The sequence below is a fragment of the Fontibacterium abundans (SeqCode) genome (genome assembly GCF_965235095.1).
Classification (GTDB): domain Bacteria; phylum Pseudomonadota; class Alphaproteobacteria; order Pelagibacterales; family Pelagibacteraceae; genus Fontibacterium; species Fontibacterium abundans.
The window spans coordinates 796809-1027494 of record NZ_OZ249405.1 but is presented as its reverse complement, the minus strand read 5'-3'; the positions used below and the strand labels follow the sequence as shown (position 1 = coordinate 1027494).

Below are 230686 nucleotides of genomic sequence, written 5' to 3'. Positions count from 1 at the left end.
TTGAGGGCTTCTAAATATCCAACCCTCACCACCGCTTGAACTAAGTAGGATATCATTTCCCATGGTTTTGGTGATGCGAATGTCAGGATGAATATGAAATCTTACACTAAAAGTTAAATTTTTATTCTCTATGTTTTTGCATTTTAAACTATCAATTCCTTCAATGTGATTTTTTGATTTAAACAAAGTGATTTGTCGTTCATGTAATATTTTAAATCTTTTTTCATAACCATCATGACCAATTATGCATTGAATAAATTCTTTATCATTTTTAAATTCTTGCTTAAAAATATTATGTTTTTCAATAAGAGAATTTCCAAAATATTTTCTAATCAATGCATTCTTTTGAAATATGCAGGATGAGGTATCATTGATTGTAACCGTTGAATGGGCTGCCGTTGATGAGCTTAGATAGGACAATTCTTCACCAAGATTTTTACCCGACCCAGAATTACAGATAAATTTTATACCACCTGATGCAAGTTCAAATGATAATGGGCCTGCTTGATAATTTCTTGAATGCAGCATTGAAGAGGGGTTGTTAGCATCTATAAATAATTCAATTTTCTTTGATTTAATTTTTGCATAACCACAGAAAATATTTTCCATATTTTCAAATTCATAGCCTCTAGACTCTAAAAATTCATAAAATTTTTCAGTATTAATATGATTAGCGCCGTTAAAAAGAGGCAGATCTCCATTTGAAAATCTTAAAAATTTAAAACAAATACCAAGAGAATTTATATAAATATTAATAAAAGCAGGAGTCTGTTTTCTAGATAACGTTAAACATTCTTTAATAAGAACTAAAAAATATAGAGTCCAAAATAAATCTTCAGGGTTTTTGCTTTTAACAAATCCATCTTTGTTAACAAAACTTCCAAGTTCATCTTCTAAATTTTTAAGCCCGTATTGAGTATATTCTTCATATTGTTCAAAAGAATTTCCAACTAAAATCAGCGCTGCAAGAGACTTTATTTTATCAACTCCACTGCTGACTAAGCTGATATTTTTAAATAAATGTTTGGTTTGTTTGACAATATTATTAATAACTTTGCTTCTAAATATAAGATCGCTATTTTTAAAAATAATCTCATAACTTGAAATCCAATATATTAACCGCATGGTTACGACATCAAGTGTCCAATATTTTTCATTATAATTTGAAAAATTATTGATCCATTGATCAAGAATTAAGCAGCCCAATTCTTTTTCAGTTTTAATATTTAATGCGGGAAGCCAGCAAAAATTATGAAGTTTTTTTATTTTATCCTCTTCTAAGTTTGTTATTTTCCAAACATTAGTCGTGTATTTTCTAACACTATTAAGGATAATAGGATCATGATTAATAAGATCTTGAATTAAAAATATATTAGAAGACTCATAAATACGGTGAGGCTGAATACCGCCTAAAGAAACATTATAATTAGAACTTTTAAATTTTTTCTCTCTTAATCGATCTTGAAAGCTTTTTTTTAAAGATAAAAGATAAAGATTAAATGTATTGAGATTGGACACTTAAGCGCAATTTCTTAATTTTTGAATATTATCTTTTAAGGAACCAGAGAAAATAGTTGTTCCAGATACTAAGATATTAGCACCCGCCTTTACTGCAAGGGGTGCAGTTTCAAAGTTAATTCCGCCATCAATTTCAATATCAATTTTAAGTTTTTTATCGTTAATCATTTTTCTAAGTTCGGTTACTTTAGGAAGAACTTCACTCATAAAACTTTGTCCTGCAAAGCCAGGGTTCACACTCATAATTAAAATAAGATCAATATCGTTAATAACATCCATTAAAGCACTAATGGGTGTTTTAGGATTTAAAGAAACCCCCGCTTTTTTCCCCAAAGATTTAATTGTGCCAACAGCTCTTTTTAAATTATCAGTTGCTTCAGGGTGAATGGTAATAATGTCTGAACCTGCATCTGCAAATGCTTTAATATATTTTTCAACAGGAGAGATCATTAAATGCACATCAAATGGAAGTTTTGTACATTTTCTAACCATCTTAATAATGGGAGGCCCCATTGTAATATTTGGAACAAAGTGGCCGTCCATAACATCAATGTGAATTAAATCTGCGCCAGCCTGTTCTAAACTTTTAATTTCATCACCCAGAATACTAAAATCAGCTGATAGAATAGATGGTGATATTTTTATATTTTGTGCCACAGCACACAATTAAATGAATTTAAGAAATTTAAAACTGCTTTTTAAACAAGTTTGTTAAAAAGTATGTAAATTCACTTTCTAATGGAAATGAAAGCATACCCATGACTGAATAGCCTAGCACCCAAGGCATAAAGTAAAATCTAAACATATAAAAGAACCAAGCTACATACAAAGGCACAAAGATTGGAATTAGAAAGCTCGGTGTTATTATTTTAAATACGCGCAAAATAGGATCTGTAAGTTTTACGAATATTTTCATGAAAAAAAAACTAGAGTCTTCTCTTTGAAAGAGGGACATGGCAGATCTGCCAATTAATGTCCACATGATGGTTCCTAAAATATAATCAAAGTAATAAATCCAAGGTGACATTGATTTTTGAAGATATCATGGGGCGAGTAAAATCGCCCCATGAGTAATAGATTTTTAACTATGCTTAATGATTGTTTTTCCGGAAGGAATCCTAAGATCATCAACCATCTGCTGAATCGCAGCACCTTCAGGTTTTGTAAGTAAACTTACAACCACCATAGCAACCAAGCTCACGCTAGCACCGATAATTCCAAATCTTAAATTATCAATTCCTAACCATGGAGTTTGATTCATGAATGTAGGTCCAACGTATATTAGGTACCAAGTACCTGATACAAGTCCACCCAACATTCCTGCTATTGCGCCTGAACGAGTTGCTCTCTTCCACCATATTCCTAAAACTAGTGGCCAGAATAAACCAGACATCGCAAAGTCGAACGCCCAAGCAACCGCTCCTAAGATACCCGTAAGTCTCATAGCAGCAATATAAGCGGCGGCAGCACCAATAATCACTAACAGTACTCGTGCTACTGTTAATCTTGCTACAACACTCGCTTTTGGATCGATCATTTTATAGTAGATGTCGTGAGAGATAGCATTTGCAATTGCAAGAAGAAGTCCATCCGCAGTTGACATAGCAGCAGCCAGTCCACCCGCAGCAACTAATCCAGAAATCACGTATGGTAATCCAGCAACTTCAGGAGTCGCTAATACCACCACGTCATCTCTCATGAACCATTCGTTCAATTGAAGTATGCCATCTTTGTTAAAGTCAGCAATATATACTTGCTTAACCGCACTCCAGTTTTTCACCCACTCTATTGCCTGCACATCAACAATTTTTTTGCCGATAATTGCAGTAGGAAGAGTTGGATCAAGCAACTGAATTTTTGATAAAGTTGCAAGCATCGGAGCTGAGAAGTAAAGCAAGAAGATGAAAAACAACGACCAACCCACTGATCTTCTAGCTGAAGTTACAGATGGAGTAGTGAAGTATCTCATTAAGATGTGTGGTAACGAAGCCGTTCCAATCATCATACAAAGTGCAAGCGAAATATATTTCCATGCTGCCATTGCACCCTCAGGAACCCCCGAGTGTGGTACTGACATAGATAATAATCCCGCAGGAACTCCTGCTGCTTTTAAAACATCAGGTGAATTTTTTATCAATCCAAACTGAGCTTCCAAAGTTGCTATTTTCTCAACCGTTCCTCCCATTGAAATGTGTGGGAAAATGTGTCCTAATTTCCAGCTCATCCAGAATACTGGAATTAAATAAGCTATAATTAAAACAATGTACTGAGCCACTTGTGACCAAGTCACAGATCTCATTCCACCCAACATTGAACATAGAAGAATACTTATTAGACCAACCCAAACTCCAACTTCAAAAGGTACCGCTAATGCACGTGATGCAATTGTACCTGTTGCGTTGATTTGAGCTGTCACATAAGTAAACGATGCGATTAGTAACACCAATACCGCGCAGAACCTTGAAAAGTTTCCACCATATCGAGTTCCAATAAAATCAGGAACTGTATAGCAGCCAAATTTTCTAAGATAAGGAGCCATTAGTGATGACACTAACACGTAACCACCTGTCCAACCTACTAGGAAAGCCATGTAAGTATATCCACCAAAGTATATACCACCAGCCATTGCTACAAATGATGCACCAGACATCCAGTCAGCAGCTGTTGCCATCCCGTTAAATACGGTTGGAACTTGCCTTCCAGCTAAATAGTACGCTTCCACTTGAGCTGTTCTAGAAAGCCAGCCGATGATTGCATATATTAGGATCGTGAAACTAACGAATAATATTCCGATAGTTTTTGCACCCATACCTTGCGTTTCAAAGAATGCCATTAAGGCAAAAAATCCAAGGAACCCTAATGTGTAGATTCCATAAATTTTTGGTAGGTCTTGTATAAATTTACTTTTTTGTGCCATATTTAATCATCCTCCCTGTCGACGTCGGAAAAACCAAACTCATTATCAATTTTTTCTTGTCTATTGTTAGACCAAAAAATCATGATAACAAACGCAAGCAACGATCCTTGCGCAGTCATGTAATAGGCTAACGGATATCCTAGAAACTTGATGTGGTTTATTTGTTCACCGAAGGCGAAAACAACAGTTCCGAAAAAAAACCATAACAACATTGTTATGATCATAAGGCTTCTGGTCGCTGCCCAATGGGCTTCTTGTTTTGGCGATGCCATATGTTATCCCCCTTAGTTATTGTTAATATTAACTAAGCAAACCCTAATTGAATTTTATATTAATTAAAAGTTAATATTTTACTTAAAAAACGTTATAAATATTAACTTTTTATGATTAAAGAATATATAAAACAACTCGAGGGTGTATCCTTTGATTTTTTACTAAGCTCATTAAAAAGATTGGTGGTGGGTGAGAAGAAGTTAACAAATTTAGAATTAATTAATGAATTCATTCATAAAAGATCTGCACATGTAACCCAAAATACATTGTATGGATATTTGCAAACTCGAATTGGCGGTAATTACATCAAAGCTTTTAAAGATGAAAATTATTTAAAATCAATCAATATTTCTAGATGGAATATTTTTGTCATATCGGTTCAAGATATTTCTTTTTATATTTTTTCCTACCTTTACAAAAATCAAAATTATCAAAAATTTGAAGAGGCAAAAAAAATTTACCACAAAATTTTATTAAGCGAGAAAAAAAATGGTCTCACTGATGATATTTACGATAATGCTGTTCAAGACTTTGATAAAAGATTTAAACAAATTAACTGGGCAACTTTTTGTAATTCAAATCCGTTTGACAAAAGTTCACAAGCACTAATTTACTGGTCACCGATTGCAGATGAATTAAAAAATCTTGATAAAGAGATAGTAGTTAACTCCATGATTAATAAATGGAATAATGTTTGCCGAGATTTTGAAAAGTTAATTCAAAAAATAGATTAAATTATGAATGAAAAATTCAAAAAAATTGCTGAGCAATCTTTAAAAGAAGCTGATGAGAGAAAAAAAAATAATCATCAAATAAAAAATAAAAAAGAAATTAATGGACCAAAGGGATTAGAACCCACTCGTTATGGAGACTGGGAGACTAAAGGAATAACTTACGATTTTTAGATTATTTGTTTAATCTATTATCAATTAAACTTTGTACCACTGTCGGATCTGCAAGCGTTGAAGTATCGCCAAGATTTTCAAATTGGTTTTCAGCAACTTTTCGAAGAATTCTTCTCATGATTTTACCAGATCTAGTTTTTGGTAAACCCGGCGTATAATGAATAAGATCAGGTGTTGCAAGTGGTCCAATAATTTTTCTAACTAAATCTTTTAATTCTTTTGTTAAAGCATCAGATCCTGCTTCACCAATTTTTAAAGTTACATAACAGTATAAGCCTTGACCTTTAATATCATGTGGGTAGCCAACTACCGCTGCTTCAGCAACTTTTGGATGCGCAACGAATGCGCTTTCTATTTCAGCGGTTCCAAGATTGTGACCTGATACAATAATGACATCATCCACTCGACCTGTAATCCAATAATATCCGTCTTCATCTCTCTTACATCCATCGCCTGTGAAATACTTACCATCATGTTGTGAAAAATAAGTATCAATAAATTTTTGGTGATCTCCATAGATAGTTCGCATCTGCCCAGGCCAAGAGTCCGACATACATAATCTGCCCTCGCAAGCACCACTCAGTTCATTTCCTTTATCATCAACAATAGCAGGCTTTATTCCATAGAATGGTTTTGTTGCTGATCCTGGCTTTAAATCAACAGCACCAGGCTGAGGAGATATTAAAATTCCACCCGTTTCTGTTTGCCACCAAGTATCAACGATTGGACAACGAGAGTCGCCCACAACTTTATGATACCAAATCCAAGCCTCAGGATTAATGGGTTCACCAACGGAACCTAAAAGTTTAAGTGATTTTCTGCTTGTCTTTTTTACCATCGCATCCCCTTCACGCATTAAGGCTCTAAGCGCAGTTGGGGCTGTGTAGAAAATATTTACTTTGTGTTTATCAATTACCTGCCAGAAACGACTTGCATCAGGATAACTTGGAACTCCTTCAAATACTAAAGTTGTTGCTCCATTTGATAGCGGACCATATACAATATAACTGTGGCCTGTCACCCAACCAATGTCTGCAGTACACCAATAAATATCTCCGTCTTTATAATCAAAAATATATTGGTGAGTCATCGAAGCATAAACTAAATAACCACCTGTTGTATGTAAAACCCCTTTTGGTTTTCCAGTAGATCCTGATGTGTAAAGAATAAATAATGGATCTTCCGCATTCATTTCTTCAGGTTTGCATGTTGTAGACATTTTAGAAGTTAACTCATGATACCAAACATCACGTTTTGAATCGAAAGGTACGTTGCCCCCAGTTCTTTTTAGAACAATACATTTTTTAACATCGGGGCATTTCTTTAATGCTTCATCAACATTCTTCTTTAAAGGAATAACTTTTTGACCCCTTAATCCTTCATCGGCTGTAATTACAAATTCTGATTTACAATCTAAAACTCTGTTAACAATCGAGTCAGGAGAAAAACCGCCAAACACTACAGAATGAATTGCTCCAATTCGAGTACAAGCGAGCATAGCGTAAACGCCCTCAGGAACCATCGGCATGTAAATTGTAACTCGATCACCTTTTTTAATTCCAATTTCTTTTAATCCATTTGCAAGCTTGCAAACCTCATCACTTAATTCTTGATAGGTAATATTTTTAGATTCTTTTGGATCATCTCCTTCAAAAATAATTGCAGTTTGTTTTGCTCTTTTTGGTAAATGTCTATCAATACAATTGTAAGAAACGTTAGTGGTTCCATCATAGAACCATTTAATAGAAACCTTTTTTGTGCTGTAAGTTACTTCTTTAATTTTTGTGTAAGGTTTAAACCAATGAATTCGCTTTCCTTCATCAGCCCAAAATTTTTCATTATTATTAATAGACTCTTTATATTTAGCCTCATATGACGATTGGTTAACGTAAGAGTTTTTTGCCCAATCCACAGGCACTTTGAAAAGTTTGTCGCTCATTAATCCCTAATTCCCTTTTATTTTTTAAATTCTACCCATCTTACATATTATTTTCCAGCTTTTTGAATCTATAGGCATTACTGACAATCTGCTCTGTTTTATAAGAGGTAAGTGGGAAATTTCCTTATTTTCTTTTATAGCGGCAAGTGAAACCGGCTCTATTAAATCTTTATAGTAAGCAACTTTGACTGCCACAAATTTTCCTTCCTTATCTGTCGGATCAATAAATGCTGATTTAATAATTTTAACTATTCCAATAATTTTTTTATCCTCATTGGAATGATAAAAAAAACAAAGGTCATTAGACTTCATTTGTTTTAAATAATTTGCAGCCTGATAATTTCTAACTCCATCCCAAACAGTTCCTTTAGAACCTATTTTTTTTTGGTCATTAAATGACCATACCGAGGGTTCTGATTTTACTAGCCAGTAGTTCATATGAATTTTTTTGTATTTTTAAGAGGTGTCCGTGTCAAAACAAAGCCAAACTTATCCATATAAATCAATGATTTTTTAAAATAAATAATTCAAAAATTAGTATTTTACTCCAGCTCCTTTTAAAAAAGGGGCATCAGGATCTAAAGGCCATCTTGGTTTTGCAAGAACCTCAAGATCATCTTCAATTCCTTTTTTAAATCTTTCAATTCCAGCCCAAGCAATCATCGCTCCATTATCGCTACAAAGTTCAATGGGAGGAAAGAAGTTTTTAAAACCCATTTCTTTACTTAATTTATCTAAATTATTTCTAATACTTTTATTTGAAGCAACGCCACCAGATATTACAAAAACTTTTTTATCTTTTTTGTATTTAGAAATAAATTCAAGCATGGCTGATTTACATTTTATATATAGAATTTCATTAATTGTTTTTTGAAAAGAGGCTGCAAGATTTTCTTTATCTTTTTCGGTTTTTATCTTTGATAATAATCGCAAGATTGCTGTTTTTAATCCTGCAAAAGATAAATTACATCCTGGATGATTTAATATTGGTTTCGGCAGAACATAAGTTTTTTCATTCCCTTTTTCTGCAAGCTTTTCAATTTTTGGTCCACCTGGAAATTCAAGACCAATCATCTTTGCTGTTTTGTCGAAAGTTTCTCCAAGAGCATCATCAATGGTTGTGCCAATTCTTTTATATTTTCCAATTCCTTCAACAATCAAAAATTGTGTATGACCTCCAGAGACTAGAAGCAGAAGATAAGGAAAGTCTATTTTATTAAAAATTTTCGGAGTAAGCGCGTGACCTTCCAAATGATTAATTGCAAGAAATGGTTTTTTTAAAATTCCTGCAATACTTTTTCCAGCACTTAAGCCAACCATTAAACAAACTAACAGACCAGGACCCGCCGTTGCTGCAACACCATCCAATTCTTCAAATTTACATTTACTATCGTCTATGGCCTTTTTTATTATAATATCAATTTTTTCAGCGTGCGATCTTGCAGCGTTTTCTGGTACCACTCCTCCAAATTTTAAATGTTCATCAACTTGGCTTGAGACCACGTTTGATAATATTTTAACATTTCCTTCAGCATCTTCTCTTACAACTGATGCAGCAGTTTCATCGCAACTAGTCTCGATTCCAAGGAATGTTAAATCTTTTTTCATAGATGTATTGAGTGTGATCACCTGTCGCTATAAAAAGTAGCGATAATATATAACAAAATGTTATTAAATCAGCAAAATGTTAAGAAATAGAAAAATTATTATTGGCACTAGAGGCAGTAGATTATCGCTTGCACAAACAGAACATTTTAGAGATGAGCTGTTGCTTGCTTATCCAGAAGTCAAATCTGAGCAATTGATTATTAAGATCATCAAAACATCAGGAGATAAATTTAAAACTGAAAATTTAGGAATGATGGGTGGCAAAGGACTCTTTGTCAAAGAACTCGAAGAATGTTTGCTTGAAAGGTCAATTGATGTTGCGGTTCATTCTCTTAAAGATGTACCAACTTTTTCACCAAGCAAACTATCGCTAGCTTGTTTCTTAAAAAGAACAGACGAACGAGATGCATTTTTATCTCCCGTTGCAAGTTCATTTGCAAATTTAAAACCAGGTTCTACTATTGGAACTTCCTCAGTTAGACGATTTGCTCAATTAAAAAGATTAAGAGATGACTTAAAAATTATTCCAATGAGAGGAAATATCGATACCAGAATAAACAAAATGAAAGAGGGAATTTTTGATTCAATTGTCCTTGCGGCATCGGGGCTAAAAAGACTTGGATTTCATTCGGAGGTAAAACAATACTTTGAAAAAGATGTGATTATTCCTTCTGCTGGGCAAGGAATTATAACTGTTCAATGCAGAGATGAAGATTTAGAAATTAAAGAGATGTTAAAAGTCGTAAATGATAAAGAAACACAAATTTTAGCAGAAGCAGAGCGTTCTTTATTAGAAGTTTTAAATGGCGCGTGTGATACACCAGTTGGAGCTAACGCCATTATTAATGATGAAGGGGAATTATTTTTGCAGGCAGAATTATTATCTTTAGATGGCGCAAAATCTTTTAGAGCGCACAAAACTGGAATCGCAGAAAAAGCAAAAAGTATAGGAATTGATGTGGCTGAAGAAATTTTATCTAAAGCTGGAGACGATTTTATTATTTCGGAGACAAAACTTGCACATACTATTCACAAAAAGTCAGAATAGTTCTGAAATTTTAATTAAAAAATTTACCGCCAAGGGTCATCGAGTTACTAATTTTTCAATTCTAAATATAAAACCAATAATAATTCCTGATATTAATTTCAAAGATTTTACTGCAGTTATCTTTACGAGCTCTAACGCTGTTCAGAATTTAAAAAATATAAAAAACATTAATCACCTCAAATGCTTTTGTGTTGGTGACGAGACGGCTGAGATTGCAAAGAAAATTGGATTTTTAAATATTGTAAGTGCAGGAGGAAACTATATCGAACTTCGTGATCTTATTTTCAAAAGCTGTGACAAGGCTAAAGAAAATTTTATTTATGTTAGGGGAGAATTCGTTTCTAATGATTTAGAAGAAGACTTTAAAAAACAAGGATATAATTTAAAAAGCGCTACCAACTATACCGCAGAACCTAATTTAAATATTGATCATCAGTTAATTGAAGATTTAAAAAATAAGCTAGTTGATGTTATTTTTGTTTATTCAAAGAGAGCTGCGGATCAATTGCTGAAGATACTTTTGAATCATAAGATTGCAAATGAACTAGAGAATTGTAGTTTGAATTGTATTAGCATTAACGTTGCAAATACTTTAAAAAGATTGAAGTGGAAAAGAATTAAAATTTTTTCACCAGGTGAAGAAGAGTTATCATTATTATAAAAGGATTTTTAGTGATTATAGATGGAAAAAAATTTGCTCAAAATTTACGAAGTAAGATTAAAAACGAAATTCAATTTATAAAAAATAAAAGAAAATTAACGCCAGGACTTACCGTTATTCTTGTTGGTAACCATACTCCAAGCGAGATTTATGTTAGAAATAAAGAAGTATCGGCAAAAGAGGTTGGCATTAATTCTAAGGTTTTGAGATTTAAAAGCTCTATTTCAGAGACGAAATTGATTTCAGTTATTAGGAAACTAAATAAAGACAAAAAAATTCACGGGATATTAGTGCAGTTGCCTTTACCCAATCATATTAATGGTCATAAAATTATTGAAGAGATTGATCCAAGAAAAGATGTAGATGGCTTTCATCCAATTAATGTTGGAAATTTATCTTCAGGAAAAGATGCCTTAGTTCCTTGCACTCCCCTTGGATGTTATCTGATGATTAAGAGTGTTAGAAAAAATTTAGCAGGTCTCAACGCACTTATTATTGGTAGATCTAATTTAAATGGTAAGCCCATGGCCCAATTATTATTAAAAGAAGATTGCACAGTTACTATTGGGCATTCCAAAACAAAAAATTTAAAAGAATTATGTAAAAAAGCTGACATTGTTGTTGCAGCAGTAGGCAAAGCAAATTTAGTTAAAGGTGACTGGGTAAAAAAAGGAGCTATTGTAATTGATGTGGGTATTAACAGAGTTGAAAAGGAAAAAGGTTATAAAATAGTAGGGGACGTTGAATTTAAATCTGTAGTTAAAAAAGCCAAAGCTATCACGCCTGTACCAGGGGGTGTTGGTCCTGTAACAATTGCGTGTCTTTTAAATAATACTTTAAAAGCTTTTAAGAATATTAATTAATTATTTTCTAAGTAAGCGAGCATTTTTTTTAATAAAATTTTCTACTCTTTTTTTATTAAAAGTTTTATTTTCTTCAAAAGAAACATTTTTCATAGAGTAAATACTTTTATCAGAAATCCTTGAAACAATGCTTACATTTCCTTTATAAATTTTTAACTTAACGGTTCCTTGAACTCGAGATCTCTTTTGATCAATAATTTTTTGTAATTTTAATCTTTCTTTTGAATACCAAAATCCATTGTAAATTAATTCTGCAAATCTAGACATAACAGCATCTTTTTTATGAGCAGTTTCCTTATCTAAAGTAAGAGACTCTATGGCTCTATGGGCAAATAAAAGAATAGTTCCGCCAGGAGTTTCGTAAACACCACGAGATTTTATTCCAATAAATCTATTCTCAACAAGATCCACTCTGCCCACTCCATTCTTGCCGCCAATATTATTTAAAAGAGAAAGTAATTTACTTGGAGAACATTTTTTATTGTTAATACTAATTGGATCGCCATTTTTAAAACCAATAGTCACATAAGATGGTTTATTTGGAGCCTTCTCAGGAGAAACTGTTCTTTGGAAAATAAATTCTGGCGCCTGTTTTGATGGATCTTCTAAAATTTTACCTTCAGTTGAAGTGTGAAATAAATTGTCATCTACAGAAAATGGAGGAGCTCCTTTTTTGTCACTCGGCACAGGAATATTATTTTTATTGGCATATTTAATTAGATCGCTTCTTGATGCAAAGTCCCAATCACGCCATGGTGCGATAATTTTAATTTTTGGATTAAAATAGTAATAAGCAAGTTCAAACCTTACCTGATCATTACCTTTTCCTGTTGATCCATGTGATACGGCATCTGCTTTAAATTTTTTAGCAATTTGAATTTGACGTTTTGCAATAAGAGGTCGAGCGATAGAAGTGCCTAGTAAATAAATACCTTCATACAAAGCATTACCTCTAATCATTGGAAAAATATAATCTTTCACAAAAACATCTTTTAGATCCTCGATGACAATATTTTTAACGCCAAGATTTGTTGCGTTTCTAATTATTTTTTTTCTATCTATTTCTTGTCCAAGATCTGCGGTGTAAGCAATAATTTCTGCATGATAGTTTTCTTGTAACCAACGTAAAATTACAGAAGTATCAAGACCACCAGAATAAGCTAAAACAATTTTTTTAACTTTTTTTCCCATTATTTATGAACTGAAATTACATTTCTTTTTAGCAGCTTCATGTGCATCACTAAATCCATTTAATGAGAAGGTATCGGTAGTTCTGGTACCTCTAGCTGAGATAGCACTGACTTTAGCTTGGGTAGATTTTTTCATTAGTTCTATCAGTGAAATTTCTTCTTCATATTTCGAAAGCCAAGCAAAGTTATCTTCAGTTTCAAATTTGAATTCTTTTTTATCAATAGCAAAATTTACTTGAGAAGATGTTTTATAATTATAACCGCTTGTAACGCTTATCTCGTTTTGTATTTTGTCATTGGGTCTAAAACTTACAAAAATTCTAGATTCTGCTCTATTAAGATTTTTTGGTTCAGAGGCCACAGGACTTGATACGGCATAACAAACTTGCTGACCGTTAATATTAGTATTCTGGGCAGTCCAGTTTTTAAATTGTCCATCTAGTTTAATTTGAGCAAATATTTTTTGTTCAAAAGACAAAAGACAAATTATAGAAAAAAATAAAACTCTTAAGGACATGGGTTTGAATATATTAATTGAACATTATTAATGTCTTTTATTACATCATTAGTTAGTGACAGATCAATACTATCAATATTTTTCTTTAACTGCTCCATTGATGTTGCGCCAATAATCGTTGAGGTTACAAATTTTTGAATAATACAAAATTGAATTGCCATTTGTGCAGGATCAATATTGTGTTTCTTTGCAACCTCATAATATGCTTTAACCGCAGGTTCTGTATTTCGAGTTCTGTATCTATCAAATCTATTTCCCCACAACACTTCCCTAGTTCCCGCAGGTTTTTTGCCGCCTAAATATTTTCCAGTTAAATGGCCTCCACCCAAAGGAGAGTACGCAAGTAATCCAATTTTTTCTCTAATTGAAATCTCTGAAAGACCAATTTCATAACTTCTATTAATAAGACTGTATGGATTCTGAATTGTTATAGGCTTTGGAATATTATGTTTTTCAGCAAGTTTTATGTACTGGCTTGTACCCCAAGGAGTTTCATTAGAAAGTCCGTAATATTTTATTTTTCCAGCCTTAATTAAAGAAGCCATTGCTTCCATCGTTTCAAGAATAGGCACCACATCATCAGTTTCTGTATGTTCGTATTCAAGTCCACCGAATACATTTAAAGGTCTATCAGGCCAGTGCAGTTGATAAATATCAACGTGATCAATTTGTAGATTTTTTAAACTATTGTCGATTGCAGTATTTATTTGTTTTTTATTTAATCGAGTTTCATTTTCGCCTGGTCTAATCCAGTTCATTCCAGATCTACCCGTTACTTTATCTGCAATAATAATTTCATCTCTTTTTTTTGTTTTTTTTAACCAATTTGCAATAATTCTACTTGTTGCACCGCACGTGTCTTTTGTAGGTGGTATTGAATACAATTCAGCGGTATCAAAAAAATTAATTCCTTTTGAAACGGCATAGTCCATTTGCTCAAAACCATCTTGTTCAGTGTTTTGCATAGAACCCCACGTCATTGTGCCAAGACAAATTTGGCTAACGCTTAAATCAGTATTTGGTATTTTATTAAATTTCATATTTTTATTTCTAAAAAGATAATGGAATAGCCTTTTTTTAAGCTTCTTGAAATGAACATAATTTAATATTATGTATGTGGTCAAACAAACATATAGGTAAAAAAGAAATGAACTTAAAGTATGGTCAAACAAGAGCTACGACACGTGCGGAATCGGGTGCCATAGATCAGGGCCTTAGATCCTACATGTTGAAGATCTACAATTATATGGCAACAGGTATTCTGCTGACAGGTTTTGTAGCGTTATTTTTATTTAAATATTCTGTAGTTACAAATGAAGCCGGTTCAATCACTGGCCTAACTAATTTAGGTAATGCAATTTATAATTCTCCATTAATGTGGGTAATAGCTTTTGCTCCATTGGGTATCGTGTTGTGGATGAGTTTTGGACTTGCAAAAATGAGTGCATCAAAAGCTCAAACATTATTTTGGGTGTTCGCAGGATTAATGGGTGCATCACTTTCTTCGATATTCATGGTTTATGTTGGAGCGAGTATTGCTCGAGTATTTTTTATTACTGCAGCAACTTTTGCTACAATGAGTATTTACGGTTACACAACAAAAACTGATTTAACTAAACTTGGATCATTTTTAATGATGGGTTTAATTGGAATCATCATTGCTTCAATCGTAAATATTTTTCTTAAATCTACACAACTTGAATTTATCGTTTCATTACTTGGAGTTATAATTTTTGTTGGTCTGACTGCTTATGACACACAAAAAATTAAGGACATGTATTTTGATGGCGGAGATTCAGAGACAATGGCTAAAAAATCTATTATGGGCGCTTTAACGCTTTATTTAGATTTTATTAACCTTTTTGTAATGTTGTTAAGATTCTTCGGACAAAGAAGAGACTAATTAATATATTTTTTATAGCCCCGTGTATTCGGGGCTATAACTTCGTGAGCATTTTTTAGAGCAATATTTAACGAAATTCCAATTTTTTTCCCATTTTTTTCTCCACAGAAACTCTCTGTTACAATTAATACAAATCTTTTTTGGTAATTGATTTTTTTTTCTCAAGTTACTTTATAACTTTTAAATATTTGGCAGAATGTTTTTTTGAAATAATTTTTAATATAGAGCTTAAATTATCAGAACTTTTAATTATTAAACCGTTCGCATCTTTTAATTGATATTTATTTTTATCTTTTTGATTAAGTTTTTTTAATATTTGAAACAGAGGGTTCTCGGTTGCTTTTCTATAGATCTCAAAACTAATCATAGTTTTGCTCATATAAATTCCATAATCTTTCCACTCCCCAACAGAGACCATTGAACCGTAAAGATTTAAAATTTCTTGAAGTTCTTTTTTATTAAAAAAGTTTTCTTTATTAAGATTGTTATTTTTAATTAAATGAAATTTCATTAATCAATTCTATATTTTTGAATAAGTGATACTTGCATAATAGTGAATATTAACGTTATTGGCAGCAATCCAAATACTTTAAATTGAACCCAAAAGTCTTCGCTTTGTGTTCTCCACACAAGTTCATTGAGTATTGCTAAAAAAATAAAAAAATATATCCAACGTTTATTTAAAATATTCCAACCTTCATCTGAAATTTTAATTGATCCATCAAATAATTTTTTTAACAAAGGCTGTTTTAAAAATATCTGTCCGTACAAAAGAATAACTGCAAAAATTATATTTATAATTGTAGGCTTCATGTAGAAAAATATTTTATTATCAAAAATAATTGTAAGACCCCCAAATAGAGTAACAACAACGGCACCTAATATTGGTATTGTTGGAATTTTTTTATCTATTCGGTAAACAAAAAATACCGATATAATAGTTGCAATAATTAATGGAAGTATTGCATAACCCATTCCATGTTTTTTATAGAAATAAAAAAAGATTAATAACGGGCCTATATCTAAGAAAAACTTTATGAGACCTTTGTTCATTAAATTTTTAATAATTATTTGTACAATTATTTTAAACTTTAATTCGTCTTTAGCAAAAGAATTTAAATATGATGTCCGCGCTTATAATTTAAATGTTATGGATATTAATTTTAATATTGATGATGAAATAAATAATAAAATTACTTTTAGTGCTGAAAGTGTAGGCATTGTTGGTTTTTTTGTAAAAGTCTTTTCAAAATCCAAAGTTGAATTTAATGATAAAAGCAAAAATACTTGGAAGTATGAGTATCGTTACGACAAGCCATCAAGTAACAAATATAGAGTAAATAAAATCAATTTTTCTAGAGAAAAAGTTCTTAATTTTGAAACAGATCCAGCTCGAAATGAAGATTTAACTAAAAAAATTCCATATAATAAAGAAGATTATTTTGGCGTGATTGATCCAATCTTTGCAGTAAAAAAATTATTCTTACTTGATAAAAAAAATCTTGATTGTGATAAAAAAATCAAGGTTTTTGATGGCAATATTTTTTTTTACTTGGTGATGAAGAAAGAAAATGTGCAGCTAGATTTTGATTCAGTTTTTTCTAATTATAAAGGAATATTACAAAAATGTATTTTAACTTATCATCCAATATCTGGACACATTCCAGGAGATCCAAATACTCCTGAGCAGTTTAAAGTAGATCTTTATTTTGGAATTGTTGGGGATAACTATTTTCCAATTTATGCGACAACTAAAGGAAAAAAAGGAATTAGACTTAAGATGTATCTAGACACAATTCAGTGATCTATTGAATTTTTTATAAGAATCACTACTTTAAATTTAATGTTAGAAAAAAAATTAAACAAAGCCAAATTCTCAATCGGAGAAGTGGTGAGACATCGTTTGTTTGATTTTAGAGGTGTTATTTACGATGTAGATTTTCAATTTAATAATTCAGAAGAGTGGTATCAATCAATTCCAAAAGCAGCACGTCCAAGAAAAGATCAGCCCTTTTATCATTTATTAGCTGAGAATGATGAGATCACTTATGAGGCTTATGTTTCAGAACAAAATTTAGTTGGTGATGACCCAAATGAGCCTGTGAGACATCCTTTGGTTAATGAAATATTTAGAGGAAAAAGAGGAAATCTTTACATTAAACCATCAAATTAGTCATAATTCTTACTGCCTTAATTAAAACAATTTTAACGCAAAAGTTCGACAGATTATTTTATTATATTTCAGCTAATACCTAACTGAGTTATTTTTGATCCCCAATCTCCCTTATCTCAGTTAGGTAAACTTCCAATCTTCCCAAACATGTAGTAAAAAAAATAACTTAAATGTTTGGAATATTTAAACCAAGAACCTTTTTTAATTTAGCAAGCACCAGTGTTTTTTGGTTGAAGATAGTTTTGGCTTTTGCCCTTATAACTGGTTTAAGTTTAGCATTAGTCTTTTCCCCAATTGATTACTTACAAAAAGACACGGTAAGAATCATGTATGTTCATGTCCCGTCTTCTTGGATTTCTTTATTTATTTTTTTAATTATTGGAACTTCATCATTTATAAGTTTAATTTTTAAACTTAGAGTTTTTTCAGTTTACGCAAAAAGTTTAGCACCCATAGGATTGGTTTTTTCTTTAATCTCTGTTGTCACAGGATCATTGTGGGGTTACCCAACGTGGGGAACTTTTTGGAGTTGGGATGGGAGACTAACCTCAATGTTTGTTTTGGTGTTAACTTATATTCTATATGTTTCTTTGTGGTCGTTTATAAAAAATTATAATTCTGCAGAAAAAATTACTAATATTGTTGGCATAGTAGGATTAATAAATATTCCTATTATTAAATTTTCAGTAGAATGGTGGAATACTCTTCATCAACCAGCAAGCATTACGCTAACTGCCGCACCCACTATACATAGCTCAATGTTGGCGCCGTTGCTTATTATGTTTTTTAGTTTTGGTATTTTATCGTTAATTATTTTCTTGATTAGATATAAATATGAAATTATAAATTTTAGAGTTAATAAAAAATGATCTTAGAATTTTTAAATATGGGCGGCTATGGTTTGTATATATGGTTGTCATATGCATTTGCTGCTTTATCTTTAACTTCTCTTTATTACGTTTCAGTTAAAAAATTAAATTCTATTAAAAATATCGAACATCTTTATTGTTCTGAAAAAGTTAAAGAAGCTTCAGCTTCAGCGCAAGTTAGTAAATTTTAGTTTAATATCTAATATAAGTCTCGATATCTTCTTAAAAAATTTGTTTAAATACGATTATGTTTTTTAGCAAATCTACAAAAAAAAGATTAAAAATTTTTTCTTTAATCGCAATTGCTGCATCGATAATATTTTTCTTTATCTATAATAATTTACAAAAGAATGTGGTGTATTTTTATGCACCTCAAGAAATTAAGAATTTAACAGATATACCTTCTAATAAGATTAGAATTGGTGGTCTAGTTAAAGAGGGCTCAATAAAGAAAAATAATAATACGTATGTTTTTATTATTACTGATTTAAAAAACGAAATTTTTGTTGAGTACAACGGATTGTTACCCAATTTGTTTATTGAAGGCAAAAGTGCAGTTGCAGAGGGTGTTCTAAAAGATAAAAAATATTTTATTGCGAACACGATTCTTGCAAAGCATGATGAAAATTATATGCCTCCGGAAGTTGCCAATAGTTTGAAAAAAGATAAATTAAATAAATAATCATGACTGGTTATATAGGTAATTTAGCTTTATTTTTTTCTTTAATATTTAGTGGTTTCTTAATTTTCTCATTAATTAAAGGGATAGGAAATAATTTTAAGAATTCAAAAATAATCAATTTTTTTAATAATAGTATTTTTTTTTTATTATTATTTTCATTTTTAACTTTAATATATTGTTTTATTGTTTCTGATTTTTCTAATGTAGCCGTTTATCAAAATTCTCATACTACTAAGCCTTTAATCTATAAAATATCAGGAGCATGGGGCAATCATGAAGGCAGCATGGTATTATTTATTTTAATATTATCACTATTTTCGTTTGTATTTGCTAGAACTAAAGTTAGTGAAAAGCTAAAATTCTATACAGTTTTTTTTCAAGCAATATTAATTTTAATTTTTTTAATTTTTTTAATTTTAACTTCAAATCCTTTTGATCAGATAGATCCAAAACCATCGCAAGGTCTTGGTTTAAATCCTATTTTGCAGGATCCGTTGCTTGCGATACACCCACCGTTTTTATATTTTGGTTATGTTGGGTTTTCTTTAGTTTTTAGTTTTGCGCTTGCAGGATTAGTGACTAATAATTTTGATAAATCATGGAGTAAGATTGCAAATTTCTGGATCATTCTTCCTTGGTCTTTGCTTACTATTGGAATTGGTCTTGGATCTTTTTGGGCCTACTATGAATTAGGTTGGGGCGGATATTGGTTTTGGGATCCAGTAGAAAATGCATCACTAATGCCTTGGCTAGCAGCAACTGCTTTAATTCACTCTAATATTGTAACTTTTAAAAAAGATAAATTACATTCTTGGACGGCATTGCTTTCTTTATTTACTTTTATAATGAGTTTGCTTGGAACATTTTTAGTTAGATCCGGAGTGTTAAATTCTGTTCATGCCTTTGCAAACGATCCTCATAGAGGTGTATACATTTTAAGTACAATTTTATTTATCACATTTTTTTCATTAGCGATTTTTATTATTAAAAGTCCCAAAAAATCTTTGGATGGAAAATATTCTTTTTTTCAGAAAGATAATTTTATTTTAATTAATAATTGTTTTTTGATCTTCTTTCTTTCTGTGATCTTGGTTGGAACAGTTTACCCTATTATTTTAGATGCTATTAGCGGGAAAAGTATTTCAGTTGGCCCTGTTTATTATCATACTATTTTAGCACCATTTTTATTCGTATTTTTATTTTTCATGGCTCATGGACCTCTTCTTAGTTGGAACAAAGAAGATAAATTTTTACAAATAAAAAATCTTAAAATCTTTTTTCCAATTTCTATTGTTATTTCCTTAGTAATTATTTTTTTATTTTTTGATTATAAAGATATTATTTTGATATTAGGCTTGTTGTTTTCAGTATACCTAATCGTTTCAGTTATATTTGATTGGATTTTACAAAAAAAATTAAGCTTAAATTTTGGAAGATTAGTTTCTCATTTAGGATTTGGCATATTGATTTTTGCTATATTTATTAATGGTTATTTATCAAAAGAGATTAATACAGCCATGAAGGTGGGAGATGAAATTAAAATTCAAGAATTTATTATTAAATTTAAGAGTATTAATAAAATCAAAAAAGAAAACTACGAGGAGGTTTTTGGAAATTTTTTAGTAACAAATAAAGAAAAACAAGTTGAATTGACCCCATCTATTAGAAAATATGATCAGCCAGTCCAATTTACTTCTGAGACAAGCATTAAAAATAATTTTATCGTAGATTATTATTTTGCAATTAACCTATCTGAGTTTGAAAAAGATAAAATTATGGTCAGATTTTATTATAAGCCTTTAATGTTTTGGATTTGGTTTTCTATATTGTTAATTGCTTTTGGTGGATTTTATCAAACGTTTAGATTGAGAAATGAACAATAAATATAAAATTATAATTCTTGGAATAACAATTGTTATAATTTTTATTCTTTTTTTAAGAGTTTTAAATTCCAATAAAACTTATCAACCCAATCAAATGATTGGTAAAAAAATTCCAGAATTTATTTTAGAGGATCTTTTTAACAAAAATTCAAAGTTGGATAGTAATATTTTATTAGGCAAGGATTTTGCTATTCTAAATATATGGGCATCTTGGTGCATTCCCTGTCGGATTGAACATCCTTTTTTAATGGACTTAAAAGATAAAAATAAAATTAATATTATTGGTCTCAATTATAAAGATGAAAGTGGTAATGCTAAAAATTTCTTAAAAAAATATGGAAATCCCTTTAGCTTAATAGGTGTTGATAAAAAAGGAGAGGTAGCAATTCAATTGGGTGCTTATGGAGTTCCTGAAACATATGTTTTAAAAAAAGGAAAAATAATTCTTAAACATATTGGCCCGCTTAATGAGGACGCAGTTAAAAAAATTTTAGAGTTAAAAAAATGATGAAAAAATTTATTCTTACTATTATATTTTTTGTTTTATCTTCCAATGTTTTTTCTGCAAATGAAGAGCTAAAGAACAAAATTTATAAAAATATTAGATGTATTGTTTGTCAAGGGCAGTCGATTTATGAATCGAATTCTGATTTTGCAATTGATTTAAAAAAATTAATTTCTAAACAACTAGATAATGGAGAAAACGAAAAACAAATTTACGATTTTTTAATAAGTCGTTATGGTGACTGGATTGTTTATAATCCAGGCCTAAATTTTAATAGTTTAGCCTTATGGTTTTTACCTTTAATTATCTTTATTATTGGTGGATTTTTAATATTCAGATTAAATAACAAGAAAAAATAGTAGAATCTTTATTGCATTTCCGCCAATTTTATTAAATAAAGGCTCATAAAAATGAATTCAAAAATTACTAAATTTTTTGGGATAATTTCCTTGTTATCTATCTCTCTAGTTTCAGCAGCTAGATCCGAAGGCTTGACTTTTTCAGTTGGAAAATTTGATCATAGTGATGATAATAAAAATGCCTCAATGTTCCAATTAGATTATGATTTTGACAAAATTCTTTTTGGTTCTCCAATCGGTGATTTTAAACCAGTAGTGGGATTTTTAGTAACAGATGATAACGCAAAGTATGGTTATGCGGGTGTTAGATTAGATTATAAACTAGCTAATAATTTAGTTTTAATTAGTCCAAGTTTTACACCGGGAGTTTACGGCAAAGGTGATGGAAAAGATTTGGGTCATAGTGTTGAATTTAAAACACAAGTTAGAGCGGCTTTAAATTTAAGCCCAATGTCTAATATTGGTATTTCTTACAGTCATATTTCAAACGCTAGCCTAGGTGATAAAAACCCAGGCGCAAATAATTACAGCATCAGTTTTCAAAAAAATTTCTAAAACTTTGTAATGTCATTAGCTAGATGCTTTAATGTTGATGACTTTAGAAAGTTAGCAAAAAGAAGACTTCCTTCCCCAATTTTTAATTATATCGATGGTGGTGCAGATGATGAAGTTACTTTAAAAAGAAATACTTCTGCATTCAATGATTGTGATTTAGTTCCAAGTGTTCTGAGAGATGTAAGTTCTATCGATATGTCCACAACTGTATTTGGACAGAAAATTGATATGCCATTATTTCTTGCACCAACAGCAATGCATAGATTGTATCATCATGATGGTGAGAAAGCGACTTCAAGAGCAGCAGAAAAATTTGGAACTTTTTTTGGAATGTCGACAATTGCAACAACTAGTATTGAAGAAGTTGGAAACTTAACAGGTGGTCCAAAATTATTTCAACTTTACATTCATAAAGACAGAGGTTTAACAGACAATTTAATTGAGCGATGTCAAAGAGCTAACTTTAAAGCATTGTGTTTAACGGTAGACACTATTGTTGCAGGTAATAGAGAGCGAGATCATAGAACAGGATTTACAACTCCACCAAAATTAACTTTGGCAAGTTTGATAAGTTTTGCGTTACATCCCGAGTGGACTTTAAATTATTTAATGCATGAAAGATTTAAACTACCCAATCTTCCACATACAGAAAAAGATGGGCAGTCCATAGAAACTTCGGTGATCAACTATATTAACAGTCAATTTGATCCTACAATGAATTGGAAAGATGCAGAGTATGTTGCAAAGAAATGGAAAGGTGCTTTTGCTATAAAAGGAATTGTATCTGTAGAGGATGCAAAAAAAGCAGTAGATATTGGTGCAACAGCAATCATGATTTCAAATCACGGCGGCAGACAACTAGATGCCTCCTTGTCACCATTTGATGTTCTTGCAGATATCGTAGATGCAGTTGGAGACAAAGTAGATGTTATTTTAGATGGCGGGGTTAGAAGAGGAACTCACGTTTTAAAAGCTTTAGCACTTGGAGCAAAAGCATGTTCATTCGGCAAAGGTTATTTATATGCATTATCAGCGGGTGGTCAGCCTGGTGTTGAAGCAATACTTAGAATTATGCACGCTGAAATTAAAAGAGGAATGACTTTAATGGGCTGTAGAAGTGTAAAAGAAATTACTAGAGATAAAGTAATTTTTAGAAAAAAATGAAATTAGCAGATAGTCTTTTTAAACTTGGCACTGAAAATGCTTTTGTTGTTCTTGCAAAAGCAAAAGCTTTAGAAGCTCAAGGAAAAGAAATAATTAACTTAGGAATAGGTCAGCCAGATTTTAGAACTCCAAAACACATTGTTGATGCTGCAAAAAAATCTTTAGATGATGGATTTCATGGCTACACACCAGCAAATGGTCTTTTAGAATTAAGACAAGGAGTATCTCGACATATTAAGAAAATGTATGGAGCAAATGTAGACGCTTCAAGAGTTGTAATCATGCCGGGTGGAAAACCCACAATGTTTTTTGCAATGTTAATGTTTGGTCAGCCAGGCACAGAAATTATTTACCCAGAACCAGGATTTCCAATTTATGAATCGATGATTAATTATTCAGGAGCAAAAGCAGTTCCAATGTATTTAAGTGAGAAAAATAATTTTTCTTTCAAAGTAGAAGAAGTTTTAAAATTAATAAATAATAAAACTCGTTTAATTATAATTAACAATCCGCAAAACCCAACAGGCGGTCTTATCGAAAGAGAACAAATCGATAAACTGGTTGTGGGTTTAAAAAAATTTCCAGAGGTCGCAATTTTAAGCGATGAAATTTATAGCAGACAAATTTATGATAATAAAAAAATGCCTTCTTTTTTTAATTATCCAGAACTTTTTGATCGATTAATAGTTTTAGATGGCTGGAGTAAAACATATGCAATGACAGGCTGGCGCTTAGGTTGGAGTGTGTGGCCAGAAAAAATTATTGAAGATGTTACGAGATTATGTGTGAATGATCATTCATGTCCTTGTGCTTCGACTCAAATAGCAGGCCTTGCTGCATTAGATGGGCCCCATGATTTTTTAGATGAAATGATGAGTCAATTTAACAAAAGAAGAAAATTAATTGTTGATGGATTAAATAGTATTAAAGGAATTACTTGCAACAATCCTGGAGGAGCTTTTTATGTATTTCCTAATATTAGTGGGACTGGAATGAATGGTAATGAGTTTGCAGATAAATGTTTAAATGAAGCGGGCGTTGCAATTATTCCAGGCGTAAGCTTTGGTAAATCTGCCAAAGATTTTGTAAGATTTAGTTTCGCCAACTCTTACGAGAATATAGAAAAAGCTTTAGAAAAAATTAAAAAAACTGTTGTCAAATAAAGTTTTTTTTTAATCTCAAAGATCTATATATATCAATCAAAATAATATAAGTTTGAGCTATGTCCACACTAGTAATGCCACAAATTGATCAATCGGTTTTAAATGGTAGAGAAAAAATTGTTCGTGATTTAAAAAGATTTACTAATCCAATTAATATTATTTCAGATCCCGAAGGCATAACTCCTTATGAAACTGATGCATTGAGCGCTTATAAACAAAAGCCAATGGTCGTTGTTCTTCCTGAAAATACAACGGAAGTTAGTAATATTTTAAAATATTGTCATGAAAACAATATTAAGATTGTTCCAAGGGGATCTGGCACAGGTCTTTCTGGAGGAGCTTTACCTTTAGCAGACGGTGTTTTGTTGGGTCTTAGTAAATTTAATAAAATTTTAGAAATTGATTTTGAAAATAGATGCGTTGTTACTCAGCCTGGAGTTACAAATTTATCTCTAACTAAAGCAGTTGAACACAACGGCTTTTATTATGCACCAGATCCTTCAAGCCAAATTGCCTGCTCAATTGGTGGAAATATTGCTGAAAATTCTGGAGGTGTTCATTCTTTAAAATATGGAACTACAACTAATAATGTTCTTGGTGTTGAAATTGTTTTGATGGATGGAACAGTTATGAAATTTGGTGGAAAAAAATTAGAATCTGAAGGTTATGATTTATTAGGTTTAATTACAGGATCAGAAGGATTGCTTGGAGTTTTAACAGAGGTAACGGTTAAAATTTTAAAAAAACCACAGTCAGTCAAAGCTCTGCTTTTAGGCTTTCAAAGCGTTGAAGATTCTGGTCAGTGTGTTTCAGATATTATTTCAGGAGGAATTATTCCTGCGGGAATGGAAATTATGGATAAGCCTTTGATAAAAGCAACAGACGATTATGCTAAGGCCGGATATCCAAAAGACGTTGAGGCAATTTTAATTGTGGAGTTGGATGGTACAGAAAGCGAAGTAAATATTTTAATAAAAAGAGTAGAAGAAATTGCTAAAAAAAATAAATCAACCTATTTACGCATAAGCAAAAATGATGAAGAAAGATTAAGATTTTGGTTAGGAAGAAAAGCTGCATTCCCAGCAATTGGAGATATGTCACCCGACTATTTATGTATGGACGGAACAATTCCTAGAAAAAAATTAGCCGAAGTTTTAAAAGAAATTACTAAACTTTCACAAAAACACGGCTTAAAAGTTGCCAATTGTTTTCATGCGGGAGATGGAAATCTGCACCCTTTGATTATGTTTGATTCAAATATTAAAAGTGAATTGAAAAAAGCAGAAAAATTTGGCGCTGATATTTTAAAATATTGTGTAAAAGTAGGCGGTGTACTCACCGGAGAACATGGAGTTGGAATTGAGAAAAGAGACTTAATGTGCGAAATGTTTAACGATGAAGACATCCAGCAACAACTAAATATTAAACAAGCGTTTGATGACAAATCTCTTTTAAATCCAGGCAAGGTATATCCAATCCTCCATCGTTGTGCGGAAGGCGGAAAGATGCATGTTCATAAAGGAGACACAAAGTTCAAAGATATCCCAAGATTTTAATGCCGGAAATTTATTCGCCATCAAGCGAACATGAAGTTGCAGATTTTATAAAAAATTGTAATTCACAAGAGTTCCCAATTGAAATTACCGGACATAATTCAAAACCAATTGGCAGATTAATTCAGTGTTCAAAATCTTTAAATTTAAAAAACTTAAGTGGAATTATCGAATATTTTCCTGAAGAACTTTATATTAAAGTTAAATCAGGAACGCCGCTTGATTTAATCGAGAAAGAGTTAGATAAAAAAAATCAGGAATTATCTTTCGAACCATCCGACATGGGATTTTTATATAATGGCAAAAGCAACAAAGGATCTGTTGGCGGAGCTGTTGCTTGTAATTTATCAGGATCACGCAGATTTAGAGCGGGTGCTCTAAGAGATCATATTCTGGGATTTAGAGGAGTAAATGGCAAAGGTGAAATTGTAAAATCAGGGGGAACTGTTGTTAAAAATGTAACGGGTTATGATGTAAGTAAACTTATAACTGGATCTTACGGAACTCTAGTTGCCTTGACTGAGATTGTATTGAAAGTTCAGCCAAAAAATGAAGAGAGCCAAACTTTATTGGTTAATAATATTAACTTAAAGAAAGCTTTAAATATTTTTTCAAAATCAATGCAAACTTCCGTTGAAATTTCAGGCGCCTGTTTTTATCCAGCAAAAATGTCCAAGTTTTTTAAATTGAACGATCTAGATACAACAACTTCAATTACTGCTATCCGTCTTGAAGGACCGAAAATTTCAGTGGTTGAAAGAATAAACACTTTAAAAAAATTATTTGATGAATATAAAAAAACAATTTCAGTTCTTGAAAATTACCAATCAAGAATTTTTTGGCAAAACACAACAGATCTGCAATTTTTTAATAATAGCCCAAATGTAGTTGCGAAGATAATTCTACCACCCGTTAATACTGATCAGTTTATAAATAAATTTGAAAATGAAGAATTGAAATATGTGGTGGATTGGGCGGGCAATTTAATTTGGGCCGAAATACCAGAGAACGATAGCGTGCTACTGAGACAATTAAGAGCAGAAGTTATAAAGCTTGGTGGGCACATGACAATTATTAAGGCGCCAAATCATGTTCGTATCAAAGAGGATTTTTTGACAATAGTTGATGAGAATATTAAAGTTTTATCTTTAAAGATCAAAGAAAGTTTTGATCCTAAAAAGATTTTAAATCCAGGAAAAATGTATTCAGGAATATAATGCAAACAAATTTTACAAAAAAACAATTACAAGATAGCAACATTAGTTCAGCGGATGGAATCTTAAGAAAATGTGTGCATTGTGGATTTTGTAATGCAACGTGCCCAACCTATCAGATCGTAGGAGATGAACTTGATGGTCCCCGTGGTAGAATATATTTAATTAAAGACATGCTGGAAAATAATAAGCCAGCTAATGAAAAAATAACAAAGCACATTGATCGATGCTTATCTTGTTACTCTTGTATGACCACTTGTCCTTCAGGAGTTAATTATATGCATCTTGTAGATCATGCGCGAAATCATATAGAAAAAACTTTTACTCGACCTTTTTTTGATAGATTTATAAGAAGTTTACTTTCTAAAATTTTACCAAGTCCAACCTTATTTAGAATGGCTGGTTACTCCGCAAGATTATTTTATCCTTTTAGATTTTTATTTCCAAAAAAAATTAAAAATATGCTGAAGTATATGCCAAATTCTTTTCCAGCTTCTAAACAGGAAAATAAAGAAATATATCCATCAGCGGGAAAGACCTATGCAAGAGTTGCCTTGCTTACTGGTTGCGTACAAAGAGTTATTTCTCCACAAATTAATGATGCAACAATTGACATATTAAATAGGCACGGGGTTGAGGTAATTGTACCAAAACAGGTTGATTGTTGTGGTTCATTAAATCATCACTTAGGCAAAGAAGATTTGGCGCACAAATCTTTTATAAACAACATTAATTCATGGTTTAAATGGTATGAAGAAAAAAATCTTGATGCAATTTTAGTAACTACTTCTGGCTGCGGAACTACTTTAAAAGATTATGGTTATATTTTTAGAGATCATCCAGACAAAGAACTTAAAAAAAAAGCAAAAATAGTTTCATCGCTTGCAAAAGATGTAACTGAATATTTAGGAAAAAATATTAAATTAAATTATATGAAAAAAGATAAGAAATTTAAAATTGCTTATCACTCAGCCTGTTCAATGCAGCATGGGCAAAAAATACATCAACAACCAATGGATTTATTAAAAAAAACTGGCAACGAAATTGTTGAGATACCAGATGGTCATTTATGTTGTGGATCAGCTGGAACTTATAATTTGCTACAAGATGAAATGGCGACAGAACTATTAAAAAGAAAAGTTTCAAATATTGATAAAGTAAAACCTGACTTTATTTCAACTGGAAATATTGGCTGTATGACGCAGATTTCATCGGGAACACAAATACCTATTGTTCATACCATAGAGATTTTAAACTGGTATACAGGCGGAGAAAAACCTAAAGCAATTAATTTATTATGATGAAAAAAATTTTAGTCACTAGAAATCTACTTCCAGAAAATGAAGAGCGTATTAAAAAAATATTTGATGTAAAATTAAATAAAGAAGACAAAGTTTACTCGAGCGAAGAAGTTTTAAATCTTTCAAAAGACTGTGATGGAATTTTGTGTGTTGGCGGTAATAAATTCGATGCAGCTATTCTAAATAAACTATCAAACACTGTTAAAATTATCGCAAATTATGCAGTTGGTTTTAATAATGTTGACGTTGATGTTGCTACTAAAAAAGGGATAGTTGTAACTAATACACCAGAAGTTTTAACGGACTCAACAGCTGATATTTCAATTTTACTTCTACTAGGAGCATCAAGAAGAGCTTATGAAGGAAGAAAATTTGCAGAGGAGCAAAGCTGGGTTTGGTCTACTAACTTTTTACTTGGTAAACAAATGTCTAATAGAAAATTAGGAATTCTTGGCATGGGAAGAATTGGTAGAGCCGTTGCAAAACGTGCTCGAGGTTTTGGCATGGAAATTCATTATCACAACAGAACTAAATTAGCCGTTAATTTAGAGGGAGGAGCAATTTATCACGATAATATTAAATCGTTATTTAATAACAGCGAATTCCTATCCATTAATTGTCCCGCTACTAAAGAGACTACCAATCTAGTTAATGAACAATCAATTAATTATTTGCCTGATGGCGCTGTCGTTACAAATTCGGCAAGAGGAGATATTATTGATGATACAGCTATGATTAAAGCAATGAAGAGTGGGAAAGTTTTTGCTCTAGGTTTAGATGTTTATAATGGAGAACCAAAGATTAATCCTGAGTATTTAAAATTAAATAATCTCTTTTTACTTCCGCATCTTGGCAGTGCAACTGTAAGAACTAGAATTGATATGGGGGACAGAGCAATCGATAACCTAGAAAATTTCTTTAATAATAAAAAACCTAAAGATCAGGTTAATTAAAAAACATTTAAATAAAATAAATTAAATTAAACTATTTAAAATTATTACAATCAAGAGTTGTTTTTATGTACAATTCTTGTGTTTAGGCATAGTTTTTTTTTTAAAGACGGAACACGTTATTTTTGCTTTAATGACTTTCAGTTAATTAACTAAATAAGGGAAAATAAATGACAAAACTAAAAGACGAAGTTACGTCATTGGAGTCTAAAAAAACTTCAAGACGTAAGTTTTTCAAAGCTGCTGCAGCTACAGGTGCTGTTGCCGCTGCGTCACTTGCTATGCCAAATATTTCAGTTGCGCAAAGTGCAGTGACTCTAAAAATGCAATCTGTTTGGGGACCATCTGATGCAGATCCATTTTACACAATGAATAAACAGTACGTTGAAAAAGTTAACGCAATGTCTGGTGGAACACTTAAAATAGAACTTTTACCAGTAAATGCTATTTTAAAAACTGCTGAAGTAGCAGATGGTGTTAGCACAGGTGTTGTTGATGCCGGTCACACTGTTACAGCATATTGGTATGGAAAAAATCCTGCCGCTTCATTGTTTGGAACAGGACCTTCTTACGGTTTCTCATCTCAAGAATTAATGGGATGGATTGAGTACGGCGGAGGAAGAGCTTTGTATGAAGAAACATTAAGAGCTACGAAATTAGATTACGTAGGTTTCTTTGCAATGCCAATGCCAGCTCAGCCGTTTGGTTGGTTTAAGAAAGAACTTAAAACATCTGCTGACGTTAAGGGTATGAAATACCGAACTGTTGGTTTAGCAACTAACGTTCTTCAAGGCATGGGAATGACTGTTCTTCAATTACCAGGTGGAGAAATTCAACCTGCAATGAAAACAGGTCTTATTGATGCTGCAGAATTTAATAACCCTTCATCTGATAAAAATTTCGGAATGCAGGATGTTTCTAAATTCTATGCACTAGGAAGTTTCCATCAATCACAAGAGATGTTTGAGATAACTTTTAATAAGAAAAAATTTAACAGTCTATCTAAACAACATCAGTCGATCTTAAGAATAGCATCAGAAGCTGCTAATACAGATAACTATTGGTACGCTCTTAAGAGATACTCTGATGATTTAAATAAGCTTGTTAAAGAATCAGGCGTTAAGACTTTTGCAACGCCAAAAGATATCTTGGCTGACCAGATGAAGTCTTGGGATAAAGTAGTTGCTGACTTTTCAGCAAAAGATCCTCTATTTAAGAGAATCGTTGAGTCTCAAAAAGCATATGCAAAATCTGTCATGAAATATTTATTCATGAACCAACCAGATTATACAATTGCTTATAAACAATACTTTGGAGATCCATCTAAAGTAGTAGTTTAATAAAAATTAAATTAATTTCAAAAAGGGGTATGAAAGTACCCCTTTTTGTTTTAAATTTAATAAGAAGTAAATTAAGGGGGATTAATTGAGATTTTATATTTTAGCAGTTGAAGAACTAAATACATGGATTGGTAAAGGCTTCGGCTGGTGTACTTTTGCTTTAACCATTGCTGTTGGCTACGAAATTTTCGCAAGATATTTTTTTAATATGCCAACGTTATGGGCTTTTGATCTTTCAATTCAAATGTATGGTGCGGCCTTTATGATGGCCGGAGCTTATGCCCTTGCAGTTCAGTCACATGTTAGAGCGGATATGTTATATAGAAAAACTTCAATCAAATTTCAGGCGAGTTCAGACTTAATATTATATTTTTTATTTTTTTTTCCAGCTTGCATTGCATTCACTTATACAGGCTATAATTACGCAGCCAAAGCATGGATTTTAAAAGAAACTAGTTGGAATAGTCCAGCGCAAATACAAGTTTATGCATTCAAAACTTTAATACCTTTAGCGGGAATACTTTTAGTTTTACAGGGAGTGGCTGAAGTTTTTAGATGCATCATAGCTCTTAAAGAAGGTCAGTGGCCGGTTAGAAATATTGAAGAAGAAGAATTAGAAAAAGTTTTAATTAAGAAAAAAAGTTAGAAATATAAATGGAACAGACACTTTTAGGACTGACCAATCCGCAAATAGCATTGGTTATGATGTTTAGTTTTATTTTTATTGTTCTTTTAGGTTTTCCTATTGCATTTACTCTTTTAGCACTTGGAATTTTTTTTGGATATTATGCCTACCTTGATCCATCGAAAGTTGCAGAGGCTGGAATTTTTGCAAATAGGATTTTTGATTTAGTTGTTAAAAATACCCATTCCGTAATGGAAAACCATGTCTTGATTGCAGTGCCTCTTTTTCTTTTCATGGGATATGTGGTTGAAAGATCTGGAATTATTACAAGACTATTTGAATCCATTAGAATGGCAACGGCAAAACTTCCAGCATCCATGGCTGTTGCAGCATTAATAACCTGTGCTCTTTTTTCAACAGCAACAGGAATCGTTGGTGCAGTTGTAACTTTAATGGGACTTTTAGCTTGGCCCGCAATGATACGCGCAGGTTATAATAAAAAATTTGCATCGGGCGTTATATGTGCTGGCGGAACTCTCGGTATTTTAATTCCACCAAGCATCATGTTTATCGTTTATGCGGCCATGGCTTCTTTATCACCAATTAGATTATTTGCTGCAGCCTTTATTCCAGGAATGATGTTAGCTGGAATGTATTGTATTTATTGTATCGGTGTTGGAATTTTTTATCCTCATCTTGCTCCAAAACCTAAACTTTCAGAGCTACCGCCCAAACTAGTAATTTATAAAAACTTAATTAAAGATTTTGTCCCTTTACTTATTTTAATTTTATTAGTTCTTGGAGTAATTCTTTTAGGTCTTGCAACGCCTGCAGAAGCTGCTGCTGCTGGAGCAATTGGGGCAATCTTACTTGCATTTTATTATAGAAATATGAATTGGAAAAATCTTAAAGAGTCAGTTTATTTAACAACACGTTCTTCTGCGATGATTATGTGGTTATTCGTTGGCTCTTGGACTTTTGCCTCAGTATTTTCTTATTTAGGAGGTCATAAAGTTTTTGAAGAATTTTTTGCAGGCCTTGGTTTAGAACCATGGCAGTTTTTAGTTCTAACCCAAATTATAATTTTTTTACTTGGATTTCCTTTAGAGTGGACTGAGATATTAATAATCTTTGTTCCAATATTTTTACCTCTTTTAAAGATCTATGGAATTGATCCTTATTTCTTTGCAATTCTTGTTGGATTAAATTTACAAATGTCTTTCTTAACACCACCCATGGCCATGTCCGCCTATTATCTAAAAGGTGTTCAATCAAAAAATGTTTTATTATCTGAAATATTTATTGGAATGATTCCATTTCTTTTTGTTGTTATAATATCAATGATTTTACTTTATAATTTTCAAGGTCTTGCCACTTGGCTTCCAGATGTATTATTTGGCGCTGAAACTAAAAGATAATTTTTTAAATTAAATTATGGATTTATGTTTTCTTTCCGCATTAGAAATAATTGAAAAAACAAAAAAGGGTGAAATCTCATCTGTCGAGGTTGCTAAAAGTTTCATTGATAGAATTGAAAAATTTGAAAATAAAATAAAAGCTTGGGCTTTCTTTGATAAAAAATTCTTTTTAGAAAAGGCTCAGGAAAAAGATGACTGGCGCCTTTCAGGAAAACCCCTGGGACCTCTGCATGGACTTCCTATCGCTATAAAAGATATTTTTAAAACTGAAGATATGCCAACACAATATGGCACACCTATTAGAGAAAATTATCAATCAAGAGACGATGCAAAAGTTGTAAGTATCTTAAGGTCAGCAGGAGCTATTATTATGGGCAAAACCGTTACCACTGAACTTGCATACTTTGATCCTGGGAAAACTACTAATCCTCATGATTACTCAAGAACTCCAGGCGGTTCTTCCAGTGGTTCAGCAGCAGCTGTTGCTTCTTTCATGGCGCCACTTGCAATAGGTTCACAAACTAACGGCTCAACAATACGTCCTGCTTCTTATTGTGGGGTGGTGGGTTATAAACCAACCTATGGTTTAGTCTCAAGAGATGGAGTCTTAAGACAATCTTTTCTTTTAGATCAAGTTGGAGTGATTGCAAGAAATGTTGAGGATGTTGCGCTTTGCTCATCAGTCATTATCCAAAAAGACCTTGAAGATAAATCAACTATTTCTTTTCCAACGGAAGACTTTTTAAATCGTGTTCAAGCAAAACCTTTTTTTGAGCCAAAATTAATTTTTATCGCAACTGCTAAATGGAAAAATTTAGATGAAGTTGCAAAAAAAGATTTTGAAAAGTTTCTTAAAAAAATTGACAAACAAGTAACAGTTTATTCAAATCCTAGTTATTTTGAGAAGATTTTTGATTATCATAAAATAATTCATGAAACAGATATGGCTTATAATTTTTTATCTACTTATGAAAAACATAAAAAAAAAATAGGAAAAAAAATGATCGAGGCTATTGAACGAGGTCTTTCTTATAAAGCAAAAGACTATGCTGAAGCGGTTGATCAAATGGCAATTATCTATGACACTTTCAAAGAAGCATTCCATCACTACCACGCGATCATTACTCCCTCAACTACAGGTTATCCACCAAAGGGACTTTCATATACGGGAAGCCCGGAGTTTTGCACAACTTGGACTTACTTAGGAATGCCAGCAATTACATTGCCATTAATAAATGGACCTGATAAATTACCCTTAGGGGTTCAGTTAGTTGGTGAGAAACTAGATGATGCTAGATTATTGCAAACCGCTAATTGGCTTTTAAAAAAAAATAAAACAAAATGATTAGAACTTTAAGTATCATCATCGGTGTAATTTCAGTTTCATGGTTTTTTTATCAGATAGCAACAAGCATAACCAAGTCACCAATTATTACTTTTTCAGCATCAATACCCGTTTGGTCAGTTTTAGTTCTTAGTTTGGGTTTTTTTTTATATGATGCCTATGATCATATTAAAAAAATAAAAAAATAAATTTTTCTTTAAATATCTTTGAAAAAAAAAGAAGTTTCGATTTTCGCTTTCTTTTTATTATTTGCTCAGCCCATTTTTATGACTAGCAATCTAGCTATTGCAAGAGGTGCTTCAGGTTTTATTCCTCCAGTATCCCTTGCTTTTTGGAGGTGGTTACTTGCGTTTTTAATTTTCCTACCCTTCGTTTTTCCATCAATTAGAAAAAATTTTAAAGACTTAATATCTGAAGCACCTAAACTTTTAATATTAGGTCTTACCGGTTTTACTTTTTGTGGAGCTTTTCCTTACATAAGCGGACTTACAACAACGGTTATAAATATGGGGATTATCTATTCAGCATCTCCTATATTTATAATTTTAATCTCAGTAATATTTTATCGAGAAAAAATTACCAAACTTCAATTGTTTGGAACTTTATGTTGTCTATTTGGCGTTCTTATAATTGTTTGTAACGGTCAGTTTAAAAATTTAATTAACTTATCATTTACTAAAGGTGATCTATGGATTTTAGGAGCAATGATAAGTTGGGCTATATATTCCGTGTATTTAATGCATTGGAAAAGTAAATTTGATTTATTTACTAAATTTACATTAATGGCTTTAGCAGGAACTATTTGTCTTGCCCCAATGTATTATATTGAGGAAAAATATTTTTATACAACTGTATTTAATAAAGATTTTTATTTTTGGGTAATTATTGCTGCCATTTTTCCAGGAATTATTGCATTTCAAATGTATGCAAAATTACAAAAATATCTTGGTGCCAGTCTTACTGGTCTGACGGTTTATATGATGCCAATTTATAGTGCTTTGTATGGTTATTTTTTATTTAATGAAAAATTATATAACTTTCATTGGATTGGTGGATTTTTTGTCTTAGTAGGAATAATTTTAGCTAATAAAAATTTTTTTAAGATTAAATGAGTAGTTCAATCAAAACAGTAGGCTTTATTGGCACAGGTTTAATGGGGTTGCCTATGGCAAAAAACATTTTATCTAAAAAATTTAAATTAAACGTTTGGAATAGAACTTCAGGAAAAACTTTAGAGCTTCAAAAAAAAGGAGCAAAAATTTTTAAAGATATAAAAGATTTAGTAGAAAATTCCAAAGTAATCATTTCAATGCTTGCAAACGATAATGTTTGTAAAGCAATTCTTATAAAAAAAATTCATCCATATTTAAAAAAAGGGCAGATTGTAATTGACATGAGTTCAACAACTCAAAATACAGCTTTAGAAATTGGCAAAGCTTTAAAAAAGAAAAAAGCAATTTTTTTAGACGCACCTGTTTCTGGTGGAACGATAGGAGCAGAAAAGGGAACGCTTGCGATTATGGTGGGTGGAGAAAAAAAAATGTTTAAAACTATTCTGCCATTGTTTAAAAGCATGGGAACAGCAATCTACGTTGGAAAAACTGGTTGTGGCCAAGTTGCAAAATTAGCAAACCAAACAATAGTTGGAATCAGCATTGGAGCTGTATCTGAGGCTTTAATTTTAGCAGAAGCAGCAGGAGCAGACCCTAAAGCTGTAAGAGAAATTATGTTACGTGGGTTTGCAGGAGGTCCAATTCTTAAAAACCATGGATTAAGAATATTAACTAAGAATTTTAAACCTGGTGGCAAAGCATCTACCCAACTAAAAGACATGAATAATATAATTGCAACTGCGAAAAAATATAAACTTAATTTGCCAATTGCAAAAAAAGTACAAGAACTTTACGCAAAGACAGTAAAATCTGGAAGAGCTAATCTAGATCATAGTGCTTTATATTTGTTTATCAAGGCACTCAGCAGATAATGAAATTAAGACAAGTTTTTTTATACGTCTTTTTATCTTTAAGCATTCTTTATGCTTGCGTTTGTACATATATGTACATTTTTCAGAGAAATTTTTTATATCTTCCCGGGCAAAATAATAATTTGCGTGGCGAGAAATTAAACTTAGAAATCAAGGAAATATCTGTGCCTTCAACAGAGAACATTACCTTAAAAGCGTGGTTTTATAATAACCCCAAGAATAAATATACCGTTTTATTTTTTCATGGAAATGCCGGGGGATTAGAAAAAAGAATTTATAAGTTAAATGAATTTAAAAATTTAAATTTGAATTATTTAATTATTTCTTGGCGAGGATTTAGTGGTAACAAAGGAAGTCCAACAGAACAGGGCTTATATAGTGATGCCAGAAGTGCTTTAGAATGGTTACAAAAGAATAATATTTCAAAGAATAAAATTATTTTATATGGAGAATCTTTAGGCACGGGCGTTGCAGTTGAAGTTGCTCAAAATCAAAAATTTGCAGGAATTATTTTGGAGTCTCCCTACACTTCTATCGTTGATGCCGCCAAGATTTATTATCCATATTTACCAGTAGATCTAATATTAAAAGATAAATATTTAAGTTTAAAAAAAATTAAAAATATTAATTCACCAATTCTTATAATGCATGGCGGAGCAGATATAATAATACCTATTGCTATGGGGAAAAAGTTATTTGATGAAGTTCAATCAAAAAAGTATGGATACTTCCCGCAATTTGATCGTCATATGATGACTTATAATTCTGAGCTTAAACTTGAATTGCAGAAATTTGTAAAAACTTTAAATTAGTTTTTAATAAAAGCTTGCACAAAGTCTTTTGCAATAAAGTTATCTAAATCTTCTTCTTTTTCACCAACTCCAATTGCATAAATTGGAATTTGAAATTGTTTTGCAATAGCAACAAGAATGCCGCCTTTTGCAGTCCCATCTAATTTAGTCATAATAATTCCAGAGATTGGTGTAATTTTTTTAAATTCCTCAATTTGATTAATTGCATTCTGCCCTGTAGTCGCATCAAGAACTAAAATAGTTTCATGAGGTGCGTCTGCATCAATTTTTTTTAAAACTCTAATAATTTTAGAGAATTCTTCCATTAAATTCTTCTTGTTCTGAAGTCGTCCTGCCGTATCAATCACACAGTAATCAGCGTTGTTTTGTTTTGCATACTCAAAACTTTTAAATGCAACAGAGGCTGGATCTGAGCCAATATCTGATTTTATTATTTCTACATTAATTTTTTTGCACCAAAGTTCTAATTGATCAATCGCTGCAGCTCTAAAAGTATCTGCCGCTCCAACAATAACTTTATGTCCTTGAGATTTGAGTTTCTTACATAATTTGCCAATCGTCGTTGTTTTACCAACTCCATTAACTCCACAAACTAATACGACCGTGGGCTTATTATGTTTTTTTGTAAAAAAATCTTTTTGGAGTGGTATTAAAATTTCTTCTATTTCTTTAGCAATAGCTTGAAAGAAATTTTCCTTCGTTAATTCTTCTTTACTATATTTTTTATTGGCTATATTTTTTCTAAATTCTTCTACAAAGCCAACGCCAACATCCGCTTGAATAAGAATATCTTCTATATCCTGAAGTATTTCTGCTTGTGGTTTTGATTTATTAAAAACTTCATCAATTCCTTTTGTAAATTTTTCTGATGTTTTTTTAAGACTGTCTTGAAGTTTTTTAAAAAAATTCATTAAGAACTATATTTTAAGACTAATATTTTTAATATTTGAAACAGATCCAGTCATTATAATATGTTTGTCTTTAGCCCATTCAATATGGAGTGTTCCGTTTTTAAAATGAATATTAACTTTTTTTCCAGTCAGGCCTAATTTATTTGCAGCTACTGCAGTAGCGCAAGCAGCTGTACCGCAAGCAAGCGTTAAACCAGCCCCTCTTTCCCAAACTTTCACTGCAATATTTTTTTTATTTATTACATCTGCAAATGTAACGTTGCATCTTTCTGGAAAAAATTCGTGATGTTCTATTTGAGGGCCAATTTTTTTAAGTAATTCAAATGTTATATCTTTAAAAAAAATAATATGAGGATTACCAACACTCAAAGTATATCCTGATAAAATTCCAAAATGTTTAGTTTTAATCTTAACATTTGCATGGTTCATTTTTTTCACTAAAGGGATTTTTTGCCAATCAAAATTTGGAATTCCCATATCAACAGATACTTCAGTTTTTCCAGTAAGTTTTGCTTTTAGAATTCCACTTTCAGTATTAATTTTAGATTTATTTAATTTTTTTTCATTCATTAAAAAATATGAAATACATCTAGAACCATTACCGCACGCACCTGTTTCTCCGCCGTCTGAATTATAAAAAGTTATTTTAGCGTTTGTTTTTTTTTCTTTATCTTTGTCTATAATAATAATTTGATCACAACCTAGCCCTTTTTTTCTGTCAGAAATATTTATAATTTGTTCTTTTGATAGATCGATTTTATCTTTTCTCCTATCAATGATGATAAAGTCATTGCCTAGGCCATCCATTTTATAAGCTTGTATTTCGGTCATCTAATTTATTGTTGTATCTTACAAATATTCTCAATTATTGACTTTTAAAATAGTAAAATATACTTTTAATAAAATTTTCCACAAAAATAAGCAGGTTTTGTGGTGTCCTTCTAATGAAGGAGATCAACACTAGTCAGCGATATTCGCCCACTAGTGCGATTGCTGCTGGAGAAAAAAAATGTTTGAAAATTTAACAAGTAAAATTGAGTCTGCTTTTTCTTTTTTTAATAAAAGCACTCAATTAGATGAAAAACAAGTTGATGAGGGATTGCGAAAGATCCGTCAGGCTCTTCTTGAGTCCGATGTTGCTCTTTCTGTTGCTAAAGAATTTATTGCAAATGTTAAACCAAAAGCAATCGGCCAAGAAGTCTTAAAATCTATAACTCCAGGTCAGTTACTTGTTAAAATTGTATATGATGAACTCGTTAAAATTTTAGGCAGTGAAAAATCAGAAATTAATCTTAATATAGTTCCGCCGGCAAAAATATTAGTTGTTGGTTTGCAAGGTTCAGGAAAAACAACAACCTCAGCAAAGATTGCAAAATTTATTGAAAAGAATTTTAATAAAAAAGTGATGTTATCGAGCTTAGACGTTTATCGTCCGGCAGCTCAAAAACAATTAGAGTTATTAGGCAGTCAAAATAATATTCAAACAATTCCAATTATAGAAGGACAACTGCCAATAGAAATTGCCCAAAGAACTTTGGCTGCAGCTTCTTTATCTGGCTCTGACGTAATTATTTTTGATACTGCAGGACGAACGCAAATTGATAGCGTGATGATGAGTGAATTAAATAATCTTAAACAGATAATTAATCCAATCGAGACTTTTTTAGTTGCTGACTCTTTAACAGGACAAGACGCTGTAAATATCGCTAGTGAATTTAAAAAAACAGTCGATTTAACAGGAATAATATTAACAAGAATAGATGGCGATGGAAAAGGTGGCGCCGCCCTTAGTATGAAGTCTGTCGCTAATTGTCCCATTAAATTTTTAGGAGTTGGTGAAAAAATTGATGATTTTGAAATATTTCATCCAGAAAGAATTGCAAATAGAATTCTAGGAATGGGAGATGTTGTTTCTCTTGTTGAAAAAGTATCTGAAAATTTAAAAAAAGAAGAAGTTGAAGAGCTAGAAGAGAATTTTAAAAAAGGACAATTTACCTTTAATGATTATTTAAAACAAATTAGACAAATGAAAAAAATTGGTGGCATGGGAAAAGTTCTAGGAATGATCCCCGGCATTTCAAAAATTAAAAAACAAATAGATGAGGCCGATATTGATGAGAGTCTTCTTGGAAAGCAAGAAGCAGTTATTTTATCGATGACCCCTAAAGAAAGAGATAACCCAAAAATTATTGATGGATCGAGAAAAAAAAGAATAGCGAGTGGTTCAGGAACCGACATCGCTTTAGTCAACAAGCTTCTAAAACAACATAAAATGATGACAGGAATGATGAAAAGAATGTCTCAAGGTGGCGGAAGAAATTTTGGAGGGGTAGATGGAATACCTCCGGAATTATTTAACAATCTAAAATAGAAAGGTAAACAAATGTTAAAAATAAGACTATCTAGAGGGGGAACAAAAAAAAGACCCTTCTATCAAATCGTAGTTGCAGATTCTAGAAATCCAAGAGATGGAAAATTTATTGAAAAACTTGGATACTTCAATCCATTATTACCAAAAAGCAAACCAGAGAGATTAAGCTTAGAGTCAGAAAGAATAACTCATTGGATTAAAATGGGAGCGCAGCCTACTCTAAGAGTTGCAAAATTTTTAGGTGCTGCAAATCTTGCCCCAGTTCCTGAAAAAAGAAATAATCCAATTAAAGCTTTGCCTAAAAAGAAAGCTCAAGAAAGATTAAAAGCAGCGCAAGCTCCAAAAGAAGCACCAGCAGCAGCTCCAGTAGCAGAAGCGGCTCCAGCAGCAGAAGCAGCTGCTCCAGCAGCTGAACCAGCTCCTGTAGAAGCACCAAAGGCTGAAGAAAAAGCACCAGAAGCGGAGGCACCAAAAGCAAATTAACTATTATGTGGTCTGCAAAAATATTCACTTTATATCCAGAATTTTTTCCAGGGATTTTAGATATCGGGCTTTATAAAAGAGCTAGAGAAAATAAAATCTGGTCACTCGATGTTGTTAACATCAGGGACTATGCTTTAGATAAGCACGGAAGTGTGGACGACACTCCTTTCGGTGGAGGAAGTGGAATGGTTATGCGTGCCGATGTAATAGATAGTTGTTTGGATAAAAATATTAAAAACTCTAAAAACGAACTTATTTATCTAAGTCCAAGAGGTGAACTGTTAACGCAAAAAGTTGCAAAACAATTATCACAAAAAAATGGAGTAGATCTTATTTGTGGACACTTTGAGGGAATTGATCAGAGAGTTATAGAAGACAGAAAGATTAGAGAAATAAGTGTTGGTGATTTTATTTTATCCGGCGGTGAAACAGCAGCATTTGTTTTTTTAGATTCCATACTTAGATTGTTACCAGGCGTTCTTGGCAATTCTTCCTCTTTAAACGAAGAGAGTTTTGAAAATAATTTATTGGAATATCCTCAATATACAAAACCCCAAGAGTGGAAAGGAAGAACCGTTCCGGAAGTACTTTTGTCTGGGAATCACGCTAAAATTAAGGACTGGCGCTTAGCACAATCCGAGGATATAACACGACGCCAGAGACAAGACTTATGGGAAAAATATCACAAATAATTAAATTTTAATGCAAATTTCTACAATGAGAATAGACGAATTAGATAAACTTCATATTAAGAAAATTGGTGAAAAAAAGTTACCAGAATTTTCTCCAGGAGATACTTTAAAAGTAAACGTTCGAATTATCGAAGGAAAAAGACAAAGAATACAAGCTTACGAAGGAGTTTGTATTGCTAAAAAAAATAGAGGAATTAATTCTACTTTTACAGTTAGAAAAATTTCTTTTGGTGAAGGCGTTGAAAGATTATTTCCAGTTCACAGTCCAAACGTAGAGTCCGTTGAAGTAATTAGAAGCGGAAAAGTAAGAAGAGCAAAACTTTATTACTTAAGAGAAAGAACTGGTAAATCAGCCAGAATTACAGAAAAAATTAGAAAAAAAATTGGTGTAGATATTATTCAACCTTTACCAAAAAAAGAGGCAGTCCAAAATATTGAAGCACAAGCAGATGTAGCTGCTGAACAGGCTCCAAAAAATACGGAAAAAGCTTCAACGCCAAAGACAGAAGCTCAGAATAAAAAGAAGTAATACTAGTTTTTATTTAATGGCAAAGACACTTTACGACAAAATATGGGAGAGTCATTTAGTTGATGAGCAAAATGACGGAACATCACTTTTATACATTGATAGGCATTTAGTTCACGAAGTAACGAGTCCGCAAGCATTTGAGGGATTACGTTTATCAAATAGAAAAGTAAAATTACCTGGCTCAACATTAGCAGTTGTCGATCATAACGTTCCAACAACTGACAGATCAAAAGGAATAGCTGATAAAGAATCCGCAATTCAAGTTGAGACTCTTTCTAAAAATTGCAAAGATTTTGGTATAGAATTTTTTGGTTTAACAGACAAAAGACAAGGTATTGTTCACGTTATTGGTCCTGAACAAGGATTTACTCAACCTGGAATGACAATTGTTTGTGGAGATAGTCACACTTCAACTCACGGTGCATTTGGTGCATTAGCTTTTGGAATTGGAACTTCAGAAGTAGAACATGTTCTTGCAACGCAAACTTTAATTCAAAGTAGAGCAAAGAATTTTAAAATTAGTGTTGATGGTAAATTACCATTGGGAGTGACCGCTAAAGATGTAATTTTATCTATTATTGGAAATATCGGAACAGCAGGTGGAACGGGTTACGTTATTGAATACTCTGGGGAAGTTTTTAGAAATTTCTCTATGGAAGAAAGAATGACGGTGTGTAATATGAGTATAGAAGCTGGTGCTCGAGCTGGACTTGTTGCTCCTGATCAAAAAACATTTGATTATATTAAAGGAAGACCTTTAGCTCCTAAAGGAGATAATTGGGAAAAAGCACTAAAATATTGGAGCACTTTATATACTGATAAAGATGCAAAATTTGACAGAGAACTTCATTTGCAAGGCAAAGATATTGAACCAACTGTTACTTGGGGTACAAGCCCTCAAGATATAGCCTCTATTAATGGAAAAGTTCCTGATCCAAATTTAGAAAAAAATGAAGATAGAAAAAAATCTATACTAAGATCTTTAGAGTATATGGGCTTAGAACCTAATACGGCTATCCAGGATATTAAAATTGATAAGGTTTTTATTGGCTCTTGTACCAATGGAAGAATTGAAGATTTAAGAGAAGTTGCAAAAATAGTTAAAGGAAAAAAAGTAAATAAAAGCGTTGATGCAATTGTTGTTCCGGGCTCTGGACTTGTAAAATTGCAAGCCGAAAAAGAAGGTTTAGATAAAATATTTAAAGAATCAGGATTTGATTGGAGAGAACCTGGATGCTCAATGTGTCTTGGAATGAATCCGGATCAATTAAAACCAAAAGAAAGATGCGCATCTACTTCAAATAGAAACTTTGAGGGAAGACAAGGAAGAGGTGGAAGAACACATCTTGTGAGTCCAGTTATGGCAGCCGCTGCTGCTATCGAGGGTAAATTTGTAGATATTAGAAAGATTATTTAATGGAAAAATTTACAAAAGTTAAAAGTATTGCAGCCGATCTTCAGATCTCAAATATTGATACGGACATGATTATTCCAAAACAATTTTTAAAGACAATTAAAAGAACAGGCCTTGGTTCTGCTTTGTTTTATGAAATGCGTTATGATGAAAAAGGCAACGTAATAAAAAATTTTATTTTAAATAATGCCCCTTATAACAAAGCAAAAATTTTGATCTCAGGAAAAAATTTTGGTTGTGGATCTTCAAGAGAGCATGCGCCGTGGGCGTTATTAGACTTTGGTATTCGATGTATAGTCGCTGAAAGTTTTGCAGATATTTTCTATAACAACTGTTTTAAAAATGGAATTTTACCAATTGTTCTTCCAGAAAATCAGGTTAAAGAATTATCTGAAGCTGCAAAAAAAAATAAAGAAATAGAGATAGATTTGGTCGATCAAAAAATTCATAAAGGAGACAACAGACCTTTTGATTTTGAAATTGAGTCATTTAGGAAAGAATGTTTGTTAAATGGTTATGACGACATTGCTCTTACTCTAAAAAAAGATGCTAAAATTAACATTTTTGAAAAAAATAAAAAAAATCTAACTCCTTGGTTATATTAATGAAAAAAAAACTTCTTATTCTTGCTGGAGACGGAATTGGACTGGAGGTAATGAATGAGGTTAAAAAAATTATTGTTTGGTTTAATAAAAATAAATCTAGTGATTTTGATATTACCGAAGAATTAGTGGGCGGAATTTCTTTTGATAAGCACGGCACTCCAATTACTGATAAAGTAATGGATATTGCAATGGCAAGTGATGCAGTTTTATTGGGAGCTGTTGGCGGACCAAAATGGGATAAATTAGAATTTTCAAAAAGACCCGAGCGAGCTTTATTAAGACTTAGAAAAGAATTAGAATTATTTGCAAATTTAAGACCTGCAATTTGTTTTAAAGAACTTGCTAATGCATCTACTCTAAAGCCAGAAGTTGTTTCTGACTTAGATATTATGATTGTGCGAGAACTTACAGGGGGTATCTATTTTGGAACTCCAAGAGGAGTTGAAAAATTATCTAATGGGGAAAAAAAAGGTACAAATACACACACTTATACATCAAGCGAAATTCAAAGAGTTGCCAGGGTTGCTTTTGAACTTGCAAGAAAGAGAAACAATAAAGTTACTTCATGTGAAAAATCTAATGTCATGGAAGCAGGTTTATTATGGAGAGAAGAAGTAGAAGAATTGCATAAGAAAGAATTTAAAGATGTCGAACTTAGTCATATGCTAGCAGATAATTGTGCTATGCAATTAGTTAGAAATCCTAAACAATTTGATGTGATCGTAACTGATAACTTGTTTGGAGATATGCTTTCAGATGAAGCTGGAATGTTAACAGGTTCACTTGGAATGCTACCTTCAGCATCATTAAGTGGAAAGAATAAAGATGGAAAATTTAAATCAATGTATGAACCTTGTCATGGTTCCGCACCTGATATAGCGGGTAAGAATATTGCAAATCCACTTGCATCAATCTTAAGTTTTTCTATGGCTTTACGTTATTCTTTTGATATGGACAAAGAAGCAGATATGCTTGATCAGGCAGTTAAAGATGTTCTTAAAGACGGCTATAGAACTCAAGATATAATGGAAAAAGGTCAGAAAAATGTTTCAACTACAGAAATGGGAGACTTGGTTATATCCAAATTAAAATAATGAGAGCAAATATTGCAATTGTAGGAAGCACAGGAAACGCAGGCAGAAAAACAATTGAAGTTTTAGAAAGACGAAAGTTTCCAGTAAATATACTTTATTTATTAGCTTCAAAAAAAAGTGTTGGAAAATTTATAAAATTTAGAAATAAAAATATTGAAGTTAGAAGCTTAGAAGATTTTGATTTTAGAAAAGTAGATATTACTTTTTTTTGTGCAGGATCTAAACTTGCAAAAACTTGGGCACCAAAAATTGCAAAAGACTCAATTGTAATTGAATACTCAAGTTATTTTAGATCATTCAAAGACATCCCGTTGATTGTTCCTGAAGTGAATGAACATGCAATCAAAGATTATAAAAAGACAAATATTATTGCCAATCCCAACTGCTCAACAGCACAATTAGTTGTGGCTTTAAAACCTCTTCATGACAAATTTAAGATAAAAAGAGTTGTAACGTCAACTTATCAATCAGTATCAGGAGCAGGAAAAGCTGCTATGGATGAATTAATTTCTCAGACAAAAGATTATTTAAGGAATAAAAAAATTAAACCTAAGAAATTTACAAAACAAATAGCGTTTAACGTTATTCCACACATCGATGTTTTCATGAAAGATGGATCTACAAAAGAAGAGTGGAAAATGGAAAATGAGACAAAAAAAATATTAGACAAAAATATTAAATTAACAGCAACATGCGTGCGTGTTCCAGTGCTTGTTTCTCATTCAGAAACTGTCAACGTTGAATTTAAAAAGAAATTCGATATTCAGCAAATACGCTCAACTTTAATGAAAGCGCCCAGCTGCAAAGTTGTTGATCAAAAAAAGAACGGAGGCTATGCAACTCCTATAGAGTCTGCTGGAAGCTTTTTAACTTATATTTCTAGAATTAGAAGAGATCCTACAAAAAATGCTGTGAATATGTGGATTGTTTCTGACAATTTATTAAAGGGAGCGGCCTTTAATGCAGTGCAAATCGCGGAGGTTTTAGTTAAAAAGCATATAAGAAATAATTAAATATTTTTTATGGAAAAAAACTCCGGTCCGTTATCCCCGCATATCCAAATTTATAAGTGGCAGTTTTCTTCTTTATTATCAATCACTCATAGACTTACAGGAGTAGTTAATACTGCTGGATTTTTTTTAATTGTTCTGTGGATTTTATTCCTAGCTTTAGGGCCTGAGTATTACAATTTCTATCAAAAATTTCTAAGAAGCTTCGTTGGTAAATTTATTCTTGTAGGTTTTACTTGGTCATTTGTTTATCACATGTTTAACGGAATTAGACATCTTGCTTGGGATTTTGGTTATGGTTACGAAATCAAGATTGCAAATCTTTCTGGAGTAATTGTTTTATTTCTATCTATTTTAACAACATTTTTTATTTGGATTATATAATGAAAAATCATGCTTTAAATAAATGGATGATACAAAGAGTTAGTGCAGTTGTATTGATACCTTTGTTATTATTTTTTTTATATTCTTTAGTTGATTTGGTTAACGAGGATTACACAGGAGCGCTAGATTTTTTTGATAATTATTTATCAATAACTATTTTTACTTTATTTTTAATATTTGCAGGTTTGCATTTAAAATTAGGTTTAGGTGAGATTATTGAGGATTATATTCAGGATGAACGTTTGAAAGGAGTTTTAAATAAAATTACAATGTTATACTCGGCTATACTTCCCATCGTTGGCATTGTATCATTAATAATAATTATTTTATGAACACTTATCCAATTATTGATCACGAATATGATGTTATTGTTGTAGGAGCTGGTGGCTCAGGATTAAGAGCGGCCGTTGGTTTAGCTGAAGCTGGACTTAAGACAGCCTGTATTTCGAAAGTATTTCCAACAAGAAGTCACACTGCTGCAGCACAAGGCGGAATCTCTGCTGCATTAGGAAACATGTCAGAGGATGATTGGCGTTGGCATATGTATGATACGGTAAAAGGTGCGGATTGGTTAGGAGATCAAGATGCCATTGAATATTTATGTAAAGAAGCTCCAAGAGCAGTTATTGAGCTTGAAAAATACGGAGTTCCTTTTAGCAGAACTGAAGAGGGAAAAATTTACCAAAGACCATTTGGAGGAATGACCGCTAATTATGGAAATGGTATTGCTCAAAGGACTTGCGCTGCTGCAGACAGAACGGGACATGCAATTCTTCATACGCTTTATGGTCAAGCTCTTAAAAAAAATACAGAATTTTTTATAGAATATTTTGCATTAGATTTATTAATGCATAATGGAAAATGTCAGGGAGTTACTGCTTGGAATCTACAAGACGGAACTATTCATCGCTTTAGAGCTAATATGACAATTTTAGCAACAGGTGGTTATGGAAGAGCATATTTTTCAGCAACATCAGCGCATACTTGCACAGGTGATGGAAACGCGATGGTTTTAAGAGCGGGTTTACCATTACAAGATATGGAATTTATTCAATTTCATCCAACAGGAATTTATGGAGCCGGATGTTTAATTACTGAAGGTTCACGAGGAGAAGGTGGATTTTTAGTTAATTCCGAAGGCGAAAGATTTATGGAACGATATGCGCCTTCAGCAAAAGATCTTGCATCAAGAGATGTGGTTTCAAGATCTATGACAATTGAAATTAATGAAGGTAGAGGAGTTGGTAAAAATAAAGATCATATTTATCTTCATCTAAATCATTTAGATCCAAAAGTTTTACATGAAAGACTTCCTGGAATTTCTGAATCTGCAAAAATTTTTGCTGGCGTAGATGTAACAAAGGAACCAATACCAGTTGTTCCAACCGTTCATTACAATATGGGAGGAATTCCTACTAATTATTACGGTGAAGTAATATCGAAAACTGAAAATGGAAAAGATGTAATTATGCCTGGCTTAATGGCAGTTGGAGAAGCAGCTTGCGTTTCAGTTCATGGAGCCAATAGATTAGGATCTAATTCGTTAATTGATCTTGTAGTATTCGGCAGAGCAGCAGCTATGAGAGCTGCAACAATAGTAAAACCAAATTCTAAACATGAAGTAATTCCTGAAAGTGAAACACAAAAATCAATTTCAAGATTTGATAAATTGAGAAATTCAAACGGTGGGACACCCACTTCTGTACTTAGAGATAAAATGCAAAGAACAATGCAAAAAAATTGTGCAGTATTTAGAGATGCAAAAATTTTAAAAGAGGGAATGGAAGAAATTAGAAAACCATGGCTGGGAATGGATGACATTTCAGTTTCAGATAAATCTTTAATCTTTAATACAGATTTAATTGAAACTTTAGAGTTTGATAATTTAATAAGACAATCTCTTGTTACAATGGCATCTGCTGAAAATAGAAAAGAAAGTAGAGGCGCACATTCTAGAGAAGACTTTAAAGATAGAAATGATGAGAATTGGATGAAACATACACTAGCTTGGCAAGATGGTGAGAAAGTAAAAATAGATTACAGAAATGTACATAATTTTACTTTAACTAATGAAGTGCAATATTTTCCACCGAAAGCGAGAGTATATTAATGGTTCAATTTGCATTACCAAAAGATTCAAAAGTTGTTGAAGGAAAATATTTTAAAGACAATACTAATGGAAAAAATTTAAAGAAAGTTAAAATTTATCGATGGGATCCTGAGACAAAACAAAACCCAAGACTAGACACTTATGAAGTTAACATGGATGAGTGTGGGCCAATGGTTCTCGATGTTCTTATTAAGATTAAAAACGAAATTGATACTACATTAACTTTTAGAAGATCTTGTAGAGAAGGTGTTTGTGGTTCGTGTGCTATGAATATTGACGGTGTTAACGGACTTGCTTGCACAAAATCAGCAGTAGATATTAAAGATGAAATAAAAGTTTATCCCCTTCCTCATATGCCAGTGATTAAAGACTTGGTTCCAAATTTAAATCAACTTTATAAACAATATCAATCCATCGAGCCCTGGTTACAGGTTGAGAAAAAAAGTGAGGTGGGTGATAAAGAAATATATCAGTCAAAACAAGATAGAGAAAAATTAGATGGGCTTTACGAATGCATTATGTGTGCATGCTGCTCAACATCTTGTCCAAGCTATTGGTGGAATGGTGAAAAATATTTAGGACCAGCTGTTTTATTGCAGGCTTATAGATGGATTATTGATAGCAGAGACGAAGAGAGAGTAAAAAGATTAAAAAAAGTTGCAGATGAACTTAAACTTTTTAGATGTCATACAATCATGAACTGTACTAACGCCTGTCCAAAAGGATTGAATCCAGCAAAAGCAATCGGTTCAATAAAAAAAATGTTAGTTCAGCATAGTAAAGATCTATAATTTTTTAACTTCATTATTTGACAGCTTAATTCTGTCCCTATATTTTCTTATTAATTCAAATGAAAATTATAGAACATTTTGTTAACGGAAAATCCTTTTCTGGCACTTCAAAAAGAACCTCTGACGTATTTAATCCAAGCACAGGAGAAGTTTCGGCAAAAGTAAATTTAGCTACAAAAAAAGATGTTGATGATGTAGTAGAAATTGCAAGTAAAGCATTTATAAAATGGTCTCAAGTTCCACCATTACAAAGAGCAAGAATTTTATTTAAATTTAAAGATTTAATAGAAAAAAATACAGACGAACTTACAAAAATAATTGTTTCAGAACACGGTAAAGTTTATGACGATGCCAAAGGATCTCTAACTAGAGGTTTAGAGGTTGTTGAATTTGCATGTGGCATTCCACATTTATTAAAAGGCGAGTTTACAGAAAATGTTGGAACAAACGTTGATAGTTGGTCGATAAGACAACCACTAGGAGTTTGTGCTGGAATTACTCCTTTTAATTTTCCAGCAATGGTTCCAATGTGGATGTTTCCTCTAGCGATTGCATGTGGAAATACTTTTATTTTAAAACCTTCAGAGAAAGATCCAAGTTGCCCTTTAAGATTAGCGGAATTATTAAAAGAAGCAGGCTTGCCAGATGGAGTCTTTAACGTTGTAAATGGAGATAAAGAATCTGTAGATGCTTTACTTTCAAATCCACATGTTAGCGCAATTAGTTTTGTAGGCTCAACTCCTATAGCTAAATACATTTATGAAAGTGCTGCAAAATTTGAAAAAAGAGTTCAAGCATTAGGAGGTGCTAAAAATCACTGTGTTGTCATGCCCGATGCAGATTTAGATCAGGCTGTTGCAGGACTTATGGGAGCCGCTTATGGTTCAGCAGGTGAGAGATGTATGGCCCAATCTGTAGCAGTTGCAGTTGGAAATATTGGAGATGAGTTAGTAAATAAACTTATAAAAGAAGTTAATAATTTAAAAGTAGGTCCAGGGCTGGATAAGGGAATGGATATGGGACCATTAGTTACGGCTCAACATTTAGAAAAAGTTACAAGCTATATAGATATTGGAGTGAAAGAAGGCGCTAAACTAGTTGTGGACGGTAGAAAAATTAAAAAACCACAAGGTCATGAAAAAGGCTTTTATTTGGGTGGTTGTTTATTTGATCATGTAAAAGAAAATATGAGAATTTATAAAGAAGAAATATTTGGACCAGTACTTTCTGTTGTGAGAGCAAAAGATTTTAATGAGGCTGTAGATTTAATTAATAAACATGAATTTGGTAATGGAGTAAGTATTTTTACACGAGACGGTGATAGCGCAAGAACCTTTTCAAGTCATATTAAAGTTGGAATGGTCGGTATAAATATTCCAATACCCGTACCAATGGCTTTTCACAGTTTTGGTGGCTGGAAAAGGTCTTTATTTGGTGATCAACATGTTCATGGAATGGAAGGAGTTAGATTTTATACTAAATTAAAAACTATTACTTCAAGATGGCCTTCTGGTATAAAAGCCAATTCAAGTTTTACAATGCCAACAATGAGTTAATCGTATGAGAAAAAAAATATCACTTATAGGATCAGGACAAATCGGCGGAACTTTAGCGCACTTAGTTTCTTTAAAAGAATTAGGAGATGTGGTTATTTTTGATATTGCAGCAGGATTGCCCGACGGAAAATCTTTAGACATCGCTCAGTCAGGAGCCGTTGAACGATTTAATGCAAATCTTAAAGGAACAACAAATTATGCTGACATTGCAAATTCAGATGTAATTATTGTAACTGCAGGTGTTCCAAGAAAAGAAGGAATGAGCAGAGATGATCTTTTAGGAATTAATTCAAAAGTAATGAAACAAGTTGGCGAAGGAATTAAAAAATATTCTCCAAATGCCTTTGTAATTTGTATCACTAATCCCTTAGATGTTATGGTTTTGGCATTACAGAAATATTCAGGTCTGCCTGCTGAAAAGGTAGTTGGTATGGCAGGAGTTTTAGACTCTTCTCGTTTTAGATTATTTTTGTCTGAAGAATTTAAGGTTTCTATCGAAGATATAACTGCTTTTGTTTTAGGAGGCCATGGAGATACAATGGTTCCACTTTCTAGATATTCGACAGTTGCGGGAATACCAATCCCAGATTTAATAGACATGAAGTGGTCTACTAAAGAAAGAATAGATAAAATTATACAAAGAACTCGAGACGGAGGAGCTGAAATAGTCAAATTGTTAAAAACAGGTTCTGCTTATTACGCTCCAGCCAGCTCAGCTATTGAAATGGCAGAAGCATTTTTAAAAGATAAAAAGAAAATTTTACCGTGTGCTGTTTATTTAGATGGTGAATATGGGGTTGACGATCTTTATGTTGGCGTACCGGTTATAATTGGCGCAAAGGGAGTTGAAAAAATTATTGAGATTAAATTTAATCCTGAAGAAAAAGAGATGTTTTTAAAATCTGTTGATTCAGTTAAAAAATTAACTCAAGATCTTTTCAAGCTTGACCCAGAAGTTGCAAAAATTAAAACTACCAAGCCAAAGTATTAATTTTTCATGAATATTCACGAACATCAGGCAAAAGACTTAATAAAAAAATTTGGTGCTCCAGTTTCAAAGGGTGTTGTTATTTTTAATTTAAATGAAATTGATGATAAAATTAAACAGCTAAATAGCAAAATGTATGTGGTTAAAGCCCAAATACATGCTGGGGGAAGAGGAAAAGCTGGGGGTGTAAAATTAGTTAAAAACATCGATGAATTGAAGCAAAAATGCAAAGATTTACTTGGAAAAGTTCTTGTTACACATCAAACAGGGCCGCAAGGAAGAGAAGTAAAAAGACTCTATATAGAAGAAGCGTCAGACATTAAAAAAGAATTTTATTTATCATGCTTAGTAGATAGAGCATCTTCAAAAATTGCATTTATTTCTAGTGCTGAAGGAGGAATGGATGTTGAAGAAGTTGCAGACAAAACTCCCGAAAAAATTATTACAACACGTATTTCATTATCAGCAAAATTAAGAGATGAAGATTTAGAGTCAATTGTAAAACCTTATAATTTGAGTGGAGATCAAAAAAATCAGGCAAAGAATGTTGCGCAGGCTTTATATGATACTTTAGTTAATACTGATGGAAGTTTGATTGAAATCAATCCTTTAATTCTTACAACGGAAGACCAAATCAAGTGTCTAGATGCAAAAATAAGTTTTGATGATAACGCTCTTTTTAGACATCCAGAAATTAAAGAGCTTAGAGATTTGAATGAAGAAGATCCAATGGAAATTGAAGCTAGCAAGTATGAACTAGCTTATATCAAATTAGATGGAAAAATTGGTTGCATGGTTAATGGAGCTGGTCTTGCAATGGCAACAATGGATATCATAAAACTTTATGGTTCAGAACCAGCAAACTTCTTGGATGTAGGTGGTGGAGCTACAAAAGAAAAAGTTTCTGCTGCGTTTAAAATTATTTTATCAGACAAAAATGTTGAAGGAATTTTAATAAATATTTTTGGAGGAATTATGCGTTGCGATATTATTGCCCAAGGAGTTGTTGAAGCAGCAAAAGAGGTTGATCTTAAAGTCCCTCTAGTTGTTAGATTAGCAGGTACAAAAGTTGACGAAGGTAAAGAAATTTTAAAAAAATCAGGTTTAACAATTATTTCTGCAGATAATTTATCAGATGCAGCAAAGAAAATTGTAGAGGCTACATCTTAATATGTCTGTTTTAGTAAATAAAAAAACAAAAGTTATTTGTCAGGGTTTTACAGGAAAACACGGAACATTTCATTCTGAGCAAGCGCTCGCATATGGAACAAATTTAGTTGGAGGAATTACTCCTAAAAAAGGTGGACAAACTCATTTAGGCCTTCCAGTTTTTAATACAGTTGCTGAAGCAGTAGACAAGGTAAAGCCTGATGCAACTATGATTTATGTTCCAGCAGCATATGCAGCGGCAGCTATTATTGAAGCGCTAGATAGTGAAATACCTTTAATTGTTTGCATTACAGAAGGCATCCCAGTTTTAGATATGGTTAGAGTTAAAGAAAAATTAATGAAGTCTAAAAGCAGATTAATAGGACCTAATTGTCCAGGAATTATTACACCAGATGAATGTAAAATTGGAATTATGCCAGGGCATATTCATAAGAAAGGATCAGTTGGAATCGTATCGAGATCAGGAACATTAACGTATGAGGCTGTTGCTCAAACTACAGCATTGGGATTAGGACAATCGACATGTATTGGAATCGGTGGAGACCCTATTAACGGAACTAACTTTATTGATTGTTTAGATTTATTTTTAAAAGACGATGAAACCAAATCAATTATTATGATAGGAGAAATTGGTGGGAGCGCAGAGGAAGAAGGCGCTGAATTTATTAAGTCTTCAAAAATTAAAAAACCAGTGGTTGGATTTATTGCTGGAGTAACAGCCCCTCCAGGAAGAAGAATGGGGCATGCAGGAGCTATTATTTCTGGTGGAAAAGGACTTGCTAAAGACAAGATAGAAACAATGAAATCTTGTGGCATAACAGTTGCAAATTCCCCAGCAGATATTGGGAAAACTTTATTTGACAAACTTAAGACTTAATATTTTATTACGAATATAAAATTATATGTCGTCACAAGAAAATAATATTGTTTTTCAAAAAACATCTTTTTTATCAGGTACAAACTCTTCTTATATTGAAAAACTTTATGCTAAATACGTAGAAAATCCGGCAAGCATTCCAGACAGTTGGAGACAATTTTTTGAGGGTCTAGGTGATCAAAAAGATAACATTATCGAAAATCAAGGACCAAGTTGGGCTCCATCAAATATTAAATATATTTCAAATGGAGATTTGGATGTTTATGAGAAATACATTCCCAAAAATTTAAATGAAAATTCAATTAAAGAAAAAATTGTAGAAAAAAATAAAAACTTATCAAACAATGAAAGAGTGGATGTCGAAAGATCTACTATTGATTCTATTAGAGCTATTATGATGATCAGGGCCTACAGGATTAGAGGTCATCTAATTGCTGACTTAGATCCGTTACAACTTCAAGAAAAACATCATCACACCGAACTTAATCCAGAAACTTACGGTTTTAAAAAAGAAGATAGAAATAGAAAAATATTTTTAGATAAAGTTCTTGGATTTGAATATGCGACTGTTAATGAAATATTAGAAATTCTACTAAAAACTTATTGTTCAAAAATTGGAATAGAGTTTATGCACATGTCAGATCCAGAAGAAAAAAGCTGGATTCAAGAAAGAATTGAAGGAAAAGGAAAAGAAGCAAACTTTACTTCTGAAGGAAAGAAAGCAATTTTTAAAAAGTTAGTAGAAGCAGAGGGATTTGAAAATTATTGTCATACTAAGTTTGTTGGAACAAAAAGATTCGGTTTAGATGGATGTGAATCTTTAATTCCTGCACTTGAACAGATAATAAAAGTTGGAGGAAGTTCAGGAGTAAAAGAAGTTAAAATTGGAATGCCTCATAGAGGTAGATTAAATATACTTGCAAACGTTATTCAAAAACCTTTTAAAAAAATATTTAAAGAATTTTCCGGAAATCCAGGTCCAGATACAGCGGGTGTTTCGGGTGATGTTAAATATCATTTAGGAGCATCAGCAGATAGAGATTTTAACGGTAACAATGTTCATGTAAGTTTAACTGCAAACCCTTCTCATCTTGAAGCTGTAAATCCTGTAGTGTTAGGACAAACGAGAGCTAAACAATTTTTTCATAATGATCCACAAAGAGTAAAAGTAATCCCTGTTCTTTTACACGGAGATGCAGCGTTTGCAGGACAGGGCATTGTTGCAGAATGTTTTGCTATGTCTGGCTTGAAAGGACATAACACCGGAGGCACAATTCATATTATTGTTAATAATCAAATTGGTTTTACTACAAGCCCGTCTTTTGCAAGATCTTCACCTTATCCATCTGAAGTAGCCAAAATGGTTCAAGCTCCAATATTCCATGTTAACGGGGATGATGCAGAATCCGTTGTTTATTGTGCAAGAATTGCAACGGAATATAGACAAAAATTTAAACGAGATGTTGTTATAGATATTATTTGTTACCGAAGATTTGGTCACAATGAGGGAGACGAGCCTTCTTTTACTCAGCCTTTAATGTACAAAAAAATTAAAGCCCAAGCTACAACTCTAACAATTTATGGAAACCAACTTATTCAAGAAGGTGTTTTAAGGAAGGATGAGTTTCAAGGGGAAAAAGATAATTTTAAAAATTTTTTAGATACAGAATTTGAAACATCAAAGAGTTACATTCCAAACCAAATAGATTGGTTTACTGGAAGCTGGTCGAAATTTACAACTGAAATTGGATCTGACCGTAGAGGTGTAACAGGTGTTGATTTAGATTTAATTCATCAAGCTGGAGAAAAAATTTGTAAACTTCCTGAAAATTTAAATTTTCATTCAACAATTAAAAGACTTTTTGAAGCAAAGAAAAAAATGTTTGAAACAGGAAAAGGCTTTGATTGGGCGACAGCCGAGAGTTTAGCTTTTGGAACTTTATTATTAGAAGGTTACCCAGTAAGATTTGTAGGACAAGATTCATCAAGAGGAACTTTCAGTCAAAGACATGCTGGTGTACTTGATCAAGATACAGGAGAAAAATATTACCCTTTAAAAAATCTTAGCTCAAATCAAGGGCAGTTTGAAATTATTGACAGCTTCCTTTCAGAGTTTGGTGTCTTAGGATTTGAATATGGATATTCATTATCTTCACCGGAAACTCTAGTTTTATGGGAGGCACAATTTGGCGATTTTGCAAATGGAGCTCAAATTATAATTGATCAGTTTATTACTTCAGGAGAAAAAAAATGGACACGCGCAAGCGGTTTAGTAATGCTTCTTCCACATGGTTATGAAGGACAAGGACCAGAACATTCTTCAGCACGTATTGAAAGATATTTACAATCTTGTGCTCAAGAAAATTTACAAGTAGTCAATTGCACTACACCTGCAAATTATTTTCATTTATTAAGAAGACAAATTCATAGAACGTTTAGAAAGCCACTTATAGTATTCTCGCCAAAATCTTTATTGAGACATAAAAAATGCGTTTCTGAAATTGAAGATTTTTTACCAGAAAACTCTTTCCATAGAATATTACCAGACCATGCAGATTTTCCAGAATATAATTTAATTAAATTAGCAAAAGATGAAGAAATCAAACGCGTAGTTCTTTGTTCTGGAAAAGTCTATTTTGATATTTCTGAAAAGAGAGAAATTATAAGAAATCCCAAAGTTCAACTATTAAGAATTGAACAACTATATCCATTCCCAGTAAAAAAATTAGCTAGTTTTTTAAAAAGATTTAAAAATGCTGATGAATTTATTTGGTGTCAGGAAGAGCCAGAAAATATGGGCGCTTGGAGTTTTGTTGAAAAATATATCAATTGGACACTAAATTCGATTGGCGCCAAATCTAAAAAAGTACAGTATGTTGGCAGAAAACCTTCAGCTTCAACGGCTACCGGATATTTGAAAAAACATGTACAACAGCAGGACGAAATAATATCAAAAGTACTTTTATAGAAGAATGGCAAAAGATTTAGTAGTACCAATACTTGGCGAGTCAGTAACGGAAGCCACAGTTTCGAAGTGGCTTAAACAGGTTGGTGATCCAGTAAAAGCAGATGAGCCAGTTGTTGAATTAGAAACAGACAAAGTTAGTGTGGCCGTTCCTTCTCCTGAGACAGGCGTTTTGTCTGAAATTAAAATTCAAGCAGGAACCACAGTTAATGTTGGGGCAGTTTTAGGAACCGTAGGAGCGGGAACTGCAAACGTAGCTAAAAAAGAACCTGTTAAAGCACCAGAACCAGCAAAACCAAAAATAACCGAAGTTCCTACAATTAAAAAAGAAATATTATCACCTGCAGTAAAAAGAATAGTAGAAGAAAAAAGAATTGATATTAGCACGATAAGTGGATCAGGAAGAGATGGAAGAATTTTAAAAGGAGATTTATTAGAATCTATGGGCTTACCTTCTGCTCCTTCTACAGCAAGAGCAGCCAAGGGTGATGAAGAGCGAGTTAAAATGACTCGACTAAGATCAACTATCGCCAAAAGATTAAAAGAAGCCCAAAATAATGCAGCGATGCTTACGACATTCAATGAAATTGATATGTCCAGAATTATTGAAATGAGAGCTGAATACAAAGATGGTTTTCAAAAAAGATACGGTGTTAAATTAGGATTTATGTCATTTTTTGTAAGATCTTGCGTGGAAGCTTTAAAAGCTTTTCCAGTTATTAATGCAGAAATTCAACAAGATGAAATTGTTTATAAAAATTATTACAATATTGGTGTCGCTGTCGGAACCGAGAAAGGATTGGTTGTTCCGGTAGTTAGAGACGCAGATGAATTATCCTTAGCAGATATTGAAAAACAAATTATTGCCTTAGGCGAAAAAGCAAAAACAGGGCAATTGTCTATAGATGAACTTCAAGGTGGAACTTTTACAATTACAAATGGTGGAATTTATGGTTCGATGTTATCAACGCCAATACTAAATCCTCCACAATCAGGAGTATTAGGAATGCACAATATTGTTCAGCGAGCAGTTGTTGTTGAAGGAAAAGTTGAAGTTAGACCCATTATGTATCTAGCTTTATCTTATGATCACAGAATTATTGATGGAAAAGATGCTGTGTCATTTTTAGTTAGAGTTAAAGAATATTTAGAAGATCCAAGAAGACTTTTTTTAAATTTATAATTCATGGAAGAGTTTGATTTTTTAGTTATAGGTGGAGGGCCAGGCGGATATGTTGGAGCAATTAGAGCTGCTCAACTAGGATTAAAAACTGCATGCATTGAATCAAGAGGAACATTAGGCGGCACCTGTCTTAATATTGGATGTATACCATCGAAAGCTTTATTGCATTCATCAGATCTTTATAAAAAAGCAAAAACCGAATTTAAAAACATAGGAATTAATATTAATGAACCATCATTAGATCTTGCAAAAATGATGAGTCACAAAGCAAAAGGTGTAGAAGGACTTACTAAGGGAATAGAATTTTTATTTAAAAAAAATAAGGTTACTTACATTAAAGGTTTTGGATCTTTTAAAGATAAAAATACAATTTCAGTTATCGATCAGTCTAATAATCAAAAAGATTATAAATTTAAAAATGCAATTATAGCAACTGGTTCTGTTCCAATTTCTCTTCCAAATATAGAAATTGATGAAAAAATAGTAGTTTCTTCAACAGGCGCATTAAATTTGTCATCTGTTCCAAAAAAGCTTGTTGTTATTGGAGCCGGTTACATTGGACTAGAAATGGGTTCTGTTTGGCTAAGATTAGGAGCAGAAGTTCAAGTTATAGAATATTTAGACCACATAACTCCAGGCATGGACAGAGAAGTGTCGGACGCTTTCTTAAAAATATTACAAAAACAAGGAATGCAATTTAATCTATCAACAAAAGTAATTGGTGTTAAAAAAAATAAAAATGGTGCAACAGTTACAGTCGAGAAGAACGGCGCTAAAAGCGACATTGATTGTGATATTGTGCTAATGTCAGTTGGAAGAAAACCTAATACTACAGGATTAAATCTTGAAAAAATTGGAGTAAAGTTAGATTCAAAAGGAAGAGTTGAAACAGATCATAAATACAAAACTAATTTAGATAACATTTATGCAATCGGGGATGTAATTGTTGGTCCAATGCTAGCACACAAGGCTGAAGAAGAAGGAATTGCTATTGCAGAGTTACTTAGTGGAAAGTATGGACACGTAAATTACGATGTTATCCCTGGTGTTGTTTATACTTCTCCAGAAGTTGCTTCAGTTGGTAAAACAGAAGAACAGTTAAAAGAGCAAAAAATATCTTATAAAGTTGGCAAATTTCCTTTTGCAGCAAATGCTAGAGCAAAAATTAATGATGAGGGAGATGGGTTTGTTAAAATTTTAGCTGACGAAAAAACAGATAAAGTACTAGGCGTGCATATGATCGGACCAGATGTTGGCAATATGATCGCAGAAATTGCTTTGGCTATGGAGTTTGGCGCAAGCGCTGAAGATATAGCAAGAACATGTCATGCCCATCCTACTTATGCTGAAGCAATTAAAGAAGCTGCTTTAGCAGTTGATAAAAGAGCTATTCACTTTTAAGTTAAAATCTTCATTCCTGATTTTTTCCAATCAGCAGTAAAAATGTCCACACCTTTGTCTGTAAGATGATGTTTGTGAAGTTCTTTAAAAATTTTAACAGGAACTGTGGCAACATCAGAACCGATAGCCGCAACAGCATTAAAATGTTCAACAGACCTAATTGAGGCAGACAAAATTTTTGTTTTTATATTTTTGTAGTTATTAAAAATTTTTTTAATATCTTCTATAAGCTGAATTCCATTTTCTCCAATATCATCTAATCTTCCAATAAAAGGGGAAACATAAGTTGCTCCAGCCTTCGCAGCAAGCAAAGCCTGTGATGTAGAAAAACATAAGGTAACGTTTACTTTAACTTTTTTTGCAGAAAGAATACTGCACGCCTGCAAACCATTCCAAGTTAATGGAACTTTAATTACAATATTTTTTGCGATTTTTCTCAGAACGTCCGCCTCTTTTAACATTGAAGGAAGATCTGGAGCAGTTACTTCAGCACTTACCGGCCCTTTTATTTCACTACAAATTTCTTTTAATAAAATTTTGAAATTAGTATTTGCGCTTGCAAGTAGAGAGGGATTTGTTGTGATGCCATCTACTAAATTAGCTTTGTTTAATCCTCTAATTTCTTTAATATCTGACGAGTCTAGAAAAATTTCCATGGATTTAGATTATAAAATTTATAGTAAGAAATAAACAATTAATAGAATTTTTTGATGACTATAGATGTATTGCTACCGTTAAAATTTGATCATCCTTTTACATATAATGTCCCAAAAGATATTAATGTGAGAGTTGGGGACTTTGTTTTGGTTCCCTTTCAAAACAAAGATATTATAGGTGTCGTTTGGGGCAAGAGCGGTTCCATTAAGAGCTCAATTAAAATTAAAGATATTAAAAAGAAATTTGATTTTGCTTCTTTATCTAAAGATACTTTAATTTTTTTAGAAAAATTTTCTCGATATAACTTAGTTGATTTAGGTATTGCTTTAAAACTATTTATTTTTAAAAAGGCATTTTCAGAAGTATCTAAAAAAAAGAAATCAGAAGAGTCCTTTGAAGAATATTCATTAAAGAAAAAAATCAGTTTTGATGCGAGTCAGAAGAAAGCTATTAAAATTTTAGATGACCAAATTTCTTTTGATAAATTTTCAACAGTTTTATTACATGGAATTACTGGATCAGGAAAAACATTAATATATTTTAAAAAAATACAAGATTTTTTGGAAAAAGGTTATCAGGTTTTGGTCCTACTCCCGGAGATTGCATTAACAAATCAAATCAAAGAAAGATTTAAAGAGTATTTTGGTAATTACCCAGCATTGTGGCACTCAGATATTTCTGAAAAAAATAAAAGATTAATTTGGCACGGAATCGCTAGTCATAAAATTAATTTAGTTTTAGGAGCTAGATCATCTTTATTTCTTCCTTTTAAAAAATTAGGTTTAATTATTATAGATGAGGAGCATGACCAATCTTACAAGCAAGAAGATCAAGTAATTTACAATGCTAGAGACATGGCTGTATTAATGGCCTCTGTAAAAAAAATATCAGTTATTTTAGTTTCAGCAACACCATCTCTAGAAACTTACTACAATACAGTTAATAAGAAATTTTCTTATATTAGCTTAGATAAAAGATATGGTGATGCTGAATTACCAGAAGTTAAATTTGTAGACTTAAAAAAAAATCCCCCTCTTAAATCTAAATTTATCTCGCCTTCTATTATTCCAGAACTTAAAAATATTTTAGATAAGGGAAATCAAATTTTATTTTTTTTAAATCGAAGAGGTTACTCAACATTCGTTATTTGCTCAAAGTGTGGATATCGTTTTAATTGTCCTCATTGCTCAGTTTCATTAATTTATCACAAAGAAAGTAATAAATTAATTTGTCACTATTGTGATCACAAAGCTTCATTAGAAAGAAAATGTAAAGACGGAGATAATTGTAAACTTTCTTTTTATGGTTTAGGTGTTGAAAAAATATTTGAGGAAGTTAAAGAAATTTTTCCTGATAAAAAAATTGAATTATTTTCAAGTGATTTTATTCATAACGATGATAGTACAAAAAAGATTTTTGAGAGTATCCAGGATGGAAAAATTAATATCATTGTGGGAACCCAGTTAATCTCTAAAGGTTTTCATTTTCCAAAGTTAAATTGTATCGTTATCGTTAATTCTGATGTGAATTTTTTAGGAAATGATATTCGCAGTTCAGAAAAAACTTATCAATTAATGAATCAGCTTAGTGGTAGAGCTGGAAGGGAGGTTAAGAATTCAACAGTATATCTTCAAACTTTTGAACCAGAAAACCAAACGCTAAAATCAATATGTGATCAGAATATTTTAGCTTTTTATGAAAATGAAATTAGTTTTAGAGAAAGATCTAATCTGCCCCCGTTCACAAAGCTTATTGCTTTTATTGTTTCAGGAAAAAATAGATTTGATGTTGATGAATGTGCAAGAATTTTAAAAAATAAAATTCCAAAAATGAAAGATGCTTTATTGTTGGGTCCTGTCAGCGCCTCTATTTCGCTTATTAAGGGAAAATACCGTTCTAGGTTATTATTAAAATATCCTCAAGAAGCATTCCCACAAAAGTTTTTAAAAGATTGGTTAAAAACTATTAAAATTAAAAAAAATATTTCACTCACTGTGGACGTTGATCCAATAAACTTTAAATAATTTTAAAAAAGTACAAAATATCACACTTGATTAGTGCAATTTCGCATGTTACGAGACCTTTTTTCTTTTAAAGTTAACAGTAAAGAAATCTATGAAAACTTTTAGTGAAACTCAAAGATATGCTAAAGCAGTATATAGACTAGCTTACGAAGCCAAAAGTTTAGATGTTCTTGAAAAAGATTTTTTGAAGTTAAATGAAATATTATATCAAAGTTCAGATTTAAAAAAATTTATTAAGAATCCAACATACAAATATTCAGTTATTAATAATGTTATTGATGCTTTGGCTAAGCATTTTTCTTTTTCAGATTTATTCTCAAGATTTTTAAAAGTGCTAAATAAAAATAGAAGATTTTTCTTTTTAGAGAAAATAGTAAATAATTTTTTTGATTTATTATTAAACGAAAGGGGAGAAATTTTAGCAACACTTAAATTATCCCATACGATCTCAGATAGTGAAAAAGCTGACATAGCAAAAAAATTAGACGATATTTTGAAGAAGAAAATCAACATTTCTTTTTCAGTGGACCCATCTTTATTAGTTGGTTCAATTCTTCAAATCGGTAGTACAATGATTGATACTTCTGCTAAAACAAGATTAAATAATTTATTAAATAAATAAGTATGAAAATTAATCCTTCAGAAATTACTAATATTTTAAAAGACCAAATAAAAAATTTTGGAACTGAAGTTGAGGTTTCAGAAGTTGGTCAGGTTTTGACAGTGGGAGATGGTATAGCCAGAGTTTATGGATTAGACAATGTGCAAGCTGGAGAGATGGTTCAATTCTCCGAGGGTACAAAAGGTATGGCTCTAAACCTAGAAACGGAAAATGTTGGAGTAGTTATTTTCGGAGATGACTCAAAAATCAAAGAAGGAGATATAGTAAAGAGAACAGGGTCAATTGTTGATGTCGCAGTTGGAAAATCTTTATTAGGTCGAGTGGTTGATGGACTGGGTAACCCAATAGATGGAAAAGGTCCGATTGATAAAAATGCAGAAAGAAAAAGAGTTGAAATTAAAGCGCCAGGTATTATTCCAAGAAAATCAGTGAATGAGCCGATGCAAACAGGATTAAAGGCTATTGATAGTTTAATTCCTGTTGGAAGAGGACAAAGAGAATTAATTATTGGAGATAGACAAACTGGAAAAACAGCTATTGCTATTGATACAATTATAAACCAAAAAGAAATTAATAAGTCTAATGATGAAAGTAAAAAACTTTACTGTATTTATGTAGCCATTGGACAAAAAAGATCAAGCGTTGCTCAAATCGTAAAAACATTAGAAGAAGCTGGAGCAATGGAATATACGATTGTTGTTGCGGCAACAGCATCTGACCCAGCACCATTACAATTTTTAGCTCCATATACTGGATGTACAATGGGAGAATATTTTAGAGACAATGGAATGCACGCTCTTATTGTTTATGATGATTTATCAAAACAGGCTGTTGCTTATAGACAGATGTCACTGCTTTTACGTAGACCTCCAGGACGAGAAGCCTTTCCAGGAGACGTATTTTATCTTCATAGTAGATTACTAGAGAGGGCTGCAAAATTGAATGATAAGCATGGTGGAGGATCTCTTACAGCCTTACCAATCATTGAAACACAAGCTAGTGACGTTTCTGCTTATATTCCAACAAACGTTATTTCTATTACAGATGGACAAATATTCTTAGAAACAGAACTTTTTTATAAAGGAGTTAGACCTGCTGTTAACGTGGGTATATCGGTTTCTAGGGTTGGATCTGCGGCACAGATTAAAGCAATGAAACAAGTTTCTGGTTCAATTAAACTTGAACTTGCTCAGTATCGTGAAATGGCAGCGTTTGCTCAGTTTGGATCTGACTTAGATCTTTCTACTCAAAAATTATTAAATCGTGGATCAAAATTAACTGAATTATTAAAACAAGATCAGTACTCACCTTTAAAGGTAGAAGAACAAGTAGTATCAATTTTTTCAGGTGTAAGAGGTTTTTTAGATGATGTTGAACTTAACCAGATCAAGTCCTTTGAAAAGAAACTTTTATCAAAAATAAAATCAGAAGCTCCTGATATTTTAAATAATATTAAATCTTCAGGAAAAATCGACGAATCTAATGAAGAAAAGTTAAAAACATTTATTACTGACTTTAAGAGAGGTTTTCAAAAATAATGGCTAGTTTAAAGTTTTTAAGAAATAGAATTAGTAGCGTTAAATCTACTCAAAAAATTACAAAAGCCATGAAAATGGTTGCTGCCGCTAAACTTAGAAAAGCCCAACAAAATGCAGAGAATGCAAGACCATATTCTGAGAAATTAAACTCTATAATATCAAATTTAAAAAATTCAGTAACTGATATGGATTCAGCGCCAAAATTATTAGTAGGTAATCAAAAAAATGAAACTCATCTTTGTATAGTTTTGAGTTCTGACAGAGGATTATGTGGTGGCTTCAATACAAATATTTGCAGAAAAGCAAAGATATATTTTGAAAAAATATTAAGCGAGAAAAAAATTTTAAAGATCATAGTTGCTGGTGGTAAGGCTAATGATCAATTGAAGAGAAAGTACAATCAATACATTATTGATAGAATAACTTTAAAAGATGAAAAAGTAGTTTCTTTTGGTAAAGCCCAAGAAATTACAGATAAAATTTTAAATTTATTTACTAGAAGTGAATTTGATATTTGCACTTTGTTTTATAATCAATTTAAGAGTGTTATTTCCCAGATCCCTCAAGCACAGCAGTTAATTCCAGTTTCAATTGAACAAAAATCAAATCAGCAAACTTTAGCAAACAATAGTGAGTATGAATATGAGCCAGATGAAAATGATATTTTAGAAAATCTTTTGCCAAAAAATATTGCAACGCAGATTTACGCAGCTTTTTTAGAAAATCAGGCTAGTGAGCAAGGATCAAGAATGACAGCTATGGATAATGCAACTAGAAACGCAGGAGATTTAATTGCAAAACTTACAATTAATTACAACAGAACAAGACAAGCGGTAATCACTAAAGAATTAATAGAAATTATTTCTGGAGCTGAATCTTTATAGGAGAATTATGGAAAATAAATTTGGAAAAATAGTTCAGGTTATTGGTGCGGTTGTAGACGTAAAATTTGATAAGGATCTGCCTGAGATTTTAACAGCCCTTGAGTGTGATAATAATGGATTAAGAGTAGTTTTAGAAGTTGCACAGCATCTTGGAGAAAACACAGTTAGAACTATTGCGATGGATACAACAGAAGGATTAAAAAGAGGCGATAAAGTAATAAATACTGGCACACCTATCACTGTTCCGGTTGGCCCTGAAACATTAGGAAGAATTATTAATGTTATAGGGGAGCCAATTGATCAAAGAGGACCTTTGACAACAAAAGAAAAATGGCCAATTCATAGAGCTGCACCAGCTTATGTTGAGCAATCAACAGAAACAGAGGTCTTGGTTACAGGAATTAAAGTTGTTGATTTGCTTGCACCATATTCTCGAGGTGGAAAAATTGGATTATTCGGTGGAGCCGGAGTTGGAAAAACAGTTTTGATTATGGAATTAATAAATAACGTTGCAAAAGCACACGGTGGTTATTCAGTGTTTGCCGGAGTTGGAGAAAGAACAAGAGAAGGAAATGATTTGTACCACGAAATGATAGAGTCAGGCGTTATTAAAACTGACGGTCCAGGATCTAAAGCTGCTTTAGTGTACGGACAAATGAATGAGCCACCAGGAGCAAGAGCTCGAGTTGCATTATCAGGATTAACACTTGCTGAATATTTTAGAGATAAAGAAGGTCAAGACGTTCTTTTCTTCGTTGATAATATTTTTAGATTTACACAAGCTGGATCAGAAGTTTCAGCATTACTTGGTCGAATTCCTTCAGCGGTTGGATATCAGCCAACGTTAGCAACGGACATGGGTAATTTACAGGAAAGAATTACAACAACTAGTAAAGGTTCTATTACTTCTGTGCAGGCGATTTACGTTCCTGCCGACGATTTAACAGACCCTGCACCCGCAACTTCTTTTGCTCACTTAGATGCAACAACAGTTTTATCAAGACAGATTGCTGAACTTGGAATTTATCCAGCGGTAGATCCTCTAGATTCAACGTCAAGAATTCTTGATCCACGAATTGTTGGCGAGGAACATTATAGAGTTGCTAGGGAAGTTCAAAAAATTCTACAAAACTATAAATCTTTACAAGATATTATAGCAATTTTAGGTATGGATGAATTATCCGAGGAAGATAAATTGGTTGTATCAAGAGCAAGAAAGATACAAAGATTCTTATCACAACCTTTCTTTGTTGCTGAGGTATTTACAGGTTCACCAGGAAAATTAGTTGATCTGCAGTCAACAATTAAAGGCTTTGATGCAATTTGCAAAGGTCAGTATGATCATTTACCAGAATCTGCTTTTTATATGGTTGGAACAATAGAAGAGGCAGTTGCAAAAGCTGAAAAAATGGCAAAAGAAGCTGCAGCTTAATTTAAATGGCAGATAATATTCATTTAGAAATCGTAACTCCAAAGCAAGTAGCTTATTCAAAAGCAGTTGATAGCGTTGTTATTTCAGGAATAGAAGGAGATATGGAAATATTTAAAGATCACATTTCCTTAATCACTTTTCTTAAAGCAGGAAAAATTATTGCAAAGGCTGGCAGTAATGCAGATACATTCTTTTCTACAGGGGGGACTGTAGAATTTTCTAATAATAAATTAAGTATTTTGTTAGATAATTTTTTTAATAGTTCAGAGTTTCAAAGTGAAGAATTAATCAAATTAAAACAGAACGCAGAAAAAAAGTTAAGCAATAAAGAAATTTCAGACGAAGAAATTTATCTTAATAATCAGATTATTGATCAGATTAATAATTTAAAAGCTTAAAGGTACTTTTTAAATTCTTCTATAACTTCTTGATAAAGCTTTTTTTTAAAAGGAACTATTAATTTAGGCAGCTCCAAAGGCTCAGCCCAACGCCAATCATAAAACTCTGCCTTTTTTTGTTTGATATTAATCTCTTCATGATCTCCTAAAAATTTTGCAAGAAACCAAGTTTGTTTTTGTCCTTTATATTTTCCATCCCATATTTTTCCAAGAAGCTCATTAGGTAAATCATAAATAAATTCTTTTTCTGATTTTTTTATAATTTCAATTGATGTGATTCCTGTTTCTTCTTTAAGTTCCCTTTTAGCAGCGCTGACAACATCTTCCTTTTGATCAACCCCACCTTGAGGCATTTGCCATGCCTTAGTACTATCAATTCTTTTTCCGATAAAAACTTTAGTTTCTTGATTAAGAAGCATTATCCCAACACCTTTTCTATAAGGAAGATTGCTTAAATCTTTCATGACGCTTTTAAAAGCTTAAGTGCGTAAATTAATTGATTGTCGTTTGTAGGATCGTTTATTTTAAAATTATCTTTCTGTTGCTCTACTTTGATATCTGGTTGAACGCCAATTTCTTCAATTGTTTCACCGCTTGGTAGATAATATTTAGCTGTTGTTAATCTTAATCCGCCACCATTAGATAAAGGCATAATAGACTGAACAGACCCTTTGCCAAAAGATTTTTCACCAATAACGATTGCTCGCTTATGATCTTTTAAAGCTCCGGCAACTATTTCAGATGCAGAAGCTGAACCTTTGTTAATAAGTACAATGAGTGGTTTTCCATTAATTTCATCCCCTTTTTTGGAATTATAAACTTTTATATCTTTGGGATCCCTTCCTTTTGTAGAAACAATTTCTCCGCTATCTAAAAAAGCATCTGATATTTTAATTGCTTGCGAAAGAAGCCCGCCCGGATTATTTCTTAGGTCTAAAACATAACCTGTTATATTTGGTTTGCTTTTGCTTATTTCTCTAACCTTATCTATTAATTCATCACCACTTTTTTCATTAAAGGATCTTAATCTTAAATAACCAATATTTTCTTTAATTTCAGAAACAACAGATTTAGTTTTAATTGTTTCTCTAACTATTTTTACAATTATTGGGTCATCGACATCTATTCTTCTAATAGTTAATGTGATTGGAGTTCCGCTTTTGCCACGCATAGTATTTACAGCCTCATCCAATGTTAAACCCTTAACCTGCTTGTTATCTAATTTAATAATATAATCTCCAGACCTTATTCCAGCCCTATCGGCAGGCGTATCATCAATTGGAGATATTACTTTTACCAGTCCAGCTTCCATTGTAACTTCAATACCAAGACCACCAAATTCACCTTTGGTTTCCGTATTCATGCTCTTGAATGTTTTAGGACTCATGTAAGAAGAATAGGGATCTAACGATTGAAGCATTCCGTTAATTGCTCCATCAATTACTTCGCCTTCATTAATTTGTTTAAAATATTCTTTGTTTATTGTTTCAAGAATGTCTCCAAACAAATCTAATTTTTCATAAAGAACGTCTTTTTTTTGTGAAAAAGCGTTTTGCGAAAATAAATTTAAAAATAAAAATGTAAGTAATAAGTAAATTTTTTTCATTATTATTGTCTATGATAGGGATGGTTTACCATAATTGTAGCACATCTGTAAATTTGTTCGGTAAGTATTACTCTAGTCAAAGAGTGGGTAAAAGTAAGTTTGCTAAGACATATTTCTTCAAAACTTTCTTTATTTAGGTTTTTTTTAAAACCCTCTGGTTCTCCAATAATAAATAATATTTCTTTAATTGATGAGATAATTAGTTTTTTTAATTTTTTGCAAAAGTTCTCAGTATTAAGATCTTGTCCGCTTTCACTAAGAAATATAATTTTTTTTTCTTTTTTATTTTTAATTATATTTTCAAGCTCTTTTTTTGAAATATGTTCAATTGCAAAATTATTGATTCCACTATTTTTTAAACTTTTGAGCCTGCCTTCATACCTTTTGCACAGCTCATTTTCTTCATCTTTGTTTAATCTTCCTAAACAAAGGATTTTAATTTTCATTAAACAAAGATTTTTTGATTTGGAATAATATCGGCCCACATTTTTTCCAACTCATAGTTTTTTCTTTGCTCGTGGTGAAAAATGTGAACAATAACATCAATTGCATCAATTAGCTTCCAGTTATCACTATCTCTACCCTCAACTTTGCAACCCTTAATTCCCATTTTTTTTAATTCTTCAATTGTATTTTCAGAGACAGACTGAATGTGCCTAGAAGATGTTCCGCTAGCGACAATCATATAGTCAGCAATAGAGCTTTTGTTTGCAAGATCAATAGTTACGATATCTTTTGCTTTGTTATCATCAAGAATTTTAATTATTTCTTTTAGAAGGACTTCTTTTTTTTTAATTTGCATTAATTGTTTTTTTTATTTTTGATGATGAAACATTCATACCTTTTGTGCTTAAAAAATACCATCTATGTTGTTTGTCTTTTGAAACTAAATTTAAAGATTTGTATTTTTCGAGCTTTTTTGCGGCTATAGAATTTAATGATTTCATTGAAAACTCAGGTCTATTCATCACAATGATGGATAGTTTATTTAAAATCTCATTATATTTTTTCCATTGATTAAATTTAACAAAACTATCAGCGCCCATAATAAAATAATATTTATGATCTGCACATTTGTTAATTATGTAGTTTATATTATCAAATAAGAAATTTGATCCAGTTTCTTCTTCAGTATACTGAACTTTAATTATATTTTTATTTTTTTTTATAAAATCATTGCATAATTTTATCCTATTAGAAATATCATTTGCTGAGTTACTTTTTTTTAAAGGATTTTTTTTTGTAACAAGCCATATAACTTTTTTTAATTGAAATCTTTTAATTGCCTCCAATGAAATATTTAAATGCCCGATATGAGGAGGGTCAAAAGTTCCGCCAAGAATGCCAATTTTCATTATAATTTAATAAAAAGATTAAGGTCTAATTTGTCCATTACCTTTTACTAGATATTTATAAGTTACTAGTTGCTCAAGTCCAACTGGTCCTCGAGGATGTAATTTATTTGTGGATATTCCAACTTCTGCTCCAAAACCAAACTCATTTCCGTCCGCAAATTGAGTGGACGCATTATGCAAAACTATTGCGCTGTTAACTTTAGATAAGAATAACAAAGCATTTTTTTTATTATTAGTAACAATACTATCCGTGTGGCGAGTTCCATATTTATTAATATGTGTAATTGCATCATCTACCCCATTTACAATCTTCACTGAGATTGCAGAGTCTAGGTATTCTGTTTTCCAATCCTGTTCTGTTGCTAGAGAAATATTAGAGTTCGTATAATTTTTTTTGGTAATTTTATCACCAATAATTTTACATCCGCTAATACTCAATAATTGTAATATTGGTTTTAAATGAGTTTTTACACAAGCCTTATCAATCAATAAAGTTTCAGCAGCACCGCACACGCTAGTATTTCTCATTTTAGCGTTGAGTGTAATTTTTTTTGCCATGTTTAAATCTGCATGCCTATCAATATAGACATGACACAACCCCTCCAGATGACCAATGGTTGGAACATTGGACATTGTTTGAACTTTCTTGACCAAGTTTTTCCCTCCTCTTGGAATAATAACGTCAATAAACCTTTCCATTTTTGAAAGCATATAATCAACTAATTTTCTATTTGTGTTGTTAATTAATTGAACACAATTTTCGTTAATATTATTTTTTTTTAAGGATTTTCTGAAATATTCAGAAATAATTTTATTTGTCTGAATAGCTTCGCTTCCTCCTCTTAAAATAACTACATTCCCAGATTTAAAACATAGAGTTGCAACATCTGACGTAACATTTGGTCTAGATTCATATATTACTCCAATAACACCAATAGGAACTGTGTACTTATTAATTATCATTCCATTAGGTCTTTTCCATTTTGATATTATTTTTTTTGTTGGGTCTTTTAGTTTAATAACTTCCTGAACAGAATTAATAATGTGATTAATTTTATTGTCATTTAGAATTAGTCGATCAATTAAATTCTGGCTAAGACCTTTCTTATTTGCTTTTGAAACATCGATCTTATTTGCTTTTAAGATCTTCTTTTTATTTGATTTCAAATTTTTATAAAAGTCTGTAAGAACTTTATTTTTTTTCTTTTCGTTTAAAAGCGATAGATCTTTTGATGCGTTTAAAGCATTTAAACCTATTTTATCTAAATAACTATTGCTCATAAATTTACTCGGCTTGATAAACTAAATTGTCTATATGAACCATTTCTCCTCGGCTAACATAACCTAGTATTTCTTTAATTTTATCAGTTTTAAATCCAATAATTTTTTTAGCATCCAAACTAGAGTAAGCGCTAATACCTGTTGCTATACGTTTGCTTTTTGAATTTATAATATAAATAGCATCACCGCGATTAAAATTTCCTTCAACAGCAGTTACTCCTATTGGTAAAAGACTTTTTCCATTTTTTAATGCTTTTTCAGCCCCCTCATCAATCATAATTGAACCTTTGGTTGCAATTGAATTTAGGATCCATTGTTTTTTTGCATTCAAGGATGATGACTGAGATTCAAATAATGTATAATTTTTATTTTTAATAATATTTTTTATAGGATTATTAATCATTCCGCTTGTTAAAATCATATCGCAACCAGACTGCATACAAATTTTTGCAGCTTTAATTTTAGTTATCATCCCGCCAGTTCCATAAGAACTGATACTTTCAGAAGCAAGCGCCTCTATAGATTTGTCAATGATTGTTACTTTTTTAATTATTTTTGCATTCTTATTTTTTTTTGGATCAGCAGAATAAAGTCCATCTATATCTGAAAGCATGATTAGACAATCGGCATTACATATTTGAGCAACTCTTGCTGCCAGTCTATCATTATCTCCATATCTTATTTCTGAAGTCGCAACTGTATCGTTCTCATTTACAATTGGTATTACAGACATTTTTAATAAGTTATTAATTGTTTCTTTAGCATTTAAAGATCTTCTTCTTTCTTCTGTGTCTTCTAAAGTAAGTAATATTTGAGAAATTTTGATCTTTTTCTTTTCAAATGCTTTTTTAAAAAGATTAATTAATTCAATTTGTCCAATAGCTGCTATTGCCTGAAATTGGCTTAATTTCGTATTTTTTTTATTTATTTTTAATAAATCACACCCTAGAGCGATTGCTCCTGAAGAAACAATAATAATTTGCTTTTTTTTTTGTATTAAAAAAATAATATCTTCTATTAATTTATTAAACCAATTTTTTTTTATTTTGTTTTTTCCATCGACAATGAGACTAGACCCTATTTTTATTACAATAGTTTTATATTTTAAAATATCCATTTAGATAGCTCGCAATAAATTTTTTACATTAATATTTTTTTCAACAGATATATCATAAACTTTTTTCTTAATTTTTTTAGTAAAATTCATTATTTTCTCTTTTTTTTCTTTCTCATCTATTAAATCAATCTTATTAAATACAATAAGTTCTCTTTTTTTTATTAATTCAGGATTAAATTCTTTAAGTTCATTTCTAATAATCTTGTATTTATCTACCAAATCTTCTTCATTAATATCAATCATATGAATTATGCTTTTGCATCTTTCTATATGTTTTAAAAATTTATCACCTAAACCTGAACCGGTATGAGCACCCTCAATAAGACCAGGTATATCAGCAATAATTATTTCTTTATTATCAATAAAAACAACGCCAAGATTTGGATTTAGAGTTGTAAAAGGATAATTAGCAATCTTTGGTCTTGCTCTTGTTGATATTGAAAGCAGACTAGATTTTCCAGCGTTTGGAAAACCAATAATTCCAACATCAGCAATTAACTTTAATTCAAGCCAAACTGTAAATTCTTCTCCTTTTTTTCCATAAGTAAATTTTCTTGGAGATCTATTGGTCGAGCTTTTAAATTTTGAATTACCAAGTCCACCATTACCTCCTTTGGCTATGACATATTCCTGATCTTCTTTTATTAAATCGAATAATAATGTTTTTTTATCCTCTTCATATATTTGTGTTCCAACAGGAACTCTCAAAATTAAATCTTTTCCTGATAGTCCTCTTTTATTATTTCCAGAACCATTAAATCCATTTTGAGCTTTGTGATGTTGTGCAAAACGATAATCAACTAAAGTGTTCAAGCCATTTACTGCTTTGACAATTATAGATCCACCAGCACCACCATCTCCTCCGTAGGGTCCTCCAAATTCAAGAAATTTTTCTCTTCGGAAGGCAACACAACCATTTCCTCCGTCTCCAGCCTTAATCATAATTTTAACTTGATCTAAAAATTTCATACAATCATATTATTGATTATTAATAAAAATCTCAGTTTAAAAATAAACTGAGTTTATTGAGGGATTACTGAAATGTAAGTTCTTCCGAGTTTTTTCGTCTCGAATTTTACTACGCCGTTTACTTTAGAAAAAATAGTATGATCTTTACCCATACCAACATTATTTCCTGGGAACATTTTTGTTCCTCTTTGTCTCATAATAATATTTCCAGCTATTACGGCTTGACCGCCAAACTTTTTAACGCCTAGTCGCCTACCAGCGCTATCGCGTCCGTTTTTCGTCGATCCACCAGCTTTTTTTGTTGCCATGATTTATTATCTATTTTTTTGCAGTTGCTTTAGCTTCAATTTTTTTTTCTACAGTTGTATTTTTTGCTTCAGCTAAAAGTTTTCCACTTTTACCATAAATTTTTAAAATTTTCACTATTGAAACATGCTGTCTATGTCCACGTTTTCTTCTTGAATTTTGTCTTCTTCTTTTTTTAAAAATAATAACTTTGTCATTTCTTGCTTGTTTTAAAAGTTCCGCTTCAACATATGCTCCATCGATCATTGGAGAACCTATTTCAGTCGTTGTATTGTCTGTTGTCAAAAGAACTTCTTTAAATTCAAACTTTTTACCAGCCTCATCATCAAGTTTTTCAATTCTAATAGTATCGTTAGCTGACACTTTATATTGCTTACCGCCGGTTTTGATTACTGCAAAAGTCATATGTAATTTCTTTTAGGTCTGGGCAATATATATAGCCACCTTAGCTTGTCAAGATTGTGATTATGCCCAAGTGTATTGGTTTTTAGAAGTTATTTTTTAGATCTCTAATCTTCTTGAAAAAGTCCACTTCATTTAAATCTTCAAATCCTATGCTTTTTTTAAATTCCAAATTATCAAATTTTAGAAAGATATTTAATCTCATTTCCTCACTTAAAATAGAAGGCATACTAGATAATTTATTTTTAATGTTATCGCTTATTAGATTAAATTTTTCTGTTAATTGAGAATTATTTTTATCTATTTCCATACAAAATTTTAGATTATTAATTGTATATTCGTGTCCACAGAATATTTTTGTTTCAGGAGGTAGCAATCTAATTTTTTTTAAAGAATTTACCATCTCTAAATAAGAGCCTTCAAATAATCTTCCGCATCCAAAAGAAAACAAAGTGTCTCCTGTAAAAACAGACTCTTCATTTTTAAAATAATAAAAAATATGACCGGATGTATGACCAGGAACATGTTCTACCAAAACATCAGAGCCTTCAAAATTCCAAATTTGTTTATCATTTAAAAGTATATCAATTCCTGGAATTCTATTTTTGTCTTTTTCAAAACCTAATATTTGCGAATTAAATTTTTTCTTTAGTTCTAGATTGCCACCTATATGATCCGCATGGTGGTGGGTATTTAAAATATATTTTAGATTTAAATTTTTTTTTTTTAAAAAATTTATAACAGGTTCTGATTCTGAGGGATCAACAACACATGCATTTTTAGTTTTTTTATTTTCAATTATATAAGCATAATTATCTTTTAGACACGGAATAATATGTGTATCCATAATTAAAAAATAATTAGTTTTTTTTACTAATTAAAAAAACACCAAATTCAGAATAAAGATTTTTTATTTCTAAATTTAAATTTGTAATTACCGAAGATCTGTCTTGGGTTACCGCAATTGATTTTATTATGTTAATTTTGTCAGAATGACATAAATCAAAAAAATCTTTAATAGTGCACATATGTAAATTAGGTGTATCGTGCCATGTATTAGGTAATGTTTTTGTAACTGGCATTCTTCCCTTAAGTAGCAAGCTAAATCTAACTTTCCAGTATCCAAAATTAGGAATTGAAACAATTGCGTTTTTTCCTATTCTTAAAAGCTCATGTAAAACTTTTCTAGGTTTGTAAAAAGCTTGTAGAGTTTGCGTTAGAATTACATAATCAAAAGATTGATCTGGATAATTGACCAAATCTTTTTCGGCATCACCTTCAACAACAGAAAGGCCTTTACTTAGACTTTCCTTAACTTTTTCGTGATCGATTTCAATGCCTCTAGCATCAATTTTTTTTTCCTTTTTTAAGTGAAGAAGAATACTTCCATCACCACAACCTACATCGAGAACTTTTGAAAATGGTTTTATAAAATCTATTACTATTTTTGACTCTAATTTCATTTAAATTAAAAAACACTTTGAAGTGATTTTTACCTCTTTAGCTGTTTATATGCGCTCGCAATTCGGTAAATCAGCGCAAATGATTTTTATCTTAGGCATAATTTATTGTCAATTTATTCGCTTTTATTGAGTGTCTTGTTGTTGTTTTTAAAAATTTTATAAGATTTATTTTTATAAATAGTATCAACCATAATAGCATTGTGTTAATTAAAAAATAAAATCAGCAAAAGTTTATAAAAATATGACTCTAAGATTTAAAAATTTTAATAATTTAAAATATGTAGGTGGATTATCACAGATAAAAAATATTAAAGATCCAATAAAACTTTCTGCCAATGAATCTGCTTTAGGACCTTCAAAAAAAGCTATCAATGCTTTTATCAAAAACAGCAAAAAATTATCTAGGTATCCAGATGGAAACTCAAATATTTTAATTCAGTCGATATCAAGAAATTTACGATTAAATCCCAATAATATTATTATTGGCAATGGTTCTGATGAAATTATCAGCTTAGCTTGTCAATTATTTTTAAAACCAAGAGATGAGGTTATTGTTACTGAGTATAGTTTTTTAATGTACAGGATTTATACTAAAATCCACGGTGGCAAAGTTATTGTGGCACCAGAAGATGATTTTAAGGCAAATATAGATGCAATATTAGCGAAGGTAACTTCTAAAACTAAAATCGTTTTTTTGGCTAATCCAAACAATCCAACAGGAACATATTTAGATAAAAATGAAATGTTATTACTTAGAAAAAAATTACGTAGTAATATTTTATTAGTAGTTGATGACGCTTACTTTGAATTTGTTATTAACAAAGATTATGTATCTGGGTTAGATTTATTTAGAGGCCACAGCAATGTTCTAGTTACTAGATCTTTTTCTAAAATATATGGACTTGCTAGTTTAAGACTTGGTTGGGGCTACGGTCCAAAAAATATCATTTCTGCGATGAAGCTTATTAAACCACCTTTTAATGTTAATTCAGCTGCACAAGTAGCTGGTGTAGAGGTTCTCAATGACAAAAATTGGTTAAAAAAGAATATAGAACACAATAGTAAGTGGGCTGACATTTTTTTTGAAAATTTTGTAAATTTAGGAATTTTAACAAATGTACCTGTAGCAAACTTTTTCTTAATGCGTTTTGATAATAAAGAAATAACAGCGGATAAAGTTTACGATAAATTTATTAAATCTAGGATTATATTGAGAAAAATGAAAGGTTATGGGTTATCTAATTCACTAAGAGTGACCATTGGAAATAATAAAGAAAATAACTTATTTTTAAAAACTCTGAATAAAATTTTTGATGTTTAATAAAATAACAATAATTGGATTAGGCTTAATTGGATCTTCGATTGCAAGGGCCATTAAAAAAAATCATTTATGCAAAAATTTAGTTGCTCACGATAAGTCTAAGCGAGTTTTAAAAAAAATATTAAAACTAAAAATAACCAACCATATAGAACCAAATTTAAAAAAAAGCGTTCAAGATTCTGATTTAGTAATTATTTGCACTCCATTAGGAACTTATAAGAACATAGTTTCTGTAATTAAAAACTACTTAAAAAATACTTGTATTTTAACTGATGTTGGTTCGGCAAAAATTTTTGTAACTAATACGGTTAATAAATTAATTAATAAAAATACTATATGGATTCCTGCTCATCCTGTCGCTGGCACAGAACAGAGTGGCCCAGAAGCTGGTTTTGCTGATTTATTTAAAAATAGATGGTGCATCATTACGCCAATAAATAAAAAAAATCCTAACTCTTTAAAAAAATTAAATAATTTCTGGAAAAAAATTGGCAGTAAAGTTCAATATATGACAGCTGAACATCATGATAAAGTTATGGCAATTACGAGTCATATTCCTCATTTAATAGCTTATAATATTGTAGGAACTGCGGCTAATCTTGAGAAAGATACCAAATCAGAAGTGATTAAATATAGCGCCAGCGGATTTAGAGATTTTACTAGAATTGCATCTTCAGATCCTACTATGTGGAGAGATATTGCTCTTAATAACCGAAAACAGATTCTTCATATGTTAGAAAAATTTAATTTAGATTTAAGTAATTTAAAACGCGCAATTATAAAAAAAGATGGAAATAAATTATTTAAACTTTTTTCTAAAACTAGAAAAATTAGACAAGCTATCGTGAAAGCCGGTCAGGATATTAACAGCCCTAATTTTGGTAGGAAGAATTAATCGTAAATTTCTTTTTCAAGTTTATTCATGAAATCATTCATGTTTAAACCTGGCTCAATTGGTTTTTTAAATTCAATACAGATTTCGCCGGGAAATCTCATAAAACTATCTCTAGGCCACACATCACCAGTATTTAATTTAACAGGTATACAAGCAACATTTGCTTTTTCATAAATTCTAGAAACCCCCTTTTTTAGAGGAGCTCTTTCATTATTTTTAATTCTTGTTCCTTGTGGAAAAATAATTAAAGGAGACGTCTCTTTATTAATAGTTTCGGCAGTTTTTTCTAAAAAAATAAGGTGATCTTTAGTAACTTTCTCTCTATGAGTTCCTATAAATCCTAATTTTTTTATGCACCATCCATAAAATGGAATTTTAAATAATTCAGCTTTAACAATAAAAATAGGAGCATTAAGCACTGCGTTAAAAACAAAAGTTTCACAAATCGACTGATGCGCAGAAGCTATAAAAAATTTTTTATCTTTTGGTATATTCTCCAATCCTTTAAATATTATTTTTGTATTAATAATAAATCTTACGCAAAAGATGATATAAAAGCCCAGCATACGAGCTAACCATTGCATCGCTGCCTTTGGCATTATGAGAGTTGGCAAAGCTAATAATGTTGAGAAAAAGGAGCCACAATAAGTTGCAAAATTAAATACCAGAGATCTTAAAAAGTGCATTTAATTAATCAAAGATTCCAATTTTTGTCTTTGTCTTATTATTTTATATTTATTTTTATTAATTAAAATTTCTGCAGAATAAGGTCTTGTATTGTAATTTGAAGCTAGAGATCTTCCATACGCTCCAATATTATCAATGCAAACGTAATCACCTTCATTAAGTTTTTGATATTTATTATAAGAAATAAATGTATCTGAGCTTTCACATACCGGACCAACAAATTCAGTATTTTTCTTAATAATAGAGTTATTTTTTAATAGGGGATAAATTTGATGTTTTGCACCATATAGAGCTGGTCTGATTAGATCATTCATTGCAGCATCAATAACTATAAATTTTTTCCCTGGAGCATCTTTTGGGTAAATAACTTTAGATATTAATACTCCAGTATTGCCACAAATAGATCTACCTGGTTCAAATATAATCTCTACATTATTCGTTTTTTTAAATTTAAGAACAAGATTTGAGTATTGTTTTAGATTAAATTTTTTGTCACTATTTGAATATGGGATACCGGTTCCCCCTCCTAAATCGATATATTTTAAATTTATTCCAATTTGGTTAATTTTTTTATTAAAGTTTGAGAGCGCATTTAAAACTTTTTTGAAAGGATTAATGTCCATAATTTGAGAACCAATATGAACGCTAATTGCTTCAAATTTTATATACTCATAATGATATTGATTGTTAAATATTTCCAAACAAGCATTCATAGAAATGCCAAATTTGTTATCTTTTTTTCCCGTAGATATTTTTTTATTAGTTTTGGCTGAGATATTAGGATTAATTCGGATTCCCACTGAGACAATTTTATTATTTTTTTTGGCAATTTTGTTAATAGCTCTTATTTCAGCCTCCGACTCAGCGTTGATTAAGAGAATTTCTTTTTTAATTGCAAAATCTAACTCTTCTTCTGTCTTACCAACTCCAGAAAAAACTATTTTTTTAGGAGAAATCCCTGCTTTAAGAGCAATTTTTAATTCACCAATTGAAACAACGTCTGCTCCAGAGCCTAGTTTTTTTAATTCAGAAATAAGTTTTAAATTTGAATTTGATTTTACCGAAAAGCAAATCAGCGGATTAATTTTTATAAAAGATTTCTTAAAATTGTTAAAATTAAATCTTAGTTGACTTAGTGAATAAAGATAAAATGGAGTTTTAATTCTTGTCGTTACTTTCGATATAGCAATATTTTCAAAAAATAATTTTTTATTTTTGAATTTTAGAAAATTCATTAAATGATTTTGATATCAATTTTAGTTTCTAAAGATTGTTTTTCAAAATTATTATTAGAAGATTGGTAAACAGGATTATTTTTCACACCGCAAGATGTAGTTAAAAATAATATTGATAACGCTAATAATATTCTAATCATTTAAACTCTTTTTGATATTTTTTTATCATTTTATTAACATTAAACGGTGATGTTCCGCCATAAGATTTTTTTGAATTAACTGAATTTTTCAAATCAAACATTTTTAAAACATCTTTTTCTACGCTTTTTTCAACTTTTTTTATCGTTAAAAAATCTAACTCATCAAGTGTTTGATTATTTTTTTCAGCTATATTTACAAGAGTTGCAGATTTTTTATGCGCTTCTCTAAATGACATTCCTTTTTTTACTAAATAATCAGCAAAATCTGTTGCAGTAGTAAAACCTAATTTTGCAGCGGCCAGCATTCTAATTTTATTTGGCTTTATCCCATCCACTAGCTCTGTAGCAAGTTGGATGTTTAATAAAAGAGTATCGTATGAATCGAATACACTCTCCTTGTCTTCTTGCATGTCCTTAAAGTACGCAAGCGGTAAGCCTTTCATGGTTGTTAACATAGAAGTTAATTGTCCAAATATTCTTCCAGTTTTACCTCTGATTAATTCTGCAGAATCGGGATTCTTTTTTTGAGGCATGATTGAAGATCCTGTTAACAAACTATCTTCGAGAGTGATCAAATTTACAAGGTCCGAATTCCAAATAATAATTTCTTCAGCAAGTCTCGAAAGATGCACTGAGCACAAAGAGGCTATAAATAAGAATTCAATAACAAAATCTCTGTCAGAAACTGAATCAATAGAATTGTCAGTAGGTTTTTTAAATCCAAGTTTTTTTGAAGTAAAGTGTCTATCAATATTATATGAGGTTCCAGCAAGAGCCGCAGAACCTAATGGATTTTCATTAATATTTTCCAAGAAATTTTTAATTCTTTTTTTATCCCTCTTGAACATTTCTACATACGCCAATAAATAATGTGAAAACAGTACCGGCTGAGCATTTTTAAGATGAGTAAATCCAGGCATAATTACATCAATATTTTTTTTAGCTTTATTTAAAAAACTGTTGATGAGTATAGTTAAATTTTTATCAATAATGTTTGCAGATTTTTTTACCCAAAGTTTAAAATCTGTTACCACCTGATCATTTCTTGATCTTGCGGTATGAAGAAATCCAGCGTGGTCTCCTATAATCTCAAATAATCTTTTTTCAATATTAAGATGAATGTCTTCATGTTCCTTTTTAAATTCAAATTTATTTTTTTGTATTTCTATTTTAATTTTTTTTAATCCAGAAATAATTTTTTTGGCAGATTCGCTATTAATAATTTTCTGCTTTGATAACATTTCGCAATGAGCAATAGAAGCGTCAATATCTTCATTGAAAAGTCTTTTATCTATATCGATCGAAGAATTAATCGATTGCAAAAGTTTTGATGTAGGCTTTTTAACTCTTGTGCCCCACACTTTATTTTTATTTCCTTTAGTCATATTTTTAATAATATATAAAACTAAACTATGTTTTTTTTACGTAATTCTTTTAAATTTTTAGTTTATTTAACTAGTTTATTATTATTTATTACTAATCACTCTTTATCACAACCCATTAAAGATCTTCCCTTCAAGAACATAGTTGTGCATGAGGTACCAAAAGAAATTATTGGTGAAGAATTTATAGATTTCTCTGGTAAAAAATTAAAGTTTAATAAATTTGATCATCAAATAAATTTAATTAATTTTTGGTCTACTTGGTGCGTACCTTGCAAAGAAGAAATGCCCTCCATCGATAAATTAGTTGATCTTGTGGGCAAAGATAAAATAAAAATATTTGCAATTAATCTTGAAAAAATAAATAAGAAAAAAATTGATAAATTTTTCACTGATTTAAAAATTAAGAATTTTTCTACTTATTATGACCCAGAGTATGCTTTGGCTAACAAAATTGGGTTGAGAGGCTTACCAACAACTCTAATTGTCGATCGTAACGGTAAAGAAATAGCGAGAGTTATAGGCTCCATTAATTTTGCAGATGAAAAATTTATTATTTGGCTAAGAAATCTTTAGGCTTATTTTTTATGAAAATAAAACAAAGTCATTAAAACAACTATAGCAATAAATTGAGCAACAACTCTTAACTGCATTAGTTTGTTACTTTTTCTTTTATCATCAATATTGCTTCCAAGAAAAAATGACTTTAATCCCCGGATAAGAATTACGGTAACAACGATCAATGCAACTATTGCAATAATTCTACTTAAATCTGACATTCAGAAATAATTATCATAAAATGATTAAAATTATATAAAATAAAATATTAATGAAATTAATCGAAGAAAATATATTTTTAAAGGCAACCTCTTTGCCGCAAACTTCATCTAGGGCAAATTACTTAATAGTATTTTGTCATGGATATGGTGCTGATGGAAAAGATTTAATAAATATTGGAAATTATTGGCAAAGATTTTTGCCAGATTTTTATTTTACCTCACCTAATGCACCAAATATTTGTTCAGTAAACCCCGGTGGATTTGAATGGTTTGATCTTATGAGTCCTGACGTTAAAAAAATTAATTTAGAATTACAAAATTCAATATTAAAATTAACAGAGTTTATTGATGCAAAACTCAAAGAATTAAATTTGGACTATTCAAAATTATTTTTAGTAGGATTTAGCCAAGGAACGATGATGTCTATACATTATGCGTTAACAATCTCTAATAAGGTTGCAGGGGTAGTGGGTTATTCAGGAAAGATTTATGATCCTATCTTTTTAGAGCAAAATATTAAATCCAAACCTTCGATTTTTTTAATGCACGGAGATGATGATAATATTGTTCCGTTAGAAGAAATGATGGAGGCAAAAAATTTTTTATTACAAAATAAATTTAATTTAAAAACTAAAATTTTTAAAGGTTGTGGTCATTCTATTCCAGTAGAAGGATTAAGTTTAGGTCTAGAATTTATTAACATCAATAAAAAATAAATATTTTGATTATAAATAAAACTGATATATCAATTATATATTAAATGATTATTACAGAATCTAATTCAGTGCCGCTGGATAAATGTCCAGCTCTTGTATTGAATGCAGATTATAGACCTTTGAGTTATTACCCTTTGTCCTTATGGTGTTGGCAAGATGCCGTTCGTGATGTTTTTTTAGATAGAGTGACAATAGTTTCAGAATACGACCGAGAAATTAGAAGTCCTTCTTTTTCTATGAGATTACCAAGCGTAATATCATTAAAGAAATACATAAAACCCTCGGAGTTTCCAAATTTTACAAGATTTAATGTTTTTTTAAGAGATAGATTTTCTTGTCAGTATTGCGGAGATCATAAAAATTTAACTTTTGATCATGTAATACCAAGATCTAGAGGGGGAATTACTTGCTGGGAGAATGTAGTATCTGCTTGTTGTACGTGTAACGTAAGAAAGGGTGGCAAACTCCCCCATGTTAGTGGAATGATTCCCAAAACAAAACCATCTCGACCAACAGTAGAAGAATTGCATGATAATGGAAAGTTTTTTCCACCAAATTTTTTACATCAGAGCTGGTTAGATTATTTATATTGGGATGTTAAGCTTGAAAGCTAATATTTTTTAGAAATAGCTATAGCTAATTTAGAACTATTTTTTATTACTATATCTAAAATAGAATATAAACCATCATTGTTAGCGCCTAAACTTTCTGCGGTATTTTTATGTTCAAGTTCCTCTTCTCTGAATTTAATAAATTTTTCTTTTAATTCTTTTTCTTCTTTATAATCTTTAGATAAAATATCTATCTGCTCTCCATAATGACCGCCAATAACCTCTTCAACAGCAGAGGTACATAAAGCTGTAGCTTTTTTCCCAAGCAAAGCCGTACCAAAACCAAGAGCTGTGCCGAGAACATCCCATAAGGGAAGCAAAACTGTGGGCCTAACTTTTCTTTCAATAATTTGGTTTTCAAAAAATTCTAAATGTTCTAATTCGTGATCACGCATATCCTTAATAGTATTTTGCAATTCTGGATCTTTATTAAAAAGTTGAAGAGCCTTTAATTGTCCTTCATATATTTTTATAGCACCACGTTCACCAGCGTGGTTGACTCTGATCATTTCAGCTATTTGCTCGTTTTTTTTGTCCATGAGAATATTTTATAATATAAAATTGTAAGAATTAAAGACATAATCATATTAATTGAAGCTAAAGATAAACCAAATAATTTAAAGTCCACTTCTTTACACGATGGGGCTAATTTACTTTGCAGTTCCTTTAAAAGAATATCTTTAGACATATTTTTGCTAATTTCTGTTTTGCAGCTAGATAGTTCATTAATCAATCCATATTCAATTCCAACGTGGTATCCAGCAAGAAAAAAACTTACTGCAGATGTCAAAGTTATTAAAATCATTAATTGGTTTTTCCAATTATTCTTTAAAAAAAATATAGCAGACAGTAATAAAATTAAATAATAGGGGTAGCGTTGATAAATACAAAGAGCACAAGGTTTAACTTTTAAAATATGCTCAATAACTAATGCTGAGGAAATGATAAAAAGATTGATTACAAAAATATATATAAAAAATTTATAAATTGTATTTTTCAAGCAATAAAATATTGTGGAAATTTAACATAAAACAAATACATTCCTGCCATCACAACAACAAAGCTTCCAACTACCCACATTACAAAAGTTGAAAACTTTTCATCAATATGTTTTTGAATCTTAGGCCCGTATTTTGAAAATAAATAAGCTAATAAGAAATATCTAGCTCCTCTTGTAAATAAAGCTGTAGCAGCAAATAAAAGAAAGTTAAAATGAACAAAACCACTGGCAATTGCAAGTAAGTTAAACGGAAGAGGTGTAAATCCAGAGATAAATAATATGAAAGCAAAAGTTACCATTGTGCTTTTTTTATAAAAAATTGCTAAGAATTTTTTTGGATCGTCTACACCAGAAAGTTCAAATATGTGCACACCCAATTTATGAAACATAAAACTTCCTATAGCGTAAGCAACAAGAGCTCCAGCAAATGCAGCTATAGTCGCAATCGTGAAAGTTTCAAACCATCTCTTTGGTTTGGAAATTGACATTGGAATTACAATTGCATCCGAAGGAAAAGGAAAGAATATATTCTCAAAAAAACACCAAACAGCCAAGACATACTTTGCTAATTTGTGTCCCGCTAGCTTTATAAGTTTGTTTAATAAATTTTTTAACATTAACTTGTCATGTATATTTGAATTTATATAATTAAAAAATGAAATTAAAATTTGATATTAAACAATTTGCAATATCTTTAGTGATTTCGCCAGTAGTTTTTTATTTGGTAATTGCTATCGCTAAGCTTTTTGGAGCATCTTATAAGATCAATCATGGAGAATCTTTTATTATCTGGTTGCTTCTTGCGATTTTAATAAAAATTAGTTTTATTAATAAGAAATAAAATATCATTTGCGGAAGTGATGGAACGGTAGACATGATAGACTCAAAATCTATTGCTCGCAAGAGTGTGAGGGTTCAAATCCCTCCTTCCGCACCAATTAAAAAAAATATTTCACTAGAAAAAATATTATAAGTAATAAGATTACACTTGCTATCGACAAGATATTTAAATATTTTTCTATAAAGTTTTTTATACCTTCTCCATACTTCCATATTAAATAGCTTATTGCTAAAAACCGAATTGATCTTGATATGAAGCTGCCAACAATAAATATCCAGAAATTAAACTGAACAAAACCACTACCAATAGTTAAAAGTTTGTAAGGAAGAGGAGTGAATGCATAAAAAAATACAATCCAAAACTCCATTTCTTTTGTAATTGCATTTGTGAATGTAATAAAGGATTCTTGATATCCATATAAACTTATAACCTTTGCCCCGATTGTATCGTAAAAAAAATATCCCAAATAATATCCCAAGGCACCACCAAGCACTGAAAATACAGTTACAAAAAAACCAATAGCCATTGCTCTATGTCTTTTTACTAATTGGACGGGGATCATTAAAAAAACAATTGGAATTGGAAAAACGCTACTTTCAATAAAACTTATAAAATATAAAAATTTTTCAGATTGTTTTTTAGAACAGATGGATAAAATTTTATTATATAAAGATCTCATTTAAAAAAGCTTATATATTTTATTTTATTATTAGCATCTTAAATAACTATTGTAGAATAAATAGATTAAAAAAGTAAAATAATAGTTATGCAAGTTTCATCTTTTAATAGTTTAAATGAAATTTTTTTTTTGCAATGTGAAAAATATCAAAAAGAAGATCATTTATTCTTTAATAATTTAAATTTAAAAAAATTTCAGACATACACTTGGCTTGATACGAGTCATAATGTTTTAAAACTTGCAAAATTTTTAAATGAAAAAAATATTACCAAGGGAGATAGAGTATTATTAGTTTCGGAGAATAGACCGGAATGGTTAATTGCAGATCTTGCAATATTGTTAAATTCAGCAATTACCGTTCCAAATTACACAACATACACTGTAAATGATTTTGCATTTACAATTAATGACTGCAAGCCTTTAGGGTTAATTGTCTCAAGCCCTCTGTTGTTAAAGAATATTTTATTAGCAGCAAAAAAAATAAATTATAATTTTAACTTTATAATTCTTTTAAATCAAACAAACGAAGTTCTTGCAGACAATGTTATTAATTTTTCTACTGTTATAAAAAAAAAAATTGACATTGAAGAAACAAAAATTTTTTTTAAAAAGATAAGCAAAAGTTTAATAAGAAAAGATCCTGCTTGTATTATTTATACCTCAGGCACACAAGGAACACCAAAGGGTGTCGTATTATCACATGGTGGCATATTAAAAAATTGTGAAGGTGCTTTAGAATTTTTATATTTTATTAAAGAACAACAAAATACTTTTCTTACTTGGTTGCCACTATCTCATTCTTACGAACATACAGTTCAATTTGTTCAGTTAAGCCTAGGTGCAAAAATATTCTATTCTGAAAGTTTAGATAAATTATTAATAAATTTAAAAATTGCAAAACCAACTATTATGACTGCAGTGCCAAGATTTTACACAAATCTTGTTAATAAAATTAAAATTAATTTACAAAATCAGAGCAGTTTAAAAAAAATTATTTTTAATAAAACATTAGAACTCGGTGAGAAAAAAGCATTATTTAAAGAAATGAGTTTTTTTGAAAAATTTATTAATTTTATATTAGATATAATTGTTAGAAAAAAAATTAAAAATCAATTTGGTGGAAAAATAAAAGCATTTATATCTGGAGGTGGGCCGTTGGATTATAATGTTGGGATATTTTTAAATTCTTTAGGTTTGCCAACATTACAAGGTTATGGACTAACCGAGGCTTCGCCGGTTGTTAGCTGTAACGCAATCGATAAAATTAAAATAGAAACCGTTGGAAAAATTTTTAAAGATGTGGAAGTTAAAATAGCCAACGACGGAGAGATTTTAGTTAAAGGGGAGAATGTTATGCTTGGATATTGGAATAATAAAAATGAGACTGAGAAAATCTTAAGAGATAATTGGTTATATACAGGGGACATAGGAGAAATTGACCAAGAAGGATATTTAAAAATCACTGATAGAAAAAAAGATATTATTGTGAATGCTGGCGGAGACAATATTGCTCCAAGTAAAATAGAAAATTTATTAGCAAATTATCCAGAAATTATTCAAAGCTATATTTATGGAGATAAAAAAAATTATTTAGTCGCTTTAATTGTCGTTGGAAAAGAGCTTGAAGATAGAAAAAATAAAATACAGTTTATTATTGATAAAGTTAATAATGATTTAAGTATTATTGAAAAAATTAAAAAATTTATAATTATTGACGATCCATTTACTATTGAGAATGAAATGTTGACTCCGACAATGAAAATACGGAGACATCAAGTAAAAAAAGCTTTTGGAGATCAATTAGAAAAGCTTTATTTTTAATTTGGTGCACTCGAGAAGATTCGAACTTCTGACACCAAGTTTAGGAAACTTGTACTCTATCCAGCTGAGCTACGAGTGCAATTAAGTGAAATATAAATAATATTTATTCAAAAAAAAATATTAAAAAACTATTGTAAACCAATAAAATTTGAATCAAAAAAAAATTGATTCAATTTTAAAAATTTTGTCCACAAATAACAATTTGACTTAGTAAACGATATGTTTTTAAGTATTTATAAATGCGAATCACTTAAATTATTTAAGTGACAATTAACGTAAAGGGAGAAAAAAATGGCTAAAAAAAGAAAAGCAGCTAAAAAAACTTCTAAGAAAAGAAAAGCTTCTAGAAGAAAACCAGCTAAGAAAGCAAAAAAAAGAAGAAGATAGTTTTTTGAGTTTTCAAGAAAAACGCTCTTCAAATTTTTTGAAGGGCGTTTTTTTTATATAGGTTCTGCAGTTACGGCCTCTTTTTTACCAAGCGCTTTATCCAATTTCTTTTTAGCATCCTCGTTAGTAAGCTGCATTCCAATCGCCACCTCTCCTAATAAACGGTCATAAGCTTTTTCAAATAATTGTCTTTCACTGTAAGATTGATCAACTGGAATTTCACTATTTTTATTTAAATCTCTTACTACCTCTGCAATTTGGTAAATTTCACCAGAGTTAATTTTTTGATCATACTCTTGAGCTCTTCTGCTCCACATAGTTCTTCTAATTTTTGGTTTTCCTTTTAAGATAGAGACTGCTTTATTAATTTGGTTTACGCTTGATATAGGTCTTAAGTTTCCCTGCTGGTTAACAGGTATTGTTAAAATTAATTTATCTTTAGTTACCTGAATTTTATAATAAGTCATTTCAATGTCAGCAATCACGCTGCTTTCAATAGCAACGATTTGACCTACGCCATGTTTTGGATAAATAACGTGATCTTTAACTTTATAAATTTTTTTATCAGATTCTTGTTTTGTAACTTTTGTAATTATAATTTCAGCGGCAGCATTTTGAGATGCCGTTAGAGGTTTTTGTTCGGATGTAGATTGTTGTGTAATTTTTTTCGTTTCAGGATTTTTAGGTCTGCCGCGTTTTCCTTTAGGCTTAATCTCCACCGGAGGCTTTTCTTTTTTAGGAACTTCTTTTTTTAATGGTTTTTTTTCTAATTTAATTTTTTTATTTTTTTTAATATTTGATTCTTTTTTCTTATCTTGTGATTTTTTATTCTTCATGATTTTTTTAAGAAATTCCATGGCGCTTAATATAGCATCCGATTAGTTAATACAAGCTTACAAGATTATTTATTACCTGCGCCAGGTTTGTCACTAAAGTATTTTTCTAGCTTGTTAGGTATATTTTTAAATTTATCTGCATCAGGAAGTGGATCTTTTTTTTTATTAATATTAGGCCATTTTGCAGACATCTCTTTGTTTAGCACTACTAACTTCTCAGTATTTTTATTTGTGTCAGGTTCGATAGCGTTGATAGGACACTCTGGTTCGCAAACACCACAATCAATGCATTCATCTGGATTGATAACCAACATATTCTCACCCTCATAAAAACAATCTACGGGACAAACTTCAACGCAATCAGTTAGTTTGCATTTAATACAATTGTCATTCACTACGTATGTCATCTATGATTTTATAAGAATTAATTGTTGTTAATAATATTATTATTATCTTTAAAAATACAGAGCATTATTTAATTATTTAAAGATAAATTTTTTAGAGATGCAAAAGGATTGTTGATATTTTTTTTAACATTATCTTTTTTAATTTTTTTCTTATCTTTGTGTTTGAAATCATAGCTAAATATATCTTTGTCTTTATATAGTTTTTTATAATTCATTAACTTTAATAATTTTTCAAAATCTTCTTTTCCACATCCCAGAAGATTAAGCATTTCAGAAGATATAGCGAATTGATTGTTATTTGTTGAACTTAAGATTTTTATAAAGAGTTTTTCTAACATATCGACCCTGACTATATAGTTTTCAAAAGTTTCAAATCCACATATTAATAAAAATTCTTTATTTTGTGTTTCAAAATTTTTTAAAAAATTTAATCCAAAATTTGGACACTTCTCTCTTTGAGTTTTATTATTAAAACAATTCCAAAGAATTATTTTTAAGTTTACAGCTTTAGGCTTAATCATTAGGGGTTGATAGATGTGATATCTTCCAATTTTAATTCCGATTTTTTTAATATTAGCTCTTTGTTCTTTATCTAAGTTTTTTAGTAAATCTTCGGCATCTAATCTTTTTAGTACTCCATGATTCTCAAATAATCTAAAACATAAAGCTCGAGCATAGCTATTTTCTAAATTAATTTTTGAAGTTTTTATTAAATCGTTAAGGTGAAGATTTTTTTCTTTATCAATCCACTTTTCTAAATAATTCTTTAATTCAGTTTGTTCATCTACATCTAGTGAGTCATCAATTAATAGTTTTATTTTTGGATTTAAATAATCTTTTCCTGGGATAATTGTTGCAATAGGATTTTCTTTCCAAAATATTTTAAAATCCTCTTTTAGTTGAAGCCCTGCAGTTTCAATTTTTTCTTTAATAATATTATTAATTCTTTTTTTTAATTCCTCCGCAACTCCTTGACGAGCAGCTTTTTTCATAGACTTGATGTCTGTTTGAAGAGCTGTGCTTGAAAAATCCAAGTTAAGTCTCAAGCCTTTAATAGTACCAATAAATTGTTTATCAATGATTACTTCATCTTTTTCTGAAATTTTAGTTTCTAATTTTACATCCTGTTTTAAATGCTTAGAGAGAATACTTATTCTTCTATCAACAAAACTTTTTGATAATTCTTCATGTAATTTTGCAGAAAGTTTATCTTCAATATCCTTTGTTTTAGCTATCCAATAATCACTATTTTCGACCCAATTCTTTTTATACGAAACGTACGCCCAAGTTCTTACATGAGAGATTCTGTTTGCAATCGTATCAATATTTCCAGATTCATTATCTAGACTACTTAATTGAGCTCGCATCCATTCATTAGGTATTTTCCCTTTATCAGAAACTAAGAATTCAAAAATCTTTCTAACAATGTCAATGTGCTCGTTATAAGAACTTTTTGTAAAATCTGGTATCTGACAGCATTCCCATAAAGTAGAGAGATTGTTGTTTTTATAATCAGTTTTAATTTGATTATTTTTTACTATTAAAGTTTTCAATACATTTTCATCTAACAGATCTTTGTTTCTTAAAAGACTATAATCATAAGGTCTTTGATCAAGGCTATTCAATAGACTTTCTATGTTTGAAAAATCTAAATTAGAATTTCTCCAATAAATATTTATAACACTATCAAACTTATGATTTTCCAATCTATCTATTTGTTCAGGATTTAATTCATCACATTTTCCTGTGATACCAAAAGTTCCATCATTCATGTATCTTCCGGCACGTCCAGCAATCTGCCCTATTTCTGTTAGACGTAGATGTCTATTTCTTCTTCCATCAAACTTATTAAGGTTATTAAAACTGATGTTATCAATGTCCATATTAATTCCCATTCCAATTGCATCTGTTGCAACAAGAAAATCAACATCACCAGATTGATATAATTCAACTTGAGCGTTTCTTGTTTTAGGACTTAAGGAGCCCATAACAATTGCTGCCCCACCTCTTTGTCTTCTAACAAATTCTGCAAGTGCATAAACTTCATCAACAGAAAAAGCGATAATCGCTGTTCGACCAGGAAGCCTAGATATTTTTTTATGACCAGAATAAGAAAGTTTAGAAAATCTTTCTTTAAATATAAATTCAACCTCAGGAACAAATTTTTGTATTATATTTTGCATAATGTTAGAGCCAAGAAACATTGTTAATTTATCTCCTCGCATATTTAATAAACGGTCAGTAAAAATATGGCCTCTTTCAGGATCAGCGCACATTTGAATTTCATCTATTGCCACAAATTCAGCATTAATATCGAGAGGCATAGATTCAACTGTGCATAAAAAATAATCTGCATAAGGAGGAATAATTTTTTCTTCTCCAGTTATTAGAGCAACTTTTTCAGCACCAACTTTTTGAATACATTTTTCATAAACTTCTCTTGCAAGTAACCGAAGTGGAAATCCAATAATCCCAGATTCAAACTGAAGCATTCTTTCAATTGCAAAATGAGTTTTGCCGGTATTTGTTGGACCGAGAACAGCAATAATATTTTTTTTTAATAAAGACATTTTTAGTATTAACTTTTTTTCGAGATACTACCTGTTGTTATGAGCCAAGAACAAAGTAGGCATAAAATATGACCGAATCACTCGAAAAAATGTTCTCATTTTAGTAAATTTTTATAGTTATAATTTTTTAATACGCTTAACACACAATAGTGGCAATTTAGATTTTGAATATATTTTTTTAATAGTTTCTTTTATTCCCATGATAACTACTTTTTTTGAAGCACCAAAAGCATGTACTAGTTTTTTATTATTTAATGCAATTGCAACATGACCTTTCCAAAACAACAAGTCTCCTTTTCTAATATTTTTGATAGTAATTTCCTTTTTAAAAAACTTTCTTTGATCCTTAGAATCACGTGGGCTATAAATATTATTAAATTTTAATAATTCTTGTACTAAGGCAGAGCAATCTACTCCTCTAGGACTGTTGCCGCCCCATAGATATTTTGTATTAAGATATAATTTAATATTATCAAGAAAATGCTTTGTTTTAAAATTTATAGGTTTAGCATTGCTTTTTAAAATCCAGCCAAGTGTTGTTTGAATAAAATTTTTTTTATTATCTAAAATAGATATTTTGGAATTAAAAAATATTTTTTTATTTGTTTTATATTTGTTAGTTGGTTTTTTATATAGATTACAATCTTTAGAAATAATCTTATACGTTTTTTTTCTTTTATCTAAATGCAAATCTTTAGTATCAATGAAACCTTTATACTTATCATAAGCTTTATATCCTTTATAAAATTTTCCAAATTTACTTTGAGTAATAAAATTTTCTCCTAAAAGAATTTGAGTAACAATCTCAGACTTTTTATTATTTTTTTTGTAAATATTTGCGATGGGAGTTTTAACTGTAAGCAGCATATTCTTATAGATCCTTTGGAATAATAACAGATATTTCCGTTATAACTAAAATATATTGTTTAGACTAAATTATTTTTTAGGAGCCGGATCTTTTTTTTGTTCAGCTTGTTTCTTTTTAGCGTCTGCTTCTAATTTTTTTAATTTAGCAATTGCAGCATTTTCTTCTTCTAGCGTAACAACTCCATCTTTACTTGTATCAGTATTATCAAATCTTGTTGCAGCGTCTTTTAAAGGATTTGCATAAAATTCATCTTTTGTAATTTTTCCATCACTATCTTTATCTATGCTGCTAAATATTTTTTCTAACTCTTTTTTATTTGCATCTAAATAATCTTGTCTCTTTAATGGAAAAGGAGATTTTTGAGCAGAAACTGTGTTGCTAATAAACAGTGTTAAAATAGCAGATAATAATATTTTTTTCACAAGCGAGATATATGCCCCAATGTTATTTCTGTAAATCATTTTTTATTAATTTTAATAGTTTTGTTTATCCACATAATTAGCAACAGAACCGGCACTCCAATGATTGCAGTAAATATGAAGAATGTTGGATAACCAAAAAGGTTTACAAAACCTCCAGCATAACCAGCGATTAGCTTAGGTAAAAATAACATTGCTGAACTAAAAAGTGCATACTGAGTTGCGGTAAATTTTATTGAAGTTAGTGCTGAAAGATAGACAATAAAAGTAGCTCCAGCAAAGCCGCTCGCAATGTTGTCAGCCGTAATAACAAAGGCTAAAATTTTAACATCTGCAGTAACAAGGGCTAGCCAAGCAAATAAGATGTTACTTAATGCCGAAATTAATGCGCCAATAAATAAAGATCTCATTACTCCTAAATGAACTGAAGCAAGTCCTCCAATAATGCCACCAACAATAGTGGCTATAGTTCCAAAGAATTTTGAATAGGTGGCTATTTCTGAAATCGAAAAACCTTTCTCTATGTAAAAAACATTGGCCATTACTCCCAAGACCACATCTGAAATTCTATACAAACCTATTAAAAGTAGAATTGATGTTGCTTTTGATCCGTATCTATTTAGGAAATCCAAAATAGGTTTCGCATACGCATTTTTTGCAGATTCTTTGTTAATAAATTTTATTTTGATTAAAAAAAATATAATTAAGGCAAATGTTAAGAAGCAAAAAATAATTTTAATAAATTCATTTAGAAAATTAACAATAGGGTCTTTGCTATAAAATAAATCCGTAAAATATAAATAGCATAAAATAAATCCTACAAGAGAAGCTAAAAAAGCAATAAAAAATTTAATTTTTTGATTAGATTTTTTTTCAATATTTCTTTTAATTTTTGGCTCAGAAGAATATAAAACAGTCAGGACTCCAAATAGCATAAGCAAAGCCATTATTTGGTAAACTTGTTGCCATACCTTTTGATTATAAATTTCTGTTCCTAAAAATGATGCAATCCATAAGCTCCCAGCTCCTGAAACGATCATTGCTATACGGTAACCAGTTAAGTACATCGAAGATAGCGCTCCTTGTAAATTTTTTGAGGCAGACTCAATTCTAAAGGCATCAAGTACGATGTCCTGAGTTGCGCTTGAGAATGCAATAAATATTGCACCAATCGCTGTGCATAGCAGAGAAGTTTTTGGATCTGTAAAAGAAATAAAAATTAATGAAAGGATCACCATTAATTGAGACAACAGCAGCCAACTTCGTCTATGACCTAACTTTCCTAGTATTGGTAATTTTAAATTATCAACTATAGGTGTCCAAATAAATTTAAATGAATATGCAAAACCAACCCAACTGAATAAAGTTATAGTTGCTCTATTTACCCCAGCTTTAAATAACCAAACAGATAGTGTAGAAAAAATTAGAAGAATAGGCAGGCCAGCCGCAAAACCAAGCAACAACATTCTTAACGATGTAGGATTTAAAAGAGGACTTAAATATGAAAATCTCATTAGTAAATAATTTATTTTTTTTTACAGAGAATATTAAAGAAAACTATTTAAGCGTACTTAAATATGCAATTAGATTTGCTCTCTCCTCATCTTTCGCAATACCAGCAAAAGCCATTTTAGTTCCTTTAAGATAATCAGCAGGTTTATATAAAAACCCATTTAGCTCTTCAACTGACCAAGCTTTACCATGAGCAGCGAGTGCAGATGAGTACTTAAACTCTGGATGTGAACCGGATTTTTTACCAACAATACCCCACATTGGAGGACCAATTTTTGATGCGCCCCCACTTACATTAGTGTGACAAGCTGCACATTTCTTAAATGCATTTTCACCAGCCGCAACATTTGCTGTTGCTAATAAAACTTTTATATCGGCTAATTTTTCTTCTTTTTTTACTTCACCTTTAGCAGTAGATTTTGTTTCTGCCACACCTTCAATTTTGTAACCTTGAGTCTCAGGTTTTTTTACACGATAAATAGAATCTCCAAATTGATTTAAACCAATTACTAATAAAGCAACAACTAGTACTGCTGCAGCAATTTTATTAAATTCAAAACTGTCCATATTCTAGTGATTTTTATAATCTAAATTGTATAACATCATAATCTTTAAAGTAAAAAATTTTTTTTAAAATCTATTTTATGCGTCTTACAGTCGCATAATTTTAATTATGAACAATACTGTTATTTTAATACCAAGCCATTTACGAGCAACCAGATTACCTAATAAACCTTTATTGTTAATTAATAATAAACCCATGATTGTTCATTGTTGGCAGAGAGCAATCGATAGCAAAATTGGAGAAGTGTATGTTGCAACAGCAGACGAGGAAATTGCAAAGGTTATTAAAGACGTTGGTGGAAAAAGTATTTTAACTAGCAAAGAACATAAAACAGGCTCAGATAGAATTTTTGAAGCCATAGAAAAAAATTTTTCTCAAAAACCAAATAATATTATTAATCTACAAGGTGACATGCCAAACATTGATCCTTCGGCAATAAAACTTTTAGATAAATTTATGAATAATAATTCTTATCAAATAGCAACTCTTGCCACAAAACTAAATTCTACAAAAGATTTAGAAAATAAAAATATTGTAAAAGTTGAAACTAAAAAAGAAATGCAAAGAAATAGTTTTGATAATGCATTAGATTTTTTTAGATTAAAAAATATTAATAAAGGTAATTTTTATTATCATCATGTTGGTATTTATGGTTATCAATACGAAACATTAAAAAAATTTATTTCTTTTAAAAGAAGTGATAATGAAATTAATAGAAGCTTAGAGCAAATGCGTGCAATGGATAACGATATATCCATAAGCGTAGGTTTAACGGATTCTTATCCTTTAGGTGTCGATACTATTGAAGATTTAGAAGAAATAAGAAATATTATGAAAAATGGCTAATAAAATAATTATACAAGGCGAACAGGGCGCTTATTCGCATTTAGCGGCAGTAAAGATTTTTAAAAATCCCGACATGATATGCTGCAAGACCTTTGAAGATGCTTTCGTTAAAACTAAAAGCATTAAAAATAGTAAATTATTAATTCCAATTGAAAATTCTATAGCGGGTAAAGTTGCAGATGTTCATTACTTATTATCTTCCTCTAGATTAAAAATAGAAGGAGAGCATTATCAAAAAGTTGAACACTGTTTATTAGGATTAAAAGACGTCTCTATTAAACAAATAGAAACTGTAAGAAGCCACGCTCAGGCAATTGGGCAGTGTAAGAAAAATATTTATAAATTAAAATTACAGCCAATTGTAGCCGCCGATACAGCCGGCTCAGCAAAATACATTTCTGAACATCAAATAGAATCCGAATCTGCTATTGCCTCAGCTCTTGCTGCAAAGATTTATGGATTGAAGATTTTAAAGAAAAATTTTGAAGATTTAAAAGGTAACGTTACAAGATTTTTAATCATGTCTGCTTCTGCAAGACCAAAGTTATATAAAAAAAATAAGAAATATATTACTTCATGTATTTTTCGCCTAAAAAGCGTGCCATCGGCATTGCATAAGGCCCTAGGAGGCTTTGCTGAGAATAAAGTTAATCTTACAAAGCTTGAAAGTTTTTCAACTGGCAATTCTTTTAAACAGGTAAGTTTTTATCTTGATATTGAAGGGCATATTGAAAACTTAGCAGTAAAGAAAGCTCTAACTATTTTAAAAAAACATACTGAAAAATTAGATATTTTAGGTGTTTATTTTGCCAATTCATTTAGATATTAAAATTATTATAGCTGTCGTTTTTTTTTAATTATCTTGTTATAATATTTTGGGAGATTGGTGGCAGGTGGAGGTTACGCTAATCCGGTCAGGTCCGAAAGGAAGCAGCCGTAACGATAATTTTTCAGGTTGTCCTCAGTCTCCCGTTTTTTATGGAAAATAATCGTAAAGGTTTATCACTAAAGTATCGGCCACAAAGTTTTGATGAAGTTATAGGTCAAGACGTAATGGTGCAGATTATTAAAAATGCGATCAAGATGGATCGTATTCCTAACGCTTATTTATTGACAGGAATTAGAGGCGTTGGGAAAACGACGACTGCAAGAATAATTGCAAAAGCTATTAATTGTAAAAATTCTGAAAGCCTAGAAAAAAAGTGCGAAGGCTTTTGTCATTGTGAAGCTATAACAAATTCAAATCATATTGATGTTTTAGAAATGGATGCTGCTTCTAAAACTGGAATTGATGATATTCGAGAATTAATTGATTCTGCTAAATATTATCCTACGAGTGCCAAGTATAAAGTTTTCATCATTGATGAAGTTCATATGTTATCAAAGCAAGCTTTCAATGGTTTGCTTAAAACTTTAGAAGAACCACCTCCTCACCTTAAATTTATTTTAGCAACCACTGAAGTTAAAAAAATACCATTAACTATTATTTCAAGATGTCAAAGATTTGATCTTAGAAGAATTAAACTTGAGGAAATGATTTCTTTCTTAAAGAAAATTTCTGAAAAAGAAAAAGCAAAAATTAATGAAAAAGCTTTAATGTTAATTGCCAAAGCATCAGAGGGGTCAGTAAGAGACGCATTGTCTATATTAGATCAGGCAATCTCAACATTTAATATTTTAGGTGAAGAAATAATCGAAACATCAGTGAGAACAATGTTAGGTATAGCAGATCGTTCAAGAATTATTGACCTTGTGCGTTTTGTAATTGATGGTGATAAAGCAAAAGCCCTTCAAGATGCCCAAGAAATATTTGATTTGGGAGCCGATCCAAAATTAGTTTTACAAGATATGCTTGAAGTTATTTATTTAATTTCTAGAAGCAAAAGTTTTGGCAAAATTGAAAACGATCTAACAGTTTCTGAATCTGAATCTGATGTAATTTTAGCACTTTCTAAAAATATTGATTTTTCTTATATTTCAATGATCTGGCAATTCATTCTTAAAGGGATTGAAGAATTAAGTTTTGTTCCAAACCATTTTCTTTCTTTTCAAATGTTAATTATGAGATTAGTGCATTTAAAAGATTTACCAAGTCCTGAACAAGTAATTGAGGATGCTTTAAATTCAGACACGCGTGCAATGTCAGAATCAACTGAGAAACAAGATGATTTTAACGAAATTAAACCTGGAACAATAATTAACAAACAAACTTCAGCAAAGACGCAAATTAAAAGCATTGTGCAAGAAAAGGCAGAAGATATTGATCGAAATCCAAAATTTTTAGAAAAAAAACAAGAAGCGGGAAAACTTGAGATAATTAATTCATTTGAAAAATTAGTAGAAATTACAAATTATAAAAAAGAAATTGAATTAAAGTTTGATTTAGAAAGAAATGTTCGAGTAGTAAAATTTGAGACTGGAAAAATTGATATTTCGTTTAACGAAAAATTATCTAAAAATTTTGTAAGATCTTTAACTGAAAAACTTAAACTTTGGACAGGTGAAAGATGGATTATTTCTTTATCGAAAGAAACAGGTAAAAATACAATTTTTGAAAATAAAGAAAGTTACAAAAAAAAATTATTACAAGATGCGCTTGAAAGCGAAGTTTACAAAAAGATAAAAGAAAATTTTCCAGATGCGGAACTTAATGAAGTAGAGGAGATTAAGTAATGGATTTTGGGGGTATGTTAAAAAAAGCTCAAGAGATGCAGCAAAAAATGTCTGAAGTAAAAGCTTCATTAAAGAATATTCAAGCAGAAGGTGTTGCTAGTAATGGTGCTGTGAAAGTAATTATGAACGGCGATCATGAGATGATCAAAATAGATATTGATCCAAAGTTAATGACAGAAGAAAAAGAAGTTTTAGAAGACTTAATTGTTATAGCCACTAATAACGCTAAGAAGGAAATTGAAGTTAAATCATCAGAGGAGATGTCAAAAATAACAGGTGGTTTAAAATTGCCTCCTGGATTTAAACTTCCTTTCTAGTAATGAAAAATAACTCTCATCCAGATTTAGAAACACTAATGTTTCTAATTGCAAAGTTGCCAGGATTAGGACCAAAGTCTGCAAGACGTATTGCCCTTTATCTTCTTAAAAACAGAGACAATATTATGAAGCCATTGTCTGGCGCTTTAGATAAGGTTTATCAAAATGTTGCTCGTTGTAATATTTGCGGAAATTTTAAAACTAATAAAATTGAATGCAATTGTAATAATAAAAATAATTATGAACAAATTTGTGTTGTAGAAAATGTGGCGGACATGTGGGCTTTAGAAAGTACTAATGTTTATAGTGGTCAGTATCATATTTTAGGAGGAACTCTTTCAGCCATCAATGGCATAAATCCAGAAGATCTTTTAATAGGTTCATTAGTTAACAGGATTAAGTCTAATTCAGTAAAAGAAGTTATCCTAGCAACAAGCGCTACAATCGAAGGACAAACGACAGCTCACTATATTAAAGACAGCATTAAAAATTTAAATGTGAAAGTAACAAAATTAGCACATGGCTTGCCTGTGGGCGGGGAGATCGAATATTTGGATGATGGAACATTATTTTCTGCATTTAAATATCGCAGTTCTTTAAATAGTGATTAGCATCAAGCGCTTGATTAATTAAGTAGATTTAGTATTTTTTCATTATGACTATTAGGCAAATCTTAACAGAGCCAGATCCTCAATTAAGAATTAAATCAAAACCAGTTCAAAAGGTTGATGCTGAGATTAAAAACTTAATGAAAGATATGTTAGACACAATGTATGCGGCTCCCGGCATCGGTCTTGCAGCTGTTCAAATTGGAGTGCACAAAAGAGTCATTGTTATTGATATAGCAAAAGAACCAGAACCTAATAATCCAATGTATTTTGTAAATCCGGAAATTGTTTGGACATCTCAAACAAAATGTACTTTTGAAGAAGGCTGCCTCTCATTGCCTAAACAATTTGCAGAAGTTGAAAGACCTGAAAAATGTCATGTAAAATATTTAGATCAAAATGGAAAAGAACAATTATTAAAAGCAGAAGGTTTGCTTGCTACGTGTATCCAACATGAAATTGATCATTTAAATGGAATTTTATTTATTGATTATTTATCAAAATTAAAAAAATCTTTTATTTTAAAAAAACTCTCAAAAGCAAAAAAGGAAGACGTTTCAGATCATATTAATTTTTAGGTAATCCATGTCATTAAAAATAATTTTCATGGGTACACCAGAGTTTGCTGTTCCTGCATTAAAAGAATTACTTAAAGAAAAATTAAATATTATTCACGTTTACACACAGCCCCCAAAAAAATCTAATAGAGGTTTAAAAATTGAAAAAACTCCAGTTCATTTAGAGGCGGAAAAAAATAATTTAAAAATTCATCATCCAAGCTCATTAAAAAATGAAGTGGAATTGGATTTATTTAAAAAAATAAGCCCAGACTTAGTAATCGTTGTTGCTTATGGACAAATTATTCCTGAAAATTTTTTAAATTTATCAAAGAAAGGATTTATAAACATTCATGCTTCTCTATTACCCTACTGGAGAGGTGCGGCGCCTATTCAAAGAGCAATTATGAATGGTGATAAATTTACAGGAATCTCAATTATGAAAATTGAAAAAGGATTAGACTCAGGACCTGTGATGCTGTCTGAAAAAATAGAGATTAATGATCAGCTAAATTACGGTTTATTAAGTGACCAGTTATCGATTTTGGGTTCAAAATTAATTATTAAAGCCATTGATCTAATAGACAAAGATAAAGCTAAGTTTTTAGAACAAGATCATACAAAAGCTACCCATGCAAAAAAAATCACGCGGGATGATGAAGAAATTAACTGGAATGATAATGCGGATAAAATTGTGCGGCAAATTAATGCTTTGAATCCAGCGCCAGGCGCTTGTTTTAAATTTGAAAATGAAAGAATTAAGATTTGGAAAGCAGAAGTTATAGATCAAAAAGGGGAAATTGGCACAACACTTAATGATAATCTTTTAATTGCCTGTAAAGATTTTGCAATTCAAGTTTTAGAAATACAAAGGCCTGGAAAAAAAATTCAAAAAGTAAAAGAATTTTTATTAGGGTATAAAATCCCGAAAGCATCACAATTATTTTAAATGCCAAGACTGAAATGCATAGTTGAATATGACGGCACTCATTTTGTAGGATGGCAAAGGCAATTAAATGGAAGATCAATTCAAGAAGCGATCGAACAAGCAATTGAGAAAATAGCTGAAAAAAAGATAACAATTTTTGGAGCGGGAAGAACAGACACAGGCGTTCATGCAGTACATCAAGTTTTTCATTTTGATTTTAATAAAGATATTGATGCTAAAAAAATTACTGATGCTTTAAATTTTCATTTAAAAGACGAATCTATAAGCATTTTAAAAACAGAATTAATAAATGATGATTTTGATGCAAGACGAGATGCAAAGTTAAGAGTTTATAAATATGTAATTATTAATCGAGACTCTCCATTGTCCATAGAAAAAGATAGGGCATGGCAATTAAAAATAAAACTTGACGAAACTAAAATGAATGATGCTGCACAAATTTTAATAGGAACTCATGATTTTACAACTTTTAGGTCAGCTTCGTGTGGAGCTAAATCTCCAATAAAAACTATGGAGAAAATAAATATTTTTAGAAAAGATGATTACATTTATAGTTATTTTGAATCGCAGTCTTTTTTACAACATCAAGTTCGTTCTATGATGGGATGTATAAAGCTTGTAGGTGAAAATAAATGGACAAAAAAAGATTTACTTGATGCATTAAATTCTAAAGATCGATCAAAATGCGCTCCCCCAGCGCCTGCTGCAGGATTGTATTTGGAAAATATTATTTATTAACTTAAATTTCTAACAAAGCCTCAACGTGATATTTTGCACTTTCTTGAATGGCTGCAAGATTGTAGCCACCCTCTAAGATTGAAACAATTTTATTACCACAGACTTGTTTTGCAATTTTCATAATTTCTTTGGTTAATGTGTAATAGTCTTTAGATTCTAAATTAATGTTGGCCAAAGGATCATTTTTGTGAGCATCAAAACCAGCTGATAATAATATAAATTCAGGCTTAAATTCATTTAATTTGTCGTAAACTTTCTCATAACTATTAAAGAATTCTTTAGAGCCAGTTCCTGCTTTTAGAGGTATATTTAAAATATTATTATATTTGCCGGTTTCATCTTCAGAGCCTGTTCCTGGATAAAATGGAAATTGATGTGATGAAATGTATAAAACTTTTTTTTCATTATAAAAAATATCTTGAGTGCCATTTCCATGATGAACATCAAAATCAATGATTGCTACTTTGCTTAGTTTATATTTTTCTATTAAATAAGTTGCACCTATGGCAACGTTGTTAAACAGGCAAAATCCCATAGCTTGTTCTTTTTCAGCATGGTGACCAGGAGGCCTGATAACGCAAAATGCATTATCAAACTCTTTATTCATTAAAGCATCGATTGCATTAATAATTGATGCAACAGCATCGTAAGCTGCTTTTTTACTGCCTTTAGAAACAATTGTATCTCCATCAAGAAAAGCTAAGCCTTCTTTTGGAAATGATTGATTAATTTTTTCAAAATATTTTTCTGAATGAGTAAGTTTAATATATTTTTCATCAAAAGATTCTATGCCTCTCCAGATTAATTTTGGAGTTTGTATTTTTTTTAAACCATTTATGATTGACGGAATACGTTCAGGACATTCTGGGTGACCAGGACCCGTATCATGTTGAATGGAAGAATTAGCGGTGAATATGCAGGTTGTCACTTAAAGTAATTAACAAGGATATCTAAGTATATATTTTTCAATTTTTTTAGATCAGCTATTCTAGCCATCTCATCTACTTGGTGGATAGTTTTTGCGATTAAACCAAATTCAATGCAGGGAGCGATTTTTTTTATAAAACGAGCATCAGAAGTACCGCCTGTCGTTGATAGAACAGGACTAATTTTTGTGCTTTTTTTTATAACATTTTTAATCATGTAAACAGTTTTGCTAGGCTTTGTTAAAAAAGCTTCCCCCGAAACATTGTATTTAATTTTGTAACTTGCTTTAGATTTTTTAGTAACAGAAGAAAAAATTTTATTTAGCTTTTTTTTAAGAGAGCTTGATGTGTGTAAATTATTAAATCTTATATTAAAAGATGCTTTTGCTTCAGCAGGAATGACATTGTCTGCTGTATTATCAATAGTAATTTTTGTAACTTCAAGATTAGATGGTTGAAAATCTTTATTGCCTCTATCTAGTTTTAATTTTTTAATATTATTTAAAACCTCAACAATAATTGTAGAGGGATTATTATAAGTATATGAATAAGCAACGTGTCCTTGGGTCCCCAAAATTGTCAAATGACCTGTTATACTGCCTCTTCTTCCAATTTTAATCATGTCGCCAAGTCTACTTTCATTAGTTGGCTCTCCTACTATGCAGAAATCGATTTTTTCTTTTTTTTGTATTAATTTTTTTATAACTTTTTGAGTACCATTAATTGCAATAGTTTCTTCATCACCAGTTATTAAAAAACTAATTGATCCTTTTAATTTTTTATTTTTTTTTAAAAATTCACTAACGGCAGAAATAAAACAAGCAATTGAGCCTTTCATATCGCTAACACCACGACCAATTAGTTTTTGATTTTTAATAACTCCACCAAAAGGATTAACAGTCCAAGATTTTAGATCTCCAACAGGAACAACATCTGTGTGTCCTGCAAAACAAAAGTTAGGAGAACTGTTGCCAATTTTCGCATATAAATTTTTAATTTTTGCGGTTCCTTTTTCTTGGAACTCCATAATCTGACATTTAAAACCTAATTTTTTTAGATTTTTTGCAACAACATTAATTGCGCCATCATCTTTAGGTGTAACGCTCTGACATTTTACAAGATCTTTTGCTAAAGAAACTTCACTAATGGTCTTTAGCATATCAATCTCTCAGTAATTCGTTTATTGAGGTTTTGCTTCTAGTTTTTTCATCAACAGTTTTAACAATGACCGCACAATATAAACTTGGTTTGCTTTTATCTTCGTTTGCAAGCGATCCAGAGACTACCACTGAATAAGGGGGAACTTTTCCATAAATAATTTGGTTTGTTTTTCTATCTATAATTTTTGTTGAGGCTCCAATGTAAACACCCATAGAAATTACAGAACCTTCGCCAACGATAACTCCCTCAGCTACTTCTGATCTTGCTCCAATAAAACAATTATCTTCAATGATTACTGGATTTGCTTGAAGAGGTTCTAGCACTCCACCAATTCCAACTCCTCCAGAAATATGGCAATTTTTTCCAATTTGTGCACACGAACCAACCGTTGACCAAGTATCAATCATGGTTCCATCATCAACGTAGGCACCAACATTTATAAAGGATGGCATCAACACAACATTTTTTCCGATGTATGCAGATTTTCTAATCACACCATTTGGGACCGCTCTAAATCCAGCATCAATATGTTTTTTTTCATTCCAAAGAGCTGTTTTACCATCTACTTTGTCAAACCAAGTTGCATAAGGACCTGAAAGAATTTTATTATCTTGTATTTTAAAACTTAAAAGAATTGCTTTTTTTATCCATTGATGAGTATGCCATTCATTATTTTTTTTCTCACATACTCTAATACTACCAGAGTCTAATTTTTCTAAAGTTTCATTAATTGCATAAATAATTGCTTTGTCAGAATTTTTATTAATATTATTTCTGTCGTCCCAGGCTTTTAAAATAATATTTTCAAGACTCATGTTTATTTAATTAACAAATTACACTGCTCAAGAAAATGATCTAATTCTTTTATTTTAAAGTGGACATGATCCTCATCATGACCTTCTTTTGCCCAATTATCTTCATTTATTACCCATCCTGTTTTCATACCAAGATCATGAGCTGGTTTTAGGTTTCTTGCGATATCTTCAAAAAAAATACTTTGCTCGGGTATAATGTCGTATTTTTTAATAAGCCTTTCATAAGGAGATCTCTCTGGTTTTGGAACAAAATCTGAATCAACAATATCAAATATTGAAAAAAGATTTTCATCAAGTTGCAAATTGCTAATGACATTGTTTGCATGTTTTTTTGAACCATTAGTAAATATAATTTTTTTTCCAGGTAAACTTTTAATTTCTTTATTTAGTTTTTCATTCTTACTTAAAAAACTGTAATCAATATTGTGTACAAATTCTAAAAAATGATGAGGATCAATATTATGATGTTTGATTAAGCCATTTAAAGTTGTGCCGTGTTTTTGAAAATAATCATTCTTTATTTGAAGAGCTTCTTCATGATTAACATTTAAATGTTGAGTTATAAAACTTGCCATCAGTTTATCAATTCCTGAAAATAAATTTGTAGATGAGGGGTAAAGAGTATTATCTAAATCAAAAATCCAAAATTTTATGTTCTTTATTTTTTCCATTATTTTACTATAAGCGTTCCAGCTCCAAGATTTGAGAATAATTCAAAAAGGACAGCATGAGATTTTCTTCCATCAATAATAACCACCCCGTTTACACCAGATTCAATAGCGCTAATGCATGTTTTAATTTTTGGAATCATTCCCCCAGTAATCGTTCCATCATCAATAAGGTCCAAAGCTTGTTTTGTAGATAATTGTGATATTAAATTACCATCTTTATCATTTACCCCAGGAACATCCGTCATTAATAAAAGTCTTTCAGCTTTTATTTGGTTTGCAATTGTTCCAGCGGCTGTATCAGCATTTACATTATAAACTTGGCCCTTATTATCCATTCCCATAGGAGCAATAACTGGAATAATTTTTTGTTTAAAAAAGTTATTTAATACTTTTGTATCAATTTTTTTTGGATCTCCAACAAATCCTAATTGTTCATCAATAGATTTATCGATGTGTATTACGTTGTTTTTTCTAACAGTAACGGACTCCGCTTTTGCACCATAATTTATAATAGCATCTCTTAAATCTGGATTTATTTCATTTAACAAAACATCTTCCACAACTTTTATTACATTTTTATCAGTTACTCTTAATCCAGAAATAAATTTACTTTCTAAATTTTGAGATTCTAGTTTTGTTTTGATTTGAGGACCGCCGCCGTGAATAACCGCAACATCAACATCTAATTTTCTTAAAATTGCAGCATCTTGGGCAAACGCTTTTGATAAACTTAGATCAGACATTACCTGACCACCGTATTTGAGAATTATTTTTTTATTTTTATATTTGTCTAAGTAAACGGATGCCTCTTGAATTGATGGACCAAGTTCTGGCCAAAAAGACTTAATATCCATCAAACCGTTTTCACCGTAGTTTTCTTTATAATGTAATACTGTTGAGCCATTGTAAGAACGTTACTTACAGTCCAGTAAACAACTAATCCAGAAGGAAAAGTTGCTAACATAACTGTCATTATCAAAGGAAAGAATGCAAAAATTTTTGCCTGTATTGGATCTGGTGGAGTTGGGTTTAGCTTCATTTGAAAGTACATTGTAATTCCCATTAATATTGGCCACACCCCTATCATTAAAAACGAAGGAGGATTCCAAGGAATTAAACCAAATAAATTAAAAATCGTAGTTGGATCTGCAGCTGACAAATCTTTAATCCATCCAAAAAATGGCGCATGACGCATTTCCAGAGTTACAAAAAGCATCTTGTAAACTGCAAAGAAAATTGGAATTTGAACTAATATTGGAAGACATCCTGACAAAGGATTTACTTTTTCTCTTTTGTACAAAGCCATCATTTCTTGCTGAGTTCTCTTTATATCATCTTTGTAGAGCTCTTTTATTCTTAACATTTCTGGCTGAAGAACTTTCATTTTCGCCATAGATTTAAAAGAATAGTTATTAAGTGGAAAAAATAGAATTCTTACAAGAAGAGTCAGAATAATAATTGCAACACCGAAATTTCCAACAATTTTAAAGATATAATCGATTACAAAGAACAAAGGTTTTGTAATAAAATAAAACCAACCCCAGTCAATTGATAAATCAAAGCGGTCAATTTTTTCTTTTTCAGTATAATTATCGATTGGGTAAACTTCTTTTGCACCGATAAATATTTTTAAAGTATTTGAAGTACTTTTTTGCGGATTTGCAATAGTTGGCTCTGATATTATAAAATTTGCCTTATAACTGTTAGCAAAGGAGTATTCACCTTTGAAAGATTTTCCGCTCTCAGGAATAATAGCAGACATCCAGTATTTATCAGTAATACCAAACCAACCACTTTTGCCAGTGTACGTTTTTTTCTCTTCTTCAATTGATGAATATGTTTCTTCTTTTAAATTTTTATCGACAACTCCAATTAATCCTTCATGCAGAATATAAAAATTTTCTGTATTAGGCTTTGTATTTTTTGTTATTTGAGAGTAGTGAAATAATTCAATTGTCTTACTTTTTTCATTTCTGATTGTTTCTGTAATTTTAAATAAATATTTATCATCTACTTCAATCTTTTTAGAAAAAACAACGCCTTCTCTATTGTTCCACTCAAGAGTCACTGGAGAAGAAGGGGTTAATTTTTTACCTTCTCTAATTTGCCAAACACTATTGTTATCAGGAACTTTAATATCTGACTTTGTAGTTGCCCAACCAGATTCTACAAAATATCCATCCTCAGATTTTTTAGGGCTAAGAACAACAATTGGTTTGCTACTTTTATCTAAGGTTTCTCGGTAGTTCTTTAATATAATGTCATCGATTAGCGCTCCTCTTAAAGATATCGAGCCAGACAAATTACTATTTTCGATAAATACTCTATCACTTTCTTTTAATGCATCGCTTCTAGAAATAGCTTTTGTTGGAACTGCTTTTCCAGTTTGAGGAGTTTCTGGTTTTTGAATATTAGTTTGTGTTTCCGTCTTTCCTTGAATTTCAAGTCTCTTTCTTTGAGCCTCATCAGGATTTTCAAAATACATTGACCAACCAATCAAAATTGCAGTTGATAATATGACAGCTATAATAACGTTTTTATTTTCCATTATTTATTTTTATTTTTTATAACAGGATCATAGCCAAATCCGCCGCCTAAAAATTTAATAGGATGACATCTTAAAATTCTAAGAATTCCTTTAAAACATCCTTTAATAAAACCAAATTCTTTTAAACTCTGCATAAAATATTCAGAGCATGTTGGATCATAATGACAAGCGTTAGGAAAAAAAGGAGATAATAAAAACTTATAGGTCTTAATAAATTTTGTAAGAATAAAAGAAAAAAAATTATCTATTTTTTTTATCATTATTTTAACGAGTTAAATTTATATCCAAGTTCTTGTACAATTTTAGTAAAATCAACATCATATATTTTTGATTTTGCAAAAACAGCATACTTATATTTATTGTTAAATGAATCAATCTCAGTAATCGCTTTACGTGCAGCCATTTTTAATCTTCTTCTAATTTTATTTCTTTTTACTGCATTTCCGAGCTTTTTAGCTGATACAAAACTCATATGAATTTTATTTGTTTCAGGAATAGTATCTCTGTTAGTGTAATAAATTGTGAATAAGTCTGAACTTACTTTTTTTGCAGACAGAATTTTTTTAAATTCAAGATTGCCTCTAAGACTTTCAAATTTTAGAGTCTTGGGCATGACTTAAGCAGATACAGATTTTCTTCCCTTAAATCTTCTTCGAGCAATAACTTTTCGACCACCTTTTGTTGCCATACGTGATCTAAAACCGTGTCTTCTCTTTCTTACTATTTTACTTGGCTGAAAGGTTCTTTTCATTGTGATAATTAGAATTTGGCTATTTATAGGTAAATTGTTAAATCATGTACAGCAAAAGTTTTTATTTAATACGTTTTAAAAATGACGAAATTATCAAAGCTTAAAATTATTTTAGGATTAATTTATCTTTTAATAGTGGGTTTAGTAACATTTCTGTTTTTTCATTATGAGGTTTATAATTATTTTAGTTCTGATTTCATAAAAAATGATCGCAAAGTAATTGTTAATTTTATTGAACAAAATATTTTTATCTACTCTTTTTTATTTTTTTTATTTTCTACCATTTGGTTCTTTTTACTTGGTTTTGGTTTTCCACTCATTATAGCAGCAGGTTTTATATTTGGTTCTTTTTTAGGCTCAATCCTATTACTTATGGGCTTTGCTATCGGTTCAACCGCTTTATATATTTTTGCAAATCATTATTTTAAAGATTTAGTGCTTAAGTATTTTTCAAGCAAATATAAAAGTTTAGACAGTCATTTCAAAAATAATGATTTTGCTTATTTATTATTTTTAAGATTAGTTCCTGGAATACCTTCGCAAGTCGGCACATTGATTCCAGTATTATTTAATATGAAACTTAAAAATATATTTCTTTCAAATATTTTTGGTGTGGCACCATCAATATTTATTTCAGTAAGTTTAGTATCAGGGATTAGTTCTAAAATTGAGGAAGGTTCACAGTTTAATTTAGATTTACTCTCGGATCCAAAAGTTTCTATACCCTTAACTGCCCTTGGTATAATGGTTCTAGCAGTTAATTTTATAAAACAAAAATTTTTTAAGAGCAAAATTTGAATAAGTTTTTTAAAAATAGTTTTTTAGAAATTAAAGATATTTGCATTCCTTTATATAAAATATTAATTCCGTTTATTTTTATAATTAAAATTCTAGAAGAAATTGGGATAGTAAAAATTATTTCAAATTTTTTCGAACCTATAGTTCAATTATTAGGTTTACCAGCAGAGTTTGGTATAGTTTGGGTTACAGCTATTATAATTAATGTTTATGCTGCCATTGTTCTTTTTATTAATATTGTCCCATCATTAGACTTAACAGTTGCTCAGGTTACAGTCTTAACGGTAATTATTTTAATTGCTCATAATATATTAATTGAAAGTGCCATCTCACACGCAGCTGGTGTTTCTTTCGTTTATGCTTCTATCTTGAGGATAGGAATTGCCTTTTTGGCTGGGTTTATTTTATATAGAATTTATTTCTATTTTGGATTTTTACAGGAAAAATTTAACTTAGTTTTAGAACAACGTGTCGTTCCAACAGATTATTACTCTTGGGTGTTAGGACAGATTGAAAACCTAATTTATATATTTTGTATTATTTGTATTTTAGTTTTTTCTCTAAATATTTTAAAAAAAATTGGTGTTGAAAATTTAATCAAACGATTACTTGCAAATCCATTAAAGCTAATGGGGATTAGTTCTAGTGCAATAAATATTATTATTGTTGGTTTAACTATTGGGCTTCAATTTGGAGGAGGATTACTAATTAAAGAAGCAAAATCAGGATCAATTAACAAACAAAGCATCCTACTTTCTTTATCTTTATTAAATTTAGTACATGCTGTTATTGAAGATAGCATCTTGATGATTATCATTGGAGGGCATATCTCCGGTGTATTATTTTTTAGAGTAATTTTTTCTTTATTAATTGTTTTTCTAATACTCTTTTTATACAAAAAATTTCAGGCACTGTTTAATAAATTTGTTTTTGTTAAGATTTAAATTGAGATGCACAAAAAGTTGCAATTAACCCCGCAACACCTAAAAACGAAAATGCAAAAATCCAATTTGTTTCTGAATTAATAGGTAGATGATTATTTGTAATATCAATAATAAATCCAAAGACAGCAGGAGTTATAGATCCAAATCCTATTCCTAAAATAGAACGATAAGCTACGGTTCTACCTACGCAATATTTTGGTGTACTCTCGGTTAAAGCGGCAGTCAAAACTCCAGAATCTCCAATTGCAAAAAAACTATAAAAAATAGAAATTGTAACAATTAAAATTAAATCTAACTCTGCAGTACAACCAATTAAAAAAGATAAAATCGCGCTAAATAAAGAAAAAGAAACTAAAATTTTTTTTCTTCCTAAGTTATCAGAAAGATACCCCGCAATTACAGAAGAGAACACGCCAGACAAATGAATTGAAAATCCAATAATAATACCAACACTTAATGTTGTGATTGATATTTTACTTATAAATATAACACTCAAAAAAACTGGTAACCAAGACCATAAACCAAACAATTCTATAGCATGAGCGGTATATCCTGTTATTAAATATTTTGTTTTTTTATTTTGATTAAAAGAAAATTTTTTATTTAGCTCTGAAAATTTATATTTTTTTAAAAAATCTTCATACACTGCAGTTAAAAGAAAAATTGCTCCAATAAGACTAATTAGTGATGCGGTTAAAAAACTTATTTTATAACCATAGTTAGTCGTAATAATGTAACCTAAAGACAAAGATATTGCATAGCCAAAGGATTGACTTCCAAGCATTACACCCATCGCAGCACCTTTGTTTTTTGATTTAAATTTTTCAGATACTAAGAGTATAGAGGGACCGTAAATACCGCCTTGAGCAAAACCTATAAAAAAATTAATAAAAATAGCTGTCCAAAAATCTTTAGCAATTAAATAAAAAATAAAACTCGATAAAAAATTTATGACTAAATAAATAGAAAGAATTTTGTTTGGATTGTAAAAATCCGAACAATACGAACTTATAAATAGAGCGACAGCAAATCCTATAACCAAAGAAGTCTGTATTAAACCCGCCTCTGTTGCAGACAAATTCCATAAAGCAATTAATTGCTGTATTGACCCAACATACATAAAAAAGGTTAGAGAGGACAATATTCTGCCAATGGCAATAAGTTTTAACCAATTCCAATTGTTTGTTTGCATGAATAAATCCCTATGATTATTTAATTAAAAAAAATAAAATAAGATATTAGATTCTAGTTTTTTATTATTTAAGCGCCCGTAGTTCAATTGGATAGAATGCCAGACTACGAATCTGGAGGTTGGAAGTTCGACTCTTTCCGGGCGCACCACATACTTTAAATTTTAGATATATTTATTGATTGATCTTAATTATTAAGAAGAATATAAAATTTACAAATGAGAGTTTCTAGAAATTCAAGATTAATTATTCCCTACCTAGAAAGATTTTACGATTCAAGTTCATATTATTCTTATTCATTAATTCGATTTGTAGCTGGAGCAATGATGATACCTCATGGCTATAGTAAATTATTTGTTAATTTAGATGGTACAGTTGATTTTTTTAAAAGCGTTCAATTAGAGCCTGCTTATCCATTAGCACTTTACATAGGTATCTTAGAATTTTTTGGTGGAATATTTTTAGCATTAGGTTTTTTAACTAGATTTGTTGCAATCCAATTAATAGGTCTTTTGGCAGTTGCAACTTTTTATATTCATTTAAAAAATGGTTTTCTTTGGGTTAAAGGCGGATATGAATATCCATTGTTTTGGTTGGTAATAATGATTGCCATATTTTTTAAAGGCGGAGGCAGAGCTTCAGTAGATAGCTCTCTACCAAAAGAATTTTAATTTGTGTTTAGATATTTAAACAATCTTCCCTTAAATAAAGCTGTAATTGTTTTTTTAATTCTTATTGCTGCAGTGATATTATTAATCAGCTTGTACGTTTAATTCTTCTTTTACTAAAAGATTAATTGTTCTTTTCGTATTTTTAATTTGTAAAGGTAGATTTCCTATAAATTCACCATCGCATTGAATAGGTACTTTTGATTTAGAGTTTATAAAAATGTCATCACTTATAATCTTAATTACTTTATTATTTTCTTCTAAGTTTTGTTTTTTTAAAATTTTAAGTAAATTTTTTATAACCTCAAATCTCGATAAATTAATAAACAAATAAGTAATCAATTTTTTTTCAAAAATATTAGTATCCCTCGTTAATTGAAAAGAACCACCATAATGTTTAGCATTAGTTATGATGACCCAATTTGCTAGATAAACTTTATTGTTAGTAAGAATCTTTAGTTCATATTTTTTAAAACAAAATAATTTTGCAATGGAAATAATAAAAAATAATAATTTACCAAATATTTTTTTTAACAATAAATTTGACTGAATCGTTTCAACTATTGAAGCATCATAACCAATTCCAGTCATTAAAAAAAATTTTCTATTATTTGCTTCTTGAATATGAATTTTTTTAATTTTTCCGGACAATATAATTTGAGCTGCTTTACTTGGATTTTTACTAATATCTGCTTCATAAGCTCCTATATTTGCTGTTCCAAGGGGTATTATTCCAAGGGATGTTTTTTCGTCCATCCCATTGATAACTTCATTTATTGTTCCATCGCCACCAGCTGCAACGATAATATCGAATTTTTTTATGTGAACTTTACATAGTAAAGTTGCGTGCCCAACTCTTTCCGTTCCAAAAGTTTCAACATAGTTTTCTTTTCTTAAAATTTTTATAATTCTATTGAGTAAAAATTTATTAAATAAACTTATTTTAGAATTATATATAATGCAGATTTTCTTCATGACGTTACATGAAGTTATTATTCGATTGATTATGAAAAAAATATACTAAAATTTGGAAGATTGGTGAGTGCTTACATATTTGCTATTAGGGAGATCTAGAGAAAAATTCACTAGATTAAATTAACTTAACTAAATTAACTTATAAGGATGCAAAGTACATAAGCACTCGGTTAAGTTGTGTATACTATTATTATTGCAAATTTATTAAAGAATTGTGAAATTTTAATTTACCTCAAATAAAATTTTTGCTTAAATCCAATCATGAAAATATCAAAGAAAAACTTTAAGAAGTTAAAAAAATTTATCAAAGGACTGAATAAAGAAGTTGTAAGCCTTGGTAAGGAAGTTTCTAAGCTTAAATCAGAATTTAAGAAATTTAAGCCACACACTCAGAAACAAAAGGAAGCAGTAGTTGTAGAGGCTCAAAATCAAACTCACTAAATCTAACTATCAGCTAACCAGATATTCTGGTTAGCTGATAGTGAATCCTTGTGCGTGATAAAAGTATGCTCCAAGTCCAGATGTAAACACAATATCTCCGTACAATCCATGTTCAATTGAAACTTTTATTAATGAATTATGTTTAGAATAGGATTCTGCCATTATTAAACCCCCAATAAAAGTAAAAAAAATTACAATAGGGTTTAAATAAATAATATGTGCAAAGCTAAATAAAAAAGCATTTACAAAAATTAAAACTTTTTTATTTTTAAATAAATTGCCATATCTTTTAAAGAAGAAAGATCTGTAAACAATCTCTTGAGGGAAAGCTGATAAAATTGGGTAAAGGATCATTATCAATAACCACAAAAAAAAGTCAGAGCGGGGAAGATTTAAAAATTTAGATGGATCAAAAAAATAAGAAAAGGTTAAAATTAAAGCGGCAACAATTAAAAACTTATAAAAAATAATTTTAAGATATTGATCAAATCTAAAATCTTTGAGATTAATTAAAGCAACTTTCTTATATTTTAAATAACAAACACAAATTATAGCGACCGCTGTCAGAGCTGAAAACATAGCAATGTTGGAATTTATTGGAATTAAGATTATTGGAATAATTATAAAAAATACAAAAATTTCTATAGATTTTGTTATTTTAACCATTTTATAATTCTTGTATCAGAAATTTTTATTTGTTGAGAAAAAATTTCACTGAACATTAATTGTAAATTCAATTTTAACAATTTTGTAACAATAACGTGTTCAATTCATGGTTGATGATTCGAAATGAAATTAAATGCTAAAAAAAGAGTCTTTCAAAAATAGAATTGATAAAATTTTAAATTATAAAAGTATTTGGATTTCAGATCTTCATTTAGGGACTAGAGGCTGCCAATCAGAACTTTTGTTGGAATTTATTAGACATACCCAATCAGAAAAACTTTATTTAGTCGGTGATATAGTTGACGGTTGGGCTTTAAAAAATACTTGGTATTGGCCACAATCTCATAATGATGTTGTCCAAAAAATTTTAAAAAAAGCTCGTCATGGAACACGAGTATTTTATTTATCGGGAAATCATGATGAGATTTTAAGAAAATTTGTACCTATAAATTTTGGTGGAGTTGAAATTGCAAATCAGGTCATCCATGAAACTATTGATAACAAAAAGTATTTAGTTGTTCATGGAGATCAATTTGATGGAATTATTCAATGCGCTAAATGGCTTGCAATACTAGGCTCTCTTACTTACGATTTTTTAATTTATTTTAATCGTTATATAAATTTTCTAAGAAAAAAATTAGGTTATGAATACTGGTCATTATCTAAATATTTAAAATTTAAAGTTAAAAATGCCGTTAAATTTGTTAGTGAATTTGAAAAATTAGTAGGAAACTATGCAAGACAACACAATGTTGACGGAATTATTTGCGGACATATTCATCACGCCAATATGCAGTATATTGACAATATTCATTATATTAATGATGGAGATTGGGTTGAAAGTTGTACGGCATTAGTTGAGCATTTTGATGGAAGGTTAGAACTGATTAATTGGATTGAAAAAAGACAAGAATTGTTTACAGAAAATCAAGACGTAGAGCAGCTTAAAATTGCATCTTAATGAAAAGTTATAAAATTCTCATTGTTACTGATGCTTGGCACCCACAAGTTAATGGCGTTGTAACAACCTTGGGTTATTTAGTAGAAGAACTTAAAAAACAAAAACATGAAGTTTTTTTGATAACCCCAAATGATTTTATTACAGTTCCTTGTCCAACATATCCTGAAATAAAATTATCAATTAATGCTTATCCTAAGATCTATAAAAAAATTAAAGAGATTAATGCACATATAGTCCATATAGCAACAGAAGGACCCCTCGGATTTTTCGCAAGAAGATATTGTATGAAAAATAATATTAAATTTACTTCCTCTTTACACACCAAGTTTGCTGAGTATGTAAATAAAAGAACGCATATTCCAATTAGTATTGGATATTCATTTTTGAGATATTTTCATAAACCTGCTAATAAAATTTTAGTTACAACTAAGAATATGGAAAATGAGTTAGCCAATAGAAATTTTAAAAATTTAGTAGTATGGAGTAGAGGCGTAAATAAGAATATTTTTGGCAAAGTGGAAAAAGCAAATATTTCTCTCCCTTCGCCTATTTATATTTACGTTGGTAGAGTGGCTATTGAAAAGAATATTAAGGCTTTTTTAGATATAAAAATTGAAGGTTCAAAAATTGTGGTTGGAGATGGACCTCAATTTAATGAGCTTAAGAAAAAATATAAGGACGTGTTATTTACTGGAATGTTAAAAGAAAAAGAGGTCGCTTCCTATCTTGCAGCAAGCGACGTTTTTGTATTTCCAAGCAAAACAGATACTTTTGGTATTGTTATTATTGAAGCATTGGCAGCAGGCGTCCCTGTTGCAGCCTATCCAGTAACAGGCCCTCTAGATATTTTGCAAAATACCAAGGCTGATTGCTTGGACTGGGATTTAAAAGAATCTATGAAGAAAGCTTTGAATATCAAGAAAGAAGAATGTAAAGAAATTGCAAAGCAATACACATGGGAGAATTGCGCAAAAGTATTCTTACAAACCGCTAGTGTAAATTTGCAATTTTAAGAGTTTCGGATCTTAAATTTTTCGCAATCTGAGAATTTTCGAGTTTATGAAAAAGTTGACTATCTAATAACTCGCCGCATTCAGCATAAAATTTTTTGTTAGATTTATTAATCAACTCCCTTGCAAATAGTATTCGTCTTAATTTGTAGTTAATAATACCGGTAAATTGAAATAAAAAACTATTTTGACCATGACAGTAGACTGGCAAAATTTTACAATTAACTTTTCTTACAATTGATCCAATTATAGGTTTCCATTCTTTTTCAACAGCTCTTTTAAAAAGCCTTTCCGAGGTTGCAACTTCTCCTGAGGGAAAAATAATAACTAATCCTCCTTTGTTTATAAATTCAATAGCATCATTTTTGGATTTTATATTAAGCTTCAGAGCATCTTTGCTCATATCTAGCCTTAATGGAAAAAGATAATCCCTTATATGATCAATTGCGGTTAATTCTTCATTAATTAATATTCGGTAATCTTTTCTTAACTTTGCAACTTCGGAGCAGATAATCAAACCATCAAGTATTCCAAAGGGATGATTAGATATAATAATACAAGGTCCCTGTCTTGGAATATGTTCTGTATCTTTGAAAGTATGTTCTATTTTTAAAATTTCTAAAGTTTTTTTCCAAAAATTATTATGTAGTTCTGGATCGGAATAATTTTTTTTATACACTTGTTTAAGATAAGAAAATCCAAATAATTTTTCTATAGTCGAACGTAATAATATTTTGATCATAAATAATCAAAAAATTATAAACTAAATTTCTTTAAATATTCAGGTTTAATTGTATTAAAAGGAAGATATATAAAAACATCAGTTGTTTTAAATAATCTATCTACAACTGCACCATCTCCAATTTTAGCGCCTAGTCTTAAATAAGCTTTAATAAGTGGAGGCAATTTTTTAATAATCGAAAGGTCAGACATACCTTCAGTTGGCACTAAATTCATTTCGGTTTTTTTTGAAAAAATTGCATCAACTCTTATATTCTCTGGCATTAAAAATTTTTGATATAAATAAGACAATTCCTCTTTAATTACATTTGGATTTTCCTCTAAAAAACTTGCCATTCCAAAAAGGACATCATTTTTATTATGCTGAACATATTCATTAATTTTTGACCACATTAAATGTAAAACATTTTTTTTTCTAAATTGTTGAGATACACAAGATCTGCTCAATTCTAATCCATTCTGTGGTCTGTCTTTTGATTTATACAATGTATTTAAATTAAACTCCTCAGAGGAATAAAAGCCACATTGTTGCAGAGCTACCTTTTGCTGCAGTAATCTATATGTTCCAACAATTTTAGTTTTGCTAAATTTTGACGCCTTAAATGTAACTATAATATGATCACTATATTTATCGAATTTATCAGCATCTCTCTTGAAGGAACTTAAATTGAAAATTTTTTGACCATTTCTTTCATTGAAAAATATTTTATATCTAAGTCTTTGAGCTTTTCTAATTTCACTTTTACTATTTGCTAAATAACAATCAAATACAGGTTGGAAAAAATTACTTGTTGAGACAAAAAAATCTTTAGATAAATATTTAGTTTTTAAATTATTTATAAATGCCATTGAAGCCTCAATTAGGTGATTTGTGTGTAGGTAATATGAAACTTATGTTACTTTTTTATTACACAATTTCTGTTAAATAATCTTAATATTATTAGACTATTATCAAATTAATGATTTATTTAATCGGCGCTACAGCAATCTTAGCAAATGTAATTTTTTATATTTTTTTAAAATTTTCTTTATGGATACTATTTTTTAATATTTTAGTATTTTTTGTATTTATTATTTTTATTAATTATCAAAAAGAAGATCAAAATATTGAAATAAAAAAAAAAATAATCACAAACTTTAACTCAGAGTTAGGAAAAAAAGATTTAGAAAGATTATTTATTGATAAAATCGAAGATGTAATTATCATTTTAAATAAATTTAACGTTATAATTTACGCAAATAAATCAGCCACAAACAACTTTGGTGAAAAACTAGAAGGTAAACATATAAGCGTAGCTATAAGAATATCTGAACTTCTAGATCAAATAGATCAGCATAGGATTGATAAAGAAATAAAAACAATAAATATCGAGATTAAAAACCCGATTTTTAAATTTTACAAAACAAGCATAAGTAACATTCAATTTGAGCAAATATTATTAGTTTTTAAAGATTTTACTGAAGTACAAAAATCTCAAATAATTCGTTCTGATTTTATAGCTAATGCAAGTCATAATTTAAAAACACCGCTAGTTTCACTAAAAGGTTTCTTAGAAACGATTGAAGATTCTGCAAAAGACGATCCACGATCTCAAAAAAAATTTATTGAAATCATGAAATTAGAAGCAAATAAAATGGAGATTTTAATAGAAGATTTAATGATGTTGAGTCGAATAGAGCAACAAGAACATATCTCAATTAGTAATAAAGTTAATATAAAAAAAATAATTGAAGATGTAATTATTTTAACTTCTAAAAGAATAAAAGAAAAGCAAATTTCATTAAAAGTAGATTTAGATAATAATCAACAATTCGTAATAGGTGATGCAGAAAAACTATCTACATTATTTTTAAATTTAATTGATAATGCAATAAAATTTAGCAATCCTTCAAAAACTATCAAAATTAAAATTTTAAAAGCTGATGAAATTTTTAAAAAGTATGTTTCAATTTCAATTATTGATGAAGGCATAGGAATTAACGAAGAAGACATTCATAGAATTACAGAAAGATTTTTTAGGGCTGAAAATACTAGAAAACTAAAAATTGAAGGAACAGGATTAGGATTGGCCATTGTAAAACATATAATAAATCAACATCGAGGTGAGTTAAAAATTACAAGTAAAATTGGACTTGGTAGTGAATTTATTATTAGATTGCCTAAAGCTTAGTTTAGAATTTAGAGAATAAAAAAAAGAGATTAAATAACTTTAATTACAACTAAAAGGTTAGTTTTGTAACAAAAGTGTCATTAAATTGTAATAATTAAAACATCTTATAAAATTAATGTGCAGCCAATTAAATAACTAAGGATAATTATGATTAAATTAAAGACAATATTTATCACTGCAGTTGCTGTTATGATTTCATCTCAAGCAATAGCACGTGATCAAATAAAAATAGTTGGATCTTCAACTGTTTATCCATACACGACAGTAGTTGCTGAAAGATTTGGAAAACAGGGGAAATTCAAAACACCGGTTGTTGAAAGCACAGGAACAGGTGGCGGATTTAAATCTTTTTGTGGTGGTGTAGGCGTTCAACATCCAGATATGACTGGAGCTTCTAGAGCAATCAAAAAAGATGAAATGGAACTATGCATTAAAAATGGTGTAACTGAAATTATAGAGTTACCAATTGGTAATGACGGTTTAACATTTGCACATTCAATCAAAGGAAAAGATGTTAATTTTACAAAAGCGCAACTATGGAAAGCAATTGCTCATGATGTTGTAGTTGATGGAAAATTAGTAAAAAATCCTTATAAAAATTGGAATGAGATTGATAAATCTTTACCAGCTATAAAAATTGAAATTTTAGTTGCTCCACCAACATCAGGTACAAGAGATGCTTGGGACGACTTAATAATGGGCAAGGGTTGCGACGAAGCTTTCAAAAAATTAGCAGATAAAAAAAATTGTACAAAATATAGAGAAGATGCAGCTGTAATCGAAGCGGGTGAGAATGATACTTTGATCGTTCAGAAACTTGGTTCTTCTCCAAATGCTTTTGGATATTTTGGATATAGTTATCTAGTTGCAAACAAGGATAAAATTAAGGCTGCAAAAATTGACGGAATTGCTCCAACAATTGAAGGGATACAGAAATATACTTATCCTGTTGCAAGACCATTATTCTTGTATGCTAAAAAAGCTCACGCTACAGTTATTCCAGGATTTAAAGAATTCTTAACTGAATACACTGGAAAAACAGCAGTTGGTGCAACTGGCTATCTTTATAAAGTTGGTCTAGTTCCAAATGCTAAACAAGCAGAGGACAAAGTTAGAGACGTTGCTACTAAGTTAATAGCGATGAAGAACTAAATTAAAGTTTAGTTAAGTTAATTGAATTTAGAGCCGAAATTATTTTCGGCTCTAAAATTAAAAGTCAAGCAGCATCAAATAATATAAGTCAAATGAATCTTACAATACTATCATTGATTGCTGTCTTTAGTTTATCTTGTTATTTTTTTGGAAAATCAAAAGTTTTAAAACAAAAAAAAATAACTGGAAAAAAATTCCACTCATTACCCGAATACTATGGTTATTACTTAGCAGCTTGGTGCGGTTTACCAGCCTTAATAATATTATTTTTTTGGTCTTTTTCTGAATTATATATTGTCAAAGTTTTTATTTTATCCGATTTTAGAGCCGACCCTTCAATTGATGAGAATAAATTAAATTTAATATTTTCTGAAATTCAATCTATTGCTGAAAAAAACTTTTCAGGCACCATTCCTCAAAATTTAGTGCCCTACGCTGAAAAATTCTTAAGTCTTAATAAGATTTTAGAATTATCAAAATTTGCAGTTATTTTTAGTGCAATAATATTTTCTTTATCTTTCGCATACTCTCAAATCTTAAAAAATATAAGAGCTCGAGAAAGTGTAGAAAAAGTAATTAGAGTTGTGATGTTCTTATGTGCAGCTATTGCGGTATTTACAACTCTTGGAATTGTACTTTCATTACTTTTTGAAAGTATTAAATTTTTCACGGCAGTTTCTATTTTTGACTTTATTACGGGAACTAATTGGGCCCCTGGTCGAGCCTTTGTAAGAGATGCATCAGTTCAAACCGCTGATGTCGAAAATGTATTTGGTGCAGTTCCTTTATTTTGGGGAACTTTTTTCATAGCAATGATTGCAATGTGTGTTGCAGTTCCAATTGGACTTTTTTCTGGAATATTTATGGCTGAGTATGCTTCTAGAAAAATTAGAAGAATAGTAAAACCTTTAATTGAAGTTTTAGCTGGAATTCCAACAGTGGTTTATGGTTTCTTTGCAGCATTAACTGTTGGCCCTTTTTTTAGAACTATCGGAGAGGGTATTGGATTAAATGTATCTTCAGAGAGTGCTTTGGCAGCTGGAATGATAATGGGAGTTATGATTATTCCTTATGTCTCTTCGCTAACAGATGATGTGATTAATGCTGTTCCAGTTTCTTTAAGAGAAGGTTCTTATGCAATGGGCGCAACTAAATCTGAAACTATAAAAAAAGTAGTTTTACCAGCTGCCCTTCCAGGAATTGTTGGGTCAATTCTTCTTGCAATATCAAGGGCTGTTGGCGAGACTATGATTGTTGTTATGGCAGCTGGACTTGGAGCAAACTTAACAATTAACCCGTTAGAAGCATCTACTACGATCACAACGCAAATCGTAACAATTTTAATAGGGGATCAATCGTTTAATAACCCAAAGACGCAAGCTGCTTTCGCTTTAGGTCTTACATTGTTTTTCTTCACATTGGTTATAAATATTATTGCTTTAAACATTGTAAAAAAATTTAGGGAAAAATATGAATAATAAAGAAAAAGAAATTTTACTTAAAAAAAGATATAATGCTGAAAAAAGATTTAGATTTTTCGGAATTTCATCAATCATTATAGCATTATCGTTTTTATGTATTTTGCTTATAAATATCTTTACTAACGGTTTAAGTGCTTTTTCAAGAACAGAAATTCTTTTAAAAATTAATTTTAATGAAAAAAAATTAGGCATTAATTCAAGCTCAACTGACAAAGAAATAAAACAAGCTAATTTTGATGAAGTGTTACAAGAAGCACTATTAAGCTTGGCACCTAATGCTCCAGAATTAAAACAAGCGGAATTAATAGATTTAGTTAGCATAGATGCAACAATTGAGCTTAAAAAGTTTTATTTAAAAAATAAAGATGTTTTAAATAAAACAGCAGAAGTTGCACTGACACTATCGGATGATATTGATCAAGTTCATAAAGGTAATTTTCCAAGAGATATTCCTGAAGATAGAAGAAGATTTTCAGATTTTCAGTTAAAAATTTATGATGAACAAATTGCCAAAAAGAAAATAATTAGTGAATTTAATTGGCCATTTATTTTTAATGCTGATTCAAGAGAGCCAGAGATTGCAGGTGTAGGTGCGTCGTTAATGGGGTCATTTTTTACTTTAATTGTTTGTTTGCTTTTATCTTTTCCTTTAGGAATTTTAGCTGCAATTTACTTAGAAGAGTTTGCACCAAAAAATAAAATTACTGAGATTATAGAAGTAAATGTAAATAATTTAGCTGCAGTGCCATCTATAGTATTTGGATTATTAGGCCTTGGAGTTTTTTTAAATTATTTTTATTTACCAAGGTCAACTCCATTGGTTGGGGGGCTAGTGCTTGCTTTGATGACTTTGCCTAGAATTATTATACCGTGCAGAGCAGCTTTAAAAGCTGTGCCACCATCGATCAGAGAGGGAGCTTTAGCTTTAGGGGCTTCCAAAGTTCAGACAGTTATGCACAATGTTGTTCCTCTAGCTATGCCAGGAACTCTATCAGGAACCATTATAGGACTTAGCCAAGCATTAGGAGAAACAGCTCCACTTCTATTAATTGGAATGGTAGCCTTTATTAATGTTGTTCCATCTACTCCACTTGATCCATCAGCAGTTTTGCCTGTACAAGTTTATTTGTGGTCAGAGTCAGCTGAAAGAGGATTTGTTGAAAAAACATCAGCAACTATTATTATTTTAATTTTTTTCTTAGCGATTATGAATTCGTTTGCAATATACCTAAGAAACAAATTTGAAAAAAAATGGTCTTAATATGAAAAATCAAAAAATAAAAATATCTACTAAAAATTTGAATGTTTTTTATGGGGCCAAGCAAGCATTATTTGATGTAAATTTAGAACTGGAAGAAAAAAAAGTTACAGCGTTGATTGGACCATCGGGCTGTGGAAAATCTACCTACATTAGATGCCTTAATCGAATGAATGATGTTATCGATATATGTAAAGTTGAGGGTTCTATAAAAATAGATGGGCAAGAAATAAATAAAAAAGATGTAGATGTAAATTTACTTAGAGAAAAAGTTGGAATGGTCTTTCAAAAACCAAATCCATTTCCAAAAAGTATTTATGATAATATTGCATACGGACCAAGAATTCATGGTCTAGCAGACAATAAGAACGATTTAGATCAAATAGTTGAAAGTAGCCTAAAAAAAGCGGCTCTTTGGGACGAGGTAAAAGATAGATTAAATCAGCCAGGAACTGGACTCTCAGGAGGTCAACAACAAAGACTTTGTATAGCAAGAACTATTTCAATTAATCCTGAAGTTATTTTAATGGATGAACCTTGTTCTGCTTTAGACCCAATTGCAACAGCAAAAATTGAAGAACTAATTGATGAGTTAAAAAAAACATATACAATTGTAATAGTTACGCATTCAATGTCACAGGCAGCAAGAGTTTCGCAAAATACTGGCTTTTTTCATTTAGGTAAAATTTTAGAGTTTAATTTAACAGAAAAAATATTTAAGAATCCTGATAATAAATTAACGCAGGACTACATAACAGGAAGGTTTGGTTAAAATGTCAGAACATATAGTTAGCTCATACGAAGGACAGTTAAAAACGCTACATAGTACAGTTTTAAAAATGGGGGCTTTGTGTGAAAGTCAATTTTCTAATTCTATTATAGCTCTGTTAAAAAAAGATGAAGAGTTAATTGATAAAATTATTGGAAAAGACGAAAGAATTGATGAGTTAGAAAAAAAAATTGATGATCAAGTTGTGAATCTTATTACTTTAAGACAACCTATGGCAATTGATCTAAGAGAAACTGTATCGGCAATGAGGATTGCTGCAGAATTAGAAAGAATAGGGGATCTCGCAAAAAATATTGTTAAAAGAGTTAAATATATAAAAGTCGATCTTAATAATGCGGATTTCTCATTAATTAAAACTGCTTCTGAACTTGTGCAGAATAATCTGAAAAAAACATTGGATTCTTATTCTAAAAAAGATGAACAATTAGCTTTATCTGTGTGGAACAGTGACAAAGAAATTGATGTCATAATTAATAAACTACTTGAAGACTTTTTAAATAATATGAAAAAAGAAAAAAAGAATATTGAGTCTTTAACGCACCTTCTTTTTGTTGCAAAAAATATTGAAAGAATTGGGGATCATTCGACTAATATTTGCGAGTATGTATACTTTTTAATTAAAGGAGAAGAAATTAAGGGAAATAGGCCAAAAGGTTAAATCTAAAATTAAATTAAGAAAAATGTTAGCTAACATCCTGCTCGTTGAAGATGAAAAATCCATTATAACTTTAATAAAATACAATTTAGAAAAAGAAGGCTTTAAAGTTTTTTGCTCAGAAACAGGAGAGGATGCTTTTAAAGTTATTAAAGAAAAAACACCTGACCTAGTAATATTAGATTGGATGCTCCCTGACACATCAGGAATTGATGTTTGTAGAAAAATAAAAATAGACAAAAAATTAAAAAATATACCAGTTTTAATTTTAACTGCCAAAGGTGAGCCTGATGATAAAATTAAAGGTCTAGAGGTTGGAGCTGACGATTATGTAACAAAGCCTTTTAATAATAAGGAATTATTATTAAGAGTAAAATCATTAATTAAAAGATCAAAACCTTCTTTACTTGAAGATTTAGGAATATTTAAAGATTTAAAAATTGATCGTATTACAAAAAAGGTTTTTAGAGAAAATAAAGAAATTAAACTAGGACCAATAGAATATAAGTTATTAGATTTTTTAATTAAAAGTCCGCAAAGAGTGTATTCCAGAGAACAACTCTTAAGTAATGTTTGGGGCGAAAGTATTAATGTAGAAAGCAGAACTGTAGATGTTCATATTAGAAGATTAAGAAAAGCAATAAATATTGATAAAAAGAACGATTTAATCAGAACTGTTAGATCGTCTGGTTACTCTTTAGATTCCTAGATTAAGTCTATTGGCCTTTTAAAAAAAACTAATTTTCCGCTACTTTCATTAAGTTTTTTCCATTTTTTTATAGAAAAAGTTATTTTTGTAATAGCTGAGGTGCTAAATTTTTTTTCCTTAAATAAAAAATAATTTTTTTTTATAAGTTTATTAACTAAATTTTTGCAAGTCGGTTCGTGATTAACAAGAAGAATATTTTTATAATTTTTTTTAGTATTTTTTATTATATTAAATATTTTATTCTCATCAGTTAAATATAGATTTTTAGAGAATATCTCTTTTTTAATTTTTATTTTTTTTTTTAATAATTTAAAAGTTTGTTTAGTTCTTTTTGAAGATGAAACGTAGGCAAAATCAAATTTTATTTTTTTTCTTTTTAGAAATTTAATTATAAATTTTATATCTTTTCTTCCTTTAGCGGATAGAGGTCTCTCAAAATCATTAATATTAGCGTCATTCCAGCTAGATTTGGAATGTCTCATGACATATAAATTTAACATTATTGTAATATATTAAGTCATAGATTTTTAAATAAACTCACATGCAAAGAAAAGAAAAAAAATTAAACAAGTACATTAATCGAGAAATATCTTGGTTAAAATTTAATTTACGAGTTCTTGCCGAGGCTTCAAATTTAAAAAATCCTATACTAGAGCGTTTAAAATTTTTATCCATTGCAGCAAATAATTTAGATGAATTCTTTATGGTCAGAGTTGCTGGAATTTATAATCAAATTAAAGATAAAGTTTCTTTTTTATCACATGATGGACTTACAAGTGAAAAGCAACTCGAGCGTATAATTATTAAAACAAAAAAACTATTAGCAGCATCAAACGAAGCTTGGTCGAATTTAAAAGTTGATTTAAGCAAAGAAGGAATATTATTTGCATCTTATCGCGATCTTAATAAATCAGAAAAAGTTAGATTAAATAAAATATTTAGAGAAAATATTTATCCTATACTAACGCCATTGATTATAGATCCATCTCATCCTTTTCCATTCGTTCCTAATAAAGGACATTTTTTAGTGTTGTTATTAAATAAGAGAAATAAAAGTAAAAAATTTTTTGCTACAATCCTGATTCCACAAAATATCGAACGTTTTATTAATATTAGCAACAGAGTTGATGTAAAAAAATATTTAAGCGTTGAACATATTATTAGTAATTACGTAAATTATTTATTTCCAGGCTATCATCTTAATAAATATACCTCAGTTAGAATTATTAGAGACAGTGATATTGAGTTTGAAGAAGAGGCAGAAGACTTAATATTGTACTTAGAAAAAGCTTTGAAGAAAAGACGAAGAGGTCGAATTGTTAAATTAGAAATAAGATCTAATGCCGATCCTTTATTAAAGAAATTTGTTTATAAAAAATTAGAAGTAACAAAGGATGAAGTATACGAGATGGACAGTTTTGTTGGCGTCCATCAGATTGACCAAGTTTACAATAAAAAAAATACAAATTTAGTATTTAGATCATTTAACCCAAGACAAGTTGAAAGATTAAAACAGTTCAATAACGATTATTTTGCAACCATTAAAGCCAAAGATTTTATAGTGCATCACCCTTATGAAACTTTTGATGCTGTTATTCAGTTTCTAAATCAAGCCGCTGAAGATCCTAATGTTATTGCTATAAAGCAAACGCTTTACAGAACCACCTCCGATTCACCAATTGTCAAAGCATTGGTACTAGCTTCAGAAAAAGGTAAATCAGTTACAGCTGTAGTTGAGGTTAAAGCAAGATTTGATGAAGAGACTAATATTAGTCTAGCCTCTACCCTGGAAAAAGCAGGCGTGCAGGTCGTTTATGGTTTTGTTAAACTAAAAACACATGCAAAAGCTAGCTTAATTGTCAGAAAAGAAAAAAGTAAATTAGTTAGTTATGTGCATCTTGGCACTGGTAACTATCATCCTATTAATGCCAAAATATATACAGACTTGTCATTTTTTAGTTCAGATAAAATTATATGTGAAGATGTTGAGAAATTTTTTAATTACATAACAACTTATGCAGAACCTAAAAAATTAAAAAAATTAATTTTATCTCCGCTATCTTTAAGAACAAAATTATATTCATTAATAGATCAAGAAATTGAAAATAAATCAAAAGGTAAGCATGCTGAAATATGGATTAAACTTAATTCTTTAGTAGACAAAGCGATGATTGATAAGTTGTATCAAGCATCTGCTGCTGGAGTTAAAATTTGCTTATTTGTTAGAGGTATTTGTTGTCTCAAACCTGGTATAAAAGGACTTTCAGAAAATATTATTGTAAAGAGTATTGTTGGAAGATTTTTAGAACATTCAAGAATTTATTGTTTTGCTAATGGAGAAATAATGCCATCAAGATCTAATCTTGCATACTTTAGCTCAGCAGATTTAATGACAAGAAATTTAGATAGAAGAGTTGAATTATTTATACCCGTAGAAAATTCTACAGTGCACGAGCAGGTATTAGATCAAATCATGCTTGCTAATTATAAAGACGCCGAAAATAGTTGGTTCTTAAAATCTGATGAAAGTTATGAAAAAATTAAAGCAACGACAGAGGATAATTTTTCTGCACACAATTATTTCATGAAAAATCCTAGTTTGTCTGGTAGAGGTAGTTCTGTTAATTTAAGTATGCCTGAAAAATTAAGATTAGTTAAATAATATAAAAATGATTTCACGAGAAAGAGATTTTATAAATAAAGAAGCAATTATCGATCTTGGATCTAATTCTATTCGAATGTTAATTTATGATAATATTCTAAATTCACAAATACCAGTTTTTAATGAAAAGGCCGTTTGTCAATTAGGAAAAAATTTAGATCGAACTGGAAAGCTTGACCCAAAAGGAGCTGAATTTGCTCTGACTGTTTTAAAACGATTTAAGCAGATACTTAGTAATCTTAAGGTTAAAAAATATAAAGCTATCGGGACCGCCGCTCTTAGAGAGGCGACTGACGCTAAAGAATTTATTATTAAAGCTCAAAAAATTATTAAAAAAAAAATTATAATTTTATCTGGGAATAAAGAAGCTGAAAATTCTGCTCTTGGTGTTGTTATAGGTTTTCAAAAAGTAAATGGAGTTGTAGCTGACTTAGGGGGCGGAAGTTTAGAACTTGCTAGAGTAGAAAAAAATATTATTCATGAGAAAATATCACTTCCATTAGGTGTTTTAAGGCTTTTCAATCAGCCAAAAAAAAACAAGAATAAGGTAAGAAAAATAATAAGTTTCTACTTAAATAAAATTGAATGGTTAAGAAAAAATAAGATTAAAAATCTTTATTTATGTGGAGGTACTTGGAGAACCCTTATGAATGCGCACATGATAAAGACTAATTACCCTCTGGCTATTTTGCATCAATATAAGCTTTCAGGTTCAGAAACTTTAAAGTTTGCAAATAGATTAAACACTGTAAAAGCAATTAAATATGAAAAATTAGCCTCAGCCACTAAATCAAGAACTAATTATATTCCAATAGGAGGATTCATATTATCAAACCTAATTAGAATTTGTGATCCAGTTAGTGTGTTTCTTTCGCAGTCAGGAGTTAGAGAAGGTTCTTTGATAAGTAAATCTCATTTAAAAGTTTTGCAGAATAATTCATTAAATAGATCCGTACATTTTATTTCTCATAAAAAAGCAGACTACGCAGCCAATTATCTAAAATTATATAATTTTATTAAGAATCTTTTTTCAGGTAATGAAGAATATTTTCCTCATAGACTTTTGCTACCAGCCTGTTCGTTGAGTAATTTTGATTGGGGCCTAGGGGTTTACCAAAGAGCTGAATTAGTTTTTCAAGAAGTTATTAACGCACCTATCTTAAAATTATCTCATGGTGAAAGAATTAAACTTGGATTAGTTTCTTTTTGGAGACACTGTTCTACTAAATATTATCCAGACATTGAGTTTGTAAAATTACTAAGTAATGAAGAAATTTCAGCTTGTAGGCAGATCGGAGCAGCATTGCGATTAGCTTCTTCGATCGGTGTTATATCAAATATATTCTTTGATAAGATAAAAATTTATAAGAACAGTAATAAAGATTTAATTCTAAAGGTTTCTAAAAAAGACACGCAAGTAATTTCTAATCAAGTTCAAAAAAGATTGAAATCATTGGCGGATGAAATGAAACTAAAATCTAAAATTATTTATACTAATTAAGCGGACTTAATTTTCTTTTCAAAAAACTCTGGAAGTTCTTCTGTTCCTTTTGTATTTTTATCTTCTTCCTCATCATTCTTCCATCCTTTAGGCTGGTAAGCATGAAGAACGTGTAATTTGCAATAAACTCTTTCTTCCATAGGATTTCTTCCACAGAAATAAAAATTAGCCTCATCTGGATGCCCAATAGGCCATCTACAAGTTTTTTCATTTAAATTTTCTAAACTAGTTGGATTTTCAGGCTCAAAATCTTTTTCAATAACAATAGCTCTAAGACCACGAGGTTTTCTTAATCTTTTTAAAGGAACGCTATTTTTGTGATGAAATTTGTTTTCACTTTTTTGAATGTAAATGTTTCTAGAATGAGATCTACCAGCAAGTCCAAGACGGTGTGATTTTCCAATAACAGCATTTCTAGAAATACCATCTCCAAGCATTGCAGCTATTTGGCTCGCAGTATGACCTTCGTTCCAAAGTTTCTTTAACTGTTCAGTTTTTTCTGGTGTCCATCCCATAAAGGCAGGTTAAATACTATATGTAGTCTAAGCTAAAGTAAATTATACTATATATAGGTTAAAAAAGTGTAGATAAATCAGTGATTTATTTAATTTACATAAATTTATCCACATTTATCTATATATTTTAATAATACTAAAAAATATGAACGCAATTAAAGATTATAAAATTAGAATTCCACAAGTCATATCCATTAACTGGATTGGATTTTACACGCTTTATAAAAAAGAAATTTTAAGATTTCTGAACGTTTGGATTCAAACAGTATTTTCACCTGTAGTAACGCTAATACTTTTTTTGGCTGTTTTCACAATAGCTTTAGGACTTAATAGAAATAATATTTTAGGACACGAATATGGAGTGTTTATATTGCCAGGCTTAATTTGCATGCAGATCTTGCAAAATGCTTTTGCCAATACTTCCTCATCATTAATGATTGCTAAAGTTCAGGGAAATATCGTCGATATATTGTATCCACCGCTTAGTCCTATGGAAGTGACAGCCGCAATGCTTTTAGGGGCAATTACAAGAGGTTTAGTTATTGGATTCTTTTCAGTGTTAATTATTATTCCGTTTGCGCATGTTCCAGTTCATAACGTTTTTATAATTCTTTTATTTGCATTACTTGGGTCATCAATGCTTGCTTGTTTAGGATTTATTACAGGATTATGGGCTCAAAAGTTTGATAATATGGCCACAGTTACAAACTTTATTATTGTTCCTTTATCATTCTTATCGGGAACCTTTTATTCTATACAAAATCTACATTCGGTATTTTATTATATTAGTCATGCCAACCCTTTCTTTTATGCCATTGATGGATTTAGATATGGATTTTTAGGACAATCTGACGGATCTATTATTATAGGATTTTTTTACTTAACATTTATCAATTTAGCTTTGTGGGTAATATGTTATATCCTTTTTAAAAAAGGATATAGAATCAAAAGTTAATTTCCATGAGCTCAATATTAGGCACATATAAAAGAAGAGAAGTTTCTTTTTCAGAAGGAAAAGGAACTTACCTTACATCAACTACAGGAGAGAAATATTTAGATTTTGTTTCTGGTATTGCTGTAAATTCATTGGGACATTGTCATCCACATTTAGTTGAGACGATAAAAAAACAATCTGAAAAATTGTGGCATGTATCTAATGCTTTTACAATTCCTGAACAGGAAAAATTAGCTAAAAGATTAACCGATAATACATTTGCTGACTTTGTTATATTTGTAAATTCAGGAGCAGAGGCAACCGAAACAAGCATTAAAGTTGCAAGAAAATATTTTTTTGAAATTGGACAGCCTGAAAGAAATAGAATTATTACTTTTGAAGGAGCTTTTCATGGAAGAACTTTAGCCGCTTTATTTGCCGCTAATAATAAAGAGCATACGCTAGGATTTGGCCCTAAAGTTGATGGTTTTGATCAAGTTCCATTTGGAGATCATGAGGCTTTAAAAAAAGCGATTACAAAAAATACCGCTGCAATCATGCTTGAAACAGTTCAAGGAGAGGGTGGTGTTAGAGTTGTTCCAGATTATTGCTTGAAACCTTTAAGAAAACTTTGTGATGACAATGGAATTTTACTTATTTTAGACGAGGTTCAGTGTGGAATTGGAAGAACAGGAAAATTTTTTGCATTTGAGTGGGCTAATATTGTTCCAGATATCTGTCCAATTGCAAAAGGAATTGGTGGTGGTTTTCCAATAGGCGCATGCTTAGTAAGCAAAAAAGTTTCAGTTGGAATGAAACCTGGATCGCATGGTAGTACATTCGGAGGAAATCCTTTAGCGATGAGTGTTGGTAATGCGGTATTAGATATTGTTTTACAAAAAGGATTTTTAGAAAATGTTCAGGAAGTCGGCAGTTATTTTGAGACAAAATTAAAAGAAGTACAAAAAAAATATAGCAATGTTATTGAACAAGTAAGAGGCATTGGTCTTTTAAGAGGAATTAAGTTAAAAGTAGATAATAATAAGTTTTTAGATCATTTATTTCAAAATAAGATGCTAGCAGTAAAAGCTGGCGATAACGTTGTAAGATTATTACCTCCGCTTATTGTTGAAAAAAAAGATATTGATGAAGCAATAAGAATAATCGAAAAAACTTGTTCTGAATTTTAATTATGAAACATTTTTTAGATTTAAGTTTAATTGAAAAAAAGGATTTAAGACAGATTGTCGAAAATTCTAAGACTAGAAAAAAGAATAGAAATAATAAGGGCAAAGTTCTTATTGATAAGGACAATCCTTTAGAAGGAAAGATGCTGCTTATGATTTTTGAAAAACCATCTACAAGAACAAGACTCTCTTTTGATTTAGCAATGAGACAGCTGGGTGGACAGACGATTGTTATTAATTCTGAGAATTTACATGTTGGTATTGGTGGAGAGACAATTGAAGATACAGCAAGAATCTTCTCTGTTTTCTCTGATATTATTATGCTTAGAACTTTTGAACATAATACTTTATTAAAATTCTCAAAGCTTCTTACGGTGCCTATAATCAATGGATTAACCAATGATAGTCATCCTTGTCAGATTTTGAGTGATGTTATGACATTTGAAGAAATTAAAGGATCTATACAGGGTAAAAAAATTGCTTGGGTAGGGGATGGTAATAACGTTACCAATTCTTTAATGGAAGCAGCTGCTCAATTTGATTTTGAATTAAAAATTGCATGTCCTAAAGGTTTCGTGCCATCAAAAAAAGTTATTGCTTGGGCTAAAAAGAAAAAAGCAGATATCGAGATATTACACGATGCAAAAGAAGCTGCGGATAATGCAGATTGTATTATGACAGATAAATGGATTTCTATGGGTGATAAAGGAAATTTAAGTAAAAAAAGAAAAGCGTTTAAGAACTTTCAAGTTAATGAAAAATTAATGAAAATTGCAAAAAAAGATGCAATTTTTATGCATGATTTACCTGCACAAAGAGGAGAGGAAGTAAGCGCTGGTGTTATTGATGGCAAACAATCAGTCGTGTGGCAACAGGCTGAAAATAGACTGCATTGTCAAAAAGGAATTATTGAGTGGTGCTTAAAAGGTAAATGATTGAAAGAGCAATTGTTTTAGCCGCAGGCTTTGGAAAAAGAGTTCTTCCCCTTACAAATACTACACCTAAACCACTACTAAAAATTAATAACGTTAGTCTACTTGAGAATACTTTAAATTTTTTAAAAAAATTTGGAGTAAAAAGTTTTGCTGTTAATACCCATCATCTTGGAGAGCAAATAGTAGCTTTTGTTGAAAAGAATAAAAGCATTTATGATATTAAAATTTTTAAAGAGCCGGAAATCCTAGGTACAGGAGGCGGAATTAGAAATGCTTTATCATTTTTTTCAGACAAACCTTTTATCTCTATTAACAGTGATACAGTCTGGTCTGATGAATATTTATCTCCTTTAAAAAATTTATATAAAAATTTTACACAGCATAATGCCAACTCTGGTCTTTTAATGATTAAGAGGGAGAATAGTTTTGATAAAACTTTAAAAGGTGACTTTACTATAAAATCTGAACCTTTTTTATTTAGACAATCTGGAGATAATAATAATTTAATTTTTACAGGCTGTCAGATTATTAATCCTATTTTATTGAAAAATAAAAAAAATGAAAATTTTTCAATTCAGCCAGTTTGGGATGAAGTAATTGCTGATAAAAAAATGGTTGGAGAGGTTGCTCAAAATATATTTTATCATGTGACGGATTTGCCAATTTATGAAAAACTAAAGCAATTAGATCTTATTCGTTAATTAATATTTTTTTTGCTCTTTTTTGATCAAGATATAAATACTTTGATAAACTCATATCATCTTTAAATGTAATATGAATTGGATTCCCAGTTGGGATTTCTAATTCAACAATTGATCCATCAGCAATATTAAATATTTTTTTACAAAGAGATCTTAAGCTATTACCATGCGCTGAGATGATTACGTTTTTTTCTTTTTTTAAAACAGGTAAAATATTTTTTTCATAATAAGGAATAACCCTTTTAAAAGTATCTTTTAAGGATTCGGCGTCAGGGATTAAATTTTTATTAATATTTTTATAAATCGGATAATGAATTGGATGTTCAGGATTACTTTTGTCCATTGGTGGAGGAGGAATATCGTAACTTCTTCTCCAAATTTTTACCTGTTGCTCACCGTGTTTCTTTGCAGTTTCTTCTTTATTAAGACCCTGTAGAGCCCCATAATGTCTTTCATTTAACTCCCAAGCTTTAAATATATTTTTGATACTTAGATCTAATTTTTTATTTATTTCTTCTAAAGTTAAAATTGCTCTTTTTTGAAAAGAAGTGAACGCAAAATTAAAATTGATGTTAAGATTTTTAATTAAAGAACCTGCATGTTGTGCCTCTTCTATTCCTTGTTTAGTAAGCTCAGCATCATACCATCCTGTAAATCTATTTTCTAAATTCCACTGACTTTGACCGTGCCTTACTAAAATTAAATTATACATTTTTTATTATTTAAATTGTGATACTAAAAAAATTATGAGCGATTATAAATTATTTTACATGACTTGTAAGAATAAAATTGAAGCAAATAAAATCGCTTATGATCTTGTTAAAAAAGATCTAGTTGCATGCGCAAATATTATTCCAAGTGTTAAATCTTATTTTAAATGGGATAAGAAAAAAATTAACATTATAAAAGAAAGCATTCTTATTGGGAAAACAGTAAAGAAAAACATGAACAAAATTATTACTCATGTAAAAAAAATTAGCTCATACGAATGTCCGTGCATTGTTTTTGTAGATATAAAGAATGGTAATAAAGATTTTCTAAGTTGGATTAAAAGCTCTACCAAATAAAATTATTTAAACTAAGTTTAGTTTAATGATTCGAAATAGATTTAAATTTTTATTATATTTATCTCTTTTATTTATCACTTCTTGTATTTCGGCACCAAGAGACACCTCAAATACATGTTTAATGTTTACTGATAATTATTTTTGGTACAAATTTGTAAAAAATTCAGAGAAAAAATGGGGAGCGCCTGTAGAGTTGCAGATGGCAATCATTCAAAGAGAATCTGACTTTGATTGGTTAGCAGCACCTGAATGGGACAAGTTATTTAAAGTTATCCCCTATAAAAGAAAATCGAGCGCATTTGGATATTCTCAAGCAATAAACAAAACCTGGGAACAGTTTGTGCGAGAAACAAATCAACCGCTTGCTCTTAGAATAAGTTTTAATGATTCAGTAGATTTTATTGGTTGGTATATTAACAAGAGCAGTCAGCTACTAAAAATTTCAAAAGATGATTATTTTAAACAATATATTGCCTATCATGAGGGTTGGGGAAATTTTAAAAATTATAAAAAATCACCAAAAGTCATTCCTTATGCAAGAGAGGTTGATAGGGTTGCCAAAAAATATAGAGCACAACTTAACCAGTGCAAAAATCAATTAACAACGAATAAGTATTTTATTTATTAGAAGATTCTTTTAATTGTTTCTCAAGCTCAATTTCAACAGCGTCTATTCTTTCTGTTTTTTGACCAATAAGTAAATACATGGTTGGGATCACGTATAATGTAAAAAAAGTTGAAAATACAACACCCATAAAAATGACTATTCCTACAGTTGCTCTGCTTGCTGATCCAGCACCTGTTGCAATTACCAGGGGTACAACTCCCATCACCGTTGAAGCGGACGTCATCAGAATTGGTCTAAGTCGAACTCTACAAGATGTAATAATAGCTTCTTTAATTTTCATTCCCTCAGCCCTAAGTTGATTTGCAAACTCAACTATTAAAATTCCATTTTTTGCAGCTAATCCAATAAGGACAATTAGCGCAATTTGACTGTAAATATTTAAAGAACTTCCAATTGTCCAAAGTCCAATTATTCCGCCTAAGATTGCGAGTGGAACGGTTAACATAATTGTTAACGGGTGCCTCCAACTTTCAAATTGCGCTGCTAGAGAAAGATAAGCCGTAAATATTGCAAGCAAAAATATAAAATAAATATCTGAACTTGTATTTTTAAATTCTAATGATTCACCTTTGTAATCAATACCTGCGTAAGGAGGTAATTTTTGTTTAACAATACCCTCCAGATATAAAAGAGCCTCATTGATACTGTAACCTGCCGTAATTCTCGCGCTTATAGTAACAGCTCTTTGTCTATTGTATCTATTTAAACCAGTATAAGTTGACTCAGGAATATAAGTTACCAAATTTGCAAGCGGAACTAATTTACCAGTATTAGATCTTACTGAGACTTTATTTAAATTTGACGGTTGCTGTCTATTACTAATGTCAGTTTGTAATATAACAGAATATTCTCTTCCATCACGTGTATATTTAGTAACTTCCTTTGAACCAAATAATGTTTCTAAGCTTTTACCAATAGCATCAATTGGTACGCCTAAATCTGCTGCTTTATCTGTGTTAACTTTAATTTTTAATTGTGGCTTAGTAAGATCAAGATCATCATCTACATTTATAAAATTTTTATTATTAACCACTTCAGCTTTAATAATTTCTTTCCATTTAATAAGTTCTTCGTAAGTATTTCCTTTTAGAACGAATTGAACAGGTTTGTCTGTGGCTCCACCTCTTAAACTTTGAGGCATGATTGGAAATGCTTTTACTGCTGGAAAAGAATTAAGTTTTTGGAATATTTCTCCTAAGTCTTGGCCGCTAAATTTTTTTCTCTTAGACCAATTCTCTAATAAAACTATAATAAATCCGTTATTTACTTGATCGGGGCCTGAACCAAATCCTGGAATTCTAGTCAGCACCTCTCTGTAGGTTCCTTTACCTAATTCTGATAAAAATATTTTTTCAATATTTTCGCTCTGTTCTTTTGTGTATTCAAAACCTGATCCATCCGGTGCTTGAATAATAACAAAAAAAACTCCTCGATCCTCAGGGGGTATTAATTCTTTCGGAGTAATTTTAAATAAAACAACTACTGCAACAAGAACTGCGCTTAAAAATATAATGACCTCTTTTTTTTTATAAAGAAGCAAAAGTAAACTTTCAAAATAAAAATTAGAAAATTTATCTAAGTAGTGGTCAAATTTTTTTAAAAATTTTGGCTTCTCGTGCGTTACTTTTAAATATTTTGATGCAAGCATCGGTGACAAAGTTAGAGCAACAAATGCCGAAATGATAACAGAAAAAGAAAGAGTTAAAGCTAATTCTGTAAATAATTTTCCAACAATTCCTTTTATAAATATTAAAGGTACAAATACTGCAACCAACACAACGGTCGTTGAGATGATTGCAAAAGAAACCTGACTTGCTCCTTTGTATGAACCAACAAGAGCTGTTTCTCCTGTTTCCATTCTCCTATAAATATTTTCTAACATAACTATAGCATCATCGACGACAAGACCAATGGCTATGACTAATGCCATTAGTGTAAATAAATTTAAACTGAAGTTGGCAGCATAAATTAATAAAAAAGTAGAAATTATAGAAACAGGGATTGCAAGAGTAGGTATAATTACTGAAGTTAAATTTCCTAAAAAAAGATAGATAATTCCAACAACCAAGACCACTGATAAAAAAAGAGCAATATAAACTTCTTTAACTGCCACTCTTATGTAGCTCGATCGATCAAAGGCTACTTCTAATTGGATACCTTCTGGTAGATTTTTTTTTACTTCTTCTAATCTTTTTTTAACTCCATCTACAACTGCAATCGTATTAGCGTTAGATTGTTGGTAAAGACCAATGCCGAGAACCGGAAATCCATTTCCTTTAAATAGAGTATTTACATTTAAAGGTCCAAACTCAACTTTAGCAACATCTTTAAGTTTTGTGATAGATCCATCTCTTCCTTTTTTAATTACTAGATTTTTATAATCTTCAAGATTTTTATAACTTTTGTCCAATTTTAATATTAGATCTATTTTTTTAGACTCTAATTTTCCAGATGGAAATTCTATATTCTCTTTTAATAATATATTTTCAATTTCACCGACCGTGACATCTCGTGCTGCAAGAGCAGTTGGATTTAGCCAGATTCTTAATGATAGCTCTTTTTCCCCAGATAAAATTATATTTCCAACACCTTCTACACTTGAGAAATAATCTTTTAAATATCTTGATGCATAATCACTTAGTTCTAGGGCACTTAATCGTTCACTTCTTAATCTTAACCAAATAGCAACCTGATTTCCTTCAGAAGTTTTAAATATTTCAGGTCTAGTCGCATTATCAGGAAGATTATCGATTATTCTAGAAACCCTATCTCTAATATCATTTGCGGCTTCATCTACGATTATACCTGGTTCAAATTCTACAGTTACAACTGATCTTCCATCTTCACTTTTAGAAGAAATAGTTGCAAGACCAGGTGTTCCGCCAACTATATCTTCAATTTTTTGTGTGATTTGAGAGTCTACAATTTCAGCAGATGCCCCTTTATAAATAGTTCTAACCGTAACTATACTCGGATCAATATCTGGGAGTTCTCGTACTGCAATTCTATTAAAAACAACAAGACCAAATATAACTAAAACGATGGACATGACAGTTGCAAAAACTGGACGTTTTATACTTATATCAGTTAGAAACATTTAAAAATTATTTACTAATTAATTTTATTTTTGATTTATCTCTAACTTTAGAAACACCCTGAACAATAATTTGATCCCCCTCTGTTAATCCAGAAATAATTTGAATATACCCTAAGTTTCTAACGCCTGTTTTCACTTCTATTCTTGCAACTGTTTGATTATCTATTATTTTATAAACAATCGCAGTATTTCCTTGTTGAACCACCGACTCCTCCGGCACACCTAAAGAAATAACTTCATTATAAATAATTTCTGTATTTAGAAGCATTCCAGGAGTTAGTTTATTGTTAGAATTTTTTATTTTTATTTGTGCTAATATGGATCTTGAAGAAGGATCTACTCTTGAGCTAACTGTTTCTATGCTGCCATCATAAGTCTCGTTTAGGTTTTCAGTTGTAACCTTTACTTTTAAATTTTTTTTCAAAATATTTAAATAAATCTCTGGAATTCTTACATCAATTTTAATTACAGAAATATCATCCAGTGTTGCAATGATTGAGTCTGCGCCTTGCAAAATACCAGGAGATATTTCTCTTATTCCTAGTTTTCCTGAAAAAGGAGCAATAATTTTTTCATTTTTAAGCTGCGCTATAAGTTGACCTTTTGTTATTAACAAATTCTTATCAAATTCTAGTGAACTTATTAAATCATCTCTTCTAATTCTAATTGAAAAAGACTGGTTTGCTATTGCAGTGCCGAAGGTTTCAATTTTTTCATAAAACTCGGTTTTTTTTACATTTATTGCAACAACTTCTGTTGGATTAACCTGGTTAATTTTTTTTTTTATTATATTATTTAAAACTATTCGTCCGACAATAATGCCAACGATTAATAAAATTATAATTCCAAATACAAGGGCAATTTTTTTATATGTACTCATTGAGCTGATTTAATATCATGCTTTAATATTAAAAAAAAATTTATATTTTAAGATATAATTGCTTATTTATTTAGTTTGACTAGCCCATTCTGTCCATGACCCATCATAAACCGAGAATTTTTTTCCATCTATAACTTCAAAGGCCTTAGCAAGAATGCAGGCGGTAACACCTGAGCCACAAGAAAATACAACGGTGGAATTTTTATTAATATTTATTTGTTCAAATTTTTTTTGAAGTTCTTCTTTAGATAAGAAGCATTTGGTAACAGGATCAATGCATTCTACCCAAGGCATATTACAGCTTTTAGGGATAGATCCACTTTTTATATCTGGCCTTGGTTCATTTTCAATTCCATCAAACCTACCTTTGCTTCTAGCATCAACTAATTCAAATTTTTTATTCTTAATATTTTCTTTAACATGATCAATTAACACAAGCATTTCATGTTTTGTGATGCATTTAAAATTACTTTTTAAAAAGTTTTGCCCAGGTCCATTTTCTATTTTTTTATTTTCATTTTTCCATTTAACCAAACCACCATCTAATATGGATATTTTATTATGACTAAAATAATTAAACATCCACCAAACTCTAGGAGCACTAAAAATACCAAGACTATCGTAAACTATAATATGATCTGAGTTCTTAATTCCAAGTTCAGAGGTAAGTTTTTCAAATAGATTTGCAGAAGGAATTGTGTGAGGAAATTTTGCTAAATGGTCTGAAAATTTATCTATATCAAAAAAAACTGATCCTGGGATATGTTCTTTTAAGAATTCATCTTTACCAATTCTTTTAGTATTTGGCATATGCCAAGAACAATCTAGTATTTTAATATCTTCTTTATAAATATTTTTTTCTAACCATTCTGTTGTAACTAACGACATTAATATTTTCCAAGTTTTTTTAGATACTTCTGATGATATTCTTCTGCCAAATAGAATTCATTAAATTTAGTAATTTCTGTGACAATGTTATTATCAAACATACTTTCATTCATTGCTTTTTTAGATTCTTCAGCTTCAAGTTTTTGTTTATTATCTAAATAAAATATCGCTGAACGATATTGTTTGCCAATATCGGGTCCTTGTCTATTTAAAGTAGTTGGATTATGACAAGACCAAAAAACATTCAGTAGTTCTTTGTAAGTTATAATACTTTCTTCAAAATTGACTCTTACTGCTTCAGCATGACCGGTCTCTTCATAGCAAACTTCTTCATAAGTTGGGTTTTTAGTTTCTCCTCCAGTGTAACCCACCTCAACTTTTGTTACACCTTTTGTAAGATCAAACTTTTTTTCAATACCCCAAAAACACCCGGCTGCAAAAATAGCAATACTCATAAAATTTTATATAAAAGTTAAATTTTATATTAAAGTTATTTTTATATGTTATGAAAAGATTTAGGTAAAATATATTGATGCCATTGTCTAATAGAACAGGTTCTTTTTATATGCTGTTAAGCGTTATCTGTTTTTCTATGATGGATATTCTAGTTAAATTAACGACAAGTCATTATCCAATTGGTGAGATTGCTTTTTTTAGAGGGTTGTTTGGATTAATTCCTATTTTTTTCTTAATCCCTAAAAATAAAATATTTACTTTTTATAAAACTAAAAAACCCACATTGCATTTTGTAAGAGCTTTTGCTGGAACATTTGCAATGATCTCAACGTTTATTGGTGTAAAATATATGAAATTAGCTGACGTGGTTTCTATTGCTCAAGCAACACCAGTATTTGTGACAATCTTTTCTATAATTTTTTTAAAAGAAGTTGTTGGTTACAGAAGATGGTTTTCGGTTATAGCGGGGCTGATTGGTGTCTTGTTTATTACTAAACCAGGAACTAGTCTTTTTAATATATATTGCATTTTCCCAATTTTTTTTTGCATCGGATTTAGCATTGTTGCAGTTTCAATTAAAAGATTATCAAAAACTGAACCAGATTATTTAATAGCTTTTTATTTTACAGCTTTGTTAATAATTATTAGCTCTACAGCATTTTTTTTTGAAGAATGGAAGATGCCAAGTATTTTGGACTTTTTTTATTTATTCATGATAGGAATTTGTGGATCTATTGCAAATTTATTTATGACAACAGCATATAGAAGAGCCGATGCATCATTAATAACACCGCTTAAATACCTAAGCGTGTTATCTGCAATTTTTTTCGGTTATTATATTTTTTCTGAGATTCCTTCAGTTTCAACAATTATTGGTGCAATAATAATTATTATTAGTTCTTTTATAATATTTAAGCGCGAGCAAGTTAAAAAAATAAAGAGCGTTAGTTTATAATGAAAAAAATTAAACCACCCCATTATTGGCATGAAGCAAAGAAATTTTTATCTAAAAAAGATAAGAAATTGGCAAAAATTATTAATCAGTATGATGGACATTTGGTTACAAGAAATGATCCATTTTATTCATTATGTAGATCGATTATAGGTCAGCAAATTTCGGTAAAGGCCGCAGATTCAATATGGTTAAAATTTGAAAAAGTTATTAAAAAGATTACTCCAATTAACTTAATAAAATTATCAAGAGCAAAACTTGTCTCTATTGGCTTGTCACGTCAAAAAATTTTGTATTTAAGAACGATTGCAAAAGAATTTTTTGATAAAAGACTAGATATAAAAAATTTACAAAAAATGTCAGATGAGGATGCTATAAAGCACTTAGTTAGAATTAAAGGCATAGGAATTTGGACTGCGCAAATGTTTCTTATTTTTAATCTAAATCGCTCAAATATTTTTCCATTCTCAGATATTGGTTTAATCAAAGCAATTTCTATAAATTATAAAAAGGAATATCCTTTGAAAAAAGATCAGTTAGATTTTTTTAAAAATAAATGGCATCCATACACAACGGTTGCCACTTGGTATATGTGGAGAAGTATAGATCCTGTGCCAGTTGCGTATTAAATTCCTTCAACAATCATAAGGTCTCTAACAACAGTATTTTTGGCTATAGACCACGCTTCTTGATAATTTTTGGATTTGTAACAATTTAATGCAGCGTCATAATCACTGAATTCCCAAATAACAGTTCGAATAAATTCTTCGCCTTCAAGAGTAATATATTTTCCTCCTCTTACTAAAGGCTTTCCCCCAAAGTCAGTAATAGCTTTCAAAGCTTTTTCTGCATAACTGCCTAATTTTTTTGCATCTTCTGCTTTTTTATATTTTGCAATCCAATAACCTTTCATGAATTTCTCCTATTTTAGTTTGATTAAGTGAATATATATTTTTTTTATTACATTAAAATAAAACAATGTCAGTTGAATTTGAAGGCTCTAAGGAATAAATTAGATCAATTCAAAAAATAAATTAGATATTAAATTGCAAAACATCGATAACAAACATCAGTTAATAGAATATTTTTTAAAAGGTTCTAAAACTAAAGATAGCTGGAGAATTGGAACTGAGCATGAAAAGTTTTTATTTGATTTGAAAAATAAAACTCCCATTCCTTATGATGGCGATATCAGTATTGTAAAAATTTTTTCTGAACTTATAAAAAATAATTGGATACCAATTAAAGAAGGAAAAAATATTTTAGGATTAGTTAAGGATAAAAAAAATATTACTTTGGAGCCAGGTTTACAATTTGAATTATCAGGAGACGCTGTTGAAAATATTCATCAAACCTGCAATGAAATTAATTCTTATTTGAAAGAATTAAAGATTGTCTGCGCTAAATTAGGAATAGGTTTGTTAGGAAATGGATTTGCCCCCATTGTAAAGTTAAATGACGTTTTTAAATCTCCAAAAAAGAGATATGAAATTATGAGAAAGTATATGCCAAGCGTTGGTCGAGATGGGCTAGATATGATGCATAGAACTTGCGCCACACAGGTTAATTTAGATTATTTAAATGAGGCTGATTACAAAAAAAAATCAAAATTAATAGCGGCCATCACCCCTGTAGCTGTATCTTTGTTTTCTAATTCTCCATTTAAAGAAAGAGAGTTGAATGGTCATTTATCTTATAGAACTCATATTTGGCAAAATACCGACAAAAATAGATCTGGAATTCCAGAATTTTTCTTACAAGATGAAAATAGTTTTGAACGTTATGTAGATTTTGCTCTTAAAGTTCCTATGTATTTTGTAATTAAGGATGGCGAATATATTGACTGTGCAGGTGAAAGTTTTAATGATTTTATTTCTGGAAAATTAAAAAACTATCCAAATAAAAAACCCACCATTCAAGATTGGGAAAATCATATATCAACTATTTTTACTGAATTAAGATTAAAAAAATATTTAGAAATTAGGTCCGCAGATTCTTGCTCATCTGCAGGTATATGTTCAATACCCGCATTTTGGACGGGACTTCTTTATGATGAGGATTCATTAAATCAAGCTTTAGAATATGTAGAAAATTGGAATTACCAAGATATTCATAATGCATATTTAGAAGTTCCAAAAAAAGGTTTTGATACTGAGATTAAAAATAAAAAAATATTTGATCATGCTAAGAAGTTAGTGGACTTTTCAGCCTTAGGATTGAAGAATAGAAATCAGACTAATAGTAAAGGGGTAGATGAAAATATTTTTCTTAAAGATATTCATAATTTTATTAATGATAAAAAATCACCCGCTCAGTCGCTTATAGAAAAGTATAATACTAGATGGAAACAGGATATATTTAAGATCTTTGATGAAGAAGCATTTTAAAATAGCCATTCAAATGGACCCTCTTGAGTCCATTAATATTAAATCAGACAGCACATATATTTTAGCTCTAGAGGCACAAAAAAGGGGGCATAGTCTTTTCCATTACCTACCAGAGAATTTGATTTATGAAAATGGACGAGTATCTGCTTTAGGTAATGTTTTTAAATTATTTCCCAATAAAAAAACTTTCTTCAAAAAATCTAAAGCTCAAAAGATATTTCTTGATGATTATGACGTTGTTTTAGTTAGGCAGGATCCACCATTTAATATGAGTTATATTACAGCAACTTATTTGCTTGAAAGGGTTTCTGAAAAAACTCTTATTTTGAATGATCCTAAGTCAATCAGAGATAATCCTGAAAAACTATCAATGTTTAATTTTAAAAATATTATTCCACCAACGCTTATTTCTAAAAATACTGAACAATGTTTTAATTTTCAAAAAAAATATAAAAAAACAATTATTAAACCGCTTTACGGCAATGGTGGTGAAGGAATTTCAAAATTAGAAGGAACTAATGCTTTATTAAAGAGAAAAATTTTAAAATTAATTAGCAGATACAAGCAGCCAATAGTAATACAAAAATATTTAAAGGAAATTAAAGAAGGAGACAGAAGAATTATTTTAATAGATGGTGAATATGTAGGCTCTGTTGCGAGAATACCAAAAAAAGGTAGTGTTACTGCTAATTTTCATACAGGAGGAACCGCTAAGAAAGTTGGTCTAGTGAGAAGAGATAAAAAAATATGTAGTATTTTAAAACCCTTTTTAAAGAAAAAGAAATTATTTTTTACAGGAGTTGATGTTATTGGAAATTATTTAACAGAGATTAATGTAACCTCTCCAACTGGCATTCAAGAAATTAATAAATTAAATGGAGTGAGATTGGAAGAATTTTTCTGGGATAGAGTTGAAAAAAAATTAAGATAATATTTTGCAAATTTTTAAAACAAAGCCATACTCCATTGCTATTTCTTTAAGATAATCAAATCTTCCACTAGCACCGCTATGTCCAGCCGTCATATTCATATGAAGTAGTAATAAATTATTATCTGTTTTATTTTCTCTTAATTTTGCAACCCACTTTGTCATTTCCCAATACGTAACTCTAGGATCAGAAATTCCACCGGTAACCAACATGTGGGGGTAGTTTTGTTTTTTTACATTGTCGTAAGGTGAATAACTTTTTACATATAGAAAAGATTTTTTATCATTTTTAATATCTCCCCACTCTGGAATTTCTGTAACAGTTAATGGCAAATCTTCATCAAGCATAGTGTTGCAGATATCAACAAAAGGTACCTGTGCAATTATTCCAAGAAATAAATCTGGTCGTTCATTTGCAATATAGCCCATTAACAATCCACCAGCAGAGCCTCCTTGAGCAACAATTTTTTTAGGAGAAGTATATTTATCTTCGCATAGTTTTTCAGCGCAACTTATAAAATCCAAAAAAGTATTTTTTTTGTTTAATAGTTTTCCATTCTCATACCATTCATATCCTTTTTCTTTGCCACCTCGTATATGTGCTATCGCATAAACAATTCCTCTATCAACCAGGCTTAATCTATTAGTAGAGAAATTACTTGGTATGGATATTCCATAAGATCCATAACCATAAAGCAATAAGTAATTATTAGAATCTAATTTAACTCCTTTTTTATAAAAGATTGTAATTGGAATTTTTTTATCATCATGCGCGGTAGCAAATATTTTTTTACAAATATAATCATCTTTATTATGACCAGAAGGAACTTCTTGAGTCTTTTTTAATTCTTGTTTTTTTGATTTGCAGTCATAATCAAAAACACTCTTTGGTGTTGTCGGAGACGAGTATGAATATCTAAATACATTTGTTTCATATTCATATCCATGGTCTAATGAAAGATTATATGCTTCTTCATCAAAACTAATTTTATGTTGATTTTTATTATTAAGATTTAAGATGATTATATTTTCAGAACCGTCAGTTCTTTCTAACCTAATGAGCCAGTCTTTTAATAAAATAAAATCTAAAATTAAATTAACTTTATTATAAGCAATAAATTCTTCCCATTTTTGATAAGACTCTTCATGACTGATCATTATTTTAAAATTTTTTGCATTATCGACGTTCGTGCTTATCAAAAAAAATTTTTCATGATGCTCTAAATCATATTCAATTTTTTTTATTCTATTTCTAAAAACTATTGGTTTCGTTTCATTTAATTTTAGATTAATAAAAAGATATTCAGAAGTTTCGTGATCAGCCGTCCTAATAAATAGGTAATTCTTAGTTTTCGATAAATTTATAGAACAAAAGAAAGATGGATCCTTTTCTTCATAAATTAATAAATCCTTTTCACTATTAGAACCAATTTTGTGTTGAAAAACTTTTGTAGGTCGATGATTTTGATCTAATCTAACATAGAAAATATACTTATTGTCTAAAGACCAAACAATATCTCCAGTAGTATTTTTTATTTCAAGACTTAGTAACTCCTTTTTTTGGATATCCTCAATAAATATAGAAAAGTATTCAGAGCCATTAGTGTCAATATTATAAGCTACGTGCCTGTGATCGTGACTGTGAGATATTGAAGCTACATTAAAATAAGTATGTGTTTTAGATTTTTTTTCACAATCTAAAATAATTTCTTCAGAATTGTTTGTGATATTTTTTCTATAATAAATTGGATATTCGCTATTTTTATTATATTTATATCCATAAAAATAATTTCCATCTTTTTTTGGAACAGAATTATCTTCATTTTTGATTTTAGATTTTAATTCTTCAAAAAGTTTTTTTTCTACATCGTTAACATCTTTAAGTTGATTTTCTTTAAACAAATTTTCTTCATCTAAATATTTTTTAACTTGAGCGTTTAATTTACTAGGATTTAATATTACTTCTTTCCAATCTTTTTGTTTAATCCATGAATAATTATCAATCAACTCTTCATTGTGAATTTTTACTGTATTTAAAATTTTATTTATCTTTGGTACGGATGCATTCATTGAAATGTGTATTGCTAAAATTTTAATTATATATATTGATATACCTAAATGGTCATTAAAGATTTTTTAGAAATATTAAAATATTTTTTCGTTAAAAATAAATTAATAGGTTTTGTTTTATTGTCTCCCATAATTGTTATGATCTTATTTCTTACAATATGAATAAAAAAAAAATCATTATTCTTTCGGTAGTTTTTTTAAGTATAGTATTCTTAATCCTAGATTTTTTAAGTTATAGAGTAGATAAAATAGTAAAAAATTTAATTATTGATCAAGGAAATCAGGCTTTAGGACAGCAAGTATCTATAGGAAAAATAGACACTAGTATATTGGGCTCTTCAATTAAAATTAGTAATATCGAAATTAAAAATTTAGATGGCTTTAAAAATAAAAATATTATTCAGATCAAAAATATTAATGCAAACTTTGTATTAACTAGTCTATTCAAAGATACCATTATTATTAAGGATATTAACATCGATGGAGCAACTTTGTATTACGAAGTGCTAATAAATAATAAAGAAGTTAAAGACAATGTTGGCTCGTTTAAACCTACTTTAAAGAATCCTTCTAGATCCTCAGCTAAAGAAATTGAGGCGTCCAAAGAATTGGAATCTAAGAATGAATCTAAGAAAAAAAATAAAGATTTTTTAATTAATCAACTGACTATTAATAACACTAAGATAAATGCTTATTCAGAGTTTTTAGATATTAACAAGGATATTACTTTAAATAAAATGTCTTTTAATAACGTAGGTACTGCTGAAAAATCTACTAAATTTAAAGAAGTTCTACAAATGGTTTTTGCTAATGTTTTATTAAATATTAATAATGAAATTATTCAAAGTGATTTAAAAAATAAAATAAAAGAAAAATTGAAAGATCCAAAAAATAAAATTCCCCAAGATTTATTGAAAAAATTAGGAAGAGTTTTAAAATAATTTCTTTATTAAATTTATATTTTCAAAATTTTTTATAACATTATCAGTTGAAATACTTTTCATGGCATTGGATGAGTGGCCCACCTCTTTATATCCATCCGGAATTATTTGATTCATAAAAGTGGAATATTTGGTGTAATTTAAAGGTGTAGAGCCGATGAGTACTAACGTATTTATACCAATTGAAGCAGCGAGATGATGCATACCACTGTCATTGCCGATAAAAAATTTTCCGAAACTAATACCAACAATCGCTTCTCTAATATTCAGATTACACAGTGAAAATATATTATCAATCCTTAATTTTTCTTTAATCAAATTAAACTCTACTTCCTCATTTTTTCCACCAGCAATTATAAAATTAACTTTAAAATTTTTATTTAAATAATCTATAAGCGATATCCAATTTTCTATTGGCCATTTAACAGTGGGTCCTGACCCACCAATTCCAATTATAATATTTTTATTTTTATTAAATTTGTATTTGATATCAAAATCTTCTTTTTCTTTATTATTAATTATTATTTCAGCATTTCTTTTAAATTCTTTATAGTTAATAATTTTTTTTGTAAATTCTAAAGCTTCTTCGTAAATATTAAAATTTTTCTTAAAAAGATTTCTATTAAAAGTTAAAGGAGATAAAAAAAGAAATTGAAAGTTTCTCCCGTAACCTTGAATATTTTTAATGCCAGCTAATTTACATAATAAAGCATATCTACAACTTTGATGTAAGATAAATGCCTTATTAAATGAATATGATTTAATTAACTTTTTAAGTTGAAAAAAACCTTTAACACCATCATGTTTTTCTTTACCATCTATACTTCTTTCAAGAAAAAGTATTTTAATTTTTTTATCATTAATTAATATTTGATCAGCTGCAGTTCTTTTTTTTGTAAGAATATAAATTTCAGAATTTTGTTTTTGTTCTGCGATTGCTTTTATAAACGGTAAAAATAAAATAAAATCACCAATACCAACCCTTGGCTGAATAAATAAAATTCTCATATTATTTTTTTTTTAAATAATATTTAATTAATTTTAAAATAACTTTTTTGCCATCAGTTTTTGCTTTCCAGCCTATTTTACGATGAGTTTGTTTAGTGTTAACTTTTACTTCTTTAATTTCCTTAGGTCTTTTCAAGTTACTTGATTGAATAATATAATCTTCCCAATTAAGATTGAAAAATTTGTAAGCATATTTAATTAGATCTTTTAATTTAAAATATTTTCCTGATGCTATGATTATGTCATCTGGTTTTTTTAGGGTCATTTTGTAAATACCATCTACATATTCCTCTACCCAGCCCCAGTCTCTTACGACATTAATATCTCCAAATTTTATTTTTTCTTTGTGACCATAGAAAGCTTTAATGGCTGATAAGCATATTTTAGGTATAACAAAGTTTTTTGGTCTTAAAATTGAATCGCAATTAAAAAGAATTGCATTGTAAGTTTTTAATTTAAATTTTTTTCTAAAATTTTTTGTTAAATTAAAAGATTTTAACTTAGCTTTACCATAAGGACTTATAGGTTTTAATTTTTTATTTAAAGATTTAAAACCTTTTTGATTTCCAAATATTTCACTAGAAGCGGTATTTATAAACTCCCCAGAAAATTTAATTTCTTTCAAAGCTTCTAATACATTTTTACAACCATTAAAATTACTTATAATAGTTTCTCTTGGTTTTTTAAAAGACTTGTCGACACTACTTTGGCCAGCTAAATAATAAATACTCTGCGGTTTTATTTTTTTAATTAAATCTAGAACTTCTTTTTTTTTATATAAATTTAATTTTATAAAATTAATTTTTTTATAAATATTTATGACTTTAAATTTATTTTTTTTATGATTGGTAATTTTTCTAGTTGAAACAAATACTTTATAGTTTTTCTTAAGGAGATGATTTGCTAAATGCACTCCAATTTGTCCCGTTCCACCTATAATTAATGCTATTTTCAATTTAAAATATAATTACAAAATTTTTAATTTAGTATAGATATCATTGTTATTAAAATTTAAATAATATTTATGGAAAAAGCAGTTTATTCAGCAGTTTTAACTCCTTTTAAAAAGGACTTAACTATAGATACAAAATTATTTATTTCGCATTGTGAGTTTTTATTAAAAAATAATATTAGTTTAGCGCCACTGGGAACAACGGGTGAGGCAAATTCAGTTTCTATATCTGAAAAGGTAGATTTAATTAAAATAATAGCAAATAGCGATTTGTCAAAAGAAAAAATAATTATAGGAACTGGCAATACTTCTTTTGTAGACGCTGCATTACTTACTAAGACTGCAGTAGAAAATAAAATATATTCAGTTTTATTACTTCCACCTTTTTATTATAAAAATGTTTCGGATGAAGGCATTTACCAATATTACAAAGAAATTATCAATGCAGTTAAATCAACAAATCTTCGTATATTTTTATATAATATTCCGCAGGTGAGCGGCGTTACTATTTCTATAGATCTTGTTAATAGACTTAAAAAAGAATTTTCAGACACTATTACGGGAATAAAAGATAGCTCAGGTAATTTCGAAAATACTAAAAAATATAAAGAGATAAAAAATTTTATTGTTTATCCAGGTAGTGAAAAATTTCTTTATGACGGACTGCATATTGGTTGCTCAGGATGTATTAGCGCAACTACTAACGTAAATATCGAGGCTGCAAAATTAATAAATTCTTTCGATAAATCAGAAGGTGAATCAATTAATAAAAAGATCAAAGCTGTTAGAGATGTTTTTGAAAAATATCCTGTCATTCCAGCTTTAAAAGCTACAAAAATTAAAGAAGATAGCAATTGGTCAAATATTAGACCACCTTTAGTTGCTTTGACTGAGCAGCAAAGATCTAATTTAGCAAAAGATCTTAAAGATTTAAATTTTTCATAGATAATTAATTATCTATTAATTTTTCGATTTAATGTTAGTTATAATTTATCCTTATTTGACATAATATTTTTGTTTATCTGCGATGAAAACCAAGAAAAAAAATAAAAAAAAGTCATTTAAAAAAATCAAAAGAGTTACCAAGAAAAAAGTAGTTAAAAAAAAAATATTTAAAAAAATATTAATTAAAAAAAATAAACTTTCTTTAAAAAAAAAGATTAAAAAAAAAATTAAATCAAAAGAAAGGATCAAAAAATCTTTAAGAAAAAAAAATATTTCTAAGAAGAAAATAAAAAAATTAAGTAAGAAAAAAACTAGTAAAAAAATCTACATAAAAAAAAATAAGACCAAAATAAAAAAAATTAAAAAATCTTTAAAAAAAAGAAAAAAGATAAAAATTAGGAAAAAGAAATTAAAGATTAGAAAAATATCGAAATATAAAACTAATCTTTTAGATAAATTTAGTGCCTATATTAAAGGACAGCTTACTAATTTTTTTGGCTTAAAATCATATTTTCAAAATCGAATTATTTCTTGGAAAGAAAATAGAAATAAAAAACAAATTAAGATTTTAAAGCAGCAAGCAATTCAAAAAAAACGTGATTTTGAATCGTTAAAAAAACAAAATTTACGTGAGATTAATGAGCTTAAAAAACAAAAATTCCAATTTAATAAGCAATTACTTAAGTCAAAACAAACAGAGTTACGTAATTTAGAAAGAGAACAAAAAGCTTTAGAGAAAAGAATTGTTCTTGAGCAAAAAGCACTTGAAAGAAGACTAGATTTACAACTCAAAGATCATAAACGAGAAGAGAAAGAAAAAATATATCAGTTACGAAGCCAAATAAGAGCTATCGAAGATCGTTTAAAAATTTTTAGAGAAAAAATACAAGAGATTAAACTTAAAAGGAGAGAAGCAAAATTACTTGAACTTGAAGCTCATAGAAGAACAAGAGAAGAAGCGAGAGCAATATTAGATGCACAAAAGAGAGAAAATGAAATTAAACAACAAGTTGTTGATAGATTAGAAAAGTATTCTAGAAATATGAAATCTATCGTATTCCAGGTTAACAAAAGATACTTAACAAAAAAAAGAGCCCCGTTAGCTTTTATTGATAATATTGCTGAGAATGGTGAGTGCTTTATAAAGAACCAAGACACTCCTGATAATGACTATTTATTTTTACTTTATATTAAAGGAGAAAATGCATCAGAACGTCTACTGAATGATATTTCATTAGAGGATAAAACAGATTCTACTGAAACTAAAATGTTTAACCCAAAAAATGTTTTTGAAGCATCAGATTATATGATTGATCGTTTAGCGTTATTATTTGAAAGAGAAAGACAAGACTTAAAAAAAGCTAGTTAATCTGAATATTTAATGAAAATTTTTTTTTCAAGTTTAAGCAATGAGACTAAAGGTTTTATTTTTGGTCTTATTGGGATAATTATTTTTTCTATTACACCAGTAGCTACTAAGATTGCTCTAGGCGCTAATAATGGTCAGCTTTCTCCTGAATTTATTACTTTTGGTAGATCAGCGCTCGCTGGAATTCTTTCTCTTCTTTACTTATTATTTTTTAGAAAAAAAATACCAAAATTAAAATATTTATTTAATTTTTCAATAATAGCTTTGTGTATAACGGTAGTGTTCCCATTAACTCTTTCTTTAGGTTTGATTTATTCTACATCAATACATGCTGGAGTAATTTTAGCTTTTTTGCCATTAGCTACAGCAATCTTAGCTTCATTTTATTTTAAACAAAAAGCATCATTAGGATTTTGGGTGTGTGCTTTTATTGGTTGTATACTGATTGTTATTTATATTTTAATTCACGGTCATGAAGAAAATAAAAAATTAGAATTATCATATTCTGATATTTTATTTTGTATTGCAGTTATCGTTGCTGCAATTGGCTACAATTTTGGAGCTAAACTTACCAAAATTATGGTTTCCGCAGATGTTATTTCATGGGCGCTTGTTCTTGCTTTACCAGTTCACTTTACCTTGGCGATTTATTATTTTCCAAAAACCGAAATTAATATCATTTCATGGCTTGGATTTTTTTATGTTGCAATATTTTCACAGTGGATAGGCTTCTTTGCTTGGTATAAAGGATTGGATATAGGTGGCGCTGTGCGTGTAAGCCAGATTCAATTGCTTATGCCTTTTTTTACTTTTGCATTTTCAATTTATTTACTTGGAGAAAATTTAGATTTTCTTACAATTATTTTCTCAATTGTAATTATTCTTTTAATTTATCTTTCACGAAAAATGGTAATTACTAAAAAGTAATTTAGCTAATTTTTAAAGACACGCTGCCAAGACCTTTAATGCTTCCAGAAAAAAGATCGCCTTTTTTAATAGGTATAATAGGAGTGGAAGAACCTGTTGTTACCCAGAAATCAAAACTTAATATCATATTATTTTTTCTTATTTCATTAAGAAGCCAAATCAATGAATTAATTGGATTGCCTAGAACAATTTTTGTATTTCCAGGATAATCTTTTTTACCAGTTTTGTTAGTTAAAACTGTTGGGATAGAAGTAATTTTCTTTAAACTATATTTTGTTAATTTTCCTGTAACAAAGCCAACATTTAATCCAAAATCTGAAATCATTCTTCCAAGACAATCAATTGCTTTTAATTTTTGTCTAAATCCAACAACCTCTATTGCAGGCGCTATACCTATAATAAATTTACTAACATTTGATTTAGTAATCTTTTTATTAAAATTAAAAACTTCATTTTTAATCTTAAAAGCAACTTCAAGCTCGGCGCCTATTAGGTTACTTTGAAAAGGCATTTTACCCTTATTTTTGTATGTGCTTTCTTCATATAAATAAGAAAAAAAAGGTTTTTTAGCTTTTAATTTTTTCCACATACTTTTATTCGTGGCTCCAGCTTTAAAACCAATGGGATTCCAAAGTAACTCATTTTCTGCATTTCTACAGATGGCGGTTGCACTCTTAATATTATTGATAACGCCTTTAGGTATTCTAGTTATAAATTTATTTTTAAATCTAGACTTTGCAAGTTTTATAGAAATATTTTCAATTTTTTTATTCAAAAGAAAAAGCTCCTATCTTTTTAAATTTATTTTTTCTTGGGGGCCCATAATTGTGTCAGGGAGAATTGTTGATATTTTTGGAAAATAGGTAATTACTACTAAAAATACCAATAAAACACTTAGCCAAGGAAAAGCAGCTTTGACAACCGAGAGTAAGGGCATCCCAGTAATTCCAGATGTTACAAAAAGATTAAGACCAACGGGGGGAGTAATCATTCCAATTTCCATATTTACCACCATAATAATACCGAGATGAATAGGGTCTATGCCAAGGGCAATCGCGATTGGAAAAAAAATTGGAGCTAAAATTAGCAAAATTGCTGTGGGTTCCATAAAATTTCCAGCAACCAATAAAATTAAATTTACAATAATTAAGAACGCAATAGGTGATAGACCCATGCTTGTTATTTGTTCAGTAATCATTTGTGGAATTCGTTCGGTAGTCAAAATATGAGCAAACAAAATTGCATTAGCTATAATAAACATTAGCATGACGGTAGTTTTTGATGCATCCACAAAAACATGTGGCAAAGTTTTAAAAGTAATATCTTTATAAATAAATAAAGAAACTATCACAGCATAAACAGCGGCAACTGCAGCAGCTTCTGTTGGTGTAAAAATTCCTCCATAAATTCCGCCCATAATTATAAAAAGAAGTAAAAATCCCCACACCGCGTCTTTTGCACTATCAATTAGTTCTTTAGTTGATGCTTTTGGCTGAGCAGGCAAATTTGCAATTCGTGCACGAATATAAATAGCAAACATCAAAGAAGCAGAGAGTAATAACGCTGGAATTATTCCAGCTAAAAATAATCTTCCAACTGATTGTTCTGTTACCGCACAATATACAACCATCACAATAGATGGTGGCATTAAAATTCCAAGAGTGCCAGCATTGCACATTACCCCCGCAGCAAATTCTTTCGTATAGCCTGCACTAACCATACCTGCGATCATAATACTTCCAACCGCAACAACAGTAGCGGGAGAGGAACCTGATACCGCTGCAAAAAAAGTACAAGCAAGAACTGCTGCTATAGCAAGACCACCTCTTATATGACCGACACATGCAATTGCAAAACGAACAAGTCTTTTAGCAACGCCACCTGTACTCATTAAAGCGCCTCCTAATATGAAAAAAGGAATTGCCATTAAAGTATAGTGCTCAGATGTATCAAAAAGTTTAAGCGATAAGGATGCAAGAGAGCTTGTGCCAAATAATAATATTGCTAAAACACTTGATAGTCCTAAGGAAATGGCAATTGGCATACCAATTAGAATACAAAAAAATAAGACAGAAAATAATGTGAGAGTTGTCATTATTTTGGACTGTTATTATCAAATTTAAAAGATTTTATAGCATCCTTTGCTTCATCCAGTAAATTAAGGTTATCCTGTTTACCAATAATAATTCTTATTAAAACTTCAACTAATCTAAAAATGATAAGGCCGAATCCAATTGGCATGATTATCCTCGGAACCCACTGAGGTAACCATTTTATATCTTGAGATAAAATTCCAAGTAAATATCTACTCTCAACGTACTTATAGCTACCAATAAAAATAATAACGGCGTAAGTCAAACATAGTAAGACAGCCAATAAGGCAAATAATCTTTTAATTTTACTGGAAAATAAATTTACAAACGATTCCATTCCAATATGAGCACCAATTCTTATTCCCCAACTTGCTCCAAAGAATATAAGCCAAGCAAACATGAAGATTTTTGCCTCCATCGCCCATGTAATATTTCCTTTTAAAACATACCTTACAAAAACGTTGACCACAGCGAGTAGAGTCATACCCGCCAATAAAGAGGCAACGAAATATTGTTCAAAATTTTCGTAAAGTTTTTTCATAAAAATAAAATTTTTAGAACTAATAATTCTCCGACGCGGATTATATCCGCGTCGAAGTTATAAAAAAACTATTTTTTGGTCGCTGGCTTTTCAGCTTTAGGTTGAGCAGGAAGGCTGAACTTTTGTGCAGCTTTTATTAGATCTGGTCCAATATCCTTTTCAAATTGTGCGTAAACTGGTGCAACTGATTTTTTCCATTCAGCTAATTGAGCATCAGTCAGTTTTACAACTTTTGTTTTACCAGAGTCGATGATTAATTTTTTTGCCTCATCATTTTTCTGCTGGCCAATTGAATTGTTATAAACAGTTGCTTCGTTCATAGCTTCAGTTAAACCTTTTTTAATATCAGCAGGTAAGCTATTCCACCATTTAGCATTAACCACAACCATGTAATCTAAAATCCCGTGATTTGATTCAATAATTGTTTTTTGAACCTCATGGAATTTTTGAGAGTAAATATTAGAAAAAGTATTTTCTTGTCCATCTACTACTCCAGTTTGCAAGCCTTGGTAAACTTCTGCGAATGCCATTTTTTGCGCATTACCACCAATTGCTTTAATAAAAGACTCATAAACGTCAGAGGGTTGAATTCTAAATTTTAAGCCTTTAATATCAGCTGGAACTCTAAAATCTTTGTTAGCAGAAAAATGTTTCATACCATTATGCCAATAAGCAAGACCGATAAGACCTTTGTCTTCCATTGATCTAAGTAAATCTTGACCTTCTTTAGATTTTTGAAAGCCTGCTGCAGCCTTGGCATCTTTAAATAAAAAAGGTAAATCAAATACAGCTATTTTTTTTGTGTATCGATCAAATTTTGATAAAGATGGGTTTATGATTTGAACATCGTTAAGTAAAAGTGCCTCCAACTCTTTTGCATCACCAAATAATTGTGAACTTGGAAATACTTGTACTTGTACTTTTCCTGGAAGTTTCTTTTCAGCAAGTTCTTTAAATTTTAAAGAAGCTAGCCCTTTTGGAGTGTTTTCAGCAACCACGTGGCTCAGTTTAATAACGATAGGAGCTTGTTGAGCGGATGCAGAAAAACCAAATAACGTAGTTACAGCAAAAAAAGAAATTGCAGTAAGTAAGTTAGTTATTTTTTTGAACATTTAGTTATTTTCCTTATTTTGTTAATTTTAGAAGTCTTTGAGTTTATCTAGACCAAATAGATTGACAAGTTTAAATATTCTAAGGTTTGAGTTTCAATTAATTTCTATATATTATTAAAAAAACCCTGAATCTAAGCCTAAAAGTCTATTTATTATGAATATAAAGAATAAGAACTTACTTATTAATAAGTGTTGCGTGAATGGAGCATGGGTTAGTTCTGATAAAAAAATCAAAGTTATAAATCCAGCAACTGGCGAGTTAATAGCAGAGGTTCCAAATTTTGGAAAAAAAGAAACTATAAATGCAATTGATGCGGCAGAACTTGCATTTAAATTATGGTCAAAATTTACAGCACATGAAAGATCTAAGATTTTAAAGAAATGGTATGATTTAGTTATTGATAATCAAGATGATCTGGCAACGATCATGACAGCTGAACAAGGAAAACCTTTGAGTGAGGCAAAAGGTGAAATTATTTATGCCGCAAACTTTATAGAGTGGTTTGCTGAAGAAGCAAAAAGAGTTTACGGAGATGTTCTTCCAGATCCAATAAAAGATAAACGTATGATAACTCTTAAACAACCCATAGGAGTTTGCGCAGCAATTACACCTTGGAATTTTCCAGCAGCAATGATCACAAGAAAATGCGCACCAGGACTTGCAGCTGGGTGCACTTTTGTAATTAAACCTGCAGAGCAAACACCACTTACAGCGATTGCATTTGTAGTTCTTGCTGAGCAAGCTGGATTTCCAAAAGGAGTTATAAATATAATAACAGGCGAGCCTGAAGAGATTGGCAAAGAAATAACTTCAAATCCAAAAGTTAGAAAAATTTCATTTACTGGAAGCACAGCGGTTGGAAGAATTTTAATGCAACAAAGTGCAAATACGGTGAAAAAACTTTCTTTAGAACTTGGAGGCAATGCTCCATTTATTGTATTTGACGATTGCGATGTTGATGCTGCCATTGAAGGACTAATGCTTGGAAAATTTAGAAATACAGGACAGGTGTGTGTTTCTCCAAATCGAATTTATGTTCAAGAAAAGATTTATGATAATTTTATCAAAAAAGTTGTTGAGGTTATAAAAAAATTAAAAATGGGTGATGGTTTAAAAGGCGAAACACAATTAGGTCCTTTAATTGACGATGCTGCGGTTGCAAAAGTGGAAGAGCATATAAAAGATGCTGTTACAAAAGGGGCAACTATTGAAGTTGGAGGAAAGCGTCACGTACTTGGTGGAAGATTTTATGAAGCAACTGTTCTTGCAAATGTTAATGATAGCATGAAACTTGCAAATGAAGAAACGTTTGGTCCTGTGGCGCCGTTTTTCAAATTTAAAACTGAGCAAGAAGTAATTGATCTTGCAAACAATACTGAGTTTGGACTTGCTGCATATTTTTTTTCAAAAGATATCGCAAGAATTTGGAGGGTAGCAGAGGCTATTGAGGCAGGAATGATTGGAATTAATACTGGAATTTTTGCAAGCGCCTACATGCCTTTTGGTGGAATTAAACAGTCCGGTATCGGGAGAGAAGGTGCAAAATATGGAATGGAAGAATATTTGGAATTAAAAACGTTATCATTTGGAAATATAAAATAGTTTTATGAGTGAAATATTTAATATTCCATCAGAAAAAATTAAAGATTTTTTGAATGAGAATTCAAATAGTGTTGTTCTTGATGTGAGAACAGAAGAAGAGTGGAACGGCGTTGGAAAACCTGATGCAGAATCTTTAAATTCTAAAACATTATTTATCTCTATTTTATTAGGACCTGATAGACAAAAAAATGAAAACTTTGTTAAAGAATTTCTTGATAAAAAAGTTTCTAAAAAAGACAACATCTTAATTATTTGTAGATCAGGAGTTAGATCGATGACAGCAGCAAAATTATTGGAGCAACAAGGTTATAAAAATTTAATTAATATTTCAGATGGTTTTGAAGGCAATCCAGCAACAGGAGAGGGTTGGAAAAAATCTAATCTGCCTTGTAAGTAATTATTTTTTATTATTATACCAATTACCAATATTTTCGTTTTTGATGGCTCCAATTGCTTCAATCGGTCTTGAATTTACCGTGTATTCAGAATGATCGTTCGCATTTAATGTGGCTCTAATCTGATTAATTGGCTGAGTTAGTTTTTCATCTTCTATGTGGTACCATTCAGAATAAACTCTATTTTTATTTCCATTAATATAAATGTGCGCATGTCCTTCGTTCATCACATTTTCTTTATTAACTTTTTCAGGGGTAAATTTAAAATTTTTAGTAAGTAATTGAATATTGTAACCAGACTTTGCATCCTTAATAACTTTAATATCTACCGAAGGATAAGGACTCTTAGCCTCAATATTTTTATGATTATGATCTTTAGCGTCTTTATGTTGAGCAGATACTTGTAACGTAAATAAAGATAATATTAGTAAAAAAATATTTAGAAATCTCATATTAAAATTTTATTATTTAAATTATTATATTACTCTGTGGCAAAATGACAAAAAGATATAGCGGAAAGTCTTCAAAAGATCGTAGTTTTAAAAAGAAACCTAAGTTTAGTAAAAGAATTAAGTCTTTAATTAAAAGAAATAGGGCTAGTCTCTAAAATTTACAAATTCCATTGGCTGCCCAATATCAATAGTTCTAATAGCGGCAATTGCTTCCTGCAAATCATCTCTTTTTTTTCCATCTGCTCGTAATTCCTCTCCTTGAATTTTTACTTGGATTTTAAGTTTTAAACTTTTCACTTCTGCAATAATTTTTTTAGCACTTTCTTGATCAATTCCTTCTTTCAATTCACTAATTTGCCTAACAGTTCCACCAGTTGCAGTTTCTGTATTTTTTATTTTAATCACTCTTGGGTCAACTTTACGTCTAATAAGATGCGTTTGCAGTAATTCATTCACTTGTTTAAGTTTTAAATTATCTGGCGCAAGAGTTGTGATTGTTTTGTCTTTTCTTTCAATTGAAATATTAAGACCTTTAAAATCATAACGAGTTCCAATTTCTCTTAAACAATTAGCAAGAGCATTATCAAATTCTTGATAGTTAATTCTGCTTACAACATCAAATGAGGGCATATCTTTTATTTAATTTAAAATAATTTTATCACATTTACTACTTCTGAGAAAATAACTTAACATATTTTTATTTTAATCATCTAAATATCGCATAATTCTAGCGTGATTTTTCTCAGAATATTCATCAATTGTATCTATAATTTTAAAGCCAATTCTTTTTGAATGTTTAGATTCAAATTTTCTACTAATAGTAATTCCTTCATATTTATTTTCATTTTTAACAACCCCAAAAAAATATTTACCTTTTTCAAATTCTAACAAATCATCATCCTCAGTAGTTTTTTTTGCTTTTGATTTTAGCAAATCAACAAGAGTGATTAGCGTTTCCATTATTTAATTATTCCAATTTTTTTTTGCCTTAAAATAATAAATATACCACTACCCATAATGATTAGTGAACCAAGAACCATATTTAAAGCAGGAATTTCATTAAATATAAAGTAACCTAAAATTATGCCAAAGATTATTATTGTATAACGGAATGGTGAAGTAGTTGAAATATTTGCTGCCTTGATAGTTAAAACTGAAAAATAATAACCAAGTGTTACAAAAAAAGCTGAAAGAAAAATATATATAAAAATTTCTAAATTAATAGGTTTATAGTTTAAAAACATTCCAAAACCAAAAAATATCGTAACTGAAAAAGAAGTAATAAAAACAATTTGCAAACTATCAAATTGATTTAAAAATTTTCTAGTAATTGTGTCTCGTTGAGTAATAAAAATTGCAGCAATGAGAGGATAAATAAAAGCAAAACCAAATTTTAAATTATTTGGATCTATAACAATAAGCACGCCAACAAATCCACAAATTACAGCTGTCCATCTTCTCCATCCTACTTTTTCACCAAGAATAAATGCTCCAGAAGCAGTAATTAAAATTGGAGCTAAATTCATAAGAGAATATAACTCTCCAAACGGAAGATACATAAGACCTAAAAAGAAAAAGATAGCAGCGATAGATTCTACCAATCCTCTAAGATGTAGAGGTTTGGAGGTAATAACTTTAAAATTTAATTTTTTTTTATAATATAAATATAAACCTAGAATAACCGTTGAAATAATTCCTCTAATAAAGATAATTTCACCAAGTATAGTGATGTCTTTATAAAGAAAGAGAATATATTTTATAAAAGCGTCATTGATAGAGAAGAAAAACATACATAAAATCATGTATGCAATACCTAAGAATTCTTTATTTTTATTATTAAAAAACATCCACAATTAAGCCTATATTGCTATATCGGTGTCGATAATTAATTCAATAGAATTAATTAATATTTAATGTAGTTTATTTTTATTATGGCAAAAAGTCGCGATACAAGAAAAGAAAAAAAAAAGGCAAAGAGCACAGCTCCAAAAGAATCTAGATCAAAAAAACAGTACTAAGTTTTAAAATTAGGCTTTTTTTTTAATCAAATTCGTTATAGATAGTAGCTGAACCTATATGTGAGATTTTCATGCCCCAAGAAGCTAGTAAAACTTCTAAAGTCAGAACAGGGCATGTTTTTACCGAAGAACAAATTACTTCTTTAACTGAAAGCGTTAAGCAGAATAATTTTATTTTTGTTCACGAATTATTAGATAAATACCATCCAGCAGACGTTGCCGATTTAATCAAAACTTTACCAAATGAAGTTCAAATAAAATTATTTAGTCATAAATCTGCAGATTTAAACCCTGAAGTGGTATTAGGGTTATCTGATATTTTGCAAAAAGAAATATTAGAACAGCTTTCTCCAGATATAATTTCTTCAATTATAAAAGAATTAGAATCAGATGATGCCTTTCAAATTATAGAAAATGTTCCTGAAGAATTTCAAAATCAAATTTTAAATAATCTTCCTCAAAAAGATCAAAATTTTTTTAGATTAGGATTAAAATATCCAAAAGATTCTGCTGCAAGAATTATGCAGAGAGAATTTGTAACTATAGATTTAGATTTGACTGTCGGTCAAACCATGGATTTTTTAAGAGACTCAACAGATTTACCTGAACAGTTTTTAGAAATCTTTGTTGTAGATAAAGAAGGAAAACCAATCGGCAATGCATCTATTTCAAATATTTTAAGGTCAGATCCAAATATAAAAGTAAAAAATTTAGTAGCAGAAAACAAAACTTTTATTCCAGCGGATCTTGACAAAGAAAAAGTTGGTAATATTTTTACTCAATATAATTTAGTTTCAGCCGGAGTTGTTGATAAAGAACAAAAATTAATAGGAGTTATCACAGGAGATGATGTTGTAACCATTGTTAAAGAAGAAGCGGTCGAAGATGCTTTGAGATTAGGAGGTATTGGAGCTGCAGAGGATATTAGCGATAATCCTTTAGAGACATCTAAAAATAGATTTGTTTGGTTATTTATTAACTTGTTCACTGCAGTTTTGGCTTCATTTGTTATTGGAATATTTGAAAATACAATTCAAAAAGTTATTGCCCTTGCCGTCCTAATGCCAATTGTTGCGTCGATGGGAGGAAATGCTGCAACACAAACACTAACAGTGACAATTCAATTAATCGCTTCACAACAATTGAATGCAAAAAATGTAATGAAAATTATTAATAGAGAGGTTGTAACGGGTTTGTTAAATGGACTGGTATTTGCTGCAATTACAGGAATTTTTGTTTATTTCTGGTTTCATGATTTAAAAATAGCCATTCTTATTGGCGCGGCTATGATTGTAAATTTAACAGTAGCTGGTCTAGCGGGAATTGCCATTCCAGTAACATTAAATAAAATGAAGATAGACCCTGCGGTTTCAGCGACCGTTTTTGTGACAACTGTTACAGACGTTGTTGGTTTTTTTGCATTTCTTGGAATAGCAAGTTTATTTGTTTAATTAATATTATTTTTAAATAGTAATTTAGAAAGATCATTAGATTTTTTTAAACAATCAAAAATAGTCTCTAAACTTTTTTTAATATCTTTTTCTATAGACCAAGGGCAATTAATTACAAATAAACCACTACCTTGCATTCCATCATTAGAACTGTCCGTAATAATTTCTATATGGGAAAGATTTTTATAATTTTCTTTTAAAATATTAAGAACAAATGATTCAGATTTTTTATTATTCAATACAGGATACCAAACAATATAAACTCCAAGAGGAAATTTTTTATAACAAGCTGATAACATATTTGATACTTTTTCATATTCATCTTTAAGTTCATACGATGGATCAATTAGTATGACTGCACGTTTTTCTTTTGGAGGTAATAATTTATTAAGTCTTTTGTAACTATCTTCGTTTTCAATAATTATTCTTGAATCATTCTCAAAGTTTTTTTTAAGATTTAAAAATTCTGTAGGATGTAATTCAAGAAAATGAAGCTTGTCGTCTATTCTCAAACTTTTGGCAGCAAGATAGCACGAGCCAGGATATGTTTTAAGATCAGCATTAAAGTTTATTGATTTTATTAGGTCTAAATAATTTTTCAAAAAAATATCATCACTATTTATTTTAAATATTTTTTCAATACCCTGAAGGTATTCTTTATTTTTCTGCATAAAAGGTTCAGAAATAGAATATTTTCCTGCGCCTGCATGAGAGTCAATAAAGATAAAATTTTTATCTTTTTTTTTTACATAATCTAAAACATAAAGAAGTATAAAATGTTTTAATACATCAGCTGCATTCCCAGCGTGATATCCGTGCCTATAGCTCAGCATATTAAATAAGTTTTTGTATTTTCTTTATCGTTTCACTCAAATGAGATTTTTTATAAGGCTTTCCTTTTACAACCCAGACTGAAAGAGGCCACGAACTATCTTTTTTATTTCTTGCAATAATATGAATATGTAACTGTGGGATAATATTCCCAATTTTTTCTACATTTAAATTAAAAGCCTTAAAAGTTTTTTTCATAACTTTGCTACAATAATCAATTTCTTCCATAAGTTTTATTTGATCTTTTTTATTTAAGTCTAATATTTGTCTGATATTTTTTCTTTTCGGAATAAGAATGAGCCAAGGAAATTTAGCATTATCCATCAACCGCGCAGTGCATAAGTTTAGATCGGCTACAGAATGAGTAGTTTTGAGTAATTTTTTGTGTAATTTAAACATTCAATTAAATTAAATAACTATTTTGTTATGGATTTAAAGAAAATTAATCAAAAAATTAAAAACTTCGTTAAAGAAAGAGACTGGGATCAATTTCATTCGCCTAAAAATCTATCTATGGCCTTATCGGTAGAAGCCTCCGAGCTTGTAGAGATTTTTCAGTGGTTAAAAGAAAGCGATTTAAAAAAGGTAGAAAAAGAAAAAGTAGCTGACGAGATTGCTGATATATTATTTTATTTATTAAGAATTTCTCAAAAAATGAACATTGATATAGAGAAAAGTTTTTACGTCAAATTAAAAAAAAATATTATAAAATATCCAGTGTCTTTATCAAAAGGAAATAGTCAAAAAAGAAAATGAAACAAATTGCAAAAATATTAATTCTCACTCTTTTATTAGTAAATAATTCCTTTGCTCAACTTTCGAAAGTTCAAATCGAAATTGGCTCTAAAAAATTAATTGCCGAAATAGCAGAAACAGATGAAGAGCAAAGCGAGGGTTTAATGAATCGTCCAGCTTTAGGAAAAGACAATGGGATGTTATTTATTTTTGAAGAAGGTTCTAGTCCATGTTTTTGGATGAAAGATACTCAAATACCTTTATCGATCGCTTTTATTAGCAAAACAAACACAATAGTAAAAATAACAGATATGCAGCCTTTATCTTTAGCGGAACATTGTTCTGGACAACCTATAGTACTTGCTCTTGAAGTTAATAAAGGTTGGTTCGAACAAAACAATATTAAAGTGGGAGATAAAATATTAACTATAAAAAGAATTAATTAAAAATATTGTTATTTTATATTTTGAATATTATAAGAAATTATCTTGAAAGAATTTAAAGTTAAAGTTTACCCATCAAAAGTAAATTTACCAAAAGAAGATCAGCTTGCTTATAGAATTGCTAAAGTTGCAAGCGATAATTCACCTATAGATGAAAAAGCAGCTGATATGGTGATTAATAGAATTATTGATAACGCATCTGTTGCTATTGCATCTTTTTCAAGACAACCAGTTACAACTGCTAGAGAAATGGCATTGGCTCATCCAAGAGTAAATGGCGCAACAGTTTTTGGAATTGATTCATCTAAAAAATTTGATTGTGAATGGGCTGCGTGGGCAAATGGTACAGCAGTTCGTGAATTAGATTTCCATGATACTTTTTTATCAGCTGACTATAGTCATCCTGGAGATAATATTCCTCCCATTCTAGCTGTGGCACAGCAAAAAGATTCAAGTGGTTTAGATTTAATTAAAGGAATTTTAACTGGTTATGAGATTCAAGTTAATTTAGTTAAAGGAATTTGCCTTCACGAACATAAAATTGATCACATCGCACATTTAGGACCTAGCGTTGCGGCAGGATTAGGATCTCTTTTAAAATTAGATACTGAAACTATTTATCAAGCCGTGCAACAATCTTTACATACAACAATTTCAACAAGACAATCTAGAAAAGGAGATATTTCTAGCTGGAAAGCATTTGCTCCTGCTCACGCTGGAAAACTTGCAATTGAAGCAGTTGATCGTTGCATGAGAGGAGAAAGAGCTCCAAATCCAATTTATGAAGGAGAAGATAGCGTAATAGCTCGAATCTTATCAGGACCTGACGCAGAATACATTGTTCCTTTGCCAGAAAAAGGTGAGTCTAAAAAAGTAATTCTTGAAACATATACCAAAGAACACTCTGCAGAATATCAAGCCCAAGCTTTAATAGATTTGGCACGTGACATGAGAACAAAAATTAAAGATTTTTCTAAAATAGATAGTATTGAAATTCATACTTCTCATCACACTCATTATGTAATTGGAACAGGTGCTAACGATCCTCAAAAAATGGATCCTAATGCAAGCAGAGAAACATTAGATCATTCTATCATGTATATTTTCGCAGTCGCTCTCGAAGATGGTAAGTGGCATCATGAAGATTCTTATAAGCCAGAAAGAGCAAAAAAAGAAAGCACAGTAGCCCTTTGGAAAAAGATTAAAACTTTTGAAGATAAAGAGTGGACTAAAAAATATCACGACAAAGACCCAAAGAAAAAATGTTTTGGCGGTAGGATTGTCATTAAAATAAAAGATGGCACTAAGATTAAAGATGAATTAGGAATTGCCGATGCTAATCCTTGGGGCAAACGTCCTTTTGAGAGAAAAAATTATGTTGAAAAATTTATAACTTTAACCAAAGATTTTATCACAAGATCGGAGTCAGAAAGATTTTTAGAAGTTGTTCAAAATTTAAGAGACCTTAAGAGTAAACAGCTAGATCAATTAAATATTGAAGTTCTTGATAAAATTCAAAATACTCAACGAAAAAAAATAGCAATTTTTTAAATAATTTTTCATGAAAAAAATTATTTATTTTTTTATATTAACTTTTTTTTTATCAAACATTTCATTTGCCCAAGAAAAAAATATCCAAGTAATTGATGGTGATACTATTCATATAGGTAAACTGAAGTATCGTTTTTTTGGTATTGATGCTCCAGAAACTAAACAAATTTGTGAAAAAGATAATATAAAAATTCAATGTGGAGTTATTGCGAAAAATGTTCTTAAAAATAAAATTGCAAATAAAATTCCCGAATGTGTTGTAAAAGACAAGGATCGCTACCAAAGATTAGTTGCAGAATGTTTTATTGGTAAAGAAAGTTTATCTAGATTTATGGTAAGAGAAGGTTATGCGGTTGCATATACTCAATATTCTAAAGATTTTATTGAAGACGAAAAGTACGCAAAAGAAAATAAAATTGGCATTTGGTCAATGAATTTTCAAACGCCTTCAGAGTATAGAAAGTCTTTAAGAAATAAATAAATCTTATTTAAAAAATTTTTTGATTTTTTTTCTATTATATTTTTTTTTATCTTTAATAATTCTCTTTTTAAATTTTGGCGTTCGAAGAGCTTTGGCTACAGGATTTCTTTTCATAATGAATTTGACAATTATAGCAGATTCTTTATTAAATTAATTTAAACTACCTATTATCGTGAAATTAAATAAGAAATTTGAGCCTTACATTTTTACTATCATTATGGCATTTGGCATGAGTCTAATGATGTCATTTATTATTTCATTAATGAACATAGGATTTGTAGATCATTTTTTTTTAATCTGGATTAGAGCTTGGATACCTGCTTTTTTTATAGCGCTAATTCCAGCATTCTTTATGGGAAAATTAGCAAGATTTGTTTTAAGCAGAATTATTGATAGATAATTAAATTCTAAATTGAGATCCTAAGTAAAGCTGTCTTGCTTTTTTATTTTCAACAATTTCTTGTGGAGATCCTTCCGCAATTAATTCTCCACTGTTAATAATGTAAGCTCTGTCTACAATATCAAGAGTTTCCTTAACGTTATGATCAGTAATGAAAATGCTAATACCTTTATCTTTTAGGTGTCTAAGCATCTCTTTAAGTTCAATGATTGCAATAGGATCTAAAGCGGCGAACGGCTCATCTAACAATAATACTTTAGGAGATGTTGTTAAACATCTTGCGATTTCAACTCTTCTTGCCTCCCCCCCGGAAAGACTTAGTGCTGAAGCTGTTCGAAGATGTGAAATTTTAAATTCATTTAATAAATGCTCAACTAACTCATCTTCCTTTTCTTGGTCTTTGATTGCAACTTCTGCAACCGCTCTAATGTTTTCCTCAACAGTTAACCCTCTAAAAATTGATCTTGATTGTGGAAGGTAGCTAATACCTTCTTTTGCACGCATATGAATTGGAAGTTCATTAATTACTTTATTATTGAAAATGACTTTACCTTGAGTTGGATTTAAAATTCCAAGCACTATAGAAAACATAGTTGTCTTGCCAGCGCCATTTGGGCCAAGCAATGCAACAATTTCTTGAGGGTTTACTGTTACGCTTACATCTTTAAGAATAACTCTTTTTTTGATTATTTTTGTTAAATGGCTAATTTCAAGGGTTAATGGCTCTCTGTTATAATAATAGTCATCTGAGATAAGTTTAAAAACACTGTTATTTAATTTTTTATTAATTTTTTTAACAACAGCAGGTTCGTTAATTTTTTCTTCTATTGGTTTTTTAATTGTTGTTTGGTTTTCTAGAATTGTATTTGTTTCTTTTACAAGATTATTTTTAGAAAGGATAAAAGGTTTTTCTTCTTGAGCCAGTTGTTTGGGTTCATCAATTTTTTCTGACGAACTTGAGATATTAGAATCTGCAACAGCCGCAAATCTTTTAATTACTTTTTTATTAGATATGACTGTAAATTTTTTATCTTTATCATTCATTGCTTAATGTTCCAGTAACCTGTTTGCCTTTTTCTTCCATTACAACTTCTACGGTCTTTTTAAAGGTATCAATTATTACCTTATCTGCTTTAATTTGACTAGTGCGCCGCTTTTTAGTTTTTGAGTCAGTCTCAACGAAATCTGCAATTACATTGCCACTTACAAATATATTATTTGATTTTACAAGGTACTCAGCTCGGCTTGCGGTAACCACTCCATCTTTTTGAGTTATTTTAACATTCTGTTCATACAAAATATCATTTGTTGTTTTGTTAAACAGACCTGTTTTGCTTATAATTTTTATGACACTGCCATCTTTTAATAAAAAATCACTATCCACTTCTTTTAAACTTATAAGGTCCTGATTGTCTTTATCAATGCTCGCAAGCTTTGCTCGAACGTTATACTGTTTTCCACTTGCATCAACGCCGATATAACTAATATTTTCAAACACATTACTCTCAGCACCCTCTGTGGGTTTAATATTTTTTGATGTAAGTTTTAATCTAAAAGTATTGATAGTCGGGTAAACGAAATAGACAATAAAAATTACTATAAGACCAATACCTATAATTTTAAGCTGTTTTTTTCTGATCTCGTTGAGTTTCATTAAACTCCAAAACTAATAAGAGAATGTATATGAATTAGTCCGTAATTATTATTTTTACCCTTAACAATAAGAGAGGTAATCTTTCTCTCATTCATTATATCAAGAGCGGCTCCTGCAAGTGTATCTTCAGAAATCATTTTTGGTTTTTTTGTCATTACTTCTTTTGCAGTTTTTTCTAAAAAATTCTTCTTATGAATTGAACGTCTAATATCTCCATCTGTTATAATTCCTGTAACTTTTTTAGATTTATTTACAACAAGCACACAGCCATAAGTTTTTTTAGTAATTTGAATGACAGCATTTTTTACAGATACATTTTCATTGATAAAAGGCACTTCTGTTTTCTTAATCATAATATCTTTAACACGCGTAAGTTGTTTTCCTAATGCCCCAGAGGGGTGATAAACAGCAAACTTTTCTTTACTAAATTTATTTAATTTCATCAGTGTTATTGCAACGCTATCGCCCCAAGCAAGCAACATTGAAGTAGAGCTTGTTGGCACAATATCAAGACCAGCCTCTTTTACTTTAGGAAGAACAATTTTAATTGTGCTCGCATTAATTAAAGTTGAATTTTCTCTTGAGGCAACACCAATAATAGGCATTTTAAATTTGTGCGCATAATTTAATATACTTTTTAATTCATCAGTATTTCCAGAATAAGACATAATCAAAAAACAATCTTGCTTTGGATTGCAAGCGCCAAGGTCACCATGAGCAGCTTCAGATGGATGTAGATAAATAGAGGGAACTCCCACAGAACTTAATGTTGCAGAAATTTTTCTAATAATATGGCCTGATTTTCCCATACCAACACATATCACCTTACCTTTACATTTCTGGATAAGGTCAATGGCTTTAATAAAATTAGCATTATAAGATTTAGATAATTTTTTTAATGCATCAATTTCTTGAAAAATTACTTCTTTAGCAAATTTTATTTTTTGATTTTGTACCATCTAATGTGAAAAAATATCTTGATTATTCCAACCAGCGAGATCTAATGTTACCCGATGTTTTAAAAATTTAAAACAGTGCTCCGCTAGTTCCATTCGATTTTCTCTAATTAAAATTTTATCAAGTTCCTCTTTTATTTTGTGCAAATACAAAACATCTGATGCTGCATAATTTACCTGTTGTTCAGTTAAAGTTTCAGAACCCCAATCTGAACTTTGCATTTGTTTTGATAGCTCAACGTTTAAAAGTTCTTTGCATAAATCTTTAAGACCGTGTTTGTCTGTATAGGTTCTGCCAATTTTTGACGCAATCTTTGTGCAGTACACATTGTTAATATCTGCTTTTAAATAGTAGTTTAAAACTGCAAGATCAAACCTTGCAAATTGGAAAATTTTTTTAATATCATTATCTTCTAGTATTTTTTTTAAATTATCAGCTTTAAATGTCTTTCTATTAATTTGAACTAAATGAACCTCTTCATTGCCAGAAGATATTTGGACAAGGCAAAGGGGATCTCTTTTATAATCAAGACCCATAGTCTCCGTATCAATTGCAATAATCTTTCCTAGATTTAAATTATTAGGCAGATCGTTTTTATGGATTTTGACTTTCATACTATTGTTAAATAAAAGGTATTATCGTTAATTACTATGATTAAACAATGGCAGAAAAAAAGACAATAACAGTCTTCGGCGGCACAGGATTTATAGGTCGAAATCTAATAGCTAAACTTGCAAAAAAAGGTTTTAAAATAATCGTTCCAACACGAAATCCATATCTGCATGGATATCTCAAACCAATGGGGGAACCAGGTCAGATTGAAGTTTTAAAGTTTAACCCTTTTGATTTTTTAAGTCTTAATGAATTTATTAAGAACTCAGAGATTGTAATTAATTGTATAGGAGTTTTATATGAGAAAAAAAATCAAAAATTTGATCATGCGCATCATCTATTTCCAAAATTTTTAACGAGTATTTTAGATAAAGAGGTCACTAAAAAGTTTATTCATATTTCAGCATTAGGAGCAGACAAAAATTCTAATTCTTTATACATAAAATCAAAATTTCAAGGAGAAGAAGCAGTCATTAATAACTTTAAAAATTCAATTATTGTACGTCCTAGTATTGTATTTGGAACAAATGACAATTTTTTTAATTTATTTAATAAATTAATAAATCTTTTACCTGTTATTCCTCTTGCTGGTGCAAAAACAAAGTTTCAACCATGTTATGTTGGAGATGTTAATGATGCAATTATTAAAATTATAGAACAGATTAATCCTAATAAAGTTTACGAATTAGGAGGTCCTAAGATTTATACTTTTAAAGAATTAATAGAGACACTGCTTATGTCGTTAAAAAAGAAAAGATTTATAATAGAACTTCCAGACTTTGTAGCAAGAGTGCAGGCAAAAATAATGCAACTATTACCCAATCCTTTGCTTACAGAAGATCAATTAGAAATATTAAAATCAGATAATATTTGCTCAAATCAATATCCTGGTTTTAAGGAGCTTGGAATATCAACAAGGACTGTTGAAACAGTATTGCCTAATTATATTTTTAGTCAGGTTATTCGCTAAAGAAATAACAATATAAATGTGCCAAGAATTATTCTGTAATAAATAAAAATATTTAAATTGAATTTAGATATAAAAGCTAAAAAGAATTTTATTGTAAGATAAGAAGATAGAAAAGAAGTGATAAAGGCAACTATTGCAATATAGTTTAAATCCGAATTATTTGTTTTAATCAAATCTACAATTCCAAGAAAACATGCTCCAGCGGTTGTTGGTATTGATAAAAAGAATGAAAATTTTGCAGCTTCAAATCTTGAATATCCTAAAAAACGTCCAGCCGTTAAAGTAATACCCGATCTGCTTACGCCAGGAATAAGCGAAATAATTTGAAATAGTCCAATCACTAAAGAACTTTTTAAATTAAGATCTTTATATAATGTTTTCGAGTGACTAATTTTGTCACTAATAAACAAAAGAATTCCAAAAATAATTAAAGCAATAGCAATTATCTTTATTGAAAAATATCCATAATTTATAAGACGAAATTTATAAACAAAATATCCAACAATAATAACGGGTATAGTTGCTGTAATTATATTAAAAATCATCTTCGGTTTTTTTAATAATCCTAAAAGTTCTGAAAAAAAATAAGTAATGATTGCAAGTAAAGAACCTAAATGAAAAACAAGATTTAAAATTTCATTATGATTATGATAATCTAATAGCCGCTCCAGCATAATAAGATGAGCATTGGATGAGATTGGCAAAAATTCTGTAATACCTTGAACGATTCCAAGAATTACTATTTTGATAAATTCATCCATAACTAAAACTTTAGTCTAGGCAGATAACTTTATAAATTTAATTATTAGTTAAAAATTGATTACAATTATTAATTGAATATTAATAAAAAACCTTAATTTTACTTATTTATTAATAAATAACATAAATTGATTCATAATTACTGACCTAATTTATCTTTTAAAAATATAGCTTTTATGTGAATAATAGTAAAAAAACACTAAATTTTACATATTTCGAATAATGTCAGAAAAAATGCTCAAGTTTGTTAATACAAAAGGACAAACTCCTGAAAAATTGAGTCCATCTCAAAGGGTTAAAAATTTTTCTGAAATTTATAAGAATTACATTGCTCCAAAAGCAGAAGAGCAATCTAGCAGATGTTCACAGTGTGGAGTTCCTTATTGTCAAATTCACTGTCCGCTTTCAAATAATATTCCTGATTGGCTAAAATTAACAGCCGAAGGTAGATTAGAAGAAGCTTATGAAATTTCCTCAGCAACTAATAATATGCCAGAGGTTTGCGGGAGAATATGTCCCCAAGACAGACTTTGTGAAGGAAATTGTGTAATTGAAAGAGCAGGCCATGGCACAGTTACTATTGGTTCGATAGAAAAATTTATTACCGATACTGCTTTTGAAGAGGGCTGGGTAAAACCAATTAAAATTAAAAAAGATTTAGGACAAAGCGTTGGCATTATAGGAGCAGGACCAGCAGGTCTTGCTGCTGCAGATCAGCTTAGAAAAATTGGATACGAAATTACGGTTTATGACAAATACGATAGACCAGGTGGATTATTAATTTATGGTATTCCTAATTTTAAATTGGAAAAAAATATTGTTGAAAGAAGAACAAAACTTTTAAAGGCAGGCGGAATTAAATTTGAATTAAATTTTGTAGTTGGAAAAAATGCAACTCTATCTGAGCTTAAAAAAAAACATGACGCAATATTAATTGCAACAGGAGTATACAAAGCTAGAGAGGTAGAAATTTCAGGATCAAATCTTAAAAATATTTATCCAGCAATGGAATTTTTAACAGCTTCAAACAAAAAAGGTTTAGGTGACAAAGTTAAAATGTTTGATGACGGATATTTGAATACTGAAGGAAAAGATATTGTTGTAATAGGAGGGGGTGACACAGCAATGGATTGCGTAAGAACTTCAATAAGGCAAAACGCTAAATCAGTGAAATGTTTATATAGAAGAGATAAAAAAAATATGCCAGGCTCAGCAAGAGAGGTTGCTAATGCTGAAGAAGAAGGAGTAGATTTTCAATGGCTTACAAATCCAAAAGAATTTATTGGAAAAAATGGACAAGTAACTGAGGTTGTTCTTAATAAAATGAAATTAGGAGAAGCTGATGCGACTGGAAGACAAACACCAGAAATTATTAAAGGCTCTGAAATTAAAATTAAAGCAGATATGGTAATTAAAGCTTTAGGGTTTGATCCTGAAGATATTCCAGGTTTATTCTCAGAACCAAAACTTGATGTATCCAAATGGGGAACTATCAAAATAGATCTTAAAACAATGCAAACAAATTTAGATGGAGTTTTTGCAGCCGGAGATATCGTAAGAGGAGCATCTTTAGTTGTGTGGGCTATTAAAGATGGAAGAGATGCAGCAGAAGCAATGGATATTTATTTAAAAAATAAAATTTCTAAATCGGCAAAAAAAAGATTAGTTGCGTAATTATTTATGAAAATTTTAGATCAAAATTTACAAAAACTTATTAAAGCAGGAGTTTATAATAAAGAGGATGAACATGATGCTTGCGGGGTTGGTTTTGTTGCCTCAATTGACGGAAAACCAAGACGAGAAGTGGTTGAAAATGGGATCGAAGCTCTCAAAGCTGTTTGGCATAGAGGCGCAGTAGACAAGGACGGAAAAACAGGCGATGGAGCTGGAATTCATGTGGAGTTAGCAAAAGATTTTTTTGAAGAGCAAATAAAAATTACAGGACATCATACTCATAAAAACGACCAACTTTGCGTTGGTATGATTTTTTTACCTAGAAATGATTATGGAGCACAAGAAGCTTGCAGAACTATTGTTGAACACGAACTACTTTCTAATAATTTTTATATTTTTGGATGGAGACACGTTCCTGTAAAAGCAAAAGTTCTTGGTATTAAAGCAAATGATACAAGACCAGAAATTGAGCAAATATTATTTTCTCCAATAGAAAAAACAGGTTCAGAAGAATTAGAAAAAAATATTTATATTGTAAGAAAAAAAATTGAAAAAAGAATTACCCAGTCGCAATTAAAAGATTTTTATATTTCATCAATTAGCTCAAGATCAATAATCTATAAAGGAATGTTTCTCGCTGAGCATTTGTCAGATTTTTATCCAGATCTATTAGATAAAAGATTTATTTCTAGATTTTCAATTTTTCATCAAAGATATTCAACGAATACTTTTCCAAGTTGGGAACTTGCTCAGCCCTTTAGAATTCTAGCTCACAATGGTGAGATTAATACTTTAAAAGGAAATGTGAATTGGATGAAGACTCATGAGCAAGGACTTGAGTCTGATTTATATCCAAATATTGATGATTTAAAACCAATTTTAAAATCTGGAAGTTCAGACACAGCCTGTCTGGATGCTGTTTTTGAATTGTTAACAAGGTCAGGAAGATCATTGCCTCTTGTTAAGATGATGTTGATGCCAGAAGCATGGTCTAAGAGAAGCAAAATTATTCCTCAAGCTTACAGAGACATGTATAATTATTTAAATTCTGTCATTGAACCTTGGGATGGTCCGGCCGCAATCGCAGCAACCGATGGTAATTGGATTTTAGCAGCAACAGACAGAAATGGCTTAAGACCCTTAAGATATACAATTACAAAAGATAAAATTTTATTTGCAGGATCAGAAACTGGAATGGTTCCAGTCCAAGAAGAAAACATTATTTATAGAGGCAGAGTAGGCCCCGGACAAATGATAGCAGTTAATCTTGACGAGGGCGTTTATTATAATGATAAAAAAATTAAAGATTTATTATCTAGAAATCCTATTTACAAAAAATTTAGTCAGAATTTAATTGAGATCAGTAAAAAATTTAACAATTTAGAAGAGTTTAATTCTTTTGAAGGAGATAAATTAAGACAAAAACAATACGCAGCTGGCATTTCTATTGAAGATTTAGAAATGATTTTACATCCAATGGTGGAGGATCAAAAAGAGGCTGTTGGCTCAATGGGCGATGATACACCAACAGCTGTTTTGTCCGATATTTATAGGCCTTTATCACACTTTTTTAGACAAAATTTTAGCCAAGTAACAAATCCTCCAATCGATTCTTTAAGAGAAAATAGAGTGATGTCCTTAAATACAAGAATTGGAAATTTACAAAATATTTTAGGCGAAGATTTGTTTAATAAAAAAAGTTATCTTTTAGAAAGTCCGATATTATCTAATGCTCAATTTAAAAAATTATTTGAAGTTTTAAATGACGAATATAAAGAAATAGATTGTACATTTGATTCTGAAGAATCAGAGTTAAGCTTAAAAAAAGAATTAAAAAGAATTCAAACTGAGGCAGAAATAGCAGTCAGAGAAGGCGCCAAACATATTATTCTAACCGATGAGAAGATTTCAGCAACAAGAATTGGAATTCCAATTATTCTTGCAACAGGCGCAGTTCAAACACATTTAGTTAATCAGGGACTAAGAAAATTTACTTCATTAAATGTTAAATCCGCAGAATGTTTAGATGTTCATTATTTTGCAGTTTTAATTGGGGTTGGTGCCACAACAGTTAATCCGTATTTGGCGTTTGATTGTATTTATCAAAGACATCAAAAAAATATTTTTGAAAAACTAACTTTTACAGAGTGTGTTAACAATTATATTAAAGCAGTTAACGACGGGTTATTAAAAGTAATGTCTAAACTTGGCATTTCAGTAATCAGTTCTTATAGAGGTGGTTTAAATTTTAGCGGTCTTGGATTAAGTAGAGCCTTAGTTGCTGAATATTTTCCAGGAATGTATTCAAAAATTTCTGGTATTGGAGTTTCGGGAATTGAGCAAATGATCAGAACTCAAAATCAAAAAGCATTTAGAGGTAACGTTATCAGTTTACCAATCGGAGGATTTTATAAATTTAGAAAAGGAGGAGAGCAACATTCAAATCAGGCAATGACTATGCATATGTTGCAAACTGCAGTCGCAACAGACTCTTATGATTTATATAAAAAATATTCAAAAATTATTAATGAACAACATCCTTTAAATCTTAGAGATCTTTTAGACTTTAATTTAATTAAAAAACCAATTCTAATCGAAGAGGTAGAATCGATTACAAACATTAGAAAAAGATTTGGAAGTGGAAGTATGTCTTTAGGAGCGCTTTCAAAAGAAGCGCATGAAACTTTGGCAATTGCTATGAACAGAATTGGCGGCGCATCATGTAGTGGGGAAGGAGGTGAGGATGCAAGACGAGCAATTCCAAAAGATAATGGTGATAATGCTAATTCAAGAGTTAAACAGATTGCTTCAGCTAGATTTGGGGTGACTGCAGAATATTTGAATAATTGTGATGAAATAGAAATTAAAGTATCCCAAGGAGCGAAACCTGGGGAGGGCGGTCAATTGCCTGGGTTCAAAGTGACTGCTGAAATTGCAACTTTGAGACATTCTACGCCAGGTGTTACCCTAATATCTCCACCACCTCATCATGATATTTATTCAATCGAAGATTTGTCCCAACTTATCTACGATTTAAAACAAATAAATCCTAAAGCAAAAATTGGGGTTAAATTAGTTTCATCAACAGGAATAGGAACTATTGCTGCAGGAGTTGCAAAAGCAAAAGCAGATGTAATTCTAATTAGTGGACACTCAGGCGGAACAGGAGCATCACCATTAACAAGCGTGAAGTATGCAGGACTTCCTTGGGAAATCGGCTTAACAGAGGCCAATCAAATTTTAACTTTAAACGGTTTAAGACATGAAGTTATTTTAAGAACTGACGGAGGAATTAAAACAGGAAAAGATGTTGTTATGGCCGCAATGATGGGAGCAGATGATTTTGGAATAGCGACAACTTCATTAATAGCGATGGGCTGTATAATGGTTAGACAATGCCATTCTAATACATGTCCCGTAGGAATTTGCACTCAAGATGAAGAACTTAGAAAAAAATTTACAGGTACACCAGAAAAGGTTGTTAATTTATTTTCATTTATAGCTGAAGAAGTAAGAGAAATTTTAGCAAGTCTTGGTTTTAAATCTTTAAATGAAATTGTTGGAAGAACCGATTTATTGAAACAAGTGAGTAGAGGATCCGCTAATTTAGATGATTTAGATTTAAATCCACTTTTAGTCCAGGCAGATCCAGGAGAATATCCAAGGTATTGTTTAAAAAGAGAAAGGAAAGAAGTTCCTGATAGTTTAGATAAACAAATTATAAAAGATTCACTTTCTTTAATTGAGAAAGGACAAAAGTTTCAATTAAGTTATGCAATAAAAAATACTCATAGATCTGTTGGAACAAGACTAAGTTCAATAATTGTAACTCAGTTTAAAAATAAGAAATTATCTGACGACCATATTTTAATTAAATTAAGAGGTTCAGCAGGACAATCTTTGGGGGCATTTGGAGTTTCAGGAATTAAATTAGAAGTAACAGGCGATGCAAATGATTATGTTGGCAAAGGATTATCTGGCGCAAAAATAATTATAAAACCTGCATCGAACAGTGAAATGCAAACCTCAAAAAATACAATTATTGGAAATACTGTTTTATATGGAGCAACCTCAGGATTGTTGCTTGCGGCAGGACAAGCAGGAGAGAGGTTTGCGGTTAGAAATTCAGGGGCTACAGCGGTTATCGAGGGCTGCGGAACAAATGGTTGTGAATATATGACGGGCGGCACTGTAGTTATATTAGGAGAAGTAGGAGACAATTTTGCAGCAGGAATGACAGGTGGAATGGCATTTGTTTATGATCCAGAAAATAGCTTTGAGAATTATGTAAACCCTTCCTCAGTTATCTGGCAAAGAATTGAAACAGATTATTGGAATGATTTTCTTTTAAATTTAATAAAATTACATGAAAAAGAAACTCAATCAATTTATTCAAAAAAAATTATTCAACAATGGAGTAATGAAAAAAGTAATTTTTATCAAGTTTGCCCTAAAGAAATGTTAAATAAGTTAAAACAACCATTATCGAATAAGGCAGTTCATGGAAAAGCGGTCTAAATCAATTAGCTTAGTTTGTTTTGGTTTTGGTTTAACAGCTAAATACTTCGTAAAAGAGCTTTTAAAAAATAAATATAGAATTAATTTAATCACAACTTCAAGATCCAAAACTGTTAACAAAAAATTTTTAAATATTAATTACAAAAACTTTTATTTTGATAATAATAAATTTGATAAAAAAATTATTAAATATATTTTAAATGCAAGTCATATATTAATTTCAATACCCCCAAGAGACAGAAAAGATCTTGTTATTGAAAATTTTTACAATCAAATAACTTTAAATAAAAAAATTAAATGGCTAGGATATCTTTCATCAACGAGTGTTTACGGAAACTATGAAGGAAAATGGGTTAATGAAAAAAGTAAATTATTAACAAATAACGATGCAGGCATAAACAGAATTGTAGCTGAAAATGAATGGTTGAAATTAAATCGATACCATTTTATTCCAACAAGAATATTTAGATTGTCAGGAATTTATTCTCCAGAGAGAAATGTATTTTTACGATTAACAAATGGTCAAATTCGTTACGTTAAAAAAAGTAATCATTATTTTTCAAGAATTCATGTTGTTGATATAGCTCAGGTTTTGTTCAAATCTTTAATTTATTCAAAAGCTGGGGAAATTTATAATGTAGCAGACAATATGCCATGTTCTTATGATAAAACTATATCTTATGCGTGTAGTTTAATGGGAATTCAAAATCCATCTCCGGTATCTTTTCAGTCTTTAAATGAAGGTGAAATGAAAAATTTTTATAAAGATTCAAAAAAGGTTAGTAATGCAAAAATTAAAAAAGATTTAAAAGTAAAACTGCATTTTCCAACTTACAAAGAAGGCTTTAAAAGTATTTTAAATAATATTTTTAATCGCTAAATCTAGTTTCTTTAAATCTTGAGTCCTTGACAAAGAGTGATCTCCATCATCAATAATTGTTAAATTTAATTTTTTACTTATTAAGGTTTTTATTAATTTTATTGAATAAAACCAAGAAACAGAGGAGTCATTAACACCATGTAATAGCTCAACTGGGAAATTGCATTTAATTTTTTTATTAAGAACTAAGACTTTTTTTCCATCATATAAAAATTTTTTAGTAATTGGATAAAAATTATTGTGACTATTTTTTAAATTATAGATTTTATTTTCTCTTATTTTTTTTTTTTCAATAATACTTAACTTTTTCCATATTAATTCTTCAGTAAAATCAGGAGCAGACGCAATACCGACAAAACCTTTAATTTTCTTATAAAAATATTTAATTAGCATAATTCCAATCCAGGCACCCATGCTTGAACCAATAAGAATTATCTTATTTTTTTTGATTAATTTTTTTATAATTGCCCTTGAATCTTCTACCCAATTTTTAACACTAAAATCCGTAAATTTTCCTGAAGACTTACCATGGCCGCTATATTCAAATAATAATAAGTTTATTCTATTTTTATTAACAAATTTTTTTAAGTGTTTAGCTTTTTTACTTTTGATATCTGACATCAGTCCGTGAAGAAAAATAATTGTAGTTAGACTTTTGTTATTAATAAATTTGTAATGAATTTTTTGATTATTTTTTGTTAAAAAAAAATTTTGCTTTGGATTATTCATGGTTAAAAGTATAGCATATTAATTTAATGGATAAAAAAATTCGTTTATTGCAAGTTATTCCAAGATTAGATGTGGGTGGAGCAGAAACAGGCTGTAAAGACATTGCACAATTTATTGCTAATCAAAATTATTTTTCTGCAATTTTATGTTCCGGTGGAGAACAAATTAAAAATATTGATCAAACGAAGATAAAGATTTTTAAATTTTCTGTACATAGCAAAAACCCATTTATGATTTTTTTTAATGTATTTGTAATTTTATTTATTGTTTTGTTTTATAAAATTAATATTATTCATGTTCGCAGTCGTGCTCCGGCTTGGTCATGTTATTTTGCAAGTAAATTATCAGGAGTGTCTTTAATTTCAACTTTTCATGGCACTTATAATTTTAACAATCCTTTAAAAAAATTTTATAATTCAGTTATGTTAAGAGGCAATTCTGTTATTGCCGGATCAAGATTTATTTTTGATCATATAAGAAATAATTATAATTACTCAAAAGAGATTTTTCTTATACCAAGAGGAATTAATATTGATTATTTTAACCCAAAAAATTCAAATGTAGAAGTGCTCAACAGTGTTAGAACGCGTTGGGGGATATCTAGTAATAATTTTTTAATATTGCTTCCAGGCAGATTAACTTTTTGGAAAGGGCAGTTTCTTTTTTTAAATACTTTATTATTCCTTAAACAAGAAAATTTACTAAATAATATTAGTGCAATTATACTTGGAGATGATCAAGGCAGAACCGAGTATAGAGAATATCTTTTAGATTTTATTAGAGAGCATCGATTGGATGAAAATGTAAAGATTATTTCACACGAATCTTTCATGCCATCAGCTTATAATGCTTGTGATTTAGTGTTGTCAGCCTCTATCGAGCCTGAGGCATTTGGCAGAGTAGCAGTTGAAGCACAAGCAATGGAGAAACCAATACTTGCAAGCAATATCGGAGGTTCCAATGAAACAATTATTGATGGACAAACAGGCTGGTTATTTAAATCTGATGATGAAAAAGATTTGGCAAAGATGATTATTGAAGTTTCAAAAAAAGATAAAAGTTTTTTAAAAGATTTAGGAACAAAAGGTAGAGCTAATGTTATTAATAATTATACGGTAGATCAGATGTGTTCTAAAACACTAGAAATTTATAAGTCCTTAGTTTAATAAGAGACATGCTTAACATCACGCTTTTAGATGGAAAAAAACTTCAATTTCCAGGAAAAGTTAATGGACATGAGATAGCAAAAACTATCAGCCCTTCACTTGCAAAAAAAGCTTTAGTTATAAAAGTAAATGATAGTTTTAAGGATCTTAGTACATTTATTGAAAAAGATTCTACGGTACAAATCGTTACACTTGAAGATGATTACGGATTAGAGGTTATAAGACACGATACAGCACATGTTCTTGCTATGGCAGTTCAAGAATTATTTAAAGACACTCAGGTTACTATTGGTCCAGTTATTGAAAATGGTTTTTATTATGATTTTTCTAGGAAGAAACCTTTTACCGATGAAGATTTAGTAAAAATTGAAGAAAAAATGATAGAAATTATTGATCGAGATGAACCTACAACAAGAGAAGTTTGGGATAGAGAAAAAGCTATAGAACATTTTAAAAAAAAAGGAGAACTTTATAAAGCTGAAATAATAAATAGCATTCCAACTAAAGAAGAAATTTCAATTTATTTTCATGGTAAGTGGCATGATCTATGTAGAGGACCACATTTAACTTCTACTGGAAAAATAGGCAAAGCATTTAAGCTGACAAAACTTGCAGGAGCTTATTGGCGAGGAGATTCAAATAATGAAATGCTTCAAAGAATTTATGGAACATGCTGGAGAAATAAAAAAGAGTTAGATGAATATTTGCATAGAATAGAAGAAGCTGAAAAAAGAGATCATCGTAAACTTGGAAAAGTTATGGATTTATTTCATTTTCAAGAAGAAAGTCCGGGTGCCGTATTTTGGCATGAAGGAGGTTGGCAGCTGTTTCAGTCTCTTATTGATTTTATGCGTCAAAAACAAACTGAAGCTGGTTATCGAGAAGTAAACACACCTGATATTTTAGACAAAACATTATGGGAGAAATCTGGTCATTGGGAAAAATTTCAAGAACATATGTATACAACGAAAACTCCAGATGAGAGAGTTTTTGCAATCAAACCCATGAATTGTCCTGGCTGTGTTCAAATTTTTAATCAAGGACTTAAAAGCTATAGAGATTTACCCTTAAAATTATCAGAATTTGGCAAAGTCCATCGTTATGAAAGTTCGGGATCTTTGCATGGATTAATGAGAGTTAGGTCTTTCACACAAGATGACGCTCACATTTTTTGCACTGAAAATCAAATTACAGAAGAGTCATTAAAAGTTACTAAGTTGATTTTAGATATTTACAAAGCTTTTGGTTTTGAAAATGTAATTTTAAAATATTCTGATCGTCCAGCAAAAAGAGTTGGAGATGACAAACTATGGGATAAAGCAGAGGCTGCATTGTTAGAAGCTGTGAAAGCTTCAAAATTAGATTACTCTATTAATAAAGGCGAAGGAGCGTTTTATGGTCCTAAAATTGAATTCGTTTTAAGAGATACCATTGGTCGAGATTGGCAGTGTGGAACTTTGCAAGTAGATTTAAATTTACCAGGCAGATTAGGTGCTACTTATATTGATAAAGATGGAATTAAAAAGAATCCTGTTATGTTGCATCGGGCATTATTTGGATCACTTGAAAGATTTATAGGTATTTTAATTGAACATTACGCTGGTAAACTTCCGTTGTGGTTAGCACCTAAACAAGTTGCAATACTTCCAATTTCTCAAGAATTTGACGATTATGCAAAAAAAGTATCAGCTGAACTTGATAAAAACAAAATAAGGAATATTATCGATCTTAAGAATGAAAAAATTAACTACAAGATTAGAGAACACTCTTTGTCTAAGACTCCAATTTTAATGATTTGTGGATCTAAAGAACAAGAGAATCAATCAATTACACTTCGAAGACTTGGACAAGAAAAACAAGATACATTACCTTTAAATGAAGCTGTGAATTTATTAGTTAAAGAATCTTTAGCACCAAAAATCTAGGAGTATAGTTATTAATCAAAATTTTCAAAACAACAGAAGTAATTTTAGGTCCAACAGTTCTTCAAATCGCGGACCAAAAGTAAATGATAGAATTAGAGCAACCGATGTTCAATTAATTGGAAGTGATGGTCAAAATATTGGAATCGTTTCTTTAAATGATGCGCTGATGACCGCAAAAGAACAGGGTTTAGATTTAATCGAAATTGCTCCTAATGCAAAACCACCAGTTTGTAAAATAACTGATTTTGGAAAATATAAATACGAGTTACAAAAAAAAGCCAGCCAAGCAAAAAAGAAACAAAAAGTTGTAACTCTTAAAGAGATTAAAATGAGACCAGGAACAGATGTTCATGATTATAATTTTAAAATGAAAGCTACAGAGAAATTTTTAGTTAAAGGAGATAAAGTAAAATTTACAATAAAGTTTAAAGGAAGAGAAATGCAGCATTTAAAACTAGCACAAGATCTTGCAGCTAGAATTGTAAGTGATTTAAAAATAACAGGTAAAGTTGAACAGTCTCCAAAAATGGAAGGTAAACAAATGACCTTCATTATTCAGCCATTAAAATAGCAGTTTCTTCACTTTCATACTTATTGTTTTTCATCTTTAATATTAGTATAAACCGCAGGTATTTATTTTATGTATAAGATTAAAACTAAGAGCTCAGCTAAAAAAAGATTTAGAATTACAGCCACAGGTAAAGTAAAAATGCCTCAAGCTGGAAAAAGACATGGTATGATTAAAAGAACCAATTCTCAGATTAGAAGACAAAGAGGAATGGCAATTATGTCAAAACCTGATGCTAAGATTGTTAAATCTTACATGCCAAACAGTCTAAGAGGATAATTTATGTCACGAGTTAAACGAGGGGTAACAAGTCACGCAAAACATAAAAAAGTTTTCAAAGCTGCCAAAGGTTTTTACGGAAGAAAAAAAAATACAATTAGAACTGCTAAACAGTCAGTAGAAAAATCTTTACAATATTCTTATAGAGATCGCAGAGCTAAAAAAAGAAATTTTAGATCACTTTGGATACAAAGAATTAATGCAGGAGTTAGAGAGCAAGGTTTGACTTATTCTAAATTTATTAATGGTCTTAATAAAACAAAGATTTCTATTGATAGAAAAATTTTAGCAGATTTAGCTTATCAAAATCCAGAGGCTTTTAAATCCATCGTAAAAAAGGTACAGTCTAGCCTAAATTAGAAAACTAGTTTCATAAATACTAGTAGATCATCATGGATGAAATTTTACATTTAGAAAAAGAATTTAAATCTAAAATAGATCAATCCGATACCCTTCATAAAATCGAACTAATAAAATCGGAAGCTTTTGGCAAAAATGGAAAGATAGGTGAACTTTTTAAAAAAATCACAACTCTTCAAGTAGAAGATAGAAAAAATTTTGCTTCAAATCTAAATAAATTAAAAGACAATATTAATAATCTTATTAATTCTAAAATAAGTCTTTTTGAGCAAAAAGAGATTAATAAAAAATTAGCAGAAGATAGAATTGATATTACCTTACCAGGAAGACCCATTTCTTTTGGAAAAATTCATCCAGTTACACAAGTCATTGATGAGGTAACAGCTATTTTTGGAGAGATAGGATTTTCAGTAGCTGAGGGTCCCGATGTTGAAAATGAATATAATAATTTTACAGCATTAAACACACCGCCACATCACCCAGCAAGGGATATGCATGACACTTTTTATTTAGGTAAAGACAAAGAAATTTTATTAAGAACTCATACTTCGCCAGTACAAATAAGAACTATGTTGTCCGGAAAGCCACCGTTCAAAATTATTGCACCTGGTAGAACTTATAGATGTGATAGCGATCAAACTCATACTCCTATGTTTCATCAAGTTGAAGGCTTGCATATAGATAAAAATGTAAACATGGGCCATCTAAAAGGTGTTCTTGATTATTTTATTAGAAAGTTTTTTGAAGTGGATAAAATTAAGATGAGATTCAGACCAAGCCATTTCCCTTTTACTGAACCATCAGCGGAAGTTGATATTGGCTATGAATTAAAAGATGGAAAAATTGTTATTGGAGAAGGCGACAAATGGCTTGAAATATTAGGTTGTGGAATGGTCCATCCTAATGTTTTAAAAAATTGCAAAGTAAACACTTCAATCTATCAAGGTTACGCTTTTGGTATCGGAATCGATAGATTGGCTATGCTTAAATATGGAATAAACGATCTAAGATCTTTTTTTGAAACAGACGTTAGATGGTTAGAACATTATGGATTTGATCCATTAGATATACCAGCAAATTATAGAGGCTTTAGCAGATGAAAGTAACTTCTTCTTGGTTAAAGGATCATTTAAAAACAAGCGCAAATATTGAAAAGATTGTTTCAACTTTAAATAATATAGGACTTGAAGTTGAAAGTGTTGGAACAACAGATAAGAATAATTTTTTTTTAGTAGCGAAAATTATTAAAGCAGAAAAACATCCAAACGCAGATAAATTAAAATTATGTGATGTTGATATTGGCTCTGGAAAAATACTAAAAGTTGTTTGTGGTGCTTCAAATGCTAGAGATGGTTTATTAACTGTTTATGCAGGACCAGGGGCTATTATTCCAAAAAATCAACTTAAGATTAAAGTTACCAATATTAGAGGTGTCGATTCTTATGGAATGCTTTGTTCTGAATCTGAATTAGGTTTATCAGTTGAAAGCGAAGGAATTACCGAATTAGATTCAAAAAAATTTAAAGTCGGAAATAGTTATTTTAAAAACAATAGCGAGCCAGTAATTGACATATCTATAACCCCTAACAGATCTGACTGTTTAGGAGTGAGAGGTATTGCAAGAGATTTATCAACGGCAGGCCTTGGAAAATTAATCGATTTAGAAGAAATTAAATTAAAAACAAATATTAAAAATCCTTTTAAAGTTATTATTGATTCTAATTCTGGATGTTCTTCATTTACTCATTGCTACATTAAAGGAATTAAAAATATAGAAAGTCCAAAATGGTTAAAAAATAAATTAATTTCAATCGGAATGAATCCAATCTCAGCTGTTGTTGATATTACAAATTACATTATGGTTGATTTAAATAGACCTCTACATGCATACGATGCTGATAAAATTGATACAAAAGTTATTGTGCGCGCATCAAAAAAGGGAGAAAAGTTTTTAGCTTTAGATAATAATACTTATACACTTGAAGATGGCGCTTGTCTGATTACTAATGAGAAAGAAATCTTAGGTTTAGGAGGTGTAATAGGGGGAGAAAGTTCTTCAATTTCTTTAGATACTAAAAATATTTTTTTAGAATCAGCATTGTTTGACTCAGTTAAAATATCAAAAATTGCAAAAAAATTGGGCATTAATTCTGATGCTAAATTTAGATTTGAAAGAGGAGTTGATCCCAACCTCATGGAATATGGATTAAAACTTGCAGCAAAAATTATTAATAAATTATGCGGAGGAAAAATAAGTAACCTCACTATTTCTGGAGAAAGTAATTTTAAAAATAAACAAATTAAATTTAATTCAGATCAATTTGAAAAAATTATCGGAAGTAAAATCTCGTCAGCTGAAATTAAAAAAATTTTAGATAATTTAGGGTTTAAATTTAAAGAAAGTAAAAACGCATATACAATAAATATTCCAACTTGGCGTCCTGATATTAACGAAGAAGTTGATATAGTAGAGGAATTAATAAGAATTAGAGGTTATGATAAAATTCAGCTTATCAAGCCAGAAGTTGATAGCTCAAAAGATATTTTAACAGGAAAACAGAAATTACATCGATTTGCACAAAGATCTATAGCTAACAAAGGCTTTATGGAAACAATTACTTATTCTTTTACAAATTCAAAAATTGATTCTTTATTTGGTTTACATAGTAAAGATTTATTAATTGCTAATCCAATTTCTAATGATTTAGATACTTTAAGATCTTCTATTTTTTCAAATCTTTTAATTCATATTAAAAATAATATTCATAGGAATTTTGAAGATCAAAAAATATTTGAATATGGACCAGTATTTTTAGGTTCAAAACCAGGAGAACAAATTGCCGTTATTGGAGGAATTCAAATTGGAAAAATTTATAGAAAAAATTGGTTAGAAAAAGATAAGGACGTTGATGTTTTTGAAATTAAAGATTCTGTTTATAAAACATTAATTGAACTTGGAATTCACGAGCAAGATCTAAAAGTTATTCAGGAATCCGAATCGTATTATCATCCAGGCAGATCGGGAAAATTTTATTTAAATTCTAATAAGTTGCCAGTTGCCAATTTTGGAGAAATTAACCCTAAAATTACTAAAGAACTTGATATTAAAAATGGGCCTATTTTTGGTTTTCAAATTCTTTTAAATAATATTCCAGTTATTAATAACCAAAATACAGAAAAGAAAATTAAATATGTTTTTTCGAATTTTCAAAAAGTTGAAAGAGATTTTGCATTTATTATTGATAAAAAATTTGAAGCAGAAAAAATTGTTAATGTATTACTTAGTGTAGATAAAAAATTAATAAAAAAAATAAGAATATTTGATGTTTTCCAAGGAGGAAATATTGAAAAGAATAAAAAATCTATTGCTTTAAATTTATTAATCCAATCACAAGACAAGACATTAAATGATAAAGAAATTGAAGAATTAAGTGATAAAATAATTCAAATAATGCAAAAATCTTTTGATGCAACATTAAGATCCTAAATGTCAGCACAAGAAAATATAAGAAATTTTGCAATTATTGCACACATTGATCACGGTAAATCCACTTTTGCAGATAGATTAATTCAAAAATGCGGAGGTCTTACAGAACGTGAGATGACAACTCAAGTTTTAGATTCAATGGACTTAGAGAAAGAAAGGGGAATTACTATCAAAGCTCAAACAGTTAGATTGAATTATAAATCAAAAAAAGATGGTAAAAATTACGTCCTAAATATTATTGACACACCGGGCCACGTCGATTTTAGTTACGAAGTAAACAGGTCACTTGCTTCATGTGAAGGTTCATTACTTATTGTTGATAGCACCCAAGGTGTGGAAGCTCAAACTTTAGCAAATGTTTACCAAGCCATGGATAATCAACATGAGATTATAACGGTTTTAAATAAAATAGATTTACCAGCATCAGATGTTGAAAGAGTAAAAAAACAAATTGAAGATGTTATAGGAATTGATACTTCAGATGCTTTGTCAGCCTCTGGGAAAACAGGAGAAGGGGTAGATGAAATATTAGAAGCAATTGTTGAAAAACTTCCTTCGCCAAAAGGAAATAAAGATTTACCTTTAAAAGCATTACTAGTTGATAGTTGGTATGACAGTTATTTGGGAGTTGTTATATTGGTTAGAATACTAGATGGGGCAATTAAAAAAGGAATGGAAATTTTATTGATGTCGACAAACACAAGACATCCAGTTGAAAGAGTTGGTGTGTTTACTCCTAAAGCAGAGAATAAAGAATATTTAGGACCTGGAGAAATTGGTTTTATTGTTACAGGCATCAAAGATCTCTCAGATACTAAAATTGGAGATACGATAACAGATTATACTAATCCTATAAAAGATCCGTTGCCAGGATTTAAACCTAGTAAGCCAGTTGTGTTTTGTGGATTATTTCCAGTTGATAGCACAGAATATAATTTATTAAGGGACAGTCTTGCAAAATTAAAATTAAACGACTCTAGTTTTGTTTATGAGCCTGAAAATTCTGCTGCGCTAGGATTAGGTTTTAGATGTGGTTTCTTAGGACTTCTACATCTTGAAATTATTGTTCAAAGATTAGACCGCGAATATAATTTAAATTTAATTACCACAACACCAGGTGTTGTTTATAAAATTACAAAACCTGATGGCACAGTTATGGATCTTCAAAATCCTGCTAATATGCCAGAACCAAATTTTATTAAATCTATTAATGAACCTTGGATTAACGCAACAATAATTCTTCCAGAAGAATATTTGGGTTCAATTATGAAATTATGCGAAGAAAAAAGAGGGAAACAAAAGAGTTTAAGTTATTCAGGAAATCGTGCAGTTCTATCTTATGAATTGCCATTAAACGAAGTCGTTTTTGATTTTTACGATAAGATCAAATCTATTTCTAGTGGTTATGCAAGTTTTGATTATGAGTTGAGCGACTATAGAGAGGGTGATTTGATTAAATTATCCATACTAGTAAATGAAGAGATGGTTGATGCGTTGTCTATGATTATTCATAAAGATTTTGCAGTAAGACAAGGAAGATTAATGTGTGAAAGATTAAAAGATTTAATACCAAGACATCAATTTCAAATACCAATTCAGGCAGCTATTGGTGGAAAAGTTATAGCAAGAGAAACAATATCTGGTTATAGAAAAGATGTTATCAGCAGAATTCACGGTGGAGGCGCCAGAGACAGAAAGAAAAAACTTTTAGAAAAGCAAAAAAAAGGAAAAGCAAGAATGAGACAGTTCGGAAGCGTTGATATTCCCCAGGAAGCTTTTATTGAAGTTCTTAAGATAAATAAAAATGAATAATTATTTTTATTTAATTATATAAAAATTTTCTCAGATTTTTTTTTTATTTGAGTCAATAAATTTAATAACATAATACTTTTTTTATTATGATTTGTAGACTTAATTCTATTTAAGTAAAAGTTAAAAGCATTGTTAATTTGATTAGATCTTTTTATTTTTATTTTCTTACGTTTTTTTTTAAAAGCAATACTAATGTTTCCTGTTTGAGATATTTTTTTAGAAAAAATAAATTTTGCATTTAAAGTCCCTTTGGAGCCAATAATTTTTATATAATTTTGATAAGGCGAGCTGTAACCCCATTTATATTTAAGCTTAGTTTTGTTTAATTTTATATTAGCCTCTCCCATTATATCAACATTTATATTTTTTTTATAAAAGATTTTGCAATTTACAATTTTGTATTTTGTATTTTTTAATAAAAATATTAGCGTAGATAATGGATAAACACCCACATCTAAAAGTGCACTTCCTCCTAAATTTTTTTTAAATCTAAAATTTTTTTTATCGATTATCGGAACATTAAAAGCACTATCAATATAAATAACTCTACCTAAAACTTTATTTTTTAAAATTTTTTCAATTTTATAAAATAATGGATGAAAACAATATTGATAGATCTCATCCACTTTTAATTTATTTTTTTTTGCTAAAGATAAAATTTTTTTTAGTTGGTTTGTATTTTTACAAATAGGTTTTTCACATATAATATTTTTTTTATATTTTAAGGCTAACATACAATCTTTAAAATGATTTGCCGTAACTGACGATATATAAACAGTATCGTATGATTTATCTAAAAAAAATTTGACTTTTTTTTTATATAATTTTGAATTTTGAAAATATTGATCATTATTAACTTTATTTCCTAAACTAAGAATTGCGGAAGGTATTATATTTTTATTTCTTTTTATGCTAGGTATCACTTTGTTCATTAAGTGATTGCTATATGACAAAAAACCTAACTTTTTTATCATTCTATAAAAAAGAAACCAAACTTCTAAGATGTGGATTTACCATAGCATTCTCTAAAATTAATTCTTTTATCTGTTTTAATGTTACCCATGTGTAATCTTCATCTATAATAATTTCTTCCTTTGATTGATGGTTTATTAGCATCCCTAAATTTCTTTTATTTTTCAACCTTCCACCTTCTTCGGAAAACCATTGTTTAAATATTATTTTACAATTATTTTTATTTGGATTTGTAAAATATTTTAATAATCTCGTTTCGGCGCCTTTATGTGCTCTGCTTATATTGCTAAAAGTTGATTGAAGTGTAGGGCTAAGCTGTATTAATTTATAGTTTCCAGGTTCAAATTTAGCATTAATTAAGTAATGGGGGTTGCCATTTATTTCCTTTCTTAGCAATCCTAATATTCCGCCTTTAAAATTTGGCTCAGTAAGGATGGGCTGGTCCCATCCAGAAGAAACTTCTCTATTATAGGATTTAATGACTCTTATCCCTTCGACTTTAAAAAATTTATTAGTTTTGTGTTTTATATTCTTATTATTCATCTGCCAATTACGGCATTCTGAAAGATTTATTTTTATTACTTTAGTATTTGATTTTTTTATAATGTTTTTGTACCACTTTTTTATTTTTTTTAAAGAATTTAAACTTTTGTCTTTTTCACGAATTTCGTTTCTTAATTTTTTAATAATTTTTTTATTTAATCTCATATTATTTTAGGAGTTGGAACATGAGTAATAAATTTTCCTCCTCTTTTTATAAACTTTTTTTCTTTATTAAAAATTTCTTTTTTAAAATTCCAAGCTCCTAGAAATGCATAATCTACGCTAGAGTCCAAACTTTCAGAAGGCTTTATAATTGGTATATGTGTACCAGGAGTATATTTTCCCTGTTTTGTCTCCGTTGTATCAATAAAGTAATCAATATATTTTGTATTAATCTCGCAGTAATTTAAAACTGTGGCCGATTTGTAAGTTGCTCCGTAGCCTATAATCTTTTTTTTTTTTTTTAGATTATCAAAAATTTTAATTAAATTCTTTTTTGAAGATTCAACTTTCTTCGCAAAGTTTTTATAAGTTTCATATTTATTCATTCCAAAGTCTAACTCAGATTTAATCGCTTTATTTACTGCTTGAGAAATATTAATTTTATTTTTCTTTTTTTTTATAAAAATTCTTTGCGAGCCTCCATGTGTTGAAATTTTCTGTACATCGAATATTTCTAATTCTGTTTCTAAAAGAAGGTTGGATATTCCAAGAACTGAGAACACATAAGCATGCTCATCATAAAATTGGTCATAAGATATTTTTTTTAAAACTTCCAACAAAGAAGGATCTTCAATAACAAATATACCATCCTGCGATAGTGATATTTCTACCGCAGATATTGTTTCTTTTAAATTATGAATATGACTAATGGTGTTAGCTGAATATATAAACTCAAAGGTATTGTATTTATTAATAATTTCCTTTGCTAAATTAATATCCCAAAAATTAGGGTATGTTTTTATGCCCATTTCATTCGTAATAAGAGCTAAATTTTTACAAGGCTCAACACCAATTCTTAAAATATTATTAAAGTTCTTTAAAAAAATACCATCATTACTTCCTATCTCTAGAATCGATTCTGGTGCAAATTTTTTTTTTATATAATTTGATAATTCATAATTTGACATCTGCATAGTTTTCGACATTGAGGCTCTGTGAGCATATGTTTCGTTAAACATTTTTTCAGGAGATACAAAATTTGAAAGAGATACGATTTTGCTTTTTTCGTCAAAAGTTATTTTTAAGTCGTAAAAGAATTCATTTTTTGGTTTTGGAGTATTTAGGAAGTTGTTCGTTATAGGCTGCTTACCTAAATTTAAAAACTCTATTTTCGTCATTTCTAGAAATGATATAATGACTTTAATTTTTTAATATTTAAAGATGTATTATGTCCAATTAAATACTGCTTATTTTTTGGCATTATTTTTTTTTTAATTTCTTTATTATATTTTTTAGCAAAATTATAGGCTGAACTTTTTTTTCCTCCAATATTTATTATCCCTTTTTTATCAATTAATTTTAAAATAATTTTTGCAGCATCTGACTTTTTTAAAAAACTCGTAATGTAATTTGTGTATGCGACGTTATGTGGGTAAATATCTTCAGTCATACAAATTCTTAATATTAAAGAATTTTTGTATAGTTTAACAGCACACTCACCGCCTAGTTTTGACCATCCGTAAGAATTAACAGGCATTAAATAGTCTGTTTCTTTATAATTTCCTCTTATTCCAGGATAAACGAAATTAGTTGAAATATAGATAATTTTAATTTTGAGCAAACTACAAGCAATCACCACATTTGAAGTGCCTATAATATTAATTTTAATACTTTCTTCTATCTTAGCCTCATGTTGAGACATTGGTTTAGTTAATGCTGCGGCATGTATCATACAATTTACTTTTGTTTTTTTAATAAACTTAATAATGGATTCCAATTTTGTTATATCCATTTCCCTTTTAGCAGGAGTAAAGATTCTGAATTGCGTATTATGTTTTAATATTAGTTTTGCAAGCTCACCGTCTCCTCCTGATATTAAAATTTTTTTCATTTTTTATTAGTCAGAAGTGTTGGTAAATTTCTATCTTTAATAGATAATATAGGTTTTTTAATTTTCCAGAAAATATTTAATATCTTATCATCCCATTTTATTCCTCTATTTTTTTTAGGATTGTAGGTTTTAGATAAAAAATATAACAAAATATTTTCTTTTCCTATGCAGCGGTAACCATGGGCCAAACCTTTTGATATGTAGATTGAATCTCCTTTTTTTAGTGAATTGTAATATATTTTTTTATAATCTTTTCCTTTTTTAAGATTCACACAAACATCAAGAATTTTACCTTTGACTATATAAATAATTTTTTCTTCAGAAAGATCTTTTTCATAATGAAGACCTCTAATCACATTTTTTTTTGATGATGTTAATATACTGTAATAAAATTTTTTTTTATAATTAGTAGGTAAGAGCTCTAATAAAAAACCTCTTGAATCTTTGTATTTTTTTAGCTTAATCCTTTTTACAAACATTAGTTTAGTTTTTTATTAAATCTTTTAAATATTTAGAGTAATTTGAATTTTTAAAGAATTTTATCCTATTTATTATATTTTTTTTTGTAATCCATCCATTATTTAGAGCTACTTCTTCTAAACATCCAATTTTATAATTCTGTCTTTCTTCAATATTTTGAATAAAATTACCAGCATTCTGCAAATCTTCAAAATTTCCAACATCTAACCATGCGCTTCCTCTCCCCAATTTAATTGTATTTAAAAGTTTTTTTTTTTTATAAATATTTATTAAGTCAACAATTTCTAACTCTTTTCTTTTAGAAGGTTTTAGTTTTTTTGCATATTGGACCACATTTTTATCAAAAACATACATTCCTGTAATAACTAATTCAGATTTTGTAAATTTTGGTTTTTCAATAATTTTTTTTATCGAACCATCTTTTTTAAATTCGACCACTCCATAAGCAGAAGTATTTTTACTTGGGTATAAATAAATATTTGAACCTACGTGATTTGAAAAACTATCCTTAATTAATGGTGAAAGCATACTTCCGTAAAAAAAATTGTCACCCAATATCATTGCGACTGAATCATTCCCTATAAAATTTTTTCCAATAATAAAAGCTTCTGGCAAACCCTTTGGTTTTAGTTGTGTCTTATATTGTATAGTTATTCCTAAATCTTTAACTGAACCTAGCACTTTGCTAAAATATTTATTTTGATTTTTATTAACTATAAATAAAAATTTTTTTATGCCACACAACATCAACAGTGACAAAGGATAAAAAAACATTGGCTTACCAAACACTGGTAATGTTTGCTTGTTAATAGATTTTGTTACTGGAAACATTCTGCTACCAGTTCCGCCACAAAGAATAATTGCTTTATTTATCATTAAGTCCTATTCTTTTACCTGCGTGTCTGTTTTTTTGATAGTTTACCCAATCTTTACTTGCTAAATACCATTCAATTGTTTTTTTAATTCCACTTTTGATAGTATGTTTCATTTTGAATTTCGTTTTTTTATAAAATAAATTTGAATTAATAGCATATCTTGTATCATGACCAGGACGATCTTTAATAAATTTAATAAAATTTTTCTTATTTGCAGAGGTAAGTTTTTTTTCTTTTAAAATATTAAATATTATAGTTGCTAATTGAATATTATTTAATCGAAGATTAGATCCAATGTTTAGTCTTTCATATTGATTATGTATTTTTAAAATTTTGTAAATCGCTTCACAGGTATCTTGAACAAATATCCACTCCCTAATATTCTTGCCATTTCCATATATTGGAGCTTTATTATTTTTCATTAAATTAAAAATTACAGTCGGTATATATTTTTCTAAGAACTGATAAGGACCAAAATTATTACATAAATTTAATATTTTAATTGGAAGTTTATAAGTTTTTATAAATGATATCGCTATTAAATCAGCGGAAGCCTTAGAGGAAGCATAAGGTGAAGAAGGATTGTAACGTGTATCTTCCGTAGACGAACCCTTTAAAATTGAACCAAATACTTCATCAGTAGAGATATGAAAAAAGATTGTTTTTTTATGAATTTTAGAAAAATTTTTAAATACTTCGAATAAATTAATAGATGACAAAATGTTATTTTTTAGAAAAAAGCTTGGATCGTCTATTGATCTATCTACATGACTTTCAGCAGCAAAATTAATGATAAAGTCTGGTCTAATTTGGTAAAAAATTTTTTTTACTTTATTTTTATTTAAAAGGTTTGCTTTATAAAATTTATAATTTTTTTTATTTTTTAATATCTTAAATTTTTCAGGTGTAGAAACTTTAGATAATTTATCTATATTATAAATTTTGTAATTTTTTTTTATAAGATAATTAATAAGATTACTTCCTATAAAACCAGAACCACCAGTTATTAATATTTTCTTCATTATTATTTTTTTATATTTTAGGTCTATACCAAGACTTTTTATTTATATATGCATTAAAAAGACCAAGAAACCTATATTTATAAAATAAAAATTTTTTTTTATTAATAAAATAGTGAAAAGAAGTTCTAAAGAACATTCGAAATAAAGTAGGAAACATATAAATTATTGCAAATAAATAATTATTATTTTTTCTATAAAAATAAAAAGAAGACCATAGATAGTGCCAATTTCGATTTAATTCTATTGGTACATTATGTTTTTTATTATGTGACCCATAAGAGTGATTAAATTGTATTGGAGTTTCATAAATGCTTTCTTTTTTTTTTATAAATCTACTTATTAAATCCATATCTTCGTAGTATAAAAAAAAATTTTCATCAAATCCCTTAAGTTCAGTAAATTTTTTTTTCATTATAAACATTAATGCTGCGCCACGTGGTTTTTTTAATAATGTAATTCTTTTTTTTTTTAATTTATTTTCTGAAGGTAGTAAAACACCAAAATCATCATTCAAATTTTTTGCAATTTGATTTAAATTTGATATTGCTTTTTTTTCTAATTTTGTGTCGGGCCCTAAAAATAAAAGGTATTTACTATTAGCTTGTAAAGCCGCAAGATTTGCAGCCTGTCCAAAACCATTGTTTTGATGGTTAATTATTACTCTTAGATTTTTATATGAATTTTCTAAATCAGATTTTAATTTATAATCATTAGAATTATCCACCACTATAATTGATGTTTTTTTTTCAATACTATTAATACAATTCTTTATTACCCATGCACTGGTGTACGAAACTATAATAGCCGTTGTTAAAGAATGCATGATAATTATATAATAAAATACTATTATAAATTTTAATATATATTTTTGAGTAAGTAGCCACGGGAGAGATGGCCGAGTGGTTGAAGGCGCCCGCTTGGAAAGCGTGTATACTGTTAAAGGTATCAAGGGTTCGAATCCCTTTCTCTCCGCCAGTTTAATTTTTTTTTATAGAATCTAGTATTTTTTTTATAATTATTTCTTTGCAAATTAAATTAGAATTATAATAAAAAATTTTATTACTTATAATTTTACTTTCAGGTTTAGTATAAATAGGCAAGTAAATTGAGTGCACTTTTTTTTTAAGAGACGCTCCAATGCAAACTGGACCGGATTCATTTCCAATTACATGAGTTGATTTTTGAATAATTGAAATAATTTCAGAAATAGATTTTTTATATGTATATTTAATAAGTTGATTATTTTTAAAAAAATTTTTAAAACTTTTTAAGTAATGATGATTATTTTTTGAAAAATTTATATATATTTTATGTTTTGTCTCTAGCAATTTATTAGTAAGTAAAATAAAATTATTTAACGGCCAATTATTTTGATTATGATGTGAATCTACACTTAAAAATATATTTTTTTTATTTGAATCATTTTTAAAGTATTTTTTTTTAAGAAAAAAATTTTCTTTCCTTGTAGCCAAACCAATTTTTTTTGAATACCTTTGCAAATTAATGCTAGAAGAATAATTAAAAAATTTTTTATCTTTAAAATAAAATTTATTTAATCCATAAATAATTTTTTTTTTTGAATTAGAAAAAAATAGCGGAAAAACTAGTCGAGTAGCTCTACTGGTAAGAATTGTGTAGTCAGAATTATATGAATTTATTAATTTGATGAATTTATAAAATTTAATAATAAATTTAAACAATCCCACTCTACTGTTATCAAAGTAACTTATAGAATTTATAAAATTTTCATTTTTATAAATTTCCTTGGCTTTATTTACTTTATTACTTAATAAATCTATTTTTACATTATATTTCTTATTAAGAGTTCTTAAAAGAGGAAGATGGTATATTATATCTCCAATACCTCTGTGTGCAATTATAACTAAAATTTTTTTTATCATTCTATTATTTGCAAAATAAATTTAATATGAATTTTTTTTCTAATATTAAAAATATTTTTAAAAAATAAATATATCATGGACAAAGTCGTTGTTATCTATTCACATCATAAGATAGGTGATTTAATTTGGCAATTACCATTTATTAGATCTTTAAGTTTGCATCATGGTAAGAAAATTATTTTAGTAACGCAAGCAACTACGCAAGCGGCAGAACTATATTCAGATTGTGATTTTATTGAAGAAGTAATTTATAATCAATTTAGAAAAAAATTATTTTATTTTATTGAAATATTTAAATTATATAAAATTATAAAAAAAATTAACCCTACTTATGTATATCTTTTAGACAAAATTTCACGACCTGCAATTGCTGCGAAATTTGCATGTGTAAAAAATATTATTGGCCCTGGGTTAGGTAATCAAAAAAGATGGTTAACAAATAAATATTTTTTAGAATTGTCGGATAAAAAATTAGATTATGTAAATCAAACAAAAAAATTTTTTTTAATTAATAATATTAAAATTCAAGATTCATTTCCTAAAATATTAATTACAGAAAAAAGATTAGAATATTTTTACAAAAAATATGAAAAATATGAGAAGCCTTGGGTTACTTTTGGAGTTGATTCGTATGAGCCTAACAAAATCTGGTATGAAGATAATTTTAATCTACTAGCTGAAAATTTATTAAAAATTGGCAAAGCAAAAAGTTTTTTTTTAGTCGCGCATCCTTCAAGAAAAGATTACGTCGAGAGAATTATTTCATTGAATAAAAAAATTAATTATATTGATTGTTCTCAAATTAGACTTTTGGAGTTTTGTAGCATCGTATTAAAAAGCTCATTTTATGTAGGCAATGATTCCGGCCCATTAAATTTGTCAGCTATTTTAGGGGTAAAAAGTTTTGGTCTTGTTGGTCCGACCAGCGCTTCAGTTCACAAACTCTCTAATATTATAATTATTAAATCCAAAGATTACGATGGTGAAGTGGAAAAAGATGCAACAAAAAAAGTTTATTCGAAACCAAGAGAAATTATGAAAGGCATAACTGTAGAAAAAGTTTTAGATAAGATTATGTTATCTTAGAATATTTATATTTCTATTTTACGAGTAATATTTAATGACTAAATTATCAAAAAAATTTAATTATTTAAGACCTTTAAATGCCTGTCGGTTAACTAGGTTAGGAAATAATAAAGATGGAGGATATGTAGTTTCTAATTTAGCATTAAAAAAAAGTGACACTTTACTTTCCTTTGGTCTAGGAGATAATTTTACTTTTGAAAAAGATTTTTTATCATCAACAAAAGGTACAAAAATTTTTATTTATGATCATACTGTTCATTATTTTTCATTCTTAAAAAAAATATACAAAACATTTAAGAGAGTATTTTATTTTAAGGCTAATTTTTTTGATGTTATTAATAGAGTGTTAAATTTAATTAATTATTTTACATTTTTTAAAATAAATGATGCACGACATATAAAATTAGAAGTTGTTTCTAAAATTTCAAAACCATATCAAACAAATTTAAAAAATATTTTTAATATAATACCATCAAGAAATATAATTTTATCTATAGATATCGAAGGCGGCGAATATCAAATAATTAAAGATTTAGTTAAATTTGAGGATAGAATTAATTTATTAGTTATTGAGTTTCATAATACATTTATTCTAAGAAAAAATTTTAAGAAATTAATTCTTCTGCTAAAAACTTTTTTTAATATCATTCATCTACATGGAAATAATCACGAGTCTATTGCTAGAGATGGATTGCCTACTGTCTTAGAATTAACTTTTTTAAACAAAAAAAAATTTTTTATAAATAAAAAAAATTTTCCCATAGATAAACTTGATTTTCCAAATGTACCCTCTCTAAAAGATTATAAAATAAATTTTCATTAATTTTTAGAGTTATTGTTTTCGTAAATTTGGTAGAATAATTTCAGTAGATTTATAATTCTTAGATCTGAACCCATTGTTGCATTTATATTGTTCGTTACGTAAGCAATTCCAACGCCTAACTTAGGGTCTGCAAATCCAGTAGATCCTCCCCAGCCGTTATGTCCAAAAGATTCTTTATTCTTTCCAAATGACCATCCACCACGAAGTATTAAACCAACTTGAGACCATCTAATTGGCAACATTAAACTTTCATCAACTCTACTATCGTTCTCAGTTAGACATTTTTTAATTGATGGTTTTGATAATAAAATATTTTTTTCTAATTTTAGATCATTTACAAAAATATCATAAATTTTAGCAATAGATTTTGCATTTCCATGACCATTCATTGAAGGAACTTCTGCGACCTGCCAATTTTCTTTATTATAAAAATTTATTTCATGTTCAGGATTATTAAATGCATTAAATTCAGCTGAAATTTTACTTTCTTTCTTGTCTTCATAAAGAAAAGCAATATTAGAAAGTTTTTTTTTTGGCGTTCCGATAAAAAAATCTAAATTAAGTTTTTTTGATAACAATTCAGAAGTTAGTTCTCCTAAACTTTTGTTTGTTGTTTTCTTTATAATCTCCCCGATTAAAAATCCGTGAGTTTTTGCATGGTAATACGTTCTTTCACCACACGCATGATCTGGTTCCTGATTTTCTAAAATAGTTATTATCTTATTCCAATCTAAAAGATCTTCTTGTGTAATTTTTTCTTTAAATCTATAGAGCCCAGACTGATGAGACAGAATATGTTTTAGTTTGATTTCTCTTTTATTACTTTGTTTAAAAGCGTTCCAATAATAAGAAACAGATTTTTCTAAATCTAAAATGCTTTGATCAATTAGAATCGAGACAATAATTTCGTAAATACCTTTTGTCGCTGAAAATACATTTACGATTGTATTTTCTTCCCAATTATTATTATTATTTTTAAAACCACCATGTAGATCTATTAATGGTTTTCCTTCTTTATAAATTGCAAAAGAAGCTCCAATTTCTTCTTGTTTTAAGAAGTAACTCTCAAATATTTTTTTTACAGGATTGTATTTTTCTTCACAATAACCATTTATCATTTTTAAAATGATAAATTGAAAGCAAAGTTTTTTCCAAGACTAAGTTTGAGATCTTGACAGAATCTAGCCGCTTCTGCCCCATCAATTATTCTATGATCGTAAGAGAGAGATATCGGCATCATTGCTCTTGCTATAAATTTTCCCTCAATAAACACTTGTTTTATTTCTGTTTTTCCTATCCCAATTATTGCCACTTCTGGATTGTTAATAATTGGAGTAAAAAAACTTCCACCAATTCCTCCTAAACTAGAAATCGTCATTGACCCCCCAAAAAATTCTTTTTTATCTATTTTAAGTTCCTTACTAAGCTTGCTAATCTTTCTAAGTTCATTACTTAAAGTCAGAAGATCTTTTTGATCAACATTTCTCATTTTTGGAACCATTAAACCATGAGGCGTGTCTACAGCAACTCCAATATGAAAATATTTTTTATAAATAATATTTTCGCCAGCAGACTCAAGTGAGGAATTAAAATTTGGGTATTTTTTCATGCCATTAACCAAAGCCTTCATTATAAAAGCAAGAGGAGTGATAGTAATTTTTTCTTTTGTATTAAGATCTATTAAATTTTTTCTAAAGTGTTCCATATCTGTAACATCAATTTCATCAAATTGTGTTACATGAGGAATTTCATTCCAGGCCTTAACTAAATGAGGACCAGATAGTCTTTTGATTCTTGGTATTTTTTGTATATCAATCTCACCAAATTCTCCATGCTCATACGGAAGCTTTTCTTCTTTTGTTTCTATTTTTTGTATAACTTCTTCTTTGTTAATTTTATTGTTTAAAGTACTTTTAATAAATTGTTTGATATCTTCTTCAAGAATTCTTCCTTTTCTTGCACTTCCCTCAACTAACTGAATATTAACACCAAGCTCTCTAGCGAATTTTCTTATTTTTGGACTTGCGCTTTTAATGTTTTGATATTGATTATTGTCTTGCGAAAGATTTTCTACAATTACTTGTTCTTTTATTTTTGTTTCTAAGTTTTGAATAAGAATTTCTGCAATTGAATCTCCAACTTTAACTTGTTGAGCTTTTTTAAGTATTATATTTTTAACAATTCCTGATATTGGCGATGGTATTTCATAAGCATTTTCTTCATCCTCAATTAACAGTGCTATATCATCAGCTTTAATAAATTGATCTTTTTTTAAAAGAATTTCAGCAATAATTAAATTTTTAGCTGTTCCAAGGGAGGGAATTTTTAATAACGTTGTATTTTTAGGAGCTCTACTTTCTTTTTGTATTTCAATCTTTTTATCTTCAGATTTTTGTTCTTGGATTAGTTCATCAGAAGTGATTTCTATTTCGCCTATTTTATCACCTTCAGAAATTTTATCTCCAACCTTAATTTTAATAATTTTAACTTTACCTGAAAACTGAGAAGGAACCTCAACACTTGATTTGTCGCTTTCTAAAGTGATGATTCCATCATTTTTTTTTATATTTTGATTTTCTTTTATAAGAACTTCTATGATTTCTACATTTTTAAAATCACCAATATTAGGAACTACTAAATCAACAATTTTAGCCATTTTAAACTACAGTTTTGTTGGGATAGGTTTTTTTGGATCAATATTATATTTTTTCATCGCATCAGTAGCTACTTTTGATGCAATTTTTTGCTCTTTTACTAAAGTGCTTAATGTAGAATAAACAATAAATTCTTTATTAACTTCAAAAAATTTTCTTAAATTTTTTCTAGTATCGCTTCTTCCAAATCCATCTGTTCCCAAAGTCACATATGTGCCAGGAACATAGTTTCTAATTCCCTCAGATAATGTCCTTATATAATCTGTCGCCGCTATAAAAGGACCTGTTCTTTTTTCAAAACATTTTTCTATGTAAGTTTTTTCTGGTTTTTTATCTGGGTTTAGTAAATTTTTTCTTTCAATTTCTATTGCATCTTTTCTTAATTCATTAAAACTTGTTACGCTCCAGATATCAGAATCAATTCCAAAGTCAGAACTTAATATTTCTGCTGCCTTTATCACTTCATTTAATATTGCTCCAGATCCAAGCAATTGAACTTTAGTTTTTCCTTTATTATTAATTTCTTTAAATAAATACATACCTTTTAAGATGTCTTCCTTTTTTACATCTTTAGGCATTGCAGGATGTTTATAATTTTCATTTAAAGTTGTTATGTAATAAAAAACATTTTCTTGTTTTTCATGCATTCTTTTCAATCCATCTTCGAATATTACCGCTAACTCATAAGAAAAAGTCGGATCATAACTGACGCAATTAGGAATAGTAGATGCCATTACTAAACTGTGACCATCCTGGTGTTGTAATCCTTCACCCGCAAGAGTGGTTCTTCCTGATGTTGCTCCAATTAAAAAACCTCTACATTGAGCATCACCAGCTGCCCAAGCAAAGTCACCAATTCTTTGAAAACCAAACATTGAATAAAAAAGATAAATAGGAATCATTTCAATATTATGGTTGGAGTAGGATGTTCCTGCGGCTATCCAAGAGGACATAGCGCCAGCTTCTGTAATTCCTTCCTCTAATACTTGACCGCTTTTGTCTTCACGATAAGAGCTTAATTGTTCAGAATCTACAGGTTCATATTTTTGACCTTCGTGAGCATAAATTCCAATTTTTTGAAAAAATCCTTCCATTCCAAATGTTCTTGCTTCATCCGGAATTATTGGAACTAATCTTGAAGAATATTCTTTGTCCCTTAAAATCTTAATAAGCATACTAACAAGAGCCATAGTTGTTGACAGTTCTCTGTCGCCAGAATCTAAATAAGAAGACTCAAAAATTTCAGTGGCTGGAGTTTTTAGAGCTTTTGTTTTCGTTCTTCTTGTTGGAATAAAACCACCAAGTTCCCTTCTTCTTTCTTTGATGTATTGAATTTCTTCTGATTTTTCATCAGGTTTATAAAACTCTAAGTTTTCAACTTGCTTATCAGTAATTGGAATATTAAATCGATCTCTAAAGTAATACATATCATTAACGTTTAATTTTTTTTGTTGATGGGTTGTATTGATACTTTCTCCACTTTTGCCCATTCCATAGCCTTTTATAGTTTTTGCTAAAATTACCGTAGGAGATCCTTTGTGATTTTGAGCAGCATGATATGCGGCATATACTTTATGAGGATCGTGACCTCCTCTGTTAAGTTTCCATATGTCCTCATCGGTCATATTTGAAACCAACTCTCTTAATTCTGGATATTTTCCAAAGAAATGACTTCTAACATAAGCCCCACCTTTTGCCTTGAATGCTTGGTATTCTCCATCAACACACTCTTCCATTCTTTTTAATAATAGACCTGTCTTATCTTTTGTAAGAAGAGGGTCCCAATAAGATCCCCAAATAACTTTAAGCACATTCCAGCCTGCTCCTCTAAACAAACCTTCCATTTCTTGTATTATTTTTCCATTACCTCTTACAGGTCCATCTAATCTTTGAAGATTACAATTGATTACAAATACTAAATTATCCAACTTTTCTCTTGCCGCTAAACTAATAGCACCTGTTGACTCAGGTTCGTCCATTTCTCCATCACCTAAAAAAACCCAAACTTTTCTATTTTGATCTTCTATTAAAGATCTGTTTTGCAAATACTTCATAAATCTTGCCTGATAAATTGCCATGATAGGACCAAGACCCATTGATACCGTTGGAAATTGCCAGTAGTTTGGCATCAACCACGGATGAGGATATGAAGACAGCCCGCCTCCATCAACTTCTTGTCTAAAATTTTCTAATTGTTTTGTAGTTATTCTTCCTTCAAGAAAGGATCTTGCATAAATACCAGGAGCGCAGTGACCTTGAAAATATATTAAATCTCCTAAATTTTTTTCATTTTGGGCTTTCCAAAAATGGTTAAAACCAACATCATATAAAGTTGCAGCAGATGCAAAAGTTGCAATATGCCCACCAAGTTCTGGAAGCTTTTTATTAGCACGCACAACCATACATGCCGCATTCCATCTAATTAAAGATCTTATCTTATTCTCTAAGATTTGATCTCCAGGAGACTTGGTTTCCATCTCCCTTGGGATTGTATTAATATAAGGTGTTTTTTGATTATAAGGTAAATTCGAACCAGAAATGTAAGCTTGATTAATTAATTTGCCTAAAAGATAATTAGCTCTTTTTGGACCATCTCTTTCAACCACACCATTTAATGATTCAATCCATTCTACAGTCTCCTGAGGGTCTACATCTCCGATACTATCTTGTTCAGAAGAATAGTTTGTAAATTTCTTATATTCAACTTTTGTTTCAAAATTTTGCTTAGGTTCTTCTTTTACAATTTTATTTTCAGGATCCTTTTTTTTTAAAATTTTTTCAGCTTCTTGAATGATTTTTTCTGTTTCTGGAAGTATAGATTTATTATCCTTTATTTTTGTAGAATCTCCATTACTTAAAGTAGCTATTAATGATCCTTTTGAGACTTTATCTCCAACCTTAACTTTTATACTTGAAATTTTACCATCGAAAGGTGATGGAACCTCTACGCTCGATTTATCACTTTCTAATGTAAGAATTGGATCATTTTTCTTAATTTGATCACCTTCTTTTACTAATACTTCTATAATCTCAACATTCTTAAAATCCCCTATGTCAGGAACCTTAATTTCTAAATTCATAAATTTTATTATATTTAAATGCTCTTTATAAAACCATTAAAAGTTTGGCTTAAATATTAGATTAAAACCGCATTGGGAAGTTTAAAATTTGGTGCCCACAGCCGGAATCGAACTGGCCACCTCTTCCTTACCATGGAAGTGCTCTACCAACTAAGCTATGTGGGCATTTTGAATTTGAAATTTGTAATTTATAGTTGTTTTGAAATAAACATTTAAAACTAAAAAATTAGCTATTAAAACCAATAAAATTACAAGCTATACGTTAGCAATCTTGACAATGGCCTATTATACCTATTAAACACAAGTCTCACTTTGAATAATAGTATTCAAATTGAACAACATAATAACGAAAGTAAATAAACGTAAGATGAGTAGCATAAAAGGTAAAGTAAAGTGGTTTAACGGTAGCAAAGGCTACGGTTTTATTGAGAGAGACGACAAACAAAAAGACGTATTTGTTCATATGTCAGCTGTTAAAGATGCAGGTATTGACTATCTTGACGAAGGAGATGTTCTTACATTTGATATCGAAGATGGAAAAAAAGGTCCATCAGCTGTAAATTTAAAAAAAGTTTAAAATCTAGATTTTTTTGATGGAGGAGGCTCACCCATGGGTATTCATTATGATTACAAGTCTAAACGTGGAGAAAGAGCTATGCTTAAAGAAGCGAAGAGAAAAGAACGTCTTGCTTTAAAAAAAGCCAAAAGAGCCTCAACCATACCCGCAAAAGAACCAGAACAAGAAATGCACGATATTAATAAGCCTATTACTTTGGATGATTTAACAAATCCAAATAAATAGTCCGCGTTTGAATTTGATGATTAATAATCAAAAAGATTTAAAAAAAGAACGTCTTTCAGAAGCCCTTAGAGAGAACTTAAAAAAAAGAAAAGAATTTTTAAAAAAAATTAAAGAAAGAAAAGCATGAGTGTTTTATCTGATCATTGGATAAAAAAAATGTCCTTAGAGAAAAAAATGATAAGTCCTTTTGTTCAAAAACAACAAAGGAAAAATAAGATTTCTTTCGGACTTTCTTCTTATGGTTATGATGCAAGAGTTTCTAATGAGTTTAAGATATTTACAAATATAGATTCGGCATTTGTAGATCCTAAAAAATTTTCAAAAAATAGTTTTGTAACAAGAAAGACCGATGTTTGTATAATACCTCCCAATTCATTTGCTCTAGCTAGAACGGTTGAATATTTTAAAATTCCAAGAGATGTCCTAGTAATTTGTCTTGGTAAAAGCACTTATGCAAGATGCGGAATTATTGTTAACGTTACTCCTTTAGAGCCAGAGTGGGAGGGGCATGTAACTCTTGAGTTTTCAAATACAACTACATTACCAGCAAAAATTTATGCCAACGAAGGCGCTTGTCAGTTTATTTTTTTAAAAGGTGATCAGGAACCAGAAACTTCATATGCTGATAAAAAAGGAAAATATATGAAGCAAAAAGGCGTTACTCTTCCAAAAATTTAAAGATGCAGAAACTATTAATTAAGGGAGGAAAGAAACTCTCTGGTGAAGTAGTTATTTCAGGCTCTAAAAATGCTAGTCTTCCTATAATTATATCTTCATTATTATTTGATGATTCAGTGCAGTTTGAGAATGTTCCTAAAGTGAGAGATATCTATACTTTAATTAACTTAATTAAGGTTTTAGGAAGAGAAGTTGAATTTGATGAAGACAATGAAGTATTAAAAATATCAAAAAAAAATAAAGATAAATATTTTGCTCCATATTCAATTATGAAAACCATGAGGGCTGGAGTTTTAGTTTTAGCTCCATTGTTAGCGAAATTTGGAAAAGCCAGAGTTTCTTTACCAGGAGGTTGCTCTATAGGAGCAAGACCTGTGAACTTACATTTAGATGCATTAAAAAAACTTGGTGCAAAAATTAATGTAAAGAACGGTTATATTGACGCTAGCGCTCCAAAAGGGTTGTCCGGGGCTAATATTAAATTTCCTTTAATTTCGGTTGGAGCAACAGAAAGCATAATAATAGCAGCTGTTCTTGCTAAAGGAGTTACAAAAATTACTAATGCTGCACTTGAGCCAGAAATTATAGATCTAATAAAATTTTTAAATAAATGTGGTGCTGACATACAATATGATTCAAAAAGAAAAATTATTATAAAGGGAGTAAATTTTTTATATCCAATAAAACACAGAATTATTCCAGACCGAATAGAAGGTGCAACTTATGCAATCGCGGCCCTAATAACTAACGGTAAGCTACTAATTAAAAATGTTAATAACGATCATTTGGAAAACGTATTTAACGTTCTAAGAAAAATAGGTGCTAATATTAAAACTTTTAAAGACTCTTTTATTGTTTTTAGAAAGCACCAACTAAAACCATTTAAAATTACTACAAAACCTTATCCTGGGTTTCCAACTGATATGCAGGCTCAGTTTATGGCTTTAGCTACTCAGATCAAAGGATCATCGGTAATTAATGAAGAAATATTTGAAAATAGATTTCTTCACGTTTCAGAATTAATGAGAATGGGTGCTAATATTGAAATAAAGAAACAAAAAGCCACAATAAAAGGAATTAATAATTTAAATGGGGCCGAAGTAATGGCTACAGATCTAAGGGCATCCGTAAGTTTAGTTTTGGCAGCATTATCTGCAAAAGGCACTACAACAATTAATAGGATTTATCATTTAGATAGAGGCTATAGTAAATTAGAAAAAAAACTAAATTTATGCGGCGCTAATGTTAGGAGAGTAAATGACTAACGAAAATATTTCTAAGTTAAAACTGTTGGCAGAAGACATTCAGGATTTAAATGTTTTTTCAGCTTACTTGCAAGACTCAGTAATTGTTGCAAACGATATAAAATTTTTACCTAAAACTAAAAAACTCATTTGTGTATTTAACCGTTTTATGTGGGAAGATGCTGAAAAAGGAATTTTTAGAAAAAATAAAAGAATACGTAGCGCTCTTGTTTTTGATAATGTTTCAAAAGTTAAATCAAAAGGAATTAGTCCAAAAAAAAAGACTAAGATACTCGAGTTTCTCGCGATCAAAACAGAGATTAAAGATAATTATTTTGATATAAGATTAATTTTTTCTGGAGATAGTATTTTATTAGTTAAAGCTGAACAAATAGATTCATCTTTAGAAGATTTTGGAAAAACATGGGAAACCAGTTATAAACCAATGCATAAGATTTAGTATGAAAATTATAAAATTTAATAAAAAAAGTTTTTTAAATGATTTAGATTTTATTTCTCGAAACAGAAAATCTAATTTTTCTAATAAAGCCAATATTGTAAAAAAAATTCTTAAGGACGTTAAAACTAAAGGGGATAACGCTGTTGTTTATTATCAAAAGAAATTTGATAGAAGCTCAGTATCAAAAAAAAATATTATATTAAGCAACAAAGAAATTAATAAAGTCATAAAAAATTTAGACTCTTCAGTAAAAAGTTCAATTAAACTTGCCTTTGATAGAGTTAAAGACTTTCACAAAAGACAATCAATTAAAGGTTATAAATATTTTGATAAATATAAAAATGAATTAGCTTACAAAGTTTCTCCATTAAATAGAGTTGGAATATACATTCCAGGAGGAACAGCTAGTTATCCAAGTTCGGTTATTATGAACGCAGTTCCAGCAATTGTTGCTGGTGTAAAAAATATAACTTTATGTATGCCAACTCCAAATAATAAAATTAATGGCGGCGTTGTGTATGCAGCTAAAATATGTGGTGTAAAAAAGATTTATAAAATAGGTGGAGCGCAAGCAATAGGTGCCTTTGCTTACGGAACAAATACCGTTACAAAAGTTGATAAGATTGTCGGACCAGGGAATATTTTTGTAACTACAGCAAAAAAAGAAGTTTTTGGCGAAGTAGGCATAGATATGGTTGCTGGACCTTCCGAAATTACTGTGGTTGCAAATGAGGATAACGATTCAACATTAACAGCTATAGATTTATTATCCCAAGCTGAACATGATGAGTTATCTCAAGCTATATTAGTAACAACAAATATGAAATTTGGTCTTGAGGTTAAAAGTAAGATTTATAAATTTTTAGATGTTTTGCCTAGAAAACAGATAGCTAAAAAAGCAATTGATAATAATAGTGCAATTATAGTTTGTAAAAATTTTGCAGAAGTTATTAGCGTTGTAAACGATATAGCGCCAGAGCATCTTGAAATTAAGACTAAGAATAATTCAGTTTTGGTAAAAAAAATTAAAAATGCTGGATCAATTTTTTTAGGAGAAAATTCCCCAGAGGCAATAGGAGATTACTTAGCAGGACCAAACCATGTTTTACCAACGGCTGGATCAGCGAGGTTTGCTTCAGGGTTATCTGTTTACGATTTTTATAAAAAAACCTCTGTTATTAAAATGAGTAAACAAGGTCTTGAAAAGATAGGAAGATCAGCTATACACCTAGCAAATTACGAGGGTTTATTTGCTCACTCTCAATCAATTAGAATTAGAATTAGTTAAATATGGCAAAAGAAGAAATGTTGGAGTTTAAAGGACTGGTAACAGAGTTGTTACCTAATGCTATGTTTAGAGTGAAATTAGAAAATAATCATGAAGTATTAGCTCATACAGCTGGAAAAATGAGAAAGAACAGAATTAGAGTTTTGGCTGGAGATGAGGTTATGGTTGAAGTTACACCATATGATTTAACTAAAGGCAGGATTATTTTTAGATTTAAATAATGAATGAGACAAAACATAGTTTTGTTTTAGCCTCCGCATCCCCAAGAAGAATAGAGCTTCTTAATAATATAAAAATCTTTCCAAAAATTATTTATTCTTCAGATATTAATGAAGATACAAATAGTAAAGAAGATCCTAAAAAATATTGTGTTAGAGTTGCTAAAAATAAAGCTTTTAAAGCTTTAGAAAAATATCCAGAAGAATTTGTTTTATCAGCAGATACCATAGTCTTTTGTAGTAACAAAATTTTTTTAAAACCAAAAGACAAAGAAGAAGCTAAAGTTTTTTTGACTTTCTTTTCAGGAAGAAAACATAATGTCTTGACATGCGTATGTTTGGCAAAAAAGAACTCAATTAAAGTTAAAAAAGTTATAACAAAAGTTACTTTTAAAAGATTAAATAAGCAGGAGATCGAAGAATATTTATCAACTGATGAATGGAAAGATAAAGCAGGGGCATATGCCATTCAAGGTTACGCTGAAAAATTTATTAAACGAATTAACGGTTCGTATTCAAATGTAGTTGGTTTACCTTTGTTTGAAACTTATAATTTGCTTAATTCACAAGGTTTAATCTAATATTTTAATTGATTAATAATTTGTTTTGTGAAAAAAACATGCCCAGTGGTCTGGTAGCTCAGTTGGTAGAGCAGAGCCCTGAAAAGGCTTGTGTCGCTGGTTCAATTCCAGCTCAGACCACCATTTTTTATTTGCAATTTCATTCTCAGATTGATAATCAACCTCTAATTGAAATGATAAAAAAATATATATCTACTCACAGACACCATCCTCATGCTGAGCATGCGCTTAGCTAATAGAATTATATATTTAAAAACAAAATAATATTATAAACAAAAAACATGCAGCTGTAGCTCAGTTGGTTAGAGCGCTGGTTTGTGGAACCAGATGTCGGTGGTTCGAATCCACCCAGCTGTACCAAATTAATGAATAAAAAAACTTTTAAACCTAGCAGTGAATTACCAGCAGGTTTTGTAGATAGACAAGAAGAAGAGTTATTAGCAAGAGATCTTTTAATATCTAATATTAAAAAGATCATGGCTAAATATGGCTTTCAATATCTTGAAACTCCTAGTTTTGAGTTTACCGATAGCATTGGTAAATTTTTGCCTGACAAAGATAGACCATCAGAGGGAGTTTTTTCTTTCGAAGATGATAAAAAATGGCTCTCGTTACGATACGATTTAACAGCACCATTAGCTAGATATACAGCTAAAAACTTTAACAATTTACCAAGACCTTTTAAAAGGTATCAACTAGGAACAGTTTGGAGAAATGAAAAGCCAGGTCCTGGAAGATTTAGAGAATTTTTACAGTTTGATGCAGACTATATAGGAACAAGTAATTTATTTGCTGATGCTGAGTTATGCTGTTTAATTTCAGAGATTTTACGTAGCTGTGGTTTAACAAAAGAAGAATTTATAATTAAAATATCTAATCGTAAATTAACAAAAGGATTATTAGAAAAATTAAAAATTGTTGATGAAAATAAACAATCAATAGTACTAAGAGCTATTGATAAACTAGATAGAGTTGGGATAGAGGGAGTTCAATATCTTTTAGGAAAGGGTAGAAAAGATAAATCTGGAGATTTTACTAAAGGAGCCGAATTAGGCGAATCCCAGATTAATGAAATTATTAATTTTTTAAGCATTAAAGATCTTTCAGATAATAATTTTGAAAAAATAGAAAAAATTGCTGGAGACAACCAAACTATATTAGATGGAATGAATGAACTTATTTTAATAAAGAAATATTTTTCATTATTAAAATTCGAAAATTTTATCTTTGATCCAACGGTTGTTAGAGGACTTGAGTACTATACGGGCCCTATTTTTGAGGCCAATCTTACATTTGGCGTTACAAATAATAAAGGGGAAGAAATTGAATTTGGATCAGTAGGAGGCGGTGGCAGGTATGATGATCTCGTAAAACGTTTTAATAATCAAGATTGTCCTTCAACCGGTATTTCAGTCGGTCTTGATCGTCTAATTTATGCAATTTTGCAAAAAAATAAAATTAAAGTTGAAAAAGAAACTCCAATTTTAATATGTGTTTTTGATGAAAAATACATGGATTACTATGTAAAAATTCTAAATTTATTAAGAACAAAAAATATTAGCGCTGAAATTTATTCAGGAAACGCCAATATAAAATCGCAATTAAAATATGCTGACAAGCGAGGATGTAATTACGTTATTTTATGCGGTGATGATGAGGTAAGTAAGAATTCAGTTACAATTAAAAATTTAGAATTAGGTAAAAAAATGTCCGTTTCTTTAAAAGACAGAGATGATTGGAAAGAATCTTCTGGTTCACAAAAAACTGTAGCTTTAGATCAACTTTTAAATGAGATTAAATAATGAAACAAGGTCTAGAAAAAAAGAGATTAAAAGAAGATCTTTCTAAAAAAATATTAAGTAATTTTAAAAAAAACAAATTTAATTTTACAGATTTAGATCTTTTAATTGATACTAATTTACTAACAGAGCGATCGGGAGAGCAATTTAAAAAATTTACACTAACTTATAAAGATTTATTTGGAAAAGAGATTAGTTTACGTCCTGATTTAACAGTTTCAACAGCATTAAAATATATTCAGGAAAAAAAAAATAAGGAAGAAAAATATTGTTATTACGGTAGCGCTTATCGATTAGATAAAAATGGAGATTTAAAAGTTTTTGATCAAATAGGCTGTGAAATTATTAACTCTAATAATAATAAATCAGAAAATATTTTGATTAATTCTATATTAGAACCATTAAATAAAATTAAGAATTTACAAGTTATATTAGGTGACGTTGGATTATTTAAAATTTTGGTAGACTCTTTAGAGCTTCCAGCTAGATGGAAGTTAAGATTGGTAAAAAACTTTTCTAGAAGAGAATATTTTGAAGATATGTTGAAAAGGTTAGAGACAAACTATGATCTAGATCAAAAAGCAATTAAATTGGATACAAAAAGACTTGAAGATTTAGAAAAGTTAGATCCAAACTCTATAATTGGAGGAAGAACAGTGTCTGAAATTATTAAACGTTTTAATAAGAAGATTAAAGATCCAAGAGATGACTATAAAGGAAAGAAGAATGTTAAAATTATTAGAGATTTTTTAAACATTAATACCTCAATTCAGAAGGCAGAAAGCACAATATTATCTTTCTTTTCAAAAAATAAATTAAATAATTTATCTATTAAAAGTTATTTAAAAAAAATTGATAAGATAAATAAAGAAATAGGTAAGAAATATTCTATTAATTTCAAAACTAATTTTGGAAGAAATACCGATTATTATTCCGGAGTAGTTTTTTTAGCCTTTGCAAAAAAGAAATCTAAAATTATAGAATTAGCAAGAGGAGGTGAATATAACGGCTTACTTAGAACTCTTGGTTATAGCAAGGATATACCAGCAATAGGCGGAGCGATTAATTTAAATGAATTAATAAATTTATAAAATTATGTCTATAATTAAAATAGGATTACCTAGCAAAGGAAGATTAAAAGATGAATCTTTAGCTTTTTTAAAAAGTAAGAAACTAGAGGTGGTAAGTTCTTTTGGAGAAAGAAATTATTTCTTTAATATTAAAAATAATAACAACATAGAAGGCATTTTTTTACATGCCAGAGAAATAATTGAAAGAATCAATGATGGAACTCTAGATATTGGCATTTCAGGGCTTGATCTGCTTAAAGAATTACCAGATGCTTATTCAGAAAATGTGAAGATTTATAAAAAACTTAATTTTGGTTTTGCTGATTTAGTAGTGGCTATACCAAAAGATTGGTTGGATGTTCAAAATATGGCCGACCTAGAAGAAGTGAGTTTTGAATTTAGAGAAAAATATGGTCGTCGTATGCGTGTTGCTACAAAATATCCAAATTTAACTGAATCTTTTTTCTTATCAAAAGGAGTAAGTCAGTTTCGAGTTATTCCAAGTTTAGGAGCAACGGAGTCCTATCCATTTACTGGCTCTTCTGAATTGATCACGGATATAACTTCTACAGGCTCAACTTTAAAAGCAAACAATCTAAGAATTATAAATGATGGTGTTATGTTAAAAAGCTCTGCCTGTATTTTTGTCTCTAAAAAAATTGAGAAAAATAAGTTTTTAAATCTTTTAAAATAGGCAAAAAAAAACCCCAGATTTTTAGTCCGGGGTTTTGAATTTATTCTAGAAAGTTTGCTAGAGATGATGGAATTACATTAGTGTCTTTTTATAAAATAACTAAGTAAATACTGACTTTTTAAATAAATCTTCATCACTTTAACAAAGCAATCTCAAAGCAATTCAAAAAATAATTAATAGAGTATGAATTAAGAATTCTATTATTTAAATCCTATAAGGTAGTATAAATATTATATGAAAATAACTTACCGCCCAGAAATAGATGGTCTAAGAGCAATTGCTATTGGCGTTGTTATTCTTTATCACTCTCAAATCAGTATTTTTGGTTATCAACCATTTAAGGGTAAGGGTGGGTTTATTGGAGTTGATATATTTTTTGTAATCTCTGGTTATTTAATCACATCTATTATTTTAAAAGAATTGATAACTACTGGTTCATTTTCATTTAAACATTTTTATGAAAGAAGAATAAGACGAATACTTCCAGCATTATTATTCGTGATGTTAGTATTTCTTCCATTTGCTTGGATGCATTTGTTACCAAGCGATTTTGTAGATTTTTCAAAATCTATTCTTTATTCACTTGGATTTAGTTCTAATTTTTATTTTCACTATTCAGGTCAACAATATGGTGCTGAAAGTGGACTATTAAAACCTTTTCTTCATATTTGGTCATTATCAGTTGAGGAACAATATTATATTATATTTCCAATAGTTTTATTAATTGTATTTAAATATTTTAGGCAATATTTAATTCATATCTTAATATTTGGTTTTATTATTAGTTTGGGACTAGCAGACTGGGGAAGTAGAAATCATTCATCATTTAACTTCTATGCTTTACCAACAAGGGTTTGGGAACTATTAGCAGGTTCTATATTGGCATATTTTGAAATTACAAAAGGATATAGAAGCAAACATCAAACGCTTAATTTAATACTACCGACTATTGGACTGTTATTAATTGGACATTCTATATTATTTTTTAATGATAAAATGTTTCATCCTTCATTTTATACATTGTCGCCAATAATAGGTGTTTGTTTAATTATTTGGTTTTCACACAAAGATGAACTAATCACAAAAATACTTTCATTAAAATTATTTGTTGGAATTGGTCTAATTTCTTATTCTTTATATCTTTGGCATTATCCAATTTTTGCTTTAAGTAGAATAGTAGAATTTACGGGGGGGGGGGGGGCGTATTTAAAAAATTATCGTTATGGTTCTTAATATTGATAGTATCAATATTTTCTTATTATTTTGTAGAAAAACCTTTTAGAAATAAAAATAATAAATTCAAAGTAATTTTCAGTCTAATCGCAATCTTTATCTCTATTTTAATGATTTTTAACTTTCGTGTTATTCAGAAAGATGGATACCCAAATAGAGTACCAGAAATTCTACGGGGAGATTTATCCGAACCTTGGATTTTATTGAAAAATCACAAAGGAGAAACTTGTTATGAAAACATTGAGAGTTGTAAATTCAACACTTCTTCAAATAGGAAAGTATATATTGTAGGCGATAGTCAAATAGCGTCATTGACGTTTAATTTAAAAGACAGAATAGTTAAAAGTAATTATCAATTTATCACTTCAACTTTTGGGGGTTGTTTGTTTTATCCTGGTTTTAATAGAGTTTATGATAAGACAAAGAAAATTGATGAATATTGTAATGAAAGTTATTTTCAAAAGTTAAAAAAAACTTTATCAAATGATAAAAATTCAATTATTATTTTTGGTGGCAGACATCCTGTGTATTTATCGAATGATACTTTTGATAATAAAGAAGGAGGTGTTGAAGGACTAGAATGGGGAAGTAAATATATTTCATCGGGGAAATACGACATTATTCAGAATTCATTTAAACGTGAAATATTAAAACTTTCAAAAAATAATAAAATAATTCTAATTTATCCTATTCCAGAAGTGGGTTGGAATCTTCCCAAAAAAATATTTAGAGATGTTAATAAATTTTCTAAAAATACTGATTTCAAATATATTACAACTTCATTCAATGTTTACAGAGAAAGAACTAAATCAAGTTTTGAATTATTAGACTCTATTCAAAGTAATAATATTTATAGAGTTTATTCTCACACATTGTTCTGTAACACAACAATTAAAGATAGATGCGTAACTCACGATGATAAGAATATATTTTATGCTGATGATAATCATCCATCAATAAAAGGTGCTGAAATGATTAATGATTTAATAATGAAAGAAATCGAAAAAATAGAACTTAAATCAAATTAAATTCTACTCGCCACTTATTGCTAAACCAAGTTTTCAACTATATTTGATATTTTGTATCTTTATCAGAATAATTTTAAATTTATGAAGCAGAATTAAAAAACCCCCAGAAATTTCTTTCTGAGGCTTTTTAATCTGTTTAATTTTTTTTTTTAAATGTTCCTATGCAGGAATGGTATTACATTCCCATTCCGCCCATACCACCCATTCCGCCCATACCACCCATTCCGCCTGGCATTCCACCGCCACCACCAGAATTAGAGTTTTTGTCGTCGGGTTTATCAGCGATCATTGCTTCAGTTGTAATAAGCAAACCTGCTATTGAAGAAGCGTCTTGAAGAGCTGTTCTTACAACTTTAGTTGGGTCGATAATACCTTTTGCAAACATATCGCAATACTCACCACTTTGAGCATCGTAACCTTGAGAAGGTTTTTTTGCTTCTAAAAGTTTTCCAACAATTACTGAACCATCAACTCCAGCATTGCTTGTGATTTGTCTGATTGGATATTGTAAAGCTTTTCTGATTATTTCAACACCAGCTTTTTGGTCATCACCTTTTGGTTTTAAATTATTTAGAGCTTCTGAAGCATATAATAATGCACATCCACCACCAACAACAACACCTTCTTGTACAGCTGCTCTAGTAGCATTAAGGGCATCTTCTACTCTGTCTTTTCGCTCTTTAACTTCAATTTCTGTAGCGCCGCCAACTTTAATAATAGCAACACCGCCAGCAAGTTTAGCTAATCTTTCTTGTAATTTTTCTTTATCATAATCAGAAGTAGTTTCTTCAACTTGTTTTCTAATTTGACCACATCTTGCTTCTATTTCAGATTTTTTTCCTGCACCATCAACGATAGTTGTATTATCTTTATCAACTCTAATTTTTTTACATTGACCAAGATCTTTTAACTTAACGTTTTCAAGTTTAATACCAAGATCGTCAGATATAACTTGTCCACCAGTTAAGATAGCAATATCTTCTAGCATTGATTTTCTTCTATCACCAAAGCCAGGAGCTTTAACTGCTACGACTTTTAAACCACCTCTTAATTTATTTACAACTAAAGTTGCAAGAGCTTCGCCCTCAATATCTTCAGCAATAATTAAAAATGGTCTGCTAGATTGTACAACCGCTTCCAATAAAGGAACCATAGGCTGCAAGTTAGTTAATTTTTTTTCTGTGATAAAAATTAGTGGATCTTCTAATTCCGCAATCATTTTATCTGCATTAGTAATGAAGTAAGGAGATAGATAACCTCTATCAAATTGCATACCTTCAACTACATCAAGTTCTGTTGAAAGACCTTTAGCTTCTTCAACCGTGATAACTCCTTCGTTACCAACTTTTTGCATTGCTTTTGCAATCATGTCTCCAATTTCTTTTTCACCATTTGCAGAGATAGTTCCAACTTGTGCAATTTCTTCACTTGTTTTTACTTTTTTTGAACTTTCTTTAATTCTAGTGATTACAGCTTCTACAGCTAAATCAATTCCTCTTTTTAAATCCATTGGATTCATTCCAGCAGCAACATATTTACAACCTTCTCTTGCTATTGCTTGCGCCAAAACGGTTGCAGTTGTTGTTCCATCACCAGCTTCTTCGTTAGTTTTGCTAGCAACTTCCTTAACCATTTGAGCTCCCATGTTTTCAAATTTATCTTCAAGCTCAATTTCTTTTGCAACAGTTACTCCATCTTTAGTTATTCTAGGAGCGCCGAATGATTTGTCTATAACTACATTTCTTCCTTTTGGTCCTAGTGTTACTTTTACAGCGTTTGCAAGTATATCAACGCCTCTTAGCATTGCATTTCTTGCGTCTGTATCAAATCTTACAATTTTACCTGCCATTTTTTTTCTCCTTTTTTATATATTATTTATTTTTTTTTAGACATGATGCCCATGATGTCAGACTCTTTCATGATGCTATATTCCACGCCGTCAATTTTAACTTCAGTTCCTGACCATTTTCCAAATAGAACAAGGTCTCCAACTTTAACTTCCATTGGTAAAATTTTTCCATCTTCAGTTTTTGCTCCAGGTCCAACAGCAATAATTTTTCCTTCAGAAGGTTTTTCTTTTGCTGTATCTGGTATAATTATTCCGCCTGCTGTTTTTTCTTCTCCGTCCAAAGGTTGAACAAGAACGCGATCGTGTAAAGGTCTAAAGTTCATTAATTTAATTCTCCGTAAAATTAGTTGTTAATCAAAATATAACTTCGTACAACAATGTACCTGACGCTATATGATGATTGATCTATTAAATTTCAAGGGGTGCATATTACAATAAAATAGCCAAAACACTATATTTTATTAGCTTTTTTTAATCTGATTTATATGGAAGATCTAAAATTATACTTTATAAAGTACTGCTCTTATGACCCTAAACAAAGACTTAGCTAAAGATCAAAAGCAAAAAAATAACTATACACCTAATGATCTAGAGGCATTTTGGATGCCTTTTACTGCTAATCAAGATTTTAAAGCAGATCCGAGAATAGTCTCAAAGTCTAAAGGCATGTACTATTATACTCCAAACGGAGATAAAGTTTTAGACGCAGTTGCAGGTTTGTGGTGTTGCAATGCAGGGCACAATAGAGAAGAAATTGTAAAAGCAATTCAAGAACAAGCTGCTGAGTTAGATTTTGTTCCATCTTTTCAAGCGGGTCATTATAAAGCTTTCGAATTAAGCAATAAGTTAACAGATATTTCGCCAGAAAATTTAAACCATGTTTTTTATAGTAATTCTGGTTCAGAAGCTGTTGAAACAGCTTTAAAGATCGCTTTAGCTTATTTTAGGGCAATTGGACAGCCATCAAAAAGAATCTTAATAGGTCGCGAAAGAGGTTATCATGGAACAGGTTTTGGAGGATTGTCCGTAGGAGGCATAGTTAACAATAAGAAACAATTCGAAAGATTTTTACCAGATGTTTATCATCTTCCGCACACACATAATCTTGAACATAATTCATATTCTAGAGGACAGCCAGCGTGGGGAGCTCATTTAGCTGATGATTTATTAAAACAAATTGAAAAACATGGCGCAGCAAACATTGCAGCAGTTATTGTAGAACCAGTTGCTGGCTCAACTGGGGTTTTAATTCCACCGGTTGGTTATTTGGAAAAACTAAGAAAAACTTGCACTGATAACGATATAATTTTAATATTTGATGAAGTGATCACTGGATTTGGAAGATTAGGAAAGCCGTTTGCTGCAGATTTTTTTAATATTAAGCCAGACTTAATGACTATAGCTAAAGGATTGACTAGCGGAACTGTGCCAATGGCCGCAACTTTTGTTTCAGATAAAATTTACAAAACTTTCATGCAAGGAGATCCTAAAGTTATTGATTTTTTTCATGGATATACTTATTCAGCGCATCCATTAGCGTGCGCAGCAGCAATAGCAAGTATTGATGTTTATAAAAAAGATAATTTATTAACTAGAGCCTCTGAAATTGCTAAATACTGGGAAGATGCTTTGCATTCATTAAAAGGAACTAAACATATAATAGATATAAGAAATCTTGGATTGATAGGAGCAATAGAATTAGAATCCATTCCAGAGAAACCTTCCAGAAGAGCTTATAATGTTCTTTGTGAAGCTTTTAGAGACCAAAAATTATTTGTAAGAGTGACAGGTGACATCATTGCTTTATCTCCTCCTTTAATTATTCAAAAACAAGAAATAGATTTAATCGTAGAAAAATTAAAGAAGACAATTAGTACTACACAATAATTTTAAATTTATGAATAATCCTGTTTTTTTAAGCGGGTTAAATAAAATTTATTCAAAATTTGATATATTTTTTGTTGATCTTTGGGGTGTGGTTCATAATGGTATTGAATGTTATTCTGATGCTTTAAAAGCCTTAAAAAACATAAAAAAGAGCAAGAAAATTATATTAATTTCAAATGCTCCAAGACCTAGCCACAGCGTTCAAAAATTTTTAAATAAAATAAATTTTAATAAAAAATTTTATAATTTATTAATTACCTCCGGAGACTTAACTCGTTTTTATCTAAAAAATTTTAGCAAAAATAAATGTTTTTATCATTTAGGACCAGATAGAGATAAAAGTTTATTTATTAATCTAGGTCTAAAAAAAACTTCGTTAAATAATGCAGATTTTGTTGTTTGTACCGGGGTAAATAATAACAATGATAGTCTTAGTAAATATGTTCCTATTTTAAAGAAAATAAAAAAAAAAAATTTAAAAATGATTTGTGCTAATCCAGACTTAATTGTTCATAGAGGGGATCGGACTGAATACTGCGCAGGATCTATTGCAAAATTATATGAAAAAATGGGTGGCAAAGTTAAGTATTTTGGTAAACCTTATAAATATTTTTATGAATATATTTGTAGTGTATTAAAAAAAAAATATAGAAAAAATATAAATAAAAATAAAATTCTTGTTATTGGAGATAATTTAAACACTGATATTTTAGGAGCAAATAATTTTAAAGTTAAAAACTTATTCATAGCAGGAGGCATTCATAAATCTGAATGGAATAAAAAAAATATAAATTTAGCTAATTTTGTGATTAAAAAAAATAAAGATTTTAAGATTAATTATTTTCAGAACGAATTAGTTTGGTAAATGAAAATTTATAATAACGTCAACTTTATTGAAAAAAAATTTGTCAATTCTGTTTTAGCAATAGGTAATTTTGACGGAGTTCACTTAGGACATCAAGAACTCTTAAAAAAAGCTTATATTTTTTCACGTAAGGTAAAAAAAAAATTTGGTATATTAACCTTTGATCCTTTACCTAAAGATTTTTTTAATAAAACTGATAATAGAATTTTAAACATTGAAGATAAGATAGATACTGTAAAAAAATTTAGTGCTGATTTTTTTATTAAGCAAAAATTTAATCGTAATTTTTCTAGAATAAGTCATGATAATTTTGTTAAAAAAATTCTTTTAAAAAAATTATCGGTTCATAGCATTTTTGTTGGTAAAGACTTTAGATTTGGGTTTAAAAGAGAGGGGAATATATTTTTTTTAAAAAAATTCTCAAAAAATAATAACTTTAAAATATTTATAATTAATTTTAAAAAATTTAATAATTACAAGATTTCTTCATCAAAAATTAGAAGCTTAATACAAGCTGGAAAAGTTAACTTGGTTAATAAAGTTATGGGAAGACCATGGACTATCTCTGGTAGAGTCATCAAAGGTAAAAAATTTGGAAGACGAATAGGTTTTCCTACAGCAAATGTTAAAATCTTAAATCAGATTAAGCCACTGTTTGGGGTCTATTCCGTTAAAATTATTTTTAATAAAAAGACTTATAAAGGAATTGCCAATTTTGGTGTAAGACCAACATTCGGTAGTTCCAATCCTATTTTAGAAGTTAATGTTTTTGGAAAAAACCATAATTTTTATAATAAAAATATCAAAGTTTTATTTATTGATTTTATTAGAAAAGAGAAAAAATTTAAAAACAGTGCAATGCTGGTTAGTCAGATTAAGAAAGATATTAAAGTTGCTAAAATTAGTTTAAACAAAAAATAATGTCAGAAATTAAAATTAATCTTCCCGAAACTTCTTTTCCTATGAAGGCCAATTTGCCTACAAAAGAACCTGAAATACTTAAATTTTGGGAACAAATTAACCTTTATGAAGAATTGAGATCTAACAGCAAAGGCCGAGAAAAATTTATTTTACATGACGGACCTCCTTATGCAAACGGGCACATTCATATTGGAACGGCATTAAATAAAATTTTAAAAGACATCGTTGTAAGATTTAATCAAATGACAGGTAAGGATGCCCCTTATGTGCCAGGATGGGATTGTCATGGGTTGCCAATAGAATGGAAAGTAGAGGAAGAATATAAAAAGAAAGGAAAAAACAAAGACTCTGTTCCAGTTAATGAATTTAGAAAGGAATGTAGAGAATTTGCAACTAGTTGGATCGAGATCCAAAAGAAAGAGTTTAATAGATTAGGAGTAAACGGAGATTGGAAGAATTATTACACGACTATGAGCAAGTCTTCAGAAGCTCAAATAACAAGAGAGATTAGTAAATTTATAATTAATGGAGGACTATATAGAGGATTTAAACCAGTTTTATGGTCTGTTGTTGAATCAACTGCTTTAGCTGATGCGGAGGTTGAGTATTATGATCACACTTCTAATACAATTTATTCAAAGTTTTTAATTAAGTCTGGACCAGAAAAATTTTTAAATTGTAACGTTGTTATTTGGACAACAACTCCTTGGACTATTCCTTGTAATAGAGCCTTAGCTTTTAATAATAAAATTAATTATTCTATTGTTAAAATAAATAATAATGAAAAAATTATTATTGCAGAAAAATTAATAGATAAAGTTTTAGCAGATTGCGCAATTACAAAACATGAAATTATTGAAAGTTTTTCTGGATCGGAATTAAAAAATATCATTTGTAGTCATCCCTTCAAAGATATTGGTTATACCTTTGATGTTCCTATGCTTGATGCCAATTTTGTTAATTTAGAACAGGGAACAGGAATTGTTCATTGCGCACCTAGTCATGGACCTGATGATTACTACTTATGTTTAAATAATAATATTCAAGCCTTTGATACAATTGATGACAAAGGACATTATACAAAAAATATTATTAAATTTTCTGGTACTCATATTTTTAAAGCTGATGATGTAATTATTAATGAGTTAACTAATTTATCGAGATTATTAGGCAAAGGTAAACTAAAGCATAGCTACCCACATTCGTGGAGATCTAAAGCGCCTTTAGTTCATAGAGCTACACCTCAATGGTTTATATCTATGGAAACAAATGAGCTGAGAAAAAAATCGATTGCTGCAATTAGCAATACAAAATTCTATCCAGCGGTTGGACAAAATAGATTAAGATCAATGATAGAAACAAGACCAGATTGGTGTGTTTCTCGACAAAGAGTTTGGGGCGTACCGTTGCCAATATTTATTTCAAAAAAAACAGGAAAACCGTTGGCAGATCAAAAAGTATTAGAAGCTATAGCAAAAATATTTGAAGAAGAGGGTAGCGATTCTTGGTTTGAAAGGCAGCCGCAAGATTTTTTAGGCAATGATTATAACGCTAATGATTATGAGCAGGTTAAAGATATCGTGGAAGTTTGGTTTGATAGCGGTTCTTCACATAGTTATGTTTTGGATAAAAGACCAGAACTTGCATGGCCAGCAAATCTTTATTTAGAAGGATCAGATCAACACAGAGGCTGGTTCCATTCTTCTTTGCTTGAATCTTGCGGAACAAAAGGAACCGCTCCATTTCAAAATATTTTGTGTCACGGATTTGTTGTTGATGGCAAAGGACAAAAAATGTCGAAATCATTAGGGAATGTAGTTATGCCAGAAGAAGTTATTAAAAATTTTGGAGCAGATGTACTAAGATTATGGGTTGTTGCATCAGATTATTCTGAAGATTTAAAGATTGATAAAGCAATTTTAAATCAACATGCCGAGTCGTATAGAAAAATTCGAAACACTCTTAGATTTCTTTTAGGAAATTTAAATGACAAATTGTTAAACGATGACTTTTCTAAAATAGAATATTCAAAATTATCATCATTAGAGAAATATATCTTAACTCAAGTATATGACTTTGATTTAAGATTTAGAGATTATATTAAGTCTTATAATTTTCATAAAATATATATTGAGCTTTTAAATTTCTGCACTTTGGATCTTTCGGCCTTTTATTTTGATATAAAGAAAGATATTCTCTATTGCGATAGTGAAAATAGTCAAAGAAGAAATAACTGTTTAGAAATATTAAATGTTCTTATTAATTTTTTATTAAAATGGTTTTCTCCAATTTTATCCTTTACATCTGAAGAGGCTTATCAAGTAATTAAAAATAAAAAATATAAGAGTATTCATTTGCAGGATTTTCCAGTTATACCTTTGATGTGGAATAATTCTGAAATCAAAAATAAGTGGATTGGTATTAAGAAAGTAAAACAAGTTGTTAATGCAGCTATAGAAGATATTAGAAATAAGAAGATTATCGGTTCTAGCCTAGAAGCAAACGTTATTGTTTATTTAAAAGATGAATATCTAAATATTATAAAACAAGAAGATCTTAGTGAAATTTTTATATGCTCAGAAGCAAAGGCAGAATCTTTTATTAATCAAAATGATTTATTTTCTTTAAAAGATGTAGAGGGAGTAGCTGTAAGAATACTAAAAGCAAAGGGACAAAAATGCTCTCGTTGTTGGAAGATCTTAGAAAAACCATGCAGTAGAGATATTTGTGGTTTAAAAAATTAATATGACGAATAAAAAAAAGATATATTTATTTATTTTTGTTCTTGTTCTTTTTGCAATAGATAGAATTTCAAAAATTTTAATTTTAAAAAATTTTTTAAATAATTCTTCTTCTGAAATTTATATTAACTCTTTTCTTAATTTTTCTCTAGTTTGGAATAGTGGAATTGGTTTTGGAATTTTGCAACTCGAAGCTAATATTTTTTATTTACTTATTTCAATAATTATAACTGCTATTAATTTAATATTAATTTATTGGATGTTATCTTCATCAAATTACTTAGAATCTATTTTTATTTCTATAATTTTAGGAGGAGCATTAGGTAATTTATTTGACAGATATTATTATAGTTCTGTTCCAGACTTTATAGATCTGCATTATGAGAGTTTTCACTGGTTTACCTTTAATATTGCTGATATTTTTATCACTATTGGAATTATTGGTTTAATAACAATTGATCTATTTAAAATAAAAAAAGCATGAAAAAAATTATAAATTTATTTGTATTATTCATATTATTAAGCTCATGCGAAAATGTTCAAAAAGGGTTAGGCATGAAAAAAGACGTTCCTGACGAATTTTTAATTGAAAAAAGAAATCCTTTGACCATGCCCCCAAATTTCGATTTGTTGCCACCAGATTCAGTAAATCAAAACAATCAAAAAGACGAGAAAGATAATTTAAAAGATATTTTTAATAAAAATCTTGGTAAAGATAAAAAAGATACAGAAATTAACAAAGGAACAGACTCCGGATCTTTAGAAAAAAGTATTCTTGAAAAAATAAAATAGTTCGATGAAAATTAATTCTTTTAATTTTTCAAAAAATAACTCAATAGTTTATAAGAATAATTTAAGAAAATGCTCTGAGATATTTAAAAATTTACTTAATAATAAAGAAAATTTTTTCTTTAATACATTGTCACCAGAGTACCAAAAAATTATTTTTTTAAAAAAAATAGTTGTAAAGAAAAGGATACATAAAAATATCTTAATAGTAGGAATGGGTGGATCTGTTCTTGGATCTAAGATGCTTTCTTCTTTTTTTGGCTTAGATAAGAATTATTATTTTCTGGATAATTTAAATAATTTCAAAAATAATGATTTTATTAAAAAAGATCTAAGTAAATTCTCAATTTTTATTATATCTAAATCCGGAGAAACTTTAGAAACCTTAACAAATTTTAATATTGTTTTAAATAATTTTAAAAAAAGAAAAAAAAATATATCAAAAAATTTTATAATTATTTCAGAGAAAAATAGCGTTCTATTTAATTTTGCAAGAGAAAATAATATTTTATTTTATGAACACAATGCAAACCTTAGTGGTCGTTATTCCGTTTTATCAGAGGTGGGTTTGTTAATGTTTAATTTAGATTATAAGAAAATTATACAAGGCATTAATTCTGTTCTTAAAAAAGATTTAAAGAAAAATCTAATTAGTAATGCAGCTAATTTACTAACTTTAATTACAAAATCTAAAATAGACACTCATGTGTCTCTTATCTATTCTCATAGTTTGTTAAGTTATGGTTATTGGCATCAACAATTATTGGCAGAAAGTATTGGAAAAAATGGCAAAGATTTCACACCAATTATTTCAGAGTGTCCAAAAGATCATCATAGCATTATGCAGCTTTATTTAGACGGCAAGAGAAATAAATTTTTTACATTCTTTAAAATAATCAATAATAAAAAGGATCTGCCAATAAAAGATTATTTTGATCAAAAATTTAAAAAAAGTTCATTAAATAATATTATTGATGCGCAATTTAATGCGACGATAAATGTGTTTAAAAAGAATTTGATACCATTTCGTGTAATATTGATTGATCAAAAAAAGCCTATTCAAAGCTTTATCTCTTTACTTGTCTACTCAATGCTAGAAACAGCAATTTTGTGTAAAGCCCTTAATTTAAACCCTTTTAATCAACCAGCTGTAGAGACAATTAAAAAAGAGACTTATTCTTTATTAAGTTAGATTTAATTTTGCAAAGTATATTTTAGAAACACCATAAATTCTCTCCTCAATAATGTTGAGTTCTTTATTTTCAATATTGTTTTCAGAGTTTGTATGAATAACTAATAAATTTTTTTTGTTAACAATCTTTTTTAAGTCATTTATAATATCATTAATATTTTTTATTTTAAAAGGCGGATCTAAAAATATTAAGTTAGGTTTGATATTATTAAATAAATTATTATTCTGAATAAAAGAAACATCTTCATTAGTTGCGATAGCATTCGCGCTAAGTATATTTAGCGTATTAAGATTTTTTTTTAAAATAGAAAAAGCTTCTGGATTTTTTTCAAAAAAAAATACTTTTTCCACTTCTCTTGATAAACATTCCAATCCAAAAGAACCAGAACCGGAAAAAAGATCTAGAACTGTCGAATTTTTGAATTCAAATTGAATTTTATTTGAGTGCTGTAATATATTAAATATATTTTCCTTAACCCTATCTCTTAGGGGTCTAGTAATTAATTTGTTTGGGAAAAGTATTTTTTTTCCTTTATATTTTCCTGATATGATCCTCATATAATCTCATTTCTTTCTCTTCTACTTTTTCTACTTTTCCAGGTAATAAGTTTTTGAGTTTAAACGGGCCGTATTCCAGACGAATAAGTCTATTAACTTTAAGATTAACAGCGGCACATAAATTTCTTATTTCATTATTTTTTCCTTCACGCATATGAAACTCTACCCAAGAATTTGCATTTCCTTTTTTTAATAATTTATATTCAAAAGGAGCGTATTTAATGTTGTTTATCTTTACTCCTCTGCTAATTCTTTCCAAAGAATTTTCATCTATGTATCCATAAACTCTAATTTTATATTTTCTAATAAATTTATTTTTCGGTAATTCTAAATTTCTTATTATTTCTCCATCATCTGTTAACAATAAAAGTCCTTCGGAATTAATATCTAGTCTACCAACAGTTTTTATTTTTTTTAGATTAAAAGGTAATAGGTCATATATAATTGGTCTATCATCCTGCTTATTACGAGATGTGATGTAGTTTAATGGTTTATAAAATTTCCATACATCTAATTTTTTTTCAAGATTAATCTTTTTATTATTTATAATTATTTCGTCTTCATTGTTTACAAAAGTAATAGGTGATGAAATAATTTCTTTATTAACAATAATTTTATTTTTTTGAATTAATTGCTCTATTTCACGTCGAGAACCATATCCTTTACTAGATAAAAATTTAGCTATTCTAATTTTTTTTTGATAATTATTATTCATAATGAATGGTCAAATTGATATTTATACTAATTTACTTTTAAAATTATCAAAAAAAGCTCTTGCTTTAGGAGAGCTTCCTATTAGCGCAATTATAGTAGATCCAGTTAATAAAAAAGTTATATCAGCATGCATAAATCAATCTAAAAAAAATCTTATTTTACATGCTGAGATTAATGCTATTTTAAAAGCTTCAAAATTATCAAATTCAAAAAGATTAGATAAATTTGATATTTATTGTTCTTTAGAGCCATGCGCCATGTGTACCTCTGCAATTTCTCTTTCTAGAATTAGAAGAGTTTACTTTTGCTTAGAAGATAAAAAGTCAGGAGGTTTTATTAATGGTCCAAAGTTGATTTATTCTAATAATTTACATCATAAGCCTAAGTTTTATTATGGCTTTAAAGAAAATATTTTTTTAAATTTAATGAAAAATTTTTTTAAGAAAAAACGTAATTAGCTATTAATTGCTCTCCAGCCAATATCTTTTCTAAAGTATTTGTCTTTCCAGTTAATTTTTTTTAACATGTTAACACATGTATCTCGGGCTGATTTAAGATTTTTACTTAAAGCCGTGGCATTTAAAACTCTACCACCAGATGAGAAAATTCTATTATTTTTTTTAAATGTACTTGCGTGAAATAAATACTGATTATTATTGAGTAGGATTTTTTGTGTACTTTTTATTTCTGATATTTTACTTTGTTTATTAGGATATCCTTTAGATGACGCTACAATTGTCATTGCTTTTTTATTACTCCAATTAATTACTAATTTGTTAATTTGTTTTTTTTTACAAGCTAATATAATTTTTAACAAATCTGTTTTTAATCTCATCATCAAAACTTGGCATTCAGGATCTCCTAGTCGAATATTATACTCAATGAGTTTGGGTTGATTGTTTTTAATAATTAAGCCTGCGTAAAGAACTCCGACAAAAGGGCATCCTAATTTTTTTAGTCCTTTTAATGTAGGTTCAATAATTTGCTGCTTTATTTTTTCCTCAACTTTTTTTGTAATAATATTTGAAGGAGAGTAAGCGCCCATTCCTCCAGTATTAGGACCAGTATCACCTTCGCCTATTCTTTTGTGATCTTGAGCTGTTCCAAAAAATTTATAATTTTTTCCATCCGAAAGTATAAAGTAGCTCGCTTCTTCTCCTGATAAAAATTCTTCAATAACAAATTTTTTAGAACTTTTAAATTTTCCTAGATTAATTTCTTTACATTTTTTCAGTGCTTCAGTTTTACTATTGCAGATAGAAACTCCCTTGCCAGATGCTAACCCATCAGCTTTAATAACAATAGGAGTATTCATTTTTTTTATATACTCATTAACACCTTTCATACTGTTAAAAGATTTATATTGTGCCGTAGGTATTTTATATTTTTTGCAGAGTTGTTTTGTAAAAGATTTAGATTTTTCTAATCTTGATGCCGCTTTAGAAGGTCCAAATACAAAAAATCCTTTTTTTTCTAAGTAATCTTTTATTCCTTTAACTAAAGGAACTTCAGGGCCAACAAATACTATTTTTATATTATTGTTTCTTAAAAATTCAGAAATACTTTTAAAATTAAGAACGTCTATATTAATATTTTCTGCTATTGCGCTTGTTCCAGCATTTCCTGGAATACAAAAAATTTTATTAGTTTGTTTTGATTGTTTTAGTTTAAAACAAATAGAATGTTCCCTACCGCCACTTCCTATAACAGCTATGTTCATATAATAATATAGGTATATAAATTGATAATGAAAAACATACCAGAATTTTCTGTTTCAGAAATTACATCTTTAACAAAAAATATTTTAGAAGAAAATTTTGAAAGAGTGAGAATTAGAGGAGAGGTTTCTAAAATAAAAGAAAACAAAGGACATTTGTATTTTTCTTTAAAAGACGAAAATTTTGTACTGAATGCTATTTGTTGGTCAAGCGCAGTACCACTTTTACAAGTTTTTCCAGAAGAAGGAATGGAGGTTGTTGCTGAAGGAAAAATTACAACATATGCCAAAAGTAGTATTTCAAGTTACCAAATTAAAGTAGATCAAATTGAACTTCAAGGCGAGGGAGCACTCCTAAAATTAATTGAGCAAAGAAAAAAAAAATTACAGGCTGAAGGATATTTTGACGAAGTACATAAAAAACCTATCCCATTTATTCCTAGTAAAATTGGAATAATTACTTCTCCAACAGGGGCTGTAATAATGGATATTATTAATAGAGTTACAGATAGATATCCAACTCATCTTTTAATTTATCCAATTTCTGTGCAAGGAAATAAATCAGCAGGAGAAATTATTGAAGGTATAGAATTTTTTAACACAAAAATTAATGTTGATACAATAATAATAGCCAGAGGAGGTGGAGGAGCAGAAGATTTAATTTCATTCAATGATGAGAAGGTAGTGAAAGCTGCATTTGCAAGCAAAATACCAATTATCTCTGCAATTGGTCATGAAACTGATTTTACTTTACTGGATTTTGTTGCAGATTATAGAGCATCAACCCCAACAGCTGCCGCAGAAAAAGCTGTTCCAG

Annotated in this window: 246 protein-coding genes, 7 tRNA genes and 1 other RNA gene (2 of these 254 only partly in view); 148 read left to right on the top strand and 106 right to left on the bottom strand. The window is 29.7% G+C overall.

What is annotated here, in order from left to right:
* The 5 genes in view from AC8GER_RS05680 to AC8GER_RS05660 are tightly spaced (at most 54 nt apart) and all read right to left on the bottom strand, a layout consistent with a single transcriptional unit that may run on beyond the window.
* Positions 1-1518 carry the 5' portion of a heparinase II/III domain-containing protein gene (locus AC8GER_RS05680; RefSeq protein WP_506597864.1) on the bottom strand. 135 nt of this gene lie to the left of the window's left edge, so only the first 1518 of its 1653 coding nucleotides appear in the window; the start codon lies at positions 1516-1518; its stop codon lies off the left edge, out of view.
* The gene (gene rpe, locus AC8GER_RS05675) at positions 1519-2184 is read right to left on the bottom strand and encodes a ribulose-phosphate 3-epimerase (protein ID WP_018207806.1); all 666 of its coding nucleotides are present in this window, start codon (positions 2182-2184) and stop codon (positions 1519-1521) included.
* Between the two features lie 19 nt (positions 2185-2203).
* Positions 2204-2545, bottom strand: coding sequence for a hypothetical protein (locus AC8GER_RS05670; RefSeq protein ID WP_506597863.1), 342 nt, complete (start codon positions 2543-2545; stop codon positions 2204-2206).
* A gap of 54 nt (positions 2546-2599) precedes the next feature.
* Positions 2600-4435 (bottom strand): sodium:solute symporter family protein, encoded by a 1836-nt coding sequence (locus AC8GER_RS05665; protein ID WP_506597862.1) that lies wholly within the window; start codon positions 4433-4435, stop codon positions 2600-2602.
* 2 nt (positions 4436-4437) lie between these two features.
* Positions 4438-4707, bottom strand: coding sequence for a DUF4212 domain-containing protein (locus AC8GER_RS05660; RefSeq protein ID WP_506597861.1), 270 nt, complete (start codon positions 4705-4707; stop codon positions 4438-4440).
* Positions 4708-4818: 111 nt separating this feature from the next.
* On the opposite strand from AC8GER_RS05660, the gene AC8GER_RS05655 reads away from it, so the two are divergent.
* Positions 4819-5442: a hypothetical protein gene (locus AC8GER_RS05655; RefSeq protein WP_506597860.1), complete on the top strand. Its 624-nt coding sequence runs from the start codon at positions 4819-4821 to the stop codon at positions 5440-5442.
* A gap of 3 nt (positions 5443-5445) precedes the next feature.
* Positions 5446-5613: a DUF1674 domain-containing protein gene (locus tag AC8GER_RS05650; RefSeq protein ID WP_506597859.1), complete on the top strand. Its 168-nt coding sequence runs from the start codon at positions 5446-5448 to the stop codon at positions 5611-5613.
* A 1-nt stretch (position 5614) separates the two neighbouring features.
* Here AC8GER_RS05650 and acs read toward each other — a convergent pair whose 3' ends face one another.
* From acs to tsaD, 3 genes are all read right to left on the bottom strand, one after another.
* Positions 5615-7552 (bottom strand): acetate--CoA ligase, encoded by a 1938-nt coding sequence (acs, locus tag AC8GER_RS05645; RefSeq protein ID WP_506597858.1) that lies wholly within the window; start codon positions 7550-7552, stop codon positions 5615-5617.
* Between the two features lie 24 nt (positions 7553-7576).
* Positions 7577-7990 carry an EVE domain-containing protein gene (locus tag AC8GER_RS05640; RefSeq protein WP_506597857.1) on the bottom strand — a complete coding sequence of 138 codons (414 nt, stop codon included), beginning with the start codon at positions 7988-7990 and terminating at the stop codon, positions 7577-7579.
* A 96-nt stretch (positions 7991-8086) separates the two neighbouring features.
* Complete coding sequence (gene tsaD / locus AC8GER_RS05635) at positions 8087-9160, bottom strand: tRNA (adenosine(37)-N6)-threonylcarbamoyltransferase complex transferase subunit TsaD (protein WP_506597856.1); 1074 nt, start codon at positions 9158-9160, stop codon at positions 8087-8089.
* Between the two features lie 76 nt (positions 9161-9236).
* Between tsaD and hemC the strand changes: the two genes are divergently transcribed.
* From hemC to folD, 3 genes are read left to right on the top strand one after another with little or no spacing between them, the layout of a single operon-like run.
* Complete coding sequence (hemC, locus tag AC8GER_RS05630; protein WP_506597855.1) at positions 9237-10208, top strand: hydroxymethylbilane synthase; 972 nt, start codon at positions 9237-9239, stop codon at positions 10206-10208.
* On the top strand, positions 10177-10869 hold the full coding sequence (locus AC8GER_RS05625; RefSeq protein WP_506597854.1) for a uroporphyrinogen-III synthase: 693 nt from the start codon (positions 10177-10179) through the stop codon (positions 10867-10869). The genes hemC and AC8GER_RS05625 overlap by 32 nt, the downstream gene beginning before the upstream one ends.
* An 11-nt stretch (positions 10870-10880) precedes the next feature.
* The gene (gene folD, locus AC8GER_RS05620; RefSeq protein WP_506597853.1) at positions 10881-11732 is read left to right on the top strand and encodes a bifunctional methylenetetrahydrofolate dehydrogenase/methenyltetrahydrofolate cyclohydrolase FolD; all 852 of its coding nucleotides are present in this window, start codon (positions 10881-10883) and stop codon (positions 11730-11732) included.
* On the opposite strand, the gene AC8GER_RS05615 is transcribed toward folD, so the two are convergent.
* From AC8GER_RS05615 to AC8GER_RS05605, 3 genes are read right to left on the bottom strand one after another with little or no spacing between them, the layout of a single operon-like run.
* Positions 11733-12923, bottom strand: a complete 1191-nt coding sequence (locus AC8GER_RS05615) for an argininosuccinate synthase (RefSeq protein ID WP_506597852.1) — start codon at positions 12921-12923, stop codon at positions 11733-11735.
* Positions 12924-12926: 3 nt separating this feature from the next.
* A complete protein-coding gene (locus AC8GER_RS05610; RefSeq protein ID WP_506597851.1) occupies positions 12927-13439 on the bottom strand; it encodes an invasion associated locus B family protein in 513 nt (170 codons plus the stop codon).
* Positions 13430-14479, bottom strand: coding sequence for an NADP(H)-dependent aldo-keto reductase (locus tag AC8GER_RS05605; protein ID WP_506597850.1), 1050 nt, complete (start codon positions 14477-14479; stop codon positions 13430-13432). The genes AC8GER_RS05610 and AC8GER_RS05605 overlap by 10 nt, the downstream gene beginning before the upstream one ends.
* A gap of 206 nt (positions 14480-14685) precedes the next feature.
* Between AC8GER_RS05605 and AC8GER_RS05600 the strand changes: the two genes are divergently transcribed.
* Positions 14686-15342, top strand: a complete 657-nt coding sequence (locus AC8GER_RS05600) for a Bax inhibitor-1/YccA family protein (RefSeq protein ID WP_506598499.1) — start codon at positions 14686-14688, stop codon at positions 15340-15342.
* A 12-nt stretch (positions 15343-15354) separates the two neighbouring features.
* On the opposite strand, the gene AC8GER_RS05595 is transcribed toward AC8GER_RS05600, so the two are convergent.
* The 3 genes from AC8GER_RS05595 to AC8GER_RS05585 are packed head-to-tail and all read right to left on the bottom strand — an operon-like array spanning position 15355 to position 16395.
* A complete protein-coding gene (locus AC8GER_RS05595) occupies positions 15355-15507 on the bottom strand; it encodes a DUF2256 domain-containing protein (protein ID WP_506597849.1) in 153 nt (50 codons plus the stop codon).
* A gap of 1 nt (position 15508) precedes the next feature.
* Entirely contained in the window at positions 15509-15853 is a 345-nt protein-coding gene (locus AC8GER_RS05590; RefSeq protein WP_506597848.1) for a DUF2794 domain-containing protein, read from the bottom strand.
* Entirely contained in the window at positions 15853-16395 is a 543-nt protein-coding gene (locus AC8GER_RS05585) for a septation protein A (protein WP_506597847.1), read from the bottom strand. The genes AC8GER_RS05590 and AC8GER_RS05585 overlap by 1 nt, the downstream gene beginning before the upstream one ends.
* On the opposite strand from AC8GER_RS05585, the gene AC8GER_RS05580 reads away from it, so the two are divergent.
* The 23 genes from AC8GER_RS05580 to AC8GER_RS05470 all read left to right on the top strand — a co-directional run bounded on the left by AC8GER_RS05580 (position 16379) and on the right by AC8GER_RS05470 (position 37237).
* Positions 16379-17146 (top strand): DUF3108 domain-containing protein, encoded by a 768-nt coding sequence (locus AC8GER_RS05580; protein ID WP_506597846.1) that lies wholly within the window; start codon positions 16379-16381, stop codon positions 17144-17146. The genes AC8GER_RS05585 and AC8GER_RS05580 overlap by 17 nt on opposite strands.
* 39 nt (positions 17147-17185) lie before the next feature.
* Complete coding sequence (hspQ, locus tag AC8GER_RS05575; protein ID WP_017943363.1) at positions 17186-17515, top strand: heat shock protein HspQ; 330 nt, start codon at positions 17186-17188, stop codon at positions 17513-17515.
* 170 nt (positions 17516-17685) lie between these two features.
* Positions 17686-18384, top strand: a complete 699-nt coding sequence (gene ccmC / locus AC8GER_RS05570; RefSeq protein WP_506597845.1) for a heme ABC transporter permease CcmC — start codon at positions 17686-17688, stop codon at positions 18382-18384.
* Complete coding sequence (ccmD, locus tag AC8GER_RS05565; RefSeq protein WP_506597844.1) at positions 18381-18575, top strand: heme exporter protein CcmD; 195 nt, start codon at positions 18381-18383, stop codon at positions 18573-18575. Before ccmC ends, ccmD begins: the two co-directional genes overlap by 4 nt.
* A gap of 56 nt (positions 18576-18631) precedes the next feature.
* Entirely contained in the window at positions 18632-19066 is a 435-nt protein-coding gene (gene ccmE, locus AC8GER_RS05560) for a cytochrome c maturation protein CcmE (RefSeq protein WP_506597843.1), read from the top strand.
* Positions 19067-19068: 2 nt separating this feature from the next.
* Positions 19069-20949, top strand: a complete 1881-nt coding sequence (locus AC8GER_RS05555; protein ID WP_506597842.1) for a heme lyase CcmF/NrfE family subunit — start codon at positions 19069-19071, stop codon at positions 20947-20949.
* Positions 20939-21457, top strand: coding sequence for a DsbE family thiol:disulfide interchange protein (locus AC8GER_RS05550; protein WP_506597841.1), 519 nt, complete (start codon positions 20939-20941; stop codon positions 21455-21457). Before AC8GER_RS05555 ends, AC8GER_RS05550 begins: the two co-directional genes overlap by 11 nt.
* Positions 21457-21813: a cytochrome c-type biogenesis protein gene (locus AC8GER_RS05545; protein ID WP_506598498.1), complete on the top strand. Its 357-nt coding sequence runs from the start codon at positions 21457-21459 to the stop codon at positions 21811-21813. The genes AC8GER_RS05550 and AC8GER_RS05545 overlap by 1 nt, the downstream gene beginning before the upstream one ends.
* Positions 21814-21864: 51 nt before the next feature.
* The gene (locus AC8GER_RS05540) at positions 21865-22368 is read left to right on the top strand and encodes an acyloxyacyl hydrolase (RefSeq protein ID WP_506597840.1); all 504 of its coding nucleotides are present in this window, start codon (positions 21865-21867) and stop codon (positions 22366-22368) included.
* A gap of 9 nt (positions 22369-22377) precedes the next feature.
* Positions 22378-23532, top strand: a complete 1155-nt coding sequence (locus tag AC8GER_RS05535; protein WP_506597839.1) for an alpha-hydroxy acid oxidase — start codon at positions 22378-22380, stop codon at positions 23530-23532.
* Positions 23529-24695 (top strand): pyridoxal phosphate-dependent aminotransferase, encoded by a 1167-nt coding sequence (locus tag AC8GER_RS05530; RefSeq protein WP_506597838.1) that lies wholly within the window; start codon positions 23529-23531, stop codon positions 24693-24695. Before AC8GER_RS05535 ends, AC8GER_RS05530 begins: the two co-directional genes overlap by 4 nt.
* Positions 24696-24754: 59 nt before the next feature.
* Complete coding sequence (locus AC8GER_RS05525) at positions 24755-26251, top strand: FAD-linked oxidase C-terminal domain-containing protein (protein ID WP_506597837.1); 1497 nt, start codon at positions 24755-24757, stop codon at positions 26249-26251.
* On the top strand, positions 26251-27465 hold the full coding sequence (locus AC8GER_RS05520; protein WP_506597836.1) for an FAD-binding protein: 1215 nt from the start codon (positions 26251-26253) through the stop codon (positions 27463-27465). Before AC8GER_RS05525 ends, AC8GER_RS05520 begins: the two co-directional genes overlap by 1 nt.
* A complete protein-coding gene (gene glcF / locus AC8GER_RS05515; protein ID WP_506597835.1) occupies positions 27465-28763 on the top strand; it encodes a glycolate oxidase subunit GlcF in 1299 nt (432 codons plus the stop codon). Before AC8GER_RS05520 ends, glcF begins: the two co-directional genes overlap by 1 nt.
* Positions 28760-29716, top strand: coding sequence for a 2-hydroxyacid dehydrogenase (locus AC8GER_RS05510; RefSeq protein ID WP_506597834.1), 957 nt, complete (start codon positions 28760-28762; stop codon positions 29714-29716). The genes glcF and AC8GER_RS05510 overlap by 4 nt, the downstream gene beginning before the upstream one ends.
* Positions 29717-29883: 167 nt before the next feature.
* The gene (locus AC8GER_RS05505; RefSeq protein ID WP_506597833.1) at positions 29884-31053 is read left to right on the top strand and encodes a TRAP transporter substrate-binding protein; all 1170 of its coding nucleotides are present in this window, start codon (positions 29884-29886) and stop codon (positions 31051-31053) included.
* A gap of 85 nt (positions 31054-31138) precedes the next feature.
* Positions 31139-31699: a TRAP transporter small permease subunit gene (locus tag AC8GER_RS05500; RefSeq protein ID WP_506597832.1), complete on the top strand. Its 561-nt coding sequence runs from the start codon at positions 31139-31141 to the stop codon at positions 31697-31699.
* A gap of 8 nt (positions 31700-31707) precedes the next feature.
* Entirely contained in the window at positions 31708-33096 is a 1389-nt protein-coding gene (locus AC8GER_RS05495; RefSeq protein WP_506597831.1) for a TRAP transporter large permease, read from the top strand.
* A 16-nt stretch (positions 33097-33112) separates the two neighbouring features.
* A complete protein-coding gene (locus AC8GER_RS05490; protein WP_506597830.1) occupies positions 33113-34441 on the top strand; it encodes an amidase in 1329 nt (442 codons plus the stop codon).
* A complete protein-coding gene (locus AC8GER_RS05485; protein WP_506597829.1) occupies positions 34438-34629 on the top strand; it encodes a hypothetical protein in 192 nt (63 codons plus the stop codon). The genes AC8GER_RS05490 and AC8GER_RS05485 overlap by 4 nt, the downstream gene beginning before the upstream one ends.
* Before the next feature lie 78 nt (positions 34630-34707).
* A complete protein-coding gene (locus AC8GER_RS05480; protein WP_506597828.1) occupies positions 34708-35553 on the top strand; it encodes a DMT family transporter in 846 nt (281 codons plus the stop codon).
* Positions 35550-36425, top strand: a complete 876-nt coding sequence (locus tag AC8GER_RS05475; protein WP_506597827.1) for an NAD(P)-dependent oxidoreductase — start codon at positions 35550-35552, stop codon at positions 36423-36425. The genes AC8GER_RS05480 and AC8GER_RS05475 overlap by 4 nt, the downstream gene beginning before the upstream one ends.
* The gene (locus tag AC8GER_RS05470; protein ID WP_506597826.1) at positions 36425-37237 is read left to right on the top strand and encodes an alpha/beta hydrolase; all 813 of its coding nucleotides are present in this window, start codon (positions 36425-36427) and stop codon (positions 37235-37237) included. The genes AC8GER_RS05475 and AC8GER_RS05470 overlap by 1 nt, the downstream gene beginning before the upstream one ends.
* On the opposite strand, the gene ftsY is transcribed toward AC8GER_RS05470, so the two are convergent.
* On the bottom strand, positions 37234-38148 hold the full coding sequence (gene ftsY, locus AC8GER_RS05465) for a signal recognition particle-docking protein FtsY (protein ID WP_506597825.1): 915 nt from the start codon (positions 38146-38148) through the stop codon (positions 37234-37236). The genes AC8GER_RS05470 and ftsY overlap by 4 nt on opposite strands.
* A gap of 6 nt (positions 38149-38154) precedes the next feature.
* Positions 38155-38979 (bottom strand): diaminopimelate epimerase, encoded by an 825-nt coding sequence (dapF, locus tag AC8GER_RS05460; protein ID WP_506597824.1) that lies wholly within the window; start codon positions 38977-38979, stop codon positions 38155-38157.
* A 178-nt stretch (positions 38980-39157) separates the two neighbouring features.
* Between dapF and ffh the strand changes: the two genes are divergently transcribed.
* From ffh to lpdA, 19 genes are read left to right on the top strand one after another with little or no spacing between them, the layout of a single operon-like run.
* Positions 39158-40519, top strand: a complete 1362-nt coding sequence (ffh, locus tag AC8GER_RS05455) for a signal recognition particle protein (protein WP_506597823.1) — start codon at positions 39158-39160, stop codon at positions 40517-40519.
* Between the two features lie 12 nt (positions 40520-40531).
* Positions 40532-41002, top strand: a complete 471-nt coding sequence (rpsP, locus tag AC8GER_RS05450) for a 30S ribosomal protein S16 (RefSeq protein WP_506597822.1) — start codon at positions 40532-40534, stop codon at positions 41000-41002.
* 5 nt (positions 41003-41007) lie between these two features.
* Entirely contained in the window at positions 41008-41694 is a 687-nt protein-coding gene (trmD, locus tag AC8GER_RS05445; protein WP_506597821.1) for a tRNA (guanosine(37)-N1)-methyltransferase TrmD, read from the top strand.
* 10 nt (positions 41695-41704) lie between these two features.
* Positions 41705-42223, top strand: a complete 519-nt coding sequence (gene rplS, locus AC8GER_RS05440; protein ID WP_506597820.1) for a 50S ribosomal protein L19 — start codon at positions 41705-41707, stop codon at positions 42221-42223.
* Positions 42224-42239: 16 nt separating this feature from the next.
* Positions 42240-43640: a 3-isopropylmalate dehydratase large subunit gene (gene leuC / locus AC8GER_RS05435; RefSeq protein WP_017970211.1), complete on the top strand. Its 1401-nt coding sequence runs from the start codon at positions 42240-42242 to the stop codon at positions 43638-43640.
* Entirely contained in the window at positions 43640-44242 is a 603-nt protein-coding gene (gene leuD, locus AC8GER_RS05430; RefSeq protein WP_506597819.1) for a 3-isopropylmalate dehydratase small subunit, read from the top strand. The genes leuC and leuD overlap by 1 nt, the downstream gene beginning before the upstream one ends.
* Positions 44242-45336 (top strand): 3-isopropylmalate dehydrogenase, encoded by a 1095-nt coding sequence (gene leuB / locus AC8GER_RS05425; protein ID WP_506597818.1) that lies wholly within the window; start codon positions 44242-44244, stop codon positions 45334-45336. The genes leuD and leuB overlap by 1 nt, the downstream gene beginning before the upstream one ends.
* Positions 45336-46349 (top strand): aspartate-semialdehyde dehydrogenase, encoded by a 1014-nt coding sequence (locus AC8GER_RS05420; protein ID WP_506597817.1) that lies wholly within the window; start codon positions 45336-45338, stop codon positions 46347-46349. The genes leuB and AC8GER_RS05420 overlap by 1 nt, the downstream gene beginning before the upstream one ends.
* A 9-nt stretch (positions 46350-46358) precedes the next feature.
* On the top strand, positions 46359-46730 hold the full coding sequence (sdhC, locus tag AC8GER_RS05415; protein ID WP_506597816.1) for a succinate dehydrogenase, cytochrome b556 subunit: 372 nt from the start codon (positions 46359-46361) through the stop codon (positions 46728-46730).
* A complete protein-coding gene (gene sdhD, locus AC8GER_RS05410; protein ID WP_017970216.1) occupies positions 46730-47062 on the top strand; it encodes a succinate dehydrogenase, hydrophobic membrane anchor protein in 333 nt (110 codons plus the stop codon). The genes sdhC and sdhD overlap by 1 nt, the downstream gene beginning before the upstream one ends.
* Positions 47059-48840 (top strand): succinate dehydrogenase flavoprotein subunit, encoded by a 1782-nt coding sequence (gene sdhA / locus AC8GER_RS05405; protein WP_029167290.1) that lies wholly within the window; start codon positions 47059-47061, stop codon positions 48838-48840. The genes sdhD and sdhA overlap by 4 nt, the downstream gene beginning before the upstream one ends.
* Positions 48840-49631 (top strand): succinate dehydrogenase iron-sulfur subunit, encoded by a 792-nt coding sequence (locus tag AC8GER_RS05400; protein WP_017970218.1) that lies wholly within the window; start codon positions 48840-48842, stop codon positions 49629-49631. The genes sdhA and AC8GER_RS05400 overlap by 1 nt, the downstream gene beginning before the upstream one ends.
* A gap of 59 nt (positions 49632-49690) precedes the next feature.
* A complete protein-coding gene (locus AC8GER_RS05395; protein ID WP_506597815.1) occupies positions 49691-51187 on the top strand; it encodes a CoA-acylating methylmalonate-semialdehyde dehydrogenase in 1497 nt (498 codons plus the stop codon).
* 4 nt (positions 51188-51191) lie between these two features.
* Positions 51192-52178 (top strand): malate dehydrogenase, encoded by a 987-nt coding sequence (mdh, locus tag AC8GER_RS05390; protein WP_506597814.1) that lies wholly within the window; start codon positions 51192-51194, stop codon positions 52176-52178.
* A gap of 6 nt (positions 52179-52184) precedes the next feature.
* Positions 52185-53345: an ADP-forming succinate--CoA ligase subunit beta gene (sucC, locus tag AC8GER_RS05385; RefSeq protein ID WP_506597813.1), complete on the top strand. Its 1161-nt coding sequence runs from the start codon at positions 52185-52187 to the stop codon at positions 53343-53345.
* A gap of 1 nt (position 53346) precedes the next feature.
* A complete protein-coding gene (gene sucD, locus AC8GER_RS05380; protein WP_017970841.1) occupies positions 53347-54222 on the top strand; it encodes a succinate--CoA ligase subunit alpha in 876 nt (291 codons plus the stop codon).
* A 25-nt stretch (positions 54223-54247) separates the two neighbouring features.
* On the top strand, positions 54248-57190 hold the full coding sequence (locus AC8GER_RS05375) for a 2-oxoglutarate dehydrogenase E1 component (protein WP_506597812.1): 2943 nt from the start codon (positions 54248-54250) through the stop codon (positions 57188-57190).
* Positions 57191-57194: 4 nt separating this feature from the next.
* Positions 57195-58370 (top strand): 2-oxoglutarate dehydrogenase complex dihydrolipoyllysine-residue succinyltransferase, encoded by a 1176-nt coding sequence (odhB, locus tag AC8GER_RS05370; protein WP_506597811.1) that lies wholly within the window; start codon positions 57195-57197, stop codon positions 58368-58370.
* 3 nt (positions 58371-58373) lie between these two features.
* A complete protein-coding gene (gene lpdA, locus AC8GER_RS05365; RefSeq protein ID WP_506597810.1) occupies positions 58374-59771 on the top strand; it encodes a dihydrolipoyl dehydrogenase in 1398 nt (465 codons plus the stop codon).
* Here lpdA and AC8GER_RS05360 read toward each other — a convergent pair.
* Positions 59768-60427 (bottom strand): transaldolase family protein, encoded by a 660-nt coding sequence (locus AC8GER_RS05360; protein ID WP_029167298.1) that lies wholly within the window; start codon positions 60425-60427, stop codon positions 59768-59770. The genes lpdA and AC8GER_RS05360 overlap by 4 nt on opposite strands.
* Positions 60428-60481: 54 nt before the next feature.
* Between AC8GER_RS05360 and priA the strand changes: the two genes are divergently transcribed.
* The 6 genes from priA to atpC all read left to right on the top strand — a co-directional run bounded on the left by priA (position 60482) and on the right by atpC (position 67326).
* A complete protein-coding gene (gene priA / locus AC8GER_RS05355) occupies positions 60482-62452 on the top strand; it encodes a replication restart helicase PriA (RefSeq protein WP_506597809.1) in 1971 nt (656 codons plus the stop codon).
* Positions 62453-62543: 91 nt separating this feature from the next.
* Positions 62544-63074 (top strand): ATP synthase F1 subunit delta, encoded by a 531-nt coding sequence (gene atpH, locus AC8GER_RS05350; RefSeq protein WP_506597808.1) that lies wholly within the window; start codon positions 62544-62546, stop codon positions 63072-63074.
* 2 nt (positions 63075-63076) lie between these two features.
* On the top strand, positions 63077-64612 hold the full coding sequence (gene atpA / locus AC8GER_RS05345) for a F0F1 ATP synthase subunit alpha (protein ID WP_029167301.1): 1536 nt from the start codon (positions 63077-63079) through the stop codon (positions 64610-64612).
* The gene (locus tag AC8GER_RS05340) at positions 64612-65496 is read left to right on the top strand and encodes a F0F1 ATP synthase subunit gamma (protein ID WP_506597807.1); all 885 of its coding nucleotides are present in this window, start codon (positions 64612-64614) and stop codon (positions 65494-65496) included. Before atpA ends, AC8GER_RS05340 begins: the two co-directional genes overlap by 1 nt.
* 7 nt (positions 65497-65503) lie before the next feature.
* Complete coding sequence (gene atpD / locus AC8GER_RS05335) at positions 65504-66928, top strand: F0F1 ATP synthase subunit beta (protein WP_029167303.1); 1425 nt, start codon at positions 65504-65506, stop codon at positions 66926-66928.
* A 5-nt stretch (positions 66929-66933) separates the two neighbouring features.
* Complete coding sequence (gene atpC, locus AC8GER_RS05330) at positions 66934-67326, top strand: ATP synthase F1 subunit epsilon (RefSeq protein WP_506597806.1); 393 nt, start codon at positions 66934-66936, stop codon at positions 67324-67326.
* Here the strand turns inward: atpC and AC8GER_RS05325 are convergent.
* The 12 genes from AC8GER_RS05325 to metW form a co-directional block, all read right to left on the bottom strand.
* The gene (locus AC8GER_RS05325; protein WP_506597805.1) at positions 67323-67790 is read right to left on the bottom strand and encodes an RNA pyrophosphohydrolase; all 468 of its coding nucleotides are present in this window, start codon (positions 67788-67790) and stop codon (positions 67323-67325) included. The genes atpC and AC8GER_RS05325 overlap by 4 nt on opposite strands.
* The gene (locus AC8GER_RS05320; protein WP_506597804.1) at positions 67787-68932 is read right to left on the bottom strand and encodes a S41 family peptidase; all 1146 of its coding nucleotides are present in this window, start codon (positions 68930-68932) and stop codon (positions 67787-67789) included. Before AC8GER_RS05320 ends, AC8GER_RS05325 begins: the two co-directional genes overlap by 4 nt.
* Positions 68933-68934: 2 nt before the next feature.
* Positions 68935-69378 carry a 23S rRNA (pseudouridine(1915)-N(3))-methyltransferase RlmH gene (locus AC8GER_RS05315; protein WP_506597803.1) on the bottom strand — a complete coding sequence of 148 codons (444 nt, stop codon included), beginning with the start codon at positions 69376-69378 and terminating at the stop codon, positions 68935-68937.
* Positions 69378-69734 carry a ribosome silencing factor gene (gene rsfS, locus AC8GER_RS05310; RefSeq protein ID WP_017970877.1) on the bottom strand — a complete coding sequence of 119 codons (357 nt, stop codon included), beginning with the start codon at positions 69732-69734 and terminating at the stop codon, positions 69378-69380. The genes AC8GER_RS05315 and rsfS overlap by 1 nt, the downstream gene beginning before the upstream one ends.
* Positions 69724-70287 carry a nicotinate (nicotinamide) nucleotide adenylyltransferase gene (gene nadD, locus AC8GER_RS05305; protein WP_506597802.1) on the bottom strand — a complete coding sequence of 188 codons (564 nt, stop codon included), beginning with the start codon at positions 70285-70287 and terminating at the stop codon, positions 69724-69726. The genes rsfS and nadD overlap by 11 nt, the downstream gene beginning before the upstream one ends.
* Before the next feature lie 18 nt (positions 70288-70305).
* Positions 70306-71568: a glutamate-5-semialdehyde dehydrogenase gene (locus AC8GER_RS05300; protein WP_506597801.1), complete on the bottom strand. Its 1263-nt coding sequence runs from the start codon at positions 71566-71568 to the stop codon at positions 70306-70308.
* Between the two features lie 4 nt (positions 71569-71572).
* Positions 71573-72685 carry a glutamate 5-kinase gene (gene proB, locus AC8GER_RS05295; protein ID WP_506597800.1) on the bottom strand — a complete coding sequence of 371 codons (1113 nt, stop codon included), beginning with the start codon at positions 72683-72685 and terminating at the stop codon, positions 71573-71575.
* The gene (obgE, locus tag AC8GER_RS05290; RefSeq protein WP_506597799.1) at positions 72686-73654 is read right to left on the bottom strand and encodes a GTPase ObgE; all 969 of its coding nucleotides are present in this window, start codon (positions 73652-73654) and stop codon (positions 72686-72688) included.
* A gap of 53 nt (positions 73655-73707) precedes the next feature.
* Entirely contained in the window at positions 73708-73962 is a 255-nt protein-coding gene (gene rpmA / locus AC8GER_RS05285) for a 50S ribosomal protein L27 (protein WP_029167312.1), read from the bottom strand.
* A 10-nt stretch (positions 73963-73972) separates the two neighbouring features.
* Entirely contained in the window at positions 73973-74365 is a 393-nt protein-coding gene (rplU, locus tag AC8GER_RS05280; protein ID WP_506597798.1) for a 50S ribosomal protein L21, read from the bottom strand.
* A gap of 82 nt (positions 74366-74447) precedes the next feature.
* Complete coding sequence (gloB, locus tag AC8GER_RS05275; protein WP_506597797.1) at positions 74448-75209, bottom strand: hydroxyacylglutathione hydrolase; 762 nt, start codon at positions 75207-75209, stop codon at positions 74448-74450.
* Between the two features lie 13 nt (positions 75210-75222).
* Positions 75223-75825 carry a methionine biosynthesis protein MetW gene (gene metW / locus AC8GER_RS05270; protein ID WP_029167315.1) on the bottom strand — a complete coding sequence of 201 codons (603 nt, stop codon included), beginning with the start codon at positions 75823-75825 and terminating at the stop codon, positions 75223-75225.
* A gap of 241 nt (positions 75826-76066) precedes the next feature.
* On the opposite strand from metW, the gene hisC reads away from it, so the two are divergent.
* Positions 76067-77146 (top strand): histidinol-phosphate transaminase, encoded by a 1080-nt coding sequence (hisC, locus tag AC8GER_RS05265; RefSeq protein WP_506597796.1) that lies wholly within the window; start codon positions 76067-76069, stop codon positions 77144-77146.
* Positions 77139-78041, top strand: a complete 903-nt coding sequence (locus AC8GER_RS05260; protein ID WP_506597795.1) for a prephenate/arogenate dehydrogenase family protein — start codon at positions 77139-77141, stop codon at positions 78039-78041. Before hisC ends, AC8GER_RS05260 begins: the two co-directional genes overlap by 8 nt.
* Here the strand turns inward: AC8GER_RS05260 and AC8GER_RS05255 are convergent.
* Genes AC8GER_RS05255 through argH form a run of 4 tightly spaced genes read right to left on the bottom strand, consistent with a single transcriptional unit; the run spans position 78038 to position 81488 of the window.
* A complete protein-coding gene (locus AC8GER_RS05255; protein ID WP_506597794.1) occupies positions 78038-78727 on the bottom strand; it encodes a lysophospholipid acyltransferase family protein in 690 nt (229 codons plus the stop codon). The genes AC8GER_RS05260 and AC8GER_RS05255 overlap by 4 nt on opposite strands.
* Complete coding sequence (gene lysA / locus AC8GER_RS05250) at positions 78728-79963, bottom strand: diaminopimelate decarboxylase (RefSeq protein WP_506597793.1); 1236 nt, start codon at positions 79961-79963, stop codon at positions 78728-78730. It lies immediately after the preceding gene.
* Positions 79963-80103: a hypothetical protein gene (locus AC8GER_RS05245; RefSeq protein WP_506597792.1), complete on the bottom strand. Its 141-nt coding sequence runs from the start codon at positions 80101-80103 to the stop codon at positions 79963-79965. Before AC8GER_RS05245 ends, lysA begins: the two co-directional genes overlap by 1 nt.
* Positions 80100-81488 (bottom strand): argininosuccinate lyase, encoded by a 1389-nt coding sequence (gene argH / locus AC8GER_RS05240; protein ID WP_506597791.1) that lies wholly within the window; start codon positions 81486-81488, stop codon positions 80100-80102. Before argH ends, AC8GER_RS05245 begins: the two co-directional genes overlap by 4 nt.
* Before the next feature lie 27 nt (positions 81489-81515).
* On the opposite strand from argH, the gene AC8GER_RS05235 reads away from it, so the two are divergent.
* On the top strand, positions 81516-82061 hold the full coding sequence (locus AC8GER_RS05235; RefSeq protein WP_506597790.1) for a TlpA family protein disulfide reductase: 546 nt from the start codon (positions 81516-81518) through the stop codon (positions 82059-82061).
* A 2-nt stretch (positions 82062-82063) separates the two neighbouring features.
* Here the strand turns inward: AC8GER_RS05235 and AC8GER_RS05230 are convergent, their stop codons facing one another.
* Entirely contained in the window at positions 82064-82264 is a 201-nt protein-coding gene (locus AC8GER_RS05230; protein WP_017970981.1) for a twin transmembrane helix small protein, read from the bottom strand.
* A 50-nt stretch (positions 82265-82314) separates the two neighbouring features.
* On the opposite strand from AC8GER_RS05230, the gene AC8GER_RS05225 reads away from it, so the two are divergent.
* Positions 82315-82980: an alpha/beta hydrolase gene (locus AC8GER_RS05225; protein WP_506597789.1), complete on the top strand. Its 666-nt coding sequence runs from the start codon at positions 82315-82317 to the stop codon at positions 82978-82980.
* 44 nt (positions 82981-83024) lie between these two features.
* The gene (locus AC8GER_RS05220; RefSeq protein ID WP_029167323.1) at positions 83025-83594 is read left to right on the top strand and encodes an HNH endonuclease; all 570 of its coding nucleotides are present in this window, start codon (positions 83025-83027) and stop codon (positions 83592-83594) included.
* Here AC8GER_RS05220 and AC8GER_RS05215 read toward each other — a convergent pair.
* From AC8GER_RS05215 to AC8GER_RS05205, 3 genes are read right to left on the bottom strand one after another with little or no spacing between them, the layout of a single operon-like run.
* Entirely contained in the window at positions 83591-84130 is a 540-nt protein-coding gene (locus AC8GER_RS05215) for a demethoxyubiquinone hydroxylase family protein (protein WP_506597788.1), read from the bottom strand. The two genes, AC8GER_RS05220 and AC8GER_RS05215, sit on opposite strands and share 4 nt — an antisense overlap.
* Positions 84106-84591 (bottom strand): disulfide bond formation protein B, encoded by a 486-nt coding sequence (locus AC8GER_RS05210; RefSeq protein ID WP_506597787.1) that lies wholly within the window; start codon positions 84589-84591, stop codon positions 84106-84108. Before AC8GER_RS05210 ends, AC8GER_RS05215 begins: the two co-directional genes overlap by 25 nt.
* Positions 84588-85208, bottom strand: a complete 621-nt coding sequence (locus AC8GER_RS05205) for a YqaA family protein (RefSeq protein WP_506597786.1) — start codon at positions 85206-85208, stop codon at positions 84588-84590. Before AC8GER_RS05205 ends, AC8GER_RS05210 begins: the two co-directional genes overlap by 4 nt.
* Positions 85209-85246: 38 nt before the next feature.
* On the opposite strand from AC8GER_RS05205, the gene AC8GER_RS05200 reads away from it, so the two are divergent.
* Together AC8GER_RS05200 and AC8GER_RS05195 are read left to right on the top strand one after the other, a co-directional pair.
* Positions 85247-85432: a hypothetical protein gene (locus AC8GER_RS05200; protein WP_506597785.1), complete on the top strand. Its 186-nt coding sequence runs from the start codon at positions 85247-85249 to the stop codon at positions 85430-85432.
* Positions 85433-85442: 10 nt separating this feature from the next.
* Positions 85443-85528, top strand: a tRNA-Leu gene (locus tag AC8GER_RS05195).
* Position 85529: 1 nt separating this feature from the next.
* Here AC8GER_RS05195 and AC8GER_RS05190 read toward each other — a convergent pair.
* Entirely contained in the window at positions 85530-86111 is a 582-nt protein-coding gene (locus AC8GER_RS05190; protein WP_506597784.1) for a YqaA family protein, read from the bottom strand.
* Positions 86112-86198: 87 nt separating this feature from the next.
* On the opposite strand from AC8GER_RS05190, the gene AC8GER_RS05185 reads away from it, so the two are divergent.
* Positions 86199-87932, top strand: coding sequence for an AMP-dependent synthetase/ligase (locus AC8GER_RS05185; protein ID WP_506597783.1), 1734 nt, complete (start codon positions 86199-86201; stop codon positions 87930-87932).
* Between the two features lie 2 nt (positions 87933-87934).
* Here the strand turns inward: AC8GER_RS05185 and AC8GER_RS05180 are convergent.
* The 8 genes from AC8GER_RS05180 to AC8GER_RS05145 all read right to left on the bottom strand — a co-directional run bounded on the left by AC8GER_RS05180 (position 87935) and on the right by AC8GER_RS05145 (position 95498).
* Positions 87935-88011 (bottom strand) — tRNA-Arg (locus tag AC8GER_RS05180).
* Between the two features lie 361 nt (positions 88012-88372).
* The gene (locus tag AC8GER_RS05175) at positions 88373-89155 is read right to left on the bottom strand and encodes a CarD family transcriptional regulator (protein WP_506597782.1); all 783 of its coding nucleotides are present in this window, start codon (positions 89153-89155) and stop codon (positions 88373-88375) included.
* Between the two features lie 65 nt (positions 89156-89220).
* A complete protein-coding gene (gene fdxA, locus AC8GER_RS05170) occupies positions 89221-89562 on the bottom strand; it encodes a ferredoxin FdxA (protein ID WP_029167331.1) in 342 nt (113 codons plus the stop codon).
* 68 nt (positions 89563-89630) lie between these two features.
* Positions 89631-92132 carry a helicase-related protein gene (locus AC8GER_RS05165; RefSeq protein ID WP_506597781.1) on the bottom strand — a complete coding sequence of 834 codons (2502 nt, stop codon included), beginning with the start codon at positions 92130-92132 and terminating at the stop codon, positions 89631-89633.
* Positions 92133-92249: 117 nt separating this feature from the next.
* Complete coding sequence (locus tag AC8GER_RS05160; RefSeq protein WP_506597780.1) at positions 92250-92999, bottom strand: C40 family peptidase; 750 nt, start codon at positions 92997-92999, stop codon at positions 92250-92252.
* Positions 93000-93068: 69 nt separating this feature from the next.
* Positions 93069-93422, bottom strand: coding sequence for an EF-hand domain-containing protein (locus AC8GER_RS05155; protein WP_506597779.1), 354 nt, complete (start codon positions 93420-93422; stop codon positions 93069-93071).
* 35 nt (positions 93423-93457) lie between these two features.
* Positions 93458-94933, bottom strand: a complete 1476-nt coding sequence (locus AC8GER_RS05150) for an AmpG family muropeptide MFS transporter (RefSeq protein WP_506597778.1) — start codon at positions 94931-94933, stop codon at positions 93458-93460.
* Positions 94934-94976: 43 nt separating this feature from the next.
* Positions 94977-95498, bottom strand: a complete 522-nt coding sequence (locus AC8GER_RS05145) for a c-type cytochrome (protein WP_029167336.1) — start codon at positions 95496-95498, stop codon at positions 94977-94979.
* Between the two features lie 106 nt (positions 95499-95604).
* Here AC8GER_RS05145 and kdsB point away from each other — a divergent pair, with 106 nt between their 5' ends.
* The 9 genes from kdsB to truA all read left to right on the top strand — a co-directional run bounded on the left by kdsB (position 95605) and on the right by truA (position 102184).
* Positions 95605-96342: a 3-deoxy-manno-octulosonate cytidylyltransferase gene (kdsB, locus tag AC8GER_RS05140; protein WP_506597777.1), complete on the top strand. Its 738-nt coding sequence runs from the start codon at positions 95605-95607 to the stop codon at positions 96340-96342.
* Positions 96335-97171 carry a prephenate dehydratase domain-containing protein gene (locus tag AC8GER_RS05135; protein ID WP_029167338.1) on the top strand — a complete coding sequence of 279 codons (837 nt, stop codon included), beginning with the start codon at positions 96335-96337 and terminating at the stop codon, positions 97169-97171. Before kdsB ends, AC8GER_RS05135 begins: the two co-directional genes overlap by 8 nt.
* Positions 97172-97220: 49 nt before the next feature.
* Positions 97221-97315, top strand: an RNA gene (gene ffs / locus AC8GER_RS05130) — signal recognition particle sRNA small type.
* 5 nt (positions 97316-97320) lie between these two features.
* Positions 97321-99015, top strand: coding sequence for a DNA polymerase III subunit gamma/tau (locus tag AC8GER_RS05125; RefSeq protein WP_506597776.1), 1695 nt, complete (start codon positions 97321-97323; stop codon positions 99013-99015).
* The gene (locus AC8GER_RS05120) at positions 99015-99332 is read left to right on the top strand and encodes a YbaB/EbfC family nucleoid-associated protein (RefSeq protein WP_029167340.1); all 318 of its coding nucleotides are present in this window, start codon (positions 99015-99017) and stop codon (positions 99330-99332) included. Before AC8GER_RS05125 ends, AC8GER_RS05120 begins: the two co-directional genes overlap by 1 nt.
* A gap of 2 nt (positions 99333-99334) precedes the next feature.
* Positions 99335-99943 (top strand): recombination mediator RecR, encoded by a 609-nt coding sequence (gene recR, locus AC8GER_RS05115; protein ID WP_506597775.1) that lies wholly within the window; start codon positions 99335-99337, stop codon positions 99941-99943.
* A 44-nt stretch (positions 99944-99987) separates the two neighbouring features.
* On the top strand, positions 99988-100518 hold the full coding sequence (gene def / locus AC8GER_RS05110) for a peptide deformylase (protein ID WP_506597774.1): 531 nt from the start codon (positions 99988-99990) through the stop codon (positions 100516-100518).
* A 7-nt stretch (positions 100519-100525) separates the two neighbouring features.
* Positions 100526-101446 carry a methionyl-tRNA formyltransferase gene (fmt, locus tag AC8GER_RS05105; RefSeq protein WP_506597773.1) on the top strand — a complete coding sequence of 307 codons (921 nt, stop codon included), beginning with the start codon at positions 100526-100528 and terminating at the stop codon, positions 101444-101446.
* On the top strand, positions 101447-102184 hold the full coding sequence (truA, locus tag AC8GER_RS05100) for a tRNA pseudouridine(38-40) synthase TruA (RefSeq protein ID WP_506597772.1): 738 nt from the start codon (positions 101447-101449) through the stop codon (positions 102182-102184).
* 1 nt (position 102185) lies between these two features.
* On the opposite strand, the gene AC8GER_RS05095 is transcribed toward truA, so the two are convergent.
* The 9 genes from AC8GER_RS05095 to rpmH are packed head-to-tail and all read right to left on the bottom strand — an operon-like array spanning position 102186 to position 109056.
* Positions 102186-103112 carry a histone deacetylase family protein gene (locus AC8GER_RS05095; protein ID WP_506597771.1) on the bottom strand — a complete coding sequence of 309 codons (927 nt, stop codon included), beginning with the start codon at positions 103110-103112 and terminating at the stop codon, positions 102186-102188.
* Positions 103109-104269 (bottom strand): succinyl-diaminopimelate desuccinylase, encoded by a 1161-nt coding sequence (dapE, locus tag AC8GER_RS05090; protein WP_506597770.1) that lies wholly within the window; start codon positions 104267-104269, stop codon positions 103109-103111. The genes AC8GER_RS05095 and dapE overlap by 4 nt, the downstream gene beginning before the upstream one ends.
* Before the next feature lies 1 nt (position 104270).
* The gene (dapD, locus tag AC8GER_RS05085; protein ID WP_506597769.1) at positions 104271-105086 is read right to left on the bottom strand and encodes a 2,3,4,5-tetrahydropyridine-2,6-dicarboxylate N-succinyltransferase; all 816 of its coding nucleotides are present in this window, start codon (positions 105084-105086) and stop codon (positions 104271-104273) included.
* A gap of 2 nt (positions 105087-105088) precedes the next feature.
* A complete protein-coding gene (locus AC8GER_RS05080) occupies positions 105089-105757 on the bottom strand; it encodes a pyrimidine 5'-nucleotidase (protein ID WP_506597768.1) in 669 nt (222 codons plus the stop codon).
* A complete protein-coding gene (gene argB / locus AC8GER_RS05075) occupies positions 105757-106611 on the bottom strand; it encodes an acetylglutamate kinase (protein ID WP_029167349.1) in 855 nt (284 codons plus the stop codon). Before argB ends, AC8GER_RS05080 begins: the two co-directional genes overlap by 1 nt.
* Positions 106611-108305, bottom strand: a complete 1695-nt coding sequence (gene yidC / locus AC8GER_RS05070) for a membrane protein insertase YidC (RefSeq protein ID WP_506597767.1) — start codon at positions 108303-108305, stop codon at positions 106611-106613. Before yidC ends, argB begins: the two co-directional genes overlap by 1 nt.
* Positions 108305-108565 (bottom strand): membrane protein insertion efficiency factor YidD, encoded by a 261-nt coding sequence (gene yidD, locus AC8GER_RS05065; protein ID WP_506597766.1) that lies wholly within the window; start codon positions 108563-108565, stop codon positions 108305-108307. The genes yidC and yidD overlap by 1 nt, the downstream gene beginning before the upstream one ends.
* Entirely contained in the window at positions 108565-108918 is a 354-nt protein-coding gene (gene rnpA, locus AC8GER_RS05060; protein WP_506597765.1) for a ribonuclease P protein component, read from the bottom strand. Before rnpA ends, yidD begins: the two co-directional genes overlap by 1 nt.
* 3 nt (positions 108919-108921) lie before the next feature.
* Positions 108922-109056: a 50S ribosomal protein L34 gene (gene rpmH, locus AC8GER_RS05055; RefSeq protein ID WP_017970348.1), complete on the bottom strand. Its 135-nt coding sequence runs from the start codon at positions 109054-109056 to the stop codon at positions 108922-108924.
* An 81-nt stretch (positions 109057-109137) separates the two neighbouring features.
* Between rpmH and AC8GER_RS05050 the strand changes: the two genes are divergently transcribed.
* The gene (locus AC8GER_RS05050; RefSeq protein WP_506597764.1) at positions 109138-109854 is read left to right on the top strand and encodes a TVP38/TMEM64 family protein; all 717 of its coding nucleotides are present in this window, start codon (positions 109138-109140) and stop codon (positions 109852-109854) included.
* Positions 109851-110798, top strand: coding sequence for a nucleoside recognition domain-containing protein (locus tag AC8GER_RS05045; RefSeq protein WP_506597763.1), 948 nt, complete (start codon positions 109851-109853; stop codon positions 110796-110798). The genes AC8GER_RS05050 and AC8GER_RS05045 overlap by 4 nt, the downstream gene beginning before the upstream one ends.
* Here AC8GER_RS05045 and AC8GER_RS05040 read toward each other — a convergent pair.
* Entirely contained in the window at positions 110788-111990 is a 1203-nt protein-coding gene (locus tag AC8GER_RS05040; protein ID WP_506597762.1) for an MFS transporter, read from the bottom strand. The genes AC8GER_RS05045 and AC8GER_RS05040 overlap by 11 nt on opposite strands.
* A gap of 72 nt (positions 111991-112062) precedes the next feature.
* Between AC8GER_RS05040 and AC8GER_RS05035 the strand changes: the two genes are divergently transcribed.
* A tRNA-Arg gene (locus AC8GER_RS05035) sits at positions 112063-112139 on the top strand.
* A gap of 67 nt (positions 112140-112206) precedes the next feature.
* Positions 112207-112659, top strand: a complete 453-nt coding sequence (locus AC8GER_RS05030) for a DoxX family protein (RefSeq protein ID WP_506597761.1) — start codon at positions 112207-112209, stop codon at positions 112657-112659.
* 81 nt (positions 112660-112740) lie between these two features.
* Here AC8GER_RS05030 and AC8GER_RS05025 read toward each other — a convergent pair whose 3' ends face one another.
* The gene (locus tag AC8GER_RS05025; RefSeq protein ID WP_506597760.1) at positions 112741-113631 is read right to left on the bottom strand and encodes a diacylglycerol/lipid kinase family protein; all 891 of its coding nucleotides are present in this window, start codon (positions 113629-113631) and stop codon (positions 112741-112743) included.
* Between the two features lie 261 nt (positions 113632-113892).
* On the opposite strand from AC8GER_RS05025, the gene AC8GER_RS05020 reads away from it, so the two are divergent.
* Positions 113893-114072 carry a hypothetical protein gene (locus AC8GER_RS05020; protein WP_506597759.1) on the top strand — a complete coding sequence of 60 codons (180 nt, stop codon included), beginning with the start codon at positions 113893-113895 and terminating at the stop codon, positions 114070-114072.
* 30 nt (positions 114073-114102) lie between these two features.
* Here the strand turns inward: AC8GER_RS05020 and AC8GER_RS05015 are convergent, their stop codons facing one another.
* Positions 114103-114738: a CPBP family intramembrane glutamic endopeptidase gene (locus tag AC8GER_RS05015; RefSeq protein ID WP_506597758.1), complete on the bottom strand. Its 636-nt coding sequence runs from the start codon at positions 114736-114738 to the stop codon at positions 114103-114105.
* A gap of 133 nt (positions 114739-114871) precedes the next feature.
* Between AC8GER_RS05015 and AC8GER_RS05010 the strand changes: the two genes are divergently transcribed.
* Positions 114872-115699 carry a UDP-2,3-diacylglucosamine diphosphatase gene (locus AC8GER_RS05010; RefSeq protein WP_506597757.1) on the top strand — a complete coding sequence of 276 codons (828 nt, stop codon included), beginning with the start codon at positions 114872-114874 and terminating at the stop codon, positions 115697-115699.
* On the top strand, positions 115699-116712 hold the full coding sequence (locus AC8GER_RS05005; RefSeq protein ID WP_506597756.1) for a glycosyltransferase family 4 protein: 1014 nt from the start codon (positions 115699-115701) through the stop codon (positions 116710-116712). The genes AC8GER_RS05010 and AC8GER_RS05005 overlap by 1 nt, the downstream gene beginning before the upstream one ends.
* Here the strand turns inward: AC8GER_RS05005 and AC8GER_RS05000 are convergent.
* Positions 116690-117451, bottom strand: coding sequence for a 1-acyl-sn-glycerol-3-phosphate acyltransferase (locus AC8GER_RS05000; RefSeq protein WP_506597755.1), 762 nt, complete (start codon positions 117449-117451; stop codon positions 116690-116692). The genes AC8GER_RS05005 and AC8GER_RS05000 overlap by 23 nt on opposite strands.
* Positions 117452-117465: 14 nt before the next feature.
* Positions 117466-118299: a GNAT family N-acetyltransferase gene (locus AC8GER_RS04995; RefSeq protein WP_506597754.1), complete on the bottom strand. Its 834-nt coding sequence runs from the start codon at positions 118297-118299 to the stop codon at positions 117466-117468.
* A 110-nt stretch (positions 118300-118409) separates the two neighbouring features.
* Between AC8GER_RS04995 and AC8GER_RS04990 the strand changes: the two genes are divergently transcribed.
* The 7 genes from AC8GER_RS04990 to phoB all read left to right on the top strand — a co-directional run bounded on the left by AC8GER_RS04990 (position 118410) and on the right by phoB (position 125666).
* Positions 118410-119621 carry a sensor histidine kinase gene (locus AC8GER_RS04990; RefSeq protein ID WP_506597753.1) on the top strand — a complete coding sequence of 404 codons (1212 nt, stop codon included), beginning with the start codon at positions 118410-118412 and terminating at the stop codon, positions 119619-119621.
* A 147-nt stretch (positions 119622-119768) separates the two neighbouring features.
* Positions 119769-120773, top strand: a complete 1005-nt coding sequence (locus AC8GER_RS04985) for a substrate-binding domain-containing protein (protein ID WP_506597752.1) — start codon at positions 119769-119771, stop codon at positions 120771-120773.
* A gap of 92 nt (positions 120774-120865) precedes the next feature.
* On the top strand, positions 120866-122251 hold the full coding sequence (gene pstC / locus AC8GER_RS04980) for a phosphate ABC transporter permease subunit PstC (protein ID WP_506597751.1): 1386 nt from the start codon (positions 120866-120868) through the stop codon (positions 122249-122251).
* Positions 122244-123515, top strand: coding sequence for a phosphate ABC transporter permease PstA (pstA, locus tag AC8GER_RS04975; protein ID WP_506597750.1), 1272 nt, complete (start codon positions 122244-122246; stop codon positions 123513-123515). Before pstC ends, pstA begins: the two co-directional genes overlap by 8 nt.
* 1 nt (position 123516) lies before the next feature.
* Positions 123517-124284 carry a phosphate ABC transporter ATP-binding protein PstB gene (pstB, locus tag AC8GER_RS04970; protein WP_506597749.1) on the top strand — a complete coding sequence of 256 codons (768 nt, stop codon included), beginning with the start codon at positions 123517-123519 and terminating at the stop codon, positions 124282-124284.
* Position 124285: 1 nt separating this feature from the next.
* Entirely contained in the window at positions 124286-124960 is a 675-nt protein-coding gene (gene phoU / locus AC8GER_RS04965) for a phosphate signaling complex protein PhoU (protein WP_506597748.1), read from the top strand.
* 22 nt (positions 124961-124982) lie between these two features.
* Positions 124983-125666 (top strand): phosphate regulon transcriptional regulator PhoB, encoded by a 684-nt coding sequence (phoB, locus tag AC8GER_RS04960; protein ID WP_506597747.1) that lies wholly within the window; start codon positions 124983-124985, stop codon positions 125664-125666.
* Here phoB and AC8GER_RS04955 read toward each other — a convergent pair.
* Entirely contained in the window at positions 125663-126166 is a 504-nt protein-coding gene (locus tag AC8GER_RS04955; RefSeq protein ID WP_506597746.1) for a SixA phosphatase family protein, read from the bottom strand. The two genes, phoB and AC8GER_RS04955, sit on opposite strands and share 4 nt — an antisense overlap.
* Before the next feature lie 41 nt (positions 126167-126207).
* Between AC8GER_RS04955 and AC8GER_RS04950 the strand changes: the two genes are divergently transcribed.
* Both AC8GER_RS04950 and AC8GER_RS04945 read left to right on the top strand, forming a co-directional pair.
* Complete coding sequence (locus AC8GER_RS04950; RefSeq protein WP_506597745.1) at positions 126208-128328, top strand: RNA degradosome polyphosphate kinase; 2121 nt, start codon at positions 126208-126210, stop codon at positions 128326-128328.
* A gap of 7 nt (positions 128329-128335) precedes the next feature.
* Complete coding sequence (locus AC8GER_RS04945) at positions 128336-129829, top strand: Ppx/GppA phosphatase family protein (protein WP_506597744.1); 1494 nt, start codon at positions 128336-128338, stop codon at positions 129827-129829.
* On the opposite strand, the gene AC8GER_RS04940 is transcribed toward AC8GER_RS04945, so the two are convergent.
* A complete protein-coding gene (locus tag AC8GER_RS04940; RefSeq protein WP_017970361.1) occupies positions 129826-130344 on the bottom strand; it encodes a GcrA family cell cycle regulator in 519 nt (172 codons plus the stop codon). The genes AC8GER_RS04945 and AC8GER_RS04940 overlap by 4 nt on opposite strands.
* Positions 130345-130489: 145 nt before the next feature.
* Between AC8GER_RS04940 and AC8GER_RS04935 the strand changes: the two genes are divergently transcribed.
* From AC8GER_RS04935 to AC8GER_RS04920, 4 genes are read left to right on the top strand one after another with little or no spacing between them, the layout of a single operon-like run.
* Positions 130490-131299 (top strand): ABC transporter permease, encoded by an 810-nt coding sequence (locus AC8GER_RS04935; protein ID WP_506597743.1) that lies wholly within the window; start codon positions 130490-130492, stop codon positions 131297-131299.
* A 5-nt stretch (positions 131300-131304) separates the two neighbouring features.
* Positions 131305-132468 (top strand): aspartate aminotransferase family protein, encoded by a 1164-nt coding sequence (locus AC8GER_RS04930; RefSeq protein ID WP_506597742.1) that lies wholly within the window; start codon positions 131305-131307, stop codon positions 132466-132468.
* A gap of 2 nt (positions 132469-132470) precedes the next feature.
* Positions 132471-133400 carry an ornithine carbamoyltransferase gene (argF, locus tag AC8GER_RS04925; RefSeq protein ID WP_506597741.1) on the top strand — a complete coding sequence of 310 codons (930 nt, stop codon included), beginning with the start codon at positions 132471-132473 and terminating at the stop codon, positions 133398-133400.
* Complete coding sequence (locus AC8GER_RS04920) at positions 133397-134101, top strand: nucleotidyltransferase family protein (RefSeq protein WP_506597740.1); 705 nt, start codon at positions 133397-133399, stop codon at positions 134099-134101. Before argF ends, AC8GER_RS04920 begins: the two co-directional genes overlap by 4 nt.
* Here the strand turns inward: AC8GER_RS04920 and gpmA are convergent.
* Positions 134091-134813: a 2,3-diphosphoglycerate-dependent phosphoglycerate mutase gene (gpmA, locus tag AC8GER_RS04915; RefSeq protein WP_506597739.1), complete on the bottom strand. Its 723-nt coding sequence runs from the start codon at positions 134811-134813 to the stop codon at positions 134091-134093. The two genes, AC8GER_RS04920 and gpmA, sit on opposite strands and share 11 nt — an antisense overlap.
* A 34-nt stretch (positions 134814-134847) precedes the next feature.
* Here gpmA and cutA point away from each other — a divergent pair, with 34 nt between their 5' ends.
* Both cutA and AC8GER_RS04905 read left to right on the top strand, forming a co-directional pair.
* Positions 134848-135168, top strand: coding sequence for a divalent-cation tolerance protein CutA (cutA, locus tag AC8GER_RS04910; protein ID WP_506597738.1), 321 nt, complete (start codon positions 134848-134850; stop codon positions 135166-135168).
* A 25-nt stretch (positions 135169-135193) separates the two neighbouring features.
* Positions 135194-135796 carry a transglycosylase SLT domain-containing protein gene (locus AC8GER_RS04905; RefSeq protein WP_506597737.1) on the top strand — a complete coding sequence of 201 codons (603 nt, stop codon included), beginning with the start codon at positions 135194-135196 and terminating at the stop codon, positions 135794-135796.
* Here the strand turns inward: AC8GER_RS04905 and AC8GER_RS04900 are convergent.
* The 4 genes from AC8GER_RS04900 to msrA form a co-directional block, all read right to left on the bottom strand.
* Positions 135786-138893: an efflux RND transporter permease subunit gene (locus AC8GER_RS04900; RefSeq protein ID WP_506597736.1), complete on the bottom strand. Its 3108-nt coding sequence runs from the start codon at positions 138891-138893 to the stop codon at positions 135786-135788. The two genes, AC8GER_RS04905 and AC8GER_RS04900, sit on opposite strands and share 11 nt — an antisense overlap.
* A gap of 7 nt (positions 138894-138900) precedes the next feature.
* On the bottom strand, positions 138901-139773 hold the full coding sequence (locus AC8GER_RS04895; RefSeq protein WP_506597735.1) for an efflux RND transporter periplasmic adaptor subunit: 873 nt from the start codon (positions 139771-139773) through the stop codon (positions 138901-138903).
* Positions 139774-139839: 66 nt separating this feature from the next.
* Complete coding sequence (locus AC8GER_RS04890; RefSeq protein ID WP_506597734.1) at positions 139840-140661, bottom strand: rhodanese-like domain-containing protein; 822 nt, start codon at positions 140659-140661, stop codon at positions 139840-139842.
* Positions 140661-141116, bottom strand: coding sequence for a peptide-methionine (S)-S-oxide reductase MsrA (gene msrA, locus AC8GER_RS04885; protein ID WP_506597733.1), 456 nt, complete (start codon positions 141114-141116; stop codon positions 140661-140663). The genes AC8GER_RS04890 and msrA overlap by 1 nt, the downstream gene beginning before the upstream one ends.
* Positions 141117-141193: 77 nt before the next feature.
* On the opposite strand from msrA, the gene AC8GER_RS04880 reads away from it, so the two are divergent.
* Together AC8GER_RS04880 and AC8GER_RS04875 are read left to right on the top strand one after the other, a co-directional pair.
* Entirely contained in the window at positions 141194-142072 is an 879-nt protein-coding gene (locus tag AC8GER_RS04880) for a DMT family transporter (protein ID WP_506597732.1), read from the top strand.
* The gene (locus AC8GER_RS04875) at positions 142072-142698 is read left to right on the top strand and encodes a DNA-3-methyladenine glycosylase family protein (RefSeq protein ID WP_506597731.1); all 627 of its coding nucleotides are present in this window, start codon (positions 142072-142074) and stop codon (positions 142696-142698) included. Before AC8GER_RS04880 ends, AC8GER_RS04875 begins: the two co-directional genes overlap by 1 nt.
* Here AC8GER_RS04875 and AC8GER_RS04870 read toward each other — a convergent pair.
* Entirely contained in the window at positions 142695-142982 is a 288-nt protein-coding gene (locus AC8GER_RS04870; protein ID WP_506597730.1) for a DUF1330 domain-containing protein, read from the bottom strand. The genes AC8GER_RS04875 and AC8GER_RS04870 overlap by 4 nt on opposite strands.
* Before the next feature lie 133 nt (positions 142983-143115).
* Between AC8GER_RS04870 and AC8GER_RS04865 the strand changes: the two genes are divergently transcribed.
* Together AC8GER_RS04865 and gshB are read left to right on the top strand one after the other, a co-directional pair.
* Entirely contained in the window at positions 143116-144456 is a 1341-nt protein-coding gene (locus AC8GER_RS04865) for a glutamate--cysteine ligase (protein ID WP_506597729.1), read from the top strand.
* Positions 144440-145387, top strand: a complete 948-nt coding sequence (gene gshB, locus AC8GER_RS04860; protein ID WP_506597728.1) for a glutathione synthase — start codon at positions 144440-144442, stop codon at positions 145385-145387. Before AC8GER_RS04865 ends, gshB begins: the two co-directional genes overlap by 17 nt.
* Here gshB and AC8GER_RS04855 read toward each other — a convergent pair.
* A complete protein-coding gene (locus AC8GER_RS04855; protein WP_506597727.1) occupies positions 145379-147454 on the bottom strand; it encodes a S9 family peptidase in 2076 nt (691 codons plus the stop codon). The genes gshB and AC8GER_RS04855 overlap by 9 nt on opposite strands.
* A 158-nt stretch (positions 147455-147612) precedes the next feature.
* On the opposite strand from AC8GER_RS04855, the gene AC8GER_RS04850 reads away from it, so the two are divergent.
* On the top strand, positions 147613-148395 hold the full coding sequence (locus AC8GER_RS04850; protein ID WP_506597726.1) for a hypothetical protein: 783 nt from the start codon (positions 147613-147615) through the stop codon (positions 148393-148395).
* On the opposite strand, the gene AC8GER_RS04845 is transcribed toward AC8GER_RS04850, so the two are convergent.
* Positions 148387-149403: a glycosyltransferase family 9 protein gene (locus tag AC8GER_RS04845; RefSeq protein WP_506597725.1), complete on the bottom strand. Its 1017-nt coding sequence runs from the start codon at positions 149401-149403 to the stop codon at positions 148387-148389. The genes AC8GER_RS04850 and AC8GER_RS04845 overlap by 9 nt on opposite strands.
* A 1-nt stretch (position 149404) precedes the next feature.
* Positions 149405-150358: an SDR family NAD(P)-dependent oxidoreductase gene (locus tag AC8GER_RS04840; protein WP_506597724.1), complete on the bottom strand. Its 954-nt coding sequence runs from the start codon at positions 150356-150358 to the stop codon at positions 149405-149407.
* Between the two features lie 69 nt (positions 150359-150427).
* On the opposite strand from AC8GER_RS04840, the gene AC8GER_RS04835 reads away from it, so the two are divergent.
* From AC8GER_RS04835 to AC8GER_RS04825, 3 genes are all read left to right on the top strand, one after another.
* Positions 150428-151300: a dihydrodipicolinate synthase family protein gene (locus AC8GER_RS04835; protein ID WP_506597723.1), complete on the top strand. Its 873-nt coding sequence runs from the start codon at positions 150428-150430 to the stop codon at positions 151298-151300.
* An 82-nt stretch (positions 151301-151382) separates the two neighbouring features.
* Positions 151383-152669, top strand: coding sequence for a hypothetical protein (locus AC8GER_RS04830; RefSeq protein WP_506597722.1), 1287 nt, complete (start codon positions 151383-151385; stop codon positions 152667-152669).
* A 12-nt stretch (positions 152670-152681) separates the two neighbouring features.
* Positions 152682-153596: a DMT family transporter gene (locus AC8GER_RS04825; protein ID WP_506597721.1), complete on the top strand. Its 915-nt coding sequence runs from the start codon at positions 152682-152684 to the stop codon at positions 153594-153596.
* Between the two features lies 1 nt (position 153597).
* Here the strand turns inward: AC8GER_RS04825 and AC8GER_RS04820 are convergent, their stop codons facing one another.
* The 4 genes from AC8GER_RS04820 to AC8GER_RS04805 all read right to left on the bottom strand — a co-directional run bounded on the left by AC8GER_RS04820 (position 153598) and on the right by AC8GER_RS04805 (position 157342).
* The gene (locus tag AC8GER_RS04820) at positions 153598-154371 is read right to left on the bottom strand and encodes a 2-keto-4-pentenoate hydratase (RefSeq protein ID WP_506597720.1); all 774 of its coding nucleotides are present in this window, start codon (positions 154369-154371) and stop codon (positions 153598-153600) included.
* Between the two features lie 12 nt (positions 154372-154383).
* Positions 154384-155691: a TRAP transporter large permease gene (locus AC8GER_RS04815; protein ID WP_506597719.1), complete on the bottom strand. Its 1308-nt coding sequence runs from the start codon at positions 155689-155691 to the stop codon at positions 154384-154386.
* Positions 155691-156230: a TRAP transporter small permease gene (locus tag AC8GER_RS04810; protein WP_029167698.1), complete on the bottom strand. Its 540-nt coding sequence runs from the start codon at positions 156228-156230 to the stop codon at positions 155691-155693. The genes AC8GER_RS04815 and AC8GER_RS04810 overlap by 1 nt, the downstream gene beginning before the upstream one ends.
* 68 nt (positions 156231-156298) lie before the next feature.
* Positions 156299-157342, bottom strand: a complete 1044-nt coding sequence (locus tag AC8GER_RS04805; RefSeq protein WP_029167697.1) for a TRAP transporter substrate-binding protein — start codon at positions 157340-157342, stop codon at positions 156299-156301.
* A 154-nt stretch (positions 157343-157496) separates the two neighbouring features.
* Between AC8GER_RS04805 and AC8GER_RS04800 the strand changes: the two genes are divergently transcribed.
* Both AC8GER_RS04800 and AC8GER_RS04795 read left to right on the top strand, forming a co-directional pair.
* Complete coding sequence (locus AC8GER_RS04800) at positions 157497-158945, top strand: NAD-dependent succinate-semialdehyde dehydrogenase (protein WP_506597718.1); 1449 nt, start codon at positions 157497-157499, stop codon at positions 158943-158945.
* A 4-nt stretch (positions 158946-158949) separates the two neighbouring features.
* Positions 158950-159342 carry a rhodanese-like domain-containing protein gene (locus tag AC8GER_RS04795; RefSeq protein ID WP_506597717.1) on the top strand — a complete coding sequence of 131 codons (393 nt, stop codon included), beginning with the start codon at positions 158950-158952 and terminating at the stop codon, positions 159340-159342.
* On the opposite strand, the gene AC8GER_RS04790 is transcribed toward AC8GER_RS04795, so the two are convergent.
* The 4 genes from AC8GER_RS04790 to AC8GER_RS04775 form a co-directional block, all read right to left on the bottom strand.
* Positions 159343-159792 carry a hypothetical protein gene (locus AC8GER_RS04790; protein ID WP_506597716.1) on the bottom strand — a complete coding sequence of 150 codons (450 nt, stop codon included), beginning with the start codon at positions 159790-159792 and terminating at the stop codon, positions 159343-159345.
* 144 nt (positions 159793-159936) lie between these two features.
* Positions 159937-160422, bottom strand: coding sequence for a YajQ family cyclic di-GMP-binding protein (locus AC8GER_RS04785; RefSeq protein WP_506597715.1), 486 nt, complete (start codon positions 160420-160422; stop codon positions 159937-159939).
* Positions 160423-160494: 72 nt separating this feature from the next.
* On the bottom strand, positions 160495-160752 hold the full coding sequence (locus tag AC8GER_RS04780) for a hypothetical protein (protein WP_506597714.1): 258 nt from the start codon (positions 160750-160752) through the stop codon (positions 160495-160497).
* Complete coding sequence (locus AC8GER_RS04775) at positions 160752-161639, bottom strand: DMT family transporter (RefSeq protein ID WP_506597713.1); 888 nt, start codon at positions 161637-161639, stop codon at positions 160752-160754. The genes AC8GER_RS04780 and AC8GER_RS04775 overlap by 1 nt, the downstream gene beginning before the upstream one ends.
* Positions 161640-161881: 242 nt before the next feature.
* On the opposite strand from AC8GER_RS04775, the gene mgtE reads away from it, so the two are divergent.
* Positions 161882-163261 carry a magnesium transporter gene (gene mgtE / locus AC8GER_RS04770; protein WP_506597712.1) on the top strand — a complete coding sequence of 460 codons (1380 nt, stop codon included), beginning with the start codon at positions 161882-161884 and terminating at the stop codon, positions 163259-163261.
* On the opposite strand, the gene AC8GER_RS04765 is transcribed toward mgtE, so the two are convergent.
* A complete protein-coding gene (locus AC8GER_RS04765; RefSeq protein WP_506597711.1) occupies positions 163258-164094 on the bottom strand; it encodes a 23S rRNA (adenine(2030)-N(6))-methyltransferase RlmJ in 837 nt (278 codons plus the stop codon). The genes mgtE and AC8GER_RS04765 overlap by 4 nt on opposite strands.
* A gap of 1 nt (position 164095) precedes the next feature.
* On the bottom strand, positions 164096-164491 hold the full coding sequence (locus AC8GER_RS04760) for an HIT domain-containing protein (RefSeq protein WP_029167688.1): 396 nt from the start codon (positions 164489-164491) through the stop codon (positions 164096-164098).
* Between the two features lie 27 nt (positions 164492-164518).
* Here AC8GER_RS04760 and AC8GER_RS04755 point away from each other — a divergent pair, with 27 nt between their 5' ends.
* From AC8GER_RS04755 to AC8GER_RS04740, 4 genes are read left to right on the top strand one after another with little or no spacing between them, the layout of a single operon-like run.
* Entirely contained in the window at positions 164519-164848 is a 330-nt protein-coding gene (locus AC8GER_RS04755; protein WP_506597710.1) for a nucleotide pyrophosphohydrolase, read from the top strand.
* Positions 164845-165273 (top strand): DUF192 domain-containing protein, encoded by a 429-nt coding sequence (locus AC8GER_RS04750; protein WP_506597709.1) that lies wholly within the window; start codon positions 164845-164847, stop codon positions 165271-165273. Before AC8GER_RS04755 ends, AC8GER_RS04750 begins: the two co-directional genes overlap by 4 nt.
* 42 nt (positions 165274-165315) lie before the next feature.
* Complete coding sequence (locus AC8GER_RS04745) at positions 165316-166821, top strand: MmgE/PrpD family protein (protein ID WP_506597708.1); 1506 nt, start codon at positions 165316-165318, stop codon at positions 166819-166821.
* 10 nt (positions 166822-166831) lie between these two features.
* The gene (locus AC8GER_RS04740) at positions 166832-167302 is read left to right on the top strand and encodes a thermonuclease family protein (RefSeq protein ID WP_506597707.1); all 471 of its coding nucleotides are present in this window, start codon (positions 166832-166834) and stop codon (positions 167300-167302) included.
* 3 nt (positions 167303-167305) lie between these two features.
* On the opposite strand, the gene AC8GER_RS04735 is transcribed toward AC8GER_RS04740, so the two are convergent.
* The gene (locus tag AC8GER_RS04735; RefSeq protein WP_506597706.1) at positions 167306-167416 is read right to left on the bottom strand and encodes an alternative ribosome rescue factor ArfA; all 111 of its coding nucleotides are present in this window, start codon (positions 167414-167416) and stop codon (positions 167306-167308) included.
* A gap of 58 nt (positions 167417-167474) precedes the next feature.
* Between AC8GER_RS04735 and AC8GER_RS04730 the strand changes: the two genes are divergently transcribed.
* Positions 167475-167702, top strand: a complete 228-nt coding sequence (locus tag AC8GER_RS04730) for a DUF2798 domain-containing protein (RefSeq protein WP_506597705.1) — start codon at positions 167475-167477, stop codon at positions 167700-167702.
* Here the strand turns inward: AC8GER_RS04730 and lptB are convergent, their stop codons facing one another.
* Genes lptB through AC8GER_RS04710 form a run of 4 tightly spaced genes read right to left on the bottom strand, consistent with a single transcriptional unit; the run spans position 167703 to position 170927 of the window.
* The gene (gene lptB, locus AC8GER_RS04725; protein WP_506597704.1) at positions 167703-168746 is read right to left on the bottom strand and encodes an LPS export ABC transporter ATP-binding protein; all 1044 of its coding nucleotides are present in this window, start codon (positions 168744-168746) and stop codon (positions 167703-167705) included.
* A complete protein-coding gene (gene lptC / locus AC8GER_RS04720; RefSeq protein WP_506597703.1) occupies positions 168739-169356 on the bottom strand; it encodes an LPS export ABC transporter periplasmic protein LptC in 618 nt (205 codons plus the stop codon). The genes lptB and lptC overlap by 8 nt, the downstream gene beginning before the upstream one ends.
* Positions 169356-170315 carry a KpsF/GutQ family sugar-phosphate isomerase gene (locus AC8GER_RS04715; protein WP_506597702.1) on the bottom strand — a complete coding sequence of 320 codons (960 nt, stop codon included), beginning with the start codon at positions 170313-170315 and terminating at the stop codon, positions 169356-169358. The genes lptC and AC8GER_RS04715 overlap by 1 nt, the downstream gene beginning before the upstream one ends.
* Positions 170316-170927: a ribonuclease D gene (locus AC8GER_RS04710; RefSeq protein WP_506597701.1), complete on the bottom strand. Its 612-nt coding sequence runs from the start codon at positions 170925-170927 to the stop codon at positions 170316-170318.
* Positions 170928-170974: 47 nt separating this feature from the next.
* Between AC8GER_RS04710 and AC8GER_RS04705 the strand changes: the two genes are divergently transcribed.
* On the top strand, positions 170975-171895 hold the full coding sequence (locus AC8GER_RS04705) for a complex I NDUFA9 subunit family protein (RefSeq protein ID WP_506597700.1): 921 nt from the start codon (positions 170975-170977) through the stop codon (positions 171893-171895).
* Here AC8GER_RS04705 and AC8GER_RS04700 read toward each other — a convergent pair.
* Complete coding sequence (locus tag AC8GER_RS04700; protein WP_506597699.1) at positions 171892-172656, bottom strand: undecaprenyl-diphosphate phosphatase; 765 nt, start codon at positions 172654-172656, stop codon at positions 171892-171894. The two genes, AC8GER_RS04705 and AC8GER_RS04700, sit on opposite strands and share 4 nt — an antisense overlap.
* A gap of 220 nt (positions 172657-172876) precedes the next feature.
* On the opposite strand from AC8GER_RS04700, the gene AC8GER_RS04695 reads away from it, so the two are divergent.
* The 3 genes from AC8GER_RS04695 to AC8GER_RS04685 are packed head-to-tail and all read left to right on the top strand — an operon-like array spanning position 172877 to position 179726.
* Positions 172877-174328: an NAD(P)-dependent oxidoreductase gene (locus AC8GER_RS04695; protein ID WP_506597698.1), complete on the top strand. Its 1452-nt coding sequence runs from the start codon at positions 172877-172879 to the stop codon at positions 174326-174328.
* 6 nt (positions 174329-174334) lie between these two features.
* Complete coding sequence (gene gltB, locus AC8GER_RS04690) at positions 174335-178846, top strand: glutamate synthase large subunit (protein WP_506597697.1); 4512 nt, start codon at positions 174335-174337, stop codon at positions 178844-178846.
* On the top strand, positions 178830-179726 hold the full coding sequence (locus AC8GER_RS04685) for a Rossmann-fold NAD(P)-binding domain-containing protein (RefSeq protein ID WP_506597696.1): 897 nt from the start codon (positions 178830-178832) through the stop codon (positions 179724-179726). The genes gltB and AC8GER_RS04685 overlap by 17 nt, the downstream gene beginning before the upstream one ends.
* Here the strand turns inward: AC8GER_RS04685 and AC8GER_RS04680 are convergent.
* On the bottom strand, positions 179703-180455 hold the full coding sequence (locus AC8GER_RS04680) for an alpha/beta fold hydrolase (RefSeq protein WP_506597695.1): 753 nt from the start codon (positions 180453-180455) through the stop codon (positions 179703-179705). The genes AC8GER_RS04685 and AC8GER_RS04680 overlap by 24 nt on opposite strands.
* Before the next feature lie 26 nt (positions 180456-180481).
* Between AC8GER_RS04680 and AC8GER_RS04675 the strand changes: the two genes are divergently transcribed.
* From AC8GER_RS04675 to lepA, 8 genes are all read left to right on the top strand, one after another.
* On the top strand, positions 180482-181621 hold the full coding sequence (locus tag AC8GER_RS04675; protein WP_506597694.1) for a glycosyltransferase family 4 protein: 1140 nt from the start codon (positions 180482-180484) through the stop codon (positions 181619-181621).
* An 8-nt stretch (positions 181622-181629) separates the two neighbouring features.
* On the top strand, positions 181630-183546 hold the full coding sequence (thrS, locus tag AC8GER_RS04670; protein WP_506597693.1) for a threonine--tRNA ligase: 1917 nt from the start codon (positions 181630-181632) through the stop codon (positions 183544-183546).
* A 10-nt stretch (positions 183547-183556) separates the two neighbouring features.
* Positions 183557-184117 carry a translation initiation factor IF-3 gene (gene infC, locus AC8GER_RS04665; protein ID WP_506598497.1) on the top strand — a complete coding sequence of 187 codons (561 nt, stop codon included), beginning with the start codon at positions 183557-183559 and terminating at the stop codon, positions 184115-184117.
* Positions 184118-184186: 69 nt separating this feature from the next.
* Positions 184187-184393: a 50S ribosomal protein L35 gene (gene rpmI / locus AC8GER_RS04660; protein WP_017943965.1), complete on the top strand. Its 207-nt coding sequence runs from the start codon at positions 184187-184189 to the stop codon at positions 184391-184393.
* A gap of 3 nt (positions 184394-184396) precedes the next feature.
* Positions 184397-184753, top strand: coding sequence for a 50S ribosomal protein L20 (gene rplT, locus AC8GER_RS04655; RefSeq protein ID WP_017943964.1), 357 nt, complete (start codon positions 184397-184399; stop codon positions 184751-184753).
* Positions 184754-184785: 32 nt separating this feature from the next.
* Positions 184786-185853: a phenylalanine--tRNA ligase subunit alpha gene (gene pheS, locus AC8GER_RS04650; protein ID WP_506597692.1), complete on the top strand. Its 1068-nt coding sequence runs from the start codon at positions 184786-184788 to the stop codon at positions 185851-185853.
* Positions 185850-188240, top strand: a complete 2391-nt coding sequence (gene pheT, locus AC8GER_RS04645; RefSeq protein WP_506597691.1) for a phenylalanine--tRNA ligase subunit beta — start codon at positions 185850-185852, stop codon at positions 188238-188240. Before pheS ends, pheT begins: the two co-directional genes overlap by 4 nt.
* The gene (gene lepA / locus AC8GER_RS04640; RefSeq protein ID WP_506597690.1) at positions 188241-190052 is read left to right on the top strand and encodes a translation elongation factor 4; all 1812 of its coding nucleotides are present in this window, start codon (positions 188241-188243) and stop codon (positions 190050-190052) included.
* Positions 190053-190066: 14 nt separating this feature from the next.
* On the opposite strand, the gene AC8GER_RS04635 is transcribed toward lepA, so the two are convergent.
* Genes AC8GER_RS04635 through AC8GER_RS04600 form a run of 8 tightly spaced genes read right to left on the bottom strand, consistent with a single transcriptional unit; the run spans position 190067 to position 196820 of the window.
* A complete protein-coding gene (locus AC8GER_RS04635; protein ID WP_506597689.1) occupies positions 190067-190984 on the bottom strand; it encodes a Gfo/Idh/MocA family protein in 918 nt (305 codons plus the stop codon).
* Between the two features lie 43 nt (positions 190985-191027).
* Positions 191028-191732 (bottom strand): NDP-hexose 2,3-dehydratase family protein, encoded by a 705-nt coding sequence (locus tag AC8GER_RS04630; protein WP_506597688.1) that lies wholly within the window; start codon positions 191730-191732, stop codon positions 191028-191030.
* Entirely contained in the window at positions 191729-192907 is a 1179-nt protein-coding gene (locus tag AC8GER_RS04625; RefSeq protein ID WP_506597687.1) for a class I SAM-dependent methyltransferase, read from the bottom strand. The genes AC8GER_RS04630 and AC8GER_RS04625 overlap by 4 nt, the downstream gene beginning before the upstream one ends.
* A gap of 2 nt (positions 192908-192909) precedes the next feature.
* Positions 192910-193620, bottom strand: a complete 711-nt coding sequence (locus AC8GER_RS04620) for a sugar nucleotide-binding protein (protein WP_506597686.1) — start codon at positions 193618-193620, stop codon at positions 192910-192912.
* Positions 193617-194099 (bottom strand): dTDP-4-dehydrorhamnose 3,5-epimerase family protein, encoded by a 483-nt coding sequence (locus tag AC8GER_RS04615; protein ID WP_506597685.1) that lies wholly within the window; start codon positions 194097-194099, stop codon positions 193617-193619. The genes AC8GER_RS04620 and AC8GER_RS04615 overlap by 4 nt, the downstream gene beginning before the upstream one ends.
* Before the next feature lie 4 nt (positions 194100-194103).
* Positions 194104-194976, bottom strand: coding sequence for a sugar nucleotidyltransferase (locus AC8GER_RS04610; RefSeq protein ID WP_506597684.1), 873 nt, complete (start codon positions 194974-194976; stop codon positions 194104-194106).
* The gene (locus tag AC8GER_RS04605; protein ID WP_506597683.1) at positions 194966-195997 is read right to left on the bottom strand and encodes a dTDP-glucose 4,6-dehydratase; all 1032 of its coding nucleotides are present in this window, start codon (positions 195995-195997) and stop codon (positions 194966-194968) included. The genes AC8GER_RS04610 and AC8GER_RS04605 overlap by 11 nt, the downstream gene beginning before the upstream one ends.
* 10 nt (positions 195998-196007) lie before the next feature.
* On the bottom strand, positions 196008-196820 hold the full coding sequence (locus tag AC8GER_RS04600) for a glycosyltransferase (RefSeq protein ID WP_506597682.1): 813 nt from the start codon (positions 196818-196820) through the stop codon (positions 196008-196010).
* A gap of 62 nt (positions 196821-196882) precedes the next feature.
* Here AC8GER_RS04600 and AC8GER_RS04595 point away from each other — a divergent pair.
* Positions 196883-196972, top strand: a tRNA-Ser gene (locus tag AC8GER_RS04595).
* 2 nt (positions 196973-196974) lie between these two features.
* On the opposite strand, the gene AC8GER_RS04590 is transcribed toward AC8GER_RS04595, so the two are convergent.
* A complete protein-coding gene (locus AC8GER_RS04590; RefSeq protein ID WP_506597681.1) occupies positions 196975-197898 on the bottom strand; it encodes a glycosyltransferase family 9 protein in 924 nt (307 codons plus the stop codon).
* 75 nt (positions 197899-197973) lie between these two features.
* Here AC8GER_RS04590 and AC8GER_RS04585 point away from each other — a divergent pair, with 75 nt between their 5' ends.
* On the top strand, positions 197974-198984 hold the full coding sequence (locus AC8GER_RS04585; RefSeq protein WP_506597680.1) for a glycosyltransferase family 9 protein: 1011 nt from the start codon (positions 197974-197976) through the stop codon (positions 198982-198984).
* 34 nt (positions 198985-199018) lie between these two features.
* Complete coding sequence (locus tag AC8GER_RS04580) at positions 199019-199807, top strand: hypothetical protein (RefSeq protein WP_506597679.1); 789 nt, start codon at positions 199019-199021, stop codon at positions 199805-199807.
* On the opposite strand, the gene AC8GER_RS04575 is transcribed toward AC8GER_RS04580, so the two are convergent.
* The 4 genes from AC8GER_RS04575 to AC8GER_RS04560 form a co-directional block, all read right to left on the bottom strand.
* Complete coding sequence (locus AC8GER_RS04575; RefSeq protein ID WP_506597678.1) at positions 199804-200925, bottom strand: serine hydrolase domain-containing protein; 1122 nt, start codon at positions 200923-200925, stop codon at positions 199804-199806. The genes AC8GER_RS04580 and AC8GER_RS04575 overlap by 4 nt on opposite strands.
* Before the next feature lie 2 nt (positions 200926-200927).
* Positions 200928-202463 (bottom strand): 2-oxo acid dehydrogenase subunit E2, encoded by a 1536-nt coding sequence (locus AC8GER_RS04570; protein ID WP_506597677.1) that lies wholly within the window; start codon positions 202461-202463, stop codon positions 200928-200930.
* A gap of 6 nt (positions 202464-202469) precedes the next feature.
* The gene (aceE, locus tag AC8GER_RS04565) at positions 202470-205541 is read right to left on the bottom strand and encodes a pyruvate dehydrogenase (acetyl-transferring), homodimeric type (RefSeq protein ID WP_506597676.1); all 3072 of its coding nucleotides are present in this window, start codon (positions 205539-205541) and stop codon (positions 202470-202472) included.
* A gap of 89 nt (positions 205542-205630) precedes the next feature.
* Positions 205631-205706: transfer RNA gene (locus tag AC8GER_RS04560), tRNA-Thr, on the bottom strand.
* Between the two features lie 202 nt (positions 205707-205908).
* On the opposite strand from AC8GER_RS04560, the gene AC8GER_RS04555 reads away from it, so the two are divergent.
* The 15 genes from AC8GER_RS04555 (at position 205909) to AC8GER_RS04485 (ending at position 216636) form a co-directional block, all read left to right on the top strand.
* On the top strand, positions 205909-206118 hold the full coding sequence (locus tag AC8GER_RS04555) for a cold-shock protein (protein WP_017943717.1): 210 nt from the start codon (positions 205909-205911) through the stop codon (positions 206116-206118).
* Between the two features lie 33 nt (positions 206119-206151).
* A complete protein-coding gene (locus tag AC8GER_RS04550; protein WP_017943716.1) occupies positions 206152-206343 on the top strand; it encodes a hypothetical protein in 192 nt (63 codons plus the stop codon).
* Between the two features lie 123 nt (positions 206344-206466).
* Positions 206467-207021: a dCTP deaminase gene (gene dcd, locus AC8GER_RS04545; protein ID WP_017943714.1), complete on the top strand. Its 555-nt coding sequence runs from the start codon at positions 206467-206469 to the stop codon at positions 207019-207021.
* A 2-nt stretch (positions 207022-207023) separates the two neighbouring features.
* On the top strand, positions 207024-208286 hold the full coding sequence (gene murA, locus AC8GER_RS04540; RefSeq protein WP_506597675.1) for a UDP-N-acetylglucosamine 1-carboxyvinyltransferase: 1263 nt from the start codon (positions 207024-207026) through the stop codon (positions 208284-208286).
* Positions 208279-208725, top strand: coding sequence for a DUF2948 family protein (locus AC8GER_RS04535; RefSeq protein ID WP_506597674.1), 447 nt, complete (start codon positions 208279-208281; stop codon positions 208723-208725). The genes murA and AC8GER_RS04535 overlap by 8 nt, the downstream gene beginning before the upstream one ends.
* A gap of 1 nt (position 208726) precedes the next feature.
* Complete coding sequence (gene hisD, locus AC8GER_RS04530; RefSeq protein WP_506597673.1) at positions 208727-210013, top strand: histidinol dehydrogenase; 1287 nt, start codon at positions 208727-208729, stop codon at positions 210011-210013.
* Positions 210014-210015: 2 nt separating this feature from the next.
* Positions 210016-210234: a translation initiation factor IF-1 gene (infA, locus tag AC8GER_RS04525; RefSeq protein WP_017943710.1), complete on the top strand. Its 219-nt coding sequence runs from the start codon at positions 210016-210018 to the stop codon at positions 210232-210234.
* Entirely contained in the window at positions 210234-210812 is a 579-nt protein-coding gene (locus AC8GER_RS04520) for a Maf family protein (RefSeq protein ID WP_506597672.1), read from the top strand. The genes infA and AC8GER_RS04520 overlap by 1 nt, the downstream gene beginning before the upstream one ends.
* 47 nt (positions 210813-210859) lie before the next feature.
* A tRNA-Phe gene (locus tag AC8GER_RS04515) sits at positions 210860-210935 on the top strand.
* 160 nt (positions 210936-211095) lie between these two features.
* A tRNA-His gene (locus tag AC8GER_RS04510) sits at positions 211096-211172 on the top strand.
* Positions 211173-211177: 5 nt separating this feature from the next.
* Positions 211178-212614: a histidine--tRNA ligase gene (gene hisS / locus AC8GER_RS04505; RefSeq protein ID WP_506597671.1), complete on the top strand. Its 1437-nt coding sequence runs from the start codon at positions 211178-211180 to the stop codon at positions 212612-212614.
* Positions 212614-213702, top strand: coding sequence for an ATP phosphoribosyltransferase regulatory subunit (locus tag AC8GER_RS04500; RefSeq protein WP_506597670.1), 1089 nt, complete (start codon positions 212614-212616; stop codon positions 213700-213702). Before hisS ends, AC8GER_RS04500 begins: the two co-directional genes overlap by 1 nt.
* 4 nt (positions 213703-213706) lie before the next feature.
* Positions 213707-214375, top strand: a complete 669-nt coding sequence (hisG, locus tag AC8GER_RS04495; protein WP_506597669.1) for an ATP phosphoribosyltransferase — start codon at positions 213707-213709, stop codon at positions 214373-214375.
* Positions 214376-214609: 234 nt separating this feature from the next.
* The gene (locus AC8GER_RS04490; RefSeq protein ID WP_506597668.1) at positions 214610-215608 is read left to right on the top strand and encodes an acyltransferase family protein; all 999 of its coding nucleotides are present in this window, start codon (positions 214610-214612) and stop codon (positions 215606-215608) included.
* Between the two features lie 2 nt (positions 215609-215610).
* The gene (locus AC8GER_RS04485) at positions 215611-216636 is read left to right on the top strand and encodes an SGNH hydrolase domain-containing protein (RefSeq protein WP_506597667.1); all 1026 of its coding nucleotides are present in this window, start codon (positions 215611-215613) and stop codon (positions 216634-216636) included.
* 175 nt (positions 216637-216811) lie between these two features.
* Here the strand turns inward: AC8GER_RS04485 and groL are convergent, their stop codons facing one another.
* Together groL and groES are read right to left on the bottom strand one after the other, a co-directional pair.
* The gene (gene groL / locus AC8GER_RS04480) at positions 216812-218485 is read right to left on the bottom strand and encodes a chaperonin GroEL (RefSeq protein WP_029167630.1); all 1674 of its coding nucleotides are present in this window, start codon (positions 218483-218485) and stop codon (positions 216812-216814) included.
* 26 nt (positions 218486-218511) lie between these two features.
* Entirely contained in the window at positions 218512-218808 is a 297-nt protein-coding gene (gene groES, locus AC8GER_RS04475) for a co-chaperone GroES (protein ID WP_017943703.1), read from the bottom strand.
* Between the two features lie 202 nt (positions 218809-219010).
* On the opposite strand from groES, the gene aptA reads away from it, so the two are divergent.
* Genes aptA through AC8GER_RS04440 form a run of 7 tightly spaced genes read left to right on the top strand, consistent with a single transcriptional unit; the run spans position 219011 to position 226880 of the window.
* Positions 219011-220372: an omega-aminotransferase AptA gene (aptA, locus tag AC8GER_RS04470; protein ID WP_506597666.1), complete on the top strand. Its 1362-nt coding sequence runs from the start codon at positions 219011-219013 to the stop codon at positions 220370-220372.
* A 10-nt stretch (positions 220373-220382) separates the two neighbouring features.
* On the top strand, positions 220383-221237 hold the full coding sequence (locus AC8GER_RS04465) for a TIGR01459 family HAD-type hydrolase (protein WP_506597665.1): 855 nt from the start codon (positions 220383-220385) through the stop codon (positions 221235-221237).
* Entirely contained in the window at positions 221238-222158 is a 921-nt protein-coding gene (locus tag AC8GER_RS04460) for a bifunctional riboflavin kinase/FAD synthetase (RefSeq protein ID WP_506597664.1), read from the top strand.
* Entirely contained in the window at positions 222158-224902 is a 2745-nt protein-coding gene (ileS, locus tag AC8GER_RS04455) for an isoleucine--tRNA ligase (RefSeq protein ID WP_506597663.1), read from the top strand. The genes AC8GER_RS04460 and ileS overlap by 1 nt, the downstream gene beginning before the upstream one ends.
* 1 nt (position 224903) lies before the next feature.
* A complete protein-coding gene (gene lspA / locus AC8GER_RS04450; RefSeq protein ID WP_506597662.1) occupies positions 224904-225383 on the top strand; it encodes a signal peptidase II in 480 nt (159 codons plus the stop codon).
* Complete coding sequence (locus tag AC8GER_RS04445) at positions 225380-225691, top strand: DUF3035 domain-containing protein (RefSeq protein ID WP_506597661.1); 312 nt, start codon at positions 225380-225382, stop codon at positions 225689-225691. The genes lspA and AC8GER_RS04445 overlap by 4 nt, the downstream gene beginning before the upstream one ends.
* A gap of 4 nt (positions 225692-225695) precedes the next feature.
* The gene (locus tag AC8GER_RS04440) at positions 225696-226880 is read left to right on the top strand and encodes a phosphoglucose isomerase-related protein (protein ID WP_506597660.1); all 1185 of its coding nucleotides are present in this window, start codon (positions 225696-225698) and stop codon (positions 226878-226880) included.
* Here AC8GER_RS04440 and rsmD read toward each other — a convergent pair.
* The gene (rsmD, locus tag AC8GER_RS04435) at positions 226872-227438 is read right to left on the bottom strand and encodes a 16S rRNA (guanine(966)-N(2))-methyltransferase RsmD (RefSeq protein ID WP_506597659.1); all 567 of its coding nucleotides are present in this window, start codon (positions 227436-227438) and stop codon (positions 226872-226874) included. The two genes, AC8GER_RS04440 and rsmD, sit on opposite strands and share 9 nt — an antisense overlap.
* A complete protein-coding gene (locus AC8GER_RS04430) occupies positions 227413-228153 on the bottom strand; it encodes a pseudouridine synthase (RefSeq protein WP_029167639.1) in 741 nt (246 codons plus the stop codon). The genes rsmD and AC8GER_RS04430 overlap by 26 nt, the downstream gene beginning before the upstream one ends.
* 1 nt (position 228154) lies before the next feature.
* Here AC8GER_RS04430 and AC8GER_RS04425 point away from each other — a divergent pair, with 1 nt between their 5' ends.
* Positions 228155-228610, top strand: a complete 456-nt coding sequence (locus tag AC8GER_RS04425; RefSeq protein WP_029167640.1) for a nucleoside deaminase — start codon at positions 228155-228157, stop codon at positions 228608-228610.
* On the opposite strand, the gene purD is transcribed toward AC8GER_RS04425, so the two are convergent.
* Positions 228607-229872 carry a phosphoribosylamine--glycine ligase gene (purD, locus tag AC8GER_RS04420; protein ID WP_506597658.1) on the bottom strand — a complete coding sequence of 422 codons (1266 nt, stop codon included), beginning with the start codon at positions 229870-229872 and terminating at the stop codon, positions 228607-228609. The two genes, AC8GER_RS04425 and purD, sit on opposite strands and share 4 nt — an antisense overlap.
* A 27-nt stretch (positions 229873-229899) precedes the next feature.
* Here purD and xseA point away from each other — a divergent pair, with 27 nt between their 5' ends.
* Positions 229900-230686, top strand: partial view of an exodeoxyribonuclease VII large subunit gene (gene xseA / locus AC8GER_RS04415; protein WP_506597657.1) — the 5' portion only. 401 nt of this gene lie beyond the right edge of the window; 787 of the gene's 1188 nt are visible here — the first part of the coding sequence; its start codon is at positions 229900-229902; its stop codon lies off the right edge, out of view.

Excerpts from the sequence above, each read along its gene's own strand:
- AC8GER_RS05120 (WP_029167340.1), top strand. The coding sequence starts at position 99,015 with ATGGATTTTGGGGGTATGTTAAAAAAAGCTCAAGAGATGCAGCAAAAA.
- AC8GER_RS05175 (WP_506597782.1), bottom strand. The coding sequence starts at position 89,155 with ATGAAGAATAAAAAATCACAAGATAAGAAAAAAGAATCAAATATTAAA.
- AC8GER_RS04845 (WP_506597725.1), bottom strand. The coding sequence starts at position 149,403 with ATGAGAATTTTATTTATTCAGCCAAGGGTTGGTATTGGTGATTTTATT.
- AC8GER_RS05225 (WP_506597789.1), top strand. The coding sequence starts at position 82,315 with ATGAAATTAATCGAAGAAAATATATTTTTAAAGGCAACCTCTTTGCCG.
- AC8GER_RS04600 (WP_506597682.1), bottom strand. The coding sequence starts at position 196,820 with ATGCATTCTTTAACAACGGCTATTATAGTTTCGTACACCAGTGCATGG.
- AC8GER_RS04550 (WP_017943716.1), top strand. The coding sequence starts at position 206,152 with ATGGGTATTCATTATGATTACAAGTCTAAACGTGGAGAAAGAGCTATG.
- AC8GER_RS04520 (WP_506597672.1), top strand. The coding sequence starts at position 210,234 with ATGAATGAGACAAAACATAGTTTTGTTTTAGCCTCCGCATCCCCAAGA.
- AC8GER_RS04805 (WP_029167697.1), bottom strand. The coding sequence starts at position 157,342 with ATGTTCAAAAAAATAACTAACTTACTTACTGCAATTTCTTTTTTTGCT.
- AC8GER_RS04900 (WP_506597736.1), bottom strand. The coding sequence starts at position 138,893 with ATGTTTCTAACTGATATAAGTATAAAACGTCCAGTTTTTGCAACTGTC.
- yidD (WP_506597766.1), bottom strand. The coding sequence starts at position 108,565 with ATGATAAAAAAAATAGATAATTTTTTTTCTTTTATTCTTACAAAATTT.
- AC8GER_RS05420 (WP_506597817.1), top strand. The coding sequence starts at position 45,336 with ATGAGAGCAAATATTGCAATTGTAGGAAGCACAGGAAACGCAGGCAGA.
- AC8GER_RS05480 (WP_506597828.1), top strand. The coding sequence starts at position 34,708 with ATGACTAGCAATCTAGCTATTGCAAGAGGTGCTTCAGGTTTTATTCCT.
- hemC (WP_506597855.1), top strand. The coding sequence starts at position 9,237 with ATGTTAAGAAATAGAAAAATTATTATTGGCACTAGAGGCAGTAGATTA.
- groL (WP_029167630.1), bottom strand. The coding sequence starts at position 218,485 with ATGGCAGGTAAAATTGTAAGATTTGATACAGACGCAAGAAATGCAATG.
- murA (WP_506597675.1), top strand. The coding sequence starts at position 207,024 with ATGCAGAAACTATTAATTAAGGGAGGAAAGAAACTCTCTGGTGAAGTA.
- AC8GER_RS04685 (WP_506597696.1), top strand. The coding sequence starts at position 178,830 with ATGGAAAAGCGGTCTAAATCAATTAGCTTAGTTTGTTTTGGTTTTGGT.
- AC8GER_RS04785 (WP_506597715.1), bottom strand. The coding sequence starts at position 160,422 with ATGCCCTCATTTGATGTTGTAAGCAGAATTAACTATCAAGAATTTGAT.
- leuC (WP_017970211.1), top strand. The coding sequence starts at position 42,240 with ATGGCAAAGACACTTTACGACAAAATATGGGAGAGTCATTTAGTTGAT.
- AC8GER_RS04945 (WP_506597744.1), top strand. The coding sequence starts at position 128,336 with ATGATTTCACGAGAAAGAGATTTTATAAATAAAGAAGCAATTATCGAT.
- AC8GER_RS05185 (WP_506597783.1), top strand. The coding sequence starts at position 86,199 with ATGCAAGTTTCATCTTTTAATAGTTTAAATGAAATTTTTTTTTTGCAA.
- lpdA (WP_506597810.1), top strand. The coding sequence starts at position 58,374 with ATGGAAGAGTTTGATTTTTTAGTTATAGGTGGAGGGCCAGGCGGATAT.
- pstA (WP_506597750.1), top strand. The coding sequence starts at position 122,244 with ATGAATAATAAAGAAAAAGAAATTTTACTTAAAAAAAGATATAATGCT.
- AC8GER_RS04605 (WP_506597683.1), bottom strand. The coding sequence starts at position 195,997 with ATGAAGAAAATATTAATAACTGGTGGTTCTGGTTTTATAGGAAGTAAT.
- leuB (WP_506597818.1), top strand. The coding sequence starts at position 44,242 with ATGAAAAAAAAACTTCTTATTCTTGCTGGAGACGGAATTGGACTGGAG.
- AC8GER_RS05585 (WP_506597847.1), bottom strand. The coding sequence starts at position 16,395 with ATGAACAAAGGTCTCATAAAGTTTTTCTTAGATATAGGCCCGTTATTA.
- AC8GER_RS04830 (WP_506597722.1), top strand. The coding sequence starts at position 151,383 with ATGAAAACCAAGAAAAAAAATAAAAAAAAGTCATTTAAAAAAATCAAA.
- ftsY (WP_506597825.1), bottom strand. The coding sequence starts at position 38,148 with ATGAATTTTTTTAAAAAACTTCAAGACAGTCTTAAAAAAACATCAGAA.
- AC8GER_RS05490 (WP_506597830.1), top strand. The coding sequence starts at position 33,113 with ATGGATTTATGTTTTCTTTCCGCATTAGAAATAATTGAAAAAACAAAA.
- hisS (WP_506597671.1), top strand. The coding sequence starts at position 211,178 with ATGAATAAAAAAACTTTTAAACCTAGCAGTGAATTACCAGCAGGTTTT.
- proB (WP_506597800.1), bottom strand. The coding sequence starts at position 72,685 with ATGGATATTTTAAAATATAAAACTATTGTAATAAAAATAGGGTCTAGT.
- AC8GER_RS04710 (WP_506597701.1), bottom strand. The coding sequence starts at position 170,927 with ATGAAAGTCAAAATCCATAAAAACGATCTGCCTAATAATTTAAATCTA.
- AC8GER_RS04570 (WP_506597677.1), bottom strand. The coding sequence starts at position 202,463 with ATGGCTAAAATTGTTGATTTAGTAGTTCCTAATATTGGTGATTTTAAA.
- AC8GER_RS05320 (WP_506597804.1), bottom strand. The coding sequence starts at position 68,932 with ATGAAAAAAATTTACTTATTACTTACATTTTTATTTTTAAATTTATTT.
- AC8GER_RS04760 (WP_029167688.1), bottom strand. The coding sequence starts at position 164,491 with ATGTTTAAATTACACAAAAAATTACTCAAAACTACTCATTCTGTAGCC.
- truA (WP_506597772.1), top strand. The coding sequence starts at position 101,447 with ATGCCAAGACTGAAATGCATAGTTGAATATGACGGCACTCATTTTGTA.
- AC8GER_RS05020 (WP_506597759.1), top strand. The coding sequence starts at position 113,893 with ATGAAAATATCAAAGAAAAACTTTAAGAAGTTAAAAAAATTTATCAAA.
- aceE (WP_506597676.1), bottom strand. The coding sequence starts at position 205,541 with ATGAATTTAGAAATTAAGGTTCCTGACATAGGGGATTTTAAGAATGTT.
- atpD (WP_029167303.1), top strand. The coding sequence starts at position 65,504 with ATGGAAAATAAATTTGGAAAAATAGTTCAGGTTATTGGTGCGGTTGTA.
- AC8GER_RS05015 (WP_506597758.1), bottom strand. The coding sequence starts at position 114,738 with ATGGTTAAAATAACAAAATCTATAGAAATTTTTGTATTTTTTATAATT.
- AC8GER_RS04580 (WP_506597679.1), top strand. The coding sequence starts at position 199,019 with ATGACTAAATTATCAAAAAAATTTAATTATTTAAGACCTTTAAATGCC.
- groES (WP_017943703.1), bottom strand. The coding sequence starts at position 218,808 with ATGAACTTTAGACCTTTACACGATCGCGTTCTTGTTCAACCTTTGGAC.
- AC8GER_RS04735 (WP_506597706.1), bottom strand. The coding sequence starts at position 167,416 with ATGAAAAGAAATCCTGTAGCCAAAGCTCTTCGAACGCCAAAATTTAAA.
- AC8GER_RS05400 (WP_017970218.1), top strand. The coding sequence starts at position 48,840 with ATGGTTCAATTTGCATTACCAAAAGATTCAAAAGTTGTTGAAGGAAAA.
- AC8GER_RS04630 (WP_506597688.1), bottom strand. The coding sequence starts at position 191,732 with ATGAGATTAAATAAAAAAATTATTAAAAAATTAAGAAACGAAATTCGT.
- gltB (WP_506597697.1), top strand. The coding sequence starts at position 174,335 with ATGAAAATTTTAGATCAAAATTTACAAAAACTTATTAAAGCAGGAGTT.
- thrS (WP_506597693.1), top strand. The coding sequence starts at position 181,630 with ATGCTTAACATCACGCTTTTAGATGGAAAAAAACTTCAATTTCCAGGA.
- gpmA (WP_506597739.1), bottom strand. The coding sequence starts at position 134,813 with ATGTATAATTTAATTTTAGTAAGGCACGGTCAAAGTCAGTGGAATTTA.
- AC8GER_RS04675 (WP_506597694.1), top strand. The coding sequence starts at position 180,482 with ATGGATAAAAAAATTCGTTTATTGCAAGTTATTCCAAGATTAGATGTG.
- AC8GER_RS04950 (WP_506597745.1), top strand. The coding sequence starts at position 126,208 with ATGCAAAGAAAAGAAAAAAAATTAAACAAGTACATTAATCGAGAAATA.
- msrA (WP_506597733.1), bottom strand. The coding sequence starts at position 141,116 with ATGAGTATTGCTATTTTTGCAGCCGGGTGTTTTTGGGGTATTGAAAAA.
- AC8GER_RS05150 (WP_506597778.1), bottom strand. The coding sequence starts at position 94,933 with ATGAGATTTTCATATTTAAGTCCTCTTTTAAATCCTACATCGTTAAGA.
- AC8GER_RS05600 (WP_506598499.1), top strand. The coding sequence starts at position 14,686 with ATGGCAACAGGTATTCTGCTGACAGGTTTTGTAGCGTTATTTTTATTT.
- atpA (WP_029167301.1), top strand. The coding sequence starts at position 63,077 with ATGAAAATTAATCCTTCAGAAATTACTAATATTTTAAAAGACCAAATA.
- AC8GER_RS05510 (WP_506597834.1), top strand. The coding sequence starts at position 28,760 with ATGATGAAAAAAATTTTAGTCACTAGAAATCTACTTCCAGAAAATGAA.
- glcF (WP_506597835.1), top strand. The coding sequence starts at position 27,465 with ATGCAAACAAATTTTACAAAAAAACAATTACAAGATAGCAACATTAGT.
- AC8GER_RS04705 (WP_506597700.1), top strand. The coding sequence starts at position 170,975 with ATGGCAGAAAAAAAGACAATAACAGTCTTCGGCGGCACAGGATTTATA.
- AC8GER_RS05360 (WP_029167298.1), bottom strand. The coding sequence starts at position 60,427 with ATGGAAATTTTTCTAGACTCGTCAGATATTAAAGAAATTAGAGGATTA.
- dcd (WP_017943714.1), top strand. The coding sequence starts at position 206,467 with ATGAGTGTTTTATCTGATCATTGGATAAAAAAAATGTCCTTAGAGAAA.
- AC8GER_RS05670 (WP_506597863.1), bottom strand. The coding sequence starts at position 2,545 with ATGTCACCTTGGATTTATTACTTTGATTATATTTTAGGAACCATCATG.
- AC8GER_RS04880 (WP_506597732.1), top strand. The coding sequence starts at position 141,194 with ATGCCATTGTCTAATAGAACAGGTTCTTTTTATATGCTGTTAAGCGTT.
- AC8GER_RS04800 (WP_506597718.1), top strand. The coding sequence starts at position 157,497 with ATGAATATAAAGAATAAGAACTTACTTATTAATAAGTGTTGCGTGAAT.
- AC8GER_RS04700 (WP_506597699.1), bottom strand. The coding sequence starts at position 172,656 with ATGGATGAATTTATCAAAATAGTAATTCTTGGAATCGTTCAAGGTATT.
- AC8GER_RS05040 (WP_506597762.1), bottom strand. The coding sequence starts at position 111,990 with ATGCAAACAAACAATTGGAATTGGTTAAAACTTATTGCCATTGGCAGA.
- AC8GER_RS04930 (WP_506597742.1), top strand. The coding sequence starts at position 131,305 with ATGAGCTCAATATTAGGCACATATAAAAGAAGAGAAGTTTCTTTTTCA.
- AC8GER_RS04740 (WP_506597707.1), top strand. The coding sequence starts at position 166,832 with ATGAAAAAAATTATTTATTTTTTTATATTAACTTTTTTTTTATCAAAC.
- rpmH (WP_017970348.1), bottom strand. The coding sequence starts at position 109,056 with ATGAAAAGAACCTTTCAGCCAAGTAAAATAGTAAGAAAGAGAAGACAC.
- AC8GER_RS05160 (WP_506597780.1), bottom strand. The coding sequence starts at position 92,999 with ATGCTGCTTACAGTTAAAACTCCCATCGCAAATATTTACAAAAAAAAT.
- sucC (WP_506597813.1), top strand. The coding sequence starts at position 52,185 with ATGAATATTCACGAACATCAGGCAAAAGACTTAATAAAAAAATTTGGT.
- AC8GER_RS04990 (WP_506597753.1), top strand. The coding sequence starts at position 118,410 with ATGATTTATTTAATCGGCGCTACAGCAATCTTAGCAAATGTAATTTTT.
- lptB (WP_506597704.1), bottom strand. The coding sequence starts at position 168,746 with ATGAATGATAAAGATAAAAAATTTACAGTCATATCTAATAAAAAAGTA.
- lptC (WP_506597703.1), bottom strand. The coding sequence starts at position 169,356 with ATGAAACTCAACGAGATCAGAAAAAAACAGCTTAAAATTATAGGTATT.
- sdhA (WP_029167290.1), top strand. The coding sequence starts at position 47,059 with ATGAACACTTATCCAATTATTGATCACGAATATGATGTTATTGTTGTA.
- atpC (WP_506597806.1), top strand. The coding sequence starts at position 66,934 with ATGGCAGATAATATTCATTTAGAAATCGTAACTCCAAAGCAAGTAGCT.
- ccmC (WP_506597845.1), top strand. The coding sequence starts at position 17,686 with ATGTTTGGAATATTTAAACCAAGAACCTTTTTTAATTTAGCAAGCACC.
- rplU (WP_506597798.1), bottom strand. The coding sequence starts at position 74,365 with ATGACTTTTGCAGTAATCAAAACCGGCGGTAAGCAATATAAAGTGTCA.
- AC8GER_RS04985 (WP_506597752.1), top strand. The coding sequence starts at position 119,769 with ATGATTAAATTAAAGACAATATTTATCACTGCAGTTGCTGTTATGATT.
- AC8GER_RS05300 (WP_506597801.1), bottom strand. The coding sequence starts at position 71,568 with ATGAGCAATAGTTATTTAGATAAAATAGGTTTAAATGCTTTAAACGCA.
- AC8GER_RS04680 (WP_506597695.1), bottom strand. The coding sequence starts at position 180,455 with ATGAATAATCCAAAGCAAAATTTTTTTTTAACAAAAAATAATCAAAAA.
- AC8GER_RS05655 (WP_506597860.1), top strand. The coding sequence starts at position 4,819 with ATGATTAAAGAATATATAAAACAACTCGAGGGTGTATCCTTTGATTTT.
- AC8GER_RS05475 (WP_506597827.1), top strand. The coding sequence starts at position 35,550 with ATGAGTAGTTCAATCAAAACAGTAGGCTTTATTGGCACAGGTTTAATG.
- dapD (WP_506597769.1), bottom strand. The coding sequence starts at position 105,086 with ATGAGTCTTGAAAATATTATTTTAAAAGCCTGGGACGACAGAAATAAT.
- hspQ (WP_017943363.1), top strand. The coding sequence starts at position 17,186 with ATGTTAGAAAAAAAATTAAACAAAGCCAAATTCTCAATCGGAGAAGTG.
- nadD (WP_506597802.1), bottom strand. The coding sequence starts at position 70,287 with ATGAAAATTGGCATTCTTGGCGGAACTTTTGACCCTCCTCATATCGGG.
- AC8GER_RS05640 (WP_506597857.1), bottom strand. The coding sequence starts at position 7,990 with ATGAACTACTGGCTAGTAAAATCAGAACCCTCGGTATGGTCATTTAAT.
- cutA (WP_506597738.1), top strand. The coding sequence starts at position 134,848 with ATGAGCGATTATAAATTATTTTACATGACTTGTAAGAATAAAATTGAA.
- AC8GER_RS05030 (WP_506597761.1), top strand. The coding sequence starts at position 112,207 with ATGAGAGTTTCTAGAAATTCAAGATTAATTATTCCCTACCTAGAAAGA.
- rpmI (WP_017943965.1), top strand. The coding sequence starts at position 184,187 with ATGTATAAGATTAAAACTAAGAGCTCAGCTAAAAAAAGATTTAGAATT.
- AC8GER_RS04635 (WP_506597689.1), bottom strand. The coding sequence starts at position 190,984 with ATGAACAAAGTGATACCTAGCATAAAAAGAAATAAAAATATAATACCT.
- AC8GER_RS04440 (WP_506597660.1), top strand. The coding sequence starts at position 225,696 with ATGAAAATTAATTCTTTTAATTTTTCAAAAAATAACTCAATAGTTTAT.
- AC8GER_RS05010 (WP_506597757.1), top strand. The coding sequence starts at position 114,872 with ATGCTAAAAAAAGAGTCTTTCAAAAATAGAATTGATAAAATTTTAAAT.
- rsfS (WP_017970877.1), bottom strand. The coding sequence starts at position 69,734 with ATGCAAATTAAAAAAAAAGAAGTCCTTCTAAAAGAAATAATTAAAATT.
- sdhD (WP_017970216.1), top strand. The coding sequence starts at position 46,730 with ATGAAAAATCATGCTTTAAATAAATGGATGATACAAAGAGTTAGTGCA.
- AC8GER_RS04620 (WP_506597686.1), bottom strand. The coding sequence starts at position 193,620 with ATGAAAAAAATTTTAATATCAGGAGGAGACGGTGAGCTTGCAAAACTA.
- AC8GER_RS05550 (WP_506597841.1), top strand. The coding sequence starts at position 20,939 with ATGAACAATAAATATAAAATTATAATTCTTGGAATAACAATTGTTATA.
- rpsP (WP_506597822.1), top strand. The coding sequence starts at position 40,532 with ATGTTAAAAATAAGACTATCTAGAGGGGGAACAAAAAAAAGACCCTTC.
- dapF (WP_506597824.1), bottom strand. The coding sequence starts at position 38,979 with ATGACCGAAATACAAGCTTATAAAATGGATGGCCTAGGCAATGACTTT.
- rplS (WP_506597820.1), top strand. The coding sequence starts at position 41,705 with ATGCAAATTTCTACAATGAGAATAGACGAATTAGATAAACTTCATATT.
- AC8GER_RS04905 (WP_506597737.1), top strand. The coding sequence starts at position 135,194 with ATGATTCGAAATAGATTTAAATTTTTATTATATTTATCTCTTTTATTT.
- AC8GER_RS04870 (WP_506597730.1), bottom strand. The coding sequence starts at position 142,982 with ATGAAAGGTTATTGGATTGCAAAATATAAAAAAGCAGAAGATGCAAAA.
- AC8GER_RS05215 (WP_506597788.1), bottom strand. The coding sequence starts at position 84,130 with ATGGACAAAAAAAACGAGCAAATAGCTGAAATGATCAGAGTCAACCAC.
- AC8GER_RS05615 (WP_506597852.1), bottom strand. The coding sequence starts at position 12,923 with ATGGGAAAAAAAGTTAAAAAAATTGTTTTAGCTTATTCTGGTGGTCTT.
- AC8GER_RS04430 (WP_029167639.1), bottom strand. The coding sequence starts at position 228,153 with ATGAATAATAATTATCAAAAAAAAATTAGAATAGCTAAATTTTTATCT.
- AC8GER_RS05230 (WP_017970981.1), bottom strand. The coding sequence starts at position 82,264 with ATGTCAGATTTAAGTAGAATTATTGCAATAGTTGCATTGATCGTTGTT.
- metW (WP_029167315.1), bottom strand. The coding sequence starts at position 75,825 with ATGAAATTAGAGTCAAAAATAGTAATAGATTTTATAAAACCATTTTCA.
- ccmE (WP_506597843.1), top strand. The coding sequence starts at position 18,632 with ATGTTTTTTAGCAAATCTACAAAAAAAAGATTAAAAATTTTTTCTTTA.
- AC8GER_RS04835 (WP_506597723.1), top strand. The coding sequence starts at position 150,428 with ATGGAAAAAGCAGTTTATTCAGCAGTTTTAACTCCTTTTAAAAAGGAC.
- AC8GER_RS05485 (WP_506597829.1), top strand. The coding sequence starts at position 34,438 with ATGATTAGAACTTTAAGTATCATCATCGGTGTAATTTCAGTTTCATGG.
- AC8GER_RS05505 (WP_506597833.1), top strand. The coding sequence starts at position 29,884 with ATGACAAAACTAAAAGACGAAGTTACGTCATTGGAGTCTAAAAAAACT.
- rpmA (WP_029167312.1), bottom strand. The coding sequence starts at position 73,962 with ATGGCAACAAAAAAAGCTGGTGGATCGACGAAAAACGGACGCGATAGC.
- AC8GER_RS04575 (WP_506597678.1), bottom strand. The coding sequence starts at position 200,925 with ATGATAAATGGTTATTGTGAAGAAAAATACAATCCTGTAAAAAAAATA.
- rplT (WP_017943964.1), top strand. The coding sequence starts at position 184,397 with ATGTCACGAGTTAAACGAGGGGTAACAAGTCACGCAAAACATAAAAAA.
- recR (WP_506597775.1), top strand. The coding sequence starts at position 99,335 with ATGAAAAATAACTCTCATCCAGATTTAGAAACACTAATGTTTCTAATT.
- AC8GER_RS04955 (WP_506597746.1), bottom strand. The coding sequence starts at position 126,166 with ATGTTAAATTTATATGTCATGAGACATTCCAAATCTAGCTGGAATGAC.
- trmD (WP_506597821.1), top strand. The coding sequence starts at position 41,008 with ATGTGGTCTGCAAAAATATTCACTTTATATCCAGAATTTTTTCCAGGG.
- AC8GER_RS05000 (WP_506597755.1), bottom strand. The coding sequence starts at position 117,451 with ATGATCAAAATATTATTACGTTCGACTATAGAAAAATTATTTGGATTT.
- AC8GER_RS04535 (WP_506597674.1), top strand. The coding sequence starts at position 208,279 with ATGACTAACGAAAATATTTCTAAGTTAAAACTGTTGGCAGAAGACATT.
- AC8GER_RS05235 (WP_506597790.1), top strand. The coding sequence starts at position 81,516 with ATGTTTTTTTTACGTAATTCTTTTAAATTTTTAGTTTATTTAACTAGT.
- ccmD (WP_506597844.1), top strand. The coding sequence starts at position 18,381 with ATGATCTTAGAATTTTTAAATATGGGCGGCTATGGTTTGTATATATGG.
- infA (WP_017943710.1), top strand. The coding sequence starts at position 210,016 with ATGGCAAAAGAAGAAATGTTGGAGTTTAAAGGACTGGTAACAGAGTTG.
- AC8GER_RS04890 (WP_506597734.1), bottom strand. The coding sequence starts at position 140,661 with ATGTCGTTAGTTACAACAGAATGGTTAGAAAAAAATATTTATAAAGAA.
- AC8GER_RS04765 (WP_506597711.1), bottom strand. The coding sequence starts at position 164,094 with ATGCTGAGCTATAGGCACGGATATCACGCTGGGAATGCAGCTGATGTA.
- AC8GER_RS04590 (WP_506597681.1), bottom strand. The coding sequence starts at position 197,898 with ATGATAAAAAAAATTTTAGTTATAATTGCACACAGAGGTATTGGAGAT.
- AC8GER_RS05545 (WP_506598498.1), top strand. The coding sequence starts at position 21,457 with ATGAAAAAATTTATTCTTACTATTATATTTTTTGTTTTATCTTCCAAT.
- AC8GER_RS04775 (WP_506597713.1), bottom strand. The coding sequence starts at position 161,639 with ATGTTTTTTAATAATAAAAATAAAGAATTCTTAGGTATTGCATACATG.
- AC8GER_RS05200 (WP_506597785.1), top strand. The coding sequence starts at position 85,247 with ATGAAATTAAAATTTGATATTAAACAATTTGCAATATCTTTAGTGATT.
- fdxA (WP_029167331.1), bottom strand. The coding sequence starts at position 89,562 with ATGACATACGTAGTGAATGACAATTGTATTAAATGCAAACTAACTGAT.
- AC8GER_RS05050 (WP_506597764.1), top strand. The coding sequence starts at position 109,138 with ATGACGAAATTATCAAAGCTTAAAATTATTTTAGGATTAATTTATCTT.
- AC8GER_RS05470 (WP_506597826.1), top strand. The coding sequence starts at position 36,425 with ATGAAATTAAGACAAGTTTTTTTATACGTCTTTTTATCTTTAAGCATT.
- AC8GER_RS04895 (WP_506597735.1), bottom strand. The coding sequence starts at position 139,773 with ATGAGTACATATAAAAAAATTGCCCTTGTATTTGGAATTATAATTTTA.
- argH (WP_506597791.1), bottom strand. The coding sequence starts at position 81,488 with ATGACTAAAGGAAATAAAAATAAAGTGTGGGGCACAAGAGTTAAAAAG.
- AC8GER_RS04460 (WP_506597664.1), top strand. The coding sequence starts at position 221,238 with ATGAAAATTTATAATAACGTCAACTTTATTGAAAAAAAATTTGTCAAT.
- AC8GER_RS05260 (WP_506597795.1), top strand. The coding sequence starts at position 77,139 with ATGTTTAATAAAATAACAATAATTGGATTAGGCTTAATTGGATCTTCG.
- AC8GER_RS05580 (WP_506597846.1), top strand. The coding sequence starts at position 16,379 with ATGAGACCTTTGTTCATTAAATTTTTAATAATTATTTGTACAATTATT.
- ffh (WP_506597823.1), top strand. The coding sequence starts at position 39,158 with ATGTTTGAAAATTTAACAAGTAAAATTGAGTCTGCTTTTTCTTTTTTT.
- atpH (WP_506597808.1), top strand. The coding sequence starts at position 62,544 with ATGAAAACTTTTAGTGAAACTCAAAGATATGCTAAAGCAGTATATAGA.
- gshB (WP_506597728.1), top strand. The coding sequence starts at position 144,440 with ATGAAGAAGCATTTTAAAATAGCCATTCAAATGGACCCTCTTGAGTCC.
- AC8GER_RS05080 (WP_506597768.1), bottom strand. The coding sequence starts at position 105,757 with ATGGAAAAAATAAAGAACATAAAATTTTGGATTTTTGATTTAGATAAT.
- hisG (WP_506597669.1), top strand. The coding sequence starts at position 213,707 with ATGTCTATAATTAAAATAGGATTACCTAGCAAAGGAAGATTAAAAGAT.
- AC8GER_RS04610 (WP_506597684.1), bottom strand. The coding sequence starts at position 194,976 with ATGATAAATAAAGCAATTATTCTTTGTGGCGGAACTGGTAGCAGAATG.
- AC8GER_RS05255 (WP_506597794.1), bottom strand. The coding sequence starts at position 78,727 with ATGCACTTTTTAAGATCTCTGGTATTTAATTTTGCAACTTATTGTGGC.
- AC8GER_RS05245 (WP_506597792.1), bottom strand. The coding sequence starts at position 80,103 with ATGATTAGAATATTATTAGCGTTATCAATATTATTTTTAACTACATCT.
- dapE (WP_506597770.1), bottom strand. The coding sequence starts at position 104,269 with ATGCTAAAGACCATTAGTGAAGTTTCTTTAGCAAAAGATCTTGTAAAA.
- AC8GER_RS04715 (WP_506597702.1), bottom strand. The coding sequence starts at position 170,315 with ATGGTACAAAATCAAAAAATAAAATTTGCTAAAGAAGTAATTTTTCAA.
- AC8GER_RS05165 (WP_506597781.1), bottom strand. The coding sequence starts at position 92,132 with ATGTCTTTATTAAAAAAAAATATTATTGCTGTTCTCGGTCCAACAAAT.
- leuD (WP_506597819.1), top strand. The coding sequence starts at position 43,640 with ATGGAAAAATTTACAAAAGTTAAAAGTATTGCAGCCGATCTTCAGATC.
- AC8GER_RS04855 (WP_506597727.1), bottom strand. The coding sequence starts at position 147,454 with ATGAATGCATCCGTACCAAAGATAAATAAAATTTTAAATACAGTAAAA.
- AC8GER_RS05525 (WP_506597837.1), top strand. The coding sequence starts at position 24,755 with ATGTCCACACTAGTAATGCCACAAATTGATCAATCGGTTTTAAATGGT.
- AC8GER_RS04815 (WP_506597719.1), bottom strand. The coding sequence starts at position 155,691 with ATGACAACTCTCACATTATTTTCTGTCTTATTTTTTTGTATTCTAATT.
- pstB (WP_506597749.1), top strand. The coding sequence starts at position 123,517 with ATGAAAAATCAAAAAATAAAAATATCTACTAAAAATTTGAATGTTTTT.
- AC8GER_RS04935 (WP_506597743.1), top strand. The coding sequence starts at position 130,490 with ATGAACGCAATTAAAGATTATAAAATTAGAATTCCACAAGTCATATCC.
- AC8GER_RS05315 (WP_506597803.1), bottom strand. The coding sequence starts at position 69,378 with ATGAAAATTAAAATCCTTTGTTTAGGAAGATTAAACAAAGATGAAGAA.
- hisC (WP_506597796.1), top strand. The coding sequence starts at position 76,067 with ATGACTCTAAGATTTAAAAATTTTAATAATTTAAAATATGTAGGTGGA.
- purD (WP_506597658.1), bottom strand. The coding sequence starts at position 229,872 with ATGAACATAGCTGTTATAGGAAGTGGCGGTAGGGAACATTCTATTTGT.
- hisD (WP_506597673.1), top strand. The coding sequence starts at position 208,727 with ATGAAAATTATAAAATTTAATAAAAAAAGTTTTTTAAATGATTTAGAT.
- rsmD (WP_506597659.1), bottom strand. The coding sequence starts at position 227,438 with ATGAGGATCATATCAGGAAAATATAAAGGAAAAAAAATACTTTTCCCA.
- lysA (WP_506597793.1), bottom strand. The coding sequence starts at position 79,963 with ATGAATTTTCTAAAATTCAAAAATAAAAAATTATTTTTTGAAAATATT.
- lepA (WP_506597690.1), top strand. The coding sequence starts at position 188,241 with ATGTCAGCACAAGAAAATATAAGAAATTTTGCAATTATTGCACACATT.
- AC8GER_RS05535 (WP_506597839.1), top strand. The coding sequence starts at position 22,378 with ATGTCATTAGCTAGATGCTTTAATGTTGATGACTTTAGAAAGTTAGCA.
- AC8GER_RS04995 (WP_506597754.1), bottom strand. The coding sequence starts at position 118,299 with ATGGCATTTATAAATAATTTAAAAACTAAATATTTATCTAAAGATTTT.
- pstC (WP_506597751.1), top strand. The coding sequence starts at position 120,866 with ATGAATCTTACAATACTATCATTGATTGCTGTCTTTAGTTTATCTTGT.
- AC8GER_RS05025 (WP_506597760.1), bottom strand. The coding sequence starts at position 113,631 with ATGAAGAAAATCTGCATTATATATAATTCTAAAATAAGTTTATTTAAT.
- AC8GER_RS05125 (WP_506597776.1), top strand. The coding sequence starts at position 97,321 with ATGGAAAATAATCGTAAAGGTTTATCACTAAAGTATCGGCCACAAAGT.
- sdhC (WP_506597816.1), top strand. The coding sequence starts at position 46,359 with ATGGAAAAAAACTCCGGTCCGTTATCCCCGCATATCCAAATTTATAAG.
- AC8GER_RS04615 (WP_506597685.1), bottom strand. The coding sequence starts at position 194,099 with ATGTTTGTAAAAAGGATTAAGCTAAAAAAATACAAAGATTCAAGAGGT.
- AC8GER_RS04825 (WP_506597721.1), top strand. The coding sequence starts at position 152,682 with ATGAAAATTTTTTTTTCAAGTTTAAGCAATGAGACTAAAGGTTTTATT.
- AC8GER_RS05665 (WP_506597862.1), bottom strand. The coding sequence starts at position 4,435 with ATGGCACAAAAAAGTAAATTTATACAAGACCTACCAAAAATTTATGGA.
- AC8GER_RS04625 (WP_506597687.1), bottom strand. The coding sequence starts at position 192,907 with ATGACGAAAATAGAGTTTTTAAATTTAGGTAAGCAGCCTATAACGAAC.
- AC8GER_RS05325 (WP_506597805.1), bottom strand. The coding sequence starts at position 67,790 with ATGAAAGATTTAAGCAATCTTCCTTATAGAAAAGGTGTTGGGATAATG.
- pheT (WP_506597691.1), top strand. The coding sequence starts at position 185,850 with ATGAAAGTAACTTCTTCTTGGTTAAAGGATCATTTAAAAACAAGCGCA.
- phoB (WP_506597747.1), top strand. The coding sequence starts at position 124,983 with ATGTTAGCTAACATCCTGCTCGTTGAAGATGAAAAATCCATTATAACT.
- AC8GER_RS04465 (WP_506597665.1), top strand. The coding sequence starts at position 220,383 with ATGAATAATCCTGTTTTTTTAAGCGGGTTAAATAAAATTTATTCAAAA.
- AC8GER_RS04750 (WP_506597709.1), top strand. The coding sequence starts at position 164,845 with ATGAAACAAATTGCAAAAATATTAATTCTCACTCTTTTATTAGTAAAT.
- def (WP_506597774.1), top strand. The coding sequence starts at position 99,988 with ATGACTATTAGGCAAATCTTAACAGAGCCAGATCCTCAATTAAGAATT.
- AC8GER_RS05495 (WP_506597831.1), top strand. The coding sequence starts at position 31,708 with ATGGAACAGACACTTTTAGGACTGACCAATCCGCAAATAGCATTGGTT.
- AC8GER_RS05395 (WP_506597815.1), top strand. The coding sequence starts at position 49,691 with ATGAAAATTATAGAACATTTTGTTAACGGAAAATCCTTTTCTGGCACT.
- AC8GER_RS05610 (WP_506597851.1), bottom strand. The coding sequence starts at position 13,439 with ATGTCCTTAAGAGTTTTATTTTTTTCTATAATTTGTCTTTTGTCTTTT.
- AC8GER_RS05650 (WP_506597859.1), top strand. The coding sequence starts at position 5,446 with ATGAATGAAAAATTCAAAAAAATTGCTGAGCAATCTTTAAAAGAAGCT.
- AC8GER_RS05340 (WP_506597807.1), top strand. The coding sequence starts at position 64,612 with ATGGCTAGTTTAAAGTTTTTAAGAAATAGAATTAGTAGCGTTAAATCT.
- obgE (WP_506597799.1), bottom strand. The coding sequence starts at position 73,654 with ATGAAATTTTTAGATCAAGTTAAAATTATGATTAAGGCTGGAGACGGA.
- AC8GER_RS05190 (WP_506597784.1), bottom strand. The coding sequence starts at position 86,111 with ATGAGATCTTTATATAATAAAATTTTATCCATCTGTTCTAAAAAACAA.
- AC8GER_RS04920 (WP_506597740.1), top strand. The coding sequence starts at position 133,397 with ATGATTGAAAGAGCAATTGTTTTAGCCGCAGGCTTTGGAAAAAGAGTT.
- AC8GER_RS05555 (WP_506597842.1), top strand. The coding sequence starts at position 19,069 with ATGACTGGTTATATAGGTAATTTAGCTTTATTTTTTTCTTTAATATTT.
- aptA (WP_506597666.1), top strand. The coding sequence starts at position 219,011 with ATGACCCTAAACAAAGACTTAGCTAAAGATCAAAAGCAAAAAAATAAC.
- odhB (WP_506597811.1), top strand. The coding sequence starts at position 57,195 with ATGGCAAAAGATTTAGTAGTACCAATACTTGGCGAGTCAGTAACGGAA.
- AC8GER_RS05205 (WP_506597786.1), bottom strand. The coding sequence starts at position 85,208 with ATGTTAAAAAATTTATTAAACAAACTTATAAAGCTAGCGGGACACAAA.
- rnpA (WP_506597765.1), bottom strand. The coding sequence starts at position 108,918 with ATGCCCAAGACTCTAAAATTTGAAAGTCTTAGAGGCAATCTTGAATTT.
- fmt (WP_506597773.1), top strand. The coding sequence starts at position 100,526 with ATGTCATTAAAAATAATTTTCATGGGTACACCAGAGTTTGCTGTTCCT.
- AC8GER_RS04755 (WP_506597710.1), top strand. The coding sequence starts at position 164,519 with ATGGATTTAAAGAAAATTAATCAAAAAATTAAAAACTTCGTTAAAGAA.
- tsaD (WP_506597856.1), bottom strand. The coding sequence starts at position 9,160 with ATGAAAAAAGATTTAACATTCCTTGGAATCGAGACTAGTTGCGATGAA.
- pheS (WP_506597692.1), top strand. The coding sequence starts at position 184,786 with ATGGATGAAATTTTACATTTAGAAAAAGAATTTAAATCTAAAATAGAT.
- AC8GER_RS04490 (WP_506597668.1), top strand. The coding sequence starts at position 214,610 with ATGAAAATAACTTACCGCCCAGAAATAGATGGTCTAAGAGCAATTGCT.
- AC8GER_RS04810 (WP_029167698.1), bottom strand. The coding sequence starts at position 156,230 with ATGAAAAAACTTTACGAAAATTTTGAACAATATTTCGTTGCCTCTTTA.
- yidC (WP_506597767.1), bottom strand. The coding sequence starts at position 108,305 with ATGGAAAATAAAAACGTTATTATAGCTGTCATATTATCAACTGCAATT.
- phoU (WP_506597748.1), top strand. The coding sequence starts at position 124,286 with ATGTCAGAACATATAGTTAGCTCATACGAAGGACAGTTAAAAACGCTA.
- priA (WP_506597809.1), top strand. The coding sequence starts at position 60,482 with ATGACTATAGATGTATTGCTACCGTTAAAATTTGATCATCCTTTTACA.
- lspA (WP_506597662.1), top strand. The coding sequence starts at position 224,904 with ATGACGAATAAAAAAAAGATATATTTATTTATTTTTGTTCTTGTTCTT.
- AC8GER_RS04445 (WP_506597661.1), top strand. The coding sequence starts at position 225,380 with ATGAAAAAAATTATAAATTTATTTGTATTATTCATATTATTAAGCTCA.
- AC8GER_RS04425 (WP_029167640.1), top strand. The coding sequence starts at position 228,155 with ATGAATGGTCAAATTGATATTTATACTAATTTACTTTTAAAATTATCA.
- AC8GER_RS04500 (WP_506597670.1), top strand. The coding sequence starts at position 212,614 with ATGAAACAAGGTCTAGAAAAAAAGAGATTAAAAGAAGATCTTTCTAAA.
- AC8GER_RS05540 (WP_506597840.1), top strand. The coding sequence starts at position 21,865 with ATGAATTCAAAAATTACTAAATTTTTTGGGATAATTTCCTTGTTATCT.
- AC8GER_RS04585 (WP_506597680.1), top strand. The coding sequence starts at position 197,974 with ATGGACAAAGTCGTTGTTATCTATTCACATCATAAGATAGGTGATTTA.
- AC8GER_RS05660 (WP_506597861.1), bottom strand. The coding sequence starts at position 4,707 with ATGGCATCGCCAAAACAAGAAGCCCATTGGGCAGCGACCAGAAGCCTT.
- AC8GER_RS05590 (WP_506597848.1), bottom strand. The coding sequence starts at position 15,853 with ATGAAATTTCATTTAATTAAAAATAACAATCTTAATAAAGAAAACTTT.
- AC8GER_RS05145 (WP_029167336.1), bottom strand. The coding sequence starts at position 95,498 with ATGGACAGTTTTGAATTTAATAAAATTGCTGCAGCAGTACTAGTTGTT.
- acs (WP_506597858.1), bottom strand. The coding sequence starts at position 7,552 with ATGAGCGACAAACTTTTCAAAGTGCCTGTGGATTGGGCAAAAAACTCT.
- AC8GER_RS05375 (WP_506597812.1), top strand. The coding sequence starts at position 54,248 with ATGTCGTCACAAGAAAATAATATTGTTTTTCAAAAAACATCTTTTTTA.
- AC8GER_RS05530 (WP_506597838.1), top strand. The coding sequence starts at position 23,529 with ATGAAATTAGCAGATAGTCTTTTTAAACTTGGCACTGAAAATGCTTTT.
- kdsB (WP_506597777.1), top strand. The coding sequence starts at position 95,605 with ATGAACAATACTGTTATTTTAATACCAAGCCATTTACGAGCAACCAGA.
- mgtE (WP_506597712.1), top strand. The coding sequence starts at position 161,882 with ATGCCCCAAGAAGCTAGTAAAACTTCTAAAGTCAGAACAGGGCATGTT.
- AC8GER_RS04780 (WP_506597714.1), bottom strand. The coding sequence starts at position 160,752 with ATGGAAACGCTAATCACTCTTGTTGATTTGCTAAAATCAAAAGCAAAA.
- AC8GER_RS05005 (WP_506597756.1), top strand. The coding sequence starts at position 115,699 with ATGAAAAGTTATAAAATTCTCATTGTTACTGATGCTTGGCACCCACAA.
- argB (WP_029167349.1), bottom strand. The coding sequence starts at position 106,611 with ATGGATATTAAGTCTTTTTGGCCAGAACTTGGTCCATCAATTCAAGAG.
- ileS (WP_506597663.1), top strand. The coding sequence starts at position 222,158 with ATGTCAGAAATTAAAATTAATCTTCCCGAAACTTCTTTTCCTATGAAG.
- AC8GER_RS04695 (WP_506597698.1), top strand. The coding sequence starts at position 172,877 with ATGTCAGAAAAAATGCTCAAGTTTGTTAATACAAAAGGACAAACTCCT.
- AC8GER_RS05220 (WP_029167323.1), top strand. The coding sequence starts at position 83,025 with ATGATTATTACAGAATCTAATTCAGTGCCGCTGGATAAATGTCCAGCT.
- AC8GER_RS04795 (WP_506597717.1), top strand. The coding sequence starts at position 158,950 with ATGAGTGAAATATTTAATATTCCATCAGAAAAAATTAAAGATTTTTTG.
- AC8GER_RS05605 (WP_506597850.1), bottom strand. The coding sequence starts at position 14,479 with ATGAAATTTAATAAAATACCAAATACTGATTTAAGCGTTAGCCAAATT.
- AC8GER_RS04555 (WP_017943717.1), top strand. The coding sequence starts at position 205,909 with ATGAGTAGCATAAAAGGTAAAGTAAAGTGGTTTAACGGTAGCAAAGGC.
- argF (WP_506597741.1), top strand. The coding sequence starts at position 132,471 with ATGAAACATTTTTTAGATTTAAGTTTAATTGAAAAAAAGGATTTAAGA.
- mdh (WP_506597814.1), top strand. The coding sequence starts at position 51,192 with ATGAGAAAAAAAATATCACTTATAGGATCAGGACAAATCGGCGGAACT.
- AC8GER_RS05135 (WP_029167338.1), top strand. The coding sequence starts at position 96,335 with ATGGCTAATAAAATAATTATACAAGGCGAACAGGGCGCTTATTCGCAT.
- AC8GER_RS04940 (WP_017970361.1), bottom strand. The coding sequence starts at position 130,344 with ATGGGATGGACACCAGAAAAAACTGAACAGTTAAAGAAACTTTGGAAC.
- AC8GER_RS05520 (WP_506597836.1), top strand. The coding sequence starts at position 26,251 with ATGCCGGAAATTTATTCGCCATCAAGCGAACATGAAGTTGCAGATTTT.
- AC8GER_RS04790 (WP_506597716.1), bottom strand. The coding sequence starts at position 159,792 with ATGAGATTTCTAAATATTTTTTTACTAATATTATCTTTATTTACGTTA.
- AC8GER_RS04875 (WP_506597731.1), top strand. The coding sequence starts at position 142,072 with ATGAAAAAAATTAAACCACCCCATTATTGGCATGAAGCAAAGAAATTT.
- gloB (WP_506597797.1), bottom strand. The coding sequence starts at position 75,209 with ATGGATACACATATTATTCCGTGTCTAAAAGATAATTATGCTTATATA.
- AC8GER_RS04850 (WP_506597726.1), top strand. The coding sequence starts at position 147,613 with ATGAATAAAAAAAAAATCATTATTCTTTCGGTAGTTTTTTTAAGTATA.
- sucD (WP_017970841.1), top strand. The coding sequence starts at position 53,347 with ATGTCTGTTTTAGTAAATAAAAAAACAAAAGTTATTTGTCAGGGTTTT.